Source organism: Vibrio sp. A37 (assembly GCF_059777565.1).
Genome location: NZ_JBLNLI010000001.1, coordinates 115,344 through 346,029 on the forward strand (window position 1 = coordinate 115,344; position 230,686 = coordinate 346,029).

The following is a 230,686-nucleotide window of genomic DNA, read 5'->3' on the forward strand; positions in this document are numbered from 1 at the left end:
CGGAGCAAATTTAGCTGAATCGCTACTCCACGACATTGGATTTGCAAACATATTAAGTGTTCCAGAGCAGCGTAATCCAGATGCCTCTTTTCCCACCGTGGCATTCCCAAACCCGGAAGAAAAAGGCGCGATGGATAAAGTCATTGAGATGGCGGATTCATTGAAAGCCCAATTAGCCTGTGCGAATGATCCTGATGCAGATAGATTTGCTGTGGCAGTAAGGCAACTTAATGGCCAATATAAAATGCTCACTGGAGATCAACTAGGTGTGCTCCTTGGCCACTATTTGCTAACAAAAACCGACCCTACAAATCAATTAGTTGGCAACACCATTGTCTCCTCTCGTCTTCTAGAAAAAATCGCTTCAGATCTAGGTGCAAAGCACTATAAAACCCTAACTGGCTTTAAATGGTTAAGTAATATGGCTATGCAGTTGGAAACGGAGGAACATCAGTTTCTGTTCGCTTACGAAGAAGCCATTGGTTATACCATTGGCAAACAAGTCTGGGACAAAGATGGCATCTTCGCGTTTGCTGTATTCGCTCAACTGGCGGCAGAAACTTACACGCAAAACAAAACTATTTGGGACTACTTAGAATTTATTTACCGAAAATACGGAATTTATTTAAATGCACAAAGGAGCATTCAGTTAGAACCTGACAGCCCTTCCATTGGAGATTCTTTACGGGCACAGCCTCCAGAATCAATAGCGGGCATAAAAATAGTGCAAATAGAAGACTTTAAAACTTCATTGAGATTTAATATAGGAGCCCTAACTGAGCCTTTACCTTATCCAGCAAGCGACGTCGTTACTTACTATTTGGAAGATCAATCTCGTATTATTATCCGCCCTTCCGGCACTGAACCAAAAGTAAAATGCTATTACGAAGTCGTGGGAGAAATGAATAAACAGGAAAGCTACTTGGATGCCATGAAACGAATGGAAGAACAATTAGACAAATTAATCAAAGAACACCAAAATAGCCTAACTTAAAAAATCTCCAGTTTATCTGCAGGGTAGTAGCTCATTCTGTATTGATTGTCTTGGTTTCTACTAAATAGTGCTTTGTTTCGAGAGAAACAATTGCCTGACATTGCCGAGAAGTCACCTTTATTTCTAGAGTGAACCAGATACTGAACCACCCGACTATCCGTCGAAAAAACAATAACATTATGACGGTCTGAATCTAATACATTTGTATACTCTGAAACTTGCCAATTGAAACCCAACATGTCTTGCGATTCTTGGTTGTATGGACCAAGAAAACAAACCCGTGTCCACCGTTCGCTGCCTAAGGTTGAAAAATCTATGGTATCAAAGTTGTTTCTTTTGAGCTCCAACCACACTGTTTGGCTCGTAACACGGTTTGTTTCTGAGCAACCCGCCACAAAAATCAGTACTAGAACAAACGGTTTGAACACAAAACGCAAGGGGTTACTAGAAAATCTCGCGATATAAAATAAATATCCCACTAGACACCTCTTAACTAAAATAAAACAAATTTTGGCTTTATTTTAATTTTAGGGCGTTTTCAGCCTTGTGCGCCGAAGTTTTAATCACTGTGCATGCCATTCCACTTCTAAGATTGTTTCCTCAGCACTTTTCAAACGGCACAAGAATACATCTCCCTTGTGTACTTCACCCACTCCTTTTGGAGTGCCAGTCATGATGACATCACCGTCAAGCAATGAAGTGTAAGATTTCAGCTCTTCTAATATTGTCAATGGCGAATACATCATTTGCGCTACATGACCACACTGAACGCGTACACAATTTATATAGAGCTCAATTTGTAGCTTGGTGATATCAACTTTATCCATAGGAACAAAACGGCTAAATATGGCTGAGTTATCAAACCCTTTCGCTCTTTCCCAAGGAAGGCCCTTAGACTTCAAAGAAGATTGTAGTTTTCTCTTGGTCAGATCTAAACCAACTCCAACAGCATCATACTGATTGTCTTTAATCAGGAAGCAAATTTCAGCTTCGTAATGCAAAGATTCTCCCTGAAACGCATATAACTGGCTAGCAATGCTAGTCGAAGGTTTATTAAAAACCACCATTTCATCAGGGATGGTGTTGTTAAGCTCCTGAATATGCTCCAAATAATTTCGACCAATACACACTACTTTACTAGGTGTGATGGATTGCTCACCAACTTTCACTTTATACATGTACCTAAACCTTTTCATTAACCAAATTGATGTTATTGTAGCCGAACCTTACCGAGTGAATCGAACTAAAATTGTCAGCAACTGCCATATCGCACCAAGTTGGCGAACTTTCACCAAAACAGGGCAATAAATTCAATCTCTAGAGTTTTTAGTTGTTATAATTCAGCATTTTAACCATGGCATGGCTATTGCTAACTTTATAAGTGCAAATGCTCCACACGTATTTGTACTTACATCTTGTTGTTCTATACCAAAGCAACGTCAAGGTGCTTACATAGCGTCGTTAAATCGAAAATGTTGTAGCTTCGGTATTATAACTATTGTTATTTTCATATTTTTACCTCCAACTTGTTGGAGGTTTTTTATTTTTTAGAAAAATTAAAAAACAATGAAAGAAACTTATTCCTGCTCGGTTCTACTAAAATAGAACGAATGTGAAGGAGTTTAAAATGGCTGAACCAATTAAAATTACTCTATACCAATGGGCTGGAAGCTGGGGACCGTTTAAAGTTAGCATTCCTTGTGGGGAATGCACCTTAACAAAAGACATTCTCAACGATACATTTGAAAATGAGCTATCTGGCATCCCAATTGACCTAGAAGTAAAAGATTGGCTTTCTCATTGGTGGGAACCTTTAAAAGTAGGCGCTTGGCACGCACCTATTATCATGGTGGAAGGCAAAGTAATTAGCCAAGGAGAAGCACTCAATCGAGGAGTGTTAGTTCAGTCTGTTATACAAAAATGGACGAAGCGAGATACTTTGAAAGGTAACATCGTTTACGGCAAAGCGACATGTCCGTTTTGCGTCAAAGCGAAAAAACTGCTCGATGACGCTGGCATCGAGTATCAATATCACGATGTGGTGAAAGATAGTGCCGCCTTGTATCGAATGATACCTGAAGTGAAAGATATAATTGGCTTAAAAACCCCCGTAACGGTTCCACAAATTTGGCTTGAAGGACAATATGTGGGTGGAGCAGACAATCTAGAAGCCTGGTTAAAAGACAAGGGTATCAATGTCATTCCAGACAATGTCGTTGATATAGATTCTAGTCAAACCTCCGCCGGATAATACTTCAATTATCTGTCCCAAAGAATGCCTTAGTTCATTAGAACTTAGGCATTCAATATAAGGAGCTTCATACCATATAAACTCATTGCCTCCATCTAAAGTCTGGAGATAATAGGACCACTGATCTCAAAACGAATCCTCAAACTATGTCTAATACCTCATCTTGGCTTGAATGGGCCACTAGAATTCAAGCGATTGCTCATACTGGGCAAATTTATAGCAAAGACAAATACGATCTAAAACGCTACGACCAACTATCCCAAATTTCCAATGAAATATTCGCATCATTGAGCAATACACCCGTCGAACAGATCGAAAAAGTATTGATACCAGAGAAAAGTCACCCAACACCAAAAGTGGATATTCGCGCCGGCATAGTAAGAGACAATAAGATCTTGTTGATACAGGAAAATGAAGGGGGTGGATGGAGTATTCCAGGAGGTTGGGGTGAAGTCTGCCAAACTCCTTCTCAAGCTGCAACGCAAAGAGTGCTTGAACAAACAGGATTGGTTGTAAAATCGCCACGTCTTATCTACGTAAAAGATCGCTCCGTTCATCCATACGAGCCCAAATTTCCATTCCATGTATATAAACTGTTCTTTGTGTTTGAGTCAGTGGCTGAGCAGCCAACAATGCAGGTGAACACTCCGGGAGTAGGTTTTTACGCGTTCGACGATCTGCCTGAGTTAGCGCCAAACCGAGTTCTTATGAGTGATATTGAGCTTATATTTAATCACTTTAACACCAATGCCCCAAGCATAGCGGTCGACTAGAATGGGAACACTTTATACCTAAGTAAGCTGAGCTCTGGATAGTAGTTTCATATTACTGGGTATAAAGCGTGGGCAGCTAGGCTTATGTTTGACTGCCATGTTCTTCTGCATATTGCTCTTTGATATCAAGAATTTCTGGCATCACCTCGTGAAATACTGATACAAGTTCAGGATCAAAGTGCTTTCCAGATTCTTCATCAATCAAGGCTACCGCATCTTTCACCGACCAAGCTTTTTTATATGGCCTTTCAGTAGTGAGCGCATCAAACACGTCTGCGATCGCGATAATTCTCGCCGACAAGGGAATATCTTCTCCTTTTAAGCCATGCGGATAACCGCTGCCATCCCATTTTTCATGGTGAGCCAAGGCGATTTCCCTAGCCATTCTTAGCAACTCTGAATCGTGTTCACCAATTATATGCGCACCAAACTCAGGATGTTTTTGCATTAATTCCCATTCTTGCGCATCTAGCTTACCCGGCTTGAGTAATATGGAATCGGGGATGCCAATTTTTCCGATATCATGCATAGGCGCCGCATTAAATACCAAATTCGCCCATTTTTCCGATACATCCAAAGACTCTGCCATAAGCCTTGAGTAATGACTCATTCGAATAACATGCAAGCCCGTTTCATTATCTTTAAATTCAGCGGCTCTTCCCAAGCGACGAATAATTTCCAGTTGAGTATTAATTAGATCTTCTGTTCGCGCTTGCACCGTTTTTTCTAAGTGACGGTTTTGATCATATAAAGCCAAGTGCGTTTTTAGCCGAGCTTTAACAATTGAGGGGCGTACAGGCTTGGTAATATAATCAACGGCTCCGAGATCCAACCCACGAGTTTCATCTTCTTCTGCGCTCATCGCTGTGACAAAAATTACTGGTATATGTTGAGTACTAGAGTCAGCTTTTAACCTTTTGCACACCTCGTAGCCATCCATTTCAGGCATCATCACATCAAGTAAAATAATATCTGGCTTGGGTGTGCCGGACGCAATTTTAAGCGCCTTCGCCCCAGATAATGCGGCTTTCACCTTATATTCTGGGCGCAAAATACCACTCATAACGTCGATATTGTCCGGGGTATCATCGACCACGAGCACTATTTGTTTATCCATAACTGACTCCTAAGCCTAAAAAATTATAGTTGTTAAAGCTAAAGCCTATATTGCTTACTAGTATCCAATCTAGGGCGTGTTAACGTCCAAAACATCGAGTTGTGCTAAAGCCTGTTCAAAATCATATTCGCTTATTGCTCGGCTGATCTCTTTTATCACTTTACTTAGCTCTGGTTCATTGACCATTTCCAACAGCTCCTCTGCGATTTCCATCGCCTCAGTATCGTCCTCTTCCAACAAACCTCTAAGTTTAGCTACCATAGAGCTAAACACGTCCTGATCGAATTTAATACTACTATTTTTTTCGTCCGCAGCTTGCTCGAATATCGATAAGCCAACCAAAGTGTTATCGATCTCTCTAACAACGATATTCACTGTCTCAGATGGGTAATCAGCTGATTGTTTACAGATACTTTCGAGATCAGCGGCTGCCTTTTGCACTGCGATTGCACCAATATTTCCAGCGACAGCTTTCAACGAGTGAGCTAGCCTTTGAGCAGCTTGGCCATCATCTGAAGAAAATGCTGTTTTGAAAGACGCTTCAAAGTGCTCATACGCATCTCGATATTTGAAAATGAGCTTTCGATACAGCTTAGAATTGCCATTTGCGGTTGATAGCCCTTTCTCGACATCTATTCCGGGTAACTCGGGTATCGACAAGTGACTATCATCTTCCACAAGCTCCTGATTATTAAAGTCAACTCTGCTTTCTTTAGAAGGGTGAATCCACTTTGCCATAGTCGTATAGAGCTCTCTGACGTTAATTGGTTTGCCAATGTGGTCGTTCATACCTGCATCAATCACTTTCTCTATATCACCTGACATCACATTTGCTGTAAGAGCGATTATTGGTAAGTCTGAGAAGCGACTATCTTGGCGAAGCTTACGTGTCGCTGTATAACCATCCATAACTGGCATTTGGCAGTCCATCAAGACTCCGTCGAATGACTCTTGATCGAGCATGTCCAGTGCGATTTGTCCATTTTCTGCCACTTTAGCGTTAACGCCTGCAGATGCGAGTAGCTCCATAGCAAGCTCTTGGTTGATGTCGTTATCTTCAACTAACAGCACCTTAGCGCCACGAATTTTGCTTGCCGCATCGAGATCATCGGCAACTGGCCGCATTTGTTGCCGTTTTTCAGGATCATGACCAAATGCTTCCATCACCGCATCCAAAATGGTTGATGCGGAAATAGGCTTGCTTAACACACGAGCGAACCTCGCTCGTTTAGACGCTTCCAGTGCTTCGTCTCGACCAAACGCTGTGACCAAAATTACGGGCAAATCTGGTTGTTTATCATGTATCCGCATTGTAGCCTCTACACCATCAATATTCGGGATCTGCCAATCCATCACAATCAGATCTACTTCTCGTCGCTGCTGTTCAATATGCTCGATAGCTTGAGTACCTGAACTGTATGCTGTGACTTGAAAATCGAATGAAGAAAGAATGTCAGAAAATATTTTCCGTGCTGTCGAATTATCATCGACGACTAAAACGTGAAGTCCTTTTAACTCAGGAAGCTCAGGTTTAACTCTTCCAATAGGTGCATTTTTTTGATAGTTAAACTTCGCAGTAAAATGGAAAGTACTGCCTTTTTCTGCTTGGCTTGCCACCCATATTTCTCCGCCCATCATATGAGTGAGCTTCTTCGAGATGGTTAATCCTAGCCCAGTTCCACCGTATTTTCGCGTTATTGATGAGTCGGCTTGGCTAAACGACTCAAACAGTTTCTCTTGTTGATCTGAAGTCATTCCTATTCCAGTATCACTCACCGAGAAGTGTAAAATGACCGACTCACTATCTAGTTCTTTTACATCAACCTTTACCACTATCTCACCTTCATCAGTGAACTTAACAGCGTTGTTACCAAGGTTGGTGAGGATCTGACCTAACCGAAGTGGATCACCAATTAACATGGTCGGAGCCTCAGCAGAAACATCAAATAGTAGCTCAATCCCCTTTTCTTCCGCTCGGATTCCAACAAGATTCGCCAAACTGTCCATAACATCTTCTAAATGAAACTCTGTGGACTCAATGTCTAACTTTCCGGCTTCAATTTTGGAAAAGTCTAAAATGTCATTAATTATTCCCAGCAAGCTTTCTGCCGAACGGTTGACTTTTTCTATGTAATTTCTTTGTTTGTTGTCTAGCTCCGTGTTTAACGCGAGCCCAGACATACCTATAATGGCATTCATGGGTGTGCGAATTTCATGCGACATATTCGCAAGAAAATCAGATTTCGCTTTGGTGGCTTCCTCGGCGGCTTTCTTCGCTTCCTTCAGCGCATTTTCGGTTTCCTTACGATCAGTAATATCTGTCATAGTGATTCGAATCTCCTCTAATTCAGAACCACCATTAAAACTTGGTAACGCAGATACTTCGGCGATGATCTTTTCTCCATCCTGTCGAATAATCGGTATCTCATGACAAAAGAAGCTTTCACCAACACAAACTCCATCAAATAGTGCTTTGTGTTCGACAAATTCAGGACAAATAATGTCATGCCAGTTAATCGCTTGAATATCCTCACGCTCAATTGAAAGTAACTCTGAGAATGCCTTGTTGTGCTTAACAAAATTACCCTGGCGATCGATAGAGGCATAGGCGACTGGAGCATTCTCATACAGATCCCACAGCCTTCCTTCCCGCTCTTTGAGCGCCTTTTCGGCCGCTTTTCGCTCGGTAATATCCCGAATAATACCTACAAATATCGGCTCACCAGCCCAAAAAGCCTCATTCACCGCCAGATCCATTGGAAAAATTTCGCCGGTAGATCGCCTTCCTTCCAACTCCACGTTTCGAACCAAAATATGCTCTTCTTTAGTCTCTGCATATTTTTTTAAGTAGCCATCATGATTCGCTCGGTATGGCTCACCCATCAGCATTTTGATGTTTTGGCCAACGACTTCTTCTCGTTTATACAAAAAAATCTGTTCAGCGGCAGGGTTAAATTCTTGAACCGTACCGACAGAATTAATTGCAATAACGCCATCTTTGGTATTTTCGAAAATGGTGCGAGACCGACCTTCCGCCTCTTTAAGAGCTAGTGTCCGCTCTTCTACCCGGCTTTCTAGCTCTTCATTGGATCGACGCATAAAGCTGGTCGCCCGCTGTCCTATAGTCACCGTAAGCATGCTAGACGCGACGGCTAATAGCAAAGCAACAAATGCGGTGGAAAATAGATAAATGCGCATTTGATAAAAAGATTCCAATGCTTCCGACTTATCTATCTCAGTAGCAATACCTACCCCTAAGTTTTGGTTCCACATCCAAACACCAAGAACAGGTACACCACGATAGTCTCTATACCCTTCCACATTGGAATTGATGTGCGAATTTGTCTTGCCGCGAGCTGCCTTGCCCATCGCAATGACACTTTGCGCCATTGTGGTAAAAGGCTGCTCTTGAATAGGGGTTTTAGGACGAAAACCTTCTATCATATTTCCGCCGGGATCTTTGAGAGCCAAGAGCGTATCTTGCGTTTTCCCAGGCTGTAAAAGCCCAATTTCCTCCAAGGAGTCCACAAAGCGGCTTTCTGTGATCATTCCACCATCATGGTTTATCAAGTAGCTTTCGCCAGATCGACCAATACTGCCATGCTGCATAATTTTGGATAGCCTACCGCCAGGTAACAACCTTTGCGTCAATACGGCAATAACTTGCTCAGACTCATCTTCTATCGGCACTGCGAAAAACATGTTAAATGCATCTAGTTTGGTACTCACTCCATTTGAAGATTTTATTTCAACATCAGACAAGATGGGGGGGATAAATACCGCTTCTCCGTTAAAAGCTCGGTCAAGTAAATGGGGCGCTTGTATTGCGATCAAGTTTTTAGAGCCTAAGTTTGTATTTCGCCTTGAACCCACACTAATTCTGTCTTTATCAATTATGAAAAAGCCGATATCACCTAACTCATCAACATACTCACCAAAAAAGGCTCGAATCTCTTTTAGAGGCTCAGAGGTTTGCAGATTTTCCTTCTCAGGGGGAATCGCTAACAGTTTTTTGGTTAGCGATACTAGTTCTGGATGCTTGCCTAAGCTGGTTAGATAACTTTCGCTATCTCTAACCCATGTTTCCAAGCTTTCATTGGTTCGCTCTAGAACAAACACTAAATCCTTTTCTACGCTGCGTAATGTCGACTTCTTATTCTGCTCAATGGTGTGCCAAACCAGAAATAGAATGACAAACGAAATGACACATGTGATGGAGATAATTGAATACGTAAATGCTCTTGAAGCCACATACTTAGCGATAGATTCATTGGATAGAAACCGTGGCAATAGGAACGCCATCAAGAACATCAAAAAGCCGAGCATTAAAGCAATACTAATGAAAATTCTTATCGCACTGTCGTGTTCAGCTTCTTCGTAACCTGATGGCTTTGCATCGTGGTCATTAATTGTGTCGACAGAAGAAGGGTTCCATTTTTGAAAGTTGGCAATTCTCTCTTCTTGCGATATGAGATCAAACCCACGATTTATCTCATCAAGAAGCCTGATATTTCCTTCGGTTACAGCCGCTCGCCATGTGTCCGAAAAAAGGATATGGGCAGGTTCTAAGTTAAACTGTTCAAAGATATGATTTTTTTGCAGATAATAGGTCGCAGTTAAAGTGTCAGCTGAAAATACATCTAACTCACCACTATTTAGTGCGCTGATAAGGTCATGGTAATTTGGGTAAGAGATAATATTTGTGGGCGTAAGTCTATCTTTCAAATAGCCTTCGAGGAAATCGCCTTTCAATACCCCAATTTTCACGCCTTCTAAAGCTTTTAAAGTGTCAAACGAAGGTTGGTTGTTTCTTAAGATTATGTGAGAGCTAGTGCGAGTGAGAAGACTACCGTAATCTAAAAATTGATCTCTCTGCTCATTGTAATAAAGGCCCGCATGCACATCTGCGACTCCGCTTCCCACAGCTTGCAAGGTTTCGTCCCAAATATAGGGGACAAACTCTAATTTACGCCCGGTTTTTTCTGCCCATAAACGCCACATGTCAACAATCAGACCTGAAGCTGCTCCATGCTCATCTATAAATTGAAAAGGAACACAATCCTGACAGTATGCTATTTTGAGGGGCTTCTCAGTTGCAGAGTTAATTTGTAACTCTTGTTTCTGTGCAAAAGCTTGAAAAGAGGCAACCCAAAAACATATCAGTAGCCAAATTACTCGAGTCATCCTAACCATCCCTGTTCATCAACTCACGGTATTCATCTTTACTCTGAATTGCGTAGAGTATATCGCCCCTTTGATTTACAAACCTGAAATAAAGTGAAATGAAAAAGCAAAGGCTAATGGCATTCTATTTAAGATATACACATTTTAAATCCCTTGCGCCCACGTAATAACTAATATCTGATCAAGGTTTAGTAACTTTTGAGTGCGTTGACCTTTTGAGGTGAGTTTACATTGTAAATGCGAAGGAAATGAGTAGCTATTCAAGAAAATAGCCACATACAAAAGGAAAGATTTTAGGTTAAGATCTTTTTGGTTGTTTGTAGGTTTTTCCAGCAGCTTGGTAGGTTAGTTTTTGTTTAACCTCAAACATGCTATCAAAGAACCATGCTACGAACTTAATAACGTCATCACCTACATTCATGACATGTTCAACAAACTCTTGCTCTTTTCCTTCTTCATCGGATTGAGTGGTTACGTGATACACACGCTGTTCGCCTTCTACTTCAGCAATAGCAAACTGGCCAGTTAGCGATTTTGCAGCATGTGCAACCTCTTCATTTTCACTCGACTTAAGGATTTCTAACGCTTGTGGCAAATTTTCTGCTTCACACAAATTAATCACAAGCGCTTCAAATTCATCTTGTTGCATGTTTTATTACTCTTAACGATTTGCTGCGTATTATACCTAAGCACAGCAAATATTCACCTGAATGTCACTTGGGTAGAGTCTCCGCCATTGACTCATTTGCCTCAAACCGCTTAACACCTCCAAGTGTAGTGATCAACACTGCGGCCATAATGATACTTACCGCCAAATAAAAGGCACCGACAGTGACTTGGCTAGACACCCACCACTTGACAATATAGCCTCCAGCAATTCCAGCGACTCCCATTTGAACTGCTCCAGTTAAAGCGGAGACTGCTCCAGCCTGACGTTTATGTGGGGACAAAAGCATACTAATCGAGAGTGGGAAAGATAACCCTTGAGCGACTGTCATGAGAGTAAATGCTCCAATCAAGTTGAACAGCGACAACGGGGTGACAATCAGCCACATTCCAGACAAAGCAATTAACATGATAGATAACACTAATAGCTGGCTGGTCGATAGTACTTTATTTATCACGTTCAGCACCATACTGCCTACCATTAGCCCAGCAGAAGGAATAATCATATACATTCCGTAAGATTCTACAGTCACACCTAATTGCTTCTGCAATAAAAATGGGAATATAGAAACCGAGACCACCGAAATCAAATACGTTAACCAGTTATAACTCGCACTCGAAATAACCTGAGGGTTTCGGCATAAGTGCCAATAATTATTTGTGACCGCTACTATTTCAAAGCGTTTTTTATCATAGGGTAACGTCTCAGGTAACAGCATCGAACCTAAGACAAACATAACCAATAGATAAATAAGTACAAAGCCAAATACGGACTGCCAGCCGAGATGAAACGCAATCCATCCCCCCAATGCGGGTGATACGACAGGTACAATAGAAGCTGTCATAGCAAGGTAAGTCATTGAGCGTGTTAAATCTGGGCCCTCATAACTGTCACTCAGTACACTGCGACCCAACACTGAGGCACTGCCTGCTCCCAACCCCTGTAAAACTCGGCCAATCACTAACCAAGTAAAATTGTCAACAAACAAGACGCACAACACAGTACCGATTAAGTATACCCCTTGCCCAATCAAAAAGACTGGCCTCCTACCTATCGCATCAGACAATGGGCCGTAAAACAGTTGAGAACCACCGAAACAGACTAAAAAAACAGTCACGAGTAGTTGAGCATCTGCGCGAGTTATCGATAACGCCTCGCTAATCAGTGGCAAGGAAGGTAAGTAAATACTGACACCAACTTGTCCAGTCGCAATAATCATAATTGCGAGAAACAAGGGCGCCTTATTAAATTTATTTTGCTGTTCTCTTTTCATAAAAACAGTTTATATTGTTAACCTATAAATGATAATAATTCATTCGGGAAACAGATTATTTCCAAATAAGAATCAATAAGGGGATTTATGGATTGGATTCAGAGCGTACAAACCTATTTAAAGGTGGTTGAAGAGAAAAGCTTCAATGGAGCAGCGAGAAAACTCAACACAACGAGTTCGGCAGTGAGTAAAAGGATTCACTGGTTAGAAGAGAGGATTGGCGCACAACTGTTAAAGCGTACTACTCGCTCAGTGACACAAACTGAAGCTGGAGCACTATTTTACCAAAGAGCCAAAGACCAACTGGACGGTTGGCAATCTGTTGTGGACGAAACACGCTCTGTCAATCAAACCCCTGTTGGGTTACTCAAAATTGGAGCCACCTTGGCAGTTGGCTCTAAGTTTTTAGTACAATACCTCAACGACTTTCTCTTAAAATATCCCGATATCCGAATTCAACTCACCACAACGACTCCCGGACAACTACCTGAGCTCAGTTTAGATGTCATTATCAGCCGTGAATTAGAGCAGATTAATTCGTTGAGCTTTATCGCAACACCTTTATACGACCACAAAGCTGGCTTCTACGCCTCTCCAAAATATATTGAAAGATTTGGTCGCCCCACAACAGTAGAAGAACTAAAAGTTCACAACACCTTAATTTGGGGGGAGAGAGCCCAACGAGAAATTCGCTTATCTCAGGGGCAAAGAATCATGCTTTCAGGCAACTTTTTTACCACTAACCCAGAAGCCATTTTTTACGCTGCTAAGCATGGGCTTGGTATCCTACTATCCGCAGATAGGATGATTAGGGACGAGCTCAACCAGGGAGTTCTTGAGCGTATTTTACCCGATGTTACAGCAGATGAAGCAACGGTATATGCTTACTACCCGAAATTAGATTACAGACATACTAGGACACATTTGTTCCTAAGTTACTTAAAAGAAAGGTTAAAAGAAAACCCCAAAGTCCATTGAACAAAATATGACAAAAAAGTACCAACAAAAAAGTACCATCAAAACATAATTACTAACTGTATGAATTTGGACAAAAATTGAGTTATAACGAGCTCGAGCGAGCGTTGAAGACTGGAATTATATGCAATACATGCCATAGTGTAAATGTGCATACTGATTATAAATAATGTGAACTAAGTTCACAACAACGTGAGTTAACCACTATGGCTAGAGATATAAAGGTTAGCAGCGACATTATCAATTTTGGAACAATAAATAACATTTTACTTCTTGAAGGAAAAGCATTACTGGACGAAGTTACTCAAGTACTACATAAGCATTTTAAGACTTTTAGCACCAGTATTGTGGAAATTGATAAGCTGCATTACAACGCTCGGACTTTATCATTTTGCTGCAAAAATGAGACATTTTATGAAGAGTCGTATCAACTTCAAGGAACGCCGTGCGAGCATGTCGTAAAGTCTGAGCAGCTTTTCTTCCTTTATCCTTCAAACTTAAAAAGCAACTTTCCCTACGATCCTAGTATCACTCAAAACAATATTGTGGCGTATTTGGGAATACCATTGAGAGCCAGTTCCGGTGAAGTGTTAGGGATTTTATCTTCCAAGTTTCAGCACCAACTCATTGATGCTGAAGAAGTGATCCGTTATCACCAAATTTTAGCTAATGTAGTCGTTCATGGGTTACGCATGAAATGGCTCACCGAGCGGTCTGACTTTTTGGTTAATCAGCTGAGCTACGAAGTTTCTCACGACAACTTAACAGGCTTGATGAATCGAAGTTGCCTCTCAGATAAACTCGAGGCACTGACAAGCTCTCCTCATGACTTTTTTACTTTAGCCTACCTCGATATCGATAATTTCAAGCAACTGAATGACATTCACGGTAACTACATTGGCGATCAGGTTATTAAATATGTTGCCAAAGTCGTTACTCAAACCGTCCCTGAATCTCATTTAGTATTTCGCATAGCTGGAGATGAATACGCCTTCATTACTTTTTCTAACGATCCATTAGATATTTGCTTGAGTATCAACAAGCAGCTCCAGTCAGGATTTACAGCTTCTTCACGCAATATTAAACTCAGTGTTAGCTTTGGCTTAGCTCGCAAAACTGAGCAAAACATTCATCCGGATCAGTTGATTCTTAATGCGAGCCTCGCACTTAAGTCTGCCAAACAATCTTCGACCAGCCACACATGTTGCTACGACACGCAGCTAAGTGCTCAATATTACCGAAGAACTATGGTCATTGATGCCTTGCGATATGCTCTGGAGAATTCACTCAATCCTGCCAACCAAATCTATGTCGCTATCCAGCCTATTGTTAAAAAGCGAGCCCAACAGTGGGCTCATTTCGAAGTATTAGCTCGCTGGAGAACGGAGTCCTTAGGTGAAATATCCCCGGTGGAATTTATCTCTGCTGCGGAAGAGTCAGGCCTTATCATTGAGCTTGGCGAGAGAATTGTAGAGCTTGCCTGCCAATCGAAATTGCAAATTGAGGCTGAGCTTGGCCGCAAAGTCACTTATAGCTTGAACTGTTCTGCCCATCAGTTAAGCGATTCAAGTCGGTACCTTGAGCACTTGACCACAACGGTTAATCGTTATGGATTCTTGCCAAAAGAATTTACAATTGAGCTGACCGAAACGGTTTTATTAACTAAAACCGACCAAGTGGAGTCGATATTGGCGAAGCTTCGCTCTCTTGGATTTAGAGTCGCTTTAGATGACTTTGGTACAGGATATTCCAGCTTGAATTATATCCATAGCTATCCTATTGATTGCATAAAAATAGACGCCACTTTTGTTCGAAATATGCATCTGAACGAAACATCTGAACGAGTCGTTTGGCTCATCATTCAACTCGCTCAGCAACTGAAAGTCGATTTAGTGGCGGAAGGGGTGGAAGATCGTAAAACGCTTGAGAAGCTATATTCCATGGGTTGCAACCAAATACAAGGCTATTACTATTCTCCACCAGAAGAGACCCGAGTAATGATTGACAAAATAAGTCAAAATCAAAGAAAGAAGCTAAAAGTCATTAACGGTTGAACCTAAAGCAATCATCGCGTTAGATAACGCAGTCAGCGAAAGTATCAACTACCGGTATTCGAGGAGCTGTTGGCCGCTAACTGGATCTGCTTTCTATTCAGTAGCGCGTCAAGACGATTACGCTGAGCGATAAAGTCTCTCATTTCTGAACTAGGTACAGAGTGAGCCATCGGTATTTTAGCGGTTACCGCATTCACAGGGTGACCTTTTACAATCAATTCATAGTGAATGTGAGGGCCAGTCACTCGACCAGTACTACCTGAAAGCGCGATTTTCTGCCCTCTTTTCACTCTTTGGCCACGTTTAACTAAAATTTTGCTTAGATGTAGGTAGCGAGTCTTGTAGTTATTACCATGTTGGACAACCACATATTTTCCAGCATAAGGGTGATTTCGAATTAACGTGACCACGCCATCGCCTGTAGACACAACTGGTGTACCTGTCGGAAGCGCCCAGTCTGTACCGTTGTGTGGAGCAATTCTCCCTGTCACAGGATGGCGACGTTTAGGATCGAATGAAGAACTCATACGATATCGACCAACAAATGGTTTCCGTTGAAAGGCTCGCTCGAGGCTATTTCCATTCTGATCGTAGTATTGTCCATCTTTGTATAGATAGGCAGAGATCACTTGGCCACGATTAAAAATCTTTACTGCTTGAATTTCCTTGTTTCCGGTCGCTTTGCCATCGACAAATTGACGGGCCTCAACGACTTCAAACTTATCACCAGCTCTCAAGTCTCGAGCAAAATTAATTTTATCGCCTAAAACTGAAACTATCTGCTCAATCTCATTATTACCGATACCCAACGCATTAATTGACTTTGAGAAACTTCCTTGGATAGTGCCTGCGATGGCATAATCTTTCCAGTTACCCGGAACGGTAACGCTATCGTAACTATAAGACCCATCATCTAAGCGGGAATAAACCGCCCGTTCAGCCAAACTAAACTGCAGCTCCATCTTTTGCAAAAATTTATGATCGTCAGAGCGCCAAAACTTTAATGTATCACCAGGCTTGAGCGTATCCAATTTTAGATAGTTTAAGTCCGTCTCCATTATCTTCATCATCTCTTTATAAGAAAAGCCGAGTTTGTCGAAGATAACGCTTAGACTGTCACCAGATTTAATTACGTACTCGTAATCAGGAATATCAATAATGGTTTCTGGAGGTGTTGGTGCTGCATCAGGAGCGATAACCGTTGGTACCGAAACAGAAACGGAAACATGAGAGAAGTTCTGGTTTAAAGAAGTAAAAACCACTCCAGCCACTACTGGTAAAAATGCAATTAGAACTTTTTTTTGTTTTGAAAATGCAGAAAAGCGCTCAGTAATGGAACTTGGTACCACAGTTTTCCCCGAAATAACGACCTCATAAGCTGCAAAGAGTAAGTGTTTATGAATAAAAAGTCACTCTTTATCTATTCAAACTGCCTGCTACAGAGAATGGAACACATACAGAGAAGTGATGAACAATGAGAAGAAAAAAGGCGCCAAGCGCCTTTTTGTGTTTGAAATGCCCAAAAATAGACATGTTACTAAATATGTATTCTATTGGTGGGTAGACACTAAACCATTGTCCTCGCCAAGGCCATTTGGCTTGTACAAGTCCGCCTGAGGGTCATTTAACCATTTTTCATCATCAACTAAATAGCGAAACTCAAATTGTCCGTCTTTAGGTAAGCGAGTTTTGTATTTAAATGTCTTTGTTTTCGCTACTTTCTTCATCTCTACAGGCTGCCAGTCCAGAAAATCTGCAACTAACGCGATTGAGCGACTTGCCTCTGCTGCTGGCACTTCAAAAGTAACCTCTACTTCATTTTTAGTTTTAAAGTAACGCTTACTGATCATCCTAATACTCCCTACACGTCATTATATGTGAACTATGTCATATGCTAATTAAGAGTAGATAATAGGCAATTTGATTGCAATCTACAATACGCACCTTACAACTCAACAGTTTAACAGCTGTGGGATGGCTTAAAAGTAGACAATAGTAGATAGATAAAATCTACAAAAGCTCTAATTGGGCAAGCACGAATGTTTATTCATGTGGTCGAATTTTAAGCGTATTAAAGTGGTACTGTTCCGAGACCATTAAAATAAATGAGTGAGCATAAGCCTTTGAATTTGAAGGAACCTCTCCTCCAGTGACTTCTAAACGAATCAAATCTCCATCCGTTTCTATTGTTTCAACACTGATTTCACGCCCGAGCCATTCACTATCGACTAACTTCATGAACCCACTTTCACTGTCATATCTGAAGCTACAAAGGAAGTAAGAATCCTCACTCGCTCCGTTGGACACAATAACAATTGCTGAGTAAACATGTTCTTTATCCAATCCAAGAGGGAATACTGTATTGATGTCTAACTTAACAATCCCTATAGAATCGTCATGTTTGTCTTTATACCGGCCGGATGCAATATTAGTTGTGTGATCAACACTACCAATATGTGCCGTGACATCTTTACTTGGTATTTTGAGAATAAAAGGTTTGGTTGAATCAACGCCAAATGTTTGGTTCAAAACAGAATTGCTGGAGCCGTCGTTTATCAGCGTCGTTGACTCTCTTTGAGCCACGATGTTTTCGTGACGAATGGCCGCGATAGTCGCAGCAACGATTAAAAAAATTGCAGCCACTCTAACAACAATTGATTTTGGACGTTTGTTTGTTTTCACTTGTTTCAACTGACAATGACACACTATTACTAAGTGTATTCATTAGATGAATAATTTGCGTATAGAGTAACTCTTTAAACTTGACGAAAGTAGACGATTCAATGCAACAAGATGAATAATTACAAAAAAACACTCCACTAGACTTGCATCTAGATGAAGTGCTTTTTCGCTTCAAAGCTCAAACTATTTATTGGGCTATCGATTGCTAGTACTTATTCTAGTTTCCCAGCTCCTATTAGCTTGATCAAACTGTTTGCCTGTTGCTCCAAACAAGAAATCACAACCTTTAGCGAGGCTATTTGCTGGAACAACAACTTCGATATAAACGCCAGTTTCCGCTGTATTTGCTTGCTCTAGCGCATGATTTAGTTCGCCTAAGTTAGTTACCCGTCGAGTCAACCAGTTGCAACCTAAACTCTTTGGTAAATCAGCAAAATGCCATTGCGCAACATCGTTATAGTCTTCATCTGGATAGCGGTTGGTGCACCTTTCAGCTAAGTATCCACCATTATTCACCACAATATAGATAGGTTTTGCATCATATCTTTCAAGTGTCCCCAATTCGGTCGCTGTCATTTGGTGCCCGCCTTCTCCACAAATAATCAAGCAACGACGCTCTGGAGCCGCGATACAGTTGCCTAAGATTGCAGGCGTCCCCCATCCAATCGCTCCCCATGAAAGCTGAGATTCTAAATCTACACCTTCTGGTAAATTCACTCTTGCAGAAAAGCACATAGAGGCCATGGCAGTATCAGAAACCACTATATCGCCGGGCTTGATAAATTGCTGAAGTCGTTCATACAAAGGCTCATACTCGATGATATCGCTAGCGTCACCTGTTGGGGCTCCTATTACGACCTCAGAAGATTTAAGTACAGGAATAGTTTGAGCGACCTTCTTAGTAAGTACTTTATTTAGTTGAGATAACACATCTTTTAGCTCAACACCTTCAAAAAAGTTGTCTCCAATCTGAGTACAATGAGGTCCAATTTTAATCAGTCCATTTCTATCAAAAGCCAACGTGTGCAAAGCGTTGTTAAAATCATGATTTTCCGTCGCTAACGCGATGATACAATCACAGTCTTCTACCCTATCTGTCACCACTGACTCAGACCACCCTTTCCAATGGCCATTGTAGCTGCCAATGTAATTTGGATGTTGCATCGATAAAACACCTCGATCTTGATTCAACTCTGCGAAAGGCAAGCCAGACTTTTCGATGAACGTACTAGCCAATTCAACCCCATCGTACCGGCGCAAAGAATAACCAGGCAGCACGCAGCTTTGTTTAGCGTTACTCACGCGGGAAAAAATTTCACTTACCACTTTATCCAAAGTCTCTGAGTCACTTTTCACATTCGTAAAGGGAATTGCTTGCTCTTGCTCAGGGAAAATGACGGGCGAATGTGGCACATCACGAGGAAAAGCCATATATACTGGTTTCGAGTAGTATTTCATCGCTGCCAGAACTCGCTGAGTCTCATAGACACAGTTTTCTGGCGTGATAACCACTGCGCTGTCTTCCCCTGCGGTCAATGGACGGATCATGTCCACAAACACATCGTAGCGAGGAACAGGATCACCGACCATGTGGTGGTAACGAGTTTTGCCATCTTGCTCTTGTATACCAGGCATACCCGCTAGAGCAATCACTTTTGAGTTTTCAGCATGCGCACCCGCTAAACCACCAAAAGTACACAACTCCCCTGCACCGTATGTAGTGACAAGTACACTGGCGCCTCTTGTACGTGCATACCCATCCGCCGCGTAGCTCGCATTTAATTCGTTCGAGCAACCAATCCAACGAAGCTGTTCATCGTCCATAATAGCGTCACACACTGGGTAGACAAAATCACCAGGAACGCCAAACACATCCGTCACACCGAGTTCTTTAATTTGGCCCAAAACATATTCAATAACGGTCATTTCTTTTTTCATAACTTGTACCTTATGGCAAGCGCTGACAGCACTTGCGCATTAAAAATGGGAGGATGAAAACTTTGCTTAGTAACCCGCTTTGTCGTATGGGCCTTTGCCTTTTCGGTAAACCAGCAACGTGCGAGTAAATGACAGCACTTCTTGTTTATCCTTATCAAAGGCACGCGTTACAACGGTAACGATGCCCTGTTCTGGACGAGAGTTGGACTCCCTTTTCTCAATAATCTCAGAAGTTACACTTAACTTTTCACCCGGGAAGAGCTCTCGATTTAACTTCATATCTTTCCATGCTAAATTGGCAACCACGCGGCCCAAAGCGCGAGTGGTACAAGCTGTCATTGCTCCCATCCAGTAAGCTTCTGTCACCGGACAATTACCCTCTTTTCCTTGCTCAGGGAAATACTCGTTGTAATAAGTTGGGTCAACGTATTTAGGGTTCCACTCCATAGAACGTTGCGCGTGTTCTACCGCTTCCTCTGGACGAATAATTTTGTAAGCAGCGTGCTGGTAAGTCTCACCGGGTAGTAAGTCTTCAAAGTAGATACCCACTGTTTCTTTTAGAGCACCATCTTCTTCTAACTTATATGCTGAGAATTTTTCGTCGGTTAGGTTAAAGTCAAACTCAGTTTTGCCAAAGTATGGATGACGACCAAACTTATAAATTCGAATTTTATAATCTACCTTGGTTACAACTTCATCATTTTGATTGATACCGCGAGTCTGCACAGTGACTAACCCACAATCGAAACCTTCTAAGTTCTCTACCGATAAGATTTCACTTTCTGCGTAAAGAGTATCGCCACCAAACACGGGACGTGTCATTGCAATATTAGTGAATTCTACAATGCGATCTTTACGAGCAAAGGTTTTCCAGCTGCTACCAATGACCTTTTGTAAAGTCATGGTGCTCACCCCTAAGCACTGTCCCCATTCTGTCTGCGAGGCGTAGTGGTTGTCGTAGTGAAGCTGAGCGGAATTCATGGTATCTGTCGCTTCATCAACATTATCTTGCTGACTAATGGTGATACCTGGACGATGGCGAAACACCTGACCTTTTTCAAACTGCTCGAAATCCAAGCCGAAGGTTTCACGATAAGTATTTTCTTTAACTTTTGCGTATGCACTAAACATGGCGTTACCCCTTATTTGATTAGACCCATTGCGGTTGCTTGCGTGGTTAATTCTTCTCTAAAACTTGGATGTGCTAAATTAATCAGTGTTCTAGCACGCTGGCTATTGGACATTCCGGCCAAGTTCGCGCAACCAAATTCTGTTACCACATGTTGCACGTCAGTTCTTGCGGTTGTTACGATGTTGTTCAAGCGAGGAACGATTTTTGACAACTGCCCGCCTTTTGCTGTCGAGGCTGCAGCTAAGAAGCTCTTACCACCACGTGAGTTCGCAGCACCTCGAACAAAATCTACTTGTCCACCTGTACCAGTAAGCTGTTTCCAAGCAACGGATTCAGAAGCCACTTGGCCAAACAAATCGATTTCAACAAATGAGTTGATAGAAATCATGTTGTCGATTTTCTCGATAACACTGGAATCATTTACATAAGATGCTGGGTAACAAAGCATCGATGGGTTGTTATCCATGACATCGTAATATTCTTGGCTAGGTAACATGGCGACATTAAATACCGTGTGATGACGATGTAGATTTTTATATTTGTTTGTCACATTACCGTTTTTGATTAAGTCAATTTGCGAGCTACACAGTAACTCTGTGTGGATACCTAAATCATTTTTTTCAAGAAGGAACTTACCCACAGCATCCGGCACACCACCAATACCAAGCTGAATACACGCACCGTCTGGTATGTAGTTAATAATGTGCTCAGCAATCGCGTGATCGGTCTCTTTGGCTGGTTTGTTTGGCAGTATCAAAAGATCACTGGTGTGCTCAATAATGGCGTCAACTTCACTCACATGCATGATGCCATCACCAAATGTACGTGGCATGTTTTCATTCACTTCAACAATAATTCGTTTTGCACGTCTTGCCGCGGGGATTGAAAAACTACCATCCAAACCAAAACTGAAGTAGCCATGCTCATCCATCGAAGACACTTGCAACATATGCACGTCAGGGTCACCTTCCTGAGTTAGGAAGCCTGACTCCATATGGCTAAAGTGCCCAGGAATAAACTCGGGATATTGTACTTTTCCTAGATGGTTTTTAGCTGTTTGCAATAGAGTACCGATCTCACCACCCATAAAAGGAAGTTGTAAATGAACGGTTTTTAGAACTTCTGGGTCGTTGAAATAACTCACTACCTTAGCTGAGCTTCGAAACAAATAGGCATCAATGGGATGGGTGAATAGCCCATTTTTTGCTGCATTCGCAAATGCTTCGCTTATCGCGATCGGCGTTGCAGCATAGCATCCAAAAGTGACAAACCGAGCTTCAGGGAGAAATTTATATATCGCTTCGTCAGCCGACATCAACTTTCCTTGATAAAGCTCTTGGGCCACAGTAAATTGTTTGATTTCAGTATTCATCGTGAGCTCCTAATATTCGCAACCGACTTTTTCTAAAATGTCTTGGCTTCGTTTCACGACTGGCACGTCTAGCATTTTGCCTTTGTACTGACACGCTGAGCCATTCGCTTGCTTAAAGGTAATTAGGATCTCTTTCGCTTCATCAATTTCGTCTTCGGAAGGGAAGAAAACTTCATTGATAGTGGCCAACTGAGCTGGATGAATAGCGATTTTGGCATTAAATCCCATCGCTTTAATTTGCTCAGTCTCTTTGAACAAGCCAGCTTCATCTTTGAAATCGAGATATGGGACATCCCAAGCTGCTTTACCCGCGTACTTCGCCGCTTGAACAACACGCGCCCGGTATACAGCTGTAGTACTAAAGTCGAGCTCAACACCTAGATCAGCTGCGAGGTCTGCGCCTCCGAAGCCTAAGGCAATAACGTCAGGATAAGCCGCGATTTGATGTGCATTTTCTAGACCGACAGCGGTTTCGATTGCCGCAATAAACTGAACATGTTTCTCTCTACCTAAATTAAGCAGCTGGGAGTACAGTTCGAGTTCTTGAACGTTTTGAACCTTGGGTAAGAAAATGACATCGGGAACCACTTTTTCTCGCACAAGGCAAACAATGTCTTTTAGACCTGCATGAGTGCTAATCGCGTTGACACGAATAGCCGTTATCATTGGATGATCTGCAGGGATGCTGATATTTTTCTGCAGATAATCAATCAGAATTTCTCTAGCCTGATCTTTATATCGCAAAGCAACCGCATCTTCTAAATCCAGCACAACCATCTGTGCTTCTTTATTGTTCGCTGATTTTTCAAATCGCTCTGGACGATTAGCAGGAGTAAATAACACGGAATTGCAAAGTTCTGGTTTAATGTTATTCATAACATTCCCCTATTTAAAGGAAGTAAATTAAGATTTATTGGACAAGAACCAATTTATTTCTCATGAAGAACTTTAAACACAGCAGAATTAAAAAGATCAGTTGCGTGATTCGCAATAATTTGAATTAATCATATATATCATTAAGTTAAAAGATCGGTTAATTTAGGTTCCCAATATTTAATTAATAAATAAGTAAAAGCCTCAGCGATTAAATCTGAGGCTTTATATAAGGATTAGCAGCACAACCTAATTATTAGAACCTTCCTTGAAGGCCTACCATAACACCCTTAAATACTGTGTATTGAGTGATTAACGCCGTGCCAATTAAGCCTATACCAATATGATTTTGCCAAGGATAAATAAACGCCTGCACTTCTAAAGGTATTCCAACTGCATTGCGGTTTCTGACCGTATAGCTACTTGGACTATTGGCGTCACCATAAGTAACCGTTTCATCATCACCAGCAAAATAACTGAATCCAGTAGAAGCTGATACATACCCATTAGTACTTCCCGAAATAGTACCTCGATCAATCCACCCATACTCAGCAGCAATTTCTGTACCTGACAAACTCATTTTATCCCAATTTGAATCAGGGTAATAATTAGGCAAGATGATCCCAGTATCTGCTGGATTATCATCCCAGCTCTGAGCTTTAAGCGTGATTAACCTGTGAAGCGAAAGTTGGTAGTTAAGCTCTAAGCTCACTAGAGGGTTAGTTCCTTCTGAATCATTTTGATATTGATGATTATAGTTATCATCTAGTCCTCGATACTGATTCGCTCCACCGTATCCAATCCCAAGTGTTATCCAAGTTTTTTGTCCTGGGGTTAACTTATTAAATTGCTCTTGGGTCATCTGTGTCGCATTCGCTTGAGAGGAAAAGAACATGAGTAGCGCGATGATGGCCCAAAAATTTAGACCCTGTTTGATTAAGTTATTCATAATTAAAAATCTTATTGGGGTTGTGTCAATCACATTTACGTGGAGTTATTTGAAAGAGCTAAAGTACTAGTAGAGTTACTTAAATGAATAACGTAAGCTCACTAGAAAGTTAGTAATATTCGGCGCGGCATCATCTGTAGAAGTGTCTTGGTTTGTCGAATTAGAGTTCACACCAAAGTAATAAGTAACCGACGTATTGATAGTCAAGGCATCGTTGACTTTATAGCCAATTCCCGCACCAACCAATGGTGAAAACGCGTGAGTACCGTGACCATAATCATCCGAAGTCATCATATAAGCTTCGCCTGCTTTACCGAACAACGACCAATCACTGTTAAGGTTATAAGTAGCTACACCAGACATATCAACAGCAGTTGTTGTAAGGTTAAAAGGAACAAAAAAATCATATTGAGCATCACCAAAGTAGTTGTAACCTAGCTCAGCACCAAGGTCCCACTTAGGAGATAGATTCATCTGATATCCAGCCGCAGCTCTAACTGAGCTTGCTCCCGTCCAGCCTAAAGACTCTTGAATATTGGCCCCTAAACCACCTTCGACATAAAAATTATTTGCATATGCCGATGAGATTCCCACTGTAGATAAAGTGGCGACTAATAGAATATTTTTTGTTAGCTTCTTCATTAAAACTTTACCACTCATAGTTTGTATAACTTTAAAATTTAGACATCAACAAAGGTGACGAGAGTCACACATCTTTCTGAAGGGAATACTATCAGTTTTTATTAGTGGTCAGAGGAGGTACCAGGTAAAGAAAGCAACAAAAAAGTCATGTCTGTGTAAATATTTGCCATAACAAACAAGTCAATTATTGGACTTGTAAATCAAATAACTTAGGGCAATATACAGAATAAATCTCCATATCCTCTACATATTTAATCGGGCGCACTGTAATAAATAACATTGCACTTGAGTGACTGAGAATCCTTTATTGTGGTGTCTGCGCATTTGCAAAAAATACAGAAAAAGCCCTTGCAAATACTGAAAGGGCTTTTACGGACGGAGGCTTCTTAATTGTTAAAAACGTCCTTGGAGACCAAGCATAATAGATTCGAATGTGGAGTACTGAGTGACCAAAGCTGTGCCAATAATACCTATGCCAAAATGAGATTGTCCAGGATATATAAATGCTTGAAGCTCTAGAGGTATACCTACCGCATTTCTTGACTTGGAGCTGCCAGAGTTTGTCACCTGACCATTGCTAATTGTCTGCCACGACATGCTTTCACCATTAAAATAGCTTATACCTGTCGAAGCAGACCAATATCCAGTCGTGTTACCTGTTATCGCCCCTCTATCAATCCAGCCATACTCCAACGCGGTTTCATTACCAGACAAGCTTTGAGAATCTAACACTGAATCTGGAGTTAAAGCATTTGTAATTCCGCTGGTAATACCCTCATTCCAACTTTGTGTACGGAGCGTAACTAATCCATGCAAAAATGGTTGATAGTTTACATCGAAACTCGCCGTCGTATCTGATGCGGTATTATCTAAACCGTAGTTCACCCCATTTACATTCGTTTTTAAACCTCGGTATTGTTGTCCAGACCCGGCACCGAAGGCCAAAGTGACCCAAGTTTTTTGTCCGGTAGAGAGTTGACTAAACTGTTTTTGGGTCATGCCAGTCGCAGCGTTAGCCTGAAAAGATATAAATGCGCTTATAGATGTTGTAAATAATAGAGTCCCTGTCCTCTTGATTATTTTATTCATAGTTAATGTCTCGATGAATATAAATTTTAAAGTGACGAGAGTTACGCGTCTTCAGCAAAGATACTAGCACCAACATACGACGTATTGATTAAAAATTGTGTTAGAAAGTCATTGATATGTCATAAAAATGCAATTTTGCGCATTGCAAAGTGAAAGCCTTATCTTTCTAATCGTGTTCTATTTTGAGGAGTATTACTTATTTTTATCAAGTAGACAGGTTAGTGGGCTTAAGAAAACAACAAATCTTCATGTTATATTACAAAGCATAATACAAGCATAGGGGCTAAAATGTTATCCATCGAATCACTACCCTACCTAATTTCTGTCGTGGAATGCGGTGGGTTTTCTGCAGCGGCAGAACAACTCAATTGCGCCACATCAACGGTGTCAAGACACATCCAACAATTGGAAAAAGAGTTGGACTCCTCTTTATTCAGACGGCATACGAGAAAGTTAGCGCTCACTGAGGAAGGTCGCATTGTCTATGAAAAAGGCCTAGAAATATGTTCTCAAATCGATTTGATGGAAAATGCAGTATTTAACCGCCATCAAGAAATTAGCGGCTTGGTAAAAATTAGTGCCCCACACTGGCTCTGCGAAAACTATATTGCCCCTCATATGCCAAAACTGCATCGAATGTGGCCGAAACTAACCATTTCTACGACGATAGAAGCTGGATATATCGATCCCTATCTTGCAGAGCACGATATTTATATTTGCGTGACCAAACCTAAAGACTCATCTCTCATTATGAGACCACTACATTACCCTGAGTTTTGGCTGGTTGCTCACCCTGATTACCTAAAAGACAAACCCGCAATTAATTGTCCAAAGGACTTGCAGCAACATGATATCATCGGACTAAAGCGCTCGAATAAACATGCCACTTGGACCTTCAAGCATAGAGACAGCAATGCGGTCGAAACCTTTAATACTTCAAATGCTTGGTTTTCTTATATAAGTACCAGTGTTGGTCACAGAGTATGTGTGAACGGAGGTGGGGTATGTGTCATGCCGAAAGAGCAAGCTGAACATGACGTTAGGCAAGGCCGTTTACGCAGGTTACTTGTTCAATATTCATGCAGCACGATTGAAGAAAACCACGACACATACATTGTTTACACTAAAGAAAGCTCCCAAAGCCCCCGAACTAAAGCGGTAATAGATCACATTATGAATAATATAAACAACTAATTTGCTATTTTTAACTAGATAATTCAACTCAATCATTCAGCCCTACTCTAGGGTTGGATGATGCAATAGGAAAGGAGGTAAAAAGTAAGTCACTGATATTTTATGCATTTTAATATTGTCACACTAAAAAAATATATTAATTCATTAAAAGTGAATAATATTGCGAATGTAACTCTAAGAAGTTAATATCACCTCCACACTTTTTGTATAGCTCGCCATCTTTTTTATCTGTTAAGTAGCATCAGGAAACTTCATGCAAGAAAGCACTCAAACTCTCGAAAGGAATCCCGCTAAGAATAGCTTTTGGGTATTTTTAATCCCTTCTATTCTAGGCATTTTTCTATTTATGCTCCCTATTCATTACGCTGGTGAACTTACCATTCCAGTCGCCGTTTTAGCTAAGTCGGTAAAAACTCTGCTTGGAGAGAGTATAGTTGCGATTGCCACAGCGGTGATTGCGTTTACATCAATAGCGTCAATACTGACAAAAGTCTTCAAGCCTTCGTTTGTTGTTCATCGTCCATTTTTAAATAACTTGCTAAACCCTTCTCTGGTTTGGCTGATTGTCAGACTTATCGGTGGCGCAGCCGTTTTAATGACATTTTACCAAGTTGGTCCTGAAGCAATAAGGAACGAAAATACTGGTGGTCTGGTGCTGCACGACTTACTACCAACGCTATTTTCCGTATTTTTATTCGCAGGCTTGCTGCTACCACTACTATTAAATTTTGGTTTGCTTGAGCTGTTTGGATCTTTACTAAGTAAAGTGATGCGGCCACTATTCAACCTTCCTGGACGCAGTGCTATCGACTGTATGACATCTTGGTTAGGCGATGGTAGCGTCGGCATCTTACTGACGAGCAAACAATACGAAAACAAAGTGTACACACAACGTGAAGCTGCCGTGGTGGGGACAACGTTTTCAGCGGTATCCATCACATTTAGTTTAGTTGTTATCGCGCAAGTCAATCTAGAGCATCTCTTTGTACCGTTTTATGGTGCTGTCTGTCTGGCTGGTATTGTCGCTGCCGTTATTATCCCTCGTTTACCACCATTGAGTAATAAGGAAGATACATTTATCGACGGCACTACAAGAGACAAAGATGCGGACGCTTTACCAACAGGACGTAGCAGCTTTTCTTGGGGTATGGAGCTTGCTTTGCAAAAAGCATCAAAAGTCACTTCTTTCAAACAGGTAGCGAAAGAAGGTTGTGGGAATGCAATAGATATGATATTCGGTGTATTACCTGTAGTAATGGCACTCGGTACTGTCGCTCTTGTTGTGGCTGAAAATACATCGATATTCAGCATTCTTGGCCAACCATTCGTTCCATTACTAAAACTACTAGGCGTCCCGGAAGCTGTTGCCGCATCAAAAACCATTGTGGTGGGTTTTGCGGATATGTTTATTCCATCAATATTAATCACCCCAATCACCAGCGATATGACTCGCTTCATCATCGCCGCAATGTCAGTGACTCAGCTTATCTATATGTCAGAAGTAGGAGCCCTGCTACTAGGCAGCAAGATCCCAATCAACGCTTTTGAACTATTTATCATATTTGTTTTGAGAACACTGATTACACTACCGGTTGTGACTGGTGTCGCTTACTTGGTATTTTAGAAAAGTTATCTGCGGAGAGCAGACTGCTCTCCGCGACTGGGCCTAACCTATAAAAGAAATGTATCCCTGTATAACAATTAAGTTCATGATATCGATAAAAAACGCACCCACTATTGGAACAACTAAAAATGCTTGGGGAGAGGGGCCGAATCGATTCACTAACGATCCCATATTCATCACTGCTGTTGGGGTTGCCCCTAGACCAAAACCACAATGTCCTCCAGAAATAACAGCAGCATCATAGTTTGACCCCATCACTCGATACGTCACATAGTAAGCAAAAAAGCCCATAATGATTGATTGAACTGCCAAGATAATCAGTAACGGCAACGCCAAACTAAAAATATTCCACAATTTTAAGCTCATTAACGCCATTGCAAGGAACAGTGAAAGAGACACGGTCCCTAAAATATCAACAGCCTCTGCATCCACTTTGCGAATTTTAGTTAGTTCAGAAACATTGGTAATAAACACACCGATAAACAACGCATACACAAAGTCAGGAATCATCAACCACTGTATGTGGAATGAGTTGACAAAGTGCTGTAAGTACTGCGCTCCTGTCACGCAAATAAGTAACACGAAAACACCTTCTATCACTTTTTTCGCCGTGACTCGATCCTCTTCATTTTCATTGTAAGTAACAACTTCAGGGAATTTATCGTGGGTATGATCAGTGGCACCATATTCAGAACTGAGTTGATGTTTGTTTATGAGTTTCTGCGCAATCGGGCTGCCGATAATCCCACCAATGACAAGCCCAAATGTGGCTGACGCCATCGCGATTCCAAGCGTATTCGGCAATCCATATTGTTGAGAAAACGTCTGCGCCCATGCCGCACCAGTTCCATGCCCACCAGAAAGTGTTATTGAGCCTGCAATCAACCCTAGCAGAGGGTTCAGTCCCAGCGCATTAGCCAATGTAACCCCTACACCATCTTGAATAATGATATAGACAGTCGCGACCGCCAAAAATACGAAAACTTTTGCTCCCCCTTTTATGAGTTGCTTGTAGTTAGCAGCAAGCCCCACCGAAGCGAAAAACATCAGCATGAATGTATTTGAGAGAGGTAAGGCAAAATTAATGTCTACTCCATAAAAATGAAGTCCCATCACGACAGACGCGATAACAACACCGCCAACAATAGGTTCTGGAATATTATATTTTCTCAAGATGGTGATTTTTTCATTCACAAGATGGCCTAAAAACAAGACGCACAATGCGATTAGAAAAGATTCAAAGGGGCCTACCGACATGACCTGATTCATACTACCTCTATTTATTATTATGGAGTCAATCTTCCAAGCCTTACTCTACCACTAATTCCCAGGGCCTTATTAATTAGGCTCAACAAAGCTCCATCCTTTCACTGTGAACAAAAAAGAGTTTTAGTGGAGCCTTTATTACCCACCGAATCTAGACGAGAATCCTTGCTTTAAAGCTGCTTGGAAAATTCAAAATGACCAAAGTAAAAAACAAAGCGCATATTAATAAAGGCTTTTGCGCAAATTGTCGAATAAGAAGCGACAATATGTGCTCGCAATCAAGTAACAAACAGGGCCTGCATACTGAAAAGGGGCGAATTAAACGTAGGAAAGGAATAAAGCAACAAGCTGATTTACAGACAAAAAAATAGCCAATCGCAATATTCGATTGGCCTCTATAATGTGTGAACAATATTACATTCACTAACAACGTCAGTTGGCTAGGTGACCCTCGGCTTTAAGAAGGGTCGATTTAATATATGCAGCATGCGTGCCAACTTTTAATCAACATAAAACATGACGTTCATAGGCAAAATCACCCCTAACTCGAGCATTTATTCTCAAATTGCAATTGCAAAATGCAAAATGCATGCAACTTGATACTCACCAAGTTTCTTATAAAGGGAATTATCAATCGAATCTTTACTTCGCTTACTACTCCTAGCTCGACCTTATACACGCCCTAGGAGTTTTGATACTTTTTCTACACATTAATTTGTATACTGCGGGTATGAAACTATTAAACTACGAAAATCAATGAACTATCTAATTACATTTCTGAAAGGTCTAGCGATGGGTGCCGCAGATGTTGTCCCAGGTGTTTCTGGTGGAACGATCGCCTTCATTACCGGAATCTATGACCACCTTCTAGAAAGTATCCGACGAGTCAATTTTAATCTTTTTAAAATAATTAAAAAACAAGGAATTAAAGCCGCTTTTGATCATATTAACGGTGGGTTTCTTATTGCACTTTTTGCGGGTATCCTAACCAGCATTGCCACCTTAGCCAAACTTATCTCATGGCTTCTCATCGCCTATCCAATACCTGTTTGGTCCTTCTTTTTTGGCTTAATTTTGGTCTCTGTTTACCATATGTTTAGGCAAGTAGAACATAAGTCCATATCGAGGTTTATGACCTTGGTGGTCGGAGTTATTGCCGCCTATACCATTACCGTTATCTCACCTTCCCAAGTGGAGCCAACGAGTCTCAACCTAGTATTATCAGGTGCGATAGCGATATGTGCGATGATTTTACCGGGAATTTCAGGCAGCTTTATTCTTCTGCTTATTGGTATCTATACGCCAGTTCTTGATGCAGTTAAATCACTACAAATTGATGTATTGGTGTTATTCGCTTGTGGTTGCGTTGTTGGGCTACTCACTTTTTCCCATTTCCTATCTTGGCTTTTGAGAAAATATAGGGATCTCACCATCACCTTTTTAATTGGTCTAATGATGGGAACTTTACCTAAAATTTGGCCTTGGAAAGAAACATTGAGCTGGAGACTCAACTCTCATGGAGAGCAAGTTCCTCAACTTCAGCACAACCTGATGCCATTTGATTACCAAGCGGTTACTTCCCAACCCGATCGCTTCTGGTTGGCATTAATCATGATGATTGCTGCTGTAGTTATAGTGTTAGGCTTAGAAAAATTCGCGGAGCGAACAAGTAGCTAAGCAAAATAACTGTAGTCGACAAATAATGAACAAATAGTGGAGCCTTATGGCTCCATTTTTGCGTAATTCCACACTTTTTCCCTTCCAAACCAATACTCTCTATCAGTCATGATAAGATCCTGCACTTGATATAGAGTCTAATGTCTAGGGAAGTTTGGCATGCAAGCTGCTGTTAAATTAAGTGCCATCGCGCTTGCATTCATTGTTGGGTTTGTAATTCAAAATTTTTTTGCTCACGAAGACCAACCTGTGAAAAAGCAATCTACAGAGCAATATTGCGTTCTTTCGTCCTCTTCTTGTGAGCAAAATGGCGTAACTATGAGGCTAAATGAAGACAACCCACACCCGTTGGCTCCTTTCACTCTGACTATCAGCTGGCCAACCGCGCAGGCAACGTCACTTGAACTTACATTAACTGGACTGGAAATGGACATGGGTAAACCTGTTTTCAAACTCACTCAGTTACGAGAAGGGATATATCAAGGGGAAGTTATCGTTCCTGCTTGTACTACGAACTCAATGACTTGGTTAGGCGAACTTTCTGACGGCAAACAGACCGTTTACCCCGCTATTAGGACAACGCGATGAACAAAAAATGGCTTTTCTTTTTAATTATTGCCTTTGCTGCTGGTTTGGGCGCAAATGCGCTATGGAATGCGCCACAGGTAGAAAAACATACCTCTGAACCTGTTAACGTTGCTCAAGCAACATTTTTTAGCACAGGTGATCAACCTGTTCAAATATTCAACCCCAAGGACAAGCGATTAAGAATTGTGTACTTTGGCTTTACTCATTGCCCAGATGTATGCCCGACTTCTTTAGCGATGCTAGCCGGTGCGCTTAACCAACTAGACGATAAAACCAAGTCTGAATTGTGGCCAATTTTTATCACATTAGACCCAGAAAGAGATACTTCAAAAATAGTAGGCCAGTACGCACACTACTTTAACCCTATGATTGAAGGGCTAACCGCACCCTACAGCGTCACCGAAGCAGTTGCTCATAAATATGGCGTTATATTCCACAAAACTCAGCTTCCAGACTCTGAGCTAAAATACACCATCGATCACAGCTCGTATTTCTATATTTTAAAACCTGATGGGACACTCATTACAAAAGTCCCACATATCCAATCGCCTGCTCCTTTAGTGCAAGCGATTAAAACTGTCGTCAGTCAATATCAACAAGGAAATGTAACATGAAGTTGAAAGCGCTTTTAATTGCCAGCTTAGCAATAACTCCGCTAGTCACTTTTGCTCAAACTTCAGAAGTAAAAGAGGTTAACCCGTATGCACGTGCAACTCCTCCTCACGCAACAAACAGCGCTGTGTTTGTAGAAATCAAAAACGCTGGAAACACAGACAGATACTTGGTTTCAGCATCGACACCTGTAGCAGAGAAAATTGAGCTACACAATGTGTTTAGAGATGGTGATACTATGCAAATGCGTGAGATAGAAAAAATCAAAATTCCTGCCAATGGAGAAGTAACGCTAAAACCGGGAAGCTTCCACTTAATGTTGATGAACCTCAAGCAACCATTAGTTCCAGGTGAACAAATCAAAGTGCAGCTAAAATTTGCTAATGGCGAAACACAAACATTAGATGTTCCGGTAGAAAAAGTTGAAGCTGGAATGAAAATGACGCATAACCATCATTGATAGTTATTAAAAAAGCAGCAACTCACGGAAGTTGCTGCTTTTTATACATAGATGGATATCATACTCAGCTAGTAAGTAAGGTTATAGAATATTTTCCCGTCTAGCTATTTGAGCTTTTATCTATTGGGGAGGATGAGAAATCGAGTTTACTCGCGTCAGAGGGTGGCAGGTATTCTTCTGAGACTTGTGTTGGTTGAGCTTCTTCACTAAGGCTAATTTCAGTAAAAGGAACACTTTCCTCGCCTTCACTAGTAATCTTTTCTTCAGTAGCTTGTATCGCATTCCCGATATTATCAACCAAGGGCACTTTACGCTTATATAACTTGTTGAGTACTTTGATGATGGAGTGCTTACTAACGGTTTTCTCTTCAATTTTTTTAAGCATGGGTTTGGCAAAAGTTTGCAAGCCCACGATAGTATCCACGCCAATGTCTGAGCCAACCTGATCACGTAACGCCTTAGCTTGTGCATAACCGAAGTTTGCAGAAAGAAACAGCCAAATATAAGCAATGGCGTTACCACTCGGGCCTCTATCCATCCATGCTTCACCAGCTAAGTACATTGCTTTGCTGTCCCCTTTTTCGGCTGCACGCTCCAGCCAATACACCCCTCGATTATGATCTTGTTGAGTACCTAGCCCTTTCAAATAGCAATTACCCAGCTTCATACGTCCCTGATTACTTCTCAGCTGAGCAGCAGTTTTGTACCAAACGACCGCTTCTCGAGCGCTCTTTTTTGGGTTTTGAGAAGATAAGTTCCAATCACCCAAATACAGTATTGACTGAATATGATTTTCATTGGCGGCTTGAGTGATAAACTCTATACCTTTAGTTATGTTTTTTGTGGTACCACGACCATGAATGTATGCCGTGCCAACATCAAACTTCGCGGGTATATTGCCTTCAGCGGCTTTGATACGAAGTTGCCAAAACCTCGCTCGCTCTTTAACAACAGCATCTTGATGCACCCGGGCGCTAACTCGAACCACACCATACATGCCGTTCACGTTGTCGAGCTCTGCCGCTTTGTTATACCAGTACATCGCTTCTTTCAGGTTTTTACGCTCTGCTTCTTTTGCCAAAAATAAAATAGTAGAAATATCACCACCTTCGGCCTTACTGATTTTTTCTTGGTGCTCTTGTTTTCTGTCCTTTTCTAACGCTTTCCTATAAGCGACTTCTCTTTCCTTTTTCTCTCTTTCAAGCCGCTTGCGTCGCATCGATAACGACAGCATCCATAAAAACACCAATATTAGTGCTAGTCCGGTTACTCCTATTGCAATTCCAAAAATATTCATGTGCATCAGCCAGTTCACTTCAATATCTTGCTATCGACGCAATCTATTTAAAATTTATTTACTTATTTAAGTTTAGGTCACAAAAATTAATACGTTAACCCAAACTCATTAAGGAAAACAGCTCACCATAACAACATGAACTGCGCTTTGGAGAGGGCGAAGAAACGATATCCTCCAACACCTCAAAGGAAGGGAATCAAAGACAGAAGGAACATGGAGGTAAACCTGTCAGAGGCGTCACACTTCCACTTTTGTTTTTACCCCTTGAAGGTCAACTACCTGCTTATCTGGAGAAGCATGCGTTTCACCAAGGAACTTGCCACCTTGCTCGATACTCAAGTCATCAGTATAAAGCGTTCCAGACACTTTTCCCTTACTCAATATTTCTATACTGGCAGCGTGACAAGTGCCTTCAAAACGCCCATTCACTAGAACTCTCTCAGCAAAAATCTCCCCTGAAATTAAACCAGTTTCGCTAATTACTAGCGTTTTTTCAGCGTTAACTTGCCCTTCCACAGAGCCATCGACCTGTAAGTCACTTTCTAACTTGAGTTGTCCTGTAATAGAACAGCCTTTTGCGATGAGAGTTGTAGCTGACTGCTGACTCTCAGCTCGACGCGGTTTACTAAAGATTCCCATCTGATACCTCGTACCTTACTAAATATGATTTCAAAATTGTTCACGCTCCAATCTACAAAGGGCCGAGGATCCAACGAGCGTCCGACAAATCGAATCTCATAGTGAAGATGAGGTCCTGATGACAATCCACTGTTCCCTGAGTGCGCAATTAAGTCGCCTTTCTTAACAAAGTCACCCGTTCTGACCTTGAATTTGTGCAAATGCGAATAAGAGCTTGAAAATCCATAACTATGTTGCAAACGAAGAAAGTTTCCTGAACCTTTGTCACTTGAGCGCGCCACTTCGACCACACCATCAGCGGGAGCATACACGGGGGTTCCTGTGTTAACGGCAAAGTCCTGTCCTCGATGCATTTTTAACGTGCCTGTTACTGGGTGCTTCCTTTTTCCATAACCTGAAGATATACGTGCATTTATCACTGGAGCACCGCTTGGGATCTGAGTAAGCATCACCATTCGCACGGAAGAGTTAATTGCTGCTGTATCTAGCCGCGTCTCCAAAACCCCGCTGCTTTCTTCCATTCCAAGGGCTTTTTCCAAATCCCCTAATCGGTCAGAAACAGTATTTATGCGCTCTTCTCTATCGAGTAGATCGCTTTCTAAATTCGACTTCAGTAGCTTTAAAGACTCAACTTCTTCGGTTAGAGTCATCGACTTAGTTTCTAGTTCTTGTTGTTTTAATTTGGCGAAATCCACTTCCCCCATTAAGTAATAAATAACGCAAGCAATGGTCACTATTCCAGCCGCCACAAAATAGCCAAACCCTTTTAGGAATTGGCGATACCATTTGTCGAGATGGAAATGCTTGGTTCCATGAATTGAAGAAACCGATACCACAACTCTTTCTTTCATTAACTTATTTAAATAGAGAATGTAAATTACTCCAAAGTCTAGCAAAATCTATTAATTTCTTTGTCCCGCCCGCCTTATAAAGTGGCTATTTTGCTCGGGCAAATGATCACAATGTGATACTGAGCGAAAATAATGAACAAATGCTCCTTTAAATAACTCACTATATCTTTGCAATATCAACAAATTTATGTGACACACATATCAAAAGTATAGACTCTACACAGAGTTCAACCAGAGATATTCCACCAGTTTGACTCCATCGTGAACGAAGCGTAAATTTATGTAAATTTATCAGTACCTTATAAATCAAACCTGTCGACTTTATTCATCATTGATTCATCTAAAAAGGCGTAACTTAAACCTTGTGTTCTACTTATCCTTTAAATCCAAAGATGGGTGACTCCCTACTCACTGGCTTTTAAACGATATCCAGCAAAATGCACATTTAAATAAAACCACAAATTTGAACATTGATTAACGATAATGAATACGAGGGATATCAATATGAAAAAAGCGCTACTGACCATTTTTGCGTTCGCTCTAATGACTTCAACCGCTGGGTTTGCTTTCGCAAAAGGAATTAACAATGTTAACTTTCAAGTGATACCAATGGGGCAATTTACTGGTGTTACTGTGTCCGAGAATGGCCAAGTATTAGCGAATACGCCAGTCACGGTGAAAGGTAAGACGACCTCAGAGGTTTATAACACCAACAAAGATGGTATGTTCTATCTGTCCAATATTACCCATTCTAATAAAGAGTACACTTTGCAGGTCACTGATAATGCAGGTCACACCGTCAGTCAAACCACTTTTATTAGGGGCACATTTTCTAGTTAATCCATGATTCTATCTTCCCATATTGTTCAAATATAGGGAAGATAGACAAACATATACATTAATAATTACTAATACTCACAGTAATTCACAAAACATATAATTTATATATCAAAAAAAGAGTGCAATTTTAAACACTATTATTTTGTATAAATTATTTATTGATATAAATCTTTGAACTTTATTACCATTAGGTGATAATAGATAAATAATCATAAAACCGATGTCAATATTATAGATATATATTACTGAATAGTAAGAAGTTAGCACTCACTATACACATTAAATTCATCATGATTGTTGGATTTTAAAAAAGTTCCAAAAAATTGGATAACATTTGTGGAAAGTATGTATTCCAAATTAAATAAAGACATTTAATTATTGAAATGGAATGCTGTAATCCAGCTCAATCCAATATCCAATTGAGAATAGTCAGTTATAAAGAGGCGTTCCTATGAAAAAATATGTACCTTTGATAATTGCGCTAAGTGCAGTATCCGGCGCGACCTATGCGGCTACAACTACATCTAGCGAAAAAACTGTCGACTACCTACAAGTAAGACAAGGAGTCGCTTATCAGGTAAATCAAACTACGCCTTATACTGGTAAGTATGTTGAAAAATATGACAACGGCCAGTTTGCAACCAAAGCTCAATTCAAGAATGGCTTGGAATATGGACAAGAAACCAACTGGTTTGTTAACGGACAGGTTGCATCTAAGATCCACTATGTAAAAGGGAAAATAGATGGCAAAGTTGAAGCTTGGTATCCGAACGGAGCGAAAAAAGCTGAACTCGTATACAAAAACGGCAAGCTAAATGGCCACGTCGAGCGTTGGTTCCCTAACGGTGAAAAACGACTCACTGCGAATTACGTGAATGGTAAAGAGAATGGTACCTTCATTCACTACTACCCTAACGGCCATAAAGCGACTGAAGCAAAGTATAAAGATGGCGCTCTAAAAGATGGAACTGTGACTTGCTGGAACCCTGAAGGTCAAAAAGTAGAACAGCTAACATTTAGACACCAGCGTTTGATTTCAGAGCAATCTTGGTTACCAAGTGACGCTCACAGCTAATCACTCTGCGAAATAAAAACTTTAAAGCCTAGCAATCGCTAGGCTTTTTTCTAAAACGTAAACGAATCAACGTACACAGAATAGGCACCAGCAAAGATATTGCAAGCCCAAACTCTGCTAGCAAAGAGTAATTCTGGCTACTGTGCCCCGAAGACAAGATAACACTTCCTACACCGCCAGCGGCAGCCATCGCTAAATACTGCACTCCCCCTTGAGTTCCAATCATCAACGTTCTCAGCTCAGAGTTTGAGTGTTGGAGTATGTCAGTTTTGACCACTAACGTGCGGCTTGCGCTGAGCAAAATAAACAGAACAAATGCAACAACAGCCACTGGCAGCTGTTGGGAAGAAAATACCACAATAGCCAATATAGCTACTCCAAAAGATGCCCCTACGATGATCCATGAAGGAAGGAAAGCGTCTTGCTTAGAGGAATACCTATTGATTGTGATGTAGCAGCCCAATCCGCCCACTACATAGCTCGCGCTGAGCAAAAATGAAGGAAGGTGAAGCTTTGTGAGTAAGAAAGTTGGCAGCTGAATGGAAAATAGAAACGTACTAAATACACATATAAACAACGTAGAGCTGCACAAGAAGAAGTCTCGCCAACTCACTGATTGAAAATGGTCATTCAATAACTGTGTGTCATCGGCTTTAACTGGAGCATTATTCACTCGAGGTAACACACAAAAAAAAGCCACCAAATGGAGCGCTGCTAGTAGCTCAAGCGATGTTCTCCAACCATATTCACCAGCAATAGAAATGAGTGGCGATACTCCAATTGCGAGAGCAAGAGGGTAACAGCTTAACAACGAACCCATTCGTTTCTTTTGCATGCTTACTTTTCCACATGCCACGGTATCATTGAAATTCATGACCGAGAGTGCTCCACCAAAACAGCCTATAAGGCTCTGATAAACCAACATCAACGGAAATGAGCTCACTTGTGCAAATAAATAAGTCACCACAGATAGAGCCAGCAATAGCATTTTCATAACCTGCAGATCACTTGGTTGCCTTTTTCTCACCAAGTAGCTGGTAATTAACGCCGAAACCGCCTTGCCACTCACTAGGTAGCCAATCAAGGAAGGAGACAATCCAATATCTTGTGATATATAAGCAGCCAACGGAATAACGAGAAGTGAACTGATCGCGATAACAAAATGGGTATAGATTGAAACGCCCATTGACTGAAAGTAATAAATAGAACCATTTTTCAAATACATAATTAGTGTTTCCTTATAGAAAACACTAAGGTTATTTATTGCAGACAATAAGATAAACTAGCTAGAATAGCTTTCACTATTTCATATTATGGGATAATTAAGTGAACAGTAAGATAGATCAAATCTGGCTTGAAAGTTTTTATTGTGTCCATCACTGCAACAGCTTTTCTCGAGCAAGCGAGCAACTCGGGATACCAAGTACAAATGTCAGTAGACATATTAGTTTGTTGGAAAAACATCTAGGCGTCAGGTTGTTTGAACGGAGCACAAGAAAAGTTTCCACTACAGAAGCGGGTATCCGATTATATGAAAGAACTCACCACCTAACGGCTGCGCTTGAAGAAGCATTCGACGACATTAAATCCAACAACAATACACTATCGGGGCAACTAAAACTGTTAGTACCCGACATACCCGTGCTTGGAGAAGCAATTACATCATTTGTCGTTGAACACCCATCAATATCAGTGTCATGTGACACTAGCCTTGACTCAAGAATCACGTTGCAAGATGGCTATGACGTCATTTTAAGCTTTAACCGAGGCAAGCTCGCCGATAAAAATTGGATTGCAACTAAAATCGCTAGTTGGAAAAGTGCTGTTGTTGGCAGCCCTAAGCTGATAGAAAAAGTGGGGCGACCTAAGACGGTTAAAGAGTTAGGAAAGCTTCCCTTTATAACGACGACCACTGCTCTCAATGGCACCCCTTGGAAGTTTCAAACGTCAAAGAACATGCAGCCATTAACCTTAAGTGTCGTTTCAAATTTTAAAGTGAATAGCGGAAGTATGGCCAAACAAGCGGCTATTGCTGGCCTTGGCTTCGCCATACTAGCAGAGCAAGTATGTGAAAGTGAAATAAGAGACTCAAAACTAGAAAGGATTAAGTTAGATCTTGAACCGCTGAAATTAGACTTGTATGCATACTACTCCACAAGAACGTTCTTGCCCCCCAAAGTAAAAGCCTTTTTAGATCACTTAAAGGAGACGAGAATTTAGAATTAAGTCATCAGTTAATACTCAACCCAGCATCGACGATAAAGTCTTGCCCTGTGCAGCCAGAAGATTCATCGGAGGCTAAAAACAACGCCATACGAGCACAGTGGGTACCATCAAGTCTGACTTTAAGCGCTTGTTGATCGATAAAGCGTAGCTCCGCTTCTGGGTCTAAATTCGCCCACATAGCTTCCTGCTTAGGCGTTTTGATCGCTCCGGGCACTAATGAATTGACACGAATCCCTTTTGCACCAAGCTCATGAGCAAGTGCTCGTGTCATGCCATGAATTGCAGCTTTAGAAATCGAATAACATACACGCCCAGGTTTTCCACGACGCCAAATGATTGATCCCATGTTAATAATCGAACCACTGCCGTTTTCTTCCATACTCGGCACAACAGACTGAATCGCAAATAATTGATGTCTTAAGTTAATATTCATCCGCTCGTTATATTCCAGCTCTGTCAGATCTTCCAATGAGTGATGTGCATCGCTAGCAGCATTATTTACCAAAACATCAATTGCTCCTAGTTGAGCCTGAACTTCAGATAAGACAAACTGTAACTGCTCAATATCCGTCACATCACACTGATAAAACTCACCGTGAATTTCCGTGGCTAGAGCCCGCCCAGTATCTTGTTGGATATCTAAAATAGCCACTTTTGAACCTTGGCTGGCAAAAGCCCTAGCCAATTCAGCACCAATCCCAGACGCAGCACCAGTAATCACCACACATTTTTTGTCTAAAGAGCGATAGACTACGCTGTCATTGTAATTCATTAAAAACTCGATTTTACGTTAGCGGAAAATTGGTGAGATCTTAGAGAAAAAAGCACCTTCTTCCAAGAAGGTTTTCGCTGACTAAAATGGGATCTTTGTTTTCCACATGAACGAGGAATAATAGGTATCCTGTCAGCTGCACTCCTTTGACGGTAACTATTTGACTCAATTCGTAAAAAACGTTAGGTACGAAATATTAGTAACGCTATGAGATGGAAAAAATTTCTATACCGACAGTTTTGCCTCGACTCAGGGTTACCAATCTGCCCCTCCGCATCATGCAGAGAATGTCCAAGCTACAACGAGTGTTACACTGGGGGACTATTCCTGAATGGATAACTGCTGTAAGGCTACCATCGCCTGCTCGGCATGATCTGATGGCACAAATACGTGGTCATGATAGTAGGCAGCAACAACATTGGCACTAATTCCAACAGACGCCAACTTATTTGATACTGCAGCCGTTAACCCAACAGCCTCTAGGCTTGAATGCACTTGCAAGGTAATTTGCTTGAACGTTCCTTCAAATGAAAGTTGAGCTTTCATCGCTTTCTCTACCGTTGTAATTAACGTAAACCCTTCACTTTCTTGAAAAGTACAAATAGGTTCTAGATAGGCGTACTGAGCGAATAACTGTTGAGGGATAGAGCAAAACACATATTCTCCATCTTGCAGCTGTGGAGACATAGATTGAATTAACTTGTCTAGATCGACAATGCCCGCCATAAGTATCTACCCTTAATAAAACAGTGAAATTACCCAACAAATTGGTGTGCGTGATTTTCAGAATACTTAACTTGTAGACCCATGTCACATTAAATAAAAAGGAGATCTCAAACACAATGAGATAAAAGTCACATTAAAAATCCAGAATAGTTACTAAAAAGATATAAATAAGACATTGATCACAATTTATATCTACCAAAAATAAAATTAAATGTGATATTGATCATCCATTTTAATTTGACTTGTAAGAATAAGAAATTTTGAAAATTAATTACACAACCAATAAGAGACAAAAGTCACATTAAAATCTCTTTCACCACAAAAATATGTGAAGAAAATAACAAAAACCCGTTATCAGCCGTTATTTAGCATTGTGTGGTAAATTGACTGTGAACTAAACAACCAGCGGTTTTGGCGAACCGTACTACACAAGAATTAATAAAAACATCAAACGGGGAATCCCTATGATATCACCAGACGCTAAGATTAAGATACAGAATTTTGGCCGCTTCTTATCAAATATGGTTATGCCCAACATAGGCGCATTTATCGCTTGGGGCTTTATAACCGCACTATTTATTCCTACAGGCTGGCTACCTAACCCAACATTAGCCTCAATGGTTGATCCAATGATCACCTACCTTCTACCTCTGCTCATCGGTTATACCGGAGGTAAATTGATTGGAGGTGAACGTGGTGCGATTGTTGGTGCGATCACAACCATGGGTGTGATTGTTGGGACGGATATACCTATGTTCATGGGAGCAATGATTGTTGGACCACTTGGCGGACTAGCAATAAAGACTTTCGATCAATACATAGAAGGCAAAGTGAAAAGTGGCTTTGAAATGTTGGTCAACAACTTTTCTGCGGGCATTATTGGCATGCTTTGCGCAATTGTTGCTTTTCTATTTATTGGCCCGTTTGTCACTATTGTTTCTGGCATATTGGCACAGGGCGTTCACTTCCTAGTTCAGGCTAATCTGCTGCCGTTAACTTCTATATTTGTTGAACCCGCGAAAATTCTATTTCTAAATAACGCAATTAATCACGGTATTTTCTCTCCACTTGGTATTCAACAAGCCAGTGAAACTGGGCGATCAATCTTCTTCTTAATTGAAGCTAACCCAGGCCCGGGATTAGGTATTCTTCTAGCGTACATGTTCTTTGGTAAAGGAACAGCTCGTCAAACAGCGGGTGGAGCTTCAATTATCCACTTCTTTGGCGGAATCCATGAGATTTATTTTCCATATGTACTGATGAACCCTCGTCTTATTTTAGCGGCAATTGCGGGTGGAATGACTGGTGTGTTTGTGCTGACTGTATTTCATGCGGGAATAGTATCTCCAGCTTCGCCGGGTTCGATATTTGCCATCTTGCTGCTGACCCCTAAAACGTCAATATTAGGTGTCATCGCTTCTATTTCTGCCGCAACCGCAGTTTCATTTGCTGTTGCAGCTCTATTACTAAAAACCCAAACATCCAAAGAAGAAGACGGGGAAGGAACATCTCTATCTCAAGCTAAAGAAAAAATGGCGAACATGAAAGCCGCAACAAAGCAGCCGGATAGCTCCAATACTGATAAGAGCACTAAAACGCTCACTGAAGTAAGAAATATCGTGGTTGCCTGCGATGCAGGTATGGGCTCCAGCGCAATGGGGGCTAGCTTACTACGCAAAAAAGTGACCACCGCAGGACTCAATATCCATGTTTCAAACCTCGCCATCAATAGCCTAACAGAGAGTGCCGATATCGTGATTACTCATAAAGAACTGACCGCCCGTGCCCGTCAATACGCTAAAAATGCCATTCATATTCCTTTGACAAACTTCTTAGACAGCGAACTCTATGAGCAATTGGTGCAAAACATCAATACCGCGCAAGGTGCGCCTGTTGTGGATGAAAATACGAACAGCTCAACTAACGTATCTCTAGTGTCTGCAAATGATACAGATTACCAACCGCAAGAAAAAAGCGTCTTCCAACTGACTCCAAACAATATCCACCTTGGGCTATCAGCAAATTCCAAGCAACAAGCTATCCAGTTCGCTGGCGACCAACTTGTAAAGCTTGGTTATGTTGAGCCTGAGTATATATCTGCAATGTTTGAGCGAGAGGGTTTAGTTCCAACCTACTTGGGTGAATCCATTGCAGTTCCACACGGGACAGTTGAGGCGAAAGATAAAGTAAAACAAACCGGCATTGTCATTTGCCAATATCGCGAAGGTATTCAATTCACTGACGATGAAGACGACATCGCCAAGTTAGTGATTGGTGTTGCCGCCAAAAACGATGAGCACATTCAAGTTATCACTACCATTACTAATGCGCTTGATGATCCTGAAGCAATTGAAAAACTAACCAGTACCAACAACGTTGATGACGTTTTGCAAATTTTATCTGGTACCGAATCGAAATAACTCAATACACACTCGCTGTGGTAGTGACCATGAGTAACTGGTCACTGCTGAGTCTCAATAGCTTAAAAGAGAACAGAATTATTATGAAAAACGCATTGCATTTTGGAGCAGGTAACATCGGCCGTGGCTTCATCGGAAAAGTATTAGCTGAAGCAAACATGGCTGTCACATTTGCAGACGTCGACAAACCACTTATCGACCAGCTCAGCCACAAACAAGAATACAAAGTGAAAGTCGTTGGCAAAGACTGTAAAGTCGATACCATTCGCCATATCACGGCTGTCAATTCAGCCAGCGATGATTTAATCAGTAACATCGTGAAAACTGATTTAATTACAACGGCTGTTGGACCGAATGTACTCAAACGGATAGCCAAATCCATCGCTCAAGGGCTTGAGGCTCGGTTCGCATTGGGAAACAACCAACCGCTAAATGTTATTGCCTGCGAAAACATGGTAAGAGGAACCACTCACCTAAAAGAAGAAGTGTACAAATATCTAGCCCCTTCACTTCATAGCAAAGCAGATGATTTAGTAGGATTTGTGGATTCTGCTGTCGATCGAATTGTCCCACCACTTGGCGCAGCGAACGATGACCCACTAGAGGTCACAGTAGAAAGCTTCAGCGAGTGGATTGTAGACCAAACTCAATTTAAAGGAACTGTCCCCGCTATTAACGGAATGGAAACCACCCAAAACTTGATGGCATTCGTAGAGAGGAAACTGTTTACCCTCAATACTGGTCACTGCATTACCGCTTACTTAGGCAACTTAAAAGGGTATACAACCATCAAAGACGCGATTGAAGATCCGCAGATTCGAGCAGAGGTCAAACAAGCCATGCTCGAAAGTGGAGAAGTGCTCATTCAGCGTTATTCCTTCGACAGAGAAAAGCATTTAGGATACATCGAAAAAATACTCAATCGCTTTGCCAACCCGTATCTTTGTGACGAAATTGAGCGTGTCGCTCGGCAGCCAATACGCAAATTAAGTTTAAACGATAGATTAGTAAAGCCATTACTAGGTACAATTGAATACGATACTGAAAACAAATCACTTTTGAAAGGTATCGCTGCTGCACTTAAGTACAAGAATGAGGCCGATGGCCAAGCAGTGGAATTGCAAAAGTCGATAGAGACTCGGGGCCTAAAAGATACCATTGTTAGCTACACTGGCCTTGACGCAGACAGTCAAGTAATTAAAAAGATTGAGCAAACCTTTCAACAAATGTAAGTGAGTCGGGGAGCATCGCTCCCCCAATAATATAAAAATATATGCCAACTGAATTTAACGAAGCTAACATTCTAGAACGCTTAAACAATACTCCCACCGTGCGTGGGTTCTTTATTGCGACTGAAGAAATCCTCAACGAGGCCATCGATAATTTAATAAATAGAATTTTTCGCAAAGACAACTTCGCAGTCCAATCCGTTGTCGGGCCTTTACTGCAAGATTCTGGCCCTTTAGGCGATCTCTCCGTTCGACTTAAGCTTCTGTTTGGTTTGGGGGTACTGCACGACAACGTCTACCATGACGTCACAAGCTTACTTAAATTAAAGGCACAACTTGCAAGTGATGGTAATGACTACCAGTTTTCACACCCCAATATTTTAGAGCCAATTAAGCAGCTTAACTTAGTGAAAAAATTAAGCATGTTGCAACTAGAAACGCTGGAACCCGACGATGATATCGACATTGAGTTTTATCAGTTGCAACTGCAAAGGCAGCAGCAGGTTATCAAGTCCGGGCTATCACTAGCAATCGTTGAGATATGCAATGAATTAAATCGAGATAGCCCATTTTAAATCCCTTCAGAAAAATGTTTCTGAAACTTTTCAAGAATTAACTTTGAATTCTGGTTTAAAGGTTTCGTACTGAGATAAAAAACCGACAGTTCAAACTTTTCGATATCTATAGGCAGCTGGATAAGCTTGCCTTGAGCAATTTTATCTTCCACTAAAAATTTAGGAACAATCGTTGCTGCTTTGCCTTCTTCCGCTAGAGAAATTCTTGTGGTATTAAAGTCAATTTCATAAGCAATGTTGCCTTTTGACTGTATTTCTTTATACGAATCGCTAAAGCGACTATATCCAGATAAACCTTCTGCAACCTGCTGTGGGAAAGACCAACGATAAGTAGTGATGTCATCATATTGCTGTGCATCAGGTGAAATAACGCCGACAATATCAAAACTAATTAGGCTCTTAATCACAAGCTGATCAACATGTGAAAAAAATTGTGCAGCTTTGCTATATACCATGAAAAAATCTATTTCATCCTGGAGTAACTTTTTGTAGAGCCCCTCCGGTGTGTCATCTTTTATTGAAAGCTTCAAATTAGGAAAATGATTTGAAAACATCACCGATAATAAACGTGTCGCAATCGGCGCAACAATCTTCCCTACTCCAATATTGATTTCTCCGTGGTCTCCTTTATGAATAATGTCAACTACATTACCCATACTGGAATAAGCAGAGCAAATATCCAGAACTTTTGGATATAAAGTTTTCGCCGCTTCAGTAGGATAGAAATTACGTGTATCGCGATGAAATAGAGGCAAATCTAACTGAATTTCAAAATTTTTAATGCTCTTTGTTATCGCGGACTGGGTCACACCATGAGCCTTCGCAGCTTGAGAAATACCACCCAACTCGTAAACACTGATAAAGTAACGCAAGTGATTGATTGTTATATTCTTGAGCTGGTCCATTCTAAATCCACCCAATACCTCTGTAAGCTAAAGCTGAATACTATACTAGATTGATATAGGAAAATATACTTATTTATATCAACAGTACAATTTAGTATACAATTGCAACCATATCAGTATTGCTGTAGGTTTAATGTATTAAAATCAAATTTAAAGCAAACACAAAGTAATAAACATATTCCAGATCAATTAAGTCATAAATTTCCCATTTCATAATTCCCACATAACTATCTAGCTAATTCAAATCAAACAACCAACAGGAATCTTTTTATTCCAGACAGGAATTAACTTGTTAGTGATAATAGTATCAAAGGCCATACCAAGGTCACGTTTGATTTAAAATCATGGAATATTTTAAACATAGGACTCTAATTAGGTGTTTGCTTACTATCAGTATTCACTGACTGATAGAATGAAGGAATACATAGCTACTACTCCTAATAGGAAAATATAATATCGAGGGTAGCATGCCTACTAAAACAAGTGTAAATAGACCAAGGCGTAATGCGATTGGTAAAAAATTAACGATACAAGATAAAGAAGCCTTGGATGTTAGACTTGGCACTATTAGATTTCTTTCGAGTTTAAATATTGAGACTGAGCAATTTACTTTTTCTAATTTTTTAACAAATACAGCGAAAGGTGGCTTTGAAAATTTTATCTGCGGTACAAGCCCTATTGAAGATGCATGGGACTCAAAATATGTACAAAAAGTTAGAAGCACCAAGCCTATCGAAGAATTAGAAAATGTAGCTACAAACCTCCTAAACAGTGCAAATAATAAACTACAAGAAATATACAATACAGCCTCAACTAAGCTAACAACGATACTTGACGAAAAAACGGCAGATTCAAAAATTCTCCGGGAACTTAGAAATTTCTGGAATGAAATAATGAATAAAATAAAAGTCAAATATGGGCATTACAGTCGATATATTTCCGATCAAATAGCGGATATCGGCCAATGGGTTGCCACATTATTTTCAGACATGCTTGCTAAATTCATTCCTTTTTGGGGATATGTGCAGAATGCTATCGATATTTATGACGGCACAAAAACAGCGCTAACACAGTGTAAGAATTTATTTGAACAACTATACAAAGGTAGAGGTGTGCATTTGGCAAGTGGCGTACCTATCCATATAGCTCAAACTTTAGCTACAAAATCTTTGACAGGAACACTTGGTGGGTTAAAAGATATGACTATTGGTATATTATCTATATGCGCTGATGCCAGTATAGATGCAGTATCTGGTGTGGGTAGTATGCTTTTCGAATTAATTAAAGGCATCACCGAGCGAGTCATTGCATATATAGACTTTATTATTCAAAAAATCTATTTAGCAAAAACGATCAAACAAGCAAAAAAATTATGGGCAACGAGACAATCGCCTGATAATATTATTTACGATCCTAAGGTATTCTCTGCTTGGTATCGTCGCAAAGTATTGCTAACCCCTATAGTAGCTGCGCTTACAATATGTAGTGGTGTCGTAGCTAACCCATTAAAGTTTTTACAACTTTTAAGTAAAACTAATAAACCTATCTCGCAGTCAGAATACAATAGTGGCGTGGAATACATCAAAACACTGAAATCTATTTCAGGTGATTACATAAGAGACTATGATGAAAACTATGATCTTACGTTTTCTAGCTCGGTTTCATTTATGGATAAAATCTTACAGCAAGTTCAATCTGATGATGAGCCAGAAGTGAAGACTGAAGTATTTAGAAATAGACCAAATGGACTTTTCGAAGTTTCCAAACTAGTTAAAACGACTAAAGCTCCTACAGAAAACGTAGTATCGCCAACGCTGCTAACTACGCCGACTAGATAACTTAATACCGATATTACCTTGCGGTAACACTGAATGAGAAGGTTAAAATATAACCTTCTCTTTTATATATGTCGTCTTATTCAGATTTCCTAAGTAACATTTAAGCCTTACATAAGATAAAACACTTCTAAGATCACATTTAGTCAAGGTTAGTCAATTATTCGTATTTAGAAAAATAAGTAAGTACTGAAAACACTACTTGCATAGAAGAAAAACATTGGAAAAAAAACGACAACAACTACTAAAATTCGATTATACCTGAGATGTAATAGCCACACGTCGATTGCGCTTTTTCCGAAACTCGTATCCATCATGCGTAAAATCTGGGCATTGGGTCGGATACTGAAATGCGTGATATTTAACACCATAGTTATGCGCCATATCCATTACGAAATGAAATCGATGCACTCTAGTTTGTTCCTTTCGATATTCTAAATTCCAAAAAGCGAACAAAGCCCAAGCAGCAGCCGTCAATTCTTCAACATTAGCTCCCAATTTTTTACACATGCTAAACATTCTGCCTGCCGTATACGAAGGCCCCATCTCTGTAGGTACTTCTGCTAACCTTGCAGACTCAATAAAGGGAGAGGTTTCTTTTATGGTTGTGAATTGGCCTGTTTTACCATTGTGAAAAGTATTATCTCTAAAAGTTTCAGTATTAACTAAAGCGACCTTTCTTCTTGTATACACCCCTGGTGCATTTTCTTCTAAAATAGTACATTTATTGTGGTTGTCATCGACATCACTAGTTCCGGGTTCTGCTGTATCAAACACTTCAATTAAATCATGAATCGCAGCAACTTTTTTAAAAATTGATGTTGTCGAGTTTGGATTGGTCACAATAGCTTTTATACCATTGAGCCTATAATAGTGATAATACAAACCTTTGTACGTACTAAAATTAGAAAAAATTTTACCATAAACCTTTTGAACCCTTTTATCATTTTGATGATAATCTGTGTGATACTTTATTAAATAGACGCTTAATTTTTTTAGCAAAGTATTAAGATTAGCTCTTATATAACTAGAGCTTTTGACTTGTCTAGCCAGTATGGTCTCTTTTTTCAAATTTTCATGGGAGTTAACCTCACCGAGAAGCGCCTTTGCTAATTGAACCTCATTTTCATAAAACCTAGAGTTTTCATCTTGGCCAGAAACATATCGATAATACAAATTATCAGATGAATTCAGCCATTTATCTAGTACCTTCTCAATCTCTTTTGCATTTTTTGCTACTGCTTTTGAAAGATCCCGCTCATAATTTAGAACTAAATTGGTAACTAGCTTCTTAACATATTTACTTGCTGAATCTTTAATAGGGATAAGGTTACCATTAAGGTTTTTTATGTAAATCATATCTTTCCACAGGATCATTTAAGTAACCAATAGCATATAGTTAATTCAAGTTACCGATAGGAATATATATATTACTAAAAATTAAACATTTCCCATTCAGCTTATGTAATAGACAAATTAAAAATAAATTCATATAAAATAATTGAAATTACATTTTGAAATTACTTATAACCAAATATTTTTAAGATAAAATTGATGGCATACAGCTAAGTAATTATTCTAACGATTCAGTGTAAATATTCACAATAAGTTTATACAATGTAAATAAATCAACCAACTTATAACATGACTAGCAAACCAATTGATAATTTATATAAATATAAAATCTACAGGATAATTAATAAATGGATAGTGTGCTAGAAAGCCCTCCTCAACTTCAAGAAATCAAACTCGACTCCACCGACTACGGCTGGATTGTCATGAGCATTGGTATGGCTATTGGTGCGGGTATTGTATTTCTGCCAGTTCAGGTAGGCGTTAGTGGTATCTGGGTATTTTTGCTTTCTTCAGCTATCGGCTATCCGGCCATGTACCTTTTTCAAAAGTTGTTTATTAACACCTTAGCTGAGTCAGGACAATGCACTGATTACACAGGTGTTATTTCTGGCTATTTAGGTAAAAACTGGGGAGCTTTGTTAGGCGCACTCTACTTCATTATGCTCATTATTTGGGTATTTGTTTACGCGTTGGCAGTGACCAATGACAGCGCCTCCTACCTACAGACTTATCACGTCACCGAAACCAATCTAAGTAACAACAGTATTTATGGTTTAATTCTAATTAGTGCTTTGGCTTTCATTGCAACAAAGGGCGAGAAAATACTATTTAAGCTCTCAGGTACTTTAGCCGTTACCGTATTAGCGTTAGTGGCGTTAATGGGAGTTCTTCTAATCCCTCAATGGCATCTAAGCCACTTACCACCTGTCGGCGATATTGGCTCACTAGTCAAAAATGCCATCGTTACTCTGCCTTTTACTATCACCTCTATCTTGTTTCTTCAGTCTTTGAGCCCTATGGTGATTTTTTACCGCTCCAAAGAAAAGTCTGTGGAAGTGGCTCGAGTAAAAGCACAGCGAGCAATGAAAATTTCATTCGCTATCTTATTTGCAATAGTCTTCTTCTATGCCATTTCGTTTACTCTCGCGATTTCTCAGCAGCAAGCGATTCATGCGAAACAAGACAATATTTCAGCTTTGGCTATCATCGCCTATTATTTCCCAGGCAGCTGGGCCACAGTCGCAGGTATCATCATTAACCTATTTGCAGTGGTTACCTCCTTTTTTGGTGTTTTCCTTGGTATCCAAGAAGCAAGCAAAGGTATCGTGATGAACCTGTTGCGTCGCAAGTACAAAGCTTCATCAATTAGCGAAAAGCTAGTGAATAATGCGGTAGTAGTTTTCGTCATCTTGTTGGCATGGGCTGCTATTTCCAGCAACTTCCCAATTCTCTCGTTTACTTCTTTATCAAGCCCTATTTTTGGTTTGGTTGGCTGCCTGATCCCAGCTTATTTAGTCTATAAAGTGCCTTCGCTTGCTAAGTACAGAGGCTTGCCAACCCAGTTGATCATTTTAACTGGGGGACTTCTTCTGATTTCACCATTCCTTGCCTTCTTTCAATAGCAACGGATAACGAAAAGGTGCCTATGAGAGCAAAATCTAAGGCTCCTTTCTCTTGTTCTAAAGTACCCTTGTTATCGACCGATTACTCATTACCCTGCATTTAATGCTAGAATATGCAGCCTTAGATTTTGCCTGTAAACATATAAAAAATGTTAAGTATATAAAATTAAAACATTAATTTGAGACATTAAACATGTTAAACATTGGTTGCAAATGCTAGTGTTTTCGCCCAAATTATGTCGACTTTTGCACATAATTTGCTATCTCTCGAGCAGCCTTTTTCAATTTAATGATTATCGATGATTTGCAAAAACATTGTTATGCACTGTTTTCTGCCTATCCGTAATCGTAGATCGGCCCCTCAACACTATCAGCAGTAGATAGCAAAGTATCCACATACTAAGCATATAAAATAATTATAATTTTTTACTTTTATTAGGTGAAACAAACAAATAACCAAGCTCTATAAGCTCACGATCAGTAAGATCAGTTTATAAGCGGACGGTCAATAGGAGACTTGATGTTAACTTTTTATATCGTTTTGGCGATTTACTTTTTAATCGTGTTCGCAATAGGTATTTTTGCGGCTCGCGCAACAAAAGATAATTCGGATTACGTGCTAGGTGGTCGTAGCCTAAGCCCAGCCATCACCGCTTTGGGGGCTGGAGCTTCAGATATGAGCGGCTGGCTGCTTCTCGGACTACCAGGCGCTGTTTTCGTTTCTGGCTTAGATCAACTTTGGCTTCCCGTTGGCCTAACTATTGGCGCTTACCTCAACTGGCGTTTTGTGGCTAAAAAACTCAGAATTTACACCGAAAATGTTGGCGACGCTCTGACTATACCTTCTTACTTTGACGCTCGATTTGGGCATGGAAACCGCGTATTAAGGTTGATGACAGCAGTTGTTATTCTCATTTTCTTTACTCTTTACGCTGCAGCAGGTTTCGTTAGTGGCGCCTTCCTTTTCCAAGCTCTTTTCCATTTGCCTTATCACCAAGCCGTTTGGTTCGGTGCGATTTTCCTCGTTGCCTACACAGCGATAGGCGGATTCTTAGCGGTAAACTGGGTCGATTTTTTCCAAGGTTCACTGATGTTTTTCGCCCTATTGATTACCCCAATTACCGTTTGGTATCACCTAGATCATTCAATGGCAACCAGTTCGCTTCCCATTCACTTCTTCTCTACTGTAAGCTCGCACACGAGTACTATCGGAATTATCTCACTACTTGCATGGGGACTTGGATACTTTGGCCAACCCCATATCTTAGTTCGTTTCATGGCAATTCGGGACGTAAAAGGAATGCCTGTGGCAAGAAGAATCTGCATGAGCTGGATGATTGTTTCGCTGCTAGGCGCATTTGCCGTCGGTATTACGGGTGCAATGTATTATGCGACACGTGGCCACAGTTTCGATAACGAAATGGTCTTTCTAGAGCTTGCAAAAGGGCTGTTCCCGACATGGGTTGCCGCTATCTTGTTCTCAGCCGTGTTGTCCGCTGTAATGAGCACTATCGCTGCGCAGCTATTGGCTTCTTCGAGTGCTCTGACTGAAGATATCGCCCACTTCTTCCACATTGATTTATCCGATAAATCCAAAGTGTGGCTCGGAAGGGCTGCTGTAGTTGCCGTCTCTCTAGTAGCGATGATTTTCGCTAGTGATCCGAAAAGTACCATTCTATCTATTGTAGGTAACGCTTGGGCAGGGATGGGAGCCGCGTTTGGTCCGGTTATTTTGTTCTCACTATTTTGGCGACGTTGTACCGCAAACGGAGCCATTGCAGCAATGATTGTTGGCGCTGCCGTAGTGATTGGCTGGATTTGGGCACACTCCGTGTGGCCAAACTCTGCACTGTTTAGCCTATATGAGATTGTACCTGGGTTTTTGCTAGCATCTCTTGCGCTAGTGATTGTCAGTTTAAAAGGCGAGCAGCCTTGCGAACAAACGCTTCATCACTTCGACGAAGTCACGAAGCATAGCTCCGAGGAATTGAGCTTACAAAAATAGTTTACTTTGGTAGGGCCACTCGGCCCTACCTTTACAATACCTTGCCCATCCCCGGCATTTTGGGTGCCACCAATTGATATCCAAACTGCTTATAAAACTCCGGTGTATTCGCCACCAAAGACACGAAAGATCCCTGATGTGAATTCGCAGCGATAAACGCCTCTACTTTATGCATTATCTTTTTCCCCAACCCCTGACCTTGATATTGTGGGTCAACGGCAATATCAACAATTTCAAAGAAACAGCCACCATCACCAATCACTCTCCCCATTCCAATTAACTTGGCACCATCTCGAACAGTCACACAATAAAGTGAGTTAGGTAGCCCTAACGTTGCTGCCTTTAACTGCTTTGATGCAAGCCCTGCTCTCTCCCTTAAAGAGATATATTCCTCGGGCTCAGGTGTAACTTCCTCTATTTGCATTTTCATTAGCTGACCTTATGTTTATTGTAAATAAAAAGTGATGCACTACGGCCTATACTTTATTTTTACTTAGTCACTGTTAAAATGACCAACAATAAAAATGGAACTTTCAAATAAGCTGAGCTTATGGACAGCAGATTACGTTTGCTAAGCGGTATTCGATATTTCGAAGTTGCCGCAAGATTAAAAAGCTATAGCCGTGCGGCTGAAGAGTTGTTCATTAGCCAAGCAGCAGTGAGCCAGAAATTACGTTCTCTGGAAGTGGCACTAAACTGTCAGCTGTTTTTCAGAAGCGGACGAGAGATGCTGCTAACACCAGAAGGAAAGATGTTGTATGAGCATGTCTCTCACGGATTTCAACATATTGTCGAGGGGCTCAATGCCATCAATAACGAGCCTCTACATGGGGTTTTAAACGTCAGTACAAGCCATTCATTTGCGTCCCGATGGCTTATGCCACGACTATGGAAGTTTAGTGTCCAGTATCCAGATATCCCCATTCGAGTACATTCGACCTCCCGCTCGTTAGCAGAGTTAAGTGCAAATATTGATATCGCCTTAGGTGAAGTCGATCTCGACAATACGACTACTACCCATTTGATGCACGAGCTTTTATTCGAAGAGCCGCTTTACCCCATATGCTCGCCTACCTTGATGGATTCTATGGATATAAAAGAGCCCAAAGACCTATTAAGTTGCTGGCTAGTTAAAGGGATACACAATCACCATTTCTGTTGGGATGATTGGTTTAAGAAAGCGAAAGTGACTAGAAACCAGAAAACTTTGCAGTGGTTAGAAGTGTCGACACTGGATATGGGATTAAGTGCGGTAATGGCTGGGCACGGTGTTTGTCCGGGAACTGAAAGTTTAACAAGGGATTTTATCGACCGAGGTCTATTGGTGAAGCCGTTTGATATTGAGCTCACCCCCGGGATTAGAAACTCAGCTATTTACCACAAACAATCTAAGCGCTTAGATAGAATTACCGTATTTATTGACTGGCTAAAACAAGAAAGTCAAAACACCTAAATACTAAATAAACATACTTCATTATGCTTTGTAGGAAATTATCCTCATTCATTAGCGTATGACTGTCTAATTTATATGCCTTTAGGGAATATATTCTTTATAAAACAACAAACTGAAAACATGCACTCTCTACATACTTCAATTCGATCGCGCATCACAAGACTCTCAAGTCAATAACTAAATTACCCGTTAAGTTCTTTATAATAAGGCTCTTAATTGATGGATGAAGTTTACTTACAGGGACAGTTATGAAGAAACAGTGGTATCTACTGCCGATATTCCTATCGAATGTATTTTCTTTCTCAGCACTTGCGAACGTTAACAACCAAGTAGATGAGCAGCAGCAAGCATTCGTAAATGAGCTTGCTGACAACATCGATGCGAAATTTGAACAAGTCGCAAGCTCTACCACATCATTGGGAAGGGCTTATATTCGACTTTACCAAAGTACGGGAAGTAACGAGAATACGCAAAACCGGCTCGTGCTAGGCCATTACGTAAACAGTTATAGCAACCACCCAAATATTCGAAAAGATGAGCGCATTAGCTCACCACTCGATCAAGGCATCAGGGAAGTCGATTTTTTTCGAAGCCAAAAAAGTAAACCAGACTACCGCGCTCCGGTGCTTTCAAGTTATATATACAACGCCAGTACCGTCACCCCAGCCTTACAAAAACAAGTGCAAACAATATCTAAACTTTCCCCTGTTTTCTCTTCTTTTTACAACGTGCTTAACGACGGTTGGGTATATATCACTACCTCTAGTGAGCTGATGGCTATTTATCCATATGTTCCTTTAAATGAAGCGATCGCCAACAAAAATCCGACACAAACTCCTTTTTACCAAGCAGCAAATTTTAAGCAGAAAGAATTGGGGTGGTCTGCACCATATATGGATTTAGTCGGAAATGGTTTAATGGTCACTGCCTCTTACCCTATGTATGACAGTAGCCAACTTTTGGGGGTTGCTTCTATCGACATCACCATAGATCACTTTTTAGCGAGTTTTGAATCGATACATACTTTCCAAATGGGGAGATTCGTATTGGTGAGTGATAAGGGTATGAAAATTGCGGACTTAGGCTCTCATATCTCGGAACAGCAAACTAAACCAATTTACTATCGCAGTGCAAAAGGGTTGTATAACGACGACATTGATGGACAACTATCACAAGATCAAGAGATGAACAGTACTATCGAGTCGCTTCTTAGACACATGCGCAGCTCTCCAAATAAACAACACTGGTCATTCACCTATACCAATAACGGCCATCAACAAAACTTAAACGCGGTAAAGCTATCTTCAACTGGCTGGATTTTGGTCAATGTCATTTAGACACCTTAACCCAATGTAGCGAAGAGTAAGAAGAAAATAGTGCTGCTAGCCAGCACTATTTTCACAGAGCGAATGTGTAAATGGTTATAACTCGGCTTATATATTCAATTCAAAATGTCTTCGGAAATTACATTTCTCACAAAAATTCGTTTTTAGCATACATAAAAGGCTCACACAAAATAGCCATAAATATCTTGTATATTGATACTCTAATTTCATTATTTAATTAATCAAAAACTGCCCATCGATTATTTTTTAGTAATTGTACTATTAACGTTGAGTACTATTGTTTCTCTATATAACGAAATAGTATGTGGTCAGTTATGAAGCTTCTAATAATATTGTCTGCTTTGCTTTTTAGTTTTTCAGCTAGTGCAAGCCTCGCAAAAACCACCAATAAAGACTGCATGTTAAGAATGGGGTGGGAACCTTGGGCACCTTACCAATACAAAAATGACGAGGGTACGATTACTGGCTCAGATATTGATTTGGTTAAAACGGTGATTTCAAAGTTAGACTGCACATTAGAATTATCTCATAGGCCATGGAAGCGAAAGTTACAAGACATTGAATATGGTAGAGCCGATCTTATGCCGGGAGTATCCAAGTCAGAGGAGAGATTAAACTACGCATTGTTTAGTCTACCTTATCGCGGAGAGACGATGAGGCTATTCGTTTTGGACAATAGCGCCCGTTACTACCCTTTTGAAGATATTCATGGCTACTTAAAGTCTGGCCATACCGTTGGATTAAATCGTGGAGCGTTTTATGGAGATGACGCCGAAAAATCTCTGAGAAGTGAACGTTTTTCCAAGCAGGTGTTTCTCTTTAATACAGAAGACCAAAAACTCAAAGCTTTAATGTATGGTCGGGTGGATGGCATCATAGGAGTAGAAGAATCGATGCTAAAACTAGCAAAAGACACAAAACAGCTAGAAAATATAGAATTACACCCGATGAAGATACACGAAGATAATCAATATATTATGTTTAGTAAGCAAACTATATCTCCTCAATTTGTCGAAAGGTTTAATAAATTACTTGAAGGCGTATTAAACAAGTAGGACTATTCCTTAATTTGAAGCACTTACAAGGAATTCTTTCAAAGGACATCGATTAATCCATGAAATATATAAAACGCACCCTAAAGTCAGTTATTGTTTCCTCTCTACTGATATTGTCTCACTCAGCTTTTGCTAACACTCTACCGGACTCAGTATTGAAGAGCATTGAAAATACTTCAAAGTCGCTAGGTGGAGCTAGAGTTGGCGTCGCTTTTTACGATATGAATACAGGTAATAGCTATCAGTATAACGGGAAACAACGCTTTCCAATGGCAAGTACCTTTAAAGTGCTAGCTTGTGCCGCAGCACTTAATAACGGGACGATATTTCACACAGTAGAGATCCGGAAAAGTGATTTAGTAGAATATTCTCCAATAACCAAAAAACATATCAATGAAACAATGACTATCGCTCAGCTTTGTGATGCCACAATGTCTTGGAGCGACAACACCGCAGCGAACTTGATCTTGAGAGCAATTGACGGACCGAAAGGCTTAACAGAATTCTTGCGCAATGCGGGAGACAAAACCACCAATCTGTCTAGGTGGGAGCCAGAACTGAATCACGGAACACCAGGAGATGTCCGTGATACGACAACACCTGTGACCATCAATCATACATTGAGAGAGTTATTGTACGGAAACGTCCTCAGTTCTGAGCAGCAACGTCAACTATTCGCTTGGATGAAAGGTGATAAAGTAGCAGACGATCTATTGTGCTCCGTGTTACCTAAAAGTTGGCAAATAGGCGACAAAACAGGGTATGGCGGTCATGGTTCGAGAGGTATCGTCGCGAGTTTGTTGCCACCTAATTCAAAACCACTCGTCGTTTCAATTTACCTTACTGAAAATACCGCTTCACTATCAGAGTTAAACAAAGCCATTGCGCAGATAGGAAAAGCCATGATTCAGCATTTCGAACATCATCAAAATATGACGAGCCAGAAGCCATCTTAAACAAAGAGTTATCTGATGAAGTAGGAAATAAAAAGCATCTTTATTGCTGAGTGAAATACTGCTTGATAAAGTATTAAGTTGTGGTTGTAAAAAATTAAAGATAGGAATAAACCTTGTTTAAGCTTTACTATTATCCGAACAACGCCAGCTTAGCTCCCCATTTTTTGCTTCATCACGTCAATGCTGACTACGAATTGTTGTTAGTGGATAGAAAATCAAACTTTCACAAATCAGAGGATTACCTCAGGTTGAATCCAGCGGGTAGAATTCCAACTTTAGTTATTGATGAACAGCCTATTTTTGAAAGCTCAGCAATTTGTACACACATATGTGAGTTACATCCTGAATCGGGTTTGATGCCCGCTTTAGGTGACCCAAAGCGACCTTTATTCTTCCAGTGGTTAGCGTTCCTTAACAACACTCTTCAAGCTGAATTAATGGTTCGTTATTACCCACATCGACATACTGATGATGAATCAGCAATCCTTAATATTATCGCCGCTCAAGATAAGCGAATTGCTGAAGCACTCGCGATTATCGATGCCCAACTTGAGCACAATAAATACTTACTTGGCGACACCTTAACTGCCTGTGATTATTTTCTATTTATGCTTGCGGAGTGGTCGCTTCCAATAGAAAAGTCTCCATTGATGTACAAAAACTTAGCCCTATATTTGCAACGCTTTTGTCTAAACCCAACGATTAAGGCGGTTTGCAATATTGAAAATATAGATATTTCAGTCTTTGAAGCATACTCAGATTGAGCATTAATATTGCTCAATACTCACTTATTGTTATCTGAATCAAAATCAAAGAACGAGGCTACGGACATGTCTGTTCATACATGAGCTCATGTAATTCTGCTAAGCGTCCTTTATCCAATATTGGGTGAGGTTCAATACCAGTAATCAACACTATATCAACTGCTGGTAATGGCGGCATTTCGCTTAAGATCTTTAAGTCATTGGTCACACTTGCAGCTCCCATTGCACCAATAGCCATACCTGAACGAACAATGGCACGTTGCGCAGAAGCTGTATTGCAGCAAGCTAGCAATTGATATGGTAAACCGCGTTTCGTTAAACTATCGATTGCAGCTGCGTGATATTTGCAGTCGGTTTGAAATAAAGCTAGGGGCAAAGGCTGCGATCCATCTAGTATGAAATCTGGGTGGCTAATCCAAACACCTCTATCAGTAGCCAGCCAGTGTCCCTCTTCACTATTTGGCGCACGAGTAACAATGGCGGCATCTAGCTTTCCTTCATCAAGTTTTTTTCTCAAGCTGATACTGGGTTCACTATACACATGGATAGAACAGGTCGGCTCGGTTTGCTGCAATACACGAATAACGATAGGTAATATGTTGTCGTTGTAATCTTCTGGGCATCCCAAACACAACGGACGTTTGTTCTCGTATCTCTTGACTTGATTAAGTGCATGATTATGTAAGCTCACAAGCTGCTCAGCATGAGAACGTAATGCTAGTCCAGCCTCACTCAAGATAAGATTACGACCGTCTTTTTCAAACAAGCTTACACTGAGTTCATCTTCTAACTTTCGCATTTGAGCGCTAAACGCGGACTGGGTACGGCTAATTTGCTTAGCAGCACGAGTAAAACTGCCCGTTTCTACGAAAGCGAGAAAGCTACGGAGAGCGTCGATATCCATATGAAACGTCCATTCATCGTTTTTATTAAAGTATTCCATTAAAACTATCCGTTAGTCCGACAGAACACAATCAGATATTGTGGTTTCCAACTTTAGTTAAGAAAAAACGCAAAAGATATGGAGGCTCAAATGCAACTGTTTATTGGGAACCAGAATTACTCAAGCTGGTCACTTCGCGCATGGTTGATCTTTTCTCAATACGATTTGGAAGTGGAGTTAACCAAGTTAAAATTATTCTCAGAAAATTTCTACAAAACTTTAGAAGGGATTACCCCGACAGCTAAGGTGCCAACATTGGTGGACAATGGAATTAAAGTATGGGACTCACTCGCCATTTTGGAATATGTAAACGAACGTTACCTAAAAGGAAAAGCATGGCCAAGTGATGTTGAAATAAGAGGGAAAGCCCGAGCGGTCACGGCAGAAATGCACTCTGGTTTTTTAGATTTAAGGAATGAGTTACCAATGAATATTCGTGCCAGAAGAAAGGTTGTGTTGAGTAAAGGCGCAATCAGTGATGTAGAACGCATTGACGCTATCTGGTCAGAACAAGCAGAGCAATACCCAGGTGGGTGGTTGTTCGGCGAATGGTCAATTGCTGACGCCATGTACGCCCCTGTTGCGCTTCGCTTCCAAACCTACGGTATTCAACTATCAGAGTACGCTAAAGCTTATCAACAAAAGGTTTTGGAGAGTGCGTCGTTGCAACAATGGTTGGAGGGAGCGAGCTTAGAGAAAGACATCGTAATAGAGGATGAAGCAGGTGAAGTGGTTTAGTGCATTAGAATGGAACACTGCGCTGAAATACTGATACTTAACCTATTAGCATTTCAATTGTTATAATCGCGCTTTGAGCATTTACGTCAGCAACTGTGATTTATAGTAAAATATAACCCAACTTTGTCACATAAACTCAAAATAACACCAAATCCTCAATGAAAATGGCTACTGTGTATATGTGACCCTTTCAAGCCAGGGCCACTTCTTTAAGTCGACTGATGTTGTTGGTGTTTTATTGAGTAGCACACCCAGAGCATAAATTGCTCTGGGATTTTTTTGCCCTAAAAGCGTTTTCGCAGATTAGGCTACTCTGTTAAGGACGAGCACCTTTTACCCTACGAAATGAGTTATTGTAATTATCCACCCTGTGGATATCATTTATCGGTGGACAACAACACTTTTTTTGCCATCACAGCTCCTCCCCAACAAGTAACGACATTTACACAGAGCTTAACTATATCGTCATCGATGTAGTTCTAATCTACGTGGATAGAGTCAGTTTTTACTAGCGAAGTACTAAGCTGATGAAGAAGGTCCCAATAATGTGACTAGTGACGTTTTCATCTATTCACAAATCTTTCCTTTTAAGAATGAGCTGTACCTTTATTGTACATGTCATCTTGCTCAAGATTTATATGCAATGACATTCTTACAAAGAGGCAAACGAGTCTGTCTACTATACGCATTTAGTGCTCATAATTTATAAAACTAATGATTGCCGTATTTTCCCTTAGAAAGGACATCTTTATTCAACTTTTATTACCAATTTATCAATGTTAGTAGTAGGAAAAAACTTTAAGAATGATCAAATATTAAATCTAGTACCTTGGTGGAGAGCTTTATAAAGGATTCTTTCCTATCTAGCCATATTGCCCTCAGCCACCTAAAAATTTCCTACATATTAGATAGTTAAAACCATAAAATGTACGTCTCCTTGATGTACTCCATTTCGACATATATGGCTTGTAATAGCTCATCAAGAATTTAACAATCAAGATACGGAATTAAATTCAATCAACAGAATAATTATTTTAGCAATTAAAACAACCAATAATAACAATCAAAGAAAAATTAATTATTCCAACTTAATATAAAAATATTCCTTATAGTAAAATAGATATCATGAAAAACTCACATAAATAAGTCGCCTTTGGTTACTTATAAAGTAATTATTTATGACAGTTCTTATCATTAAGTAATTTTTAAAAATATAAAAGGAATTAACTGATGCCAAAAATATCCAACATAATAGACGAAATTTATCTCAAAGGATTGTCAAAAGAAATACAACAAGACAAAGATATAGATATCATTATAGCAGCCCCACACAGTGATATTAACTGTACGGGGTATTTAGTATCATACCTATTAATGAAGAAAATTAGCTCTATTGGTTACAATTTAAACGAAAAAAATAAAGAAGTAATTAATAAGATTATATACTTCGATGAAAATCCCAATAATAACCCCAGCCAATCGTTAAGCAATGATGAACTAAAAAATCTCCTCACCCGTGAATATGAAATGCGCGAAGTAGATAAAATATTTCACAATGTAATTAAAAATTGGATGAGGAAATGTAACGTTCAAAAAGGTAATTTTCTACACCAACTAATGAAAAGCTTTTATGCAAATTCACCTATTGATGATGAAATAGAGAAAATCTTTTATCAAGATTTATTGGAAAGTGCTGGTTATAATTATAGTTTGGGTGAGGAACATGTTAGAATAAACAATCCAAATACTTACAGAGAAAATAGAAAAAAATCACTAGAGTTTATTTTGCCCAAAGCAATGAGTAATTTTTGTAAGAATCTAGGTGTTCCACATGTAAATATTGAGCATATAGGGCCATATTCCTATGGTGATATGAGAGACGTCGATAAAAGAGATCATAATAACTATAATAATTATGTTAAATCTATTAAGAGTTATTTAAGTACGTATAAAAAAGATTTTAAAGCATTGGCCAAACAAGCATATTTGAATATTGATTCAATCATTAGCATGTCTAAGTATGGTGGAAAAGATCACTCATCAGACCTTCTAAGAGGCCTAATATCAAATCACGTTATTGCCAGAAATATTATTATGAGTAAAATGAGAAATCATAAATCACGAATTACAATACTCAATATTGGTGCTGCCCATACTAAAGGTGAATATTATGAAAAAGTGCGAAATACCTATAAGCTAATGGAAAAGGTTGTAAACGACTATAGCCTTTCAAATCTTTGGAACGGTAAAACGACAAATACAGTCACGTATTCTAAAACAGTTTCTGACAAACTTTCCATTTATGTACCCTCTATTTTAGAATGGTATTACTATTTAACGGAGAAAGTTAAAAAGAAATCAGCTCTATTCTATATTGAAAGTGAGACATTGTATGGAAGTGAAAATAATAGAGTTTCAATGTACTATAAACAAATTAAGAGACTGGAAAATAAAGCAAGCAAGAATACAAAATCCCATACCGGTAATAGTGGGCATTTTTTCTTCAGAGAGTTCGATGAACCATTACCATTTACGACTGAATATCCAAAGTCAAATACTAAGACACCTTACTCTGGCATATCTAAATTATATACAAAACCTACTATAAGATGGATGAAAAAAACGAGCCAATATATCTCATTTTATGGTTATAGAGTTAGATTAAATCGAGAAATATTATTGCCACAAAGTGTTGTAATATCCGATGAGAAATATAAAAAAATATCTAGATCTCGAAGTTTATATACAAATTATACTAACAAGCATAATATTGATTTTGTTTACTACTTTTGCTATCCATTTGTATATTCAGTAAACAATGAAATTAAAAAAAACAATTTCAATGGAAGTAATTACAATAGCCTAAGCCACAGTACTCATACGAACATAAACAATAAGTTGCTATTAGTAAGGGATTATGTGAATGAGAATTTCAATAATGAAAATAAGTTATTCTCAATGTACATTCAGTTTCTTAAAACCAATCATGAAATACCTAATTCATTAAGAAAAATCTTCAATATTAATTCTATATCAATATCTAAGATATCATCATTAGATGATATGCAAAACAATTATAAAAGTTTATATAAATCTGTTAAGGAGTTATTTGACGTTTATTTCTTTTTGATTTTTAGAGTCTAGTTGGAGGTCGTTAATGATATGGATACATTCTTTGACAGCCCGCTACTTATGTAGAAAAACAGATTGACATATACCTCCCTCTTATAGCGATGGGTTCTTAGTTCGTTACGCTTTCACTAGGCTGGATTGCTGCAATCGTCGAGCAATTCTTTCTCAGTTTATGATGCGAAAAAGCTCTAATGTAATTCTTAAATAAAGTGGGCCCAAGTGGTTTTATTCTTGGGCCACTACAGGTATCGAGCGAACTACTATTTAATGCAAGCAACATTCAAGGAATAGGGCATGACTCCAACTTGATTATGCTTATAAAGCGTGGAAGTAGAATTAGTTAACAATAAAAATCAGCATAAAAATATAAAGTTATAATAACAAAAATATCATTTCAATGACGAGTTGATCATGGGCTTGACACTCTTTCTCAAACTCTTGAGCCTACGTAAGCGGTTCACCATCAAACTTACCCTCAATGTCGGATGGCCAATTAAAGCTAATTATTGAACATACCATTGCCAACTGATAAGTTTATTCTTGTCATGAACTTACAGAGAAAAATAACTTGTCAGAATATAGAATCAGCACAGATAAAAGTGAGTTTGATCTCGATGTCATACACGCTTATTTAGAGCAAAGTTACTGGTCATCTGGAATACCGAAACAAACCGTCGAAAAGTCGATTGAAAACTCGCTTTGCTTTTCTGTAATCAAGGGCTCGCAAGAGCTTGTTGGCTTTGCCAGAGTCATCACCGATAAGGCTACTTTCGCCTACCTTGCAGATGTATTTATTATCGAAAAAGAGCAAGGTCGTGGTCTTGGTAAAAAATTGATGACTTCCATCATGCAGCATTCCGAGCTGCAAGGTCTAAAACGCATGATGTTAGCGACTAAAGACGCTCATGGTTTATACCGTCAATTTGGTTTTAACAACATAGAAAACGCAGAAAGGTTAATGCTAATCTCTAAGCCCAATTTGTACTTGGAGCCAAACGCTTAACCAAGCATCTATCTCAATCATTCCCCCTTTCAATAGGCGAATGATCGCCCTAATGACTAACAACATTGCGCATCTGACATTAGGCTATCTTTTAGCGTGCGCATAGAAGGCAGAAATGTGGTGTCTTTGTGTCTCAGCATTTGAATTTGCGTATGCGCATATTCGGCAGGGAGTTGACTCACAGTAAGCTGCTTGTAACTCTTTGATGCTTTCACCACTTTTTCAGGCATTAACGTACAACCGATACCGACAGCGGTACAGCCCAGTATCCCATCAAGTGAGCCTAGCTCCATCACTTTAAGCTCCGTGTCGCCATAAGATCGTCGCCATGCTAGCGCTTGAGCCCGGTAAGAACACCCATCGCGAAATAAGATAAGGGGAAGGTTTTTAATATCAGTGCCTTTTTTGTGCACCAAAACTAGAGAGTCTTTTACAACCGCTTCGGTAATTAACTCATTGTGTTCGACAGGCCCACTGGCGAAGATGACATCGAGTTCATGAGCAAGCAGTTGGCGAACAAGATCGGAAGTTGTCGTACTTTGCACCTGCAATGAAATATTTGGATGAGTATCAGCGCAAGTTTTTAATAGGTTGGGAAGTTCGGTAGCAGCAAATGTTTCTATCGAACCAATCCGTAGTTCGCCACTCGCACTTCCAATCTGCCTCAACGCCGCAGTCGTTTGTTGCTCCAACTGCAACATTTTCTGGGCGTAGTCTTGTAGAGTGCGTCCAGCGACCGTCAACACAAGACTTCGACCTTTGCGATGAAAAAGATCGACGCCAAGTTCAGCTTCCAAGCGTTGTATTCTCATGGTGACATTGGATTGTACCGTATGGAGCTTTTTCGACGCAGACGAGATTCCGCCTTGTTTTACCACCATATCAAAAGTACGTAACGACTGAAGATCCATATTTCACATCTCTAAAAATGAACATATTATTCAAAATAAATCATTTTTATTGAACTAACAAATTATTTATATTTTTCTCAATCGCGAAAATAAAGGCCCTCTGATATGCAGAAAGACCTTCTTAAAACAAAAGTACTATTCTCTGGAGTTTCTAGCTTAATATTAAGTGTCGGTATAGCCAGATTCGCGTACACACCTATGTTACCTATATTGCAAAGCCAAGCAGGGCTTGATCAAAGCTCGGGGGCTTGGTTAGCCAGCGTTAACTATATCGGTTACTTTATTGCGGTTATGGTGATCTCAATGATTCACGATATACAGCTAAAAGATAAGTGCTACAGGCTAAGTATGGTGCTCGCCGTTGTATCGACCTTTTTGATGTCGACAAGCCAAAATATCTGGGTATGGGCAATACTTATGTTACTGTCGGGGGTAAGTAGCGCAGGCGGTATTCTTATGAGCTCCGGCTTGGTCTTAAACTGGCTACTCACCAATAAGAAAGGATCTAAGCTCGGATTTCATTTTAGTGGCATTGGAATTGGTATCGTTGTCGCCGCATTGTTACCTGCGATAGCACACCACTATTTAAGTTGGAGACAGCTTTATATTGCTTACGGCATTTTAAGTTTTGCTTTACTGTACCCCGCTCTAGCTTGGCTACCTAAACCCAGCCCCAGTCATGTTCATACTAATACCTCGCACCACAAAGGAAACATACCCAGTGCCAAATTTTTGAGGACATTAAAGCTTGGGTATTTTTGTGCTGGTGTTGGATACGTGGTCAGCGCGACTTTTATCGTGGCTATCGTGAATCGCGCCTTAGGAACAGATTCCCAAGGCTATCTCGTCTTTATTTTGTTAGGTGCCGCCGCCGCACCCTCTCCAGTACTATGGGACAAAATATCTCAACGAACCGGCAACTTAAATGCACTAGTGCTGGCTTGCCTACTGCAAACATTGGGGATTTTACTTCCAATGGTTAGCTCCAGTATTTTAGCCTTACTAGTGAGCGCGATCTTGTTCGGGAATACCTTTATTGCAGTAGTGAATATCGTAATGACCATGTCGGGGCATTATTACCCAAGTAATCCAGCTAAAATGATGGCGAAGATGACAATAAGCTATTCTTTTGCGCAAATTGTCGCTCCGCTCATCGTCGCAATCATGGCGGCGCATAATCTAAGTTACCTTGATGGATTATTTTTAGCAGGTATCGTGATGATTGGTGGCACACTTTGCATGCTAAGGCTCAAGTTTATTCGCCAATCTGAAGACGTAAATTCTCAGCCTATTCGAGTTAAGTAGAGTTAAGCCCAACAACGTCTGTTGGGCTAAAATGTTATAGAGAATCTATAATTTTGATTGCTTCAACTCGATATTCTTCGGCGGTCGGCAATCTACCGTTCTGCGTTTCAAAGTCCGAGACCCATGCTTTCGCTTGGGTTAAAAAGTTTTGGTGTAAATAATAGCTAGGCTGTTTTACCCCATTGTGGTCGATGAGCCAAAAGCCACGATAATCCTGCAAATACCCGTCCCACTCGTTGTCGTACATTTGCCAATATAGAACAAACGGAGTGCCCCAATTGAGAGCAACTTTCATCATTCCTTTGGTTAAAAATGCTTGCGTTTCCCCAGCTTTATCTCCGTGACTTAAAAACCAATTTGCCGCGTACCCGTACTCACCAATAAAGACGCGCTTATCGAACGGTATACTGGTTTTATTTGGTAGGTGAGAGTCGATAAAATCAAGTGCGCTCGTCATTGCGGTATTGAGCTTATTGATGTCTGCGTTCTCTTCTTTGTTTGGGATATCATAAGCAGAATACGACACGAGATCGGCATTAGTGTGAGGCAAAACCATATTGGTGACTCGCTCCTTTCCAGCCATCGCTGACTCCACTTTATTTACCTCAACGTATTGCAGGATATTGACGTTGTTATGGGGAGTATTTGCCAACGCATCTTCAATTGCCTTTTGGCGTATATTGATAAAATCAATCAGCCCTTGGATTCGCAAGTCAGGCAAATCAACCACCGAATCGTCATAACGCTCGGTGGAGTTCCCTGTAATTGGATCAATTTCTACTGTTTTTACCAGCTGCCAATCCAACTCCCAGTTACCAAACATAAATGTTTTACCACTACCGTTGTAAGTGGTAAGAAGGTACTCAGCCAAGCTATAGATTTTAGAATACTGTAAATCAAGCTCTTGCTGACTCATGCCGTTGTTGTCCATCCAATGTCCCGAGTCCTCCAACCAAATCATGTAGTAGGTAAAGTCCATATCGAGCACCGTTTTGAAATCTGGCACGTCCCGTGCCAAACGAACGAATTGATAAGCATACGATTGATAGCTAGTGAGCAAGTCTGGGTAGCTATATGGAGACAAACTGAACTTCAAAAGATTAGAACCTAGTCTGCGAATTTCCTTCGCCGTCTCCACTAACCTTCCATCGTTAGTAAAGCCGTACAAAGGGTAAATTGTCTGAGTCCCCAAAACGTAATTAAATTCGTCGCTTAGCCCATTTTCACCAGGAATCATTGGCTCTTGTGGTAAGGGTTGCTCAGGTGCCGGCACCTCTGTAGTCACTGCGTCGGAAGTGACTACAATCCTGCTTGGTACTAACGATTTCTGAGTGGCGGAGAACACAAATCCAAATGCTTTTGCTTCTCCAGGAGGGATATCACAAAATCCTGACTCACAAGCAGCAATCACTTTGCTACCAGATTGCGTAACTGTTGCGTTCCAAGCGAAATCAACGTTCTCATCAGCTAACCAGTCAAATTCAACCTGCCAGCTGCTTACAGGGGTGGTTGTATTATTGCGAACAATTAAGGTCGCCATCCCTCCCCCATCCCACTCACTTTGTAATAGATATTCATGCTGCAACGCTTGTGCACGTTCGCTAAACATAGAAAGCATTGCGAATGCTAGTAGCTGCAACGCTGTGTAAGACTTTAAATAAATTGTGTATTTCATCCTTGTATCCTAATCCGATGCTGATTTTTCAGCTCAACTTCATCGACTGCCATCGCACTATAACGAAAGGCATAACCTACGCTTAGCGGCGAAGCTTATTAGGAACAGAATGTCTATTCTCAATGTGGATTACCTATAGATGTCCCAGAGTCCAAGCAACGCCTACAAAACGCATACGTAGTATCTATAGAGCAATTGTTTAATTTTTATCCAATTGGTATTTTCACAGAAAATCACACTTAGAGATTTCATGACTGACGGCTGTCATTGGATATTTCAACTTGTGATTCTAGCCACTTATATACAGTCACCCATTCCGATGGATACAACGATGCAGAACTCAAATCTTCCTCTATATTAAATATGTCTAGAACAATAAAAATTCGAAGATACCCAAAACAAAACACCGATAGAGAACTCGGTTAAACCGAAAACAAATTAAAGCATTCAATACACGTAGGATCTTAACTCATGCTAAGTTTCAAGAAATCAATGTATTTAGGTTTTGGCAGTGTGGTGGCACTTCTCCTAGTCGTTGGGATCACCTCGTTTTATGTTATTGAACAGGCTTCAAATGGCTTTCAAACCTACCGCTCTCTAGCCAGAACAACCAATATTACGGGTCGGGTTCAAGCAAATGTTCTGATGATGCGCATGGCGGTTAAAAACTACATCATTAGCTCTTCAGAAAAGGATAAACAATCCTTCGAACAATACGCTCAAAAAACCTCTACTTTCCTAGATGATGCTCTGGATAACGTGACCGACCCAAGCCGTAAAGAAATCATGAGCTCTATCAAAACGATGTTAGTTGAATATGAAGAGAAATTTCGCGCGGTTGTCGAGTTAAAAAAGCAAAGGAATCAACTATTCAACGATGGGCTAAACATCACAGGACCAAGTATTGAGAAGAAACTGACACAAATTATTGTTTCAGCTAATGAAGATTACGATATGGCTGCGGCATTCAGCGCTTCACTGGCTATGCGGAACCTGCTACTCGCTCGCTTATATGTACTCAAGTTCGTGGAATCTAATGAACAAAGTGCTATTGATAGAGTTAACTCTGAATTCCAAGAAATGGACAAACACTTTGCAACGCTCGACTACGAGCTTGCAAATCCGGCTCGACGAGAGCTTCTTGCTGGCGTGGTTGCCGAATCAAAAACATATCGAGATACCTTCACAAAAATTGTCTCCGCCATTCAGAAACGAAACGATATCATCAATAACACTTTAGATAGAATAGGGCCTATCGTCGCCTCAGATATAGAGAAGATAAAGTTATCTGTAAAAGAAGAACAGGATATTCTTGGTCCACAACTACAACGAAACAATGAAGTCGCCGTTTGGGTAATTACGTTACTTGTTTTAGTTGCGTTTGCCGTCGGAGTTATTGTTGCACTCAACATTACTCGCCGAATCAACAGACAACTTGGTGGTGATCCTAGAGACGTCACTAACATCGTAAAATCGGTCTCTGAAGGCAATCTTGAACTGGAACTTCCCTCACACAATGTATCACCAAACAGCCTATACGGTTCGATATTAAACATGGTCGAAACACTAAAAGAGAAAGCTCGACTGGCACAAACCATCGCTGAAGGAGACCTCTCATCCCAAGTTAACTTAGCTTCTGACAAGGATAGCTTAGGCAAAGCCTTGCAACATATGGTCACTAACCTAACTGACGTATTGCAAAACGTACAAAAGACAGGCGACCAAATTTCATCCGGCAGTTCCAACGTATCTCAGTCTAGTCAATCTCTCGCGGAAGGCGCTGCTCAGCAGAAAGAAAGCCTAGAGCGCATCTCAGTTTCGTTAGAAGAACTTTCGACACAAACAAGCTCAAATGCAACCAATGCTCTTGAAGCCAATTCCTTAGCAGAGAAAGCCAAAAACGAAGTGAGTCTTGGACAAGCTCATATGAAAGAAATGGTCGAGGCAATGCATGAGATTAAGGCTTCGGGCCAAAGTATTTCCGAGTTTATTAAAACCATCGATGAGATAGCGGAGCAAACCAACCTATTAGCACTCAACGCAGCAATAGAGGCTGCTCGTGCCGGAGAACAAGGACGAGGCTTTGCTGTTGTCGCGGATGAAGTTCGCAACTTGGCATCAAGGAGCACTGCAGCTGCAGAAGAAACGGCTAAGCTGATTAAGACTTCAGAAGAAAAGACGATTAACGGCGCAAGCATTGCTGAAAACACAGAAGCAGCGCTAGGCTCGATATTTGAGAGCATTACCAACACTTCAAACCTCGTCGCCCAAATTGCAGACTCAAGTAAAGAGCAAGCTCAAGGCGTTTCCGAAGCCCATGAAGCCGTTGCTTCGGTAGACCAAGTCGTACAACTCAATGCAGCTGCATCCAATGAAAGTGCAATCGCCGCAGAAGAACTAGAGAAACAGGCTCAGGGTATGCGAAGCATGATGGAGCAGTTTATATTCAAGTCATAAATATTGATTGAATCTCCTTATCTTACTTCTTCAACACTAAATAAAAGTAAGGAGGTTCGAGATATTCATCTTGATAAGGTTGATTGTCTGATTCTTTACCGAGGGGCTGATGAAGTGCCATTTGCTTAAAGCCAAGCTTTTCGCATTCATATGCAATAGTTTTTGACGTCCAATATATATCTTCAACAACAAGGTCGATACCTTTTAGAAGCACATTAAATCGATCACCTTCATTTTCAGGTGGAGATCCAATACCTTTTACACTTGCAAACTCACTCGTAGAAATAGCTCTGTTCGGGTTAATGATTAAAAGAAATCCTCCATCATTTAGTGAGTTGTAGCAGCGTGAAAGCTCTTGGCGCATAGAATCTAGCGAATCGACATGACAAAAGGTAAAGAATGAAAATATGGAGTCAAACTTATCGGCTGGGTATTTGTCACTAGATAAATCATTTAGAAATAGTTCAACGTCGGGGTAGACTTTATGGGTGTTTTGCAATGCCAAATCGCTGATGTCACATCCTGTGACGCTATCACATAAGTCTTTAATCACACCGATAGAACGACCACTTCCACATCCAAGATCTAAAGCGCATTTTGGCTTTAGCTTTAGATCGGTTAGAAGCTTTTCTACATCTCGATATGCTAAGAACCCTGTCCCAGACACAGTACTTTTGGAATATTTTTCAATATCTTGCTCTGTAAATTCAATCATATTATTCTCTGCTTAGCTGATAAAACTGACGATTCAGTGAACACCTCGATGCATATAAATCGGTATTATATCCAAATAGCCTATATATACACGGCTTGTCTGTGCTTCTTTATTTAATCTGCACCAAACAGAGAGCTATGATTTAATCACATAGAAATTTGCTAATGAAAATATATTGCTGATTTTTATACACTTATGCTATTTCCTCTTGCTGCAAGACAGCTTGGTGAAACGCTAGTGGATCTTTTAAAATGGCTCTTCCTACAGCAGCTAAATCTAAGTAACCGTTTATCAGTGCATGCTCAATGTACTCAGGTGTTTCTATACCACCCACACCAATCACAGGAACATTGAGGGTCGCTTGCTTTAAAAAAGTAGACTCATTGACTAAATACCCTTCACCACGACGATCTTTAGGTCGATTCCAGCCACCAATACCCGAAGAAACATCAATAATATCTACGCCTGCGTCAACAAACATGCGGCATATCTGTACCATATCATTTTGCGTCAGCCCCTCAGGATATAGGTCCTGTCCGGGTACTCGGACCATGATACCAAGTTGAGTTCGTTGCTTGATTTGTTGGATGATCTCCACAATTAAGCGAGCTCTGTTTTCAAGTGAGCCACCATATTGATCGTTTCTCTGATTAGTAATCGGTGACAGTACTTGATTTAAGCCATACCCATGAGCGCAATGCAATTCAACAAAATCATAACCTGCTTGTTCTACTCGTTTTGCAGCTGAAACAAATGCATTTTTCATGTATAGCATATCTGAAAGGTTCATCGCTTTCGGCTTCGGTAACGTCCGGTCGTAAGCAGGAACGGTAATTCCTGAAGGTCCCATTAAATCAGGGCAAATGTCGAGCTGCGCTTTGCCACCGCAATGCGTGATCTGGAAGCCTGCTTTAGCTCCAGTGGATTGGATAGTGCGAGCGATAGCTGTCATTCCCTCGATACATTCATCCGTATGAGCGCCGAGCTGGTTAGGCTCGCTGCGACCGGTTATATCGACAAAGCTGTACTCAACCATCACTAATCCAGCCCCAGACTGAGCAAGCCTTTTGTAGTGTTCGATAGTTTTTCCAGTTGCGATACCTTCAGTCGTCGCGGTTTGAGAAGCCATAGGGGGAACGACTAAACGATTGTTTAAACAACTGACACCTGCATTTATGGATAAAAAGCGTTTCATACTAGCTCTCGCTATTCCAATCAAAGAGCCGCTATTCTATGCTAGCTTTATAAGATAGAAAAGAAACAAGATATCTACACTTGTTTCCATATAGGCAACACATGAAAATTGATGATTTAGCCACCTTTATCGAAGTTGCTAAGGCTCCTAGCCTTAGAAGTGCTGCAAGTAAGTTAAATGTGCAGCCAGGGACACTATCCAAAATTATCAAAAGAGTAGAAAGTTATTACCAGCAAGAACTGTTCAATCGATCTAACCATCACTGGAAACTCACTTCAGCGGGTGAGGCATTGTTTCTACGAGCAATAGAGCTCATTTCAATCAATGACAAAATAGAGCGAGAGCTGGGAAAACCTTGCCGTCCCCATCTAAGAGTGAGCGGCTCAGAAGCCTTATTAAGCTATTTTGTTCCCCATCTCATACAGCATTTGGTCGAAAACCAGCATCAAGCAACTTTAGAAACAAGAACAACACAAGACTTAGAGGCCCTTAGAAAACATGATGTGGATTTGGCAGTAGTGGCTCGATTAAATAAACAAACCCCCATTGAGCGACAAATCATAGCGCATCCCCTAAAACACGTTAACTTCGTGACAGCTGCAGCTTCTCACCATCCTTTAGTAGAAGCAGCCAAGCACCCAATCCATATCGAGGAAGTTCTCAAACACCCATTTATCGTTCCTTCAGCTTCTATCTACGGTGGTATGGATACTCACCGCAGCCTTGATGGCTGGCACGATGAACACTACAGTCGATTAATCACCGCTAGAGTAGACACTGTCTCAATGCTTACCACCTTGGTGAAATCTCAGCCTCTACTCGCCTATTTACCTGACTATATTGCAAAAGAACATCAGTTTCAGATCATTCATGTTGTCGGATGTCCATATACCTGCGAGCAAACAATATGGCTCTGTCAACACAAGCAGCTTCATTTCCATTGGATGAACGTCTTTAAAGAGTTTTCCATATCACGCAACAAGCCTCACAACTAACATTTTTAACAGTACTCTCACAATAACCCTACAAACATAGTGAATACTCTAATTTATGCTAAACTAATTTCATATTATTAAAATATAGAGAAACGTCATGCTAGATAAGTTATTGATTATTGATGATTCAGAGTTGTGCTTAAGCGTTATGGAAGCACTAATTAAGGAAAGCCATTTATCAGATAGGGTTTCCCTTACTCTTTGCCAAAACGCGATTGAAGCTAAAGAAAGACTATCCAAACAAAGTTTTGATTTAGTCATTACCGATATCGTTATGCCTGATGTCGAAGGCTATGAACTCATTACCTATATTAAAGAACACTGCCAAACACCTGTATTAGCAATCTCATCAGGTTACGGAAAAAGTGACCCAGCTTTAGTATTAGAGCACGCCAAAAGTTTTGGTGCAGATGATATCTTGTATAAATTTCATTTAAAGCAAGAGCTCATTAATACCATAAGCCCTTATATCAAACACGCAGCTTAAGAAACTAACCAAGGAGTTCATTATGGCTCTAGAAGAAAAGCACATAGAAGACCGAAGCTCACGATCATTATTTTTCTGGTATTTGGTATGCGTATTTGCCGTGCTAATGTTAGTGATAATAGAAAGGTTTTAACTATCTAAAACCAATAAATATTTTCTGCATGAGGGTAAATTATTACCCTCCTACCCTTTAACTTCTTTATCAACTACTTTTAAATTATGGTTAAAGGGTCTCAGGGCAACATGAAGTACTGTATTAAGCTCTCTATTTTTATATTTTTTATAATTACCTTATCAGAATCTCACGCTCAAACTATCGTGGCAGCGATTGGAGATTATCCTCCATACACCTCCAAAACCGATGCTAAAGCAAGGCTTGCCGAAGAAGTCGTCATTTCCGCATTTAATGCTGTGAGCTATGATGTCACATTACGCAGAGTGCCCTGGAAAAGAGCATTAGAAGAAACCAAGTCTGGAAAGGTAGACGTCACTTTTGGATGGTTTAAAACGCCAAACAGAGTAGTAGATTTCTACTATTCTTCGCCTCTTTACCCAGTACAGGAAGTGTTTTTTTATCTGAAAGAGGGTAACTTTGACTGGTCTACCCTGAACGACTTAAAGGCTTACAGGCTAGGTTCAACACTAGGTTATTCTCATGTAGAAGCATTGCAACGAGAAGGTTTTAAGGTTGATTTAGCAAAAACTGATAAGCTAGCACTACAAAAACTATTTAAAAACAGAGTGGATGCAACGCCAATAGATGTACATGTTGGGTACTATATTTTGGCCCAACTTCCAGCGCAATATCGAGAGGCTATCACCCACAACGGTAGGCCTTTGCTAGAAAATCATCAGTACGTGTTAGCGAGCAAACGCTTTGGGGAAAAATCTTCACTCTTGATTAAACAGTTTAATCAAGGTTTAGAAATAATAAGAAGCAATGGCGTATTCGATAATATTATCTCCAAGTACAAACAATATATCGGACCACACGAATAGCACCATCTCTTTGTTTTTTTAATATTAGAGCCAAACGAAAATTCGGCTTTAATATATCAACATCCCTCAGTTTTTCTGCAACTTATACAGTCGATGAACAAGGTGTGGTTCACCATAAATCATCGGAGACTCTTCTTCCTTAAACCCTGCCTGATAAGCCATATCTAAAAAATCTCTCTCCTCAATCGGGTGATCACACTGATCGATATGTTCAAATACCTTTTGCTTCTCACTATCAGTGAGTTCACTCCATTGCTCTAAAAACTTCTCTGAGTAGGATGATAAATATTGATCTTTCGTTTCATTGTTCTGCAAAAACAAATCGTAGAAAAAAAGAACACCATTTGGCGATAATTTTTGGAAGCATTGATCGAGTATTATTTTTTTCTGCTGATTATCTAAGTGATGCACGGCATATCCCGTTAAAATTACATCGAATGACTCATTTTGTTCCTCTTTCATTCTCTCGGTCATACAGCCTTGAACCAGATTTACTGGAAAGCAACAAGTGCTTAAGTTCGTTGCCGCTACGTTCAAAGCTTGTGATGAAAGGTCAATTCCAACATAGCTCTCAATGTCAAACTGGCTTAAGCTTTTGCTGGATAAAGCAGCATCTCCACAACCTAACTCTAATACCCTTAGAGGCCGGCTCAGTTTCATTTGATCCAGCGTCAGGCATATTTTTTCATGGATGAAGACATGCTTCATGTAATCATGACGAATTATTTTCTTATACAGATTCCATTGCTCAAAAAACTCTTTCACTTCCTGATCGACTTCTACTTGACTAACTTGGGTCATGGATACTTCCTCTAGTACTGACATTTTGTAAGTTGTGTTCCACTCACATTATTTATTGATTGCATGCTTTTTCTTTTCTTGGCTAGAGCACTCTTTAACCGCAGTTAGCGAATTTATGAGTAAATACCACTCCCTGTAGCTCATTGACATTTGAATTCCCCTCACTATAAACGCAGTTACTTGGCCAGCCTTTTTGGCCTTGATGCAACTCAGTTTTAGATTTGATACCACAAGATGAATATCCCGAAAATGGCACTACATATTCAACGATATTAGAAAAAGTTAACTTAACTTTTATTTGCTGGATGGCTTTCGTGCTATCGCACGCTCCTGCGCCGTGAACCTTAAACCAAACCATATTATTAAGGGACTGAATACCATCTTTGACTGGCTGCAAATCATAAAAGCCTACCTCAGAAGAAAAAGACTTTACGAATTTGTCTTCCCCCTCTTCTCGATGAGTTGTGCTATTGGTCATTACTGGAGCAAGTTGGACAATCGAATGAGCGATTTTACACTCATTAGGTGAAATATTGATGACCCCATAATAGTCATTTGTCTGGGACATACCCGGAACGCCAATCGCCAAATGCCTAACTTGAATCTGTTCCGGCTGGCAGTCAGGAATAACATCAGCCTTTGCAACAAAGCTGATAAAAAAAACTAACAACGCAAAATGTCTCATTATTCTTCCAGTTTAAAAATTATAAAATTGACAACAATCAAGTGATTTAATCACCAAAAAGATCTATACAGATCACATTTTTAGCCCCTATAATACGCTCGCACCTACCTTTGGGACGCAATCTGTTTCTAGCGTCCGGTATTTCTTAATTTGTTATTGTTGTCATTATGTTATGAGAGGTCCGCACTATGGGCAGAGCTAATCATTCTCTGAATATCCCAAGTATTCTCGGCATTTGCTTAGGAATCGTGGCGATCAGTATTTTTTACCCGTTAATGAACGTATCGTTACCCACAATTACCAAAGACATGCACGCCCGTCTAGTTGAAGCGCAGTGGATAGTGAATATTTTTGGTATTGTCGGCTGTGCATTCTTAGTCACGTTTGGCCGATTATCAGATATCTATGGGCGAAAAAAAATCTTTTTATTAGGCTTAGCATTTACATCCATAGCCATGGTAGGGGATGCGCTTAGCCATAGTATTGGAATGATCATTGGTTTGCAGTTTTTCACCGGCCTTGGCAATGCAATTATGCTTGCTGCTTCGCAAGCCATGATGTCTTTAGAATTCCCTGAGCACCAGCGAGGTAAAGCCGTGGGCCTATGGGCCATGGTGATTGGTGTTTCTCAAGCAATCGGGCCAATTGTTGGTGGTTTATTAGTCGGGTATTTAGGCTGGCGATCAATCTATTGGTTTGTTTTAATTCTTAGCTTAGTGTCAAGCATCTTAGTAATAAAATACGCCAGTGAATCAAAGAATGAGCATGATGAAGCGCATCTAGATATTGCAGGTACAATTTTAGTGACCTTGAGCTTAGGTAGCCTTGTTTTAGCCATTGTGGAGTACGGAACACTAGCCAATAAATGGATTATCACCTCCTTTGTGATAAGCGCAATAAGTGTCTTCGTGCTTACTAAGGTAGAGAAGCGCGCTCAAATGCCAATTTTACGTGCTGATCTCCTGAAAAATCCGTTGTTCTTGAAGGCGTCAATCAACAGTGGATTGCTGATATTTTTTACTTGGAGTGCATTTTTGTTAGTGCCGTTGTTTCTCGAAACTGTTGCCAACTACTCTGTGATTCAGGTCGGGTTAGTCATGATTTTCCTACCACTGCCACAAATCTTTTTATCGTTGATTGTCGGAAAACTTTATAACGTTCATTACGCAAAATACTGGATAGCGGCTGGCTTTTTATTTGCGGTAATTTCTGCCGGACTGTTGCTCGCTTTAACAAGCAATGCAAACCCCGTGTTGGTGATCGCCGCAATGGCTAGCTTTGGTATTGCTTCGTCATTAGTGTGGGGGCCAACAACAACGGTTGCAGTCTCTACTCTATCGGTTCAACAAGCGGGCATTGCAACGGGGACTTATTCTTCAATTCAAGAACTCGGCGGCAACCTTGGAGCTGCGTTTTGCTTGTTGCTCGCGCGATCAGCACATGGTGGATTTCTACCTGGTTTTCACCACGCAGCGTGGCTGCTTATCGCTTTAATGACGCTTGGAATTATTGTCTCACTTAGTATGAAAACCAGTCATATCCCAACCACAAAGCGTGTGGTGGCAACACATTAGCTATTCCAGCTTTGGCCTCAATAAAAGCAGGTGTGGCTTGCCACCCCTGCTCACCAATTCATCGCAACCATCACCCCGGCTTCACTGCGACTTGCCCAAGGGATAACTTGTAGCTGGTGTTGTGAAGGTGTCGTAAATGTCCACCCAACAAGCGAGCCGACAGCCGCTCCTAACAAAGCGTCTTCCCAATAGTGCCTATCTGCTTTGACTCGGCCAACACCAGTTAACAGTGCAACGCTATAGGCTGGGATGGCTACTTGCCAACCGTAACGGATGCTCATGGTTGTCGCTGCTGAAAACGCTGTTGAGGTATGATTGGAAATAAAGCTTTTCTGATCTGAGCCATCTGGTCGGGTTTTGTTCACTGCTGCTTTTCCAAGTAAAGCTACCCCAGAAGCCGTGACAATACTAACGCTAGCTTGCTGAAGGCCAAGCCAATCAGCATTAAATGTGGGTAATGCCAGCGCAGCAACAACTAAACCAGTAGAGCCAATATCACTCACTGTACCCCAATCATCTGTGCTTGTTGCTTTAGCTGGCATTGATACCAGCAGCACAAAAGCTAAAATAATCCCACAGAAACTCTTCTGCCAATACGCCAGAAAGTACATCCTTTTATACATCTTTATCTCTCTACTACAGACTTAGAAAAGCGAGCGTTACCTTTTCTCGAGCCAATTCATGCTCGAACATTTCCATGTAACTTATATTTATTTTTAATAAGTTGCTGAGATAAAATCAATTTTCTGAAATAAAAAGTGAGAGTTTCCTAGTTAAAAACTAAGACGATTTAGAGTTAGATCGTATAGTGACAGTATTAAAATCTATCCAACCATTTGCCAACATTTGACTGGAGTTAATAGATTCAGAAAAGCTTAAATTTTGTTTGATGTGAAATATCGGCAGATAAACGTAGCTATCGATCATCGATTGCTCTAACTCGTCAAATGCAGCGAGCTTTTCCGTCAGATTTTCTAGCGGTAAGATTTCTTTTGCTTCTTGCCATATTCGAATTTTCTCATTTTCCATCAAACAGTTTTCCAGAGCATTGCTGCTAAATAGCCACCCCATCCAGCTCATCTCTAAATCTTCATTAAAGACTTCGCCAGAAACCACTATGTCAGCCTTAGAAATTGTTTCCGGACAATTAAACACGGGAAATTCAACCACCTCGAATTCACACTCTATACCCTGTTGCAATAGCCCTCTTTGGATATGCTTCGCCAAACATATGTTGTCCGACAGTTGATACGTAAGTATCTTTAAAGGCTCCACCAATGGAGGTGATTCCACTTTAGCATCATACTGTTTGCTCTCTTCGTTAGAGCTACTTTCCTTCAGCATTCCAATTGCCTTGCATATTCCAGAGTCCAGTAGCTCTGGGGGTAACCCGAACGACTCAATTGCAGACATGATCAATTTGCTATTTTCTTTCGCTCTCAGCCAGTGGTTGTTTTTTTGATTGAGCAATACATAAACCGATCCTTTTTCCCATTGTTGCTGCAGATTGAATACTTTATTGATATTTGCACTCACCTCCCTTCCGTGAACAACATCGCTATTGAGTGAAAAGTCTTTTGCCTTGTCACCTATATTCCAAATTTCCACACCATCAACCCAAGGTCGCAGACCATGGTACGACTCGTGCACACTTAAATAAGTTCTCCATTTGGTTTGCTCTTTTATACGAAAAGGACCAGAACCGATCACGTTTCCTTCACAGAGTTTTGCGACCCCCATAGGGTCAAATGACAATAGCTTCAGAATAAAATCCAGTGGAAAGTGACTATGAAATGCAATGTGGTATTTGTCCATCACTTCTACTTTTGAAATACAGCTATACAGACGAGAGTTGTGATTTCCTGAACTCACTAGCCTGCTATAATGAGCGGCGATATCTTTACTCGAAATCTCTGTGCCATCGTGGAAAGTCAGCCCTTTGCGGAGAGTGAATACAAGAACATCGCCATTTTCTTTCCAGTCCAGTGCCATATCTCCCTTATAAGTGCTGGTCTCGCGATCAAATTGAAGCAACTTTGCGTATAAGTGATTGGCGATATGCTGCTCTGTTCGGCGAGAGATGGATATTGGATCGAGTTCATGAGTACCTCTGTAAAATGGGATACGCAAAATATCTGTCAATTCAACGCACTTTGTTGGCACAGTAAGGTAGTCAGCTAAAAACTGTGCTTGCCTGTTTTCTTCAACCAGCTTCATGGCAAGCTCTATTCTACCTTTTTGCAGTAAGCGATTGGCTTCTAGATCGATCTTCTCTGCCACACTTTTAAGCAACATAATCGTCGGCTTATTGCCTCTGCCTGCATTTGGTCGCCAATCAATAATGCCTTCCGAAGACAGCTTTTTTATAACCAACTGGGCATTACGCTTAGAACAAGCAAGAGCATTCGTCATCGAATCCAAAGACATACTCTGAGGAGAATTTATAGCCAGTGTGTCTCGAAAATAAACTAACGCCATCCAGTAACGCATAAAAACTCCATTTACAATAACTAGCTGATACCTTGTTTGCTTAAAGATATTGCATTCTCGGTAATAAATTCAATAAGTAACGGAGGGAAAAAAGGTGAAAACTTGAATGTATTACTTCTATTTTTTCTTCGGGAAAAAAGGTGAATAGTTTTCAAAGAAGATGAAAAGGAGTACACAATGAACCATTATTTTGACTATTTACCCATCTTACATAAAAGAACCTATCAAGAAGATGTAACACCTCTACCGCATAGCAACTGTGGCAATCCTACTCAAGCTAGAGATAAAGTACCTCGGCTATCTTTCCTAACCAAAATCTGGAGGAAAAATAATACCCATGACTCCGTCGCTCAAAATGCGAATAATGCCTAATTTTTCATAGGCACATTAGATCTAATGATCAAATTGAATATCGTTTGATAAACGAGCGCTTGGCCTATAATTACCTAAGGGAAACTGTAGGCTACGGTAGTGGAGCCAAGCAATGAGATATTCATGGATGTTATTTTTGGCAATTTGGGTAAATTCTTCCTTTGCTGCATCGCATAAAAACCCTCCTATCGTTATTGCTACGTTAGAAATCGCTCCTTATGTCTATCAGAATGACCAAGGAGCTTACGAGGGTATTTTCATTTCATTGCTCAACAAAGCGGCAGAGAAAGCCAACGTACCGATAGACATATTAGTTCTGCCATGGAAAAGGGCCAACCGACTAGTCAAAGTAGGAGAAGTTGATGCAATCCTTCCTGTTGTTATCACTCAAGATAGACTCACTTATCTCGACTTCCCAGAAACCCCCATCACGAGTTTTGACTTTTCTCTCTTCGCCAGAAAAGACTCTGCGATAAGTTTTGACGGAAATTTTGAAAGCTTCCAAGGGAAAATGATAGGAAAATTACGCGGAGCTAAAATGCATCCAAACTATTCAAACGCGCTCCAACTTGGTGTGTTTGAGGAGTTTGAAGGCAACAATGCTTTACAACTCATTAAAAGCGTTGATTTACGCAGAATCGAGGCATTTGCCATGCCAAAGCTTATGGGACTTTGGGCGATAAAGCTAAATGGCAATGAAACGGTTGGAGTGTTGCCTGTGCCGTTTGGCATCAACCCTATTTACCTTGCCACTAGCAAACGATCCACAAAACTCAGTGAACTCGTCAAATACCAGAAGACATTAAGCGAGTTAATCAATCAGGATGAGTTTGCCAAAATTGAACACAATTACTTTAATAGCCCGCTTCCCACACAAGAAGTTGCAGTTGACAGTCTGTCAAATTAACTGCTTCATCCAACAATTTTCAGTCTAGGAATGATAAGGAAAAAGCCTTAATCGTATTAATATTAAGGCTTTTTAGAGTAATACCGTACAAAGGAATTATTTATAGTTGGCCATTATCTTGTCGTATTCTCCAGATGCTTTAACAGCGTCCAAGGCTTTTTGCATAGAAGAAACCATTGAGTCGTTGACATCCTTACTTAACGCATAGTAAAGCTGACCTTCCTTCAAAACATAGTACGTTTGAAATTGACTCGTATCGGCGCCATTCTTCTTCAGCAACATAAATGCCGTAAGTTCATCATACGCCCATAATTGTATGCGTCCCGATATCAGCTTTTTGGCCACTTGATCAGGCTTGATTAATTCATCGATTTGTTTATCAGGAACCCCTGCATCACGAAGTAATTGCTCGCCAAAATCCTCATTAACGACGCCAATTTTATAGTCTTTAACCTGATCTATATTGTCAATTTTGAAACCTGCGTCCTTTTTGCCGACAAGCGCTAGCCTTAAAGGTGCAATAGGGCCAACCCATTTAAATAAGTTTTCGCGCTTTTCGGAGCGAGTGGTGGCAAACAAAACTTTATCAGGCCCTTTCAATGCCAGATCATAAGCGCGAGCCCAAGAGTACACTCTAATATCGCTTTGTTTTAAAGGAACGTTGGCTTCTTTGGCCATCGCCATCAACAAATCCACTGAAATACCCTCGGTCTGATTGCCCTTTTTATAATTAAAAGGAGGGAAATCTTCGGTTAGGTAACCCAATTTAGAAAAATCACTAGCCTGCGCACTGCCCAGCACGCATAGGCTAAAGCTAACAAATAACGATACTTTTGATATCCATTTCATATCTCATTCCTGATATTTATTGAGTAATCATTCAATTAAAAAGTAGATGCTAGTCAAATAATGTTCAAGGTAACTTTTTATTCACGTAAAAGAGTTTGTTGGAAACGTAAGGTGGAAGTTGGGGCGACAAACCATCGCCCCTTAACACTACGCTTGTGGTGCTGTCGAAGGCTGATGAGTAAGGTTCAGATAATATTGCGGCGCTTGATATCCTCTATAGCGTACCGTGGTCATCATTCCGGCCTCTGCGTGCCATAGGATGTGGCAGTGGAATGCCCATACACCGGGATTAGTTGCATCAAAAGCAATCGTTATCTTTGAATGGGGTAATACATTGACCGTATCGCGCATTGGCCCATCAATCGCTTTTCCGTTGACAGAGACAATTTGAAAATCTGTACCATGTAAATGCATTGGGTGTGGCATCATGGATTTATTATTCAAAGTCACTTCGACTCTTTCTCCTTTACTGACCCAAAGAGGTTGAGTGTTAGGCCAAGTTTTTCCGTTAATATCCCAAGCATACTTAGTCATATCACCGGTTAGATTTAAGGTATAGTGTTCATACACCTTACGTTTTTTTAACGGCTTTTGTGCATGTAAGTTCATTAACTGTTTGTAGTTGTACTCGGGGTATTCGCTTTTTACCTTTTCTGTGATCTGTGGAATTTTCGCCCCTTCCGTTGCTAGGATAATACCTGCTCGTAAATCAGTACCCTCACCTTCGGCTAAAATTGGAAATGCCCCTTTATGAGGAATAGTAAATTCCACATCACTACGCTGTGCAATTGCAACTTGATAATTATTGCCTTTTACTGGTCGCACGTTCTGACCATCCACCGCAACAAGCTGATTTTTCAGTGCCCCCATATTGAGATAAACGTTGGTATCCGTCGCACCGTTGATGAATCTCAAACGGACCTTTTCACCGACCTTCACTCGAACGACTTCTGGCTTTTTAAGTGTATTTCGATTCGCCAACAAAACATCTGGTGGGACATCATTGATTTCGTTACCGTTGATTTTTATTTTCGATTCATTTGGCTTTGTAAGCGCATCCCAGATTTGATCAGGCGAGTGGTAATTGAAGTCTTGGACCATCATGGTGATATTTTTTACACCCTGCTGTGGACCAGATTTAGGATAAATAATAAATGGTGCTGCCATGAGCCTTGCTTCTTCAAAACCTACATGAGAATGCATCCAATAAGTGCCCGTTTGATTCAATTTGAACTCATAATGCTGCTGACCATGTGGCGGGATAGGCAATTGCGTTACATAAGGGACACCATCTTCTTTATTCGGATCGACAAGCCCATGCCAATGAAGCGTAATAGGCTTATTCGTCTCATTCTTTACGATAGCATTAAAGTTTTCACCTTCACGGCCAACGAAGCCGTTGCTACCATCGCTATTGGTGATTTGATAAACCGTTTCGTTGTGTCCATCTATATTTAGCTTGGTATTGTGCACCGTCAGCGTAACGGGTTGCTGAGCAGCATAGCTGGACACAGAGTAAAGTGGCAATATAGCCAAACTAGATAACGCGAGTGTTTTGAAGGTTTTGACTTTCATTATTTCTTTCTCTTTTATGTAGTGAGGTTCATACCGTATTCCTTACCCTTACTGTAAGGTCAACATAAAGAGTGAAAAATTTTTATGAAAACGAACATTACAAAAATGAAAAAATTAAGACGATTCACTTATTGATTTAGAGTTTCAAACGCAAAATCATATTGTTTAAGATCTGGATTTAATGATTTTGAATAGCGTGTAAAATCGATCATCTGCCAATCTTGACTGGTTATAAAATCGTAGTAGTGGTCAATATTTTCTCGCGACAGCAATTGCATATCTGTATAAATGGTCGATGGATATTCTGAGATGAAATCTATTCCATGAAAGTGGTCAAACAGAAGCACCAAAGTGAAGCCGAGCTCAGTAAAGTGCCCCCCTACCGACGCTTCCAACACATTATTTTTTACAGCGTTGATGCCATCTTTAGTCCAATCGATTCCACCGGTAATAATTTTACCGTCACTTCCTACCCTATCAATCGTTGCTTTGATATTTATGGACATATGGTCGCTCGCAGCCCAGATTGCCGATAAATTAGGATATCGCTTAATCAGTTCTGCCGCTTGTGCACCTGCTTTTTCACCATTCCAATCAGCAAATACGACTTGGTGCAGTACCACGTTATTTTCTTGTGCTGCTTTTTTCAGCCCTTCGTTTCTACTCAAAGTCTCAGGGCTATCTCGTCGGCCCGATATACCAACAACTTCTATAAGGTCAGTTTTAGCCTTATTTCTCATAGCTTTGATTAATTGTTTTCCAAGTTGATAACCTGCATGTTCTTCGTTTGGAGCCATATGACCAATGAAATATTTGTACTTATCACGTATATTGCCAATGCTTTCTTTATCTTCTTCTGGTATGCCAGCGTTCACCATAAAAATAGGAATCTGGCAATCCTCTGCAATGTATAAGATATCTTCAGCAATCGCTCTCGAAAATACCGCAACTAAGTAATCAGGCTTTTGAACTGAGGCACAGGCTTGTCGCACGTTTTTCAAATATGAATATCGATTAGTGGCCGAATAAATAATGTCCAAATCAATATTTAAGTCCTCAGCACTCGCTCGGGCAAAATTATGGGTGATCCCCCAAAAGTCTTGATCATCAGGATTGGGAGAAATAAAGGTAATATGAATAGTTCCTTGATGGGCGAAACACGTACTTGTAAGAAATATAAGTAGCGTGAAACCCCTTAATAACGCGCTCATGCTGCTCTAAATTTTCGTGACTGTTATACCAAGTATATTCAAAGATTCCACATACACCTTTTTTCTAACGTTTTTTATTAATTTGGTGAGTTAAACGTTAGAGTATTTTGATCCGTCTCCTCCAGTAAGGTCTGTACTCCGTTCCTCAATCAGATCCTTGATAAAATCTTTAAAAACACTAAAACGCTTCACATTACGATGACTCGGGTTCGAAATCAGCCATAGCTCATGATTTTGCATCACATCGGCTTCTTCCAACCGAGTCAGCTCTGCTTCATGATCAGCTAAAAAGCACGGCAACATTGCATAACCCAAGCCATTTTTTGCAGCAAGTAGCTGCATCTCAGCACCATCGATTTTATGTCTTCTTGGCAACTCAGGCTTTGGCGATTTTTTGATCCACCATAGATCTTTGTCCGGTGAAGACCATCCTAACCACTGTTGCATGGTTTTCTTCTTATCAACCGAGCGATAAAAACATGACGCGACATTGACGAGTTTCCTACCAATTAAGGACTCGGGTGGAGATTGATTACGCATTAAAAACCTTAGGGCAATGTCTGCCTCTTTACGCTCAAGACTCAGCGTTTGGCTGCTTATTAGTAGATTGACGTGAATGTCAGGATAACGATCATTAAACTCTCTTAAGCGAGGTAAAACTAACTGCGAAGCAATAACATCAGGGAGGGTAAACTGAATCACACCCGATAACGATTGAGATCCACCTTGAAGGACACTTTGCGCTTCAAGCATCGCAGCTTCAGCTTGCTCGGCATACTCCAACAAAATAACGCCATCTTCAGTTAAATCGTATCCTTTACTCGTGCGCTCAAAAAAATGGTTTTCTAGTTTTTTCTCCAAAATGTTGATTCGCCTAGACACAGTAGAATGACTGATATCCAAAGCCATCGCCACTTGCCGAGCACTTTTTAGACGCGCCACTGCCAGAAAAAAGCGAATATCATCCCAGTCTATGTTCGATTTATGCACCACCATGTTTACTTTATCTCTATTCCGTTCCAAATATTGTCCATATAAGATTACATCATCTCGTTGAAAATCACAGAGGACACGACCATGGAAGTTTATTCTAGTGCACAAATCAACTCACCAATCGATAAAGTATGGCATGAGCTAGCAAACAACTTTGCGGAAATAAGCAGTTGGCATGACCCTGTTTACCAATCTTACGAATTAACATCTAACAAGCTCGTAGAAGGAGCACCAATTGCTGGCCGCGTTTGCGAACTCGGCAAAAACGGAAAAGGCCCAACAGCCGTTGAAACCATCACCAAATTCGATCAATTGCATCACGTCCTTGAAGTAGATGTACAAATCGAAAATGTACCGTCGATATTTCCGATACAAGAAAACCAAGTTCGATTTGAACTCGTTAGCTTGTCTCTAAATAGTACAGAGGTGAAGTTCTACGCGAGTCCAACACTAAAAGCTCATGGCTACCTGCTTTATCCACTGCTTAAGCGTGGATTAGGTAAAGGGTTTAATGACTTATTACAAAGTTTAAAGCGCCATGCAGAAGCAGCATAACCATGTAATCACTTCCCCTTGCAGAGCACGATAAATCTGCCCTGCAAGAGTGGAGCGATATTGGCTAGCCTTTAAGGATAACTATTCGGCGTCACAAATGCTGGTGACGTTACGACCAACTCGTGCTGATGACTTTCATAGTCAAACTCTAGGAATCGAGAGTAATAACCTTGGGTACTCTCTACAGCAGGAAAATGATACGTACATTGGTTGTGAGTGCATGTTCCTGAAATGGTTGAGCTAGTATAGGCTATTTTCGCTGGATAAATTCTAAAGTCTCTATCTACCGGATTATAAGCTTGCCAGAGTCTGACTTCTCCTTTTGGAACAAAATCCGTCGTGACTTCTATCTGACTGTTATCTTCGCTATTTGACCATCGAATTTTTGGCGACCATTGACGATGAGAGTGCTTTAAGTTCGTAAGAAACAGCTGGTAGTATTCATTCATCGCTTGGCTAACGATTGCAAAATCTACATAGTGACGTTGATTGGGTAATATTCTCACTGCATTTTGCCCCGGAAGTTTATCGATGTATTCCAACAACGAATCAGGTACAAAAAAATCATCTGACGAAGCGTTAATGATGTACTTAGGCATGTCTAATCGCTTTTCATACTTGGGCTCATTCACATACGCCAGTGGGTCTTCCACTTTCATGAGCTTATTAAATTCAATTGAGTCCACTCGCTTCGTGACACCTTGTTCAACATAGTCATGAAATGCAATTGGCCAATCCCCCAAACTATCGTGAATATGGTGAATATTGTCTTGGGTGTTGAGAATATCGATAACAATAGGTATCAAGCCATTGACACGTTTATCGGCAATTGCCGTTAACCAAGCCGCCCACCCTCTTTTACTTGCACCAGAAAGCACAAAGTGTTCAGGCTTTGGGTAATTGCGAACATTAGCTTGATTTTGAACCGCATCCATGGCTTTCACTGTTGCTTTGACCATAGCAAGGTGTACTAGCCAAAAAGCGTTTTTTCCCGGCGCATCAAGATATTTGTTCCAAGTGTACGCGACGATACCATCTTCTCTACGTGGTACTCCATCATCAAAGGTGAGATATTGATTCGGGACATCTTGTAGATCGGCTGTAATCGAACCATTGTCGATTGCTATCGACTCTAAATCTACCGCCTCTGGGTCTGATATATATTGCCCATCTTCGGCGTTATTTGTGCCACCATTAATAAACAGCAACGCCTCTCTAGTTGATACATTTTTGGGGACATAGATGACGAGCTTATGCGTCCATACCTGACCACTATCGCTAAGCTGCTTACTTGGCCAATATTGGCTCTCCAACTCAAATGTGTAAATGGTAACTTGAGATTTAACTTCCTTGCTTTGAAGTTTGGCTGGGCCATTGACTTGTGAAGGCTGGCGGAGAAAGCAATCTAACACATTCTGTGGATTTGCCTCTAAAGATTGCGGCTGGCATTGAGGACTATTATTTGCCAGAGCAAATGGAGATATAATGCAGCCAATTAAAAGTAAATTCGACTTTATTCGCGAAAATAACATAATCCAACACACTCCTTATGCTAGTACAATTAAGACTGCCAGATGATACATGAGCGAGCTGAAATTTAAACGTTAATTATTTGATTTTCGTAACAATTCATTAACTTTATATTAAAACTAAGATTTTGTTTTTTATCGATTTAGCCTTAAAGGTAATCTCTGATAGCGGTTACCCACATCGGAATATTCTCATTATACCAATTAAAATACACTTCTCTCTTAGGGTGACGCCTCTCCCAAGCCAAATTCACCACTTCGATGACAATCCAAGCTTTAGCTAAGATAAGCTGTTGAACAAGAGCGCTACTATCCAAACTGGGATTTTGCTGCCGATATGCATGAGCGATTCTGTTGTAGCTATCAACATTCCCCATACCCGGAATTAGCGGTGCTAGATCGATTGCCGGACTCGCTCTACCAAACCTTTCCCAATCGAATAAAACTAAGTCACCGTTTTCTCTAAAACCCCAATTCCCTGAATTTGTATCCCCTGAGACAAAAGAATCCGATTCAAATAAAGGCTTAGCTATTGTACGCATATGATAGATCAACGTTTCCGTTTCCTTCGGCAACCCAAGAATAGATAAGGCTGAACGCGTTGCTGAGTTGGTCCACTTATGTAACCGTGTAGTAGGGAAAAATGAAGCATTTAAAGTGTGTATCCTTGATAGCGTTTGCAGCACTTCTGTATGTTCAACCAATACATCCAGATCGACCATATTGGGAATGTATTCAAGATACAGATTGCGGTTCTCAACATGCAACAGCTCTGGGATTCCAATCCCCACTGAGCGAAACATTGGTGCGACTTCCCGGTAGAAGCCGACTTCGACCCCAGATGCGCACGTTTTAAGAACACACTGTTGGCCTTTATAGGTATCTTGGTATACCCCTGAAGTGCCCATCTGAGATAAGTCGTTCCTTGACACTAACCATACTCCAGTAAGTATTCCCTCTAAGAGTTTTCGGCTTTACGGCTGCCTTTCAAATACCTGAACACCTTCAGGGACCTGATACCAGTCTTGTTTTTCGCTTACCCATACATGGGCGGTGGGATTAAGAATGCTAGTATCTGTGAGATTCGCTGGCTTAAGTTTAATGGTATCTGGCTGATTAGGATCAAAGTGATACATGCGATTACCACAGATCGGACAAAATTTTGCTGCGCTAGTATTCCCGCTCTCGGCGACTCGGCTCCAATCTGACATTTCACCGTCAAATTTAACGCTATCAGCGTCAACAATTGCAGTAATGCTAAAAGCACTCGTGGATAGCTTCTGGCACTCTTTGCAGTGACAAGCAACAACCATTTTAGGTGGCTGCAGTAGCTGATATGTCACATTTCCACATTGGCAAGAACCTTCAATTGGGTAGGTCATGGTATTCTCCTTATGAGACCTTCATATTTGGTTGTATAAAATCGGTTCAGCGCTTTCGTAAAAGCGCAATAACTTCTCGAGTAATATCTCCCCCTGTTTGGCTGGACCAAGTAAAACTTTTAGCTGTTCTATATGAGCATCGAGGGCCTCTTGACTCTCCCATTGTTCATAAATCACGAACTCATTTGGCTGGTCACTGCGTTGGTTGAACGTATAAGTTATACAACCCTTCCTACGATTTCGAGTTTCAGCCACAAGCATTTTTGCCAAGTCGATAAAATCACTAAGCATTTCCTGCTTTATCTTGGCGTGTATCATAACAGTTAGCATCAAATATCTCCTTGCAATAAAACAATATCAAGCTCATGGCCTATTTATCGCACTTCATCTCTGTTTGGAATTACCCAACAAATACTCGTAGCCATGCTCAACCAAAGACTGCTCCATAATCTCAATAACTGTCTGGCTCGTATTGTGATTTAGGATATCGGAATGAAAGTATTTGTTTCGAATCAACGAAGACAGATGTTCGATTTCATATTCAAAACCTCCACTACTTTGTGTAGTAGTAATTTGAGTATGTTCACCTCGAAAATTGATATCTATCGTTTTCGGATTCCACCATTTGTCATGAATAGTAATCTCCAACTCTGGACCAGTAATGATCGCTTCTCTTTTTAGGTTCTGAGTTATAGAAGCTCCGATTTTCCCTTTTATCGGGCCTTCGAAAACAAACTCAACGTTCTCATCCACTTTGCTCTCTTCACTATCCATGATGATATTTACCTTGGGACGCTCGATAGGAGTTTCCATAAGCTGGCACAAATCAGTATAGAGCCACAAACCATATACGCCGACATCTAAAGTGGCGCCTCCAGAGAGTTCTGGGTCAAATAAATGCCAGTTAGGATCGAATTCGTGCTCGGTGCCAAAAGCGGCCTCTACAGAATGAATTGTAATGTTGTTATCTACAATGAACTGCTTCATTGATCGATAAGCAGGAAAAGCAACTGTCTTCATCGCTTCCGCAAGCAGCAAGCCTTTATTTGAAGCCAAACTCGACATTTGTTGCCAATCTTGTACGTTGGTAAAAGCCGGCTTCTCAACACATACATGCTTGCCATGATTAAGAAAAAGCTCAACTAAGCTTTTGTGAAAAGGGTGAATAGTTGCCACGTAAACGATATCCACGTTGGGATCGGTGGCCAACTCGAAGTAGCAGCCATAGTAAGTTTGACTGTGATATTGATTAGCAAACGCTTCTGCTCGGTGAACATCGCGAGCAGCTACCGCATATAGCTGAGCATCGGAGACATGGGAAACTAAATCTTGAACAAAGCGGTGAGCAATATTACCTAGGCCAGCAATTCCCCACCGCACTTTTTGACTATACAAATGACATTCCTTTGAGCCGTAGTAACTTGAGAAGTCATAATTACATACCTCGCAGGACGATCAAAGCCAGTGAAAGAAATTTACATCACCCGACTGTCACTGAAAAATAGCGCCTTTCTTAATGTTGTCAGGCAAAGTCAAATTGAACTTATCTAAGCCTTCTTGGTTAAAGTAAAACCTTCCATGCTTTAACGTCATATGCTTCTTGGTGGCTTTTTGCTCTAACCTGTCTAATGCCATTTGACCAGCCGCTTCACCATATAACTGACCAGTTAATACCAGTGCACCTAACGCTTTGTTACTGCCTACAGATCTTGGATAGATTGAAAAGACTGGGATTGGAGATTGGGTTCCAGTCCATTGCAATACTTGCTTTTCATCGACAAATTCACCACTTTTCCTATCTCTCAAGCGGTAATAGGTTTCTAGGATTATAGCGTCATATTCTCCTTTGGCGTTCAATACCACTTTTTCCCATTCATCGATGTATTCAATCATTTCCCACTCTGCCGTTATCCCTTTCCAGTTGATCGATTTTTTATCGTGTAGTGAAACCTTAATTGTTGCCACCGATGTATGATTTTTGTCAAACAAAATCAGTATCTTATTCTTCTGCATCGGCACGATTTTTTGAATACTTCTAGCAAGCGGCACCAGCGGATGTCTTTCTAGTACGCCAGTCGTTCGGCGATATTTGAACATTCTCTAAAGGCTATATATAGCGAGAATACACTATAAAAATATTCCTTTATGAATTAAAACGATGGAACAATGAGAATCGATGTTCAGAAGTGGTATACGACCTGTCTCAAAGGTAATACAAGGTCGTATTTATTCATATTAAAGGCTTAAACCACATTGACGGCTTTACTTAAGTGCTTGAGCAGCAGGAAAGCACTTTCTCCGGAGATTTTATACGGATCGAACTCAGAGCTAACAGAGTACATTTTGTTTGTCGCTTCATTAATACTGGTATCACCGACGTATCCCATCGACCAATCTACAAAATCCCGCTGACTGATTTCTCGATACTCCAGCAATATAATATTGTTGTGGCGCTTATCATTGAGAATTTTGTGGTAAATCTCGTTTACTTTGGCTCTCGACCCTTCAAGGCACTGAAGAAAATATTTGCGGTTAAAACACAACAGTCCAGTAATATCACGAGACAAGTTATTGCGTTTCGCCGATTCTATAATTTGCGCAATATCGTCTTCTGCAAAGCCATTGGTTATAGAGCTCACGTATATCAGCTGAACAAGCAACATAGTTAAAGTCCTTTTGGTTAACGTTGTGTTTAAAGCTTATGCATAATTTTAAAAAGTGAGTGCGATAATTTATGTAACAAACCATTTTCTTCACAAATTGAGATATTGAGCCGGTGCTTCCAACGCAGACACTACTCTACTCATAAAGAAAGACTAGTCACTACAGTGTTAAATTATTGTCATTAAAAATTAAGAAACTTGTGGCACATTGGTAACTGTGTTAAAAAAATTTTGTCAGGTTGGCTGACAGCTATAGAAAAAACACTTCAATCAATCCGATAAGGAAAAAGTGATGGAACTATACTGCCCGAATTGTAAAACCGAACTAATAGAAAGAAGTAAGCACTACGTTTGTCCAAGACATCAAATTGGCGAGTGCACTTATGAACCATGCCATCTGGATGAAGGCCACCAAAGTAGACAATACAAGTCGAAAAAAGTAGAGCTTGAGACAGTAGCTGCATAGCTCATTGTATAACGCTCGAGACGTTAATAACTCGAGCGTTATACAAGATTGAAATATATTTAGTGTCGCTTAAATGGCACCAAAGGACCTGCTCCAGAAACCGCAAATTGTCTATTTTTCATTACGTCATAGTGATGCCTATTCACACAACCAAACTGCTCAAAATTGATATTTAGACCTGGATATTTAAATGTTACCGTAGGCACCCCATACCAGTTTTTTCGTTTTTGATTAACCCTCTTCGCATCAGACGATTTCGTCCCTAAGCCATAATGCTTATTCCTCATCGCTTGAAAAGCATCATCATTGATTTCCATTTTTACATACAATAAAGAAATGTCATCGCCACTTAAATTAAGTATTGAGTTCTGTTTCAATGTCGTCCCCCAGCCAATAAGGACTTTTTCTGCAAAGTCCCGAGTGACTTTTCCTGGACCATCATATATATTCACCCCTGATTTTCCGCCATCTTCATGAGCATTTCCCACTAAAGTAGCATGTCGACCAGGCATGTAAGACGTATAAAACTTGGTATCTTTGTGCAAAATGGGCATCCGAGCAGAAAAGCATCGTGAACGTTCATCACGGGCGAATAGACATACTAAATTCTTAACGTTTTTTCCTAGAGACTTGTAGTCTTTAAAATTGTTCTGCCCACCCGGAACGGGATCACAAGCAAAAATATTCACCTTTATTCTGCATAAATCTTTGTCGTTGAGCATTCTATTTGCTAGCTCAAAACAGCTCACACCACCACGACTCCAGCCAATCATATTTACAGTCGTAATCGGATCGGTAGTGCGACGGTGTCTCAATTGAGTATTTTGAAACTTTATATTGCCTTTCAAATCCTCCGCTAAACTGTCGACTTTGGATTCCCACTGTCTATATGCTTGGGTACGCGTCCGTCCCGGCCTATTAAATTTTCTGGCTTGATACTGATATTGCTCTTCTGGTTTAGTTTCATTTAATAAGCTTTTCGCTCTATTTTTGTAATCTTCATCTGATACTTTTACCGCGTTACCTTTCATGATGTTGAGCGCATGCTCCATGTTGTTTGCTACTCCTTTTCCCCTAATTTTTCCGCTGAGTCCTCCATATGAATCATTTTTTGCCGATTTCTTCCACTCACTACAGTTACCACTTCCAACACCATCAACCAGTATATAATCTAATAGTTCTTCACCCACCATATTCTTGGCCAACGTGGATATTAACTCACCTGCAATATAATTTTTATTATTCACATCTTGAGCGTTAGAGCCTGTTCCACAAAAAAATACTGTAAACAATGACATAGTACTTCTCCAATATGAAAAAGAACTTTAAAAGTAACAAACCAGATGTTTTAAAAAATACGTAGTGAATACGAGTTGACTGCTTTTTTAGTATAAAATCAAAAAAAGTAATGTAATTGATAATATTGAATATTTAATTAGGGTTATAGCCGGATAATAAACGATATTTCGCATTCAATTCTTTTATTTTCTCAGAACTAGAGTGGTTTTCTATTAACTTACTTACAGCGGGAATGAGCCCTTTACAGGGTGATTTCCGAGAAAATGCCATATACATTTTATCCTTTGTTATCCAGGGATTTAAAGGCTTAACCGATGAAGAAATTCCGAGTTTCAGAATTTCAATTTCTCCGGCATATACCCCTGCTGGAACATAATCTGTTAAACCATTGCTAAGATGCAAAAACGCAGTAGCCATACTATCCACTTCAGTAATATTTGAGTTCGACTTAGCAAATGAATCAAATTGTTCTCCATAGCTACTTCCTCGCTGTATCGTACCATGGTGATCTTTTAAATCTGATAGAGAATTAAATGGGATTGGATTATTCACATTAATAAATATTGCAGCCGGATCAAATGAAACCTCAGGCTCAACATAATCAAGCCACTTATTTCTATCTTCAGTAAAATAAGGCGCAATTAGTATATCTATCTCGCCAACTTTGACTTTTTCTTGCGCTTGCTCCCAGCTTTGTGAGGGAATACTCTGAGTGTGATAACCAGCTTTCTCCAAAATATCGTGTGCGAATTCAATATAGGATCCAACAAGCTCACCACTTTTAGTAACAAAAGTAATGGGAGGATACTCTGGGTTACCAGTCATCGTAATTTCTTTGTTGCAAACAGCGGAAAACGCCAATCTCGAAAATAATATAACTGTGAAAAATAGTACCACTATTTTCATCGGAAGGTTCTAATAATTAATACATTTATTAATAATAGAAAAGAGGCATACTATTGACAAAGAAACACACATCAAATGGGGGCTGACGCATAGAATGGATAACATACTGCCACCTTTATTTAGATAGGCAGCATGTTAGATAAATCAAGCTAACGGCAAAAATACTTCGCCAAGCATACACCTTACGCTCCCACCACCAATTTGCTCAATAGTTGAAACATCAAATGCTAATAATTTTCCGTGGCTAGACAACTGATTGCGTTGAGCAGGCGTAAAGGCATCGTAAGCGGATTGAGACATAGCGATAACCTTCTGGCCAGTGTTGGTTTCAAGTTGAAGTAAATTGCCGCAGAATTGGTTCATCTGCTCCACTGTAATAGAAATGATCTGCTTATCTTTAGAGAGCGATTTGAGAACGAATCGTTTTTCTTCTTCCAGAATGACCTCATCACATATCACACAAAAGCCTTCTCCCACTGCCATCATTACGTTGGTGTGGTAAATCGGCGCATTGCTGCCAGGAAGTGCGGTAGAAAATGAGACAACGCGATCATAACCAATTCGCTGAGCGTAGTAATGCAATACCTGCTTATTGCACCTGTGTGATAGTGCCGCGTAGACAGTACGATTAAGGTGATCAAAAACCATCACACCAGTACTTTCCAAATACGTATGGTTTTCTGCTAAATGTTGCAAAGATACTTGCTTATTGGTTACTCGACCAGATTGTTGCAACGTTTGAATTAAAGCTTCCGGTCTTACTTCAATTTGACGGTTTCGGCACGCCATGGGGAATGTATATAGCGAGCCATCAGGCGTTGTACTGAACCAGTTGTTTGGGAAAACTGCGTCCGGTGTTTCTATGTCAGAAAGAGGATAATCGAACTCTATGACTTGTACGCCTTCCGATCGCAAACTTTCTACCATAGATGTAAACTCAGACATAGCCTGTTGTTTAACCTGATCATTGCTCAAATTAAGTTGATGCTGGAATTCGTTGTCACCAGCGGTCTCTGCGTTAAACTTGAATTCCTTCGGCGGTACCATCACAACACAGTTAGCATTTTGAGCCCCTGACACGTGGCTATGTGAAATCTTCGAACCTTTGAGCATTAATACAACTCGCTATGTAAATGACAAACTTTGATTGTAAAAGCTTTGTTAACGGATTTCTTGCTGAATTTGTTCCTAGTTCACTGGAAAAACCCACTTTATTATTGCTCGAAAGATATTACTCCCTAAATATTGCTGTTTTTACCCAGTTAGCTAATAAAAAACGCTTTGAGTACATCACAACTATAAATACAGCAGTGACATATGTTAATGTTTGGGTATACCATAAGCGGTAGCTATTTTTCTTCGAGTCAACACTCTCGCCAACTACATAATTGTAGGTTTGTTATGTTCAAGAAGTTTGAAGGTTTTACTAAACCTTTCCCTGAAGAAGAGCCTGCTCAGCCACCTAAAGGGATATTCGCGTTTTGCCGTTACTACACAAGAGGATTTGAGCGGCCTCTTATCATCATGTCCATAATGTCCACAATTGTTGCAATTGTGGAAGTCTCTTTATTCGGTGCCATGGGCAAGCTGGTTGATTGGCTATCAAAAAGTAATCCTGAGACTTTCTTCCATGACAACAGTGGAATGCTCATTGGCTACAGCCTCCTATTGTTAGTCGTCATGCCAATACTTGTGATTGGCTACTCCTTACTTATCCATCAAACTTTACTCGGCAACTACCCGATGTCAGTTCGTTGGCTTGCACATCGCTACTTACTTAAGCAAAGTGTAAATTTCTATCAGAATGATTTTGCTGGCCGAGTCGCCACCAAGGTGATGCAAACTTCGCTGGCGGTACGCGAAACTGTAATGAAAACTATGGATGTTTTTGTCTACGTTTCCGTCTACTTTACTTCGATTGTGGTATTGCTCGCTCAAGCGGATTGGCGTTTAATGATCCCAATGCTGGTCTGGCTATGCTGCTATGTTGGTATCCAGATTTACTTTGTACCAAAACTAAAACGAGTCGCTTCCGAACAAGCAGATGCTCGCTCGACTATGACTGGGCGCATAGTCGACAGTTACACCAACATAACAACTGTAAAGCTATTCTCACACAGCAAAAGAGAAACCGTTTACGCCGAAAAAGGGATGAAAGGATTCTTAAAAACGGTGTACCGCCAAATGCGCTTGGTCTCTGGCTTTGACATAGCAGTAGAAATCACTAACTACATTCTTGTTTTCTCTATCGCAGCATTGTCTATCTACTTGTGGGCAAGTAGCGCTATTTCCATCGGTGCAATTGCCATTGCGATCAGTTTAGCGCTGCGTATTAATGGTATGTCAATGTGGATCATGTGGGAAGTCAGTGCACTATTTGAAAATATGGGTACAGTCGTTGATGGAATGAAAACACTATCTAAACCGATTGATATTCAAGATAAGCCAAATGCCGAGCCTTTGAGTGTATCTAAAGGTGCTATCACCTTCGACAATGTGAGTTTTCACTACGGCGAAAACAAGGGCGTAATTAGCCATTTAAACCTAAACATTAAGCCCGGCGAGAAAGTGGGCTTAGTTGGACGGTCTGGGGCTGGTAAATCTACTTTGGTTAATTTGCTTCTAAGATTCCATGATGTTGAAGGTGGCGAAATACGGATCGATGATCAAGTGATCTCGGATGTCACGCAAGATTCACTGCGCAGCCAAATTGGTATGGTCACACAAGATACGTCCCTACTGCATCGCTCAATCAGGGATAATATTCTGTATGGAAACCCTGACGCTACCGAGCAGGATTTAATTAACGCCACTAAACAAGCCCATGCACACGAGTTTATCGAGACACTTACCGATCCATATGGTAACACTGGTTACGATGCACAAGTAGGTGAAAGAGGCGTAAAATTATCAGGCGGGCAACGCCAGCGCATCGCAATATCTCGTGTACTACTTAAAGACGCACCACTGCTTGTGCTGGATGAGGCAACTTCTGCTTTAGACTCTGAAGTTGAAGCGGCGATTCAGGAGAGCCTAATCGAGCTGATGCAAGGTAAAACAGTGATTGCCATCGCGCATCGCCTTTCCACTATCGCTGCAATGGATAGGCTCATCGTGCTAGACAAAGGACAAATCGTCGAGCAAGGTACTCACCAAGAGTTGGTGGCAAACAATGGTATTTACGCTCAATTATGGGCACATCAAACAGGTGGGTTTATTGGTGAAGATGTTAACGATGTAGCAGTGAATGTATAACGAACAAAATACGGCTGCCCATAGATAAGAGGACAGCCGTTTTACACATCAACCCGCTAGAAAAACAAAATCTACGTTAAACGAGAAAATTTTAAAGATTACTCCCTTTATACTATAATCTGATAGTAATTAATATATGGACTCTACATTGATATAGGTAAATCCAGCCCTGTTAGCAACAGTTTTTCCTTTTATATGAACCAAACTATTTTCATTTATATTTAGATTACTATCGTTCCATATTTTTTTGCTTATTTTTATTTTTTTGTGAATATTAGACCCTTCTAGAATAAAGTCATAATAATCCGAGTCCGATACTCTAAAAGCTATTTTCCCAATAAGTGGTTTTGAATGTGGGTGCTTGTAAACATCAGAGTCAAAAACTTTTTTACTTGGGCCACTATAACCACCTTCAGCTCTTACTAACCCAACAAAAAATAAAGAAAAAATAGTAATCACCATAAAAATAATCTTCTTCATAACAATAACATTTCCTTGTCTTTCTAGTAGTGGTACTTAAGAGGAAAACAGTACCAACTACTGTATATCATCTAATAAACTATATTTACCACCTAACTGATAAAATAGGTAATAAGACCGATTAACACCATAAATACTACCACCGTAAGTAGCATTTATAATATAAAGTCAAAAAATCGAAGAAATTACAATAAGACTTAAGTATGAAGGTATTTAATCTTACATAGCCATTAAATAACATTATATATAAGCAGAAAACATAAGGTAAAGGAATAAATTTCTATTGATGATTTTTATTCCTATAAACTAGGACCTATTAGAAAACTCAATGGTGGCTGAGAGTTCGAGGTGGAAAGAGTAAAAGCTTTCGATAGTTATTTACTCTTCCTATTCTCCAAGTTAAAAAATAACACTTACCGGGATTTATTAACTGGAGCGATTACGAAGCGCCGGATCATCACTAAGATACTCAACAAACTCTACTTCAAAGCCAGCAGGGTCAAAGAAGTAAACATTTTTTCGGTAGGGTTCTTTAGCACCAGGTTTGGCTATTGGAAAGCCCGCCTCTTCTAATCGTTTTATTACAGATTCAATATTATTAGTCACATATGCAAAGTGAGCTAAACCAACTTGGTGGCCCGATAAGTCTCGGTTTTCACCTTCACCGTGATCGCTCAACGCAATATATTGATACTCATCGCCGAAATGTAACCAGTTACGTGGCTTTCCGTACCAATCACCTTGCCCTTCATCACGCACATACCAATGAGGGAAAGCTGCTTGATAAAACTTCAACATTTCGGGAATATCTTTCACGACTAAATTCACATGCTCTAATTGGATCATTGTCCTTTCCTTAATACCTATTTGTGAACCACAACAGGCATGCTAATACCTCAAGTTAAGCTGAGGTAAAGAACTTTTTTAGACAAAATTGATAAAATTTAAAAAGGAATAAAAGATCGAGAGATTGGCTGATAAACTTGGTAAGCAATAAACCCAGTCTTGACTATCAAGACTGGGCTGTTAGATAAAAGCAATACTAGCTAAAGTAGTTAAGGGTTAACTTACATCAACCTTATTTAATAGCGTCACTTCAGGCTCCACGCTGACGGCCTTAGCAATTTTCTCTCTCGCCGCTAGTATCACGTCTGATTCAACGTGTTTATTAACGACCTCTTCACTTTCCCAAGCTTCGATAAGAACAAATGTCTCAGGGGATTTAGCGTCTTGATAGAAGTCGTATTGAATGCATCCATCGACTTTGCGGCTATAGCGCGTTATCGAGATAAACTCCTGATAAAGCTCATCAACAAACTCAGGCTTGAAATTAAATTTCGCTATTACTGTAATCATAATATTTTAACCGATAGACTTTGAGTGGCTAAGTTATACTTGTTCACGAACAACGTCTGCTTTAATGTCATCGATTGAGTTATTTTCCAATATAATAATATCGGTATTAGCCACGATGTTGTGTACAACATTTGGCAATACTTCAATAACAGCTGGCGAAGAAACAACCTGAGACTGAACATCACGAGTATCAACCTTACGATAGTTGATCGTCATTTCTCCTTGCAGCAAAACAAATGTCTTTAGGTTAGTCCCTGTGTTTAAGCCTTTGTGATAAGTGTTTCCACTTAAGCAACCTGATTTCCGAGTAATATAAACAAATTGACCATAATCTTTTACCGAAAAGCTCTTAGTGTCCCCTCTTTCATCACTACCTATATGTGTGAACTCTTTAATATTGATCATGAATTATTCCAAATCGAAGGTTTTGCTATTTCTTGAAAAATGTAACATATTACGGCTAAAAATAATATTTTCAACATGACATCATGTAGTAAACCATACATAATAAAAATCACACTGACTTAATCTATAATCTAGCGTAATTCTTCAATATTAACCAAAGTTTACTAATTTGGGGGCTTTGCCTAAATATACCATTACATTAGAAAAAGCATTCATCTGAATAGCTAAGGCGACCTTCTCTATCTGATGCTTATTTTCACCCACAACTATAATTCTTGTATTGTGGTTTTCCATCGGGAGTAAATTTGACTCTTTCGCATCCTTGATAAGTTGACCACCTTTCTTATCTGTAATGAGGTTAGCGGGCAGATTAATTGCTATTGGGTTATGCCCTTTCGCATACGCTTTTCTCGGTCTAGCATCAATCAGCACTGCAGTTTTGTCATTTTCCAATACATACTTTAGAGCTGGTTTTTCAATTTCAGTTAAACCACCTAATACTCTCCATACTGGCATACCTAATTGATAACGCATAACATCTTTAAACCCAGCTTCAACTAGTTCAGCCGCTACGCGCTTACTTTTCCCACAATATGGACCATTGCAGTATAAAACGATAGAGGCTGACTTGTTGCCATTCACCTTCTTAGATATGGTGTGATAGTCCGAAGTATAAGCTTCTCGATTCGAATCAGGTTTTGGTCCTATTTGTATCGCTCCTGGTATATGTCCCATATCGAACTCAAACAAAGGCCTAACATCAAATATCTTATACTTACCTTCAGCCACAAATCGCTGCATTTGTTTAGTTGATATATTCGGAGTCTTAGCCGATGGTTCAACCATTATTCCATTAAATATATCTTGAGTATTAACATTAGTTTTAGAAAATACACTAAAACTCAAAAAAAATACTGATATAATTAGTGACAAAAAATATATATTCTTCATTACATTCCCTTTTACATTATTAAATAAAATGATGATAATTAAGTTAATCAAATAAGAAATATAATATTTAACGATTTTTAAATTCAACATGAAATAAAGAAATTTTTATTAATTATTTTTTATACTTTCAAATATTTAAAATATCATGCTAAAAATGAGGTGGACTTTTCAACTGCCCTCTTTTCTACTAGCCAAACCACCTTCCAATACCAGTAAGAATTTCATAAAATTAGACCACTTCAAACTAACTCCAAACTGGTATGAACAAAAGTTTCCTGACAAATATCATTTCCTTGGCTCTGCTGGCCGCTGGCTACATTGCCAACAACCATATCCTATTATATGCTGGTCTATTCGCCTTTTCTGGAGCCATCACCAATTGGCTGGCCATACATATGCTTTTCGAGAAAGTGCCCGGGCTGTATGGTTCAGGTGTAATCCCTGCCCGATTTGAGGAGTTTAAAGCGGCAATTAAAACGCTGATGATGGAGCAATTTTTTACGTCAGAAAACATCGACCGATTTCTAAGCAATGAAATGGCTGGCGACAAAACTATCAACCTAGAGCCAATTTTGGAAAAAGTGGATTTCAATCCAACCTTTGACTCTCTCGTTGATGTGATTGCCAACTCTCAGTTTGGTGGAATGTTGTCAATGTTTGGTGGCACCGAAGCTTTGCAACCACTCAAGCAACCTTTCGTCGAAAAAATGCAAGAATCTGTGGTCGAAATCAGTCAAAGTGAATCAGTAAAAGACGCAATTAAGCAACAGTTTGAAAGCCCAGCAATGATGGGCGAAATTACGACAAACATCGAAAATATTATCGATCAGCGCCTCAACGAGTTAACCCCAAAAATGGTGAAAGAAATGGTACAGAAAATGATAAAAAACCATTTAGGTTGGCTAGTCGTTTGGGGAGGTGTTTTTGGTGGGTTAATCGGAATTATTTCAGCATTAATTACCGCTTAACCAACGTGCCTTAAGGATAAAAAGGAAAGCGACTGACTGGCTTTCCTTTTTTACAAGCTCGATAGCTGATCTGGGTTAATCCCAAAGCTTGTTTTATGCTCTTCAATAACGACTTCACTACGAGTTTGGATCACGCCAGGTAAAGTTCCTAATTTGCTTGACATAAAATCTCGGTAAGCCTTCATGTCTTTAACTCTTATTTTTATCATGGTGTCGAAGTCCCCAGACAAAGAGTAGCATTCTTCAATTTCTGGCATTAGTTCTACAGCAGAAGCAAATTTTTCAAAGACAGAAAAGCTAGATTGATCGAGCCGGATATGAATAAATACTTGAACATCCAAGCCCAATTTTTCGGGGTCAAGCTCAGCATGATAACCTTTGATTATGCCCTCTTTTTCTAACCGTTTCACTCGGTCTGAACAAGGTGAGTTGGTTAAGTTAACCTGCTTGGCTAGTTCTACAACAGACAAACGCCCCTTTAACAATAAGGCACGCAAAATTTCACGATCAATTCTATCTAACGCCATAAGAAAAAATTTTATATGGTTGTGTGACAGAAATAATAGCCAAAGGTAGGCTTCTGAATCAAATCAGGAGGGAGAGATTTAACAACTCATTATGCGTTGTTAAATGACTTTAGCATTTGAAAAACCCGCATCAGTTAACTCGGTACGGCTATTACACACTCGGCAGTAACTCTGTTTTTCCATCTTAACGTAGTGCCCACCTTGAAAAACCACAGTCACTAAATTGTGGACTGTTTGCAAGACCGATCCTTGTTCTGGCTGACTGCGCTTCATTACTACTTTATGGGGAGTTTCCCGGCGACAGCAATGGCAGTAAGCTTTTGGCATTTTTTTGTCCTCTAAAAAAGCGGTCATTTAACTGATACATAGCTCAATATGAGCAGAATGACACGTATACTGAAAGATTAGGTATTTTTTTGTGACACAAGTCAAACTTTATACCAAAGTCGCTCATAAAGAATACGAGTCGATTAATAAAAAAGCTCTGTATTATACAGAGCTTATCTGGCATAAAACAAGCCAATCGAAATTATGAATGAAAAATTAAATTTTCCATTTTTGTGAAGTCAATAGGCATGGTTGATTTCTGTATCATTTAGTGACTCTCACTACCTAACTCGAGTAATGTAGCATTTCCTCCCACTGCCGTAATGTTGATGGTGCGAGTCTTTTCTGTCATAAATCTCAACACCAAGTGAGTATCCAATACTAACGTCATATTCTTTGGCTCAGTTTCAGAAATTAGGGGAGCTATTGCACCGTTACGCTTTGCAAGCTGACGGTTAATTGAACGTTCCACCGAAGCATTTCCGACATACCCGACACATCTAACATCTGAATCGAGAATTTGATGATACGCATCGTACGATACGAACTGCACTAAATTCGCTGGCATTGACGAAAAGGCACGAATCAATAAACTGCTAAGCTCATTATCATCAGTACATACAATCACGCTATTTCCAGCAAGAAGTGCAGCCGATACTTGAGCCACAATTACATCTCTCGCTTCCAGTGAGCTATCATCTTGCACAATCAATACAACCCCTCTTCCACTAACGTAGAGTTCATTCGTTTCACCTGTGGGCCCAACTAGGTTATGAGGCTCAGAGAGTAGAGGTTTTGCGGCTTGCATGTGATAACCCAATATTGAGGACAGCCTCTGATTGTCTTTTAGTTCATCTTTAGCTGATAGTAAGTGCTTACACTTAAACTCAAATGAAGTCAGATTCCAACTTTCTCCTGCGACAAAAGCATCAGAAAAACATGTTACTTGATGAGTCATTATCATTTCTCCTTAGGCGGCAGTTTAAGAAAACTCGACTTGTGTAAAACGATACAAATAATGCGGGCCACCAGCCTTTGGACCTGTGCCTGATAAACCTTGCCCTCCAAACGGTTGAACACCTACCACCGCTCCCACTTGATCGCGATTGATATAGCAATTCCCAACCTTGGCGTTTTTTTCTATCCATCGATACGTTGTTTCATTACGACTGTGGATACCTAATGTCAAACCATATCCCGTCTGATTAATCTTCTCGACAATCTCTGCTAATTGCTTCGCTTTATAACGAACGATATGCAGAATCGGTCCAAACTGCTCTTCTTTCAAACAGCTAATGTCATTAATTTCAAACGCAGTTGGTGCAATATAATCACCGTGTTCACATTCAGCATCTAAGTTTTGTTGCGCAACTTTGGATTGGGTTAACGTCATTTCTTCAATGTGCTTAAGAAGCTTTGATTTTGCAGCTCCATCAATAACTGGCCCGACATCGGTACTATGCAAAAATGGCTTACCAACACTCAGCTCATTCATCGCGCCTTTTATCAAAGTAATGATTCTGTCGGCAATGTCTTCTTGCACAAATAGCACTCTCAGCGCAGAACACCTTTGCCCAGCAGAAGCAAACGCCGATCTCAATACATCACGTACAACTTGCTCCGGTAACGCAGTGCTATCGACAATCATAGCGTTTTGACCACCAGTTTCAGCAATTAACGGAGCAGGTTGAGCCTCTCTTTGAGCAAGTGCTTGGTTAATTCGCTGAGCCGTTAAAGTGGACCCCGTAAAAGCCACGCCAGATACTTTGATATGGCCAGTTAATGCTTCTCCGATATCTTTTCCTCTTCCAGGAAGCAACTGTATCACCCCTTTAGGGAAACCCGCTTCGTTCATCAGTTCAACGGCTTTCATCGCAATCAAACTGGTTTGCTCTGCTGGCTTAGCGACAACGGTGTTGCCTGACACCAATGCGGCAGTAACTTGGCCAAGGAAAATAGCGAGTGGGAAGTTCCAAGGGCTAATACACACAAAAACGCCTCGGCCCACTCGAGTTATTTGCCTGTCAGCACCTTCAAAGTCTTTTATTTTTACTGGACTAAGTAACTGAGCTGAGTTGGCATAGAAACGACAAAAATCTACCGCCTCTCTGACTTCATCAATACTGTCGTGAATTGTTTTGCCTGCTTCTTGATGGCATATCGCTACCAGCTCCTCCATATTTGACTCGAGTAGATCGGCAAGTTTATTAAGTAGCGACGATTTTTCAGTGATGCTTGTCTCTGTCCAATTTTTGTATGCGTTAGCTGCACCTTCGATGGCGTCGGAAACATGATCAAGGTTGGAAAACATAACCTCTCCAACTTCAATTCGGCGGTCATACGGCGCAGTTATTCGCTCGCCTGACATTTCTTCCTTGATCATGCTTTCATAATGAGACACTCCATTGATAAATGGCGCTGCTTGCCACTGCCTGCTCAGAAACATCTCAACTTTCTTCTCAAAAGAAGCCGATTCACTTTCGATATCGATATTGATTCCGTAGGAATTTTTACGATCGGGGAAAATGTGTGGTGGTAGAGGGATGCTTGCATTGTGCAGAGTATCAAACTCCTGCAGCATATCCACTGGGTGCCGAGTTAGAAGACTTATTGGGCAGTTGGCATCCACCAAGCGATGGACAAAAGAACTATTCGCACCATTTTCGAGTAAGCGTCGAACAAGGTAAGGAAGCAAATCCTTGTGGCTACCAACAGGGGCATAGATGCGGACAGGCTGATGATAAGTAGACATGGCGTGGTTGTACAGCGCTTCTCCCATACCGTGTAGGCGCTGAAATTCATAGTCACCATGCTGGGCCATCACGGCTATCGAAGTGACAGTTTGCGCGTTGTGACTGGCAAATTGTGGGAAGATATTACCTCTCACATTTTCGCTTAATAAGAACCGAGCACATGCCAAGTACGCGACGTCAGTTGCCTCTTTGCGTGTGTAAACGGGGTAATTCTCGTAGCCTGCTTGTTGCGACCATTTAATTTCGCTATCCCAATAAGCACCTTTGACCAAACGAAGTGGAATCAAATCCCCTTGCTGTTTTGCTAGGCCATTTAACCAAAGTAATACTGCTAACGCTCTTTTTGAGTAGGCTTGAACAACGAGACCAAATTTGCCCCAGCCTTTGACCATTTCACTACGATAAATTTTCTCAAATAGCTTTAGTGAAAGCTCTAACCTGTCCGCTTCTTCTGCATCAATCGTAATGGCAACGTCCAGTTCTTTTGCTCGACACAGTAATTGCAACACGGTTTCATATAGTTCTGACAGTACTCGCTCTTGATTAGCCACTTCATATCTTGGATGCAGTGCCGATAACTTAATCGAAACAGAGGGTGCAGGGCTGGTACTTTGCGCATACTTATCTCGCCCAACCTCCTCTATCGCAATAAGGTAGTCTTTGAAATATTTATTCGCATCTGCTGTCGTAAGTGCCGCTTCACCTAGCATATCGTAAGAGTACGTGAAGCCTTTGTCTCGCATTGTCCGGCCATTTTTTTGAGCCTCTTCAATGGTTCGTCCAAGCACGAATTGGTGACCCATCACTTTCATCGCTTGGAGCATCACTTTTCGCACAACTGGCTCTGAGAGCTTGTTCACTAAACGGTTTACTGCTTGAGTTGGGCTTTTGGTCTCACCAGAAACGCCAATGACTTTACCGGTCAACATCAGCCCCCAAGTTGAAGCATTAACGAAAACTGAGTCAGAACTTTTAAGGTGAGATTTCCAATCGGCGACACTCAACTTGTCTTTAATCAGTGCATCTGCCGTGGCTGCATCTGGAATACGCATTAAGGCTTCAGCGAGACACATCAGCAATATTCCTTCTTGGGTATCTAGGCTGTACTCCAAAAGCAATGCGTCTATCATTTGGATTGCTTTACTATCCGCTCTCACAGCCTGAATAAGCTGCGTCGTTTTTTCTGCAATCTGCGATTTTTCTACTTCACTTGGCGCAGCTAACGGGAGAAGCTGCTTTAACCACTGGGTTTCATCCACCATATAAAGTGGAGAAATATTCGACCATAGTTGCTCTAATGGTTGATTAACGAACTCTGTCTTTAACACATCGGTTGCAATAAACATTGTTAGTCCTCGATATCAGATCCAATCATGCTTGGGAATTCTTCAATGGCAGGAGTTTATTTCGTGCTACTGGTAAATACTTGCGAAATACTCCGCACCTTTTGCCAAAAACTCCGTTTGTTAACAAGATGACTACATCATCACAGCAAAACAAGTATAGGATTTTATTGATACAAGAAAATTAGGGGAGCAAGACTAACACTGAGGGCAATTGACGTCTGTTTCAGAGAAGTATCCAGAGATGAATTAGGCCCTAGATTTTCTATATTTCGAAGGAGAGATACCGGTTAGCTTTACAAAACTATGAGAAAAAGCACTCTGGCCTGAAAAGCCTGAGAGTTCAGCAACTTGACCTAAAGATAAATGACTATTTTCCATTAGAAGTTTTGCACGTTCTACTCGCTTAGATAAAACATATTGGTGTGGCGTGATACCAAGCTTTTCTTTGAATAAATAGTGAAATTGGCTTTCGCCAAGGTAAACACTTCCAGCAAGCTGAGCGACAGTAATTTTTTGTGATAAGTGCTGATCGACATAACTCTCTATGGAGTCTAAGTCTAACCTCGAGTCTCTCGTTGCAACCGGAGCTGTAACGGAGTGACGCAGCAACAAAGCGATGACAGTATCGCAACAAGCTCGACTTAAATAGAGATCGTCAGGGGTAACCTTCAGCTCTTCAACCAACCCACAAATTAAGCGGCTTACTCGCGCATTGAGGCTAAAGTAGATATCAGACCTTGATAACTCGTTAAATTTACTAAGATTAACTGGGTCGTTGTCACTTGGTTGAGCCAAGTTAACCACCAGAATATCAGAGCATCGAGATAAGCTCCCGAAAGCATGATCAAGGCCGTGCGACACAACACACCCCTGCCCAGGGCCAATTTCGCTTGTCCTCCCTTGCACTTCAAACTCTGCTTGGCCATTAAGACCAATCACCACTTGGGTGTAATCATGATCATGGCACTCCATATGAGAAGGAAGAGTAACAAGCTGCGCTGGACGTATGTCAATTGCAGCGGGGGCAACGAATTCGTGCTTATCCAATAACAATTTACTACCGTCCATTTTCGAAAACTAGAAAGTGACTCATCATACCGCAAAGGCCAAAATCCCCAAAATACAACCCGAGAAATCACGGCACTTTGACCACATTGCTCACATATAAAAGTGCGTGAGTATCAAACGCAGCGTTACGACAAAGTTGTGGGTTCGGAACAATGATCAAGTGCACATTAATTACGGTCAATGTCTATTCGAATGTTGATATTGCAACCAGGTTAAAATTATAGACTTGCATAATTTAACAATGTGCTCAAAATAGATAATGCACGACTCTAAAATATTCAAAGTCATTTACTTAGTGAATTACTGGCTGTAAGTTTTAGAACGTAAAGGAATTGAAAATACTGATTAGATAACTTTTCGCTTGGTTGATCTAGTTTGTGATTTTCTCTATGTGGGTTAACACGTTAATTTGTATGCAGGGACCTATGATAACACGTCGCATCCCAGCGCTGTTGCTTGCGCTCAGCCCGATATGGCTTTCAACTTCGATATTGGCCGAAGAAGTAAATCAGGTCGATCCTGTTACTGAAATCGACAAAAAACTCAGCACTAAACAAGCTGAGATAGACAATATCGCTTCGGAGTTTGATACCGAATCTGGACAGCTCCAACAGCTAAAAAATGAACAAGCAAAGCTAAAACGAGAAGGTGATGAGCTGAGCGCCAAACGCAATAGAGCTAAGTCTGCACTCGATAAGCAATATAGCCGACTACTTGAGGACCCTGATACCGATCTTGTTTCGTTCCAAAAGAAATATCAGCAAGCTTGGGCGTCAGTAAAAGCGAACCAAAACTCCAAATTAGAAAATGAGCAAGCCATTACTGAAAATGAAATGAAGCTTTCTCAGATCAAGCAAAAACAAGCCCGCCTAAATACCGAGTTTTCCAACCTAGAAGAGCAACGTGTCGAAGCTAGAGTTAAACGCCTCGCAGCGGAATTAAGGGAAAGTTCGGTACTCGAAACCAGTTATAAAACAACCTGCTCAACGACAATGACCTTGGCCGAATGTTCTAGCCAAGGGAAGCACCTAGCCAAACAAAAAGCGGTTAAATCTTTTCGCTCTGAGCTTATGGACAACTTAACCGAATCTGTCATCGCTAAACAGAATGTGAAAGGTGTTCAGCTCAATATTCATGTGCAAGAAAGTCAGATTATTCGTGCTGGCTTTGAGGGAAATAACGAATATTTCACCCAGATGCAAGCACAGTTGCAAGCCAAGCCTGAAGCTATTGCCGCCTGTAAGTTACTCAATGTATCCAGCCGCTACTGTTTAAAAGGTGACGCAGCGAAAAAAGCCAACGACAAAAATAAAAGCTGGGCCAACGTGACCGTTCGCTCCGATCAATATAACGATTCAGTCACCATCAACGGAATAGATTACGGTAGCACCCCTGTTGAGTTAGTGTTACCAACTGGACGTCATCAAGTGACAGTATCGAAAGACGGCTACGAAACCTATAACCAAACGATTAATGTAAAAGGTCGAGATACAGTTTGGGTGAAGCTTAGACCAAGCAAACAAAGTTAGTGGAGAAAAGTGAGTTGATTGTTCAATTATCAATCAACTAAAGCACAACAAATTCCATTTCTTTGTTGAGACTCACAAAGATGCAGTTTAAGGGCCATTTTGTCTAACCGTATCGTAAGATATAAAGAGATAAAGTGGTGTTTTCGCTTAGGATTTTTTATTAATATTACTGAAGTAGAAAGACAATGCGACAAGGTTTAACAGCTTTATTCTTAGCACTTATTCCTTGCTGGATAGCATCGTCAGCAATGGCAGAAGGAACGCCCTCCTCAGTTATCGCGATCGATGATGCATTATTTAGTAAGAATACTGAGTTAGAAAAAGCTCAAGATGCTAGAGATAAACAAAAACAACAATTGGACCTGCAGCAAGAGCGGTTGGATAAGCTTTCGCAAGAGGCACAAGAGTATGATTCTGATCTCGCGAAGGCTAAACAAAGCTTAGCGCAAGACTATCAGAGGATGATCGACGATCCTGATATAGATATATCCCAGTCTCAAAATGCCTATCAACAGGCTTGGTCTAGTGTTAAACAAAATCAGAAAGCACGTCTTGAAGCGGAACAAAAAGCTCAAGAGAAAAAATTTACTTTCGATCAAGCTCAAGCGGGTGTTAAAAGTATCGAAGAAAGTATTGCCGCCCTACTCGAAGATAAAAAAAGAGCACGTGTGGAGCGCTTGAAAAGCGAGCTTGGCCAAACCAAACAAGAAAAAGTTAGCTTTACCAACCTCTGCCAATCCAACATGACGATTGCTCAATGTACTAAACAAACTCAAGAGCTTGCTCTACAAAAAGCCGTCAAACAATTTCAAAAAAACCTTGTATCTCAAGCGACAGAATCACAGCTAATTGCAAGAAACATCAATAACGTCTCGTTAAATATCCATGTTTTACGTCACAAGACACTTAATTCTGGATTTTATGACGGCATGCGCTTTAAAGCGATACTACAAGTGGAGCTCGATGCAAGACCTGCTGAGAGTACCTCGTGTAAATTACTTGGCTTGGAATCAAAATACTGCTTTGCGCCTGGCACCTATGCGGACAAGCCCGGCAATCAACAGGAAATCGCTTGGGTTAGCCTCTCAATTCGCTCCAATCAATATAACGACCAAGTGTTTGTGGATGGCGTCTCTTATGGCAGTACGCCAGTAGAAATCATGGTGCCTGTTGGCGAGCACATGATAACGGTACAAAAAGATGGCTTTCGCTCTTTCCATCGTGAGCTAAAAATACACACAGATCATAACCTCAGAGCCATTCTACGCGAAAAAGAGAACAAACTCGTCGCTGGCAAAGAGTTTGCTGATGCGATAGCTGGGAGAACAAAAGCCCCTGATGTGGTGACTATTTTATCTGGGGAATACCTGATTGGAGAGAATGCATCCAAACAAGTTAACCTTGATCATGCTTACGCAATTGGGGCAACGCCAGTTACTGTCACCCAATTTGAAAATTTCATAAACAGGACCAACTATCAAACCGATGCAGAGCTTAAAAACACCTGTACAACTGTCGAAGGCTCTGAAGTAACCCCTATCGCCAAGAGCTATTGGAGAGACCCTGGCTTTAAGCAATACCCTAATTCTCCGGTGGTCTGCGTGAGCCGAAACGATGCAGATGCCTACGTTCGTTGGTTAAGCAATGAGACTGGCTACAAATATAGGCTTCCTTCAGAAGATGAATGGGAAATCGCGGCACTAGCTGGTAGCCACGACAATTATTGGTGGGGCAACAAATTTGAGCCCGGAAAAGCCAATACTGGCTGGGGTGGCACTCCTTGGTCAAACAAGAGCACCTCCCCTGTTAGCGCATTTGCTTCAAACCCTCTAGGTTTGTATGACATGGTTGGCAACGTATGGCAATGGACAGAAGACCGAAGGGGCCTAGCAAAAGGCGGGGCGTGGAACTTTTCTCCGGCTATGGCTGAAGCATATCAGCGCCTATTTATCGCCCCATCAGCAGCAGCAAACTATGTGGGCTTTAGAGTGGTTCGGGAAATTAATTAGAGCAGCACTCGGAATAGAAAAAACGCCGCTAGAGCAATGTAGCGGCGTTTTTGTGCAAATTTCTATGGTGGGTGTAAAAATTAAGGCGCTAAACGCTCAACATCCCAAAGGTTTCCATCTTTAGAATACAAGAATCGGTCGTGAAGGCGATTTTCACCACCTTGCCAAAATTCAATACTTTCAGGTTTAATTCGATAGCCGCCCCAAAAACTTGGCACAGGAATTTCACCTTTTGCAAATTTTTTCTTCAGCTCCAAAAACTTTCCTTCCAAGATCCCTCTTGCTGATATACGACTGCTTTGCTTACTTGCAATCGCAGCGATTTGACTTTCCTTAGGTCTTGAAGTGAAGTATTTCATGTTCTCAATAGCAGACAGTTTTTCTGCAGTTCCTGTTATATGAACCTGTCTTTCTATTGAATGCCAAGGAAAGTGAATACTTACTTTACTATTGTGCTCTATGTGTTTTGCTTTACGGCTTCCAAGGTTAGTATAAAAAACAAACCCTGCCTGGCTAACGTCTTTTAACAATACGATTCGCTGAAATGGTTGCCCTGTTGAGTCAACTGTTGCCACCGTCATCGCAGTCGGATCTATCAATTGCGCTGCAATGGCCTGTTCCATCCACAAGTTAAACTGTTCGATAGGATCTGCGTTTAAATCTTTTCTACGTAGACCGCCTTTTGTATACTCGCGGCGAATATCGGAAAGCTCCATTGTCACTCCTGAAAATTTTTTTCTCATTCTGCTACCAACCGAGTGAGAACTCAAGTGATCTCCCCCACTCCCCCATTTCCAAATTTTGCGTTGCGACAATTGTTGAGCAGATTTAATGAGAATTCGTTGTACTGAGGTTTACTTTTTGTTACAAAGAGCCCCTTTAAAAAACCGACTAACATACCGAATTTACGGAGTTCATTTTGAATATGAGACTTTTTGGCAGTTCCTTGATTCTTGCAGGAACTGCTTTAGGCGCAGGCATGTTGGCAATACCAATGGTACTTGCACAATTTGGCTTCTACGCCAGTACATTATTAATGTTGTTCATTTTTACCGGCACAACGTACTCAGCCCTATTACTAGCAGAAGCTTGCACTAAAACTAAAGGCCACTGCGGAATGAGTACAATCGCTTATTTGACGCTTGGTTCTAAGTTTAAACACTTTATTAATGCTCTTTTTTACTTATTGCTAATTTGTCTCATGATTGCTTACCTATTAGGAGTTGGCGATCTTTTCCACAAGATTCTGGGCGGACTAGGTATTAATTTGTCGCCGACTATAAGCTACACCATATTTTGTCTGCTAATGGGGGCAGTTGTCGCTTCTGGCACGAAGCACATAGACAAGCTCAATCGAGCATTATTTATTGTTATGATCGCGATGCTCTTTATCGTTATTGGGTATTTATCTTCAAATATCCACTTGAACTATATAGACCAAGCGAGCAGCTATAGTTTCCATGATGTACTCAAATACAGCGCAGTGATATTCACCAGCTTTGGCTCAATGGTCGTCATTCCTTCTCTAGTCACGTACAACGAAGGAGCAACTCCTAAGCAAATTCGCAATATGGTTCTACTAGGTGGATTAATTCCTCTTGCTTGTTATCTCGCTTGGCTATTTACCATCATTGGTAACTTAGGCGTGCATACCGTCAGCCAGTTTCACAGTATTACTGAGCTCATCTCTTCTTTTAGCTACGACAAACCATTTATCAAAGAAGTGAGTTCTATCTTCTCAGCTCTTGCATTAATCACTTCATTTTTAGGTGTGTCGATGGCGCTGTATGATCAGAATAAAGATGCGGTTTCAAGCAATACGCTATTTTCATTTGGTCTAACATTTATCTTACCTCTTGTTCTAACCAAACTGTTTGCTAATCAGTTCGTTGGAATGTTGAGTTATGCTGGTATGGTGCTTGTGTTCCTAGCCGTTTGGGGGCCGCTAGCAATGGTTGTTAAACTTCGTCAACCTGCTTCTGATGTCGTGAACGAGCGTATTGATTTAAAAGGAAGTTATACTGCTGGTGGTGGAAAAATTGCACTACTCATCACCTTTCTCTTCGGTGTCGTCGTCTTCATTTCTTGGTTTATGAAGTAGGTTGCCCCCTAACTCTCCAATACAATTGAAAAAAGCTGGCAATTTTTGCCAGCTTTTTTTATTTTCTGCTTCTTTCCTAATCAATCGTTTTGCTTAACCGTAAGCTAATGACAAAACCAATTATCCCCAAGATAAAATAGATAAGTAAAAACAGTAAATTTGACTGCATAAAACCACTGAGTGGATTAGCGTCAAAAAGTGCATGACTGGGTAAATCAATCACTGCACTAACAAACTGACTCACACCGTGATAGCCAAACAAAAGTATCGGCATTTCCTTTATCAAGTAGATGGAGATAAATAAGGTTGCGATTGGCGAACGAGTTCGCTGAGAGACTGCAAGTGCAATGGCTGCAAGAGGCAGCAGTGAGAAGCCAACAACCAACATTCTTCCAACAAAAAATAACCAGCTGGAAAAAGCGTGAACAAAGGAAAGAGGTGCTAATAAAAAGTTAGCCTGACTATGAGAAAGCAGTTTAACCAATAAAAAAATCAGTTCAGACGCTAACACAAAAAATGAACAGAATAATGGTACGGCTATCAAACCAAACAGTAGCTTGACCAGATGCCGGTGTAAGTCACTGACAGGCATACTCCGCCAGAACATCCAACTGCCTTCTTGTTTTTCTTTCAATAAGGTTTTTGGAAAGTAAGTACTAGTTAGAACAATTGAAACCACTCCCGCTATACCCATCAGAATATTTGTTAGGCTAAAGTGAAACCCAGACATTGAAGTAAAAGTTTGACTGCCAGTAAAGCTAAATTGATATGAAAAATTGGCGAAGTGTCCGGAGTTTGACAACGCTGCGACTGCAATCAAAATACTGCATAAAACTAGAATAATTGGTGCAGTTGTCGCCGATTTGTTCTCAATCCATTCTTTTTCCAACATATGCAAAGTTGAGTTCACAAGCTCTCTCCTTGTTGGCATGCAAGAAAGACATCGGAAAGAGAGGCTCTTTTTTGGCTTATCATCTCTTCTGCTAAATCCATATTCTCTGTTTCAAACAACCATTCAGTGCTACTTGGCCCCGGCTTGGAATATATTGGGTTATGCCTTCGCACTAGCTCTGAATGCTCATTCGCGGCTTCAACCATGGTATATTTTTTCTGAAGTGACGGTATCGACTCGTTAAGTACCAAGCGGCCACTTTTTAATATCAACACGTCTGTCAGTAACTTTTCGATTTCATTAACTTCATGACTAGCAATGAGTAATGCTTTCCCTTCCTCACGAAACCAATTCATCAGGTGCCGATAAAAAACATCTCGATAAATTAAATCCAGCCCCAAGGTCGGCTCATCCAAGATCAGGACATTAACCTCAGTTGAAATAATGATGGCTAAGTGTAGTTGAACTTTCATCCCTTTTGACAAGGCTCCAATACGAGTGCGCAGACGGATATCCGTTTCCGAAATAAGTCGTTTCGCCACTTCTGACTTAAAGCTCGGGTTCACGCCAGCGATATACTTGAATATCTGCTTTACTGTCATCCAGTTTGGTAACGTACTGGTGTCAGAAATATAAGACAAACCTTTCATTATCTCGGTTCGACTTGAAATAGGTTCTAAGCCATTTATTTTTATCTCTCCCTGATAACGATGAGCACCCAGCAAACTTTTAATTAAGGTCGACTTTCCCGCTCCGTTATGACCAAGCAAACCGACGACTTGACCTGCATGTATTTGAAAGCTAATGTTTTCTATCGCTTTATTTCTATCAGAATGGACGTTTTTATATTGCTTAGAGACGTTATTTGCTTCAACTAAGACATTCATTCAACTTTCCTTCACTATAGTTATTAACCAAATAATAATTGAAAACTCCTTTCTAAGTCATTGATTTAGAGTTTCTATGTAAGCCAATAGAATCAATAAATACAATCGGATAATTTGAATTAAGTCCAACCTATAACTATTTTATTTATATCCCTATTCTTAACGACAAGGAGTCTGTTTTGAAGAGTTTGAAGGTTATATTCCTCGTCCAAGTAATAGCTGCGGTGACGATTGTATTGCTTATTTCAGCATTTATTAAGTATCAAAGCTTCAAAGAAAACCTACAACAAGAACTCAATCAAACAGTTGGCAACAGTACACAGCGATTAACCATGAGCTTACCGAGGCTTATGTGGGACTTTGATTTGGACACAGCTCGCTCCACAATCGCTGCTGAGTTGAATACTCCTGAAATTTCAGCAGTGCAGGTCCTAGATAATCAGGGCGGACAAGTGCTGTTTTTATCTCGCCAAGAAGGAGAAGATGGCGCAGAACCACAAATCATCGATGTAAAAGAAAAAACCATGTTTGACGAAAACAATTCGGTAAAAGACCAATTAATTTTCGTTGAATATGACGAGAAGAATGACGTCGGTAGCGTCATTGTATTTTACAATACGAAGGTTCTTGATGCTAAGCTAGCTCGCTCTCTTAGAATGAATATCATTGAGTTGATTATTCTCGATCTTATTATTAGTGTCACAATTGTCGTAGTGCTTACGTTAACAGTTCTGAAACCGCTTCAGCAACTGACCGAAAGAATTCGCGCTCTATCATCCGGTGAAGGTGACCTTTCCAATAAAATCCAAAAAGCAAAATACAAGGAATTTGATGCAATTACCGAAAGTATCAACGCGTTTACCGAGTCATTGCGTACCATTGTTATCGACGTAACGAGTGCTTCCAATTCTCTTGAAGACAAGGCGACTCAAAATGGCACTACAGCAAGAGATAATGCTGATAAGCTCGACATGCAAAAGCAACAACTCACCACCGTTGCTGCTGCTGCAACCGAATTAAATCAATCTGTTGCTGTTGTAGCCGATACGGCTTCTGATACCGCCTCTCAAGCGAGTAACGCGGCTCAGCTTACGAATGGAGTGAACACTACAATAGAGTCCTCCTCGCAAGAAATATTTAACATGCGTGAAGAGATGGATCACGTTAATGCCGAAATGCACAAACTCATCGAAGAAGGTGAAAAAATTACAACTGTGCTTAACGTGATAAATGATATCTCTGAACAAACCAACTTACTCGCTTTGAATGCTGCGATTGAAGCTGCTCGCGCAGGTGACCAAGGAAGAGGCTTTGCCGTTGTCGCTGATGAAGTGCGAAACTTAGCAGTTAAAACCAGTGAATCAACTGAACAGATCCAGAAAAATATTCAAGCTCTCGATCAAGCAACAAAATCTGTTGAAGATGAGCTCACTCGTATTGCAACGATGCTAGAAAATACTGCAGAAAAAGTTGGAGACTCACAACATTCTGTCAAAGAAGTACAAGAGCTGATCAATCATATTTCAGAACGAAGCGGACAAATCTCTCATGCAACCGAAGAACAAAGAATGGCCGTAGAAGAAATCAGCCAAGCCATTGTTGAAGCATCGGATGCTTCATCTGAGGTATCGGTAGGCGCGGCTGAGAACTCGAATAACTCACAAGAAGTGCTTTCGCTAAGTAAAAGTATTGCAGGGCATATGTCGAAGTTCCGCACCTAACTCAGGTTTAAGAACTTTACTAACTGGATTTATTGAAGAGAAAAAACAAGACGCTTCAAGCGTCTTGGTGTGAGAAGAGTTTACCACTAAAACCTATATCCCTTAGGTTATCTATTCACACATATCGTACCACGATAGTAACGTTATAACATAACATTTTATTTCTGAGGAAAACTTGCTTTAAGCTTTCAGTGACACATTACGTCATAAAGCCCAGCATCGTTTGCAGGGCTTGGTCCGTTTGTCAGAGCTGTTTAAACTTCGCGGTAAAGTGCCTTAAAACGGGGGGTTCATAGGTAAAATCTAGCCCGGACAACTTCTCTACGTTTTTGTTCAGTTCAATGATTGCATCTGCGATATAGTCCATATGGTCGTTAGTGTACACGCGACGTGGAATAGTGAGCCTCATCAACTCCATTTCACAAGGTTTCTGTTGGCCTGTTTCCGGATCACGTCCTAGTAGCAAAGAACCAATTTCAACTGCACGTATCCCAGCCTCCAAATACAAAGCGTTGCACAGTACTTGTGCAGGAAACTGCTCTACTGGGATATGAGGCAACATTTGTCCCGCATCGACAAAAACGGCATGACCTCCAGTTGGATACTGAATTGGGATACCTGCCTCTCTCAACCTTTCACCTAGATACTCAACCTGAGCTATGCGATATTGCAGAAAGTCCTCATCGGCCGCTTCATACAAGCCTCTTGCAAGCGCTTCCATGTCTCTGCCAGCCATTCCACCGTAAGTAACAAAACCTTCCATGGGAACACATCGAGTCTGCACAGCGGCAAAAAGCTCCTGATGATCGCGAATGCAACACAACCCACCAATATTCACCATGGGATCTTTTTTGGCCGACATAGTCAGCATATCGCCGTACTGGTACATCTCACGAATAATGTCGAGTATTGGTTTGTCTTGATAACCGGGCTCTCTTTGCTTAATGAAATAAGCATTCTCGCAATATCTTGCAGAGTCGATAATTACGGGAATATCATTTTTTTCAGCGATCTCATAAACAGCGCGCAGGTTCGCCATTGATACTGGCTGCCCGCCAGAGCTGTTGCACGTAATAGTAGAGATGATTGCGCAAATGTTTTTTGCACCATAATGCTCAATGGTTGCATTTAATTTATCGAGATCGAAATTCCCCTTCCAATCAAAAGGAGTGGTGGTATCAAATGCTTCTTCTACCAGAACATTGACCGCCTTACCTCCGTTTAACTCGACATGCCCAGCCGTCGTATCAAAATGATAATTGGAGATAAATACAGGAGAATGACCACCTCGTACCTGACGCATGCGTTCAATTAACGCCGGGAAAAGAATTTGCTCGGCTCCGCGGCCTTGATGAACGGGCACCGTTAATTGGTAGCCAAAAAAGTGCTCTACAGCACTACACAGATTAAAGTAGTTTTTGCTACCAGCGTAAGACTCATCACCCAGCATCAAGCCAGCCCACTGATTGTCACTCATTGCTCCAGTACCAGAGTCCGTCAGTAGGTCAATGTATACATCTTCACTACGCAGAAGAAATGGATTCAGCCCTGCTTCTTTTAGAGCCAATTCACGATCAGCAAGCGTGGTCATTTTGATAGGTTCAACCATCTTAATTCGAAATGGTTCAGGAATGCGTTTCATATTTAAAATCCTTCTAGTTTAACCCCAGCTTCGGATAAGCTAAGCCACTCAAAGCAGCTTCGTATTTAGTTGAAATATCGGCTGTGATAGACTTTTTTATCTAAACTAGTGATTAATTTACTCACCACCTAAAAGGCAGCATCAATACTTCCAAATAGGAAGTCAGATAAAGTGTTAATTCAGAATGATTAGAAGAGATTAAATAGACTTATTAAGAAGAGAAAGGCAGTAGTCCAAGTTATACCAAGAAGATAAAACCAGCTTAATATCTCGCGTATCAATACGATTCACTGTTCAATCCTCCTGCTATTAAAAGTAGACACACTATATCTCAGTCAATACAAGTATAGCTGTGATTTTCGCCACAGCATTAAAATGGGGCCGCTCCATATTTAGCGATAAAACCTCACCCTCAACATGAACATTCAGGGTGAGTAGGCACATTTCACTATGTGCTCATGGTGCTAGCTAGCTTTTTTGCTTTGTTTAAAATCTGTAGCTAACCATACGCCTGAGTGAGACGCGGAGTCTGCTTCATAGACCATAGATAACTGACCATCATTACCAACCGTAAAGTTCATAAATGTCATATCATTTTCAGTAGGCACATTATAGTCTACTTGCTGATCCAAGACTTGCCCACTCTCTCTCAGCCTCGCAACATGAGGTGAATAGCTGCTCTCAACATTGAGCCTATAGCCTATATAGAAATTATGATTAAACTGACTATATTGAGCCGATTGATTAAACACACCTGATTGGGAGTTCCACCCTTCGGTGACCGAAGGCCCTCCTTCATCTTCAATACGATATACTGAAGCCACACCTTCTGTTAATGCAGACAAATAGACCTCTCCTTTGTCATCGACCATCACTTTGTTATCAAATGAACCATAGATTAGCTCAGGGTCTCGAAAATAGAGCTTTCCAGACCAATTAGTAGCATTTGAACTTGGCGTGAAATATGAGATAACTGGCATCATTTGTTGCCCCCCACCAGGAATAGAGTTGTTGTCCTGATACGCCATCCAAAGTTTTCCGGTGTTATCGAAACGGAGGTTTATGTTTGTAGCCCTTTCATAGCCACTCCAATCATTTTCATATAGCGCACCCGCGGTAGGGATATCGGACCAAGTTTTATTTTTAATATTATACTCTTTCAGCTGTATATAGCCGTATCTAGGATGAGCTTCCTCAACAGCAGCGTAAGCGAGAAACAGGTTACCATGAGGACCAATAGCAAAACCGTCTTTCGAGTTCAGCGGACTCGTGTTTACAGCTAAATCAGCGCCCATAATAACCGACCACTTTCCATTTAAATACTGATAGACGTGGCCCTTTTTGAGTAAAGAGTTATCAGTGTCCGTTCCGAAAGAAAACGTATTTTTGCTTGATGTAAAAATATATAAGCCATGATTTATACGATCATACTTCATCACTACTTCGTTCCCTTCAACGAACGAAGGAAGAGAAATAGTTTTCAACTGTTTGCTATCACGATCGTAGCTATCGACTACCACTGATTTTAATCCATTCTCATCAAGATCCGCCTTTTGAAAAGCGATATACACCTTATCTTTATCACCATTGGCAATAGAAACATAATTAGAGTAGCTGTCTGATAACTTTATGATCTTGCTCGGCGTAAAATCTTTGACTTGTCCAGCAGTTGCAAAAAAGGGGACGGAAAATAAAAGTGAAGCTGCAATTGTCTTTTTAATCATATTGATTTGGTTCCAGTAATTATTAGAACCATCCTTGGTCAACCTTCCTAATTAACCAACTGCAGAATTTAGGCCAATAAAGTCAAAAAAACCTCAATTAAGACAACAAGTTAAAACTTGACCAATAAGTAATCAAATGCATGGATTGAAAAAATAGGAAATAAACAACTATCATTAGCGATTAAAATACAATAACAAAGACAAATAACATCCACCCTGAATATATAGAAATAATTTTCCCTTAAAAGGATCATTTTGGTGAATATTTTCACAACAAATACCAAAATAGTGCAAATATGACGTTCTGAATAACAAGTATGTTAGAAAAGTTAACCACCAGCCAAGTATTCGTACCTTTGCCCCTGTCAGCAATAAACAATGTCCTCCCACTATGTAGCAAACACAGAAGTCATCCAATCCGTCTGTAAAGATTCTATTAAAGATACTTCTTGGCTGGCGAAATAGTTTGCAATATTTTCATTTGCTAGGCAGTCTCTGCATGACAGAATCTAATAGGACATAAAGAATGAAACTCATTAAACCCGCCTCATTTTTATTGGCAATGGTATTTAGTACTTTTGCTGTAGCAAAGGTAACCATTACGATTCCTGATACGGTTGAATTTTTAGCGGCAAATAGTGAAGCACCTCAACTAGAGGGCAGCATGTTTTCTTCCAACAAAACCATTACTCTGCCAAATGGTGACAACCAAATCGTATTTAAATATGCCCCCTACTTCGACAAAGGTAAAGATCGTGTAACGGTCGAGAGCCAAGCGATTATTGCCAAATTTAACGCCAAAGATGCCAAGCTTCATTTCGTATTTACAAAATACAACACGCTTAGCCAAGCGCAAAAAAATATTAACAACCTTCAATGGAACCTAGTCGATCAAAACGACAACAAGCTAGTTGTTGAACAAGACCGCCTCATCAAGCAAGGCGTGCAAATCGGTCGCAACTACCCACGTGAAGCCCAGGATTACAACACCAAAGGTGGACCTGCCGCCATCGTTACAGCACTAACTTTAACTCAACGAGCTGTACAGCAAGGAGAGCTAAAAGAAGTAAAAGGGAAAAATACAGCTGAAGAAATGCTCCATTTCTGGTACGCAAAAGCGGATGCTGCAACCAAAGCAAAATTCAAAAAATACGTTGAACAACATTAATTTATATTTGCTGGCAGTATAGGCTGCCAGCATTCTCCCTATCTTGCCCTACTAACTTCTACTTTCCTCCATAAATTTATTGGTATCTCTTCGTCTATACTTACCCATACAACCACAGCACAGCGAAAATAGATAACTATTGTGGTTGAAAAAGTTCAGCAAAATAAATGAGGCGGAGAAATGGATCTCTCTATTAAGTCTCGATGGGGCCAAACTCTATTCGGGGGCTTTATTCTAGTCATTGTACTAGTTTTTATTGTGTCGATTAGTACATTGCCGATGGTAAACAATAAATCCGTTGCTGGAGATTTTCTTGATAATAATGATGCTACAACAGCAATTGTGTTCTTTGGTTTTCCTGGCTGTAGCGATGTCTGCCCTCTAACACTGGCCAACATCAGCCAATCGATACGAAAACTCGACAATCAACCACAAGTTATATTTGTCGATATTGATCCAAACAGCACACCATCTCTTTCTCAACAATATGCCCAGCAGTTTCATCCTAAATTTGTCGGTCGCCATATTTCAACGACCGACTCAGCCAAGATGAAATCTCAATTTGGGCTTAATATTAGTCAGCATGGCGAACTTATAAAACACCAAGGGAGAACGTACATTTTGGAGCGACGCAATGGCCGTTGGTGGGTTGTTAAGACCTATAACCCAAATTCGTTTTCCATTGAAGCCTTAACCAAGGAATTTTATTTATGAGGTTAGCCTATGTTGAAAAGTCTATTCTACTGTTACGACTCTAATTTATCTCCAGAGCTAAAAGATAAGTTCACTGAAGATTTTAAACGAGCCGACAAACTTCTGCTCTACGTCATCATTGCCTACGCCGTCTTTCTGAGTGCTCTCACACCTTGGCAAAATGGCTACTTCTTATTGGGCATCTTTGGTGGGGGCGGGTTAGCTGTGCTCGCAGCTATCGCCTATGCCACTTGTGCGGGAAGCGCAATATCTCGAGTGATCATGGCAACGATTCTTACAGGTATGATGGCAATAGCGATTCAGCAATCTAATGGACTTGGCGAAGGACACTTTTTATTTTTTATAAACTTTGCAATCCTCAACCGCTATCGAGACTATACACCAGTCATTGTACTGGTGTTAACGACTGTCGTTCACCACCTTACTCTCTCTTACTGTCAATATGCAGGGATAGAACTTTGGGGTAGCCCAATAAAAGTATTTTCTTGGGGAGCAGAAAGCAACATTGGTTTGTTTGCGCCCCTCATTTATCACGTGGTATGCGCTCTGTTAGCTTTATCTGTCTCTACATACTACATCTATGAAGGGAATCGTCAGTTCGTAGAATCGAGTATCGTTATAGGCTCCGTTGAACAAGCGGCAAAAGGGAACTTAGTTGTGCCGAGCGACACAGACATGGATTCAGTATTACTCACAAGTGTCAGGGGCTTTTTCCAGCGACTGATAGATATAATGGATAGTCTTCACGGGGTAACAAGAGTCATCGGAGAGCAAGCTCAAGATACAGCTTCCTCGTCTATTCAACATTCTGAACGTTCTGATAAGCAGCAGCAAGAAATGAAAGTGATTACTCACTCTGTCGACAATATGGCATCCTCTGCGGCCAGTATTGCTGAGAATGCGGAGGAGACAGCCGCTATTTCACGCTCCACTGAGCAGATTAGTGAAGAAGGTGGAAGAATGGCCACTATGAGCAAAGAGTCTATCCACAAGCTTGCTGAGCAAGTCAATGTGGCGTCGGATATCATAGCTGAATTAGAAAAAAGTGGTGAGCAAATTGACACCATTGTCGCAACGATTCGGGGAATTGCTGAGCAAACAAACTTGTTGGCGCTCAATGCTGCTATCGAAGCGGCAAGGGCTGGAGAGCAAGGCCGAGGCTTTGCTGTTGTGGCAGATGAAGTGCGCGTGTTATCACAAAGAACTCATGACTCAACAGAAGAAATCTCAAGTATGGTTTCTAATTTCCAATCAGCGACGAATTCCGCTGTGTCTACAATGGAAAGCTGCCATTCCTTAGCACAAACTAGTGTTGAAGATGTCTCGAATGCTACCTCCAGTTTTGAGCAAATCGCATCATCCATTCAAACTATATCTGAAAAAGCCGCACAGATTGTTTCCGCTGCAAGTGAGCAAACAGAAGTTACTCACAACGTAAATCAGAACGTGGTCACTGTTAACTCCCTCTCTGAAGAGTTCTTGCAAGAATCGGAACACAGTAAAGAAATGGCGGTCGAGTTTCAGTCTCAGGCCAATAAGCTAGAAACCTTACTCTCAGCTTTTCAAACTGTTAAACCTTAAGTTTGTAGATAAGAGCGAGGCAATAATGCCTCGCTCATTTGATGCGCTATGTCCAGAGCGCCATAGCGATTAGCGTTAGAGCGATAACACAGGCAATATTTAAAATAATCCCGACTCTCATCATCTCTGTCTGCTTTATGTGTCCGGTACCAAATACGATTGCATTTGGTGGAGTGGCAACCGGCAGCATAAACGCACACGAAGCGGCTACTGCGATCAGTACGGAAAGAATTACAGGAGACATGCCAAAAGCTTCTGCAACTGATGCGAATATCGGAACAAGCAAAGCAGCGCTTGCTGTATTGCTGGCGAACTCAGTCAAGAAAACGACAAACGTTGCAATAACTAGAATCACCACAAAGATGCCAAAATCTGATATCAAATTGCTCAGCTCATGGGCAAGAAATACGCTCGCTCCGGTTGCTTTCAATACGTTACTTAAGCAAATTCCTCCACCAAATAGCAGTAGAACTCCCCAGTCGGCCGTTTTTTCGATATCTTTCCAGTGCACAACCCGTGCAAAACTCACGAGAATAATGGCACCTAATGCGATGATAGTGTCAAATTTAGCGTACCCTCCTATCATGCTATTAATCGGCTTGCTAAATATCCACATTACAACCGTCAATGCGAAAATCGCCAGTGTTACGACTTTACCTTTATCCCAGTTAACTGCTTCGTGGTTCAGTTCAAACTCGCCTTTTAAATCGGGTTTTAATGTGAAGAACAATACTGCAATAGCGATTGGAAGTAAGATTATTGATGTGGGCAGTCCAAATTTCATCCAGTCGGTAAAACTCAGACCAACTTCCGCTGCTGCAATCGCATTCGGTGGACTACCAACCACAGTTGCAATCCCTCCAATACTTGCGCTGTAGGCAATTCCCAACAAGACAAACACATATGTTTTGTGACCACTTTCCGAGTTGACTTTACTGAGAACCCCTAACACCAAAGGTAACATCATTGCGGTAGTGGCTGTGTTGCTGATCCACATTGATAAAGCAGCAGTCACGCCAAACAGCATAAACACAGCTACGCTCATCTTCCCACGAGCCATCACAAGAACTTTGTCTGCTATAACTTTATCCAGTCCTTGTCGATGCATTGCCGCTGCCAATGCAAAGCCCCCTAAAAATAGGAAAATAATCGAATTCGCAAAGTTATTTAGTGCAGTTTGAGTATTAAAGATCCCGAGCAACACTGCCATGACTGGAACCAAAATAGCAGTGACCGTCACATGCAACGCTTCAGTTAACCAAAGTACAGCGATAAAGCAGAGCATACTTAACCCAAGCACAACTTGGGGATCGAAAGGTAAAGTATAATAGAGTAATAAAAACAATAATATATCAGCAATTATGATTATACTGTTCCGATTAAAAAACCACTCGCTCGTGTTTGTAGGGAGAGGAGTATCATCATTTCTGTTCATTAGAATTATTCCTTAGTTCGCACAGATAGTTCGGCGTAAATTCCCGTTGAGCATAATTTGTAGATTTTTTGGGCAGGCTGACTCAACAAGGGCTAACCCTTAAAGTGGGAATTCAATTACATATGATCACATATAATCTTAAGTGAGAATAATTCAGGGTATAAAAACGTTACCCCAATCAAAATGTGGTTATTTGCTCTATTCTGTTTGACTTATTTGTCAGTGAATCCGATTGAATATTCGCGTAATATTCAGAAAACTAATCTTATTTTTGTACCCAAACAAACCAAATAATTGTTGTATCTTGCATGGGTATAACCTTCTCTGGGAGACAGGCTTAATCAATGGATGTTCTGCATCAGTTATCTTTCTCAGTTTCAATCACTGGCCCCATCTGCCTTATGCTTTTTTTGGGTATATATCTAAAACATATCGGGCTGATCAACGAAAATTTTATTGATGTAGGCTCGAAATTAGTTTTCAAGATCACTCTACCAATCATGCTTTTTTTAAGTATCGTTACCTCCAATTTAGACTTCTCTGGCAGCACATCACTCATTTTGTACGGCTTCGTAGCGAATATAGGCTTTTTTATTTTAACTTCTATTATTTCGAAAAAATTCTATCCCAATCCCAAAGATCGCGGCGTCATTGTTCAAGGTGGATTTCGAGCTAACACTGGCATCATTGGCTTAGCATACGTTATCAATACTTTTGGCCATTCAAGTATTGCTGTCGCCGCAATCTATGTAGCCAGTACAACGCTACTCTATAATGTGCTCGCGGTAATAGCCCTGTCTTCCAGTGCTAGCTCTTCTGGAAATCAGGCGATTTCCGTAATCTTAAAAACCCTGACTAAAAACCCGTTAATTCAAGCCATTCTACTTGGGTTAGTCGTTTATACGATATCTATTCCAGTGCCACAAATGGTGGTGAAAGCGGGTCAGTACTTTGCCAATATGACACTACCTTTAGCACTACTTTGCACTGGAGGCTCCCTAGACTTTCGAGCTATGAAGCATGAGATAAAACCCGCTTGGTTTGCAACCATTTTCCGACTGATTCTCTGCCCATTTCTTTTAACGTTAGGAGGAGTGTTACTCAACTTTAGGGGACAAGAATTGGGCATCATTTATTTAATGAGCGCTGGCCCGGCAGCAGCAGCTAGCTATGTCATGGCACGCTCAATGGGGGGGAATGCGAAGTTGGCGGCCAATATCATTGCACTAACAACATTTCTTTCACTAATTACGACAACTTTGGGGGTTTTTATCCTTTTCAGCTTAAAGCTAATCTAATCTAATCTAATCTAATCTAATCTCAAGCAAACGCACCCATGAAGCCTGTAGTGTGTCTTTTAACTTAGCAAACAAAAGTTAGATATACGCTCGCCATAAAACACTTTATTAACAAGTGGACGATTTTTGCACCACGGTGTAACGATTTTGCTTATTCCATTTGCTAAAAAATCAATATAACCTAAACTATAAGTTTATCAATTATATTAAAAATTAATTTAACTAAATTTAAATTTTAATATATAGCAAAATAAGAATCAATATAACAACTCAGTTCGCATAAAAATGGCTTTTAACACCAAATTATATCAATCGTTAGGAAGTAATATCTTTAATACCTAACGAGATGCTAGAAAGTATACTTCTTAGCATTGGTAATAATACCCTAAATTATAATAATGGTGAAGCTGCCAAATTTAATAAAGTATCGTTATCAATTCATTTTGATATTGCTGCGTTACCACGCATTTAAATTACCGGTTAAATATATTGAGGTGCTTATGGCTTCTATTCAAGATCGAATTGCCTTTTTTCAAGATAAAATTTATGAATCATTGAATGTTCCATCTTTTGAATCTTTTAAAAAAATGTCTAATAAAAGATTTAAAGAACAGAGACATAAAAAGCTAATGTCTGAAGCAATGAAGGAGTATGGCCTGAAAGAAACTCAGAAAAATGCTAAAAAGAATATGCAACAAGTTTTTAAGCAAATTAATGATTTAGGTCGCAATGGTTTTGGTCAAGGCTTTAACCTTATTAGCCAAGAAAAAATTAATAACGCAAAAAAGTTTTACAATGATTATCGTGCGAACGCCCCACTTAATAAAGGCGAAGATGAAACCTTAGAGATCATGTTTAATTGCCTTAAACCCGGAGCAGATCTCACTCAATATTTAGATGAAAAATATCAAAATGAAGCTCTGGCCAATAATGGTAAATTGAGCCTAAGTGGAAGACAGCAGCTAGCGAATGTACGTTTTAAATCTAAACAGCTATTTATTTTATACAAAGATTTTATTGATGCGCAGATTGAACTTCTTTCCTTTGCTAAATCAATTTCAGATTGCAGCAAAGGGGAAGTAATAAAACCACCTTGCCCTTTTCAAGGAGCGAAGTCTTTTACTGGTGCTCTACAGAAAGTCACTATTCGCGAACGTAGCTCTGAAGTAGGAAACTTAAAAGACTGTGCCCGTGCAACCATTATATTTAACAGTGTTGCAGATTTAGTCAGAGCAAAAAATTTAGTAGTAAACAGCAAAGCGTTTCAATCAATCAAACATAATCAAAAAGCTTTAAAAGACAGATATAACTCCGGTACGACAAAAGAAATGGAAAAATTTAATGTCGGTGCGCAAAAAAGTGGATACAAGGATATCAAGTTCTTTATTAAACTTCCCGAATCCAATGTTGTTGCCGAGTTGCAGTTAAATACATGCTTTATGGCTACCGCTAAAGAACAAGAGCATGTTATTTACGAAATTTTGAGAACGGTGGACGACACATCAAGCCCTTTCAATATAAAGAATGGGGATATCCTCAAAGGCGTCAAGAAACATATGAATGATAAATGGTTTGTGGACACCAAAAAAGCAACGTTGGGTGTGAATATGGAACTCGACGTGCTTAAAGGCATGATTGAGCAGTTTAAGAAAACGGGCTACACGCAACTTCAAGTGAGTAAAGAACAATCCGCAGCTTTAATGAAAGTGGCAAATAGCTTGTATGCTTACGCTGAAGATAAACATAAAATCTGATCTTTTCAAAAGCTATGTCACCTTGGGAAACCTGAAACCTAAAGTTTCAGGTTTTTCATTGGATTAACTAGTTAAACCAACTTTTTATTACCAGTCTTTAATTTTTCACTAAATATTGCCCTACAGACTTTACACTCCTTTACGCTTTCTTTACGTTGCTTGAAGTATGCCTTGCTAGATTTACTACACCATTTAAACGATAGGAATTAAATATGTTTAAATCTGCCAAGCTACGAAACGGAACTTTAGCTGTCGTCCTTTCGGGACTGCTCAGCCCAACTCTCGCAATAGCTAAGCCAAATCAACCATATAAATATCACAAAGCTGGCCGAAAAGTGGTGGTAGTAAAACCTATTTATCGTCCTATTTATAAAGCACCAGCACATCGTCGCTACTACTATACGAAGATGCCCAAAAGCGCTAGCTACATTGTACTAGCGGGCATTACCTACGCAATAATCGACAACGTCTACTACAAACGCAGCGGCAATGAGTATATTTACGTTGAGCAGCCTCCTGTGACCGTAACCAAAGAGGTGACAACGGTAACGACAACTCAAAAACCGAGGCCTAGAGTGGGAACCGTTGTAGACTTTCTCCCAGACGATACTGTTCCTGTTTCTGTTAGCGGCTCAACTTTCTACGTGAAACAAAGTGACTGGTATGCACCCATTGCAGGTACCAACAGATTTGTTGTCGTTGAGCCACAGCTATAATCTAGACGCTCCTCTGCTGGTTCAATACATGAGTCGGCAGAGCCATGCTTCGTACACTGCACCTAGCTCTTTCTAGCTAAATCTCTGGCCAGAATCAAAGCCAGCCCAAACACTTGTAGAAAAAGGCCAATGTTTTTATACCAAGCAATTTTTTCATCCAAGCGCAAAGCGCTTTCTGTAATGGTTAAATTTTCAAGATAGTAGTTGTCAATTTTATCCCTCAGGATTTGCTGAGTCTGATTAATAAGCATCATAAGCTGAGCAAGGTTTTCCTCACTGATTTGTGGGACGGGTTGCCCAACCCAGTGTTGCAGTTGTAGCTGAATGGCTTCTTGTAACATCGAGCTGATTTGCTTGGGAGAGGTAGATTGAATATGAAGTAACACCGCCTCGCGCTTTCTTTCTAACGTTTCCACACTGTTCCAAGCAAGTTGAATTGAGTATTTGTTTTGCTCTTTTTCCTCATTGAGCATGCTAATTTCATCAATAAGCTTATCTAACACAATGCTCGACATAAGAATGGCAAGTACATTCAATATCAGACCAATAAAAACTAAAACCCAAGATGGAGGAAAACGAATCATGGTATTGCCCACTTTCATCAGAGCAAAGGCACGTAAATGAGGTTAAGTAGGATTAAGCCTACAATACAAACAAAAGTCACTTTCATACCTCGTATTCGCCCTGAGATGCTTTCATTTAATATCGCGTTGGCATGGATCCAACGACCAAAGAAAAATACCGTACCAAATATGTGAATCAAAAGTGCCCCTGCCCCGTTATATTCGGCCAAGAATAATAAAATAAGCGTAATTGGTATATATTGTGCGGCATTGCTATGAGCGCTTCTTGCTATCATCAATTCATCTACTCCTCCATCTGAATAAGGCACTTTTGACGACTTACGTTGATTGATGACTTTAAATGACAGCCAAACCATCAGACCCGCTAACACTGAAGCATATAGAGCTGTAACCATGTGATTGCACCCGTTATTCAAGCTGTTTAATTAGTGTAGAAGAAATTGCTTCGAACGATAAAAGGTGTCAGGCAATTGATATCACTTTGACTTGTCCAGCAAGAAGTAATTTTCACCTTCAACCTTCGTGCACGATATTCAACCTATAATTACTAAGCTAAAGGAATATCACAAAGGGAAAAGCCATGTATAAAATTCAGATTACTATCTGTGTTCTAGTATTAGCCTTGTCGAGCTCCATAAAAGCCGACACACTTACATTGACCTCACTAGAATGGCCACCGTATTCAGGAAAATCATTGCCAGAACAAGGCGCATCGGTTGCGGTAGTCAGGGCTGCCGTTGAGTCTATGGGTCATACATTGGTAGTAAAGTTTTATCCATGGTCACGAACTGTGCACCTTGCCAAAACTGACAAAAATATCGCGGGTTATTTTCCTGAGTATAAATTTGACTCTACGGATATTCTCTTTTCAAACAAGATTGGTACCGGACCGCTGGGGTTTGTAGAAAATAAAACTGCACCTGTAACTTGGTCAAAGTTATCTGATCTTAAATCTTACAAAATCGGAGTGGTACGTGGTTATGTTAATACTGCAGATTTCGACGCCATGGTCGCTTCAGGAGAAATACAAGCAGATGCCGCTAAATCAGATGAGCTTAACTTGAAAAAGGTCGCAACTAAACGAGTGCCGTTGGCAGTGATTGATAGCAATGTGCTCAAATATCTCACCGCGAATACGCCAGAGTTAAAGAAATACAAGAATGATCTGGTTATGAATCCAAAGCTTCTCGCCGAGAAAGGGCTATATATCGCTTTTACTGACGACTCTGAAGGGAAGCGATGGAAAGGTATCGTCGATCAAGGGTTATCCAAAATAGACGTGAATAAGATCATGGACGACTACATGAATAAGCAGTGATAGTCTGCCTTAAGGACAAATGAACAAGAAACAAAAAGCCCGATTCACACTGTAAATCGGGCGATAAAATCAACAATAGAGTACAAGCTAACTTAGCTTGTAGAAAAGTGTCGACAACGGAGGAAGTTTTAAGGAAAGAGAATCCGATAAACCTTCGCTTTCAATCGCTTCCGTTTGCGCAACAGACACTACTTCATACTGACTGCCGTGATACTTTTTATCGTCAGTAGAGAGTAGCAATTTGTAGTTCCCTTTGTTCGGAACGCCCAAACGGAACCTTTCATGAGGTACCGGCGTAAAGTTGGTGATCACTATGATACGCTCACCAGCGGCACTGATACGTTCATGAGCGAGTACACTTGCATCTGCTGCGTCCTGTAGTCTCCACTCAAAACCGCCTGGTTCACTATCCATATCGAACAAAGCAGGTTCAGTACGATAGAGTTGGTTTAGATCTCGAGTTAAAGATTGCACTCCTTTATGGCGTTCGAAGTCGAGCAAGAACCATTGCAATTGGTTATCATGATCCCACTCTCCAGTCTGACCAAATTCCGCACCCATAAAGTTTAATTTCTTACCCGGTTGACCATACATGTAGCCCATGTAAGCTCTTAAGTTGGCTGTTTGTTGCCACTCGTCACCTGGCATCTTGTTGTGAATCGAGCCCTTACCATATACCACCTCATCATGGGACAAAGACAAGATATAGTTCTCACTGTGTGCATAAATCAGCGGAAAAGTAATGGTATTGTGATGATACTTTCTATGCACAGGATCTTCTTTAATGTAAGAAAGGCTGTCATGCATCCATCCCATGTTCCACTTAAAACCAAAGCCTAGACCACCCAAGAATGTCGGTTGAGAGACACCAGGGAATGCCGTTGACTCTTCTGCGATTGTCATTGCATTAGGGAAGTACTTGTACACTTCCTCATTCATCCATTTTAACGTAGCAATCGCATCGTAGTTTTCATTCCCACCATCAACGTTGGGTACCCACTGATCATGGCTACGAGAATAGTCTAGATACAACATAGATGCGACAGCATCGACCCGAATACCATCGATATGGAACTGTTCAAACCAATACAGAGCATTTGAGACTAAGAATCTTCTTACATGTTCTCGACCAAGATCGTAAATAAAAGAGTTCCAATCTTGATGCCATCCACGACGAGGATCAGGATCGTGATAAAGTGGAGTGCCGTCAAAATTCGCCAAGCCATGATCATCGGATGGGAAATGGGCTGGAACCCAATCTAGCACTACGCCGATCCCTGCTTGGTGGCAGGTATCAACAAAGTATTTAAAATCATCGGGTGAACCAAAACGACTTGTTGGAGCGAAAAGTCCTACAGGTTGGTAGCCCCAAGATCCGTAGAATGGATATTCAGAGACTGGCATCAATTCAACATGAGTGTACCCGAGATCTAAAAGATAAGGCACCAGCTGATCGGCGAGATCACGATAGTTTAAAAATTGACCTTGCTGATCTCTACGCCAAGATCCTGCATGCAATTCATAAAACGATAAAGCTTCTTTGCGTTTTTCCGTTACAGGACGACTTTGCCATTTTTGATCTTCCCACTGGTATCGATCGTGATCATACGTAACAGAGGCAAAAGACGGATGCTGCTCCGCAAGGAATCCCCACGGATCAGCTTTATGTGGTAGCCCCTCTCCATTTGGCCCTTTCATTTCAAACTTGTATTTAGAGCCTTCAGGTAGATTCGGCACAAACAATCCCCAGATACCGTAGTCTAGGCGCTGCATTGGGTGCCTACGTCCATCCCATTGGTTGAACTCGCCAACGAGGCTACATGCTTCAGCATGTGGCGCGTACACTAAGAAACGCGTGCCGGAAATGTTTTGTCCGTCTCGCTCAAGTGTCACGAATTGAGCTCCCATATGATGATACATATGGATTGGTGTGTGCAGATCGTCGTACTCAGCATAAATAGAGTGATATTGATATGGATCGTCAATAATTTGTTCAGAATCAGGCCAGCCAACGAGCAGCTTATAATGAGTAAAATGCAGATCTCTTTCGTTTCTCAACACAAATCCAGATTCACCTTCTCTATGAAGAGATATTGCAGACTCACCTTCAACCAATAATCTCACATAGTCAGCTCCAGGCATCCAAACTCGAAGCGCTACACCAGATTCTTTGACATATGGCCCTATGAATGCGAACGGATCAGAGTACGTCGCTTGTGAAAGTTGGTTATACACCTCTGTCTTTTTATCTTTCACTATCGTTTTCAAAGTTATTTCTCCCTAACCAAACTTTCATTAAATGTCCTACTCTATTACCTCTAATTTGATAATTATGCAACAGAAGGAGTAAGAAAAAGACCTGCGAGCTCGCAGGCCTAATTGATGAATTTCTAATTTAACGTCGTCACAGTGTCCTGTAGTCGCTCTCGGCTACAGATGAAAAGCATGCTATTTGCTCGCTAGTCTTCTTACTTCAGATAACCTTGAAGTCAACTGATTAACGTTGTCTCGCGAAAATAGTTCATCTAGATTTACGGAGAGCTTGCGACGCCAGTTCGGGTATTCATCAACTGTACCTGGTATATTGACGGGTTGATCCATTTCGAGCCAGTCTTCAAGTTGAACACTTAATAACGCTGAAGCACCAGAAGCAACATGAATTTGTAGAGCTTCGCTCAAATGGCTATCCATCGGAACTAGGCTTGCATCGCGTCCAATCCCCTCAGGGAGATTGCCATGCCAAGCAACCGACTCCAATATAGCTTGTTTACAAGCGAGTCGATCATCAAACAACTTATTCAATTGCTCTTTATCAGGGTACAAACCTAATTCACAGCCCATTTTTAGATCTTCACAATGCCAAAAACCTCTCAGTGTTGGCATATCATGAGTACATAGTGTCGCCATAGACTGAGGCGAGTAGTGCTGAGGCGATATATATCCACCATCACTGTTCGATCGCTCAAAGAAAAATACCTTGTAAGAATGAACACCTGCTTCTCGAAGTTCAGAAACGATTTCTTCAGGCACTGTTCCTAAATCTTCACCAATCACACTGCATTTTTGTCGATGAGACTCTAAAGCTAAAATGGCCAACATATCCTTTACAGGGTAATTCACATATGCCCCTTCAGACGCATCTTCTCCTTTTGGCACCCACCATAGACGCATTAAACCTAATACATGATCGATACGAAGAGCTCCACAATGTCTCATGTTTGCTCTTAGCAGTTGAATAAACGCATCGTAAGCATTAGCTCTTAGTGTCTGTGGATTTAAAGGTGGCAGCCCCCAATTTTGTCCAAGAGGGCCCAAAATGTCTGGTGGAGCTCCAGTGCTCGCCTCCATGACAAGATTCCCTTCATCAGCCCAAGCTTCGGAGCCTGAATCCGCAACGCCAACAGCAAGATCTCGGTATAACCCTATCGACATCTCTTTTTGCTTCGCCAGCACTTGTACTTCATTGACTTGGCAATCGGCTATCCACTGCAAATACATGTATAGATGCACATCATCACTGTTTTGATCGATGAACTTACGTACCGCCCTACTTTCAAAACGTCTGTACTGCTCTGGAAACGCAGGCCATCCCCAAATATTTTCTTGTTTGTCACTTAAGTTGGCGTGCAATGCATCAAAAGCAGCCTGGAAGAGCAAGCTATCTCCCCCTTCCTCAACAAACTGTAAAAATGCATTTGCCCTATCAGTATTTTCAGCAAGGTGACGCTGCTTAAACTCTTGATACAAAAGTGGCAATACGCCCATTTTTAATGAGGCAACTTCACTGTAGTTGACCCAGTGACTTTCTCGCACTTTCTGCAGCCTTTGCTGGAATGCTGCACTACCAACCATTTGTTGAGCTTGTATACTCAAGGAAAACTCGGGGACTGAACACACATCAATGTATAAGGTATTTAGCCATCGCCGAGAAGATGGGCTATAAGGGCTAGCCGCTTCAGGGTTGGAAGGAAATAGAGCATGAATAGGATTGAGGCCAACAAAATCCCCTCCTCTAGATGCGATTTCTGAAACCAACTGTTTCAGATCGCCGAAATCACCCATTCCCCAGTTATGTTGGGTGCGAAGCGTGTAAAGTTGAACGCTAGGCCCCCACAACTTTTTCCCAGCTTTTAAAGACTCTTGCTTAAAACACGTTTCAGGTGCACATATTATGGTCATTTTGTACGGGGATTTGCGCCGTTTCCGACGTACAAGTAGCTCATGGTAACCCATAGCGAGATCGGTAGAAATTGAAAACACTAGTGCTCCGCCGCTTGCCCGCTCATCTCTTACTATTTGAGACTGTAAGTATCCTTCTAGAATATCTCCCTGCTCAGTGTTGAGCTGCCAACTAAAATCGCTTTCTCTGGCACTAACGCCCAAATTTAATGAAATTTCGATCGCTTGCCCATTTTGCACTACCAATACAGGTTCAAGCACATCACTCTTATGTTTTTTATCTGCTGACTTAATGAGTGCTTCTTCGCTATTAGAGTCATAACCGAGTGCAGATAACAGCTTTATAATTGTGGTGTCTTTTACCTCGGTATCAACACCCCATGCACTGATATAGTGGTTGGCAATACCTGCTCTATCAGCGACTTGCTTTATGTGATTTTCGCTATTCATTCATCTCTCCGGATAGCATGACATAGTCTTTGTTTCGCTAACTTCCAATTCAGTGAGATTCGCACTTATCTCTGTACTGACTCTAACTTCCAGATGTTATTGACATAATCGAGAATACTTCGGTCTGAACTGAACTTACCAACCAAGGCAGTGTTAAGTATCGCTTTTTCTGCCCAACCAGCTTTATCTTTGTACTGAGCGTCAATAGCCTCGTGAGCTTTTACGTACGACTCAAAATCAACCAAGCAGAAATAAGGATCTCCACCGTCTAAAACACTGTCGTAAATGGCTCTAAGTTTTCCTGGTTCACCGGGAGTGAACTCTTCACCAAGCAGTAAATCCAGTGATGCTTTCAACAAAGGATCTGAGTTGTAGTAATCAAATGGGTTGTACCCTGAGTGTTTGAGCTCTTCGACTTCATTCACTTCCAAGCCGAATATAAAGATATTCTCGTCTCCGACTTCTTCACGAATTTCTACATTTGCTCCATCCATGGTGCCTATGGTTAAGGCTCCATTGAGTGCCAATTTCATATTGCCAGTACCTGAAGCCTCTTTTCCTGCGGTGGAAATCTGCTCAGAAACATCCGCTGCTGGAATGATGATTTCTGCCATACTGACACGGTAGTCTGGGATAAATACCACTTTTAACTTGTTGCCAATTCGAGGGTCGTGATTAATTTTCTCCGCTATTTTATTGATTGCATAAATAATTTCTTTCGCAAGGTAATAGCCCGGTGCCGCTTTTGCAGCAAAAAATACCACTCTTGGCTCCATTTCAAAATCAGGATCATGCACTAAGCGGTGGTACATAGATAGAATATGTAACACATTGAGGTGTTGACGTTTGTACTCGTGCAGCCGTTTAATTTGAACGTCAAAAATAGCCCGAGTATCGAGCTTGATGCCCATATTTTCTTCAACCCAATCGGCTAAGCGCTGCTTGTTTTGGTGCTTAACTTCCATAAACGCTTTTTGAAAGCTCGCGTCATCGGCGTAAGCGGCAATTTGTTTAAGTTGATTTAACTGAGTCGGCCACTCGCTGCCAATTTTGTCCGTAATAAGCTGGGACAACCCTGGGTTACAGAATTTCAGCCAGCGCCTAGGAGTAATTCCATTGGTGACATTTTGTAATTTACCCGGATACAGCTCATTAAACTCAGGGAAGAGATCTTGCTTAACCAGCTCTGAGTGCATTGCTGCTACACCATTTACTGCATAGGAACCCACAACACACAGATTGGCCATACGAACCATACGGTGGAAGCCTTCCTGAATAATGGATAATTTCCTCTGCTTTTCTACATCACCTGGCCATTTCGCTCGCACTTCTTTCAAGAATAGGTAGTTAATTTGGTAAATAATTTCCATATGACGAGGCAATAAACGTTGAATCAAAGATTCATCCCATGTCTCTAAGGCCTCTGGTAGCAATGTATGGTTGGTATAAGCGAACGTTTTTGAACATATGGACCATGCCTCATCCCACTCCATCTCTTTTTCATCAATTAGAATGCGCATCAACTCAGGAATTGAGATGGTTGGATGAGTATCATTGAGTTGAACTGTTTCATATTTTGGTAAAGAGGCTAATGTGTGTCCTGCTTCCTCATGACGGCGCAAAATATCGCGAATCGATGCAGCACTGTGGAAATACTGTTGCATCAAGCGAAGTGTTTTGCCTTTTTCATGGTTGTCATTGGGGTACAAAACTTTAGTGATGTTACCTGCATCAATGAGAGAGTGCTGGGCCTCAAAATAGTTACCATTGTTGAAACTTTCTAGAGAAAACGGTGCGATAGCTTGACACTCCCAAAGTCTCAATGGATACACCGTATTACTTTCATAACCAACAATAGGCATATCCCAAGGCATCGCTTTAACGGTCATACCTGGTACCCAGCGACGTTTCTCTTGACCGTTTTCTTGGTATGTTTCTACATAACCGTAAAATCCAATTTCTTGTGCAAGATCGGGCCTAGCGATTTCCCAAGGATACCCTTCTACACCGCGCCAAGCATCTGGCGTTTCAACTTGGTGACCGTGGTCGAATGATTGTTTAAACAACCCATACTCGTAATGTAAACCATAGCCAACGGTTGGAAATTCTTGCGCTGCTAAGGAGTCCATAAAGCAAGCGGCTAAGCGGCCCAAACCTCCATTTCCGAGTGAAGGATCACGCTCCTCCTCTAACAAATCTGAGAGGTTCTGCCCCAGCTCTTCCATTGCCTCTGCGACATGTTGATAGACGCCCATACTAATTAAGTTGTTACCCGTTAATCGACCTATCAAGTATTCGAGAGAGAGATAGTTGACACTTTTCGCATTTCGAATTTTTTCGTCTTGCTCTGTACAAAGTAATTCGCAAGTTGTTAACTCAGCAAGTGCTCTACCTACCGCTAAAAACCAAGCGTGTTTATCCGCTTTTTCTACTGTTGTTGCATAGGTCGCATATAAATGCTTTTTAACACTTGCTTGAAATTGTTCCTTATTAAAGGAGGTTGCTTGCTTTGATTTCATACCCTCTTCCCTCACTGATTTGGCGCGCAACATGACACAAGTATCAATTGTGGAATAGGTAAACAATATTTACCTCATCCTAACTAGGACGAGATGAGGTGGAGAGATAGGGCGTAGAGCATGGTACTATTCCCTATCTCTCTTTTGAGTCATCAGATAATTTCTGAAATGGAGATGTAATATTTGCTCAGCAATTAAAATTATTAACTTTCATATGCTTGGAAGTATATTGAAACGACAAAAATCAATGAGGCTTAAAAACACCCAACAAAACGAGATAAAGATCACATTCAAAAGGCGTAGAGGAATTACAATATGTCTTCTAATAATCTATGTTGTCGGTACGTAAGTTAAACCAAAGCTTTTTGGTTAGCTTTGTAGTACTTCTATTTACAGGGATAGTTATACAATATGTGGATTCCATCTAAACTTACCCGACCCAACTTTTCTCACAATACGATTGTTCGATCCAAAATTGTTGAAAGTCTTCGCAAAGCCAAGTTTTCCAAACTGGTACTGTTTATCTCTCCTGCTGGTTATGGCAAAACGACGGCGGCATCTTCGTGGTTGTCTGACAAACCTAATGTCGGTTGGTATAGCGTTGACGATAGTGATAACGGCACGTATAGCTTTATCACTTATTTTCTTCGAGCACTAAACAACGCGACCAAAAATACCTGCATTAAAGCGTTGTCCGTTGCTGAAAAGCGACAATTCTCATCACTCACAGCGCTTTTTAGTGACGTGCTGTCAAGTTTGATCGAATTCAAAGAAGAGTGTTATGTCGCTATTGATGATTTTCATCTCATCAATCATGATGAAATTGGCGAATCGATGCGCTTTTTCCTGAAACACTTGCCTGAAAATATTACGTTGGTGATAACAAGCAGAACTCTACCTCCTCTAGGCATTGCTAATTTAAGAGTTAGAGGACAAGTCATTGAAATTGGTACTGAGCAATTAGCGTTTGATACCAATGAAACCATGCGCTTTCTAAATCAGAAGGAAGCTGGTGAAGTTGACCGCACGATAGCTGAGCATTTAACCGGTTATGTAGAAGGCTGGCCTTCGGCGCTTCAGCTCATCGCTCTTCAAACTCAAAACCAAGAAAAAACGCTCAAGCAAACTGCTGAATCTATTCACTCATTCAATCACGAACATTTGTGGGACTATTTGGCAGAAGAAGCTTTTAATCTTCTTGATGAAGAGACCAAAATATTTCTAATGCAATGCGCGATCCTAGATCACTTTAATGATGAACTCGCGCAAGAAGTGACGAATAGAAAAGACGCTCTCAATATTATTGAGTCATTGCACCGCTCAGGAATGTTCGTCCATCGTCTTGAAGGAGAAAATAATTGGTATAAGTTTCACAATTTGTTTGCTGAATTTCTTTCTCATCAAAGAAGAGCGTTAATGCCACTCAGAGAACAAGAACTACATACTAGCGCTTCCCAAGCGTGGTTAAATCAAGGTTCTCCCGTTCAAGCTTTGAAGCATGCTAGGCAGTCAAATGACCATAAGCTAGTGGCGGAAATTCTAAGCAAGCAAGGCTGGGAACTGTTTAACAATGGGGAGCTTCATACTGTTGAGTTAGCAATAAGCAGCTTAGATCCTATTTCTCTCTATACCCACCCTACTCTATGTTTATTACAAGCTTGGCTAGCGCAAAGTCAGCATCAGTTCGAAAAGGTTGGAGCACTACTACAAAAAGCAGATGCTCAAATGGCCACTCTGGGTGTTAAGCTTTCAACAGAGTTGCAGGCAGAATTCAATGCATTAAGGGCACAAGTTGCGATCAACGAGAATGAACCTGAAGCTGCCCTACAACTAGCAGAGCTAGCTCTCAGTCAACTAGATCAAACAAGCTTTCACAGTCGTATTGTCGCAACCTCCGTGATAGCTGAAGTTAACCATGTCATCGGCCATCTAGATCGTGCCCTACCAATGATGCAACAAGCTGAGAAATTAGCACGTCAATATCAAATTTATCACCAAGCACTATGGGCCATTCTCCAACAAAGCGAAATCCTGTTTGCCCAAGGGTACGCGCAAGCTTCCTTTGAAATTCATGATAGCGCATTCAAACTCATCGAAGACCATCAATTGCATCAAATTCCTTTGCATGAGTTCTTACTTCGAATAAGGGCACAAACGTTGTGGAGTTGGAATCGATTGGAGGAAGCCGAACAATGTGCGTTTGGTGGGATAGACACTCTTGGCCCCAAAATGGAGAGCAAACACTTACATTCTTACTCTATGCTCACAAGAATAGCGCTACGACGAGGAGAGATTGATACCGCAAAGGCGTTTGTTAGCAAAATCGAAGAGTTGCTCAGTCAATCCACGTATCACGTAGACTGGACTGCAAATGCATATCTGTCATTATTGCTCTATTGGCGAGCAATCGACGATAAACTCTCAATAGAGCAGTGGCTCAAGCATACAACGCGACCAGACAAAGCCATCAATCACTTTTCACAGTTGCAATGGAGAAATGTGGTTCGAGCACACTTCTACTTAGGAGAGTACCAGAAAGCAGAAACGAACCTCACTTGGATTCAGCAACAAGCTAAAGAGAAAAACCTTGTCACAGACACAAATAAGAACCTACTTATTGCAGCCATGATTTCTTTTGCGCAAAACCATTCAGAATTGGCGCAGGATCAATTACTAGAGGCGTTACAAATAACCCACCAAACTGGCATTTTAGGCTACTTTCTAGTTGATGGTGCACACCTTGAACCCATACTCAAGCTTTTGGATGACAACGGCCAGCTTGGAGAGCTAGAACAACATAAAGTGAAGCACTTGTTGAAAGAGATCACTCATTCAGCCCGCTCTAACAACATGCACTTCAATCAAGAGTTTATTGATAAGCTAATAAAGCACTCTGAGACACCAGAGCTTGTACGAACCAGTCCTCTAACGCAGAGAGAGTGGCAAGTTTTAGGTTTGATCTATTCAGGGTTCAGTAATGACCAAATAGCTCACGAGCTTGGTGTGGCAGGAACAACCATAAAAACCCATATACGCAATGTCTATCAAAAGCTAAATATAGCCAACAGAAAGGAAGCCGTAAAAACAGCAGAAAGTTTTATAGAACTCATAGGATATTAAGCAAAACTAAGCAGTTATGAACGCTTGCAAGAAAGGTCATTTACAATGTAAATTCTGAGGTTTTTACGCTTTTAGATTGGCTGTCGCCAACGAATAGGCCGAGCGAATTCGCTCGGCCTATTGGCATGAAGTAGGTATGCAGCCAAAACTATCTGCTACTGAATTTAGCTGGATAATTCTGCATTATGATAAACTTGTTGAACATCATCACAGTCATCAAGCATATCTAGGAACTTTTGAAATTTCTCTGCATCTTCACCCTCAATTTGGGTATGCGTCTGAGGAACAAAAGTAATTTCTTCTACATCAAGAGTCAGCTCTGGAAACTCCTCATGCAGCGCTGTCTTTGCTTTAAAGAACTCTGTGTGCGGCGCAAATACTGTGATGACACCATTGTCTAGTTCGATATCAGTGACATCGACATCCGCCATCATCAGCGCTTCTAATACCACTTCTTCATCTTCACCTTTAAATTGGAAGACCGCATTATGGTCAAACATATGCGCTGTAGTGCCAGGGCTACCGATTTTGGCACCTGTTTTTACAAAGCACTGGCGAACATCTTGGAAAGTGCGATTACCGTTGTCTGTAAGGCAATCAACAATTACGCTTGCACCACCGGGAGAAAATCCTTCATAACGCGCTGGTTGATAGTCCTCACCACCGCCCCCACTGGCTTTATCTAACGCTTTATCTATAACGTGACCTGGAACTTGATCTTTCTTCGCCTTAGCGATGAGGTGCTTAAGTGATAGGTTAGTATCTGGATCAGAACCACCGTTTTTAGCACACATGTAGATCTCTTTACCATACTTGGAATACACTTTAATTTTTGCGCCTTGGGTCTTAGCCATAGAGGCTTTGCGCACTTCAAAACTTCTTCCCATTGGGGTTTTCTCTCTCGTTAAATTTAACGTCAAGCAGTGAGTTTAGGACAAGCGCATCATACTTTTGTACTTGTCAATACTACTCTGAAACCAAGCTTTTTCATGCTCGTCGGTTATCGCTTCAAGAGCGACTGATATTGCATCTTGTGTTGATTCACCATTTTTTATTTGCCAAACCAAATAAGATGCTTGTTTATCAAGTTCAATCTTATTTTTCTCATGTTTTGGCAAAGATGAAAGATTAACCGACATGGCTCGTGCTCAACGCTGAAAATACTTGGCCCAGAAATATATCACACAAGGTAGGAAACAAAAGTACTTTGTATTGGTTTAGATCAACAAACATCCAAATTAAAAAGGGTGACCTAAGCCACCCAATCCGTAAAATATTGCTACTAACTTAGTGAAACAATCCCAACTCTCTAGCCTCTTCGATTGTTAAGCCACTTTCTCGAATCTCCTTCAACGCTTCAATACGACGACGAGCTTCTGCTGACTTTACTTTATCGACTGATTTTTTGGGTGCCTCTTGTTCCTCATCCGTGAGATCCCACTTATTTGCAATATTCGTCATTTCATCATGGTCGATAGAATTAATGGACATTGTTACCTCCGATAACCATGTAAGGAACAATTAATCTGTAGCAAAGCCCCTACTCTTTGTTAAGTAGTATAACTGCATTATGTGAGCTACTTTTAGCTTCCGAAATCAAACTTATATTTTAAGGATAGCTACTTTACATAAAACTTAATGTGAGATTATATTTAAAAGATTGGCCCAAATAATTAATCGTTGTTTTTTTAAACGCCATTCAATGTATTCGGCTCTCTCTTACATGATCAAGCTTTCGGAAGTATGATCATGGTGATTGCTTTAAATCCCCTTTCCCGTAATGAAATACCCGATTATTTTGGTAAAAAATAAGAGCTTGAAGGCAAGTGAAGGGAAAATGCTATTGTCGGTTTCGACATAAAAAAAGCGAGCTTCAGAGAAGCTCGCATTAGAATTCGAATCAATAAAACTTACCACTTTTCCAAATAACTAGAAAGGGCAAAAGGTTGTCTATTCGGCGTAAAAGACTAAAGCAAACGTTTGCTCCACATGTCATTGCAATGTCAGTTTTGTGTCGACAAAGACTTGATTGTGTAAATAACTGCGCTAAATAGCCATATCTTCTAGCACTTTATACACTGTCTCATCAATACGACCTTCATAAACTTGTTTGCATACCTTCCTGCGCACAGCCAAGCCAGAAATCAAACGTTCAATTGACAGATGTTTGTTGTCAGTTTGTTCATTATACAACTCGACCAACTTGCTTAGAGTCTCGTATAAAATGATATCATTTCCCACACGTAGATAATCAAGCTTCTCTATGAGCTCGTCGCACTCAGTTTTGATAGATGAGTATGGATGCCCTGTCATAGCAGCCAAGGCTGTTATACTGCGTTCTAGAGCCTCTGGAGAGGTATATTTCGACAGAGTAATGGTAATTTCATCCGCATTAATTTCAACCAAGTGCTTTCTCAGCTTAACTCGACGACCTAATTTACCTTTTGGTGATGGCGCTTTCCGTTGAATTGGTTCAAATTCGCCGTCAATAATCGTGGATAACTCATCGAGTTTTTGTTTCGATACCATTTCATTTCGTAGTGGGTTTGGAAGCGTTGGGGCCATATTACGCTTGCCAGCATTAGTGGTTTTAGCTCGAGAATAGCGAAGTACTTCTTCGACATCGCATTTAATATCGACTTGATAATCTGCCGTTTTGTTCTGTTTTTTGATCTTTGAAATGGTTAAGTGGTATCCCCAAAGGTTAACGATAAAAAGATCTTCTGTCGATTTGTCTTCGGATAACTTTCGTAGTTCGCGAATAAGATCCATTGAAAAGCGACGCCACTCTATGTTTCTAGCAAGCTTTTGATTTAATTCGCTTAAAAGCATAGAGTCGGAATGTCGTCTCGACATCCTACTTCTAAAGTACGAATAAAGCTGAAATACTAACGTATGTTGTCGCAGTATTTCCGGTGGAAATAGGAAGAAGTAATCACGGGTGAGAAGCTCGTCGTAAAATGAGGGCTCCCAAACTAAGATATATAGGTTGGGTTTGATCCGGATCTCACCATCAGCCCCTTCAACGGGAGCTTCTTCCGAAGCCGTAATAGTTCGAGCTAAAAAACGAAACCGATCACTTTTAAATCCTTCTGGCATATTTTCACTTAGCCACCGACCAGTTAACTCATGTAACTGAAAGTCTGTAAACTCAATACGATCAATACTGTCTCGAATAGAGTCTCTCGCTGGACCGCTGTCCTTTTTTCCTCGAAGAGATAGAATATCAGTAATGTACAATGGCGTTTTATTTGGCGCTTGAACAGAATCAAGATGATAGTGATCTTGGTGATGATCATGATATTGAACTGTTAGCGTAAACAGGGCAAATAGTGTCATTAAATCATCAACCGTCATAATATTTTTAGATGATCTTGTTTCTATGACTGCTTTAGTGCCCGAAATTGATACCATTGATTTTTGGTAGCTTTTTCTTGTCCTAGGTGGCGCTAACGCTTGATCAATGATCCCTGCCCAATTAGTCGGAGAAACTACGAATTGATCGGCGTCATCTTTCATTGCTGGTGGAATATTTAAACCATGCTCATTCAACAAACGCTTATTGACTTTGGTTTGTGCTAACGCTTTCGATCTTTTTTTCTTCTGGGAAGCTTTTACCGATTCTGTAACTAAGCTTGTTGCCCCTAGCACCGAAATTAATTGGTTCGGGTTGACAAACTTATGTAGCATTGTTTTGCCCGCTAGACCTTGTTCAAATTTCACAGCTACTTGGGTAAATAAACCAATATTCACGGCGGCTCGTAGTCTCTGCTGTATAGCAGCTCTAGTGACTTGCCCTTCAGTCGCGTCTATTAACTCTGTGGTCGATACTAGGCCGTCTTGACTCCTGAGGCTATGTAGAGAGATCAAATTCAGGAGTTCAACAATACTCTTCGTTACGCCCTTAAAATGTTGATATTGTTCAATCCAATCTACAGCGTTTTCAGAAACTTCAAATAAGTGCCCGTCCTTGTGACTTCGAGGTGCTTTGATCAGAACTTTGTTTTCTTGTCCCATTAATTGAATCCGTATGAACGTTCCCGTAATTTTGCCATCTTTCCGAAAAGAAGATTAATAGAAAAATAAAAAGAAATAAAGAAATTTTTATTGGTTTTAATAACCTGATCTACTTGATTACTTTGATCTATATTGATTATATGATCTATGATCAAGCGAGCTAAAAACATCTAAGTTCATGTAATTAAGGTTGTTTTTTTAGGTGACGTTAGGAAGCATGATCAATGCTTTTATGAAAGTATGATCATTAGTTTCTGAAATGATGATCAACGAAACGTTTAAGCATGATCATCATATATCTGGACTTATGATCATCAGTAATTTGAAACATGATCAAGGTTACTACACATGTTATCCACAATTGATTTGATTAGAATTTATCCTCAAGTGTAAAGAATGATGGAAATATACGTTTAGTACCGACTGGAACAATGATCAAGAGTATGTAGTTTGTATTGTTTTTGGTAATTTAAGCGTTTCAAACCATGAAATTCAAATTACGAATATCCATCATTGTTCAGCAAATTATCACTTTATTTAGTGGAAGCATGATCAAGCTATCGGATAAATTTGGTCAAAAAAGGTGGAATTCCAATTTACAACGGCTATTGCCCGACTAAATATCAAAATATCTATATTACATCTGACATTAGCCGTACTTTATTGTGAAAAACATATGCTTCCGAAAGCGTGTCTACTTGATCATTGATCCGCTAGCCACGTAGTTAATCGGGATCGTTACTATATACTTAGTCAACTAAATTGCTCTCTTGATCATTCTTCCACATAGTCGTTGTGAACTCGAAAGCATGATCAAGTAATAACCATGATCATGCTTTCATAGGCAGACGATATTCAATTTTCAAGAGTATCTAAATTTAACAAACTTGATTGTTAATTGATTAAGTTTGCATCACCTGTTGTTGGTAATACAAAGGCCGTAAAATATGCCTATATTCCAATCGTTCCGGAAGCTAATTAAGTTTACATTGTAAATAAGTGATGTTGTAACATTTTAAATGTATGGCAAATTTAGCAATATCTTTACAGCTTATTTAGTTTGCACTGCATCACAATATTAATAATTAGTTCACTTTGTATAATTAAGTTTATCTTTTAACCATTAAATATTCGTGCAGCATTTAGTTGTTAAATTAGTGAAATGCTGTACAATTGTGTGCTCGTCATTATTAACGGACTTTGGCTATGAAGAGAGAGCAAACGATTCAAAACCTGTACCAAATCGCTGAGCAGACTCAGCAAGTTCAGGCTGATAGGATTGAAATTGTTTTAGAAGAACGAAGCGATGATCACTTTCCTGCAATGTCTAAAGCGTTGATGGAAACTCGCTCAGGTCTGACACGTAGAAAGCTTGATGAAGCGATAGGGAAGCTCGAAGAGAAAGGGCATCAGTTTACCAAAAACAATGCTAACCATTATTCCATTTCTTTAAATGAAGCACATATGATTATGGAAGCCGCTGGCGTTCCTAAATTTTATGAGCGCAAGAAAAATGGTGGTAACAAACCATGGATTATTAACGTACAAAACCAAAAAGGCGGTACTGGTAAGTCGATGACGGCGGTTCATTTAGCCGCTTGTATGGCTCTTAATCTAGATAAGCGCTATAGAATATGTTTGATTGATTTAGATCCTCAAGGTTCATTACGTCTATTTCTAAACCCACAAATCAGTGTTACCGAGCATGAAAACATATATTCAGCAGTCGATGTAATGTTAGATAATTTGCCGGAAGACGTTGTTGTTGATAAGCCATTCTTACATAAAAATGTACTACTTCCGACGCAATACCCGAACTTGAAAACCGTATCTGCTTTTCCAGAAGATGCTATGTTTAACGCTGAAGCTTGGCAACATTTATCTCAGGACCAATCTTTAGATATTGTTAAACTTCTAAAAGAAAAGCTTATCGATAAGATATCTGACGATTTCGATATTATTATGATAGATACGGGGCCACACGTTGACCCTTTAGTCTGGAATGCTATGTATGCATCCAATGCTCTTCTTATTCCTTGTGCAGCAAAGCGCTTAGATTGGGCTTCAACTGTTAACTTTTTTCAACATCTACCGACAGTTTATGAGATGTTTCCAGATGATTGGAAAGGATTAGAATTTGTACGCTTGATGCCGACAATGTTTGAAGATGATAATAAAAAACAAGTGTCTGTATTAACCGAAATGAACTATTTGTTGGGCGATCAAGTAATGATGGCGACGATACCTCGTAGTCGTGCATTCGAAACTTGTGCTGATACTTACAGCACGGTTTTTGACCTTACTACGAGTGATTTTGAAGGCGGAAAGAAAACTTTAGCGACAGCTCAAGACGCAGTCCAAAAAAGTGCATTAGAGTTAGAGCGTGTACTGCATAGTAATTGGCTGTCATTAAACAAAGGGTAATAGGATAAATGACAATAAAAACGTCTGAATTGAACGCAAAACTGTTTGGTAAAGCGAATAAGCGCCGAGCAACTACCCCTCAAGAAGCACGTAGTGCGGTTAAAGAGCAGGCTCAAGTCATCGAATTGGAAGTGGCAGGTGAGCAAAAAGTTTCGTTTGAATTATTTCGAATACCTGCAAGTGAAATCGAATCGCAAACAGTGGTGTTTGCACAAAATGCCCGTGAGCAATCCTTCCTCAATGAGCATGCGTTGTCTGATGTCCTAGTCACTCTTCGTGAGCGCGGTCAACAATATCCAGCAGTTGGCCGTAAAACTGCTGATGGCAGGGTGGAAGTGCTAGATGGTAGTCGACGCAGAATGTCTTGTATTATTGCTAAGCAAGATTTTTTAGTTTATGTCGCCGACAATATCAACACGCATCACGCTAAGTTTTTGTCTGACGTGGCGAATGCTCATAAGCCTTTATCTCTATATGAAAAAGGAAAAGAGATGCAGGCTAAGTTAGATAGTGGAGAAGCTGAAGATCAAAAAGCTCTCGCTAAAATTTTCCAATGTAGTGAGGCTCTTGTCAGCGGTGCGTTGAAAGCAGCGTCATTACCCCTGCAGTTGCTCCAAGCCTATCCAAATGTTGGTGATTTAGGCAGGCCGACAATCGTTAAATTGCACAAGCAGTTTAACGAGCTCACTAAAGGTAACCAATCGAAGCTGTTAGATAGGTGCCAATCAGAAAAAGGTGCGGTTTGGCAAAGAAGTTCAACTCAGGGCGTAGCAAGGCTAACCAAGGAAGTATCAGAATCAATCGAAACATGGATACAAGAGCTTGCACCCAAGAAGAGCAGCTCAAACAGTAAAATTGATTTTATTAAGGGTAGGGCAAGTTACAGTCGCAGCGGCGCAAATTTGTCTTTGAACTTAAAGAAGATAGACGATGAAATGATGCAAGAGATTTTATCTTACCTTGAAGAAAAACTGCAGTGAATAAACTCAGGTCCAAATATAAAAAAGTCGCTAAAAGCGGCTTTTTTTAATGTTGTGATAAAATAGGTTTTATAACTTACGTTCACTATTATTTTATGACTGAAGTCGAGACATTTTTAGCTGAGCTCCACACATTATTACAAACCACGAATCAAAGACACGGAGTCGTCCTATCGGGTCATGATGAATGGAAGCTTAGTACAATCTTACACCTAATTCATTTATACAAATCTGATGACACCAAACAAGTTTTTCAACTTGGTGGCTCGCAGTCGGATATGGTCGACTTGTATGTTTCATTCAAAAAAGGGACTCAACTCCTGGGTCGAGAGTGTTCCCTTTTATTGTGCAGTTTCGAAGACGGCTTTGATGCAAATAGCTTTAATAGTGCTCTAGGAGCGCTTGTTGGAGGGGGGATATTAGTTATTTACTCTTCATCAACTGAAGAAAACAATTTAAGTCACCTTTGGCTTCAGGATCACTTAAGTCGGTTAGTAAATGTTGTCCAAAGTAGTGAATTACCCACTTTACCAAACCTGAAGTTGCAGACACAGGTTAAAGACTATCAACAGCAAGAGCTAGCTGTTGAAAATATAGTTCGCGTTGTTGAGGGGCATCGTAAGAGGCCATTGCTTCTTACCGCCAATAGAGGTCGAGGGAAAAGCAGCGCTCTAGGTATTGCGTCCGCAATTCTCATGAAGAAAAGAAAAATAAAAATAGTCGTTACTGCTCCAAACACTGGAGCGGTAGAGCCCGTTTTTAGACATTGTTCTCGTTTACTCGATGTTGAAGCGAAAAGTAAGGCAGAGCTAGAGTTTGGTCACTCAGTGTTGACTTTTGCCTCTCCTGACGAGGTATGTTCTACAAAGGTATCATGCGATCTTTTATTGGTAGATGAAGCTTCAGCAATTCCGATCGTGATGCTACAAAAAATGGTTCGTCAATACAGTCGAGTTGTATTTTCTACCACAATCCATGGATATGAAGGTTGTGGTAGAGGTTTTACTTTAAAGTTCGTTAGCTGGCTAAAAGAGTTCAGAAGTGGAACTCGCAGCTGCCATTTAACCCAACCGATACGATGGGGAGAAAAAGATTGGCTTGAACTCTGGCAATATCGTACTTTTTTACTTGATGCTGAGGTCAATGAAAATGATGTTGATGGCTTATCTGTTTCAAACGTCATTCTTGTATCGGTGAGAAAAGAACAATTGTTACAAGACGTAGAACTTATGAAGTCGATTTTTTCTTTGCTTGTTACAGCCCATTATCAAACCTCGCCCAATGATTTGTTTTCTTTATTAGCCGACTCTTCAGTTCAGCTATTTATAGCTAAGCAAGGTTCGGTTGTAATTGGTTGCATCTTAGGAGTTGAAGAGGGAAATCTAAGTGAGGAATCTATTACGCAAATTGAAAGTGGATTGCGTCGGCCGAAAGGGCAGCTTGTTGCAACTTCTATCTTAACTTCTTTTGCTATTAGGGAGGCTGCACTGCAAAAGAGTTTACGTGTGATGAGAATAGCTGTTCATCCCCTAACGCAGAGACAAGGTATCGCATCGCGAATGTTGGATTATGTCTCAAATCTAAAACGTTATGACTTTCTTTCTACTAGCTATGGTGTGACAAAAGAGCTACTGCGCTTTTGGCAGCGTAACGAATTTAGTCTTATTAAAGTCGGTAGTAAACGCGATGCAGCAAGTGGTTGTCACTCTGCGATAATGATTCGGGGTACAAGTCTATCTTGGCTAACACAAGCACAAGATTTAATGGGCAGTTCAATTCCGTATTGTTTAACTGACTCCTTACGAGGTCTAGATGTGTCTATCGCTCGTGAATTAGTAAAGCGTTCTAGGTCAAATGAATTGACACAACGCCAAGTAGATATTGTTTATACTTATGTCAATGGAGGAAGTGCTTTTGAAGTTGCCGTACCATTTATTAGCGAAATGATATATAGCTTATCTGACAACGATATTGACTTTGTTACTGATTTGCTAATGTCGAAAGTAGTCCAGCAAAGAAGTTTTAATTTTTGCGCGAATACTTATAACCTGACCGGTAGAAAACAAGTAGAGAAAAAAATCAAAAGCGACTTACTTATTTTACTCTCCAGTTTACAGTGTAAATTTCAGCGCAACTGACTTTATTTTGATGGACTGTAATACTTTAGTGTTACTTATGTTTACGAGCAATTTTCCTGTCTTAAAATTTACACTGTAAATACTACTGAAAGTCGACTAACTAATTATTTTTAAAGTAGTTAACCGGTAGGACAAGATTCAATATTTCTGAGGTGATGCCGCTCGCCAATTTTTCAAAGAAGATCAAAATCACAATACCATTAAGGGATATTTGCAATAATGGTTCGATGTTTGCTTATTTATCATTTCTTCCTACACTCACTATAAACGTCAGAAAGAATTTTATTAGAACAACTATATAAGGGATGGCGACATGGATTGCCTACTTGAAGAGTGCTTGGATATATCGACAGTAATGGATTCCACTTCCACTTACAAAAAATGGCTTAACCAACCAACTCCAATTTTAATTGATGCATCGAAAGTTGCACGCGTAGATACTGCTGGCATACAGGCACTTGCGTCCCTATTTGCGACGGCTAAATCGACCGAAATTAAAATTGAGCTAGTAAACGCCACAGATACTTTATTAGAAGGTATTTCTATCTTAGGTCTTAGCGATTTGTTCGAATAACATTTAGAGAGAAGTTTGAGAGGCTGAATATGACTAAAATCCTTGCAGTAGATGATTCTGTGTCCATTCGTCAGATGGTAAGTCATACATTAAAAGATGCTGGTTATGATGTAGAGACTGCCAATGATGGCCGCGATGCATTGAATAAGGCGCAGAGAACCAAATTCGATGTAGTGATTTCGGATGTAAATATGCCAAATATGGGAGGATTCGATTTCGTACGCGAAATGAGAAATAACCCACAGTATAAATTTATACCGATTTTAATGCTGACAACTGAAACCAGTATGGAAAAAAAGCAAGAAGGTAAATCGGTTGGCGCAACAGGGTGGTTAGTAAAACCTTTTAACCCTGAAACTTTATTAAAGACGTTAAAGCGAGTTATCTAGTATTTACATCGTCTTCTAGCGTCAATAAGCAATGAAATAGGAATTTCTTATGGCTTTAGACATGGAACAATTGCGCAAGATGTTTTACGAAGAGTGTCGTGAAAATCTTGAAGTATTGGAAGGAGTCCTTTTAAAACTCGACCCAACAAACGATGATTTAGAGCCAATAAATACTATCTTTCGAGCAGCGCACTCTATAAAAGGCGGCGCGGCTACTTTTAACTTATTCGATATTAGCGAATTTACCCACTCTGTTGAAGCTTATTTAGACTTGGTTAGAAATGAAGAGCTAAGGCTGACTGTTGCGAGTGTTGATGTACTGCTGCAAAGTGTCGACTGTATCATGAATATGTTGGAAGGACACGAAAGTGGCAAAGAGGTAGACTCCAACTTACAAGAGTCGGTGAGTCAAAAACTGCACCAACTACTAGAAAATAATGTAGAAGCCTCGAGCTCGTCTGAAACATCTTCGACACTAGATAATCCCAATGCTCCTTCCAGTCCTAATCAAGGTAAGCCTTTTGAATGGCACATCATTTTTATTCCTCATCCAGAAATGTTTTTTAGTGGCAATGACCCATTAAGAATTCTTCGAGAGGTTAAAGACTTAGATGATAGTTGCGTGATTTCTGCAAGCCTAGATAAATTGCCAACCATAAATGAAATGGAAGGCGAGTTGTGTTACTTAAGCTGGAAGGCGACTTTACCAGAAGCTATCAGTGAAGAACAGATTCGAGAGATATTCGAATGGGTAGAAGATGAATGTGATTTGAATCTGGAGCGTAAGGAGATAGCTGTTGAATCGAATGAATCACAAGGAAGCCCCACCAGCGAAGCCGAAGACGTCAGTTCCAAACCAACCAACATTGCTGAACCAGCAAATAATGTAGAGCTTCCGGTACAAGCCGTTGAAGATAAGCCGCGCAAAAAAGAAACCCCGGAGCCAAGCACAAAAGTCGCTAAATCTGAGCCTAGCGTAAGCTCTATCCGTGTTGATATCGACAAAGTTGATGGCCTAATTAATCTGGTCGGTGAGCTAGTGATTACTCAGTCTATGTTAGCCGAGATAGGTAACGATTTTACCATAGACAAACTCGAGAAATTAAAAGCAGGTTTAGATCAACTCCTTCAAAATAGTAAAGATCTTCAGGAAAACGTACTTAATATTCGTATGTTGCCGATGAGTTTTGCATTCAGTCGCTTTCCAAGGCTTGTTAGAGACTTGTGCGGTCGTCTTGAAAAGCAAGTAGATCTACAGATCAAGGGTGAAAATACTGAGCTAGATAAAACAGTACTTGAAAGAATTGTAGATCCTCTTGTTCACTTAGTGAGAAATGGCATTGATCATGGTATTGAAATTCCACAGATACGTTTGGAAAACGGTAAACCAGAACTCGGTACGATAGAGTTAAATGCGTATCACCAAGGTGGCTCAATTATCATAGAGATCATTGATGACGGGGCTGGTATCAATTGTGACAAACTATGGAATAAAGCAATAGAAAAAGGTGTGTTAGCTGCTGACGCTCGTCGAGATGAAATGTCAGATAAACAGGTGCTGAATTTAATATTTGCACCAGGATTTTCCACCGCTGAAGAAGTGTCTGATATATCAGGACGTGGGGTGGGAATGGATGTGGTGAAGCGAAATATTGAGGAGTTGGGTGGCCATATTGAGGTGGAATCCGAGCTTGGAATAGGAAGCCGCTTTACGATTAGCTTGCCATTGACTCTTGCGATATTGGATGGGCAATTAGTAAAAGTTGGTGGTGAAGTTTATGTGATACCACTTTTGACAATTATTGAGTCGATTCAAATTGATATGAATTGTGTTAAGCATGCATCAGGTGGTGTAGAGCTCTACCGTTTACGAGAAGAGAATATCCCAATTCTACGACTGCAAGATGAACTTAAAATGGGCGATAGTGGGCCGCTGGATGAAAGAATTTTGTGTTTCGTAGAGGCGGCTGGAAATCGTGTTGGGTTATTACTTGACGAGTTGCTCGATCAACAGCAGGTAGTAATAAAGAGCTTAGAGTCGAATTACAGCAAGGTTCCAGGCATTTCTGGTGCCACTATTCTAGGCGATGGTTCAGTTTCGTTAATTCTTGATATTCAAGGCCTCATTACAGGCTTTTTGAGTCGTAATGCAGAGACAGGTCGCAAAGGTAGAGCGGCTTAGGAGGGGGTATGGATACTGAACAAGAGCAAGCACATAAAGAGCAAATTGCACAAACAATTATTGGCAACGTGGAATCAGAGGTAAGCGAGAGTGCAGACTTTTTGAGTTTCCAATTGGCTAATGAGCTCTATGGCGTTCAAATCAAAGACGTCGAAGAGATTAGAGTTTGGGAGCAACCCACTCCAATTCCTCATTCACCAGCGTACGTTAAGGGGGTCATCAACTTAAGAGGTATGATCGTTCCAGTCGTTGATCTTCGTAGCCGTTTTGAAATTGGTGAATGTCAATATTTGCCGACCACGGTAGTGTTAGTGCTAAGGCAAAAGTCTGGTGACACTGAACGTTTAATGGGGCTTGTAGTTGACGCCGTGAGTGATGTGATAAGCCAAGGAGCAAATGAACTCGCTCCTGCCGTAGGGGAATCACACATCACGCCATACTTGCAAGGTGTTTTGAATGTCGGTGAACAGGTTATGTCTCTTCTTGATACAGAAGAGTTACTCAATATAGAACGGATTCTAAAGGCGGGTTAGTGACCATGGCAACACAAGAGTTCTTAAGTTTTCTTTTAGATGAAGAAGAGTATGGTGTACCAATTCTAGATGTTAGAGAGGTGCGAGGATGGAGTGAGGTTAGAGAAGTTCCAAACTCGCCAAAATATCTATTAGGTGTTCTAGAAATACGAGGTGAATATATTCCTATTGTTGATTTGCGAATGCGATTCAATTTAACGCCTGCAACAATAGGTGCAACAACAGTTGTGATAGTGCTTAATGACGCAGAGAAGCACCCATTGGGCATTATCGTTGATGGAGTATCTGAGGTGTACAATTTGTCCGTTGAAGAGATAAAACCAGCACCTCACATGTCGGTAACGGTCGATGAGAGCTATATAAAAGGTATTGCTTCCGTTGAAAGTGGCCACTTAATTTTGATTAATCTGGAGGCTCTGTTTGACGTAGAAGAGCTCAATAAAACGTCAGTGGAAGAAGTGACAGCTTGAGGGAAAATTCATGGCATTTTGGAATAAACGCAAAGAACCTATGAGTCAGTTTGTAGCTGCAGCTCAAGACTCATTAATGGAAGGTTATAAAGAAAAAGTAGAGGAAGAAAAGGGAGTATCTAAGCAGCAGCTTTTGTCTGCATTGAACGCGGCTCAAACTGCACTAATGATGATAGATCGTGATTTCAAAATCACTTATCTCAATCAAAAATCTCTTGACCTACTTCAAACACACCAAGCTTTATTTCAATCGATTTGGCCGGAATTTCGCGCAGAAGAAGAGCACCTTATTGGATACTGTATTGACGGATTTCATTCCAACCCTGCCCATCAGCGAGAATTATTAGCCAACCCGAATAATATGCCTTATACCACCACAATTGACGTGAAAGGTGTAAAAATAGAACTCAATGTTGGAGCCATTATTAATTCAAATGGTGAATATATTGGCAACACATTAGAGTGGTCTGATGTAACAAGTTACCGGAAGCAACAAGATGACGTTACCCGCCTACAAGCTGCGGTAGATCAAGCGCAAACTGCTATGGTCATGATTGATCGTGACTTTAAAGTCACGTATGTCAATGATCAAACAATTAGTTTGTTTTCCAAACATGAAGCTAAGCTCAGGACAGTTTGGCCTGGTTTCATTGCTTCTGAAGAATGGTTACTTGACCGATGTATTGATGAGTTCCATCAAAACCCTGCTCACCAGCGTCAGCTTTTAGCTGATCCTGCGAATTTGCCATACAGCACAGATATTCAAATAGCGGATCTTAAGATTGAACTGAATGTTGCCGCGATTCGCGATCTCAGCGGGAATTACATTGGCAACACGTTGGAGTGGTCTGACGTTACAGAAATTCGTGAAAGAGCAAATGATGTCGCACGGCTACAAGCTGCTGTCGATCAAGCTCAAACAGCGATGGTGATGATTGATCGAGATTTTCAAATAACTTATATCAACCAGCAGACAGTAAATTTATTTTCTTTGCATGAAAGTAAGTTTAAGCAAGTCTGGCCTGGCTTCATGGCAACAGAAGAGTGGTTGATGGGGCGGTGTATTGATGAATTTCATAAAAACCCTGCACACCAACGCCAACTTTTATCCGATCCATCTAATCTACCATACAGCACTGATATTCAAATTGCCGATCTCAAAATCGAACTCAATGTTGCTGCTATTACAGATCTAGATGGTAACTACATTGGTAACACTTTGGAGTGGGCTGATGTAACAGAAGAAAGGCAGCAGCAAAATAATATAGCCCGTTTGCAAGGCGCTATTGATCAAGCTCAAACGGCAATGGTGATGATTGACCGTGACTTTTTGATTACCTATGTAAACAGAGAAACGATCGAGCTATTTAAAACACACGAATCTACTTTGCGCTCTGTATGGTCAGGATTTACTGCCTCAGAAGAGTGGTTAATGGGACGATGTATCGATGAGTTCCATCGCAACCCTGCCCACCAAAGAAAGCTACTTGCCGACCAATCTAATTTGCCTTACAGCACAGATATCAAAATTGCAGATATTATTATTGAGTTGAATGTGGCTGCGATTGTGGATGCGCAAGGGCAGTATATCGGAAACACGCTTGAGTGGAGTGATGTTACTGAAATACGCGCTAGAGAAACGCAAGTGGGTCGCTTGGCATCTGCTGTAGAGGGTATGACTACGAACTTGATGATGGCAGATAAAGATGGCGTTATCCAGTACCTGAATCCTTCTTTGTCAAACTTACTGAAATCCCGGGAGAGAGATTTACAAAAAGTGTTGCCCGGTTTTGATGCTAACAATTTAGTCGGAACTAGTATGGATATTTTCCATAAAAATCCTAGTCATCAACAAAGCATCATTAACAACCCAGATAAATTACCATTTTCGGCCGATATTAAAGTTGGAGGCTTGGAATTCAACTTAACTTGTATTGCGATGCATGACCCCAATGGCGAATATATTGGTCCTGCTCTGCAATGGGAAGATATTACTGAGCAGCGCGATGGTCAACGCCAAGTTGAATCCCTCATTCAAAAAGCGATTGCCGGCGAGTTGGACGAACGAATTGATACCGTCGCATACAGTGGCTTTATGAAAGAACTTGGCGATGGAATCAACAGTTTACTTGATACCTTAGTTGATCCGCTTGGCCAATGTATTGATGTGATGAGCCAGGTTGCTGATGGTGATTTGAACAATACAATGTCCGACAGTAACAAAGGCGAGTTTGGCCGGCTGTCAAATGCAGTCAATACCTCTATCACCAATATTCGTGAAATGGTGGAAAAAATTACCACGTCATCTGCACGAGTTGCTACAGCTTCAACCGAAATTGCTGATGGTAACAATGACTTAAGCCAACGCGTAGAGGCTCAAGCATCTAACCTTGAAGAAACTGCCGCTAGTATGGAAGAGATGACAGCGACTGTTCGACAAAACGCAGAAAACGCTAAAGGGGCGAATGAACTCGCTGATGATGCTGCGCAGAAAGCTGGTAAGGGAGGAGATGTCGTTGGCCAAGCCGTGTCTGCGATGTCTGAAATTAATACTGCAAGTAAAAAAATCTCCGATATCATCGGTGTGATTGACGAAATTGCATTCCAAACCAATTTACTAGCGCTGAACGCAGCAGTTGAAGCTGCTCGCGCAGGTGAACAGGGTAGAGGTTTTGCTGTGGTTGCTGGGGAGGTTCGTAACCTTGCGCAGCGAAGTGCTGCGGCAGCAAAAGAAATCAAAGGATTGATTAAAGATAGTGTAGAGAAGGTGGATGAAGGGTCGCGCTTAGTTGACGAGTCTGGCGAAACGCTGAATGAAATAGTGGAAGCAGTAGGGAAAGTTACAGAGTTAGTTTCGCAAATTGCTTCTTCAAGTGCTGAGCAATCAACTGGCATAGATGAAATAAACCGAGCTATTTCAACTATGGATGAGATGACTCAGCAAAACGCTTCTTTGGTTGAAGAAACATCCGCGGCGAGCCAATCCCTTAAAGATGAAGGTAAAGAGCTGCTGAAATTGATGAACTTCTTCAGCAATGACAGCAATGTAGCCACATTTGAGCCAACACGGGCACCAATTCCAAGTAGTAATCCTACGCCAACGCAAAAGCCTCCACGAGAAAGTAGGAAAGTGAGCCCGATTCATAGTGTAAAAGTTGCCAATTCGAACTTAAATGCCAGTGAGGATAGTGACGAATGGGAAGAGTTCTAACTCGAGAAACTAAGCCAATGGATGCTTCAGAACAGAAGGAGTTCGAGTTAACCCCCAAAGATTTTAAGTTTATCCAATGGTTTATGCATAAATCGGTGGGGATTTATCTAGGTGATCGTAAACGCGCCATGGTATACGGGCGCGTTAGTCGCCAGATGCGTAAGTTAGGCTTGAGGCGTTTTATTGATTATCGCGAGTTAATAGAGAATGACGACAATGAACGTGTTCACTTTATTAACAGCTTAACAACGAATAAAACGGACTTCTTCCGTGAATACCACCACTTTGAGTTTATTGAAAAGGTGCTAAAACAAGAATGGAAAGAGCGTGGTGAGAAAACTTTGCGTATATGGTCTGCAGGGTGCTCTACAGGACAAGAACCGTATAGTCTGGTTTCTTCGCTGTTTACTTCTGGAATTATAGAGTGGTGCGATTCTCTTTCAATACTCGCTAGCGATTTGGATACCATGGTTTTAGAGCAAGCCAAGGCGGGTATTTATAGTGATGAAGCAATCAGTACCATTCCCGAGCAATATTTAAAACGTTGTTTTGTGAGAGGTAAAAAGCAGCAACAGGGCATGATTAAGATTAAAAAAGGTCTTCAGCAGTTTATTGATTTCAAACAGATTAATTTGCTCGATGATTGGCCTATGGACACTCAGTTTAATCTAATTTCCTGTAGAAACGTGATGATCTATTTCGATAGACCAACACAAGAACAACTTATTAGACGGTTCCACCAATACTTAAAGCCGAATGGGATATTGTTTTTAGGTCACTCAGAGAGTGTCGGAGCATGTTCAGATATATTCCATCATTTGGGGCATACCATCTACGTAAAACAGTGAGGGAAAAATGGCAGCGATGGGGACCACAAAATTTAAGCACGATAGTACATATATTAATCGCTTTTATCACCCGCAAAAGCAAAAACATCTGGTGAAAGTAATGCCGGGAGGTGTTTATTGGTCTACCGATGCTGAGGAAATAATATGTACTGGCTTAGGGTCTTGCATAGCTGCATGTATTTGGGACCCAGAGAAACGAATTGGTGGTTTGAATCACTTTTTATTGCCGTTTGATAATAATAATCAACTTCGCCATTGGCACCCTGATGAGGTGGTTTCTACCGCTTCCCGTTATGGTAGTCACGCTATGGAAATGCTTATCAACAGTTTGGTGTCTCACGGCGCATCTAGGCTCAATTTAAAGGTTAAGTTATTTGGCGGTGCCAAAATGATGGGCCATATTTCTATGGTGGGACAGAAAAATATCGAATTCGTAAGGAGTTATGTGCATCAAGAGGAGCTTAACGTTATCGCGGAAGACCTTGGGGGCGATACCCCAAGAAAAGTGATGTTTGAGCCTACAACTGGTCGAGCATGGATCAAGAAACTTCCATTTAATGAAGTGAATAAAATTCATAAAGAAGAAGAAAAATACGCAAGTCAGTTGGATAAAGAAAGTCATAGGAATCATGATGATGATGTGGAGCTTTTTTAATGACAAATAAATCCAGAGTGTTGGTAGTTGATGATTCCCCAGTGTTTAGGGCCTTGCTGTGCCAATTAATAAATAGCGATCCGTTGCTTGAAGTTGTCGCCGAAGCTGCAGATCCTTATGAAGCTAGAGATCTGATAAAGCTTCACAATCCCGACGTATTAACCCTAGATATTGAAATGCCTAAAATGAACGGGGTCCAGTTTCTAAAGAATCTAATGCGCCTACGCCCAATGCCTGTTGTTATGATTTCAACCTTAACTCAGCACGGTGCTGAAGCGACTCTAAAAGCTTTAGAAATAGGTGCTGTTGATTATTTTCCTAAGCCGGATGTTGAAAATACAGGGGATATGGTCAACTACAAAGAGCAGGTTAATGAGAAAATAAAAATGGCCGCTGGTGCTAATGTAAGCGCTTCATATTCCCCATCCGCACCTTCTAAAGCTTGGAACGAGCACGAAGTGACAAAAACTTCTTGTGAAGTGATTGCGATTGGCGCTTCAACGGGAGGGACGGAAGCGATCAAAGATGTGTTATCCGCACTACCTGCAGGGATGCCTCCTATCATTATTACTCAGCATATTAGTGCGATGTTCAGCAAATCTTTTGCAAATAGACTTAATGAAAGTAGCGATATAGACGTTAAAGAGTTGAGTACCAGCCGCGCGCCTTTAGTTTGCGGTAGTGCATATGTTGCACCTGGCGATAAGCACATAACCTTAGTGAGGAAGGGTGGCAATTTATACTGTCAACTTGACGATCGTCCGCCTGTAAATAGACACAAGCCATCAGTAGAAGTCATGTTTGATGCGGTTACAGAGACGGTAGGTAAAAAGTCTATTGGCATTATTTTAACTGGGATGGGGAATGATGGTGCAGAAGCACTTCTTAGGATGAAGGATAAAGGAGCTATGACGATAGCTCAAGATGAGAAATCGAGCATCGTTTGGGGTATGCCAAGAGTGGCTGTTGAAGTCGGTGCTGCGGAAAAAGTATCTGATTTAAAGAAAATCCCCGGTTTAGTTTGTGAATATTTATTTAAGTAATTGATTAAGATTACTAAATCTAATGTAGAGACCATGCTATGGAAAGTATTTTTAAAACAAGGAAGTTTCAATATTTCGTGGCAGTCGTATTACAACTCATTTTGCTTGTTGTTAGCTTATTTTATTCTTCTAGCATGTGGCAACTGATATTGGTTGTATGTATTGCTGCCATTCCTTGGATATTGCTCTCAAACCAGAAAAAAGATAGTGACCCTATAAAAGAAGAATCCGCACAGAAACAAGAAAGCCTCGCGACGTCTTTGCGAGAAGTAAAGACGGTTTTGTCAGAAGTTCACCCTCGAATTTCAGATCCATTGAATCGCCAACATACTGTTATAAACGAGTCCGTAGAGACTCTAAACAATTCGTTCTTCACCTTACAAAAAGTGGCGGAAGAGCAGAACCAAATTTCTAACCTTTTGGTCGATAATTTACTTGGTAATCAGGATAGTGCATATAGCTTGACCAAGGTGTTACCTCGAACTGAAGAAATTATAGATGAGTACGTACAGAGACTTATTGATGTCTCTGAAAAGAGTATTTCGGCAGTACATAGTATTCACGACATGTCAGATAAACTTGAGGTAATTTTTAAGCTATTGAACCAAGTTCGTGGCCTATCTGAGCAAACTAATCTTCTAGCGTTAAACGCAGCGATTGAGGCTGCGAGAGCAGGGGAAGCTGGACGAGGCTTTGCAGTCGTTGCACAAGAGGTTCGGAACCTCTCCATTAAAGCGGATGAGCTTAATAATCAGATTCAAGAAGAGATAAATGTTGCTCAGGCAACGGTAGAGCAAGCCAATGAGACTGTTGGAATAATGGCAACTATCGATATGACTGAAGCCATTGAATCAAAAGAAAAGGTTGATGAGATGCTACGTGGTGTTCATCAAGTCAATATTGGTATTGAGCAAGAAATACAAAAAATACGTCAACTAGGTTCTGAGTTGCACCAACATGTAGACAATGGAATACGAGCGCTTCAATTCGCTGATATCGTCGTTCAGCAAGGAGATTATGCAAAGACCTCGATTGTATTCATCGAAGATCTCGTAGAAATTGTGTCTAAATATAGTAGCAACGAAATTGATGAAGAAATGTTATTAAGTCAGTTATCAAAGCTCATTGATAAGGCGAACGATCAACGTGATCCTGCAGCCAATCAAGTGAGTATTGATGAAGGTGAAGTTGAGCTGTTTTAAGGAGTATAAATGACAGTTGAAACCAATATAGATAAAGGCTCCAAACGCGTAACAATTTCTATTGAAGGTGCGTTTGGTTTTAACCTAGTTCAGGAGTTTCGTCGTGCCTACCTAGATAAGAAAGATCATCAGTTTATTATCGATCTGAGGAAAGTGGATTATATTGATAGTGCTGGGTTAGGTATGTTGTTAAATATGCAAAATTATTTGGGGCAAGGAGATAAAGCGATCTCCATTACTAACACTTTGCCGCAAGTGAAAAAGATCTTGTTAATTTCGAGGTTTGACAAGAAATTCAGTATTGATTGATCAAGGGGCTGTCTATGCGAGTAATGATCGTTGATGATCATGAAACGAATAGAGAATTATGTCGTTACATGTTGGCAAACGTTGCTGAAACAGTAGACACTTTCGAAGATGGTGAGCATGTTGTGGCTGCTATGCAAGAAATGACCGCACTGCCTGACGTGATTCTGCTCGATGTAATGATGCCTATTAAAGATGGGTTTGAAACTGCAGCTGAAATCAGAAGTGCTTTCCCTGAATATCATATCCCTATTATCTTTTTGACAGTATTAGATGATCATGATTCGTTTGAGCGTAGCCTTGCATTAGGCGATGATTTTATCTTAAAACCCGTTGAAAGAAGTGTCTTAGTCGCAAAAGTTCAGGCGCACCATCGAATCGTTAAAATGCATAAAGAGGTGATAAACCAACGAGATGAATTACAGCACTTCCATGAACATGTAAAGTATGATTACGCTATCGCTGAGTCAATTTTTACAAATCTGATGGATGAAATGAGTTCACAAGTGAACCATATCTACGGACTGAATTATATTTCAACACCGTCCACCATCTTTAACGGTGATTTAATTGTGGTGGCAAATCGCCCACATGGTGGCGTGTATGTAATGATAGCTGATGCGACAGGGCATGGACTACCAGCTGCGATATCAGCAATACCTGCGACCAGAGCATTTTTCTCTATGGCAGCAAAAGGAATGTCGCTTGGTGAGATTGTTACTGAGATAAATAACTCGCTGGTGAAATTTCTACCTTTAGGAATGATGCTTGCGGCTAGTGTTTTCGAAGTTCGAGCTAATGGTTTTGAAGTTTCTTGGTGGGGCGGTGGGTTGCCAGATGCTTACGTTTTAAATGCTGAAGGTAAAATAATTCGTCGGTTAGAATCAAACCATATGCCTTTAGGTGTGCTCAAAGAGCATGAATTTGAAACGAATCTGGTTCACTTAAAGTTAGAACCTAACCAGCAAATTATTAGTTATACTGATGGAATTACTGAAGCGGCAAATTTGGAAGGAGAACAATTTGGCTCTGAGCGACTAGAGAAAGTATTGCAAGAGAGTAAAAATATCATCTCCAATCTTTACGACAAGGTTCAAAAATTTACCGCGAAGGGTAAAGAAGATGATTTATCTATATTGGCGATGAATTTTCCTATTTCCAATGGTGCCGATACTATAGAGCCAGTCGAAGCGATTAGTATGAGATCCTTGCCCATTACGTCTTCTCTCAAATTCCCAGCGGAAGTACTCAGAGACTCAGTTGTTATGAATGAAGTGCGTCAATACCTAATGGGAATTGTTCCAGGTGGTGGACACTTGGACTTGATCTGCTCTGTGTTATCCGAGTTGTTTGCTAATGCGATTGAACACGGCTTGTTGAGCTTAGATTCTAAAATAAAAGACGATCCAGATGGATTCTTTAATTTCTATTTAATTCGAGAACAAAAGCTAAGTGAACTTGGCGATGATGCATTTCTTGAATTACGAGTCGAGTTTACACCTAGTAAAAGCCTGCTAAAGATGGAATTAGAGCATAATGGTGAAGGTTTTGACTATGAGAAGTTTCAAAATGTAAATAGTGAGCAGACTTACGGTCGTGGTATTGTTCTTGCTAGAGAATTATGTGAGTCGTTGCAATATTCGAAGCAAGGAAAGTGTGTAACTGCTGTTTATAACTTTGATGCCACACACCATTTTCCAAGCTCGTTATAGGAAACTGCTAAAATAACAACTACTTTCCGTGCAACTCTTGCATACATGATTATAATTTACAGTGTAAAAATATAGATGCAAGCTAGGTAACCTAGCGGAGCAATACAGCTGACATATCTTGGTCAAAGCGTAGCGAATGATTTGTCAGTAAGAGCGTGGAAGATGGAAGTTTTATGTGGAATAAGTTCGTTTCAATGTCTGAGGATAGTACATATGTGACGGCGAAGCTGTCTCCAGATATTACGGTTGATAATAACTTCAGCACTAGAGGGCTTGATGAAGCTCTGGGTGAAATATCTGCTAGTAATTTCTTTGTTCTTGAAGAAGAAGTAAATCGATTCATTAATTGTGCGAAAGAGATGAAAGGTGAAGCTTTCTCTGGCGTTCGTATTGCAGAATTACGCGATGCTTCGGTAGAAGTCGTTCTCGATGATCAAGAAATGCTCGCGAGTATGGTCGTAACAGGTGCTTATGACGGAAAGCCGTTGAGTGGCCCTGATATTATCCAAGCCTTGTCTGATGCTCAGGTGACCAAAGGCATTAATAAACTTGCATTAAAAAAAGTTATGCTGATGAGTGTTCAGTTGAAACCTGGCGAAACTTTTACCCAGCCCGTTGCTCAAGGAAAACGTCCAATTCAAGGTAAAGATGCTCGCTTTGTGCCATTGGTAGAAGATGTGAGTAAACGTGTTTTGGCTCCTAAAGAAACAGATGATAGTGGTAAAGTCGATATGCTGAACCTAGGAGAAACAATCACAGTGGAGGTTAATCAACCTCTAATGAAAAGAATTCCTGCGACCAAAGGAACGCCTGGGTTAACTGTGCAGGGTAAGGTGATGTACCCTAAACCAGGCAATGACCAAGCTATGATGGAAGGCAAAGGCTCAGCAGTCTCGCCTAAAGATCCAAATATTTTAGTTGCTACTGAATCAGGCATGCCTATCATCAAAAGCAAAACGGTAGATGTCGAAAATGCACTTTGCTTACCAACGGTAGGGGTTGCAACTGGGCATGTAAAATTTAAAGGCAATGTCGTCATCAACGGAGATATCGAGTCTGATATGGTCGTTCGTGCTACAGGTTCGATTACTGTAGGTGGTTTTATAGAATCAGCGGATGTTCAAGCCAAAGGCGATATTATTGTTGCGAAAGGAATCATTGGTCATACCGTTCCTGAAGGTGGAGAAAAAAGCTGTGTCGTCAAGTCGGGAGCAAGTATTAAAGCTAATTATGCACAATACGTAAAGCTTCAAGCGGCTGACGATGTAGAGCTGTCCGTTCACTGTATGGGTAATGAGCTTAGTTGTGGAAGAGATCTAAAAGTCTCTGATGCTGGAGGCAAGCAGGGGACACTTAGCGGTGGCGTCGCTAAAGTTGGAGGTAAAGTCATTTGCGTTAATTTGGGGGTAGAGGGTGATACACCGACGTTAGTCGAAGCGTTTGCCCGTTACGCTAAATACAAAGAGCAGCTCTCCAAACTGAAAGATAGGTACAAAGAAGCTCAAGAGGGCACTATGGAAGTGGTCCGTAAAGAGCTAGATTTCAAAAAATTGCCGAAAGAGGAACGCTCCGCGGAAGCGGAGCAAGAAATTGAAGACTTTAAGGAAAGCGCGAACGAAAAGCTCGAGCAAGCTAAAAGCGCGCTCGAGGTGCTGGAAGCAGAGTTTGATGAGCAGCTGGAAAAAGCCACAATTGAAGCCAAAAATAAAGTTTATACGCACGTGACGATCCAATATGCGGAAGAAAAGCTGATCACAAAGCGTGTTCATGGACCAAGCATATTTTCTTTTAATAAATATCAAATAGAATGTACGTCTAAACTTGGTAGCGATGCAGTCGAAGGTGATGTTAGTTAACCTTTTCAGCTCTATCGCTTACTGTCATTCTGACGCTGTCTAACGGACATAGCGGTCTACAAAAAAGTCCAGTCCTTTAATATCGCTGCTTGGCCGTAATATTGTTGTTTCGCGTCTGTAAGATTAAAAACGAGTGCGTTGTTGAGTTTAAATCTCTTTCCTGAGGAAGTAATCCTTACTCCACAATAATCGTTTATGTAGCCAAATTGTGTCACACGTGATAACAGTTCATTTCGTTCTTCTTGAATCATTGGTTCAGCTGATAACCTAGAAGGTAGTTTTACCAACTCTTCAAAGTCCATTTCAAACAAGTCTAGTGCTGCCTTATTGGCAAAATTAAAAATCGGGTCTGTTTCCACACCGTGGGAAAGGATAGCAAAGGGAGCTACCCATAAATCGCTGATACTGTTTGTCTGGGTGAGTTCGCACAAGTTATGACCAAAAAAGGACTTATAACTTTCGGTGAGTATGCGCCCGTGCTCAATAAAAAAAGAACTACTTAAATCTATATTTTTCACATTTCATCCTCTTTATGTTCAATCTTGATATCCCACTTGGGGGACACTATACCAATGTCAGTAGTGAAGTGATGAGCGACTTTACCCAGCAAGAAGGATTAAATAGTTGCTGGAATTGGTATTGTGTTTGCTAAATCATATTTTAAACCAATGTCACTATATAAATGATTTTATAGGGTTATCATCAAAGCCCGCAGATATTATTGGTTCATTGACAGCTTCGTTGGAAGGTCATTGAGGTTAGAGCGAATCTCATTTAATTACAATCATTGAGGTAAAGCAAACTCCTGAGTCATTGAACACGGCATTGCATAGACACCTAAGCAAAATTTACTCATTGGTGGACCTGTGCGATTAAGGAAGATTAGCCATTTACTATAAAATCAAAGGTTTTCTATGTTTAAGTCATTTTCACTAAAAAATAAATTAGCTATCTCGGCCAGCTTGGCGATTGTTGTTGGTGGATTGTTAGTTGAATTTATATCTTTTCGCGCTTCACTAAATAGACTTAATACTCAGGTTGAGCAGCGAATGAGTAGCGCCACAGCCTCTTATAATCAGTATGTGACAGATTGGTTGAAATCCAAGGAGCGAGCATTGACGTCGATACCGAAAGGAGTTCAGTCATCTGCTATTGTCGGTCACTTACAGCAAGTTCGCGACTCGGCTGGATTTGACAACGTGTTCTTGGCTTATCCAGATGGCACCCAAACCAATGCCAACAAAGTCTCTTTACCGTCAGGGAATAATGATCCTAGGCAGTGGGGGTGGTATATCAATGCGAAAGCTGAACCCTCCCGTGTATTTATGGATAATCCAACCGTTGCTGCCGCTACTGGTCAAAACGTTGTTTCCTTAGGTAAGGCACTGAATATGGAAGGAAAGTCGGTTGTTCTAGGAGCTGATGTAGGAATTTCAGATATTCTCAATAGCATGAACAAAGTGATATTACCTGGGGAAGGCTATATGCTTATCGTTAATTCTCAAGGGAACATATTTACCTATCAAGATACCAACTTTCTGAACAAACCGGTAAATACCTTAGGTTTGAACATGCAGGAGCTGCGTAATGCAGAGAGATCCCAGCATAATGTTCAAGTCAACGTCAAAGGTAAGCCTTATTTAGTTTACGCTCGCCATATCGAAGGGACTCAGTTAATGACCGTCAGTGTTGTTAGCTATGATTCCTTGGTAAAACCACTATACAGCGCAATGTGGGGACAGATTTTAGTCACGGTTATTGTTGTGATAGCTTGTGTTTTATTGTTCAATTTTCTTTGTAATGTGTTGTTTAGACCACTAAACAATGTATCTCATGCCTTATCTGAAATTGCTAATGGTAGTGGAGATCTGACCCAACGAATTAAGATTGAAAATAAAGATGAAGTAGGGGAGCTCGCAGAAAACTTTAATCGATTCGTGGAAAGTTTGCAGGGCTTAATTGGTCACATTCGTCGCCAATCTCAAGATTTAAACCAACAGTCAGATATCAGTACCTCGCGAGCGAATCAATCGGTCAATGAGCTTAACCACCAGCAGCAAGAGATCACTATGGTGGCTACAGCTGTAACGGAAATGGCATCGGCCACTCAAGAGATTGCTTCCCATGCTGAACAGACGGCGCAATCTGCACAAGAGTCTTCGGTTAGCACTCAAAACGGCCATGAGCTTGTGGTAGATACAAAAGAGTCAATAAATAACTTGGCAAACGAAGTGAGTGAAGCAAGTTCTGTTATCAGTGAACTTAATCAGCATGCGCAAGAAATATCCACTGTTTTGTCGACGATTCAAGAGATAGCTGAACAGACCAACTTACTGGCATTAAATGCAGCTATAGAAGCTGCAAGAGCGGGTGAACAAGGACGAGGTTTCGCGGTTGTTGCCGATGAGGTTAGGGTGTTGTCTCAACGTACACATACTTCGACAGAAGAAATTCGATCCACGATAGACGTACTGCAACGCACAACATCAAATGCTGTCACTTTGATGGAGAGAAGCTCTAAGCTGGCTCTCAGCTCTGTGGAGGATGCGGATAAAGCAACCCAGGCGTTGGATGAGATAAACTCAGCCGTCGCGAGGATCAGCGATATGGCTACCCAAATTGCGACAGCTGCAGAAGAGCAGACTCACGTGACCAGTGAAATTACACAAAATGTGACTTCCATCAAGGATGTGACCGATCAACTGGTTGTAGGGGCGAGCGAATCATTGCAGCAATCGAATCAACTCAAATCTCAGGCTGAGGAGCTTAATTCTAAAGTAGCGACTTTTAAGCTTCTGTAAATTGTCGATGGGTAAAGGGATAAAACTAAAAAGCTGGCTTTGAGCCAGCTATTTTTTCAGAGTTATCGATCTTACGATTTATTGCTAGGTTGTTTTACTGAATCTTTCCAATATTGTATACGGATACGATGCAATTGGGCTTTTCTCATTTTTTTCATACTAATCCCTCTTATTATTAGCTTCTTCAATGAGCTATAAACAATCTATTCCTTTATAAACTTAACCAATCTAGCGTTGAAATAGATCATAAACTGCGACATTGATCACAACGACGTTACTAAGTTCTATCCTAGCTAACTTAAAACTCCGATTAAAGTAGTGCCTTGTATCCCATGGCAAATTTTGGCTCCCACTCTAACTTTTGCATATTGAAACAATAAAGACGTATTTGTTTAACAAAATGATCATTTTGAATCTGTAGGCTGCGGCGAAACTCAACAAACACTCAGTGTCCAAGTGTCATACTTGTCGACATTCAACCTAAAGTGCATTGGTATTAATGATGTTTGCCCTTACGGCCACCGTTACTAGTTGATTTTAAGAAGTATATAAAAACAATATTTTTGCAAAGGAACGCAGTTATGACCAATAAAGATGATAATCAGCCAACGTTTAACCAAATGATAGAAGCTCGCTTAAATCGTCGTAGTTTTTTGCTTGGAGCGAGTGCAGTTAGCGCTGGGGCATTTTTGTCTTTAAACCCCATTACTAAGGCGTTTGCCGATGACTCTAGCACGCAACTAGTGAATTTTGATGCCATAGCTAGCTCAACGGCAGATACTGTTGTTGTTCCAAAGGGGTACAAAGCTGCACCTTTACTATCATGGGGTGATCCAATTTTCATGAATGCGCCAAGCTTCGACTCATCAGGCGATAGTCCGGCATCTGCTCAGATGAAGCAATTTGGTGATAACACAGATGGGATGAGTTTGTTCCCCATTAGCGAAAATCGAGCGGTGTTAGCGATCAACAACGAATACGCGAACTACGAGTATCTCTTTTCTCATAAGGGAAAGGAAATGACAAAAGATAATGTGCTTAAAGCGCAGTCGGCAGTAGGAATAACGGTTGTTGAAATAGTCAAACGTGCAGGAAGTTGGTCTGTAGACAAAAGTGGTGTTCGCAATCGCCGAATTACAGCCAATACCCCCATGATGTTTTCTGGACCAGCTGCCGGCCATGAAGCGTTAAGGACGAAAGCTGATCCAGAGGGCATGCACCCATTGGGTACTTTTGCTAATTGTGCAAATGGACAAACGCCGTGGGGCACTTACTTAACATGTGAAGAGAATTTTGATGGGTATTTCGGCTCAGAAGATAAGATCGCTACGACAAAAGATGATCGTCGCTATGGGATAGAAGCTAAGCCCAGTGGTAACCAGTGGGAGACATATGATTCAAGATTTGATATCGCTGAAAATCATAATGAAGTGAATCGCTTTGGTTGGGTTGTAGAAATTGATCCACATGATCCAAATTCGACACCTATAAAAAGAACCGCATTGGGACGCTTTAAGCATGAAAACGCGGCATTGGTCATTAACAAAGATGGCCACGTAGTCGTGTACATGGGTGATGATGAGCGTGGTGAACACTTGTACAAATTTATATCGAAAGAGCGATACCAGCCTGGAAAAGACTCAGCCAACAGAGGTTTGCTTGATGAAGGAACTTTATATGTTGCAAAATTTGATTTCGACGACAAAGAGCTAAATGGACAGGGAGAGTGGGTTGAATTAACTCATGGAAAAAATGGCCTGACTAAACAAAATGGATTTGAAAATCAGGGGGAAGTTTTAATTTTCGCTCGTCGGGCTGCAACTCATGTTGGAGCCACAACGATGGATAGGCCAGAATGGGTGGCGGTGCACCCTGACAAGCAACATGTATTTTGTACCTTAACCAACAATAAAAACCGTGGCGTTAAGGAAGGGCAACCCGTGGGCGGACCAAATCCTAGGGCTAAAAATCAGTACGGACAGATCTTACGTTGGCAGCCTAAAAATGGTGATCACACACTTGAAGAGTTTACCTGGGATCTTTATTTGATGGCTGGAAATCCAGCTGTGCATAGAGGTGATCTTTATGCTGGTAGCTCAAATATCAATGTTGAAAACATGTTTAACAGCCCTGATGGAATTGGCTTTGATAAAGCGGGACGTTTGTGGATACAAACTGATGGCAACTATTCAAATAAGGGCGATTTTGCAGGTCAAGGTAACAACCAAATGCTTTGTGGAGACCCTTCCACTGGTGAGGTAAGAAGATTTTTAACAGGGCCTATAGCCTGTGAGATAACAGGTATTGCATTTTCTGAAGACCAAAAAACGATGTTTATCGGTGTGCAACATCCAGGAGAAAAAGGGGCTCCGTCTCATTTTCCTAATGGTGGGGATAGTAAACCAAGATCTACCGTGATGATGATTACGCGAGAAGATGGAGGCATAGTTGGAGCCTAGGGATGCGTTAGATCGCTAGGTCTAAGGTTTGTCGTATAAGAAAAGAAGGGGAGCTACCTCCCCTTCTTTCATACTCTGCTACTTAATACATTTCTAGGCTTTTTGTCAGCTAGCAAGAAGTTGGCTAGCAAGCTCTTTTCCGTCTCCTCGGCTACTCTCTATCGTATGTTTAAATTCCGTAGAAATACTAAGCAAACGCGCGTCTGGGTGATCTTGTATATAGCCGTCTTTTTCTGATTCGGTCACAAAACTCTCCCAGCTTTCGTGTATTGATCGAGCAAAGTGAAGAATAACAGCGAGTTTAGGAGAGATCTCTGCATCTCTTGGCTGGTGAAAATGCCCGATAGCATCGACCATCTCATCTGGAAAGTTCCAGCTTTTCGCTAGTCTTGCTCCTAAGGAAGGTGCGGAGATATCTAGCGTTTCTTCCTGTGCGTCGAAGATATTTGCCCCTTGTTCCACTTTCTTAATGATCAGTAATGCTTCCTCAGGCGCTAAAGTATGAATCATTAATTCACCAATATTGTGAAGTACAGCTATGGTAAATAGGTCATTGCCGTCTAACCCTGTATTATCAGCAAGTTTACTTGCCAAAACCGACACTTCGAATGTGTTACTCCAATATTCGTTCATATCTAGTGTAGGTATATTGTCAAATACACCTGAAAGTACAGATGCAACCACCAGAGTTCTAACTGGTCCCGTGCCTACTCGAATAAGTGCTTCATTTATAGACCCAATTTTCTTGCTAGACCCAAAATGAGCAGAGTTAGCCAGTCTAAGTAGTCGAGCACTCAATACTTGATCCATAGAGATTTTGTCTGCTAAAACGGCGAAGTCGACATCTTCTTGGTTCACCATATCTAACAGCTCTTGAAGAATTTTTTGAATTCGAGGAAGCTCGTTGATTCTAGTAATCAGTGGGGCTTGGCTCATGGACTCCTCCGTTGAAATAGATCGCTTGCACAGGCTTTTGTTACTATAGGCTAGTAATTCTTATTCATACAAAGCTTTGTTAATATCAGTCTCTGTTCGTTTTATTATGAAATTTTGTATATCAGCCTCTTGGAGCAACTATGCCTCGAACTCACTGCAAGTCTTCTACTCCTGTCGTCCTGACTATAGCTGGCTCGGATAGTGGTGGTGGCGCTGGAATACAAGCCGATATCAAAACAATTTCTGCAACAGGGAGTTATGCTTGCTCAGCGATTACCGCGATCACTGCGCAAAATACTTTAGGTGTTAACGCGGTATTTCCAACTCCAAGTGAACAAGTAAAAGCTCAGCTTGACGCTGTATTTGGCGACTTGTTCGTGGAAGCGGTAAAAATCGGTATGCTGTCTGATGCTTCTATTATTCGTGTTGTGAGCAAGGCATTACGTCAGTACAAGCCCCCTTTTGTCGTCTTAGATCCAGTGTTAGTTTCAAGTAGCGGCGTTCATTTGCTTGAGCCAGACGCGATTTCCTACTTGAAAAAAGAGTTGATCCCAGTTGTTGATCTGTTGACTCCGAATCTACCTGAAAGCTTGTTATTGACGGGCTCAAAACAGATAAACAGTGAGGAAGATATTATGCAGCTTGGAGAAGCGTTAAAAGAGTTAGGGGCACAAGCTACCTTGCTCAAGGGAGGACATATGAGTGACAGAGACAATAGTTGTGATTGGCTTTTTCATCAAGGAGAAATTGATCAATTTAATACGGTGAGAGTTTTAACAAAAAACAGCCATGGAACAGGGTGTACGCTTTCATCCGCAATTGCTTCTTATTATGCACAAGGTTACCAACTTAACGAAGCTGTAAGTCTTGCTAAAAACTATATATTTCAATCATTAAAAACGGCAAATGAGCTAGAGGTTGGCAGGGGTACTGGCCCGCTAAATCACTTCCATATGTTAAAGAAATAATCCGAATTTTTATGCGTTAATGAAGTTAACAGAGCTAAGGATCTTTCTACAAATTGACAGCAATTTGAAACATATGTTGAACTGATTGGTTAATATTATCCTCTGATTCTTCGTAGGCTTTGAAAAATATCGTGAACAGATTACTCCATCAAAAACACTGTGGCTTCCTTATGCTATTGGCAATGTTTGTGTCGATTGTATTGATCGCAATGTTGACTTCAGGTATTGACCTGACGGGATCAGTGAGTAATGTCAGCGGTTTTCTTTTTACAGTTCTTACGGACTCAGCAGGAAAAGGGTTTATCGTTTCACTGGCTATCCTATGTTTTCTAGCCACGCGTTTAGGGATATCTCGGGAAAAGCTTTTGGCGTGCGGCGTACAATTGTTTTTCATTCTAGCAATAGGTTTTGCTGGAAAAGTGGGGCTAAAAAATATCACCGAAAGTCCAAGACCTTATACAACTTTTCTGGCAAATCAGTTAGTTATCCCACAACCAGCACATTTCTATAACCTAGATAAGACACAAAAAATTCAAGTGATCAATTCCGTTTCAAATAAAGTCAGCTCATGGAGAATCGATAGCTGGTTGAAAGGAATGAATTACTCTTTTCCTTCTGGTCACACCATTTTTGCCGCCATCTGCGTAGTGTTATTTGGTGGATTATTTTTGGAGTATAAACACTACTGGATGGCTGGTGGTGTCTTGCTGTGGGCTATGGGTGTTGAATACAGCCGCATCTGGATGGGAATGCATAGACCTGCGGATCTTTTTGGTTCAGTTTTGTTTATCGCACTCGTTTATTTGTTAATCCCTACATTCAGTAATCTTGCATTAAAATTATCCTCAATGCTCCCTGAGCGCTGTCAGCTTGCGTTTAAAAAGTGTAACTTTAAATAATCTACGTTTGCCTAAGTTCTCGGTAAATAATTTCATTTCAAAATTCGGCACCAAAAGCTCTGGGGTTTTGGCGCCTCAATATTATTGTTACACTACCTTATGTGGTCCGAAGCATTCGTAGTGGAATTGATCCTCTGAAACACCCAATTCTAACAGTTGCTTCGCGATATGCTGCATAAACCCAATAGGGCCGCAAAAGTAAATTTTTGCATTGGGTTGTTTAATGGCGACTTCGATCTCTTGCAAGTTTACCCAGCCTTTAAACTGGTAGTCCTCACCTAAGGTATCTTGCTCGCAAGGTTCGTTATACCATACGTAAGAGCTAGCATATTCACTGTTCTCGATAAGTGATGACACATGTTGTTTAAATGGGTGCTGTTGGCCATTTTCTGCAGCATGTACCCAAGTTACTGGTGCGGTGTGGCTTTCTAAGGTTTCTAGCATTGAAAGTGTTGGTGTTAAGCCAACTCCAGCAGAAATTAATACGACTGGTGTATCCTGTTCCACTTGCATAAAGAAATCGCCTGCAGGCGCTGCAAGCTTAATCTTATCACCGATCTGTAGGTGATTGTGCAGATAATTTGACACCTTGCCTTCTTGTTCTCGTTTAACCGCGATACGGTAGCTGTTTTCTCTTACGGCAGACGATAGGCTGTACTGACGGATTTCTTGATTTTCAAACTGCTCAGAATTGATATAGATACCGATATATTGACCTGGTTTGTAAGCGCAAACAGGCTGACCATCTACAGGCTTGAAAGTAAAGCTGCATACTGAATTGGACTCGTTATTCTTTTCAACTAATTCAAACTCACGTAGACCTCTCCAGCCACCTGTTTGGTGTTGATTGTCTTGATAGATTTGCTCTTCACGCTGAATAAAGACATTAGCCAGAACTTGATAGGCCTCAGCCCATGCATCGAGCACTTCTTGCCCTGGAGAAAATAACTCATCAATAGTGGCTAGTAGGTGCTGACCAACAATATTGTATTGCTCAGCAGTAATTAAGAAGCTGGAATGCTTGTGGGCAATTTTCTCAACGGCCGTTAGAAGCGCTGGCAGGTTGTCAATATTGGTTGCATAGGCACAGATAGCGTTAAACAGGGCTTCTCTTTGATCTCCGTTTCTTTGGTTGCTCATGTTGAAAATATCTTTGAGCTCTGGGTTGTGGTGAAACATTCGATCATAAAAATGGGCCGTTAGGCTTGGTCCTGTTTCGGCAAGTAGGGGAGCAGTGGACTTGACTATATCTATAGTTTTATTGCTTAGCATATGAATTTCCTAAAATTTAAAACATGCATCGTACATACATGTTTATGGTTGTATCTCAAATGTATCTTTTAGGCAAGAAAAGAATTACACTTTTTACCTGAGGGAGATGACATGCAACTAACAAACTTTACAGATTATGCGCTTAGAACCTTAATATATTTGGCTTCTTTGCCTAAAGGAGATCTCACCAATATTTCAGAGGTAACGGAACTGTTTGATGTATCAAGAAATCATATGGTGAAAGTGATTAACCGGCTTGGCCAGTTAGGGTATGTGCATACAGTACGTGGTAAAAACGGTGGTATTCGTTTATCGAAATCTGCCTCGTCAATCTCTGTAGGGCAAGTTGTTCGTGATTTAGAGCCTCTCGAATTAGTCAATTGTTCTGTCGAACATTGTCACATCACTCCTGCTTGTCGTTTAAAAGAAAAGCTGGCAAAGGCCAAGTCTGCGTTTTTGTCGGAGTTGGATAACTGCTTTATAGACTCTTTGTTAACAGATAATTCCGAGCTACTCATTCTGCTCACACGCCCGAGTTAAATCGTACACAATTCCTCTTGACCTTACCCCAGAGGCAATCATTACATTGTTTGTCGCTTATTTAGTATTGATGAGCACAAACAATGTAATGGATAGAGATATGAAAAAAATTACTCATGGGATAACGTCGTTTATCACGATGGCTGCGTTAGCTGTCTTAAGCTTTAGTAGCCTTGCTGTAACACCTAAAATAGGGGGAGGCGATAGCAGCTCCCCATCATATTTACCGCCGCTTCCAGCGGTCTCTACACAAATTCGGCAGACAATCGCAGAAAACAGTCAGTTGTTAGCGTTTGATGCAAGTTCACCCACCGTTGGCCGCGCAGATGCTCCTGTGACGGTCGTGGAGTTTTTCGATTATCAGTGTATGTATTGTCATAAAGCGTTTCCGGCATTTGAAGCTTATGTGAAGAGCCATCCGAATGTACGCTTCGTGTTTAAAGAGTTTCCTATTGGTGGCCCTGTTTCACGATATGCAGCGCTTACGTCTTTAGAAGCTTTTCATCAAGGTGGCGCAAAGTTATTTATGAGGTATCACAATGCTCAATTTACTGCGACTAACTCTGACGGCAAAGAGTACATAGGCATGCTGAAATATGACAGGCTCACTACAGACAAAGTTGATAAGATTGCGGCGGAAGTAGGCGTCAAAGTCGCACCTCTCTCCAAGATGGAGCAATATCAGTCTGAAATAGATGGAAATTTTCAACTAGCAAGTCAAATTGGTGTGCGAGGAACGCCAACATTTGTTGTGCTTCCAACGCCAAAAGTTGGCAAGAAAATCGCGGCTAATCAAGTGAGCTTAATACCTGGCGCTGTGCCCATTGCTTACATTAACCAAGCGGTAAATATTGCTAAAAATTAGCTTATGCCAATGCCAGCAATTTTTTATCGCTAAATTATTCGTATTGGAATTACAGGACGTATCAGTTGGCACTGATACGTCCACGAGTCACCTTACTACTCTTGGTTCGATAGAAAAGCATTGAGGGAAGTATACAGAGAGTCGCATTCTTCTTTTACCATATTCTCTAAATTTAAGAAGCCGTGAATCATGTCTGGGTAGTTAAACTTTGAGGCTTCCACACCCGCTTGTTTGAGTTTCTCTACATACTTCAACCCTTCATCTTTGAGAGGGCAAAACTCGGCAGTAATAACAAAAGATCGAGGTAAAGAGCTCGAAAAATCCATGTACAGTGGTGAGGCTTTTTCTCTGTCATCTCCATGTTGGAAATAATTGTCGAAGTACCAAACCATCGCTTTTTCTTCAAGCAAATAGCCAACGCCGTTCTCGTGTACCGACTTCTGTTGCATTGTGTAATCAAGACTTGGGTAGATGAGTATTTGGTTGTCTATCGAGACATCATTATCAAATTGGGCGCGATGGCAAATAGAAGCGGTTAGGGCTCCACCTCCTGAATCTCCAGCAACCGTTAAGGTTTTTTCTGTCGCAATTCCATTTTTGTCTATTAATGGCCAGATATTCTTAACAACGTTATACGCGTCTTCTAGCCCTGCAGGGTATGGATTTTCAGGTGATAAGCGATAATCTACAGAAACGACGATATGGTTGATCGCATTGGCTATTTTACGGCAAATTGCATCATAGACTTCGATGCTCCCAGCCATATGTCCACCACCATGCAGGTAAACCATGACGGGAAGAGTTTCTGCTGGTGATGGGTGATAGAGTCTTACTGGAATACTGTCGACAACATCATCGGTGACGTAAGCAACCTCAGGGTAGTCAGTAACAAAAGTTTGGGTTGTAACCGCCAAACCTTCACGAGCAGCAATAGGTGTTTTGGGGATGTTTTGTTGTTCAAAGGAGCGAAGCATCTCATTGAAGCTAGCTAGCCAAAGTTGTAATTTGGGGCTGACGTTACGCATAATATTTCCTGATTTAGATTTCTTGTTTTAATGTATCTAAGCTTTGCAGTGTTAAGTTCATTTTTTTGCAAGAAAAAAGTCGTTTGTCCATTGTTTTTAGATGAGTCGAGATCTTTGGAGAGAACGCCATCTGACGCAGTATATCTCTCTCCAAGTCAACTCCTGGTGCAATTTCAATTAACTCGAGACCACTATTCGTTAATTTAAACACTGCTCTTTCAGTGATGTATAACACAGGCTTATTATTTAGTGTTGCTGTGTGGGCTGAAAAAGTAATTTGCTGAACTTGTTTAATAAACTTACTAATGTGACCGTCTTTGACAATTTGTAGACCAGAATCTGAGATGTTGATTTCTGAAGGACCAGCGGTAAAAGTGCCGCAAAAATACACACTTTTAGCATTTTGTGTAATGTCGATAAAGCCACCACACCCCACTAGTTTTTGGCCAAACTTGGAAACATTAATATGACCTTGCTGGTCGACTTCGGCTAGACCTAAAAAAGCTTGATCAAGCCCTCCTCCACCATAAAAATCGAACATTTGATCTTGAGTAATAATGGCGTCGGGGTAAGCCGATGCGCCAAAAGATAACCCGCCAGCGGGTGTACCCCCAATCGCACCAGGCTCAACCGTTGCGATCAATTCGTCACTGAGGTGCTCTTCTCGCGCGACTTGCGCAATGAGTTCGGGTAGGCCAATTCCATAGTTAATTTTCGCATCCTGTCTTAGCTCGAACGCAGCTCTTCGAGCAATCACTTTTTTTAAATCTAGTGGACTACTTTCCATGCTGGAAGGAAGAGGTTTTTCTCCCAGTCCAATATAGGCTGGATTCAATGGCTCTGAAAATGTTTGTGGGTGCTCACTTTTATCAGACTGCACTAAAACGTCGACAAAAATCCCAGGAATGCGCACAGAGTGTGGAGCAATTTCACCAGCTTTGACAATGTTTTTTACTTGGACAATGACCTGACCGCCACAGTTATGTACCAGTTGAGCAATGGCCAAATTCTCTAATACAAGGCACTCTTCTTCCATTGAAATGTTGCCATTCTCATCAGCTGTTGTGCCTCTAAGCAGGGCTATATCAGCGTCAATACGAGGATAAAATAGGTACTCTTTACCTGCTATTTCAGTTATCTGAACTCTATCTTCTACCGTTCTATCGTTGACTTTGCCTCCCTCGAAACGAGGATCAACATAAGTACCCAATCCAACATGAGTTAACGTTCCTGGTTTGCCAGCAGCAGAATCTCGATATAGCTGACAAATAACACCTTGTGGCAAGTTATGTCCGGATACTTTTCCTTCATTGACTAAAGACTGAAGTTTTGGAACGAGCCCCCAATGCCCTCCAATAACATGATCAACTAATCCTTCGTGAGCTAGGCGATTGACCGCTTTGTGCTTGCCATCTCCCTGGCCGGCAGCAAACACTAGGTTCAGATTCCTAGGTTGTCCTTCTGAGAGGTATCGTTCTTCCAGTGCTCTTTCTAACGCCTCTGGAACGACAGAGCCGACAAAGCCACCAAGAATGATTGTATTGCCATCTTTTATTCGTTTTATTGCTTCTTCAGGTGGTAGTTGTTGTTTTTTTTTCATAGCAGATACTTCCTAGCTCAACGCTGACTTTATTGTTTTAAGGTTTACTTATGGTTTGTTTTTAAGGTAAACCTTTTAATTTTTGTAATAGTGATGATTTGCTTTTGCTACGGTCGCTTTTTAAACTGCGAGCTCATTGCGAATGAGTGTGACCGATCTATTACGATTTAAGTCACTTAACTAAGTTTTATCGACGTATATAAATTAAAACTTATATTGAAATGTTAGCTCTAGACGCTGAGCCCTAGGCTTATTGATAAGGCTTCGGGCTCATTGCTTAGATTAGTTTGAAGGGGTCATTCAGACGTTGTAAGACGCTGAATCTTAGATGACAAGTCCTCCGTCAATTTTCAGAGTTTGACCAGTAATGAAGCTCGCTTGATCACTTGCTAAGAAAGTTACGCCATTTGAAATGTCATCACTTGTAGCCATTCTATTTAGCGGAGTTTTGCTTACCATATATTGAATAACTTTCTCTGGCAGATCTTTTGTCATTGGAGTTTCAACGAAACCTGGTGCGACGCAGTTTGCTCTTACTTGAGCACCTTTTCGAGCGAATTCCTTAGCCCAGCCTTTTGTCATGGCGATGACGCCACCTTTTGTTGCAGCATAGTTACTTTGGCCAATGTTACCGTCAGTACCGACAACAGAAGACATAGTCACTATGGAGCCTGCATTGTTTTCAATCATCATAGGTGCGATGGCTTGAGTCATATTGAAAACACCTTTTAGGTTTACGTCTAAAACGATGTCCCAATCTTGCTCAGTCATACGGTCAAGCAGGTTGTCTCTTGTTATGCCAGCATTGTTCACTAGCACATCGATACGCCCGTGGCGCTGTTTAATATCTTCCACTAAAGCTTGGATGCCTTCGCGATCACAAACATTGAGTAGAACAGGTGAGATGTTAGTCGTATTTCCGTAGGCTTCTTTTATTGCGTCAATGTTCATGTCACAAGCATATACGTGCTCTGCATTTTCTGACGCGAATCGTTCTACTATTGTGCGACCTATACCTTGACCACCGCCAGTTACAACACAGATTTTGCCTTTAAGCATGATGTTTTCCTCCGTTATATAAATTTCCCTATGAATCCGTAAGATAGGCTTCATAGATATAGCAACTAGAATTAGATGACTCAAATTTTGCCAATGGCATCCAACGCAGAAAGTACAAATGAGCGCCAACCCGCCACTTGACGTATTAATTAGTTATAAATCAATAGTATAATGTATCGATTATTAAACGTGATTCACATTGGCATCTTGATCAATATCATAGAATAGCTATCTAATCGCTCTTTATTGTCCTATATTAGGGATTCTAATTTTTGAAATTGGGAATGCTGACAAGGTATCTAAATGTTAGATAAGGCAGCTTTTTTTATCGAAGTCGTTCGCACCGGATCCATCTCAGAGGGTGCACGCATTTACGGAATCTCTACCTCGGCAGGAAGCCGGTGGATCAAAGAGCTAGAAGATGAGCTCGGGGTGAGCCTTTTGATGCGCTCAACGCGTACCATTTCTCCAACCGACGTTGGGAAAATGTTGTACGAGCAATTTAGCCCAATCTACCAAGAAGCTAACGATGTTTTCACGGGTATTCAAAATCTTGGCCATGAGATCGGTGGTTTAATAAAAATCGCAGCGACTCCGTTGTTTGCTCAGAAGTTTTTGAGCCAAATTGTCGGTGAATATTTAGCGATGCACCCCAAAGTGTCATTCAAAATCATTGAGACGGCATTGCCAGTCGATCACTTACATGAAGTAGACTTTTCCATAAAGGCTCACGCGACCTATAAAGGCCACCTTGATAAAGATAGTTTGCTGATAAAAAGGGTTTTACTTCGCTATCCTTTGGTTGCGTGTTGTTCTCCTGAATATATTAAGAAATACGAAGAGCCAATGACGCCAGAAGAGCTGAAGTATCATAACTGCCTCTATACAGCGACACTTGTGGGCGGTAATCGTTGGCAATTTGAAAAGGGTGGGGAATTTACCACCGTAGAAATTGCACAGACTATCGAGATAGAAAACAGCATGTTTGTAAAAAATGTTGCCTTGCAAGGCGGTGGGGTCGCTTATTTACCAAAACAGCTGGTGAAAGATGAACTTCAAGATGGGACATTAGTGCCAATCTTAAACGATTATGTAAAAAGTGAGTTTGAGCTCAGCCTTTACTACCAAAAACGCACGCAGATGCCAGCTCGTTGTACAGACTTTAAAGATTACCTAATAAAAAGAACCAAGCAGCTTAAGGATGAGATGTAACCGTTGATACTTAAGCTGCGGGGAAACTCTGGTTGCGTTAGCTGCTGCTGTCAGAGTTGCTTGAATTAGCGTCTTGTTCTACTTCATATTGTTGAATCAAGGCAGATAAAAAGTTCTGGTCATACTGAGCTTTACAGCTTGAATAATCCAATTTCCTTCTATCAAACTCTGCACCGATTGCGACTCTGGTTTGTGTCGTAGGCCTAGAAAAGAATAAGGTTTGGCAAAGCTGCATATTGGTCATATTCTGCGGGTAACTTGAGACAGTGCCATTATCGATACCCATTTCATTCTCCTGATGCTCTGAGCAACCTGAAAGTAAAATGACAGTAATAGCAATAAGGCAATAACGCAGCATGGTATCTCCAGTAATTCAATCTAGCCACAAGGTAGATCACAAATAGTTGTGTGCATTCTAACTGGGTTTTGTTCAAATCGGGAGGGCATTGAACCCCCAATAACTGAAATTTAACCTTTTAATGTGCTTAAACGGCACTAAGTGACCGTCATATAATACTTAGGTGAATCGTAGAACTTTGATTTTTATGGCGTTGTGTTTAGGTTTCTAAGTGGTGATAATACTCATGTTACAGTAACAATCGGATAAGTAAGTGAAGAACAAAAGAACTTCTCTGCAAGATATTGCGGATATCGTTGGCGTGACGAAAATGACGGTTAGCCGTTATTTACGCGACCCAGAAAAAGTCGCATTGAAAACAAGAATTAAAATCGAGCAAGCGATCGAAAAAACAGGCTACATTCCAAACAAAGTACCGACACTGCTTTCTAACTCTAAAAGTCTCGCGATAGGTGTTCTTGTTCCTTCTCTTACCAATCAAGTGTTTGCTGATGTGATAAAAGGTATAGAAGAGATAACGGAGCCTGCTGGTTATCAAGTGATGTTGGCTCACTATGGTTACTCGGCGAACACTGAAGAGCAGCGGATCACTTCTTTACTTTCTTATCACGTGGATGGATTAATACTGTCTGACTTTGAGCATACTGAACGCACTCGTGCAATGATCGAAATGTCTGGTATTCCAACCGTCGAGATAATGGACACAACCCAGCAAAGTATCCACCAAGCTATAGGTTTTAATAATATTCAAGCAGGATACTTGATGACCAAGCGTTTAATTGAAAAAAAATACAAAAACTGTATTTATCTAGGCGCTCGCTTGGACACTCGAACCAAACTGAAGATGCAGGGGTATACCCAAGCAATGGAAGAAGCAAAGCTTTCTCCAAAATATATCCTGACAGACGAAGCGTCTTCTTTTTCCTTAGGTCGACAGATGTTATTAGATGCACTCAGTCAACCTTATAGCGTCGATAGCTTTTTTTGTACCAACGATGATCTTGCTTCTGGCGTGATATTTGAGTGTTATAAGCAAGGAATAAACATCCCTAAGCAAATTGGCATTGCAGGCTTTCACGGCTTGGACGTCGGACAATCATTAGTACCTAAGCTGGCGAGTGTCATTACACCTCGTCAGGAAATAGGTCGAGTGGCTGCAAAGCAAATACTAGATAGAATCAACGGACAAAAAATAGAGAACAAATCTATCGAGCTTGACGTTGCTATTGATGATGGTGAAAGTATTTAATCAGTGATGCCGTGTCGTCACCAACACAAGTCCGCGCTGACACGAAAAAAGGAACATGCCCCAAGGGTTCGATTCCGACCCTTTTACTCTTTATTGCAGTCTAATCGCTTAGAATCACTATGCTGCTTATCCCGCTCCACGGTTAAAGGCTTGGAATTCGGCCAAAATTCAACCTCAAAAGGCTAATGCGCTCTGATATTGTTGAATTAAACCTTTAAACATGTATTCTATATGAATGTTTAAAGGTTTGCGTAATGATGCTTCTGGTCTTCCGGGTATCAGATCACTTAATGTTAAAGAGGAGAAAACATGTTGAAACATCTTATGAACTTAGACCGTTCTTATTACTACTTCTTTGGCTGGGCCGCTCTGCTAGGACTTATCGCACCCTTCACTGTCCTGATAGTGGCCATAAGCGGCCATTAATTGTGGCGAGAGAATTGTAAGCCCCCAAGTGTAATGTACAAAAGGGGGCTTAAGAACCAGCAACACTTTAGGGTTTTGTTCTGAAAACTAATCTCTGTAGGTCTACGTCCAGTTAACTTTTAACAGCAATATGTCGCTTAATAAGGTATTCAGCTTCGCTAGAATAGATAAACCGGAGAGTGGGCACAGCGCCCGAAATGTAGTTACCTCAAAGCTTCATAGCTTTTGTTCCTTTAGGGTTGGTGGTTCCTGTGACTTACAAAATTTAACTTATCCGAGTTTTTATAATCAATTTTTACTTTTATCGATAGTTAAAATAACTACTTTTACTTTCTGGTTAAATTTACTTAAAACCTAAAAAATATAGAGTTTTATAGCTATAAATTAATTTTATAAGGATGAGTGTTAGTGGTTATTAATCTAATAAACTTTAGATGATTAATTAATAAACTTTTTTATATCTTCTAATAGAAGTTTCTTCTTGTCTTGCATTTAAAATAATATAATAAAACCATGTGTTTTTAAGGCTAATAAATATCTTGTTAGTGTTTGCTTTCTTATCCAATTTATTATTTAAATAATATTTTTAATATGTAAGTGATTGAGTTTTGTTGCTTATTTAAGAAAAAGTTGTTCTTGAAATTATAACAATGATTTTAAGATAATATAATTTTAAAGTTAATATTATTGTAATAAATAAAAAATAGGATACTGGACGAGTTTTATATTAGGACCATTTTGATGGCTAATATCGAATCTGTTTTAATGACGGTAAAATTCTAACACTCTCGATTTTTTATAATTATTTATAGATCGACGCACCATCATGTATTGCAACATAAATAATATATTTAAATAGGAACAAATATGAGCAGTAAAAGTGCTGATAGCTTGAAGACAATTCGAAATCAACTTTCTAATTCACTAAAGAAAATACTTAAGCAAGAAACCGTTCGAGAAAAAGAGCTCAAAGCCTTTGATAAATTGATCTCTCGTCGTGCGTTTCTAAAAAACTCAGGTAAGGTTGCTGGATTGGCAGTACTTGCTAGTTCTGCCGTTGTGCCCACGGCTTGGGCTGACTATACCAATGACAGTGACTATGATGTTGGAAGCCCAGAAGACAATGGGATCACGGCTCAAGAGATGGCCGCCGAAAGTACAGCTTACACGATACATACTACAACAGAGTCCTTTCCATTGCCCAATACGGGCAGATCAATCGTTCCTCAAAGCATCGAACCAGGTATGCAAACAGGGTTTGAATCTTATAACCCTTTAACCCGCTCTCAAATGCTAAGTTTTGCTGACGAACAAACTTACTCTGACCAATTTTCGGATGGTAGTGCTAACTATGGCGAAGCAGGTTATGCACACTTTACTAGCTCTCAGAACAATGGCACGCTCGATCAATTAACCATTATGGAGCGCTCTCTTCTGCCCGAAAATGGTGAATTGAAACACTGTGGGTATAGAGAAACTACCATTCCAACAGATGGACTTGATGGTCGGTCATTAAATGGCATTACCAAGTTTCATTCCATAGTCAATCTTGGAAGTCAAGAACACAATACTGTCAGCGATGATGGTTTAACGAAGAAAAAACGCAATGGTTTTCTGGTTCATGGTACAGGAGCGCTAGTCAATGATACTTATTTATCGATAGTCTACAGTATTGGCGAGTATACTACTGGTCCAGCGATGACACCTGAGATCCAAACGGCTCAGCAGGAACAAATATGGTATGTGACGCCTGTTACATTGCCTTCTGAATACTCTTTTGCTCAACCAGTAAGTCAAATCGAAATCAATACATTTACTTCGGTTGATGGACAAGTCTATGCGGTAATATATTGCTACGGTGATACTGCTGTTAATGGAAAACCCGGTGCTTTTGCGACCACCGTACAATTGAACTCGGACGGCTCAATTGACTGCCGGACGTTTTGTTACCCTCGCCTTGACAACGATACGACCGTACCGAAACTCATATATGTCGATGAATCTCGCGGGCAAGATCAGCCTTATTATTATTGGGCAGCATCGGAAAACAATCAGGTCGGGTATCAATTATTTACCATACCAGGCGTTGAGGGAAATACCCAGCAAACCACAACGAGCAGTGGAACGACCGTTTGGGTTGGGAACTCACTAATTAATGATGCAAAATATTTACAACTTGACGGGGGAACGTCAGCATTACCTTCTGCATCTGTGATGAAGGGCATGACACACCCATCAACACTTGCTTATTCACCGGATTATTCAGACTCAAAAGATGCACAACCTTATTGCGCCATTACGTATTTAGATACCAGTAACGGATCGATTGGTTCATGTACCTTGTTTGTCTGTACTGATATTAATACAATGGGTCCCCCTGCGATAGGTGTAGTCTCATGGACGACAGCGAAGCTTAGCCCTAATGTACCTGCTGCAGGCAGTATTATTAATATTCAGCATTGTAAGAATCGTTTTAAGAGTTCTTCGGTATTAGCAGTAGATGATAATGGGTGTTGCTATATTTTTCGACCGTCTTATGAAACATATAGTGCGGACACAGTCTATTCAGATGCCACTGAGTTTGTAAACTTGGTTAGCACACCTTTAGCAGACGGTCAATTTCTGGGACGTTTCAATCATATCACCACACCGTTAAGGACAAACGAAGCCTGCGCATATATTGGGCTTAGAAAACTAGATACCTCTGACAGCAGCTCTTCAGAAGATTCGGCCATGACTGTGGATCTCTGGCTACAAGATTTCACTTTAAAACAATGGCACAGTAAAAAAATCACCAGGCAGGCAACTGAAGCAGAACAACAGAGTCAAGATTTTCTCCACCAAGGAACAGTACCGGGTGTTCAACTTACCATGGAAGTTCGGAATTGCTATGGTTACCCAGTTACACTCGATGAAGATAGTTTTATCCAAGTCAGTACCAACAAAGCGTACTTACTGTATGACTATGCAACGGGAGTAAGCGCTCCAGTCGGTCGTTATCACTGTCATCTAGTTCAAGGTACGGGGCATGCGTCAACAAAATATAAAATTGGTTTGGAAACATCATCGCTTATCGTGCCCGTCTTTACACGGGTGATACAACTATCTGGTGACCCGTGTTCAAGTTCGCTGCCAGCTGTTTCGGGGACAGCTGGTACACCAACCAACTGGTCATCCATAATGGCCACTGACAATGCGATCAAACGTTGTAGCAATATAAGCCAAGACAAAGTGACAGAGTCTCGGAATTACGTCAGTAGTAGTGCGTTAGCGTGCGCTAGTGACTCGACCATACACGCGGTAACAACGCAAATGGCGGCCACAGCCAACGCATCTACAATTCAAAACCCTTCTCCTTCAGCGGATAAAATGTTGGAGGCCGTCAATCCAAATCCTTGGTTCTCCATCGCAATGCTAGAGCCGAGCAGTGATCAAGCCACGGCTAACACAGCGGCTACTTCACAAGGCATAAAGATAAATTTCTCTCAATCTGACTTTAGCCTAGTGACAAACGATGGTTCTATTGCGTCTGGTACTACTGACCTGCCCTGCAATAGTGAATCTGGTTGGTTGAAAATCTCTCATCAAGCCATGGATATTCTCAGTGCAGCCGCCAACAGTGGCGTTAAGCTTGCGCCCAAAAATGGTAAATCTTATCCAGTCTTTACCACTTCACCGTCATTTTTATTGACCAATCAAACGATGTCAGGCAGTCAACAGTTGGAAGGCTTTTTAAGCGATCTTTGGAATGGCATTTGTGTTGGAGTCGATGATGTCGCAAGTTTTATAGGTATTGATATGAATCTGGCTGCCATCGTGGACCATGTAATCGACGCGATTGAGAAAGCTGGAGAAGATATTGCTAACGTTGCGAAAAAATTTGTGAACTTGGTTAAAGTTATAGTCAAATTTATTATCAATGCTGTCACTGCGGTAATCGATGCGCTGAAAACTGGGAAGGACTTAATTTCGTTTATCACAGGCCCAACTGTCTCAGATGTGCATAAAAACGCTCAAACTGCTTATCAAAATAATGATACCCAGAACATAATAGAGGGGGTTTCTAAAAATGCCTATCAAGCTCCGGGGAAAGCTAAGGTTCATATAGACTCGACAGACACTTCTTCTGCGACCAGCCCGGCGAAGATGAATGCTTCGCACTCCAGTTCTTTAGCTACTCACTCGAGTGATATGATGCATAATTCAATTATCAAACATCATAAATCGACACAGGATAGCTCTCTAGATTCGTCATCTATCACGTTTCCGTTTGAGGTGACTTTTAATCCAAGTAGCTCAATAGAAAGTACTTTAGATACATTCAAGAAATCCGTAGCAACGTCGTTTGATCCAACGTCGGATGCCAACGCGGATAGAAAACAATACCTGAGTCAACAAAATGTCAACATTTCCTCATCAGGTGTTGGGACACAGAATAACCCAAGTTCCACATTGGCGACTGCCAATGGATACACTGCCAATGTTGCCCCAACTAGTAGCACTAGTTACAACGCAATGAAAGATTCCAACTCCATACATAAAAACTCGTCCAATTACTTGGATACTGGTAATACTGTCTACGATGTCAATAGTTCGATTACGTTTACGATTAATTGCCCTATGGTGTCTTGGTTTATTTCGTTCTTACAAAGTGTAGAAAGCTTTATACACAACTTAGACAGCCAACCAATGAATATAGAGAGCGACAGATCTCCAATGGCTGCCATGGTGAGTGCCGCATATTCAAGTTCATCATCGCTATCGATATCGGGATTAGAGATCCAGAAATATGTAGTAAACTTTTGTGTCGCTTTAACCTACGTTTTTTCAACGGGAGGGGATTCATTGCCCTCTACTTTTTATTCAGATTTGAAGGGCTCAATGTCAAACATGTTTAATTCTTCGACACCTGGCGTTGAGGGAGCCTCTAGCTTGCAGCAATTATCTGAAAAAGGAAAAACGGCATTTGAGCTTGCAGGTTATTTTACGACCACTGTACTTTGTCGTGGACTTGAAGCGCTTCTTTGGTTTGTGGTTAACCCACCAGCCCCAGAAGAGTTTGAATATTTGGATTTGTGCATAAAGGTTGTTAGCAAAGCTATAAAAGTATTTCGAGCAACCATAAACCTCACTTTTGGCTTAGTAACTACTGCTTGGACTATGGAGGAAATGCCTGCATTTGATGAGATGTCAGCCTACCAAAAAAACCAAACTGCTTGGTTAGGATTTAAGTTGGTAAACAACTCGCTGGATTTCAGCATAAAGACTATGGCGTTGAAGTGCGCTATTGACAGAATTAATGCATTTGACAATGAACAGGCTACCACGATAGCAAAGGCGGATGCTAAGGCTGCTAGCTTTGCGAATTTTTTCAGAGGGAGTACTAATCTTTTAGTTAGTCTAGGCTTTTACGTAGCATCAATGGAGTTATACCAAACTGAAAATCAAGATACTGTTGGGCTTGGCGTTGACGAAAAAGTCAACATGACATTTAACTTCTTAGCAGAAGAAATACAAGGCTTAAGTACACCCACTACTTATATTTTCAAACAGTTAAATTTAGCCGAAACAAAACCCAAATTGATCCCGGTGGTAGAATTGGTATTACTCGGGTACATCCTTCTGTCAGTCGGCTGTAAATTGGCGACATTGCTTGACTGACACATAGGGTAAGAAGTGCTAGTTGTGGGTTCTTAGATACACATTGCTATTTAGAAAATCGAGTGATGCTAGGTGTCACTGCGTACTAAATCGTTAAACATTGGCAGAGAAGGGAACTTTAAAGTTAAGAGTTCCTTTCTCTTATATGATCCCGCTCTTTTACTTGGGTATAGACACTTGCCCAAAAATGGCACTACAAAAATAACGAAATAAGTAAAGCGACAATCCCGCCAGTGGTGCCGATGATGGTTTCCATGATTGTCCATGTTTTTAGCGTTTGAACTTCGCTTAGCCCCAAGAATTTGTTTGCTAGCCAAAAGCCTGAATCATTCACATGTGAAAATACAATCGCACCGCCGCCTATTGCGATAGTCACTGCTGCAAGTTGAGCGCCATCTAAACCTAACGGCTGGAGTAATGGAATAATCAAACCGCATGCGGTTAACATAGCCACTGTCGCTGAGCCTTGAATGATGCGAACCGCAGCAGCCAACACAAATGCTAACGCTACAACGGGTAATCCTGAGCCAGCCAGCATATTACCCAAGGCTGTACCAACACCAGAGTCAATCAATACTTGTTTAAAAACACCACCCGCTCCGGTTACTAGGATAATGACGCCCGCAGGTTGCAGAGCAGCGCCACAAATCTCCATAATACGATCATTTGAAACGCCGCGACGGTAGCCCAATTGGTAGAAAGCAGCTAGGCACGCCACAATAATCGCCGTGAAAGGGTGTCCGATAAATTGTAGCCAGTGATGTAAATCGGAGCCTTGCTCGACAAATCGGCTCCCTATGGTATTTGAACCAATCAGCAACAATGGCAAAAGGATGAGCGATATAGCTAGCTTAAAGGTTGGTTTACCTTGACCAACGCGTTCATTATCAGCGACATTATGCTCCTCTGGTAATTCAACATGAACATGCTTTGCAATATAGCTTCCCCAAAGTGGTCCACCTAATATCATCGCTGGCACTGAGGCAATTAATCCAAACAAAATCATGTAGCCGAAATCCGCATGGAGCTGAGAGGCAACGAGAATAGGCCCTGGCGCTGGAATTAAAAATGCTTGGCACGTTGCGATACCGGCAAGTAAAGCAATACCGACTTTAACAACGCTTCCGCCTCCACGGCGCACAACGGCAAAGGCAATACCGATCAACAGTACCACCGCGACATCAAAAAACAGCGGAAGGGCACAGATAAAGCCTGTAAAGGTTAATGCCCAGTTTGCTTTGTCTTGGCCGAATTTATTTAGCAGAGTATGCGCAATCTGATCAAGTGCGCCTGTCTCTTCCATCACTTTGCCGAACATTGCGCCGAGAGCGACAACAACGGCGACAAAGCCTAACGTTCCGCCCATACCTTTTTGAATGGTTGCTGCTATCGTTTCTGGGCTCATTCCAGAAAATATCCCTGCAATCATTGAAACCAGTATGAGTGCGACAACTGCGTGAAGTCGTACTTTCATGACTAAAAATAGCAGCAATATTATTGATCCGGCTGCGGTTAAAATTAGGGAGAGATCAGACATAGTTTGTCCTTTTTATCGTTATTGGTATCCAAGGTTTTCTTGAATGGATGACTTTTGTTTGCTTGCGATATGTTACCCGTAACTTTTATTAAGTAAATTGTTAGCGGCTCACTATGTAGCACGAATTGTTATCTATTTGAGCTATTTCACAGTTGATTAAGTTACCCGTAACATTTTGGGGCGGATTTTTGTTATTTTAACGAAAATTATTTTTATATGACTTGAGGGCAAGATGAGTCGAAGCGGTTTAGTGTTCATTATTATGGGTGTGGCGAGCACAGGAAAATCCACAGTAGGGAGCGAGTTTGCTAACAAAATTGGAGCAAAGTTTATTGATGGCGATGATTTGCACCCAAAAGCCAATGTATTGAAAATGTCTGACGGGCAGCCCCTGACCGATGAAGATAGGGGGCCTTGGCTTGAGCGAATTCGTGACGCTGCGTTTAGTATTGAAAAGAAAAATGAAACGGGTGTAATCGTGTGCTCTGCTCTTAAGAGAATTTACAGGGACACGATCAGAGATGGAAACAACAAAGTTGTATTTTTGCATCTGCACGCTGAGAAAGAAGTCGTCATCCAAAGAATGCAGAATCGTGCAGGGCACTTTATGCCAGTATCACTATTAGATAGCCAGTACGATACGCTGGAAATGCCATCAAAAAATGAACCTTTGACCCACTATATTGATATTGACCGCCCCTTTGAGCAGGTCGTCAATGCGTGCGTTGAGCTCAGCGCGACTTATTCATGAAATAGGAACAGTGTTTAGTGTGAGTACTTACCATCAAGGGTTATATTGATTGATTGTGATTGTTGTATAAAAGTAAGAAAGTCATCAAATAAACCTCGACGAGCAATATACTGATTGATTTATACTCTATAAAACTCGCGAACTGGAAACCGTGAAATTAAGTTAGCGAGAGATTAAAACTATAAGTCAACTTCAATAAGGCTCACACATGTCGTATAGAAAAATATTTATCTTTATGTCTACCGTGCTCAGTATTATGGCCATAGCAAACCAAATATTGCTGCAAGGCGACACCTTAGTGCTGATTTTGATACTCGCCTTTAGTGCGCTTGGTTGGTATGACCTGCTTCAACAAAAAAATGCAGTGCTACGTGAGTACCCAATTTTTGGTCACTTAAGATATATTTTGCTCGATATCGCTCCCATCCTTCACGATTATTTTGTCGAAAACAATACAGAAGGTCGTCCATTCAGTAAGAACGCGATTAAAAATGTTTATGCCAGAGCGGAAAATACACCGGGCTATCATCCACTTGGTACAGAGCGCGACTTTTATAAAGATGGGGTAGAGTGGGTCGGTCATAGCATGTTTAGCAAAGGTGAATTTCAGGATCCCCCTAGAGTGATTGTTGGTGGTCCTGATTGCACACATCCATATTCTGCTTCTATCTTAAACATTTCTGCAATGAGCTTTGGCGCATTGAGTAAAACCGCCATACAGTCTCTAAACAAAGGTGCTGCTCTTGGTGGATTTTCACACAACACCGGAGAAGGGGGGTTAACACCATTTCATATGGAAGGTGGCGACGTTGTATTGCAGGTGGGGACGGCAAACTTTGGCTTTCGTTATCCAGATGGGCACTTGGATGAAGAAGCATTCCGTAAGAAAAGCAATCTCGATTCAGTAAAAATGGTGGAAATCAAACTTTCTCAAGGCGCTAAGCCAGGTCACGGAGGGGTTTTACCTGCCGCTAAAAATACACCAGAGATAGCGAAAATACGCATGGTAGAGCCACATACGGACGTGCTTTCTCCTCCATTTAATCCTTCTTTCCCAACGGAGGAAAAGCTTGTCGAATTTATTGGTAAGCTCCGAGACCTTAGTGGTGGGAAGCCAGTAGGTATTAAACTTTGTATCGGTCAGCCTAAAGAGTTTGAATCGTTATTAGACAGGTTTCTTTCCCAAAACATCTATCCAGATTTTATTACCATAGATGCAGCTGAAGGAGGAACTGGCGCCGCTCCATTAGACTACTCGAATCACATCGGGATGCGTGGAGATGATGCTCTGAAATACGTTCATCAGTCCCTTATTCAAAAAGGAATTCGAGAGAAGATTAAGATAATATACGCGGGCAAAATCGTGTCAGGGTTTAGTATGTTTAAAGCGTTTTGCTATGGTGCAGATCTTTGTAACTCTGCTCGTGGCTTTATGTTATCGCTTGGCTGTATTCAATCGTTAAAGTGCCATACAGACCACTGTCCAACGGGAGTGGCTACTCAAAACCCAGAATTGGCGAAAGGCATTGTGCCGAGCTTTAAGGCGCACCGAGTGAGAAATTATCACGATAATACCATCGCGGATTTTATTGATATTGCGGAGACCGCTGGTGTGACCGCATTCGATCAATTTTCTCCAGAGCTTATCAATGTTTACAAGGCTGTGAGTTAAAGCGTAAATTTGGTTTAGCATAATAAAAGGCACTACTCGGTGAGTAGTGCCTTTTGTAATTCAGTGTTCTATCTATCTTTCGTTCCGTTGCCGTTTCACTACAGAAGATCACGCATTAAAATTTCGTATTCTTCGTTTGCGTCCTCAATCAACAGATTAAGCTCTTCGGCATCTCTTTTGGTTAATGTTAGTTGCCACTGACTTCTTTTTTTACCTTTTTCATCACATCCAGAAACTATCGTTTTAGTCCCTACTTTCTTAAACGCGAGTGAATCAAAGCTTGAGCTATGATGTTCACGCTTTTCCACAATATCGACGTCCAGTACACCAATTGGGTTTACTTGGATATGTGCGTGGAAATTCTTAGTATCCTGCAACAAGTAGTCTCTGTGCTTAGCGATCATAACTTCTCCTTTTGTCGATAATATAAATACCGCTAAGATAGTGTAGACCAAGACCATCTGAAGATCCGCTAAAAAAAGAGGATGTTTGATCTTACGCAATTAGTTGATCATGAAGAGCATACTTTTGCAAAATAAAATAGATATTCATTCACTTTTTAATAAGATCAATAAGCTAGCTGAAAGTGTAATAATGCTAATCATAAATTAGCAAGTTATTTGTATGACAAATTAAACAAAAAAGTTATAAAAATAAGGTTATTAGATCAAAATGTAAGTCATACTTTTGTTACAAGTTTCGCCATGTTTTATCGGGAGAAATACGCTAATGTTTTGTGTTTATTGCTGTTTTTTCTTTTTGAAATTTTAAGCACTTTGAAAAAGAAAATTTCAGGTCAAATTTTTGTGATTTTCTTTCCTAAAATCGGAAATTAACTGACCATCTTTAATGGTAATTATTCGATCAGTTCTGCTTGCTAACTCCGTATCATGAGTCACTAATATAATGGTTCGCCCTTCTTGGTGTAATTGATTAAATACCTGCTCAATTTCAGAGCCAGATACAGAATCTAAAGCGCCCGTTGGTTCATCAGCAAGGATAATTTGTGGGTCGTTGACAAGTGCTCTTGCGATGGCAACGCGTTGCTTTTGTCCTCCCGATAACTGATTAGGTTTATGACTCAATCTATCACTTAATCCTACAAGCTCTAGAAGCTTGCTTGCCCTTTGTTTTCGTACCTTACTTTTAATGCCACTATATAAAAGTGGAAGTGCGACATTTTCTAAAGCTGTCGCGTATTCAAGCAAGTTGAAACTTTGGAAGACAAAACCAATCTTTTTATTTCTGATACCCGCCAGTTGATTGGCTGATAGTTGAGAAACATCCTCGCCTTGCAACATGTACTGGCCGTGAGTTGGATTATCTAGACATCCTAATATGTTCATTAGCGTCGACTTTCCGGAGCCAGACGGTCCGAGAATAGACATATATTCGCCAGAATGAATCGATACATTAATATTGTGTAGTGCTTTCACTTCAAGATCGCCGTTCGAATAATATTTGCAGATATTATTTAAACTTACTAACGTGTTATTTTTCTTCATAATTAGGTAATTTGTTTTCTCTGATTATTCACTTTGAAGTGCTTGTTGTGGCGTGATCTTTGAAGCTCGATGTGCCGGTAGCCAAGCAGCAGCTACGCCAACAGTGATAAGGGATAAAATAACGATTGCCAAGACGGATAAGGATAATATGGGCATAGGTTTTCCTAAGGACTCATATATCTGGTTTCCCGTGAGGTTAATTTCATTGAGACATTGGATGGCCAAATAAGTGATCCCTAATCCGAAGCTGCCACCAATTGCCATGGTGAAAAGTGATTGAATGACGTAGTGCATGCGAATAGATTGAGGTGTGGCACCAATTGCTAAACGTACGCCGATGTCTTTGGTTGAGCGCTTAACCATAGCGTACATAACATTTGCAATACCCACCCCTGCGACGGCCAAAGTAATAAATCCGATAATGCCAAGAAAACTTTGTAAGCCAAGTAGAAAGTGCTGCATCTTTTTTTGTGTCTTTAGCATATCTTGGCTCTGAAAAGCCTGTGTGTCTTCTGGGCTGGTGCCGTGATTTAAAGCCAATATATCAGTTGCAGTTTTAACGAGTTGAGATCGATTAATATGTGGGGTTGGCAGTAGGTTTATCGCAGTAATTGCTTTGTTTTTATTGTAGATCTGCCAAGTTGAAAGTGGTATGAAGCTGGCATAGTTAATAGGATCCCCACTTTCTACTCTAGAGTTATTCTTGTCCAAAACACCGACAACGGTAAAGTCCACGTTGCCAAGCTTAACCTTTTTTCCAACGGGATTCGATTGCAGCTCTATTGGCTTAAACCAGCTGTGGCTATTTGAAGGGGGATTAAACAATCGGGCGGCCACGTCATATCCAAGTACAATAACACGACGCTGATTTTTGGCATCGAGTGGGTCTAGCCATCTGCCCTTGGCAAGAACGTGTAAATGTGTTGCTTGCTTGTAGTCTACTGTGACAGCGATAGGTGCATGCCATGACTTCTGGTTATTATAGTTAACAGGGTCGTTCCATCGCGCAGTGGGCAATGCGAGCTTAACTTGTGGCAGAGCCTGCAGAGATTTGGCGTCTGAGGTTGTCAGTTTTAATTTTTGGCCAAGGGTGACTGACCCAGTGTTAATGCTGGCTCTCCCTGAAGTGATGTAGATAAGGTTACCATTTCCGCTTTCGCTGATATTTAGCAAGCTCACTCGAATACCTTCACCTACCGACAACATCGCAGAAATACATAGCGTTGCCCAAGCGACGGCAAATATCGTCAAAGCTAACCGTAGCTTCTCAGCTGACATCTCTTGGTATATGTGTCTCAATGAAATGGTCATAGGTCAGGCTCTAGATTGTAGTGCTATCACAGGCTTCAACAAAGAAGCCTTTTTGGCTGGCACCCAAGATGCTAAAAGCGCAAGCGCAAAAGAAATGCCTAAGCTAATTAGGATTGAGGTATACGTGATGACAGGTGTGCCTAACCAGTTGGGCAACGTAATATTTTGTAAAATAGAGACAGTTACCCAAGCCAAAAATAGCCCGAATAATGCGCCGACGATGACTAAAACTATGCCTTCAGCTAAAAATTGTCTTCGTATTGAATATCTCGTTGCTCCAACGGCTAAACGAACGCCAATTTCTCGAGTACGTTCAGTGACAGATAAGAACATGATGTTGGCGACGCCCAACGAACCGACAGCGAGAGTCATGGCACCGCTCGCGGCTAAGAAAATCTGAATACTCTTTAATACCGATTTTAATAGCTCGGCTCCACCACTAAGGTCGGGTAAGTAGATCGCATTGCGGTCATTTGGAGAGTAATGCAACGTGTTTGCAAAGTACTGAGAAATTTCTTTTCTAAGCTGATCTGGGCTTACGTTGTTAGCGGGCTTTACAATGAGAAAGCTCGGTTCTTTTTCCCAGATGTCTTTAAATGTACTGGTTGGTATATCCACGGCTTGCTGTGCGCCACCAAAGCTTACTTGTGTATTGCCTCCGTCGATAATTCCGACCACAGTAAATGGGATTTCGTTGATATAAGCTTGTTGCCCAATCTTTATTCCGCTTGATTTGGCCAACCGCCAACCTAAGATAGCGACATGGGAGTGGTTATGGATATCGAGCGTTGAAATATTGCGTGATCCTTGAATCAATTGAAGAGAATTGAATGATAGGTAGTTCTGATCAACACCGGCTACAAATGAGGATAATAGTTGACCTTTTTTATTGGTAACAGATGCTTTATCAAAATGGTAAATAGGGGATACGGCTTTTACTAAAGCTGAATGCTCGAGCTGTTGAATTCTTTCGTTGGTATAGTGAATCGCTCGTTTAGGTGGTAGACCTTGCCATGCAACACTCGTGCTTCCTGGTACAACAAACTGAGACTGATTAAGCATTATCGCAAATGAGGCGCTTTGTTTGTTGTAAAATCCGTTGCCAAGGGCAAGAAGGACGACAAATGCAATGACTCCCCACGCGATAGCAACAATCGCTAAGGTACTTTTTAGGCGATATGCCCACAACGTCGTAATAGTTTGCTGAAAAAGCTCTTTCATGACAGCAGAGACACAAGTTTAAACTTGTTCCTTGAGGTTGATAAAAGACTTAGACAATCAACTCTCATTGTCCCCGACCATACTTGCATCGACGAGTTTCTCTCCAAGTTTCACGCCTTTAATCACTTGTACCTTGATACCGTTGCTAATACCTAACTCAACTTTTTGCGCATGATAGCCTCGTTTTGAACTATCTGGGACCAAAACTTGAGGAATATTGCCGTCGAATTGTAGTGCTCGCTCAGGAATAATTAACACGTTATTGGCCTGTTGTAGAGTAATGTTGGCGCTAGCAGAAAAGCCTGAACGAAGCTGAATATTTTTCGGAAACTTCAAGTTATTCGCTTCAACCTCAAACCCGTTGTCGAATGCAGCGGTCAATTCGCTATCTGGCGCATTTAATTTTTCAGACTGAATCGCGACTTTAGCGATGTTCCCGGTGACGTTGGCTTGGGGGTAGGGAGCGATGGTTATGGTTGTTGGCATGCCAGATTTCAATTGCGCTGCATCATGTTCACTGACACTGCCTTTAAATATGAGGTGATTCATATCTGCAATAGACATCATTACTGTCGCTAACTGGCTTGATTCTGTAGAAATAATAGGTTCACCGACTTCTACTTCCAAATCGAGAATCGTGCCGTTTATTGGTGCATAGATAGTCGAGGTTAACTTTTTACTGCCAATACTAGCTTCACCGCTTTGAATAAGCTCTAGGTTCTGTTTTTTCTGTGCGACTTCAGCCTTTTTTGCTTTCAGGTCGGATAGCGCTTGAATATATTTTTCGTAATTCTTAGGAATAACTTCTTGCCTAATTAGGCGCTTAAAATCGTTGACCGATTTCTGTGCGGGTATAAGCGCCGCTTCTGCTTGGACCAACTCAGATGTTGCTGCGGTCAGAGCTTGTGGTGTTGGGTTAGGCAGAATTTTTATTAATGGCTGACCTTTTTTGACCTTTTCGCCAACCTTCGCATAAATTTGACCAACAATACCGTCAATCTGAGATTTTATCGATATGGAGTGAGCAGGCACAATTTTTCCAACGGCGGTCGCCTGAGTGCTGATCGTTCCTTTCTCTACAGTAACGGTCCGCAGTGATTGGTGAGGCTGCTTATGCAGAATGAAATACGCATACATACCTGCAAATACACTGAGTGCAATGAAGGCAACATAGGCTTTGCGTTTATTCATGAAATTGCTTTCCTAAACTCTAATTGCGTTAATTCGGGTTGGGGCAGAAGTATATACTTTAAACACATTTTGGTGAACGGAGTCACAACTTTTAGCTATCAATCGGCTGATTAAATATAGACAGCAGCTTTGCAATTCAGTTGCATTAATTAATCTCACAACTTACATAATGGATTGTTTACATTTGGCATTGTGTTGTGTTTGAGTACGTTAGGTTGGTTTTCAACATAAAATAAACTCGTCGAACTAGGATTGGTAATATGTCGAATTTAAAAGTTGCAGTATTAACCTATAACCTTGCAAACCAAGCTTACTCAAAAACGAAATCAGGTATGAGTAATATTCGTTTATTAGCGCAAGCATTGTTGAGCACAAAAGCAGAGGTTATTGCCGTTGGGACGCAGGAGGGAAATAGCTTCCACAATGCCATGGGGAAAAGCTTAAACGGTTATACGGATATCGGTCGTGAAATTATGCGTACCGCAACTAAGTGGGGTGACATGTTTAACCCAAATGAGCATGGTCAAGGGAGTGTGCAGCTTAGAGTATATGTAAAGTCAAAATATGCGGTCGACACGATAATTTCGAGATCGACTATTGAGGTTATCCATAAAGGGAGTGTGCATCACTCAGAAAAATGCTTTCCGGGCACGCCTTCATGGAATAAGGGAGGAAACTACGCCATTCTAAAGCTGGTTTTAGCTGTACCTCATGGACAAAACCAGTATAAAAAGAAAACGGGATACATTGCCATCTGCAACATTCATTTTGATTCAGCTGAGCAAAATTCTAGAAAGCATGAATACGATAGACTCATTGAAAAAGTATCGTCTTACAACGTTCCACTCTCTGCATTGATCATGGTTGGAGACTTTAACGAGCGTATGAATATAGGTAAATTCCAAGGCGGAAATCAAATTCAAATTGATCTAGCCAAGAGCCGAAAATATTCTGTCATGGACGAATTTGAAGATGTTTCGACGTTTTCAAAAACAATGAATAGCCTCAATAATAACTACAACCAAATCAAAGGAAAGCATGATACTAAAACCTTAAATAAACTTAATTTCCACAACGATCTACAGAATACGACTATTGATGAGTCAAATAACAACAATCCCTATTACCTTTTCCAGAACAAATACAATTCGCAAAAGAGTTCGGTTCAAATACGCCAACGATTGCAACAAAGCTTCCAACAAGTGTTGCCACAATACAGTAATCTGCAATTTGTGCCTCCAAGAAACTTTAACTCCACCTATTTCCCCAAGCTGTCCAAAGTACTGAATCCAAAGTTAGAAAAGAAAAGTGGTAACACAAAAGCAAACTATGGAGTATTGGATCGGGTCGGTTTTATCAGCCATGGTAATTTCTTAGTACCAAGTCGAACTAGATGCGACATCATTACGCAGGGGTTAAATTTTAAATATCGCAAAAATCACGACACGGTTTCGTTTAAAGAGTTTAATCAGTTTGAAAGTGATCATATCCCAGTGATTGGGGTGTTCTGTTTCAATTGGCAAGAGAGGCTAAAAACCGTCCGTCCTCAAGTGTCTACAGGCTACTTTGGCAAAAAAGACTATGGCAAAAAGGTACAGTCTATTCTCTAGCTGATTTGTTTACTGATAATAGCTGTCTAAGGTTGTTTTTATCCACGGTTCTAAATACAGCATAGATATAAAGATGCTAAGGCGATCCAATTCTAAAGGGTCGCCGTTTATCAAATGTGTGTCACTTTTACTGGCGATCGCCGTAATGATACCGACAAGTTCATTCTGGCTGTTGTAAACGCCACCTCCACTCATACCCGCTTTAATTGGAGCATCCATAATGCTGGCAGGGCATATCGTATAGTCGTCGTCATTGATAAAGTTTAGGTCCAAATGGTAGACCCCTTGGCTTGTTAGCACATCACCAAAAAGATCCATCCCAAAGGTGGTGACTTTCTCACCTGTATACACTTGTCCGACGAAGGGAATATCTGTGGAGGAGTTATCTGTTTTTATAATTGCGATATCACAATTGGGATGATAGGAGATGACTTCATCGTATCCGAGTCTTGCAACATGTGCCGCGGTGATACTTAAGTTATTTGACAGTGGGACGCTTGTTCCATTGCCGAAAAACAATATAGGGATGCCAATAAACTCGTAGTCAATATCTGGGTGTTGGTCGGCTTCAAAGGTTGTACCATTGCTTGAAGCGCAGCCACCTAATAGCAACAAACAAGGGAACAATACACAATACCAGTAGTATTTACGCATAGTTAACTCTCTATGGTTGGAACAAACCAAATGGAACTTCGCGACTGTTCCCTACTGCTTGGAAAATTCATTGTTATTTTATTGTTAAATATTAGTGTGTATTTTGTGTTCTTTTACTCATAGAGAAGGATGTGTGGCTAGACTCACATGGGAGATTGCATTGGCTGTGAGCTATATAGCTGAATTACTTGAAAGGGTGAGAGGGCAACAGTATGTACTGTGCCCTTAGTGCCAAAGTGAGTTTGAGATAATTTGCGACTATCAAGACTGCTTTTTTGTATCTCGCGTTGGCTTTAATTTGTTGCTGAAAATTTGCTAGTCTAGGTGTCCGTTTTTATTTGGTCGGGAGTACCAAGGCGATCTCATGTCGGTTATCGAGAAAAGATCGTATTTACGATTTAACATTTGTCCACCGTCTCGCTGCAATGGTAACCAAGAAATATTGGCGCGTTCTCGGCTTGGTCGTACGGTTATGAGATCAAGAGGGATAGAAATGTAGAACCCTTTGGTGAAACTGCCTTCTCCATATTCGTCTGCGGATAAATTTGTTTTGGTGACAAACGCTCCGGCGATCACTCCACTATCAAACTGTTTAGAAAAGTCTAACGTGGCCCCAACGTCTCCAGAAAGATAGCGACCCGCGCTGAGCTTGATTAAAGTATTATCAATCGCTCTCCAGAATTTTGGCTTCCAATAAATCGTGGCGTGGCCTGTGGTAGCGCCAGTTTGGACATTATAATATTGTCCGGTTTGGCTATCATAATGTCTTTCTTGTGAGAAAAGCCCCAGTATTGTCCCGGGATCACGTTGAACCACATAGTTTAAATCTGTTCCTATTGCCCAGTTAGTATTGAGTGGGCGATATAACCATTCTGTCCCAGCACCTGCAAACATGGTTTCCAAATAGCCACCATAGACTTGGCTATATAGTGAATGCCCATAATAGTCAAAATACGTGAGTTGTAAGTTATCGACCCTTAGCGCTTCATCATAATATTGTCTTGCTAGTGTTCGAACGCGTTTTAAATCTGTACCATCCGGTGGAACGGTATAATTAAATTTGTCGTAGTTGTCGAATAAGTTCCCGTAAATCGTACTCGATATTTTCCAATTATTCCCTACGTTGTAGCTAGAGTTAGCATTTACACCAATAGCGTAGAGATAGAAATCCTCAGACCCGCCAAATGATTGTTGTAAAACAGGCGCAACACCAAAATTCCATCTATCATCAGATTCTGCTTTAAGCACTCCTTGAGCTGGTGAAGGGTTTTTGGTTGCACTCGCATCTTGGAATTTTGCGTTAAGATAATCGTTCTCTGCGACTCGGTTCAACATTGCACTGTTGATGGTGGTTTCCGTCATTGGCATATTTTCAGAAGTGTCAATCACGTCTATTGTATTTGTTTCTACACCCGTATTGGCAATCAGGTAGGCAGCTCTTTGGTGAGCTTCATCGATATCACGATACTTAGTCGGGTTACCTTTAAGGGTTACGCTGCTATCTGATTGGTAAAGAGAAGTATTGTTGTATCCCGCTATTTGTTGAATGTCTTTATTTAGTTTGGCCCACTCAGCTGTTGTGAGTTCTTTTTTAGAGGTTTTCGGGGCGTAATCTGGTGCCGGAGTATCAATCCAGTTGTTCGTCAGAGTGGCAAGATTGGTTTGAAGTGAAATCCCAGCGGTAATGGTGTTGCCTCTTTCATAACTTACGCGGAAGTTTGCCCAATCCGTCAGTGAATAGACCAAACCAATATTCCAAGGTGTTGAAGAGGGCATAGATGCATCCCCATTTGTGACTGGGAAATCACTCTGATAGTCATTGCCATCGTATTCAATTTTTAGTTTTAGTGGTTTGATTGGTGTTTGATACTCAACCCCTCCAAAAATAGCACTGCAACCGGTAAACATTCTATTGAGATCGACGCTGCCACCATTCCCTGAATAGCTAGTATTGCGACCACAATCAGTAGAATTGGACTTGGAGCCCGAAAGGTTGGCGCTATTTCCTATGTAACCCCAACCAACTCCTAGGGCAAAATCAAAATTGTCATAATACTTATTTGCTACGATGTACTCTCCGTCAAAGAGTCCAGTGCCACCAATGTCTCTTGCTCCTATCGAAATCTTGGGAAACCAATAACTTTCATCAACCACGCTTATTTTTATGTCTAAAGACTTATCGGTATAGTCGCTGTCGCCACTAAAGCCTGAGTCGTTGCTATATAAAACGTCATGTACCTGGGTGTAGCGAACAGTCGTTTCAAGCCAAGTGAACAATTGTAGAGAAGCTGTGTAATGAGTGTACTCACTATTCGTTGTTGCGTTGATAGTGAATTCTCCATCTGGTTGCATTCTCGCGGTAGGCATTTGCATTAAACCAACGCCACCAAAGTCTGATTGAGAATATTCTTTCATCGAGTGATTGGTATCGTCAGCCAGTACCGCTGTTGCAAGAGAAAGAGTGACAAGGCAAAACAGCAATCGTGAGGTTTTTGTTATTAGGTTCAATTTGTTATTCATTTGAAAATACTATTGCTTAAGAATTGCACGATGATTCTGTTGAGATCTTGGTCAGCTTGATTATGTTTCAGGTTGACGTCATGAACGTTGAAAGGGATGTATAGAATAGCGCCAGGCGCAACATTAAAAGGTTCTTTATTCCAATATCCAATCGCAGGATGATACACTTTTCCATCAGGTTGAATCACCCAGACATGCCCCAGTGTTTTATCTAATGGGTTCACTTGGTTTAAGTAATACTCTAGGGGATGACCTGCCTTCCACGTAAGCTTTTTTGAATTAGACACATTTCCTAATACGCTAACAGTAGAAAGTTTTTTGTTAAGAACTAACAAAAAAGCGCCTTCAAGCCGAGGGTTATTCGCAGTATCTAGACGGGTAAAGTCGGGATCAATAGAGCCGGAAAATCGCTCATAAGCTACGATGCCCTTTATTTGCTTTTCCAGCGTTGACCATGGTTTGCTGTGCTGGTTACTTGATAACGATATTTGTGTCTCTATTTCTTTTATTAAGGTTTCTTTCTGTGAAGGTGACGGTTTTTCTTTATATAAGCCCGATAACAGCCAGTCAAAGTCTTGTGTACTATATTGAGCGTTCACTAACGCTGCTAAAACGACTTCGTCTAGCCTTGGTTTATTCTCGAATTTGAGTGTAAAAGCTTCGCTGTCATTGATGATGACGTCTACCGTTGTAATTGTTCTGCCGATTGCGGTAGAAGAAAAAGCAACAAAGAAAAAAAATGGCAGGAAAAACCAGTGATTCAATCTCATAACAGCAACTTTGTTTATTTTTTAGAAAATGGTTTGGCGAGAGTTAGAGAAAGAGCAGGCATACTAGGAGCTGGTGTTTGTATGCTTTTAATCACTTCTCCAGAATTAGGGTCCAACCAGTAATTATTCACCATAGCCTGCTTGGCTAAAGGTATAGAGACATATTCAACCACATGTAGCAGGTCTCTGACTTGGTCAAAAATCTTTTGTGGTTCTATTCCGACTATTTCAAAGCGAGAGGAAGCGGGATAATTGATATGGTAGTCCGGACTCCAACTTATCTGATAAGTCCATGTCTTCGGAGTAGTATTTTTATTTAGACCTAGCTCTAAGGGATCGACTTCATTTGAATCGATTGCTTGAAGGTTATATCCAGGTAAATTTATCGTTTTGGTTATTCGGCCAGATTGAGTAACGATAAGTTCTTTATCAGCAGATATCCACTTAAGTGAGCTTGTTTCACCATTACTTTTTTCTGCCCAAGCCAAAATAAGAAGCGCTTCTGGGCCTCCTTCTTTACTAACAATCAAGCTTGCATAAGGTATTTCCTTTACTTGCTGTGGTGTAATTTCAGGGTTGGTAGGGCCATTAAAAGCCAAAGAAATAGAGTCTGATAGATCTTGTGTATTTTGTGTACACCCAAGGCTTATCAGAAGAAAGCCGAAACAACAGCTACGGGATAAAAGATTCATATGGCTACAACTATGAATAATACTAAAGAAGCAGCTAAACAATATTAGCTGCTTTTATTTTGGTAGTGAGATTATTGTGCGGCAGTAACGGTTGTACTTGAACCCGAACCTGTATTACTGGCGGCAACAACGGCTCCGGCGACAGCAACACCTGTTACTGTGACAGCGGTGGGTGATATTGTGCCTACTGCTGCAGTCGCAGCAGTATTGCTGCCGGCGGCAGAACCAGATGCAGTTGTTGCAGATTGAGCGGTAGTAGAAGGTGGTGGGGTAGCTGTTGTGGATGTATCAGCGAATGCAGAAGAGCAAAGACCTATAGATACTAAAAGCGCTGCAATTAATTTGTTCATACATTTACTCCATTAAACCGAATGGTATTCCATATTTCTTTTGAGCTGATTAATTTCAGGACAAGAATACACTAAGCGTATATGTAAAATTTACCGTTGTAAATACGTAATTTCTGTTATGCGTATTTTGTTATTGTCTAAAACTGATTAATCAAAATATCCCATGAAATTTTTTGATTAAATTGTCAATAATTACTGGCTAAGTAGTATAATAATTAATCATTCGTTGGTACTAAATCGAACAATTAACTTGCGTTAAGAACGTGTTTGTTAAAATTATGTTTAATGTCAATAAGGATTAAATATAATGCTTTATTTTATTAATATTTGTAGTTGACAGATTAAATTTAGATTTATATAGTTCACCCAAATTAAAGTATATTGCTCGGTAACTTGATTTTTTATTTTCTGGTTACTGGAAATTAAGTTTTATAGTAAATGGATTACAGCTTAAAAGGTTTAAGGAAAAGACGCCTTCTTTATCTTGTTTTATTATCTTTTCCTTTTTTAACAACGGGATGCTCATACAGCCCTCGTCAAGTAAATGCATCTATTCCATTAATTAGTAATCAATCATATAGTAGCTTTAAATCCAAGGTTGATGAGAAATACTGGAAGATACTCGATAGTGGAAGACCTTCAATAATATATGCTAATGGTATTAAGTATCATGCTGGGTCTACATATACATCTGCTCAAGGGTTATTGTGCCGATTTCTTACGCCGATAATAAGTGATTCTGTTACTCGTAAAACAGAAGCTGTTACATGTCAGGTTCCGAGCAAAAAAGTTAATTCTCCTGAGGTAAGCCAAAAGCCTTGGCTTTTGGCTAATCGGTTGATGGATTAGTAATAAGTGTTCGCATGGATTCGAAAGTTGTAATTAGATTACTCTGTATTCTCTGTTTTATTTCCAAAAGTGCCTACTCTTTGGATATTAGTGGTTCCGATTATTTAGCGGTTAATACACCAAATGTGTATAGCAAGCATAGTGACAGCCCTAATACAGAAAATAACGCCACCCCCAATCAACTGCTCGAAAGCAACACATATACAAAACTAAATCGTAATAACTTGTTGTTGCCGGGAGAATCAAACGTAAAAACACTTTTGCCTTCCTCAGGTGAAGATCTTCCTCCACCGTATGGTGCCAATTTGTTTGCTGGTGGCTACGAATCAGAGCGCGTCAGTGGACTGAATGAAGATTACCTCATTGCATCTGGCGATAAGATTAATATCTGGATATGGGGTGCAGCCAATTTTTCGAGTGTGGTCACCGTTGATAACCAAGGGAACATTTTCATCCCAGAAATTGGTCCAATTTCGGTTTTAAATGTTCCAGCAAGCCAAGTTAATCGAGTGGTTACTGCGAAAATCAGAAACGTTTACACGAAAAATATCCACGTCTATGTGAATTTGCTGACAGCTACACCGATTAGCATTTACTTATCTGGGCCAGTAATTCGTCCGGGACAATACGCGGGAATGACCTCAGATAGCGTATTGTATTTTCTGAAACGAGCTGGTGGTATCGATCCTGTTAGAGGCAGTTACCGCAAAATAGATGTGATACGAAAAGGAAAAACAATTGAGTCGATAGACCTGTACAACTTCATTCAAACCGGCTCAATTCCTCGATTTGCTTTTAAAGATGGGGATACAATTCTAGTCCGTCCGCAAGCAGCTGCAATTAGCGTTGCTGGAGATGTTCGAAATCCATTTAGGTTTGAGTTAGTCGGCCAAAGTATGTCTGGCCAAGAACTAGTCAAACTCGCTAGACCCCTTACCAAGGTGAGCCATGTCGCGGTAAAAGGCACTCGTAAAGAAGGGCCGATTTCCCTGTACATGACCTTCAATGAGTTTCTATCATTTAAGCTCAATGATGGCGACAAAGTTATATTTAATGACGATCTTCATCCTCAAGTCATCGACGTTCAAGTGTCTGGCAGTTATCTAGGGCCTTCATATTTTGCTGTTAAAAACACAACCAAATTACATGATGTACTCAATTACATTCCGATTGATCCCAAGCTCGCGAATTATAGCGCCATTTACATATTGCGAAAAAGTGTCGCGAAGCAGCAAAAAGAAATGATCGACGCTTCACTAAATCGTTTGGAGCGAAGCATGTTTACAGCGCCAGTCTCAACGGATGGTGAAGCAACGATCAGAGCAAAAGAAGCTGAACTTGTCTTGGCTTTCACTGAACGAGCGAGAAAAGTAAAGCCATTAGGCAAAGTTATCGTCTCTGATAAAGGTAAAGTTGCGAATATATTGCTCGAAGAGGGAGACACGATTGTCATACCGCGCTTGACCGATTTGGTGCAAGTTGGTGGAGAAGTGCTGATGCCACAAGCAGTAGTATTCAATCCAAACGCAACAGTAGACGACTATATAGCGTGGGCTGGTGGATTTAGTGAAAGGGCCGATGACAAACACATCGCAATCGTTAAAGCGAACGGTTTAGTCGAATTCAATGACTATAAGCATATTCAAGCAGGCGATGAGATTCTTGTCTTGCCGAAAGTTGACGTGAAAATTATGCAGGCAGTTAAGGATATCACTCAAATCATCTATCAAATTGCTGTTGCAGCGAATGTGGCAACAAATTAAGTGGTTGGCTGATGGAGAAACAGCATGGCTAACGTACTTAGGCGTTCGGTGTTCACGATATGGAAAGATGTCGTATTTGCCATTTTCCTGCGGGAAATTAAAAGTAAATCCAACGATAAGTTGGGGGTGATGTGGTCGGTAATATCTCCTCTAAGCTTCATTTTCCTTTTGTCTTATATCAGGGGGAAAATGGATGGCGGAGAAACACACGGCGTACCCACATTCTTTTTTATGGTGTATGGCATGTTGTTGGTGCAGCTATTTCTTTCTGTCACTGAGGCGGTATCTAGGTCGATCAGTAAAAACAAGCCACTTTATGCATTTCGCCAAGTGCAGCCAATTAGCTCCATTATTGCAGTGGCTGGCTTTGAATTATTGGTGAAGATTTTTGTTTTGGTTTTGATAGCGGTTTTATGCTTCTTTTTGAACATTACGATTCATATTGATGATCCCATTGAGGTTATTTTCAATATTGTCAGGCTTTGGTTGCTGGCGACGAGCCTAGGAACTCTTCTTGCTTTATCAAACTGTTATGTGCCTGAAACAGATAAAGTACGCTCCTTGTTAATGAGACCAATGTTTTTTATTTCGGGGATATTTTTTAGCTTGCAGGATATATCTAGAGAATATTGGCATTACTTAACTTGGAATCCAGTACTTCATGCCGTTGAGCTTACACGCTATGCGGCGTATCAACAGTATGGTGACGCAGGAGTCAGTAACGAATATTTGAATTTATGCGTGTTGTTTTTTGTTTTTTTTGCTGCCGCAACTTACCACATCGGTTGGCGACAAGCGATAAGTCGATGAGTTTCTAATCGATGTTAGATACAGTAAGAGTTGTAGTATGACGTTAAAATTAGAGCAAAGGTTTCAAGCGTTTAAAGATTCAGTGACCACTAAACAGATGGATGATATTGAATTTCTGCAAGAAAAGGCCACAGAAATTCAAGAGTCCGATCGTGCGTTGAGTGAGCGAATTTTAAAACGAGTGGCGGCGATAAAAGAGTCCAAAAAAACAGAAAAGCGTTTTCTACAGCTAAAAAGTGACTTATCGAAGCAGCAGTTCGATAGCATAGAGTTCCTAACCGCAAAGTCACAGCAGCTTGAAGCGGCCGATCCTAAATTATCGAAACGCGTTTTAGCTCGTGTAACCAACTTAAAAAAAGCGCAATCGGTCGAGTTAAAGCAAGCTCCAGAGCAGGTAAGCACCTCCAGTAAAGAAAATGTAAAAGTCGCCAATTTTACTGCGCCATGGGTGGAAAAACTGCTGAGCTCTCAGTATACACGCTTCTTGATTCGTTACCCTTTTGTTGCTTTAGTGGTGATTCCTTCGTTGAGCTTTGCCATATACCAATGTTTCTTTGCCAGTGCGAGGTATGAAAGCCAAGCGCAAGTATTAGTGAAGCAGCCTGACGGTATGGCCACTATGGATACATCAATGGCCATATTAAGTGGCTTAGGTGTGAATACCAGTAGCTCCGCTGATCCACAAATTGTCCGAGCATACATCAACTCGAACGATATGCTGGTTTATCTGAATAACACCTTAGACTTGCGCAAGCACTACACCAGTAACGATATTGATATTTTCAGTCGCCTCTCTAAAGATGCGAGTGAAGAAGATTTTCTAGATTACTATCAAAAGCATATTGAAGTTTACATTGATGGCAAGTCGAGTGTCATCCACATCCGAGCCCAAGGCTTTGACGCTAATTTCGCTCATCGACTTACTGAAACTATTGTCAAAAGAGCGGAATGGTTTATTAACTCCATCGGTCACCAGTTGGCTGAAGCTCAGTTAAAGTTCATTAAAAAAGAGCACCTCGTTGTGCAAAACAAATTGGAAGCAGCGCAAAAAAGCTTACTCCAGTTTCAGCAGAAATATAACTTACTTGACCCGACAGCAGAAGGCACAGCGGTACAGCAAATTGCCTACTCGTTGGAAGGGCAAATCTCAGCTAAGGAAGCAGAATTAAAAGGGTTGAAAAGTATCATGAGCGGCATGGCTCCATCTGTCGTGAGAGCCTCAACCGAATTAGATGCTCTAAAAGCTCAGCTAATAAAAGAACGCAAAAAGCTATCTGATGAGAATGGAAAAGCGATTCCTGTCAGTGAAATCCTCGCGAATTTCACTGATCTCAAAGTGAAAATGGAGCTGGCGCTTCAAGCTTATACGGCATCGCAAGTCTCATTAGAAAAATCCAGAATTGAAGCCTATAGGCAGCTCAAATATTTAGTTGTCGTCGAGTCAGCCACCAAACCAGACGATAACAAATATCCCGAAGTTATTTATAACATCGCTCTCTTTATATTGATCATCGCGATTGTCTATTCATTGGGCAAAATAGTGTTTGTGACAATAAAAGAGCTGAAATAAGAACGACTAAAAACATACAACGTCAATAACAATAAGGCTTGATAAACATGAGTATTTATCAAAGAAGAAAAGGAATTATCTTAGCTGGCGGCTCGGGTACTCGCTTATATCCACTGACTAAAGTAGTCAGTAAGCAGTTGATGCCTGTTTACGACAAGCCAATGATTTACTACCCGATTTCAAACTTGATGATGGCTGGGATTAGAGAAATTCTCATTATTTCAACACCATCTGAATTGCCTAGGTTCAAGGAACTACTAGGTGATGGAAGTCGTTGGGGAGTTAACTTTGAATATGTAGTACAGCCAGCACCAGAGGGGTTAGCTCAAGCCTTCACACTGGCTGAAGAGTTTTTAGCGGGATCGTCTGCTGCGTTAGTGCTTGGAGATAACCTCTTCTATGGACACGATTTAGCAAACTCACTGCGTGCTGCCAATGAGCGAGTCAATGGGGCAACCATATTTGGCTACCATGTGCGCAACCCCGAATCTTATGGTGTCGTTGAGTTTGATTATCTTGGCAATGCTATTTCTATTGAAGAAAAACCTAAGTTACCTAAATCCAATTACGCGATTCCTGGCTTGTACTTCTTTGATTCCAAAGTGGTGGAATTTGCAAAAAATGTCGTGCCATCTGCACGCGGTGAGCTAGAGATCACTGATGTTATCAACCAGTACTTAGCTCAAGGCGAACTGAAAGTCGAAATCATGGGGCGAGGAACGGCTTGGCTGGATACCGGTACGCTCGACGATTTATTGGATGCCGCTCTTTATATTCGCGCGATTGAAAAACGTCAGGCTTTGAAAGTGAACTGCCCAGCAGAAGTGGCCTATCGCATGGGATACATCGATGAGCAAGGACTAAAAAACATAGCCGGTCCACTGGAAAAATCAGGCTATGGAAAATACTTGTACGACATACTTGAGCACGAAGTTTATTAGCCTTTTCTTTATAAATGGATGAATAATGAAAATTGTAGATACCCATATCCCCGACGTTAAAGTTTTTGAGCCTCAAGTATTTGGTGACGATCGCGGCTTTTTTATGGAAACGTTTCGCACATCAACTTTTGAACAAGCGGTTGGAGCGAGAAATTTTGTTCAAGAGAATCACAGCAAATCTAATAAAGGTATTTTGCGCGGTTTGCATTATCAGACAGAAAGCACACAAGGTAAGTTAGTCCGTGTGGTGTCGGGTGAGGTTTTTGATGTAGCGGTTGATTTAAGAAAAGATTCGCAAACATTTGGCCAGTGGGTTGGGGTGACTTTATCTGGCGAGAATAAAAAGCAGCTGTGGGTGCCAGAGGGTTTTGCGCATGGATTTTATGTGCTTTCTGAGCAAGCTGAGTTTGTTTATAAGTGCACTGATTACTATCACCCTAACAGTGAGATATCCATTAAATGGGATGATCCGACTTTAGATATAGATTGGCCAATCAGTGATGAAACGAATCTTAGCCTCTCTGTAAAAGATTTAAATGGCATCGCGTTTAATCACGCTCCCATGTTTTAACGTGATGAAAATATACGTATCAGTGGTTTCTCACCGACACCATCACCTGCTAATAAACCTAGGTTCATTAGAGGTGCTTGCTCGTCATCCGAATGTTGAAGTGGTATGTCGGGATAACATTCCGGCTGTGCCTTTAAAAAAGTACTGTGAAAGTAACGGGATACATTACATCGCCAATGATCAGAAAATGGGGTTTGCGGCAAACAATAACGCTAACTTTATGTACTTAGCTCGCAATACAGAGATGTCGGAGAAAGATTATTTTTTATTGTTTAATCCAGACATTTCGATTGATGAACAACACGTAGATAGGCTGGTAGAACATATCGCCCAAGGTGATGCCGAATTTTATGTGCCCAATTTGCTGTTGGATAAAAAAGGCTACATGCAGGATGACAACATTCGAACTTATCCAAAGTTGAGCGATTTCTTCAAAACCTATTTCCTAAATAAGCGTGCCACCATGGTCGATAGGCGTTTGCCGCTTTCTACGGACAACGACTACTGGGCTAGCTGCGCGCTAATGGCGTTAAATGTTGGGCTATACATTGAGAACCTTGGTTTGGATGAGCGGTATTTCTTGTATTGTGAAGACATCGATTTATGTCGCCGACTAAAAAGGAAGAATAAGCATTTTGCTTATTTAAGCGATGTAAAAGCCATTCACTATCGAAGAAGGGATAGTAAGCGCTTTTTAAGTGCTTATTTCTGGTGGCATGTCTCCAGTGTATTCAAATATTGCTTTTTCAGGAAAAAAGATCGGCCATACAAATCTCGCCTAGAGAGCTTATATCAAACAAAAGAAGAGTATGCCTCTTATAAGCTTATGGCGAAGTAGGTTAATTATATGAATGACTTAGGCATTGACATTGTTCTCGCAACTTATAATGGCGAAAAGTATCTTCGAGAGCAGATACAGTCCATTCAAAGTAATCATCTATACGATAAATTAATTAACCGGGTGATTATCGTCGATGATAAGTCTTCAGATTCGACTATTGAAATAGTTAAAGATATCGCAGTGCACGACAAGAAAATCGCCTTATACACTAATGAAAAGAACGTTGGTGTTATTGCTAACTTCCAGAAAGGACTAGAGCTCACGGTTTCGCAATATATTATGCTATGCGATCAGGACGATATATGGGAAAAGACCAAAATAGACAGCAGCTATCAAAGCCTGCTGAATTTGGAAGCAGGGGCGACAAACACTCCTTGTCTCGTTTTTAGCGATAAAAAAATTGTCGATCAAAGTTTGAATACTTTGAGTGATAGCTATTTTTGTCTAAAAGAGATACCGATTAATTGGGCTGATACGTTTAGCGATTTGTTGCAACAAAATGTCGTTTCTGGGTGCACGATGTTGTTTAATCGAGCACTGCTGAAAAAGTCTTTGCCTATTTCAAGTCAAGCCTACATGCATGATTGGTGGATAGCGTTAGTAGCAAGAAAAACAGGCAAGATAGAGCTTATTCAACAGCCGCTAGTACAATACCGCCAGCATGGCGCCAATACGATTGGAGCAAGCAAGAAAACTACGTTATCACAAGTTTTAAAACTTCATAAAAGCCTTTCATCATTTGAACAAAGCTTTAAAAAAATCATCAACCAGACGGCTGCAATTACAACGCATTTAAATATCGATACCAGTTTGGAACCTTGTATCTGTGCATTGCTGGAGTTCAGGTACAACAGCCGAAGGAAAAGACTCCAACTTATCTTAAATAAAGTCATTACTAGAAGCAGTATCAAGGGGCAGTTGGCGTTGGTATTAACGTCACTGAAAATGCCCGTTGAACAAAAGCTGCATTAAATTGTTTTATCTGTCAGTAAAGAATTAGCTAGGAATAAAAATGAAAGTATTAATAACAGGGAAACAGGGACAATTGTCTTGGGAATTGATGAAGACCAAGCCCAAGCATCTTGAGGTCATCAATTTACATCAAGAAGAGCTAGATATTTCTGATGCTGACAGTGTCAATCAAGTGATTTTCTCGATTAAACCTGATTTTGTTGTCAATGCTGCGGCATACACAGCAGTAGACAAAGCCGAAAGTGAAAAAGAGCTTGCTTACGCTGTCAACGACAGGGGGTGCCAACACCTTGCGGTAGCGTGTAAGGAAATTGGCGCAAAGCTGATTCATGTCTCGACAGATTTTGTTTTTAGTGGTGAAAGTTCAACACCTTATGTCGAAACAGATATCGCCTCGCCGTTAAGTGTTTATGGCAAGTCGAAACTCGCTGGCGAAGAAAAAATAACGAATATTTTAGCAGGTGACGCCATCATTGTACGCACCTCTTGGCTCTATTCATGTCACGGAGCCAACTTTGTGAAATCCATGTTGAGCCTATTACAAAACAAGGAACAATTGGGCGTGGTCAGTGACCAAATCGGCTCTCCAACATGGGCAAAAGGTTTAGCTGAAACTATTTGGCACTTAACGGCTTGCTTCGGTGATAGGACAAATAACAAGCAAGCCGACATTATCCACTGGAGCGATTTAGGCGTGGCTTCTTGGTATGACTTTACTAAATCCATTCAAGAGTTGGCCATCCAGAAGTCGCTGATTAACAAGACCATTCCTGTTCGCGCTATCGCAACCAGCGAGTATCCCACTGCAGCACAAAGGCCAAAGTTCAGTGTGCTTAGCACGGCGAAAGCTCAGCAAGAATACGGGCTTGAACCCGCACATTGGCGTGAGCAGCTGTCCGCGATGCTAGATGAAATGGTTGGGTCTAAAGATTTAGTTCGATAGCTAGGAATTACCTGCTTAATAACAATACTAATAATGAAGAATATTATGGAAAAACGTTCGATTTTAGTGACAGGCGGCGCAGGGTTTATTGGTGCCAACTTTGTACAATATTGGTTAGATAACTATCCAAATGACTGCGTAATTGTGCTTGATGCACTGACTTATGCAGGGAACTATGAAAACTTACGCCCACTTGAGCAAAATGATAACTTTCGCTTTATTCATGGCGACATCGTTGACAGCGAACTTGTCGAAAACATTCTAGCAGAACATAACGTGAACACCATCGTTCACTTCGCGGCAGAGTCACACGTAGACCGCTCTATCACTGGACCAGATGCCTTTATCGAGACCAACATTTTAGGCACCTATAGTTTGCTTAAAGTCGCGAGAGAAGTTTGGATTGAGCGCCCTAAAAAAAGTGGTCTTAAGACGATAGAACACCGTTTTCACCACGTCTCCACCGACGAAGTATACGGCTCGCTAGAGCGCAATGAGCCAGCGTTCACAGAGAATACCGCGTATGCGCCTAACTCTCCTTATTCAGCGTCTAAAGCCGCATCGGATCATTTGGTTCGCGCGTATCATCATACTTATGCGCTGAACGTCACGACGTCTAATTGTTCAAATAATTATGGACCTTTCCATTTTCCTGAAAAGCTCATTCCTCTGATCATTACCAATATTTTGTTGGACAAACCTTTACCAATTTATGGTGACGGGAAACAAATTCGTGATTGGCTGTATGTCGAGGATCATGCCCGTGGTATCGAGCTGGTGCTGGAGAAAGGAAAAGTTGGGGAAACCTACAACATCGGTGGCAACAACGAGTGGGAAAATATCGATGTCGTTAAGCTAATTTGTACTCTTGTTAACGAAGCTTTCCAACAACAGCCTTCATTAATTGATCGCTTTCCGCTTGCTCTAAATGCGCACAAGGGTGCTTCTCACGAGCTGATCTCATACGTTGAAGATAGAGCCGGCCACGATCGCCGCTACGCAATTGATGCAGAAAAAACACGCTCAGAGCTCGGCTTCGAACCGAAAGAATCATTCGAGACAGGTATACGGAAAACGATACGCTGGTACTTGGATAATCAGGGTTGGTGGAAGGAGTTATTGTAGTGCTTGATAAAATAGCTGAACGGATTTTGCCCACTAAAAGAAACCCTCTTGTCAAAGGGCACATAGATGTTTGGGATGGTGAGAAATGTGTTGGTTGGTTTAAGTCTACAGAAAATCATTCCCTTGTTGCGAAACTAGACAATTCTTCTGAGTTGGGCGTTGAAACTAACATTTATCGCCCAGATCTAGTTCAACACAACATTAGTGAGACAGGACTCAATGGCTTTGCTCTAGACCTCAATGCCCATGAAATGTACGCAAAGAATGTAAAAGTGGTTCGTTTTTTGGCGAGCGGTACTCACCATGAATTAATAGGAAGCCCAATTTACATTCAAAGTCCGAGCATAGTTGGTCACATTGATAGAGTTGAAGAAAATATAATATCTGGATGGGTTATTGATGAAAAATACCCCAATTTAAGCGTAAAAATAGATATATATATCGATGGAACGAAACGTTGTCAGCTTAGCGCAGATCTTTCTAGAAGTGACATAGTTGATGCGGGATATAAATCTGAAAAGTGTGGCTTTTCAATAGACCTAAGCAGCTACCTAGATGGTACAAAATTAAGCAGGGTAGAATTTTTCTTAAGTGATACAAAACTAAGCATTTTCGACCCTATTACGATAGCAAGTAAAAGTGTTCGAGTATCAGCGTTACTTGAATTGCAAAATCTAGCTAAATATCATGCGATAGACAAGAACTCTAACGAGCTTCTTTGGCTTACTAATAGCGTGATACCACAGTATATTGATGCAGTTAGAGATGAAGTAATTAGCGATTCGAGAGTCGCTAATCTCGACCCTTCACCTAAACGCCGTGACTCTACGATTGATATAATCGTTCCAGTCTATAAAGGATATGAAGAGACCTTAAACTGCATTAAAAGCATTTTCGCTCTGCACTACGAATCTAATTTTAATGTAATAGTTATAAATGATTGTAGCCCTGAACCAGAGTTGACTAAGGCCCTTAAAAAACTATCCAAAAAACTGCCATTTACTTTATTGGAAAATGTCGAAAACTTAGGCTTTGTCGGGACAGTCAATAGGGGGATGAGATATAGCCCTCAAAGAGATGTTTTGTTACTCAACTCAGATACTATCGTTACTGAGGGGTGGCTTGATAGGATTTTAGAATCAGCGTATTCGGACTCTACAATTGGTACTGTGACACCATTTTCGAACAATGCGACTATCTGTAGCTACCCTAGATTTTGTATCGACAACGAGCTGCCTAAAACGGTTTCTTTGACTGAGCTATCTGCAATCGTTTCTAGTGTGAACGAAAAGGCTACGATTGATCTTCCAACAGGTCATGGGTTTGCAATGTTCATAAAACGGCAGGTGCTTAACGAAGTCGGGCTATTTGACGAACAGAAGTGGGGCAAAGGTTACGCGGAGGAAAACGATTTTTCTTTACGTGCATCTAGACTTGGTTGGCGAAACGTCATGGCCGCGGATGCATTTGTTCATCACCTTGGTTCGGTTTCTTTCTCCGATAGTGCGGAAAGCTTTATAGAGGCCAATTTAAAAAAGCTGAACTTTATTTATCCCGATTATTCAAATCGAGTTGAATCATTTATTAAAACTGATCCAGTTAGAATTTATAGGAACAACATAGCTTTTGCTTTGCTTAAAAAAGAGGTAGCCAACTTTTCGTCCACTGCGAAAGATGGGTATAAAGGAAGCATAGTTTTTGTATCTCTAACGATTGGAGGTGGAACGGAAGTCGCTACAAACGACCTCACTGAGGTTCACAATGATAATGGCCAATCTGTTTTTATGCTCGTATCTCCGAAGGAAAATGTTTGGGAGCTTAAGAGCCAACTGGACAATACAATTGTTGAATACCATCTACCTCAAGACAGAGAAACCTTAGTAAGTCACCTGACAGAGCTGAAAGTTAGTAAGTTTCACATACATCATACTTTGCAGTTTGATCAATCTATTTGGGAGTTACCCAAGGAGTTAAACGTTCCATATGATGTGACCTTGCATGATTACTACGCCATATGTCCTAGGGTAAATCTAATTGATAATACTGAGTTTTATTGTGGTGAGCCTAGTGAAGATGCATGCAATAGGTGTATAAAACGATGCGGAGTACATTCCTCCTCTCTCTTGGATATGGATGCTTATGGCGGTGATATATCGGGCTGGAGAAGTTTTTTCAGTAAGCAATTAAAGAATGCTGAAAAAGTGATTACGCCTAGTTTTGATACAAAAAACAGAATACTAAAATACTTTGACTTAGATAATATTGAAGCAATTTATCACCCTGAGCCTAAGGTAGATTACCAACCAAAGTCTATATCAAATATAAGTAAAATTAATATTGCCTTTATAGGAGCTATTGGTGTTCATAAAGGGTTAAATATCCTCAAAGAATGTGCAGATTATGCATATAAATTCAACCTTCCAATAAACTTTATTGTGATTGGCTATACATCAGATGACAAATACTTTGATAGCAATCCTAAAGTTACTATAACAGGGAAATATGAGAGAAACGATTTACCTAGGATTATAAAAGAGTACGACTGCCACTATGCAGGACTGTTTAGTGTATGGCCAGAAACATATAGCTATACGCTGAGTGAAGCAATGCAGAATAATCTGCAAGTATACAGTTTTGATATGGGGGCTATTCCTGAACGATTGCCAAGTACCACTCTAATAGAAAGTACTGACACCACTAATATTATTAAGAAATTTTTGCAAGAGGAATAATAGATGAAAATTTATTTACATATTGGAGCTGGTAAATGTGGAAGTAGTTCAATTCAAGAATATTTCTCCTATTCCGATCTTGGACAACAAATACTTTATGGTTCTATCAATAGTAATGGAGAAGTTATAATCGGAGATGAGTTAAAAACAATTTCTAAAGAAAGCCCTTTTAACTATATGTCTTCGGTTAGTAGCTATGCTTTTTCTGATGAAGCCAATAAACTCAAAACGATAAAAAAACACCTTAAAAAATTATCGAAAGACTATGATGTTCTTGTCTTGTCTAATGAAGGCTGGATAGAGGAAATTGAGCAGTTTAGCTATTTTGAGAGTATATTTTCTGGTTTTGAGGTTGAAGTTATCATGATTATTAGACCTCAAGTCGAATGGTTAAATAGCGCTTGGTGGCAATGGGGTGCGTGGACGAAGAGTGAACTTAGACCTTGGATTTTAAATAACATAAAAAAATGTGATTGGTATTCTTATGCTGAGAAATGGAATGAAATTACTTATATTTCCAACGTTACTTTGTTACCTCTAACTAAAAATATATTAGTAGATTTATCTAAAAAAATTGGTTTTGAATATGTTGATGAAAACCTAAAGTCAAATGTAAGCTCGGATCCTCGTCTTCTAAGGTTTTTTACTAAAAAAAGAAAGCTTCGGCCAGACCCTCACAGTTCTGCAATTGAATTTGCATTAAATAGACATCTGATTGGTAACGGTAAACCTGATTGGGTTATTTCTCAAGAGCTTATCGCGATAGTTTTGAGCGAGTTAAGAGGAGGAAACTTGCTCATGCTAGAGAGACTAGATGACCAATATAAAAAATTAGTCTTAGAGGATGACCGGTGGTGGGGTAACGGATTTTATAAAGAGCATGATAAGAAATTAGATTTAAATACGACATTAGATGAAGATACGTTGTTAGATATGCTTGAAGAAGCATATGTGGCCATTCAGCGTTTGGACTCTGAACTTAGGGTGAAGAACTAATAACTTAAGTATTATGGTGAATTTAGTTAATTCAGGCTTCTTGCGTGTAAACAGTTCTTCAGTTACAACTAGAACAATAGTAGTTGTAGGCCCCGCTCGCAGCGGTACCTCAATTGTCTCTGGGGCACTAGCTAATCTAGGAGTTTACTCTGGATCGGCAAACTCTCCAGTGTATGAAGACTTGCGCTTGAGTCATGCGTTTGAGAGGAAGTCGCAGGAAAGCTTTGCTGACGTTGTTGAACTCTACAATGAACAACATGATATCTGGGCTTGGAAGCGGCCGTCATTGATTGCAAGTCTATCGAAAGTGGCCAGAAAGTTGCGAAATCCTCACTTTATCTTTGTTTTTAAGGATGTGTTTTCTATAGCAAACAGAAACAATATGTCTATGGGCAAAGATTTACAGTTGGGAATGGGAGACGCGATAAATGACTATAAAAGGATAATAAAGTTTTTAGATAAAACCTCACACCCTTGCATGCTCGTTTCCTCAGAAAAAGCGATTTCTAGTAAAGAAGACTTTATTGATGAGTTGATAAGTTTCTGTGGTATATCCCCAACAAAAAGTCAAAAGCTACGATCTTTAGATTTCATCAACCCTAACCCTAATGAATACCTCGTTTGCTCCCAACGCGAGCGAGTTAAGGGAGACATAGACCTTCATCTGCTAAATACAGGCGTTCTACAAGGCTGGGCATATCGAGATTTGGATGAGTCTGTTGTTGAGGTCGTCATAACTGTAAACGGTCAGGAAGTTGCAATTGAAAGCGCAAATAGACGTCGAGTGATACCAGACAAACCGAAGAACCACCCTTGTCACGAACGTGCTTTCAGCATAGACCTAAAAAAGTTCTCAGTTAAGCCAAGTGATATTGTGGAAGTTCGAGGTACTAAAGATGTAGCTAACTTTCATTCGGAGCCTTTATCGATGCCTTATCTGTCGAGTTGGATGACAGAGAAAGAACTGTCTGATACGTGTGAACCTAAAGGCGGGCTAAATACAAAATTTTTGCAGACTGGTATTGTTAGAGGCTGGGCTAGAGGCCGAGACTATAAAAAACCAGCGCAGGTAGAAATATGGGTTAACGCTCGTCTGCTTGCATTGATACCAGCATGTATTCATCGAGAACACTTAAAAAAGGATAGTATTCATCCAACAGGGTTTTGCGGCTTTGAATTAAATTTAAAGCAACTGGGTGTTCAGCCCTCAGACTCTATCCAAATAAAGGTGTCCAATACTCACCTTAAATTACCACCTAAGCCAGTCAGCTTTCCGAATTTGTCTCGATGGCTAACAGTTCCTGAGTTTCAAGAAAAAACTAAGGCAGCTCAAAATGCGGTTTAGTGTGTGGATGTCATCACTGAAGAATACAATAAAACGAATTCCACTTACAGTTTCGCTTTATAGCAGTTTGCTAAGAGCGTACCGAACATTTGTTAAGTCTGAGTACTCGTCATGGATAAAGGCTCATGAACCTAAGTTATGGCTTCCGCCCGTTGACTCTCAAGTTTTGATCTCGGTAGTTGTACCTATTTATAACCCGCCAATTAAGTTCTTAAAGCAATGTATTGAGTCCGTTCAAGCGCAAACATATCCTCACTGGCAACTTATTTTGGTGAATGATGCGTCGACGGATACAGAGGTGAACGACTATTTAAAACTGTTGTCTGGGGACGATTGTCGAATAGAGCTTGTTGAGCTTTCATCTAATCACCATATCAGTGCGGCGACAAATTTTGGTATCCAGCAAGCTGAGGGAGAATTGATTGGGTTTCTCGATCATGATGATTTATTAGCACCCAAAGCATTCAATGAGGTTTTACAGTTTGCGAAAACAAACCAAGATGCAAAGTGGTTTTATAGCGATGAAGACTTTATCTCTTGTTCGGGAAAACGGATAGCACCACATTTTAAGCCTCAATTTAACTTACACCTATTACGTTCACACAATTACATTACCCACTTTTCGGTATATAAAAAGTCGCTGGTTAAAGCTTTAGGGGGGTATCGAGTAGGGTATGAGGGGGCCCAAGATTATGATCTGGCATTACGAGCTTCCGAGATTCTAGACGATTATGAGATTGTGCATATTCCAAAAGTTCTTTATCACTGGCGTATGCATGAAAGTTCTACCGCGGCGAACAGTGCGTGCAAACCCTATTCGGTAAGTTGTGGTCGTAAAGCTTTGATGAGTCATTTACAAAGGCTAAGGATTTCAGCAACCGTTCGAGAAGGAAATATAGATAATTATTTTCATGTCAGTTACAGACCTAAAATCTGGCCTAAAGCTTCTATCATAATTCCGACTAAAGATAACGTTGAGTACTTGCAGAAGTGCGTAACGAGCGTTATTGAAAAAACGTTATATCCAAACTTTGAAATCTTGATTGTTGATAATGGCACAACTGAATGCAAGGCGTTGTGGTACCTTTCTGTGGTGGAAAAGTACGATAAGGTTCGGGTTCTCGCTCACGACAAACCATTCAATTACTCAGAAATAAATAATGTTGCAGTTCAGGTGAGTAATGGGGAAGTCATAGTACTTTTAAACAATGATACTCAGGTCATTGAAAGCTTGTGGCTTCAAGAGTTGGTTGGGCTGGCAATGCTGCCCGATAGTGGCTGTGTGGGAGCCAAGCTATTGTATGAAGATGGATCCATTCAGCACGCTGGCGTTATTCTTGGTCTAGGAGGATATGCCGCTCACTCACATCGTTGTATGGATGACAACTCACATGGCTATTACAACCGACCACATATCAATCAATCTGTATCAGCAGTGACGGGTGCTTGTCTTGCGATCAGAAAGGCTGTGTATCTAGAAGCGGGAGGGTTAGATGAAGCATTCCAAGTTGCATATAACGATGTTGATTTTTGCTTGAGAGTTCAATCGCTTGGCTATCAGAATATCTACTGCGCAGGTAGTGTGCTGTATCACTTCGAGTCTAAATCTCGTGGCGATGACTCAAAAGATAAAGAAAAAAATAGAAGATTTGATAGGGAGAAGTCGATGCTTGCTCAGCGTTGGGCAAATCAGCTTCAAGGCGACCCTTACTATAGTCCTCACTTAACTAGAGATTCAGAAAACTTCAGTATAAGAAGTGTTTACGATTAATTGATTTCATTAAATTGCGAGTTGTAAGTTTCGCAAATAGGGATGTAGTGGATGTTATCTCTCCAAAACCTAACCAAATATTACCCGTCCGAATTGGGCCGGCAATATATTTTCCAGAATATGGACTTCATCTTTCCTGAAGGTCATAACGTCGCTTTGTTGGGCTCTAATGGGGCGGGTAAATCGACCTTGTTTCGAATCATCGCTGGCAGTGAATACCCCAATACAGGCAGGGTCCAGACTGACAAATCCGTATCTTGGCCAGTGGCCTTAGCGACGGGTATTCACCCGCAGATGACAGGGCGAGAAAATACCCGATTTATAGGTCGAGTTAATGGTGTTGCCGATCTCGATGATTATGAAGAGAAGGTGAAAGCGTTTGCTGAGCTAGGCGTGAAATACGATTTACCTGTAAAGAATTATTCAAGTGGTATGCGGGCTCGCTTAGCGTTTGGGTGCTGTATCTCGATTGATTTTGATATTTACCTGATTGACGAAGCCACGTCAGTTGGCGATCAGAAATTCCGCGTGAAGGCCAAACAGGCGCTGCTCAACAGAAGCCAGAGCGCAAATATTATTATGGTTAGCCATGATACGAAAGAAATCAGCCAATTTTGTGATAGCGCTGCAATCCTGCATAAAGGTGAGCTGCATTTCTATGCTGATTTAGATGAAGGGCTAGAAGTATATCGCTCTCTCTAAAAGAGTGCTGACACTATCGTAGCTGACGTTGTATGAAGTACGTGTAAAGGAAGACAGTATTTATGTTGCTTGGTATAGAGCCTTCTATCATTGTTGTAGGACTCTTTGTCTTAACTGTTCTGGGGTTGATTCGGTTTCAAAATCACCCCGAGAAAGTCTTCGGCCTCGTGTTACTCATCTTATATACGCTGAATATTGTGTCTACTGAACAAGTGATATCTAGCTTTTCCAATGTTGGCTTACTGACTCTTGTTTTGCTCATGACGTGCTCATTAGCGCTAGAAAAGACTCGCCTACTTAGAATCATTGCGACATTTATTATCAAGCAAAGCTACCTGAAAACATGGTTTAGATTATTTGGCCTAACGGTTATTTCATCTGCTTTTTTAAACAACACTGCTGTGGTATCGACCATGCTTTCGCCTATTCGCAGCAATGGCTACCACAACGCCAGTCGTTTGCTCATCCCCCTATCTTATGCCGCTATCTTTGGTGGGACATTGACGTTAGTGGGCACTTCCACGAATTTGATTGTCAACAGCATGGTCTTGGAACATGGGTTGCCGTCTTTAGGCTTTTTTGATTTTACCCTTGTTGGTTTGTCCGTTGTGCTTGTGTGTGGGGCCTTACTGTATTTTCTTTCTAATCTGTTGCCAAATACCAATAACGACTCGGTAAAATCGACCGAGTATTTTATCGACGCCAAAGTATCATCAGGCTCAAATCTTGTGGGTCGGAGCGTAGAGCAAAATGGTTTAAGAAACCTAGAAACCTTATTCCTTGTGGAAGTGATGCGTCGAGGTCGGCTGATTTCACCTGTCTCTCCCCAAGATGAAATTGAAGCGGGTGACCGCCTAATCTTCAGTGGTGATATTAAAAAGGTGATGCTGCTGCATCAGTTTGATGGGTTGACAATCTTTGCTCATGAAAATGGTTTACCGCTAAAAAACCTTCACGAAGTCGTGTTGAAGCCAGAGAGTGTGTTGGTTGGCAAGACACTGAAACAATCAGGTTTTCGGGCCCTGTTTAATGCCGCTGTCGTCGCTTTGCGCAGAGATGGTGAATCGATATCAGGTAAGCTAGGTGAAGTCACATTGAGGGCTGGTGACTTTTTAGTTTTAGCGGTCGGTGAAGACTTTAAAAAACGGCACAATATTAAGAAAAACTTTTATCTAATAAATGGATTAGAAGCCGAAAAAACGCTGACTGCCAACCAAGAAAAAGTGGCGGTTCTAGGCTTCGTCGTGACGATTGCGCTAGCGGCTTTTAGCATCATCTCGTTATTTAAAGGCATGCTTATTTTACTTGGTGTTCTCATCTTATCGGGGTGTTTAAGTTCCAATGAAATAGTGCGCCGACTGCCGAGCCAGATTTGGCTCATTATCTCTTCTGCGCTTTTGATGTCGCAAGCGCTGTCCAGTAGCGGCGCATTGCAATTCTTAAGTCACATTGTTGATCAAAATACCGAGTTATTTACGCCGTTTTTCGGGCTCATCATCGTTTATGCCGTGACATGGTTAATGACAGAGCTGGTAACGAACAACGCGGCAGCAGCGCTTGTGTTTCCCATCGCGTATAGCTTAGCGATGACCGCCCATGCCAATCTCCACGCTTATGTTTTAGCTGTGGCTTTCGGCGCAAGCGCAAGTTTTATTAGCCCATATGGTTATCAAACCAACCTTATGGTGTTTAACGCTGGCAAGTATCACCTACGCGATTTTGCAAAAGTTGGACTGCCTATTAGTTTGGCTTATGGCGTGACGGTCATTAGTGCCATTTACTTTTTTGTCGGTGTCTAGAAAGAATAAGGAAAATCCATGAATATAGCTCCCGAACGAATGACGCATTTAAAACAGCTGGAAGCGGAGTCCATCCACATAATGCGTGAGGTCGCAGCTGAATTTGATAACCCTGTAATGTTGTATTCTGTTGGAAAAGACTCCTCAGTGATGCTGCATTTAGCCAAGAAAGCCTTTGCTCCCGGTACGCCTCCTTTTCCATTGATGCATGTCGATACCACATGGAAATTTAAAGAGATGATCGCTTTTCGAGACTACATGGCGAAGAAACTCGGAATGAAATTGATCGTCCATCAAAATCCAGAAGGGCTCGCTATGGGCATCAACCCATTTGTGCATGGAAGCTCTAGACATACAGACATAATGAAGACGCAAGGGCTTAAACAGGCACTAGATAAATATGGCTTCGATGCTGCGTTTGGTGGTGCTCGAAGAGATGAAGAAAAGTCTAGGGCGAAAGAGCGAGTCTATTCGTTTCGAGATGAGCATCATCGATGGGATCCTAAGAACCAACGTCCAGAACTTTGGAATGTTTATAACGGAAAAGTGAATCAAGGAGAGAGTATTCGAGTATTCCCTCTTTCAAACTGGACTGAGCTGGATATCTGGCAATACATCTATTTGGAGCAGATAGAAATACCGAGTTTGTATCTATCTGAATTACGCCCAGTGGTTGAGCGAGATGGCATGCTAATCATGGTGGATGACGAACGTATGGAACTTAAACCAGGTGAAAAAATCGAGCAAAAAATGGTTCGTTTTAGAACGCTAGGTTGTTACCCGTTAACTGGCGCTGTCGAATCGCAAGCGACCACGCTACCAGAAGTGATTCAGGAGATGCTGCTTACCACGACATCTGAGCGCCAAGGTCGCGCTATTGATCATGACAGTGCTGGCTCTATGGAAAAGAAAAAACGCGAAGGGTACTTTTAAAGCATGTCAGTCTACGAGAAAAAACAGCACGACTCAGCAAGCAAAGATATCGTCTGGCATAACGCCTCCATAAGTTGTAATGAGCGTGCTCAGCTTAAAAAACAAAAGCCAGTGGTATTGTGGTTTACTGGCTTGAGCGGCTCAGGTAAATCCACCATTGCCAATGCTGTTGAGTTGATGTTGTGCGAGCGAGGAAAACACAGCTACCTACTCGATGGTGACAACGTCCGCCATGGCCTCAATAAGGATTTGGGTTTTAGCGATGCGGACAGAGTCGAGAATATTCGTCGAATTGGTGAAGTTGCAAAACTCTTTGTTGACGCCGGCAACATCGTGCTGACCGCGTTTATCTCGCCATTTATCGCTGATCGAGAGCAGGTAAGAAACTTGTTGGGGGAAGGGCAGTTTCTGGAAGTTTTTATTGATACTCCATTAGAAATATGTGAGCAGCGCGATCCTAAAGGTTTATATAAAAAGGCGCGAGCAGGTGAGATTGTTCACTTTACCGGAATCGATTCTGAATACCAGCCTCCCGTGTCGCCTGATTTACACATAAAAACCAACAGCATATCTGTTAGAGAATGTGCTAACCAAATATTGGATAAGCTATCGGCTCTAGGGTATTTGGAATACGAAGAAGAATAAGCTCTCCGCTGAAAACTGAGTGAGCGTTATATAAAAATTATTAGACATAAGGAATTTACATGTCGCATTCGTCAGAGTTAATTGCGCAGGACATCGAAGCCTACTTAAAGGTACATGAGAATAAAGATCTATTACGTTTTCTTACGTGTGGGAATGTGGATGATGGTAAGTCGACATTGATCGGGCGTTTGCTATACGACAGCAAGCTGATCTACGAAGATCAAATGGCGGCCATTGAGAAAGACTCACAAAAGTTTAATACGACTGATGAAGCATTTGACTTAGCGCTGTTAGTTGATGGGCTCCAATCGGAAAGAGAGCAAGGCATCACGATTGATGTGGCTTACCGATATTTTTCTACCGACAAGCGCAAATTCATTATCGCAGATACTCCGGGACACGAGCAATATACACGCAATATGGTCACTGGCGCGTCTACTTGCGATTTAGCAATCGTGATGGTTGATGCGCGCTACGGGATACAAACTCAAACTCGCAGGCATAGCTACCTATGCAGTTTACTGGGGATTAAGCACATTATTGTTGCTATCAACAAAATGGATTTGATGGATTATGACCAGCAAGTGTATCGAAAGATTAAAGCTGATTACCGCGCCATGGCGAATGGGTTCAATATTAAGGATATCCGCTTTGTCCCTATATCCGCACTAAAAGGCGATAATGTCGTTACACCAAGCGATCATATGGACTGGTATCCGGGAGCAACTTTGATGAAGTTGCTTGAAACCGTCAAAGTGAACCAAGATAAAGACTTAGAACATATGCGTTTTCCTGTTCAGTATGTTAATCGTCCAAATCTTAATTTTCGGGGCTTTTGCGGCACATTGGCTTCAGGCGTTGTAAAAGTTGGCGATAATATTACCGCGCTCCCTTCCGAAAAGCGTTCAAAAGTAAAACGTATTTACACTTATGATGGAGACTTGGAAAGCGCTTATCCCGGTCAAGCAATTAGCATTACTTTGGAAGATGAAATTGATGTTTCCCGTGGCGATATGCTTGTCCACACGGGACACGAGCCCAAAATAACCAACAAATTCACTTCCCACATAGTTTGGATGGGAGAAGCGCCACTGCGTACCCACCAAGACTATATATTTAAGTTTAAAACAAAAAGCTGCAGCGGAACGTTCACCAATATTCTGCATAAAATTGATGTAAACACTCTGGAGCATAGTGAACAAGAGTGCCAAGCATTGGCATTAAACGAAATTGCACTTGCTTCCATTCAATTGACCGATCAGGTGCCTCTTGACGAATACCACAGCTTGGCGGAAACGGGTTCGTTTGTTGTCATTGATAGACACAGCAATGTGACCGTTGGCGCAGGAATGGTTGCGTCGATTGCAGATGAAAAGGAAAGCGCGCAGCGGGTGTACTCTCAAATGGAGAAAGATCTAAATTCATACGTTCGAAAACACTTCCCAGAATGGGGATGTAAGGAAGTTTAGTCGTGGCAACGGAAAGCTGATGTCGTTAATAGCTGTGAACTTTAATATGAATGGGTGATTCTATATGCAAGCAAGCGTCTACTTAATATTGGTAGGTTTAAGTACCTCACTTCTAACCATTCTTTTTTGTCAGCTGGCCTGTGGTTGGCGCTTGCTTGATACACCTGATTGTCGAAAGCAGCATGTCGGCAATATTCCACCTGTGGGCGGTTTATCCATTTACGTCCCAGTTGCCTTCTCGGTGCTAGTGTATCCCGAAGCGGTCGCTTTACCAATGGAATACATAGGACTGAGTTTTTTGCTGCTTGTGCTCGGTGTTTTTGATGACAAGCTCGATATCAGTAAATTGCTTAGGATCAGTTTGGTCGTGTTAACCAGCGTTTGGTTGGTTATCGGGCACGATATCACGACTTTTTCTTTGGGGCGTTTGTTTGCAAATGGGGAATACTTTATTGCTGGAAAGGTCAATGTCTTAATTTTTATGGCGTTAGCAATGGTAGGCTCGATTACTGCTTTCAATATGGTAGATGGTCTTGATGGGCTACTCAGTTTTTTAGCTGCTATTGCGTTAATCAGTTTAGCGATTTTGTTTGATATATCAGGAGCAGAAACATTTGCTTCATTTTGTTGGGCGCTTTTAACCTCAATTTTGTTTTTCTTGCCGTTTAACTTTGGCATAAAGCGTATTGATAAATTTAAGGCATTTTTAGGAAATTCGGGCAGCACCTATATCGGATTTACGTTTATATGGCTGTTTATTTTTGGTACTCAGGGTTATGAATTACCGTTTGAGAGAGCTTTTTCACCGGTGACAGTTTTGTGGATTATTGCGGTGCCATTAATGGATATGACACTGGTTATATTAAAACGCCTTCTCAGTAGGAAATCGCCCTTCGCTGCAGACAGGAGACATATTCACCATCTATTGCTGCAGCACGGATATTCAAGTTTGCATACGTTGTGCATTATTTCTAGTATTTCTGCAATTTTAGCGACGATTGGCGTACTTTCTGAGCTAAATCATGTGAGTGAAAGCATCATGTTTTATTCGTTTCTAGCGTTGTCAGTGGTGTATGCGTCCGTTGTCTGCCTCTTTGAGGCGAAGTGCTTACCGCGTTCGCAAGAAACGAATATTGCATGTCGAGCAAAGTAGCGCCGTTTTTATCTAACTATCGGCTGGAACGCACTTTTCACTATTTAACCTGAGCTCAGGTTATTTAGCTCAGTTTGCAAAGTCCGGTAGGACTTATGTTCTATCTCTTTGTTGGATAGCCCAAATTGACTGGCGAGCTTGATGAGTTCGGCTCTATATTGCTCTAGGCGTTGTTCTTCA

At 40.8% G+C, this 230,686-nt stretch carries 192 protein-coding genes (2 of these 192 only partly in view); 99 read left to right on the plus strand and 93 right to left on the minus strand.

Going from position 1 to position 230,686, the window contains the following annotated elements:
- Nucleotides 1–994, plus strand: partial view of a phospho-sugar mutase gene (locus ACM2FC_RS00505; protein ID WP_498478855.1) — the 3' portion only. It extends 713 nt beyond the left edge of the window; 994 of the gene's 1,707 nt are visible here — the last part of the coding sequence; its start codon lies beyond the left edge, outside the window; its stop codon occupies nt 992–994.
- On the opposite strand, the gene ACM2FC_RS00510 is transcribed toward ACM2FC_RS00505, so the two are convergent.
- Both ACM2FC_RS00510 and ACM2FC_RS00515 read right to left on the minus strand, forming a co-directional pair.
- Nucleotides 991–1,473: a hypothetical protein gene (locus tag ACM2FC_RS00510; RefSeq protein WP_498478856.1), complete on the minus strand. Its 483-nt coding sequence runs from the start codon at nt 1,471–1,473 to the stop codon at nt 991–993. The genes ACM2FC_RS00505 and ACM2FC_RS00510 overlap by 4 nt on opposite strands.
- Before the next feature lie 84 nt (nt 1,474–1,557).
- The gene (locus tag ACM2FC_RS00515) at nt 1,558–2,172 is read right to left on the minus strand and encodes a fumarylacetoacetate hydrolase family protein (RefSeq protein WP_498478857.1); all 615 of its coding nucleotides are present in this window, start codon (nt 2,170–2,172) and stop codon (nt 1,558–1,560) included.
- Between the two features lie 449 nt (nt 2,173–2,621).
- Here ACM2FC_RS00515 and ACM2FC_RS00520 point away from each other — a divergent pair, with 449 nt between their 5' ends.
- Together ACM2FC_RS00520 and ACM2FC_RS00525 are read left to right on the plus strand one after the other, a co-directional pair.
- Entirely contained in the window at nt 2,622–3,245 is a 624-nt protein-coding gene (locus tag ACM2FC_RS00520; RefSeq protein ID WP_498478858.1) for a glutaredoxin domain-containing protein, read from the plus strand.
- Nucleotides 3,246–3,391: 146 nt separating this feature from the next.
- Nucleotides 3,392–4,018 (plus strand): NUDIX hydrolase, encoded by a 627-nt coding sequence (locus ACM2FC_RS00525; protein ID WP_498478859.1) that lies wholly within the window; start codon nt 3,392–3,394, stop codon nt 4,016–4,018.
- A gap of 82 nt (nt 4,019–4,100) precedes the next feature.
- Here the strand turns inward: ACM2FC_RS00525 and ACM2FC_RS00530 are convergent, their stop codons facing one another.
- The 4 genes from ACM2FC_RS00530 to ACM2FC_RS00545 all read right to left on the minus strand — a co-directional run bounded on the left by ACM2FC_RS00530 (nt 4,101) and on the right by ACM2FC_RS00545 (nt 12,259).
- Nucleotides 4,101–5,135 carry an HD domain-containing phosphohydrolase gene (locus tag ACM2FC_RS00530; RefSeq protein ID WP_498478860.1) on the minus strand — a complete coding sequence of 345 codons (1,035 nt, stop codon included), beginning with the start codon at nt 5,133–5,135 and terminating at the stop codon, nt 4,101–4,103.
- A gap of 69 nt (nt 5,136–5,204) precedes the next feature.
- Entirely contained in the window at nt 5,205–10,319 is a 5,115-nt protein-coding gene (locus ACM2FC_RS00535; RefSeq protein ID WP_498478861.1) for a response regulator, read from the minus strand.
- 298 nt (nt 10,320–10,617) lie between these two features.
- Nucleotides 10,618–10,968 (minus strand): hypothetical protein, encoded by a 351-nt coding sequence (locus ACM2FC_RS00540; protein ID WP_498478862.1) that lies wholly within the window; start codon nt 10,966–10,968, stop codon nt 10,618–10,620.
- 64 nt (nt 10,969–11,032) lie between these two features.
- Complete coding sequence (locus ACM2FC_RS00545) at nt 11,033–12,259, minus strand: multidrug effflux MFS transporter (protein ID WP_498478863.1); 1,227 nt, start codon at nt 12,257–12,259, stop codon at nt 11,033–11,035.
- Between the two features lie 87 nt (nt 12,260–12,346).
- Between ACM2FC_RS00545 and ACM2FC_RS00550 the strand changes: the two genes are divergently transcribed.
- Together ACM2FC_RS00550 and ACM2FC_RS00555 are read left to right on the plus strand one after the other, a co-directional pair.
- On the plus strand, nt 12,347–13,237 hold the full coding sequence (locus tag ACM2FC_RS00550) for a LysR family transcriptional regulator (RefSeq protein WP_498478864.1): 891 nt from the start codon (nt 12,347–12,349) through the stop codon (nt 13,235–13,237).
- 203 nt (nt 13,238–13,440) lie between these two features.
- Complete coding sequence (locus tag ACM2FC_RS00555) at nt 13,441–15,288, plus strand: putative bifunctional diguanylate cyclase/phosphodiesterase (RefSeq protein ID WP_498478865.1); 1,848 nt, start codon at nt 13,441–13,443, stop codon at nt 15,286–15,288.
- 44 nt (nt 15,289–15,332) lie between these two features.
- Here ACM2FC_RS00555 and shyA read toward each other — a convergent pair whose 3' ends face one another.
- The 10 genes from shyA to ACM2FC_RS00605 all read right to left on the minus strand — a co-directional run bounded on the left by shyA (nt 15,333) and on the right by ACM2FC_RS00605 (nt 25,965).
- The gene (gene shyA / locus ACM2FC_RS00560; protein WP_498478866.1) at nt 15,333–16,637 is read right to left on the minus strand and encodes a peptidoglycan DD-endopeptidase ShyA; all 1,305 of its coding nucleotides are present in this window, start codon (nt 16,635–16,637) and stop codon (nt 15,333–15,335) included.
- Nucleotides 16,638–16,838: 201 nt separating this feature from the next.
- Nucleotides 16,839–17,138, minus strand: coding sequence for an isoamylase early set domain-containing protein (locus ACM2FC_RS00565; protein ID WP_498478867.1), 300 nt, complete (start codon nt 17,136–17,138; stop codon nt 16,839–16,841).
- Between the two features lie 193 nt (nt 17,139–17,331).
- Nucleotides 17,332–17,970, minus strand: a complete 639-nt coding sequence (locus tag ACM2FC_RS00570) for a hypothetical protein (protein ID WP_498478868.1) — start codon at nt 17,968–17,970, stop codon at nt 17,332–17,334.
- A 195-nt stretch (nt 17,971–18,165) separates the two neighbouring features.
- Nucleotides 18,166–19,908, minus strand: a complete 1,743-nt coding sequence (locus tag ACM2FC_RS00575) for an alpha-keto acid decarboxylase family protein (RefSeq protein ID WP_498478869.1) — start codon at nt 19,906–19,908, stop codon at nt 18,166–18,168.
- Nucleotides 19,909–19,974: 66 nt separating this feature from the next.
- Nucleotides 19,975–21,039, minus strand: coding sequence for a hypothetical protein (locus ACM2FC_RS00580; protein WP_498478870.1), 1,065 nt, complete (start codon nt 21,037–21,039; stop codon nt 19,975–19,977).
- An 11-nt stretch (nt 21,040–21,050) separates the two neighbouring features.
- Nucleotides 21,051–22,412: an acetyl-CoA hydrolase/transferase family protein gene (locus tag ACM2FC_RS00585; protein WP_498478871.1), complete on the minus strand. Its 1,362-nt coding sequence runs from the start codon at nt 22,410–22,412 to the stop codon at nt 21,051–21,053.
- Nucleotides 22,413–22,421: 9 nt separating this feature from the next.
- A complete protein-coding gene (locus ACM2FC_RS00590) occupies nt 22,422–23,288 on the minus strand; it encodes an HpcH/HpaI aldolase/citrate lyase family protein (protein ID WP_498478872.1) in 867 nt (288 codons plus the stop codon).
- Nucleotides 23,289–23,541: 253 nt separating this feature from the next.
- Nucleotides 23,542–24,234 (minus strand): hypothetical protein, encoded by a 693-nt coding sequence (locus tag ACM2FC_RS00595; protein WP_498478873.1) that lies wholly within the window; start codon nt 24,232–24,234, stop codon nt 23,542–23,544.
- Between the two features lie 75 nt (nt 24,235–24,309).
- Nucleotides 24,310–24,876, minus strand: coding sequence for an outer membrane beta-barrel protein (locus tag ACM2FC_RS00600; protein WP_498478874.1), 567 nt, complete (start codon nt 24,874–24,876; stop codon nt 24,310–24,312).
- Between the two features lie 393 nt (nt 24,877–25,269).
- Nucleotides 25,270–25,965, minus strand: coding sequence for a hypothetical protein (locus ACM2FC_RS00605; protein ID WP_498478875.1), 696 nt, complete (start codon nt 25,963–25,965; stop codon nt 25,270–25,272).
- Nucleotides 25,966–26,253: 288 nt separating this feature from the next.
- Between ACM2FC_RS00605 and ACM2FC_RS00610 the strand changes: the two genes are divergently transcribed.
- Nucleotides 26,254–27,159, plus strand: a complete 906-nt coding sequence (locus ACM2FC_RS00610; protein WP_498478876.1) for a LysR family transcriptional regulator — start codon at nt 26,254–26,256, stop codon at nt 27,157–27,159.
- 253 nt (nt 27,160–27,412) lie between these two features.
- Nucleotides 27,413–28,783, plus strand: a complete 1,371-nt coding sequence (locus tag ACM2FC_RS00615) for a YjiH family protein (RefSeq protein ID WP_498478877.1) — start codon at nt 27,413–27,415, stop codon at nt 28,781–28,783.
- Between the two features lie 42 nt (nt 28,784–28,825).
- On the opposite strand, the gene gltS is transcribed toward ACM2FC_RS00615, so the two are convergent.
- Nucleotides 28,826–30,052: a sodium/glutamate symporter gene (gene gltS / locus ACM2FC_RS00620; RefSeq protein ID WP_498478878.1), complete on the minus strand. Its 1,227-nt coding sequence runs from the start codon at nt 30,050–30,052 to the stop codon at nt 28,826–28,828.
- A gap of 753 nt (nt 30,053–30,805) precedes the next feature.
- On the opposite strand from gltS, the gene ACM2FC_RS00625 reads away from it, so the two are divergent.
- The 4 genes from ACM2FC_RS00625 to ACM2FC_RS00640 all read left to right on the plus strand — a co-directional run bounded on the left by ACM2FC_RS00625 (nt 30,806) and on the right by ACM2FC_RS00640 (nt 33,386).
- Nucleotides 30,806–31,726 carry a polyprenyl-phosphate transporter gene (locus ACM2FC_RS00625; protein ID WP_498478879.1) on the plus strand — a complete coding sequence of 307 codons (921 nt, stop codon included), beginning with the start codon at nt 30,806–30,808 and terminating at the stop codon, nt 31,724–31,726.
- A gap of 159 nt (nt 31,727–31,885) precedes the next feature.
- Complete coding sequence (locus tag ACM2FC_RS00630) at nt 31,886–32,314, plus strand: hypothetical protein (RefSeq protein WP_498478880.1); 429 nt, start codon at nt 31,886–31,888, stop codon at nt 32,312–32,314.
- Nucleotides 32,311–32,928: an SCO family protein gene (locus ACM2FC_RS00635; protein ID WP_498478881.1), complete on the plus strand. Its 618-nt coding sequence runs from the start codon at nt 32,311–32,313 to the stop codon at nt 32,926–32,928. Before ACM2FC_RS00630 ends, ACM2FC_RS00635 begins: the two co-directional genes overlap by 4 nt.
- On the plus strand, nt 32,925–33,386 hold the full coding sequence (locus ACM2FC_RS00640; RefSeq protein WP_498478882.1) for a copper chaperone PCu(A)C: 462 nt from the start codon (nt 32,925–32,927) through the stop codon (nt 33,384–33,386). The genes ACM2FC_RS00635 and ACM2FC_RS00640 overlap by 4 nt, the downstream gene beginning before the upstream one ends.
- A 100-nt stretch (nt 33,387–33,486) precedes the next feature.
- Here the strand turns inward: ACM2FC_RS00640 and ACM2FC_RS00645 are convergent, their stop codons facing one another.
- The 3 genes from ACM2FC_RS00645 to ACM2FC_RS00655 form a co-directional block, all read right to left on the minus strand.
- Nucleotides 33,487–34,683 (minus strand): tetratricopeptide repeat protein, encoded by a 1,197-nt coding sequence (locus ACM2FC_RS00645; protein ID WP_498478883.1) that lies wholly within the window; start codon nt 34,681–34,683, stop codon nt 33,487–33,489.
- Between the two features lie 237 nt (nt 34,684–34,920).
- Nucleotides 34,921–35,322: a bactofilin family protein gene (locus ACM2FC_RS00650; RefSeq protein ID WP_498478884.1), complete on the minus strand. Its 402-nt coding sequence runs from the start codon at nt 35,320–35,322 to the stop codon at nt 34,921–34,923.
- Nucleotides 35,226–36,173, minus strand: coding sequence for a M23 family metallopeptidase (locus ACM2FC_RS00655; RefSeq protein ID WP_498478885.1), 948 nt, complete (start codon nt 36,171–36,173; stop codon nt 35,226–35,228). Before ACM2FC_RS00655 ends, ACM2FC_RS00650 begins: the two co-directional genes overlap by 97 nt.
- A gap of 504 nt (nt 36,174–36,677) precedes the next feature.
- On the opposite strand from ACM2FC_RS00655, the gene ACM2FC_RS00660 reads away from it, so the two are divergent.
- Both ACM2FC_RS00660 and ACM2FC_RS00665 read left to right on the plus strand, forming a co-directional pair.
- The gene (locus ACM2FC_RS00660; RefSeq protein ID WP_498478886.1) at nt 36,678–37,013 is read left to right on the plus strand and encodes an ATP-binding protein; all 336 of its coding nucleotides are present in this window, start codon (nt 36,678–36,680) and stop codon (nt 37,011–37,013) included.
- A 451-nt stretch (nt 37,014–37,464) separates the two neighbouring features.
- A complete protein-coding gene (locus ACM2FC_RS00665) occupies nt 37,465–38,088 on the plus strand; it encodes a toxin-antitoxin system YwqK family antitoxin (protein ID WP_498478887.1) in 624 nt (207 codons plus the stop codon).
- Between the two features lie 28 nt (nt 38,089–38,116).
- Here ACM2FC_RS00665 and ACM2FC_RS00670 read toward each other — a convergent pair whose 3' ends face one another.
- The gene (locus ACM2FC_RS00670) at nt 38,117–39,313 is read right to left on the minus strand and encodes an MFS transporter (RefSeq protein WP_498478888.1); all 1,197 of its coding nucleotides are present in this window, start codon (nt 39,311–39,313) and stop codon (nt 38,117–38,119) included.
- 101 nt (nt 39,314–39,414) lie between these two features.
- On the opposite strand from ACM2FC_RS00670, the gene ACM2FC_RS00675 reads away from it, so the two are divergent.
- Complete coding sequence (locus ACM2FC_RS00675) at nt 39,415–40,308, plus strand: LysR family transcriptional regulator (RefSeq protein ID WP_498478889.1); 894 nt, start codon at nt 39,415–39,417, stop codon at nt 40,306–40,308.
- A 10-nt stretch (nt 40,309–40,318) separates the two neighbouring features.
- Here the strand turns inward: ACM2FC_RS00675 and ACM2FC_RS00680 are convergent, their stop codons facing one another.
- Entirely contained in the window at nt 40,319–41,086 is a 768-nt protein-coding gene (locus tag ACM2FC_RS00680; RefSeq protein WP_498478890.1) for an SDR family NAD(P)-dependent oxidoreductase, read from the minus strand.
- A 207-nt stretch (nt 41,087–41,293) separates the two neighbouring features.
- Here ACM2FC_RS00680 and ACM2FC_RS00685 point away from each other — a divergent pair, with 207 nt between their 5' ends.
- Nucleotides 41,294–41,425, plus strand: a complete 132-nt coding sequence (locus ACM2FC_RS00685) for a nitrogen fixation protein NifQ (protein WP_498478891.1) — start codon at nt 41,294–41,296, stop codon at nt 41,423–41,425.
- Here ACM2FC_RS00685 and ACM2FC_RS00690 read toward each other — a convergent pair.
- A complete protein-coding gene (locus ACM2FC_RS00690; protein ID WP_498478892.1) occupies nt 41,408–41,812 on the minus strand; it encodes an ACT domain-containing protein in 405 nt (134 codons plus the stop codon). The genes ACM2FC_RS00685 and ACM2FC_RS00690 overlap by 18 nt on opposite strands.
- 521 nt (nt 41,813–42,333) lie before the next feature.
- Here ACM2FC_RS00690 and ACM2FC_RS00695 point away from each other — a divergent pair.
- From ACM2FC_RS00695 to ACM2FC_RS00705, 3 genes are all read left to right on the plus strand, one after another.
- The gene (locus ACM2FC_RS00695) at nt 42,334–44,232 is read left to right on the plus strand and encodes a PTS mannitol transporter subunit IICBA (protein ID WP_498479495.1); all 1,899 of its coding nucleotides are present in this window, start codon (nt 42,334–42,336) and stop codon (nt 44,230–44,232) included.
- 83 nt (nt 44,233–44,315) lie between these two features.
- Nucleotides 44,316–45,464: a mannitol-1-phosphate 5-dehydrogenase gene (locus tag ACM2FC_RS00700; protein ID WP_498479497.1), complete on the plus strand. Its 1,149-nt coding sequence runs from the start codon at nt 44,316–44,318 to the stop codon at nt 45,462–45,464.
- Nucleotides 45,465–45,505: 41 nt separating this feature from the next.
- Complete coding sequence (locus ACM2FC_RS00705; RefSeq protein ID WP_498478893.1) at nt 45,506–46,036, plus strand: MltR family transcriptional regulator; 531 nt, start codon at nt 45,506–45,508, stop codon at nt 46,034–46,036.
- Here the strand turns inward: ACM2FC_RS00705 and ACM2FC_RS00710 are convergent.
- Entirely contained in the window at nt 46,033–46,941 is a 909-nt protein-coding gene (locus ACM2FC_RS00710; RefSeq protein WP_498478894.1) for a LysR family transcriptional regulator, read from the minus strand. The genes ACM2FC_RS00705 and ACM2FC_RS00710 overlap by 4 nt on opposite strands.
- A 467-nt stretch (nt 46,942–47,408) precedes the next feature.
- Here ACM2FC_RS00710 and ACM2FC_RS00715 point away from each other — a divergent pair, with 467 nt between their 5' ends.
- Nucleotides 47,409–48,779 carry a hypothetical protein gene (locus tag ACM2FC_RS00715; RefSeq protein ID WP_498478895.1) on the plus strand — a complete coding sequence of 457 codons (1,371 nt, stop codon included), beginning with the start codon at nt 47,409–47,411 and terminating at the stop codon, nt 48,777–48,779.
- Nucleotides 48,780–49,031: 252 nt separating this feature from the next.
- On the opposite strand, the gene ACM2FC_RS00720 is transcribed toward ACM2FC_RS00715, so the two are convergent.
- The gene (locus ACM2FC_RS00720; protein ID WP_498478896.1) at nt 49,032–50,153 is read right to left on the minus strand and encodes a hypothetical protein; all 1,122 of its coding nucleotides are present in this window, start codon (nt 50,151–50,153) and stop codon (nt 49,032–49,034) included.
- 326 nt (nt 50,154–50,479) lie between these two features.
- On the opposite strand from ACM2FC_RS00720, the gene ACM2FC_RS00725 reads away from it, so the two are divergent.
- Together ACM2FC_RS00725 and putP are read left to right on the plus strand one after the other, a co-directional pair.
- Complete coding sequence (locus tag ACM2FC_RS00725) at nt 50,480–51,754, plus strand: aromatic amino acid transport family protein (protein ID WP_498478897.1); 1,275 nt, start codon at nt 50,480–50,482, stop codon at nt 51,752–51,754.
- Nucleotides 51,755–52,274: 520 nt separating this feature from the next.
- Entirely contained in the window at nt 52,275–53,759 is a 1,485-nt protein-coding gene (gene putP, locus ACM2FC_RS00730) for a sodium/proline symporter PutP (RefSeq protein ID WP_498478898.1), read from the plus strand.
- A gap of 31 nt (nt 53,760–53,790) precedes the next feature.
- Here putP and ACM2FC_RS00735 read toward each other — a convergent pair whose 3' ends face one another.
- On the minus strand, nt 53,791–54,189 hold the full coding sequence (locus ACM2FC_RS00735) for a GNAT family N-acetyltransferase (RefSeq protein WP_498478899.1): 399 nt from the start codon (nt 54,187–54,189) through the stop codon (nt 53,791–53,793).
- Nucleotides 54,190–54,309: 120 nt separating this feature from the next.
- Between ACM2FC_RS00735 and ACM2FC_RS00740 the strand changes: the two genes are divergently transcribed.
- The 5 genes from ACM2FC_RS00740 to ACM2FC_RS00760 all read left to right on the plus strand — a co-directional run bounded on the left by ACM2FC_RS00740 (nt 54,310) and on the right by ACM2FC_RS00760 (nt 59,333).
- Nucleotides 54,310–55,212 (plus strand): LysR substrate-binding domain-containing protein, encoded by a 903-nt coding sequence (locus ACM2FC_RS00740; protein ID WP_498478900.1) that lies wholly within the window; start codon nt 54,310–54,312, stop codon nt 55,210–55,212.
- 248 nt (nt 55,213–55,460) lie between these two features.
- Complete coding sequence (locus tag ACM2FC_RS00745) at nt 55,461–56,549, plus strand: cache domain-containing protein (protein ID WP_498478901.1); 1,089 nt, start codon at nt 55,461–55,463, stop codon at nt 56,547–56,549.
- Nucleotides 56,550–56,872: 323 nt separating this feature from the next.
- Complete coding sequence (locus tag ACM2FC_RS00750) at nt 56,873–57,613, plus strand: substrate-binding periplasmic protein (protein WP_498478902.1); 741 nt, start codon at nt 56,873–56,875, stop codon at nt 57,611–57,613.
- Between the two features lie 59 nt (nt 57,614–57,672).
- Complete coding sequence (bla, locus tag ACM2FC_RS00755) at nt 57,673–58,569, plus strand: class A beta-lactamase (RefSeq protein WP_498478903.1); 897 nt, start codon at nt 57,673–57,675, stop codon at nt 58,567–58,569.
- Nucleotides 58,570–58,682: 113 nt separating this feature from the next.
- On the plus strand, nt 58,683–59,333 hold the full coding sequence (locus tag ACM2FC_RS00760; protein WP_498478904.1) for a glutathione S-transferase family protein: 651 nt from the start codon (nt 58,683–58,685) through the stop codon (nt 59,331–59,333).
- A gap of 58 nt (nt 59,334–59,391) precedes the next feature.
- Here ACM2FC_RS00760 and ACM2FC_RS00765 read toward each other — a convergent pair whose 3' ends face one another.
- Nucleotides 59,392–60,237 (minus strand): LysR family transcriptional regulator, encoded by an 846-nt coding sequence (locus ACM2FC_RS00765; protein ID WP_498479498.1) that lies wholly within the window; start codon nt 60,235–60,237, stop codon nt 59,392–59,394.
- A 129-nt stretch (nt 60,238–60,366) separates the two neighbouring features.
- On the opposite strand from ACM2FC_RS00765, the gene ACM2FC_RS00770 reads away from it, so the two are divergent.
- The 3 genes from ACM2FC_RS00770 (at nt 60,367) to ACM2FC_RS00780 (ending at nt 65,149) form a co-directional block, all read left to right on the plus strand.
- A complete protein-coding gene (locus tag ACM2FC_RS00770) occupies nt 60,367–61,014 on the plus strand; it encodes a glutathione S-transferase (RefSeq protein ID WP_498478905.1) in 648 nt (215 codons plus the stop codon).
- 1,230 nt (nt 61,015–62,244) lie between these two features.
- On the plus strand, nt 62,245–64,158 hold the full coding sequence (locus tag ACM2FC_RS00775; RefSeq protein WP_498478906.1) for a hypothetical protein: 1,914 nt from the start codon (nt 62,245–62,247) through the stop codon (nt 64,156–64,158).
- Between the two features lie 556 nt (nt 64,159–64,714).
- Nucleotides 64,715–65,149 (plus strand): GNAT family N-acetyltransferase, encoded by a 435-nt coding sequence (locus ACM2FC_RS00780; RefSeq protein ID WP_498478907.1) that lies wholly within the window; start codon nt 64,715–64,717, stop codon nt 65,147–65,149.
- Between the two features lie 56 nt (nt 65,150–65,205).
- Here the strand turns inward: ACM2FC_RS00780 and ACM2FC_RS00785 are convergent, their stop codons facing one another.
- Nucleotides 65,206–66,060 carry a LysR family transcriptional regulator gene (locus ACM2FC_RS00785; RefSeq protein ID WP_498478908.1) on the minus strand — a complete coding sequence of 285 codons (855 nt, stop codon included), beginning with the start codon at nt 66,058–66,060 and terminating at the stop codon, nt 65,206–65,208.
- Between the two features lie 105 nt (nt 66,061–66,165).
- Here ACM2FC_RS00785 and ACM2FC_RS00790 point away from each other — a divergent pair, with 105 nt between their 5' ends.
- Nucleotides 66,166–67,365, plus strand: coding sequence for a YbfB/YjiJ family MFS transporter (locus tag ACM2FC_RS00790; protein ID WP_498478909.1), 1,200 nt, complete (start codon nt 66,166–66,168; stop codon nt 67,363–67,365).
- Between the two features lie 34 nt (nt 67,366–67,399).
- On the opposite strand, the gene ACM2FC_RS00795 is transcribed toward ACM2FC_RS00790, so the two are convergent.
- Nucleotides 67,400–69,040 carry a cellulose binding domain-containing protein gene (locus ACM2FC_RS00795; protein ID WP_498478910.1) on the minus strand — a complete coding sequence of 547 codons (1,641 nt, stop codon included), beginning with the start codon at nt 69,038–69,040 and terminating at the stop codon, nt 67,400–67,402.
- Between the two features lie 471 nt (nt 69,041–69,511).
- Here ACM2FC_RS00795 and ACM2FC_RS00800 point away from each other — a divergent pair, with 471 nt between their 5' ends.
- On the plus strand, nt 69,512–71,497 hold the full coding sequence (locus ACM2FC_RS00800; protein WP_498478911.1) for a HAMP domain-containing methyl-accepting chemotaxis protein: 1,986 nt from the start codon (nt 69,512–69,514) through the stop codon (nt 71,495–71,497).
- Nucleotides 71,498–71,519: 22 nt separating this feature from the next.
- On the opposite strand, the gene ACM2FC_RS00805 is transcribed toward ACM2FC_RS00800, so the two are convergent.
- On the minus strand, nt 71,520–72,212 hold the full coding sequence (locus ACM2FC_RS00805) for a class I SAM-dependent methyltransferase (protein ID WP_498478912.1): 693 nt from the start codon (nt 72,210–72,212) through the stop codon (nt 71,520–71,522).
- Between the two features lie 193 nt (nt 72,213–72,405).
- Nucleotides 72,406–73,407 (minus strand): NADH:flavin oxidoreductase, encoded by a 1,002-nt coding sequence (locus ACM2FC_RS00810; protein ID WP_498478913.1) that lies wholly within the window; start codon nt 73,405–73,407, stop codon nt 72,406–72,408.
- A 101-nt stretch (nt 73,408–73,508) separates the two neighbouring features.
- On the opposite strand from ACM2FC_RS00810, the gene ACM2FC_RS00815 reads away from it, so the two are divergent.
- From ACM2FC_RS00815 to ACM2FC_RS00825, 3 genes are all read left to right on the plus strand, one after another.
- A complete protein-coding gene (locus tag ACM2FC_RS00815; protein ID WP_498478914.1) occupies nt 73,509–74,402 on the plus strand; it encodes a LysR family transcriptional regulator in 894 nt (297 codons plus the stop codon).
- 97 nt (nt 74,403–74,499) lie between these two features.
- Nucleotides 74,500–74,889 carry a response regulator gene (locus tag ACM2FC_RS00820; protein ID WP_498478916.1) on the plus strand — a complete coding sequence of 130 codons (390 nt, stop codon included), beginning with the start codon at nt 74,500–74,502 and terminating at the stop codon, nt 74,887–74,889.
- A gap of 243 nt (nt 74,890–75,132) precedes the next feature.
- A complete protein-coding gene (locus ACM2FC_RS00825; protein ID WP_498478917.1) occupies nt 75,133–75,888 on the plus strand; it encodes a substrate-binding periplasmic protein in 756 nt (251 codons plus the stop codon).
- 66 nt (nt 75,889–75,954) lie between these two features.
- On the opposite strand, the gene ACM2FC_RS00830 is transcribed toward ACM2FC_RS00825, so the two are convergent.
- Together ACM2FC_RS00830 and ACM2FC_RS00835 are read right to left on the minus strand one after the other, a co-directional pair.
- Complete coding sequence (locus tag ACM2FC_RS00830) at nt 75,955–76,689, minus strand: class I SAM-dependent methyltransferase (RefSeq protein WP_498478918.1); 735 nt, start codon at nt 76,687–76,689, stop codon at nt 75,955–75,957.
- 94 nt (nt 76,690–76,783) lie between these two features.
- Nucleotides 76,784–77,374, minus strand: coding sequence for a hypothetical protein (locus tag ACM2FC_RS00835; protein ID WP_498478919.1), 591 nt, complete (start codon nt 77,372–77,374; stop codon nt 76,784–76,786).
- A gap of 188 nt (nt 77,375–77,562) precedes the next feature.
- Between ACM2FC_RS00835 and ACM2FC_RS00840 the strand changes: the two genes are divergently transcribed.
- Nucleotides 77,563–78,948 carry an MFS transporter gene (locus tag ACM2FC_RS00840; protein WP_498478920.1) on the plus strand — a complete coding sequence of 462 codons (1,386 nt, stop codon included), beginning with the start codon at nt 77,563–77,565 and terminating at the stop codon, nt 78,946–78,948.
- A gap of 50 nt (nt 78,949–78,998) precedes the next feature.
- Here ACM2FC_RS00840 and ACM2FC_RS00845 read toward each other — a convergent pair whose 3' ends face one another.
- Entirely contained in the window at nt 78,999–79,571 is a 573-nt protein-coding gene (locus tag ACM2FC_RS00845) for a phosphatase PAP2 family protein (protein ID WP_498478921.1), read from the minus strand.
- Nucleotides 79,572–79,728: 157 nt separating this feature from the next.
- A complete protein-coding gene (locus ACM2FC_RS00850; protein WP_498478922.1) occupies nt 79,729–81,438 on the minus strand; it encodes an ABC transporter substrate-binding protein in 1,710 nt (569 codons plus the stop codon).
- A 177-nt stretch (nt 81,439–81,615) separates the two neighbouring features.
- Between ACM2FC_RS00850 and ACM2FC_RS00855 the strand changes: the two genes are divergently transcribed.
- Both ACM2FC_RS00855 and ACM2FC_RS00860 read left to right on the plus strand, forming a co-directional pair.
- On the plus strand, nt 81,616–81,810 hold the full coding sequence (locus ACM2FC_RS00855; RefSeq protein WP_498478923.1) for a hypothetical protein: 195 nt from the start codon (nt 81,616–81,618) through the stop codon (nt 81,808–81,810).
- A 112-nt stretch (nt 81,811–81,922) separates the two neighbouring features.
- Entirely contained in the window at nt 81,923–82,717 is a 795-nt protein-coding gene (locus ACM2FC_RS00860) for a substrate-binding periplasmic protein (protein WP_498478924.1), read from the plus strand.
- 96 nt (nt 82,718–82,813) lie between these two features.
- On the opposite strand, the gene ACM2FC_RS00865 is transcribed toward ACM2FC_RS00860, so the two are convergent.
- The 4 genes from ACM2FC_RS00865 to ACM2FC_RS00880 all read right to left on the minus strand — a co-directional run bounded on the left by ACM2FC_RS00865 (nt 82,814) and on the right by ACM2FC_RS00880 (nt 87,375).
- Nucleotides 82,814–83,566: a substrate-binding periplasmic protein gene (locus tag ACM2FC_RS00865; RefSeq protein WP_498478925.1), complete on the minus strand. Its 753-nt coding sequence runs from the start codon at nt 83,564–83,566 to the stop codon at nt 82,814–82,816.
- A gap of 147 nt (nt 83,567–83,713) precedes the next feature.
- Nucleotides 83,714–85,141: a multicopper oxidase family protein gene (locus ACM2FC_RS00870; protein WP_498478926.1), complete on the minus strand. Its 1,428-nt coding sequence runs from the start codon at nt 85,139–85,141 to the stop codon at nt 83,714–83,716.
- Between the two features lie 128 nt (nt 85,142–85,269).
- Nucleotides 85,270–86,352, minus strand: coding sequence for an ABC transporter substrate-binding protein (locus tag ACM2FC_RS00875; RefSeq protein WP_498478927.1), 1,083 nt, complete (start codon nt 86,350–86,352; stop codon nt 85,270–85,272).
- A gap of 90 nt (nt 86,353–86,442) precedes the next feature.
- Nucleotides 86,443–87,375 (minus strand): LysR family transcriptional regulator, encoded by a 933-nt coding sequence (locus tag ACM2FC_RS00880; RefSeq protein ID WP_498478929.1) that lies wholly within the window; start codon nt 87,373–87,375, stop codon nt 86,443–86,445.
- A gap of 54 nt (nt 87,376–87,429) precedes the next feature.
- Between ACM2FC_RS00880 and ACM2FC_RS00885 the strand changes: the two genes are divergently transcribed.
- Nucleotides 87,430–87,900 carry an SRPBCC family protein gene (locus ACM2FC_RS00885; RefSeq protein ID WP_498478930.1) on the plus strand — a complete coding sequence of 157 codons (471 nt, stop codon included), beginning with the start codon at nt 87,430–87,432 and terminating at the stop codon, nt 87,898–87,900.
- A 71-nt stretch (nt 87,901–87,971) separates the two neighbouring features.
- Here the strand turns inward: ACM2FC_RS00885 and ACM2FC_RS00890 are convergent, their stop codons facing one another.
- The 10 genes from ACM2FC_RS00890 to ctlX form a co-directional block, all read right to left on the minus strand.
- Entirely contained in the window at nt 87,972–89,432 is a 1,461-nt protein-coding gene (locus tag ACM2FC_RS00890) for a PhoPQ-activated protein PqaA family protein (protein ID WP_498478931.1), read from the minus strand.
- A gap of 146 nt (nt 89,433–89,578) precedes the next feature.
- The gene (locus ACM2FC_RS00895) at nt 89,579–90,361 is read right to left on the minus strand and encodes a phosphotransferase family protein (RefSeq protein WP_498478932.1); all 783 of its coding nucleotides are present in this window, start codon (nt 90,359–90,361) and stop codon (nt 89,579–89,581) included.
- A gap of 42 nt (nt 90,362–90,403) precedes the next feature.
- A complete protein-coding gene (locus ACM2FC_RS00900) occupies nt 90,404–90,811 on the minus strand; it encodes a GFA family protein (protein WP_498478933.1) in 408 nt (135 codons plus the stop codon).
- A 21-nt stretch (nt 90,812–90,832) separates the two neighbouring features.
- Nucleotides 90,833–91,141, minus strand: a complete 309-nt coding sequence (locus ACM2FC_RS00905; protein ID WP_498478934.1) for a putative quinol monooxygenase — start codon at nt 91,139–91,141, stop codon at nt 90,833–90,835.
- 54 nt (nt 91,142–91,195) lie between these two features.
- Entirely contained in the window at nt 91,196–92,206 is a 1,011-nt protein-coding gene (locus ACM2FC_RS00910; protein WP_498478935.1) for a Gfo/Idh/MocA family protein, read from the minus strand.
- A gap of 96 nt (nt 92,207–92,302) precedes the next feature.
- The gene (locus ACM2FC_RS00915; RefSeq protein WP_498478936.1) at nt 92,303–92,908 is read right to left on the minus strand and encodes a hypothetical protein; all 606 of its coding nucleotides are present in this window, start codon (nt 92,906–92,908) and stop codon (nt 92,303–92,305) included.
- A 146-nt stretch (nt 92,909–93,054) separates the two neighbouring features.
- Nucleotides 93,055–93,474, minus strand: a complete 420-nt coding sequence (locus ACM2FC_RS00920; protein ID WP_498478937.1) for a BLUF domain-containing protein — start codon at nt 93,472–93,474, stop codon at nt 93,055–93,057.
- Between the two features lie 525 nt (nt 93,475–93,999).
- Entirely contained in the window at nt 94,000–95,238 is a 1,239-nt protein-coding gene (locus ACM2FC_RS00925) for a hypothetical protein (RefSeq protein ID WP_498478938.1), read from the minus strand.
- A 133-nt stretch (nt 95,239–95,371) separates the two neighbouring features.
- Nucleotides 95,372–96,064 (minus strand): substrate-binding periplasmic protein, encoded by a 693-nt coding sequence (locus ACM2FC_RS00930; protein WP_498478939.1) that lies wholly within the window; start codon nt 96,062–96,064, stop codon nt 95,372–95,374.
- Between the two features lie 225 nt (nt 96,065–96,289).
- Nucleotides 96,290–97,258, minus strand: a complete 969-nt coding sequence (gene ctlX, locus ACM2FC_RS00935) for a citrulline utilization hydrolase CtlX (protein ID WP_498478940.1) — start codon at nt 97,256–97,258, stop codon at nt 96,290–96,292.
- 288 nt (nt 97,259–97,546) lie between these two features.
- Between ctlX and ACM2FC_RS00940 the strand changes: the two genes are divergently transcribed.
- Nucleotides 97,547–99,400, plus strand: coding sequence for an ABC transporter ATP-binding protein (locus tag ACM2FC_RS00940; protein ID WP_498478941.1), 1,854 nt, complete (start codon nt 97,547–97,549; stop codon nt 99,398–99,400).
- 129 nt (nt 99,401–99,529) lie between these two features.
- Here the strand turns inward: ACM2FC_RS00940 and ACM2FC_RS00945 are convergent, their stop codons facing one another.
- The 5 genes from ACM2FC_RS00945 to ACM2FC_RS00965 form a co-directional block, all read right to left on the minus strand.
- Nucleotides 99,530–99,880 (minus strand): hypothetical protein, encoded by a 351-nt coding sequence (locus ACM2FC_RS00945; protein ID WP_498478942.1) that lies wholly within the window; start codon nt 99,878–99,880, stop codon nt 99,530–99,532.
- A 426-nt stretch (nt 99,881–100,306) separates the two neighbouring features.
- Nucleotides 100,307–100,726 (minus strand): VOC family protein, encoded by a 420-nt coding sequence (locus ACM2FC_RS00950; RefSeq protein ID WP_498478943.1) that lies wholly within the window; start codon nt 100,724–100,726, stop codon nt 100,307–100,309.
- Nucleotides 100,727–100,942: 216 nt separating this feature from the next.
- Entirely contained in the window at nt 100,943–101,236 is a 294-nt protein-coding gene (locus ACM2FC_RS00955) for a putative quinol monooxygenase (RefSeq protein ID WP_498478944.1), read from the minus strand.
- A 33-nt stretch (nt 101,237–101,269) separates the two neighbouring features.
- Complete coding sequence (locus ACM2FC_RS00960; RefSeq protein ID WP_498478945.1) at nt 101,270–101,641, minus strand: polysaccharide biosynthesis C-terminal domain-containing protein; 372 nt, start codon at nt 101,639–101,641, stop codon at nt 101,270–101,272.
- Between the two features lie 150 nt (nt 101,642–101,791).
- Nucleotides 101,792–102,682, minus strand: coding sequence for a rhodanese-like domain-containing protein (locus ACM2FC_RS00965; protein ID WP_498478946.1), 891 nt, complete (start codon nt 102,680–102,682; stop codon nt 101,792–101,794).
- A 170-nt stretch (nt 102,683–102,852) separates the two neighbouring features.
- Here ACM2FC_RS00965 and ACM2FC_RS00970 point away from each other — a divergent pair, with 170 nt between their 5' ends.
- Entirely contained in the window at nt 102,853–103,560 is a 708-nt protein-coding gene (locus ACM2FC_RS00970) for a DUF445 domain-containing protein (protein WP_498478947.1), read from the plus strand.
- Nucleotides 103,561–103,610: 50 nt separating this feature from the next.
- Here ACM2FC_RS00970 and ACM2FC_RS00975 read toward each other — a convergent pair whose 3' ends face one another.
- The 5 genes from ACM2FC_RS00975 to ACM2FC_RS00995 all read right to left on the minus strand — a co-directional run bounded on the left by ACM2FC_RS00975 (nt 103,611) and on the right by ACM2FC_RS00995 (nt 109,581).
- Nucleotides 103,611–104,087: an Lrp/AsnC family transcriptional regulator gene (locus ACM2FC_RS00975; protein ID WP_498478948.1), complete on the minus strand. Its 477-nt coding sequence runs from the start codon at nt 104,085–104,087 to the stop codon at nt 103,611–103,613.
- Between the two features lie 99 nt (nt 104,088–104,186).
- Entirely contained in the window at nt 104,187–104,414 is a 228-nt protein-coding gene (locus tag ACM2FC_RS00980) for a hypothetical protein (RefSeq protein WP_498478949.1), read from the minus strand.
- A gap of 268 nt (nt 104,415–104,682) precedes the next feature.
- On the minus strand, nt 104,683–105,372 hold the full coding sequence (locus ACM2FC_RS00985) for a 1-pyrroline-5-carboxylate dehydrogenase (protein ID WP_498478950.1): 690 nt from the start codon (nt 105,370–105,372) through the stop codon (nt 104,683–104,685).
- A 24-nt stretch (nt 105,373–105,396) separates the two neighbouring features.
- Complete coding sequence (gene putA, locus ACM2FC_RS00990; protein WP_498478951.1) at nt 105,397–108,513, minus strand: bifunctional proline dehydrogenase/L-glutamate gamma-semialdehyde dehydrogenase PutA; 3,117 nt, start codon at nt 108,511–108,513, stop codon at nt 105,397–105,399.
- A gap of 246 nt (nt 108,514–108,759) precedes the next feature.
- Complete coding sequence (locus tag ACM2FC_RS00995; RefSeq protein WP_498478952.1) at nt 108,760–109,581, minus strand: AraC family transcriptional regulator; 822 nt, start codon at nt 109,579–109,581, stop codon at nt 108,760–108,762.
- Between the two features lie 425 nt (nt 109,582–110,006).
- Here ACM2FC_RS00995 and ACM2FC_RS01000 point away from each other — a divergent pair, with 425 nt between their 5' ends.
- Nucleotides 110,007–111,110 carry a PEGA domain-containing protein gene (locus tag ACM2FC_RS01000; protein WP_498478953.1) on the plus strand — a complete coding sequence of 368 codons (1,104 nt, stop codon included), beginning with the start codon at nt 110,007–110,009 and terminating at the stop codon, nt 111,108–111,110.
- Between the two features lie 185 nt (nt 111,111–111,295).
- On the plus strand, nt 111,296–113,119 hold the full coding sequence (locus ACM2FC_RS01005; RefSeq protein WP_498478954.1) for an SUMF1/EgtB/PvdO family nonheme iron enzyme: 1,824 nt from the start codon (nt 111,296–111,298) through the stop codon (nt 113,117–113,119).
- 80 nt (nt 113,120–113,199) lie between these two features.
- On the opposite strand, the gene pdxH is transcribed toward ACM2FC_RS01005, so the two are convergent.
- Nucleotides 113,200–113,835 carry a pyridoxamine 5'-phosphate oxidase gene (pdxH, locus tag ACM2FC_RS01010; protein WP_498479499.1) on the minus strand — a complete coding sequence of 212 codons (636 nt, stop codon included), beginning with the start codon at nt 113,833–113,835 and terminating at the stop codon, nt 113,200–113,202.
- Between the two features lie 209 nt (nt 113,836–114,044).
- On the opposite strand from pdxH, the gene ACM2FC_RS01015 reads away from it, so the two are divergent.
- Complete coding sequence (locus tag ACM2FC_RS01015) at nt 114,045–115,220, plus strand: amino acid permease (protein WP_498479500.1); 1,176 nt, start codon at nt 114,045–114,047, stop codon at nt 115,218–115,220.
- Between the two features lie 76 nt (nt 115,221–115,296).
- Here ACM2FC_RS01015 and ACM2FC_RS01020 read toward each other — a convergent pair whose 3' ends face one another.
- Both ACM2FC_RS01020 and ACM2FC_RS01025 read right to left on the minus strand, forming a co-directional pair.
- Nucleotides 115,297–116,130, minus strand: a complete 834-nt coding sequence (locus ACM2FC_RS01020) for a hypothetical protein (protein WP_498478955.1) — start codon at nt 116,128–116,130, stop codon at nt 115,297–115,299.
- On the minus strand, nt 116,127–116,999 hold the full coding sequence (locus tag ACM2FC_RS01025; RefSeq protein ID WP_498478956.1) for an ABC transporter ATP-binding protein: 873 nt from the start codon (nt 116,997–116,999) through the stop codon (nt 116,127–116,129). Before ACM2FC_RS01025 ends, ACM2FC_RS01020 begins: the two co-directional genes overlap by 4 nt.
- Nucleotides 117,000–117,178: 179 nt before the next feature.
- Between ACM2FC_RS01025 and ACM2FC_RS01030 the strand changes: the two genes are divergently transcribed.
- Nucleotides 117,179–118,720: a methyl-accepting chemotaxis protein gene (locus ACM2FC_RS01030; RefSeq protein ID WP_498478957.1), complete on the plus strand. Its 1,542-nt coding sequence runs from the start codon at nt 117,179–117,181 to the stop codon at nt 118,718–118,720.
- Nucleotides 118,721–118,964: 244 nt separating this feature from the next.
- Here ACM2FC_RS01030 and ACM2FC_RS01035 read toward each other — a convergent pair whose 3' ends face one another.
- Both ACM2FC_RS01035 and ACM2FC_RS01040 read right to left on the minus strand, forming a co-directional pair.
- Complete coding sequence (locus ACM2FC_RS01035) at nt 118,965–120,362, minus strand: tryptophanase (RefSeq protein ID WP_498478958.1); 1,398 nt, start codon at nt 120,360–120,362, stop codon at nt 118,965–118,967.
- A 464-nt stretch (nt 120,363–120,826) separates the two neighbouring features.
- Nucleotides 120,827–122,086 carry a hypothetical protein gene (locus ACM2FC_RS01040; protein ID WP_498478959.1) on the minus strand — a complete coding sequence of 420 codons (1,260 nt, stop codon included), beginning with the start codon at nt 122,084–122,086 and terminating at the stop codon, nt 120,827–120,829.
- Nucleotides 122,087–122,612: 526 nt separating this feature from the next.
- On the opposite strand from ACM2FC_RS01040, the gene ACM2FC_RS01045 reads away from it, so the two are divergent.
- The 3 genes from ACM2FC_RS01045 to ACM2FC_RS01055 all read left to right on the plus strand — a co-directional run bounded on the left by ACM2FC_RS01045 (nt 122,613) and on the right by ACM2FC_RS01055 (nt 125,549).
- Entirely contained in the window at nt 122,613–123,254 is a 642-nt protein-coding gene (locus ACM2FC_RS01045) for a DUF2057 family protein (RefSeq protein WP_498478960.1), read from the plus strand.
- A gap of 180 nt (nt 123,255–123,434) precedes the next feature.
- Nucleotides 123,435–123,968, plus strand: coding sequence for an SCO family protein (locus tag ACM2FC_RS01050; RefSeq protein ID WP_498478961.1), 534 nt, complete (start codon nt 123,435–123,437; stop codon nt 123,966–123,968).
- Nucleotides 123,969–123,977: 9 nt separating this feature from the next.
- On the plus strand, nt 123,978–125,549 hold the full coding sequence (locus ACM2FC_RS01055) for a methyl-accepting chemotaxis protein (protein WP_498478962.1): 1,572 nt from the start codon (nt 123,978–123,980) through the stop codon (nt 125,547–125,549).
- A gap of 46 nt (nt 125,550–125,595) precedes the next feature.
- Here the strand turns inward: ACM2FC_RS01055 and ACM2FC_RS01060 are convergent, their stop codons facing one another.
- Nucleotides 125,596–126,984, minus strand: coding sequence for an SLC13 family permease (locus tag ACM2FC_RS01060; RefSeq protein ID WP_498478963.1), 1,389 nt, complete (start codon nt 126,982–126,984; stop codon nt 125,596–125,598).
- 344 nt (nt 126,985–127,328) lie between these two features.
- On the opposite strand from ACM2FC_RS01060, the gene ACM2FC_RS01065 reads away from it, so the two are divergent.
- From ACM2FC_RS01065 to ACM2FC_RS01075, 3 genes are all read left to right on the plus strand, one after another.
- On the plus strand, nt 127,329–128,282 hold the full coding sequence (locus ACM2FC_RS01065; protein ID WP_498478964.1) for an AEC family transporter: 954 nt from the start codon (nt 127,329–127,331) through the stop codon (nt 128,280–128,282).
- Between the two features lie 500 nt (nt 128,283–128,782).
- Entirely contained in the window at nt 128,783–130,036 is a 1,254-nt protein-coding gene (locus tag ACM2FC_RS01070) for a hypothetical protein (protein WP_498478965.1), read from the plus strand.
- Between the two features lie 212 nt (nt 130,037–130,248).
- Nucleotides 130,249–130,752: a VPA0510 family protein gene (locus tag ACM2FC_RS01075; RefSeq protein WP_498478966.1), complete on the plus strand. Its 504-nt coding sequence runs from the start codon at nt 130,249–130,251 to the stop codon at nt 130,750–130,752.
- A gap of 62 nt (nt 130,753–130,814) precedes the next feature.
- Here ACM2FC_RS01075 and ACM2FC_RS01080 read toward each other — a convergent pair whose 3' ends face one another.
- Both ACM2FC_RS01080 and ACM2FC_RS01085 read right to left on the minus strand, forming a co-directional pair.
- Nucleotides 130,815–131,336 (minus strand): DNA mismatch repair protein, encoded by a 522-nt coding sequence (locus ACM2FC_RS01080; protein ID WP_498478967.1) that lies wholly within the window; start codon nt 131,334–131,336, stop codon nt 130,815–130,817.
- A 17-nt stretch (nt 131,337–131,353) separates the two neighbouring features.
- Nucleotides 131,354–131,731 (minus strand): MAPEG family protein, encoded by a 378-nt coding sequence (locus ACM2FC_RS01085; protein ID WP_498478968.1) that lies wholly within the window; start codon nt 131,729–131,731, stop codon nt 131,354–131,356.
- A 185-nt stretch (nt 131,732–131,916) separates the two neighbouring features.
- Between ACM2FC_RS01085 and ACM2FC_RS01090 the strand changes: the two genes are divergently transcribed.
- Nucleotides 131,917–132,654, plus strand: a complete 738-nt coding sequence (locus ACM2FC_RS01090) for a substrate-binding periplasmic protein (RefSeq protein ID WP_498478969.1) — start codon at nt 131,917–131,919, stop codon at nt 132,652–132,654.
- 87 nt (nt 132,655–132,741) lie between these two features.
- Here the strand turns inward: ACM2FC_RS01090 and glgB are convergent, their stop codons facing one another.
- The 3 genes from glgB to ACM2FC_RS01105 all read right to left on the minus strand — a co-directional run bounded on the left by glgB (nt 132,742) and on the right by ACM2FC_RS01105 (nt 139,802).
- Nucleotides 132,742–134,922: a 1,4-alpha-glucan branching protein GlgB gene (gene glgB / locus ACM2FC_RS01095; protein ID WP_498478970.1), complete on the minus strand. Its 2,181-nt coding sequence runs from the start codon at nt 134,920–134,922 to the stop codon at nt 132,742–132,744.
- A 180-nt stretch (nt 134,923–135,102) separates the two neighbouring features.
- The gene (gene malQ / locus ACM2FC_RS01100) at nt 135,103–137,283 is read right to left on the minus strand and encodes a 4-alpha-glucanotransferase (RefSeq protein WP_498478971.1); all 2,181 of its coding nucleotides are present in this window, start codon (nt 137,281–137,283) and stop codon (nt 135,103–135,105) included.
- 65 nt (nt 137,284–137,348) lie between these two features.
- On the minus strand, nt 137,349–139,802 hold the full coding sequence (locus tag ACM2FC_RS01105) for a glycogen/starch/alpha-glucan phosphorylase (RefSeq protein ID WP_498478972.1): 2,454 nt from the start codon (nt 139,800–139,802) through the stop codon (nt 137,349–137,351).
- 411 nt (nt 139,803–140,213) lie between these two features.
- On the opposite strand from ACM2FC_RS01105, the gene malT reads away from it, so the two are divergent.
- On the plus strand, nt 140,214–142,922 hold the full coding sequence (gene malT / locus ACM2FC_RS01110; protein WP_498478973.1) for an HTH-type transcriptional regulator MalT: 2,709 nt from the start codon (nt 140,214–140,216) through the stop codon (nt 142,920–142,922).
- Nucleotides 142,923–143,086: 164 nt separating this feature from the next.
- Here the strand turns inward: malT and ACM2FC_RS01115 are convergent, their stop codons facing one another.
- The 4 genes from ACM2FC_RS01115 to ACM2FC_RS01130 all read right to left on the minus strand — a co-directional run bounded on the left by ACM2FC_RS01115 (nt 143,087) and on the right by ACM2FC_RS01130 (nt 146,939).
- Nucleotides 143,087–143,809 carry a YebC/PmpR family DNA-binding transcriptional regulator gene (locus ACM2FC_RS01115; RefSeq protein ID WP_498478974.1) on the minus strand — a complete coding sequence of 241 codons (723 nt, stop codon included), beginning with the start codon at nt 143,807–143,809 and terminating at the stop codon, nt 143,087–143,089.
- Nucleotides 143,810–143,851: 42 nt separating this feature from the next.
- Nucleotides 143,852–144,061 carry a DUF3283 family protein gene (locus ACM2FC_RS01120; protein ID WP_498478975.1) on the minus strand — a complete coding sequence of 70 codons (210 nt, stop codon included), beginning with the start codon at nt 144,059–144,061 and terminating at the stop codon, nt 143,852–143,854.
- Between the two features lie 148 nt (nt 144,062–144,209).
- Nucleotides 144,210–144,413, minus strand: a complete 204-nt coding sequence (locus ACM2FC_RS01125; protein ID WP_498478976.1) for a PA3496 family putative envelope integrity protein — start codon at nt 144,411–144,413, stop codon at nt 144,210–144,212.
- A gap of 555 nt (nt 144,414–144,968) precedes the next feature.
- Nucleotides 144,969–146,939 (minus strand): replication initiator protein RctB domain-containing protein, encoded by a 1,971-nt coding sequence (locus tag ACM2FC_RS01130; RefSeq protein ID WP_498478977.1) that lies wholly within the window; start codon nt 146,937–146,939, stop codon nt 144,969–144,971.
- Nucleotides 146,940–148,145: 1,206 nt separating this feature from the next.
- Here ACM2FC_RS01130 and ACM2FC_RS01135 point away from each other — a divergent pair.
- The 16 genes from ACM2FC_RS01135 to ACM2FC_RS01210 all read left to right on the plus strand — a co-directional run bounded on the left by ACM2FC_RS01135 (nt 148,146) and on the right by ACM2FC_RS01210 (nt 167,462).
- Nucleotides 148,146–149,363, plus strand: a complete 1,218-nt coding sequence (locus ACM2FC_RS01135) for a ParA family protein (RefSeq protein ID WP_498478978.1) — start codon at nt 148,146–148,148, stop codon at nt 149,361–149,363.
- Nucleotides 149,364–149,371: 8 nt separating this feature from the next.
- Nucleotides 149,372–150,343: a ParB/RepB/Spo0J family partition protein gene (locus tag ACM2FC_RS01140; RefSeq protein WP_498478979.1), complete on the plus strand. Its 972-nt coding sequence runs from the start codon at nt 149,372–149,374 to the stop codon at nt 150,341–150,343.
- 95 nt (nt 150,344–150,438) lie between these two features.
- A complete protein-coding gene (locus ACM2FC_RS01145; protein ID WP_498478980.1) occupies nt 150,439–152,481 on the plus strand; it encodes a tRNA(Met) cytidine acetyltransferase TmcA domain-containing protein in 2,043 nt (680 codons plus the stop codon).
- 313 nt (nt 152,482–152,794) lie between these two features.
- Nucleotides 152,795–153,055 (plus strand): STAS domain-containing protein, encoded by a 261-nt coding sequence (locus tag ACM2FC_RS01150; protein ID WP_498478981.1) that lies wholly within the window; start codon nt 152,795–152,797, stop codon nt 153,053–153,055.
- A gap of 29 nt (nt 153,056–153,084) precedes the next feature.
- Entirely contained in the window at nt 153,085–153,444 is a 360-nt protein-coding gene (locus tag ACM2FC_RS01155; RefSeq protein WP_498478982.1) for a response regulator, read from the plus strand.
- A 49-nt stretch (nt 153,445–153,493) separates the two neighbouring features.
- Nucleotides 153,494–155,626: a chemotaxis protein CheA gene (locus tag ACM2FC_RS01160; RefSeq protein WP_498478983.1), complete on the plus strand. Its 2,133-nt coding sequence runs from the start codon at nt 153,494–153,496 to the stop codon at nt 155,624–155,626.
- 8 nt (nt 155,627–155,634) lie between these two features.
- Complete coding sequence (locus tag ACM2FC_RS01165) at nt 155,635–156,159, plus strand: chemotaxis protein CheW (protein ID WP_498478984.1); 525 nt, start codon at nt 155,635–155,637, stop codon at nt 156,157–156,159.
- 5 nt (nt 156,160–156,164) lie between these two features.
- The gene (locus ACM2FC_RS01170) at nt 156,165–156,629 is read left to right on the plus strand and encodes a chemotaxis protein CheW (protein ID WP_498479501.1); all 465 of its coding nucleotides are present in this window, start codon (nt 156,165–156,167) and stop codon (nt 156,627–156,629) included.
- 10 nt (nt 156,630–156,639) lie between these two features.
- The gene (gene aer2 / locus ACM2FC_RS01175) at nt 156,640–159,840 is read left to right on the plus strand and encodes an aerotaxis transducer Aer2 (protein ID WP_498478985.1); all 3,201 of its coding nucleotides are present in this window, start codon (nt 156,640–156,642) and stop codon (nt 159,838–159,840) included.
- Nucleotides 159,825–160,688, plus strand: coding sequence for a CheR family methyltransferase (locus ACM2FC_RS01180; protein WP_498478986.1), 864 nt, complete (start codon nt 159,825–159,827; stop codon nt 160,686–160,688). The genes aer2 and ACM2FC_RS01180 overlap by 16 nt, the downstream gene beginning before the upstream one ends.
- A 7-nt stretch (nt 160,689–160,695) precedes the next feature.
- Nucleotides 160,696–161,343, plus strand: coding sequence for a chemotaxis protein CheD (locus ACM2FC_RS01185; RefSeq protein WP_498478987.1), 648 nt, complete (start codon nt 160,696–160,698; stop codon nt 161,341–161,343).
- A complete protein-coding gene (locus ACM2FC_RS01190; RefSeq protein ID WP_498478988.1) occupies nt 161,343–162,386 on the plus strand; it encodes a protein-glutamate methylesterase/protein-glutamine glutaminase in 1,044 nt (347 codons plus the stop codon). Before ACM2FC_RS01185 ends, ACM2FC_RS01190 begins: the two co-directional genes overlap by 1 nt.
- 38 nt (nt 162,387–162,424) lie before the next feature.
- Nucleotides 162,425–163,588 (plus strand): methyl-accepting chemotaxis protein, encoded by a 1,164-nt coding sequence (locus ACM2FC_RS01195; protein ID WP_498478989.1) that lies wholly within the window; start codon nt 162,425–162,427, stop codon nt 163,586–163,588.
- 9 nt (nt 163,589–163,597) lie between these two features.
- Nucleotides 163,598–163,897, plus strand: a complete 300-nt coding sequence (locus ACM2FC_RS01200) for an STAS domain-containing protein (protein ID WP_498478990.1) — start codon at nt 163,598–163,600, stop codon at nt 163,895–163,897.
- Between the two features lie 14 nt (nt 163,898–163,911).
- A complete protein-coding gene (locus ACM2FC_RS01205; protein ID WP_498478991.1) occupies nt 163,912–165,606 on the plus strand; it encodes an ATP-binding SpoIIE family protein phosphatase in 1,695 nt (564 codons plus the stop codon).
- Between the two features lie 173 nt (nt 165,607–165,779).
- Nucleotides 165,780–167,462 (plus strand): FapA family protein, encoded by a 1,683-nt coding sequence (locus ACM2FC_RS01210; RefSeq protein ID WP_498478992.1) that lies wholly within the window; start codon nt 165,780–165,782, stop codon nt 167,460–167,462.
- Nucleotides 167,463–167,518: 56 nt separating this feature from the next.
- Here the strand turns inward: ACM2FC_RS01210 and ACM2FC_RS01215 are convergent, their stop codons facing one another.
- Complete coding sequence (locus ACM2FC_RS01215; RefSeq protein WP_498478993.1) at nt 167,519–167,980, minus strand: MEKHLA domain-containing protein; 462 nt, start codon at nt 167,978–167,980, stop codon at nt 167,519–167,521.
- Nucleotides 167,981–168,376: 396 nt separating this feature from the next.
- On the opposite strand from ACM2FC_RS01215, the gene ACM2FC_RS01220 reads away from it, so the two are divergent.
- Together ACM2FC_RS01220 and ACM2FC_RS01225 are read left to right on the plus strand one after the other, a co-directional pair.
- Entirely contained in the window at nt 168,377–170,263 is a 1,887-nt protein-coding gene (locus ACM2FC_RS01220; RefSeq protein ID WP_498478994.1) for a methyl-accepting chemotaxis protein, read from the plus strand.
- A gap of 581 nt (nt 170,264–170,844) precedes the next feature.
- Nucleotides 170,845–172,722, plus strand: a complete 1,878-nt coding sequence (locus ACM2FC_RS01225) for a PhoX family protein (RefSeq protein ID WP_498478995.1) — start codon at nt 170,845–170,847, stop codon at nt 172,720–172,722.
- A 105-nt stretch (nt 172,723–172,827) separates the two neighbouring features.
- Here ACM2FC_RS01225 and ACM2FC_RS01230 read toward each other — a convergent pair whose 3' ends face one another.
- A complete protein-coding gene (locus ACM2FC_RS01230; protein WP_498478996.1) occupies nt 172,828–173,658 on the minus strand; it encodes an HDOD domain-containing protein in 831 nt (276 codons plus the stop codon).
- Nucleotides 173,659–173,798: 140 nt separating this feature from the next.
- Here ACM2FC_RS01230 and thiD point away from each other — a divergent pair, with 140 nt between their 5' ends.
- Together thiD and ACM2FC_RS01240 are read left to right on the plus strand one after the other, a co-directional pair.
- The gene (thiD, locus tag ACM2FC_RS01235) at nt 173,799–174,626 is read left to right on the plus strand and encodes a bifunctional hydroxymethylpyrimidine kinase/phosphomethylpyrimidine kinase (RefSeq protein WP_498478997.1); all 828 of its coding nucleotides are present in this window, start codon (nt 173,799–173,801) and stop codon (nt 174,624–174,626) included.
- A 131-nt stretch (nt 174,627–174,757) separates the two neighbouring features.
- The gene (locus ACM2FC_RS01240; protein ID WP_498478998.1) at nt 174,758–175,525 is read left to right on the plus strand and encodes a phosphatase PAP2 family protein; all 768 of its coding nucleotides are present in this window, start codon (nt 174,758–174,760) and stop codon (nt 175,523–175,525) included.
- A gap of 87 nt (nt 175,526–175,612) precedes the next feature.
- On the opposite strand, the gene hmpA is transcribed toward ACM2FC_RS01240, so the two are convergent.
- Nucleotides 175,613–176,797, minus strand: a complete 1,185-nt coding sequence (gene hmpA, locus ACM2FC_RS01245; protein WP_498478999.1) for an NO-inducible flavohemoprotein — start codon at nt 176,795–176,797, stop codon at nt 175,613–175,615.
- Nucleotides 176,798–176,908: 111 nt separating this feature from the next.
- Between hmpA and nsrR the strand changes: the two genes are divergently transcribed.
- Both nsrR and ACM2FC_RS01255 read left to right on the plus strand, forming a co-directional pair.
- On the plus strand, nt 176,909–177,337 hold the full coding sequence (gene nsrR / locus ACM2FC_RS01250) for a nitric oxide-sensing transcriptional repressor NsrR (RefSeq protein ID WP_498479000.1): 429 nt from the start codon (nt 176,909–176,911) through the stop codon (nt 177,335–177,337).
- A gap of 100 nt (nt 177,338–177,437) precedes the next feature.
- Nucleotides 177,438–178,202 carry a DsbA family protein gene (locus tag ACM2FC_RS01255; protein ID WP_498479001.1) on the plus strand — a complete coding sequence of 255 codons (765 nt, stop codon included), beginning with the start codon at nt 177,438–177,440 and terminating at the stop codon, nt 178,200–178,202.
- A gap of 95 nt (nt 178,203–178,297) precedes the next feature.
- Here ACM2FC_RS01255 and ACM2FC_RS01260 read toward each other — a convergent pair whose 3' ends face one another.
- From ACM2FC_RS01260 to fabG, 3 genes are all read right to left on the minus strand, one after another.
- A complete protein-coding gene (locus ACM2FC_RS01260; protein ID WP_498479002.1) occupies nt 178,298–179,227 on the minus strand; it encodes an alpha/beta hydrolase in 930 nt (309 codons plus the stop codon).
- Nucleotides 179,228–179,240: 13 nt separating this feature from the next.
- Nucleotides 179,241–180,827, minus strand: coding sequence for an acyl CoA:acetate/3-ketoacid CoA transferase (locus tag ACM2FC_RS01265; RefSeq protein WP_498479003.1), 1,587 nt, complete (start codon nt 180,825–180,827; stop codon nt 179,241–179,243).
- 324 nt (nt 180,828–181,151) lie between these two features.
- A complete protein-coding gene (gene fabG / locus ACM2FC_RS01270; RefSeq protein WP_498479004.1) occupies nt 181,152–181,886 on the minus strand; it encodes a 3-oxoacyl-ACP reductase FabG in 735 nt (244 codons plus the stop codon).
- Between the two features lie 303 nt (nt 181,887–182,189).
- Between fabG and ACM2FC_RS01275 the strand changes: the two genes are divergently transcribed.
- Complete coding sequence (locus ACM2FC_RS01275) at nt 182,190–183,098, plus strand: LysR family transcriptional regulator (protein WP_498479005.1); 909 nt, start codon at nt 182,190–182,192, stop codon at nt 183,096–183,098.
- Nucleotides 183,099–183,135: 37 nt separating this feature from the next.
- Here ACM2FC_RS01275 and ACM2FC_RS01280 read toward each other — a convergent pair whose 3' ends face one another.
- The gene (locus ACM2FC_RS01280; RefSeq protein WP_498479006.1) at nt 183,136–183,456 is read right to left on the minus strand and encodes a hypothetical protein; all 321 of its coding nucleotides are present in this window, start codon (nt 183,454–183,456) and stop codon (nt 183,136–183,138) included.
- A 253-nt stretch (nt 183,457–183,709) separates the two neighbouring features.
- Between ACM2FC_RS01280 and ACM2FC_RS01285 the strand changes: the two genes are divergently transcribed.
- Both ACM2FC_RS01285 and ACM2FC_RS01290 read left to right on the plus strand, forming a co-directional pair.
- Entirely contained in the window at nt 183,710–184,705 is a 996-nt protein-coding gene (locus ACM2FC_RS01285) for a substrate-binding domain-containing protein (RefSeq protein WP_498479007.1), read from the plus strand.
- 1,293 nt (nt 184,706–185,998) lie between these two features.
- A complete protein-coding gene (locus ACM2FC_RS01290) occupies nt 185,999–190,792 on the plus strand; it encodes a twin-arginine translocation signal domain-containing protein (RefSeq protein ID WP_498479008.1) in 4,794 nt (1,597 codons plus the stop codon).
- 193 nt (nt 190,793–190,985) lie between these two features.
- Here ACM2FC_RS01290 and gntU read toward each other — a convergent pair whose 3' ends face one another.
- The gene (gntU, locus tag ACM2FC_RS01295; protein WP_498479009.1) at nt 190,986–192,329 is read right to left on the minus strand and encodes a gluconate transporter; all 1,344 of its coding nucleotides are present in this window, start codon (nt 192,327–192,329) and stop codon (nt 190,986–190,988) included.
- Between the two features lie 232 nt (nt 192,330–192,561).
- Between gntU and ACM2FC_RS01300 the strand changes: the two genes are divergently transcribed.
- Together ACM2FC_RS01300 and ACM2FC_RS01305 are read left to right on the plus strand one after the other, a co-directional pair.
- The gene (locus ACM2FC_RS01300) at nt 192,562–193,080 is read left to right on the plus strand and encodes a gluconokinase (protein ID WP_498479010.1); all 519 of its coding nucleotides are present in this window, start codon (nt 192,562–192,564) and stop codon (nt 193,078–193,080) included.
- Nucleotides 193,081–193,288: 208 nt separating this feature from the next.
- The gene (locus ACM2FC_RS01305; protein WP_498479011.1) at nt 193,289–194,752 is read left to right on the plus strand and encodes an FMN-binding glutamate synthase family protein; all 1,464 of its coding nucleotides are present in this window, start codon (nt 193,289–193,291) and stop codon (nt 194,750–194,752) included.
- A gap of 98 nt (nt 194,753–194,850) precedes the next feature.
- On the opposite strand, the gene ACM2FC_RS01310 is transcribed toward ACM2FC_RS01305, so the two are convergent.
- The 5 genes from ACM2FC_RS01310 to ACM2FC_RS01330 form a co-directional block, all read right to left on the minus strand.
- Nucleotides 194,851–195,156, minus strand: coding sequence for a hypothetical protein (locus tag ACM2FC_RS01310; RefSeq protein ID WP_498479012.1), 306 nt, complete (start codon nt 195,154–195,156; stop codon nt 194,851–194,853).
- A gap of 387 nt (nt 195,157–195,543) precedes the next feature.
- Nucleotides 195,544–196,257, minus strand: coding sequence for an ABC transporter ATP-binding protein (locus tag ACM2FC_RS01315; protein ID WP_498479013.1), 714 nt, complete (start codon nt 196,255–196,257; stop codon nt 195,544–195,546).
- 24 nt (nt 196,258–196,281) lie between these two features.
- Entirely contained in the window at nt 196,282–197,568 is a 1,287-nt protein-coding gene (locus tag ACM2FC_RS01320) for an ABC transporter permease (protein ID WP_498479014.1), read from the minus strand.
- A gap of 3 nt (nt 197,569–197,571) precedes the next feature.
- Entirely contained in the window at nt 197,572–198,789 is a 1,218-nt protein-coding gene (locus tag ACM2FC_RS01325) for an ABC transporter permease (protein WP_498479015.1), read from the minus strand.
- A 57-nt stretch (nt 198,790–198,846) separates the two neighbouring features.
- Nucleotides 198,847–199,980 carry an efflux RND transporter periplasmic adaptor subunit gene (locus ACM2FC_RS01330; protein ID WP_498479016.1) on the minus strand — a complete coding sequence of 378 codons (1,134 nt, stop codon included), beginning with the start codon at nt 199,978–199,980 and terminating at the stop codon, nt 198,847–198,849.
- A gap of 260 nt (nt 199,981–200,240) precedes the next feature.
- On the opposite strand from ACM2FC_RS01330, the gene ACM2FC_RS01335 reads away from it, so the two are divergent.
- On the plus strand, nt 200,241–201,590 hold the full coding sequence (locus ACM2FC_RS01335) for a hypothetical protein (RefSeq protein ID WP_498479017.1): 1,350 nt from the start codon (nt 200,241–200,243) through the stop codon (nt 201,588–201,590).
- A 9-nt stretch (nt 201,591–201,599) separates the two neighbouring features.
- Here ACM2FC_RS01335 and ACM2FC_RS01340 read toward each other — a convergent pair whose 3' ends face one another.
- The 5 genes from ACM2FC_RS01340 to ACM2FC_RS01360 form a co-directional block, all read right to left on the minus strand.
- Entirely contained in the window at nt 201,600–202,244 is a 645-nt protein-coding gene (locus ACM2FC_RS01340; protein WP_498479018.1) for a S1 family peptidase, read from the minus strand.
- A gap of 315 nt (nt 202,245–202,559) precedes the next feature.
- Entirely contained in the window at nt 202,560–204,764 is a 2,205-nt protein-coding gene (locus tag ACM2FC_RS01345; protein ID WP_498479019.1) for a YjbH domain-containing protein, read from the minus strand.
- On the minus strand, nt 204,761–205,534 hold the full coding sequence (locus ACM2FC_RS01350; protein WP_498479020.1) for a capsule biosynthesis GfcC family protein: 774 nt from the start codon (nt 205,532–205,534) through the stop codon (nt 204,761–204,763). The genes ACM2FC_RS01345 and ACM2FC_RS01350 overlap by 4 nt, the downstream gene beginning before the upstream one ends.
- A gap of 14 nt (nt 205,535–205,548) precedes the next feature.
- Complete coding sequence (locus tag ACM2FC_RS01355) at nt 205,549–206,226, minus strand: YjbF family lipoprotein (RefSeq protein WP_498479021.1); 678 nt, start codon at nt 206,224–206,226, stop codon at nt 205,549–205,551.
- Between the two features lie 71 nt (nt 206,227–206,297).
- On the minus strand, nt 206,298–206,576 hold the full coding sequence (locus ACM2FC_RS01360; protein WP_498479022.1) for a hypothetical protein: 279 nt from the start codon (nt 206,574–206,576) through the stop codon (nt 206,298–206,300).
- An 863-nt stretch (nt 206,577–207,439) separates the two neighbouring features.
- Between ACM2FC_RS01360 and ACM2FC_RS01365 the strand changes: the two genes are divergently transcribed.
- From ACM2FC_RS01365 to ACM2FC_RS01455, 19 genes are all read left to right on the plus strand, one after another.
- A complete protein-coding gene (locus tag ACM2FC_RS01365; protein WP_498479023.1) occupies nt 207,440–209,188 on the plus strand; it encodes a polysaccharide biosynthesis/export family protein in 1,749 nt (582 codons plus the stop codon).
- A gap of 24 nt (nt 209,189–209,212) precedes the next feature.
- Nucleotides 209,213–209,998 carry an ABC transporter permease gene (locus tag ACM2FC_RS01370; RefSeq protein WP_498479024.1) on the plus strand — a complete coding sequence of 262 codons (786 nt, stop codon included), beginning with the start codon at nt 209,213–209,215 and terminating at the stop codon, nt 209,996–209,998.
- A gap of 37 nt (nt 209,999–210,035) precedes the next feature.
- Nucleotides 210,036–211,568, plus strand: a complete 1,533-nt coding sequence (locus ACM2FC_RS01375; protein WP_498479025.1) for a KpsE/RkpR family capsule polysaccharide export protein — start codon at nt 210,036–210,038, stop codon at nt 211,566–211,568.
- A gap of 47 nt (nt 211,569–211,615) precedes the next feature.
- Nucleotides 211,616–212,509, plus strand: coding sequence for a glucose-1-phosphate thymidylyltransferase RfbA (gene rfbA / locus ACM2FC_RS01380; protein ID WP_498479026.1), 894 nt, complete (start codon nt 211,616–211,618; stop codon nt 212,507–212,509).
- 25 nt (nt 212,510–212,534) lie between these two features.
- On the plus strand, nt 212,535–213,080 hold the full coding sequence (rfbC, locus tag ACM2FC_RS01385) for a dTDP-4-dehydrorhamnose 3,5-epimerase (RefSeq protein WP_498479027.1): 546 nt from the start codon (nt 212,535–212,537) through the stop codon (nt 213,078–213,080).
- 4 nt (nt 213,081–213,084) lie between these two features.
- On the plus strand, nt 213,085–213,918 hold the full coding sequence (locus ACM2FC_RS01390) for a glycosyltransferase family 2 protein (protein ID WP_498479028.1): 834 nt from the start codon (nt 213,085–213,087) through the stop codon (nt 213,916–213,918).
- Between the two features lie 9 nt (nt 213,919–213,927).
- Nucleotides 213,928–214,893 (plus strand): glycosyltransferase family 2 protein, encoded by a 966-nt coding sequence (locus ACM2FC_RS01395; protein WP_498479029.1) that lies wholly within the window; start codon nt 213,928–213,930, stop codon nt 214,891–214,893.
- 40 nt (nt 214,894–214,933) lie between these two features.
- Nucleotides 214,934–215,836, plus strand: coding sequence for a dTDP-4-dehydrorhamnose reductase (rfbD, locus tag ACM2FC_RS01400; protein ID WP_498479030.1), 903 nt, complete (start codon nt 214,934–214,936; stop codon nt 215,834–215,836).
- Nucleotides 215,837–215,881: 45 nt separating this feature from the next.
- Nucleotides 215,882–216,961 carry a dTDP-glucose 4,6-dehydratase gene (rfbB, locus tag ACM2FC_RS01405; protein WP_498479031.1) on the plus strand — a complete coding sequence of 360 codons (1,080 nt, stop codon included), beginning with the start codon at nt 215,882–215,884 and terminating at the stop codon, nt 216,959–216,961.
- Complete coding sequence (locus ACM2FC_RS01410) at nt 216,961–219,693, plus strand: glycosyltransferase (RefSeq protein WP_498479032.1); 2,733 nt, start codon at nt 216,961–216,963, stop codon at nt 219,691–219,693. Before rfbB ends, ACM2FC_RS01410 begins: the two co-directional genes overlap by 1 nt.
- A 3-nt stretch (nt 219,694–219,696) precedes the next feature.
- Complete coding sequence (locus tag ACM2FC_RS01415) at nt 219,697–220,689, plus strand: hypothetical protein (protein WP_498479033.1); 993 nt, start codon at nt 219,697–219,699, stop codon at nt 220,687–220,689.
- Between the two features lie 16 nt (nt 220,690–220,705).
- Nucleotides 220,706–222,034 carry a sulfotransferase family protein gene (locus ACM2FC_RS01420; protein ID WP_498479034.1) on the plus strand — a complete coding sequence of 443 codons (1,329 nt, stop codon included), beginning with the start codon at nt 220,706–220,708 and terminating at the stop codon, nt 222,032–222,034.
- Nucleotides 222,024–223,805, plus strand: coding sequence for a glycosyltransferase family 2 protein (locus ACM2FC_RS01425; protein WP_498479035.1), 1,782 nt, complete (start codon nt 222,024–222,026; stop codon nt 223,803–223,805). The genes ACM2FC_RS01420 and ACM2FC_RS01425 overlap by 11 nt, the downstream gene beginning before the upstream one ends.
- Before the next feature lie 51 nt (nt 223,806–223,856).
- Nucleotides 223,857–224,507, plus strand: a complete 651-nt coding sequence (locus ACM2FC_RS01430; protein ID WP_498479036.1) for an ABC transporter ATP-binding protein — start codon at nt 223,857–223,859, stop codon at nt 224,505–224,507.
- Between the two features lie 62 nt (nt 224,508–224,569).
- The gene (locus ACM2FC_RS01435; protein WP_498479037.1) at nt 224,570–226,306 is read left to right on the plus strand and encodes an SLC13 family permease; all 1,737 of its coding nucleotides are present in this window, start codon (nt 224,570–224,572) and stop codon (nt 226,304–226,306) included.
- Nucleotides 226,307–226,324: 18 nt separating this feature from the next.
- The gene (cysD, locus tag ACM2FC_RS01440) at nt 226,325–227,239 is read left to right on the plus strand and encodes a sulfate adenylyltransferase subunit CysD (RefSeq protein WP_498479038.1); all 915 of its coding nucleotides are present in this window, start codon (nt 226,325–226,327) and stop codon (nt 227,237–227,239) included.
- A 3-nt stretch (nt 227,240–227,242) separates the two neighbouring features.
- A complete protein-coding gene (cysC, locus tag ACM2FC_RS01445; RefSeq protein ID WP_498479039.1) occupies nt 227,243–227,884 on the plus strand; it encodes an adenylyl-sulfate kinase in 642 nt (213 codons plus the stop codon).
- 59 nt (nt 227,885–227,943) lie between these two features.
- Nucleotides 227,944–229,353: a sulfate adenylyltransferase subunit CysN gene (gene cysN / locus ACM2FC_RS01450; RefSeq protein WP_498479040.1), complete on the plus strand. Its 1,410-nt coding sequence runs from the start codon at nt 227,944–227,946 to the stop codon at nt 229,351–229,353.
- Nucleotides 229,354–229,417: 64 nt separating this feature from the next.
- Nucleotides 229,418–230,506, plus strand: a complete 1,089-nt coding sequence (locus tag ACM2FC_RS01455) for a UDP-N-acetylglucosamine--undecaprenyl-phosphate N-acetylglucosaminephosphotransferase (protein WP_498479041.1) — start codon at nt 229,418–229,420, stop codon at nt 230,504–230,506.
- A gap of 44 nt (nt 230,507–230,550) precedes the next feature.
- Here ACM2FC_RS01455 and cyaB read toward each other — a convergent pair whose 3' ends face one another.
- On the minus strand, nt 230,551–230,686 hold the 3' end of the coding sequence (cyaB, locus tag ACM2FC_RS01460) for a class IV adenylate cyclase (RefSeq protein ID WP_498479042.1). 428 nt of this gene lie beyond the right edge of the window; the window shows 136 of its 564 coding nt (coding positions 429–564); the start codon falls outside the window, past its right edge; its stop codon occupies nt 230,551–230,553.

What these genes read in the sequence shown, in the direction of transcription:
- ACM2FC_RS01195 (WP_498478989.1), top strand. Translation starts at nt 162,425, where the DNA reads ATGGAAAGTATTTTTAAAACAAGGAAGTTTCAATATTTCGTGGCAGTC.
- ACM2FC_RS01045 (WP_498478960.1), top strand. Translation starts at nt 122,613, where the DNA reads ATGAAACTCATTAAACCCGCCTCATTTTTATTGGCAATGGTATTTAGT.
- cysD (WP_498479038.1), top strand. Translation starts at nt 226,325, where the DNA reads ATGAATATAGCTCCCGAACGAATGACGCATTTAAAACAGCTGGAAGCG.
- ACM2FC_RS01360 (WP_498479022.1), bottom strand. Translation starts at nt 206,576, where the DNA reads ATGAACAAATTAATTGCAGCGCTTTTAGTATCTATAGGTCTTTGCTCT.
- ACM2FC_RS01150 (WP_498478981.1), top strand. Translation starts at nt 152,795, where the DNA reads ATGGATTGCCTACTTGAAGAGTGCTTGGATATATCGACAGTAATGGAT.
- ACM2FC_RS01300 (WP_498479010.1), top strand. Translation starts at nt 192,562, where the DNA reads ATGAGTCGAAGCGGTTTAGTGTTCATTATTATGGGTGTGGCGAGCACA.
- ACM2FC_RS01340 (WP_498479018.1), bottom strand. Translation starts at nt 202,244, where the DNA reads ATGCGTAAATACTACTGGTATTGTGTATTGTTCCCTTGTTTGTTGCTA.
- ACM2FC_RS01080 (WP_498478967.1), bottom strand. Translation starts at nt 131,336, where the DNA reads ATGATTCGTTTTCCTCCATCTTGGGTTTTAGTTTTTATTGGTCTGATA.
- ACM2FC_RS01355 (WP_498479021.1), bottom strand. Translation starts at nt 206,226, where the DNA reads ATGAATCTTTTATCCCGTAGCTGTTGTTTCGGCTTTCTTCTGATAAGC.
- ACM2FC_RS00825 (WP_498478917.1), top strand. Translation starts at nt 75,133, where the DNA reads ATGAAGTACTGTATTAAGCTCTCTATTTTTATATTTTTTATAATTACC.
- ACM2FC_RS01265 (WP_498479003.1), bottom strand. Translation starts at nt 180,827, where the DNA reads ATGAAAAAAAAACAACAACTACCACCTGAAGAAGCAATAAAACGAATA.
- ACM2FC_RS01225 (WP_498478995.1), top strand. Translation starts at nt 170,845, where the DNA reads ATGACCAATAAAGATGATAATCAGCCAACGTTTAACCAAATGATAGAA.
- ACM2FC_RS01210 (WP_498478992.1), top strand. Translation starts at nt 165,780, where the DNA reads ATGTGGAATAAGTTCGTTTCAATGTCTGAGGATAGTACATATGTGACG.
- ACM2FC_RS01005 (WP_498478954.1), top strand. Translation starts at nt 111,296, where the DNA reads ATGCGACAAGGTTTAACAGCTTTATTCTTAGCACTTATTCCTTGCTGG.
- ctlX (WP_498478940.1), bottom strand. Translation starts at nt 97,258, where the DNA reads ATGCTCAAAGGTTCGAAGATTTCACATAGCCACGTGTCAGGGGCTCAA.
- ACM2FC_RS01375 (WP_498479025.1), top strand. Translation starts at nt 210,036, where the DNA reads ATGACGTTAAAATTAGAGCAAAGGTTTCAAGCGTTTAAAGATTCAGTG.
- ACM2FC_RS00750 (WP_498478902.1), top strand. Translation starts at nt 56,873, where the DNA reads ATGAAGCTTCTAATAATATTGTCTGCTTTGCTTTTTAGTTTTTCAGCT.
- ACM2FC_RS01435 (WP_498479037.1), top strand. Translation starts at nt 224,570, where the DNA reads ATGTTGCTTGGTATAGAGCCTTCTATCATTGTTGTAGGACTCTTTGTC.
- ACM2FC_RS01065 (WP_498478964.1), top strand. Translation starts at nt 127,329, where the DNA reads ATGGATGTTCTGCATCAGTTATCTTTCTCAGTTTCAATCACTGGCCCC.
- ACM2FC_RS00805 (WP_498478912.1), bottom strand. Translation starts at nt 72,212, where the DNA reads ATGATTGAATTTACAGAGCAAGATATTGAAAAATATTCCAAAAGTACT.
- ACM2FC_RS00875 (WP_498478927.1), bottom strand. Translation starts at nt 86,352, where the DNA reads ATGAGCGCGTTATTAAGGGGTTTCACGCTACTTATATTTCTTACAAGT.
- ACM2FC_RS00625 (WP_498478879.1), top strand. Translation starts at nt 30,806, where the DNA reads ATGAACTATCTAATTACATTTCTGAAAGGTCTAGCGATGGGTGCCGCA.
- ACM2FC_RS01280 (WP_498479006.1), bottom strand. Translation starts at nt 183,456, where the DNA reads ATGCTGCGTTATTGCCTTATTGCTATTACTGTCATTTTACTTTCAGGT.
- ACM2FC_RS01040 (WP_498478959.1), bottom strand. Translation starts at nt 122,086, where the DNA reads ATGATTAAAAAGACAATTGCAGCTTCACTTTTATTTTCCGTCCCCTTT.
- ACM2FC_RS00540 (WP_498478862.1), bottom strand. Translation starts at nt 10,968, where the DNA reads ATGCAACAAGATGAATTTGAAGCGCTTGTGATTAATTTGTGTGAAGCA.
- ACM2FC_RS00615 (WP_498478877.1), top strand. Translation starts at nt 27,413, where the DNA reads ATGCAAGAAAGCACTCAAACTCTCGAAAGGAATCCCGCTAAGAATAGC.
- ACM2FC_RS01140 (WP_498478979.1), top strand. Translation starts at nt 149,372, where the DNA reads ATGACAATAAAAACGTCTGAATTGAACGCAAAACTGTTTGGTAAAGCG.
- ACM2FC_RS00580 (WP_498478870.1), bottom strand. Translation starts at nt 21,039, where the DNA reads ATGTTTAGTGCATACGCAAAAGTTAAAGAAAATACTTATCGTGAAACC.
- ACM2FC_RS00920 (WP_498478937.1), bottom strand. Translation starts at nt 93,474, where the DNA reads ATGTTGCTTGTTCAGCTGATATACGTGAGCTCTATAACCAATGGCTTT.
- ACM2FC_RS01145 (WP_498478980.1), top strand. Translation starts at nt 150,439, where the DNA reads ATGACTGAAGTCGAGACATTTTTAGCTGAGCTCCACACATTATTACAA.
- ACM2FC_RS01310 (WP_498479012.1), bottom strand. Translation starts at nt 195,156, where the DNA reads ATGATCGCTAAGCACAGAGACTACTTGTTGCAGGATACTAAGAATTTC.
- ACM2FC_RS01160 (WP_498478983.1), top strand. Translation starts at nt 153,494, where the DNA reads ATGGCTTTAGACATGGAACAATTGCGCAAGATGTTTTACGAAGAGTGT.
- ACM2FC_RS00870 (WP_498478926.1), bottom strand. Translation starts at nt 85,141, where the DNA reads ATGAAAGTCAAAACCTTCAAAACACTCGCGTTATCTAGTTTGGCTATA.
- ACM2FC_RS01075 (WP_498478966.1), top strand. Translation starts at nt 130,249, where the DNA reads ATGTTTAAATCTGCCAAGCTACGAAACGGAACTTTAGCTGTCGTCCTT.
- ACM2FC_RS01425 (WP_498479035.1), top strand. Translation starts at nt 222,024, where the DNA reads ATGCGGTTTAGTGTGTGGATGTCATCACTGAAGAATACAATAAAACGA.
- ACM2FC_RS00785 (WP_498478908.1), bottom strand. Translation starts at nt 66,060, where the DNA reads ATGGATCTTCAGTCGTTACGTACTTTTGATATGGTGGTAAAACAAGGC.
- ACM2FC_RS01230 (WP_498478996.1), bottom strand. Translation starts at nt 173,658, where the DNA reads ATGAGCCAAGCCCCACTGATTACTAGAATCAACGAGCTTCCTCGAATT.
- malQ (WP_498478971.1), bottom strand. Translation starts at nt 137,283, where the DNA reads ATGAATAGCGAAAATCACATAAAGCAAGTCGCTGATAGAGCAGGTATT.
- ACM2FC_RS00650 (WP_498478884.1), bottom strand. Translation starts at nt 35,322, where the DNA reads ATGGGAATCTTTAGTAAACCGCGTCGAGCTGAGAGTCAGCAGTCAGCT.
- rfbB (WP_498479031.1), top strand. Translation starts at nt 215,882, where the DNA reads ATGGAAAAACGTTCGATTTTAGTGACAGGCGGCGCAGGGTTTATTGGT.
- ACM2FC_RS00700 (WP_498479497.1), top strand. Translation starts at nt 44,316, where the DNA reads ATGAAAAACGCATTGCATTTTGGAGCAGGTAACATCGGCCGTGGCTTC.
- ACM2FC_RS01165 (WP_498478984.1), top strand. Translation starts at nt 155,635, where the DNA reads ATGGATACTGAACAAGAGCAAGCACATAAAGAGCAAATTGCACAAACA.
- ACM2FC_RS00690 (WP_498478892.1), bottom strand. Translation starts at nt 41,812, where the DNA reads ATGGCGGGCATTGTCGATCTAGACAAGTTAATTCAATCTATGTCTCCA.
- ACM2FC_RS00885 (WP_498478930.1), top strand. Translation starts at nt 87,430, where the DNA reads ATGGAAGTTTATTCTAGTGCACAAATCAACTCACCAATCGATAAAGTA.
- ACM2FC_RS01085 (WP_498478968.1), bottom strand. Translation starts at nt 131,731, where the DNA reads ATGGTTACAGCTCTATATGCTTCAGTGTTAGCGGGTCTGATGGTTTGG.
- ACM2FC_RS00765 (WP_498479498.1), bottom strand. Translation starts at nt 60,237, where the DNA reads ATGGATATCGACGCTCTCCGTAGCTTTCTCGCTTTCGTAGAAACGGGC.
- ACM2FC_RS00720 (WP_498478896.1), bottom strand. Translation starts at nt 50,153, where the DNA reads ATGATCCTGTGGAAAGATATGATTTACATAAAAAACCTTAATGGTAAC.
- ACM2FC_RS01190 (WP_498478988.1), top strand. Translation starts at nt 161,343, where the DNA reads ATGACAAATAAATCCAGAGTGTTGGTAGTTGATGATTCCCCAGTGTTT.
- ACM2FC_RS00795 (WP_498478910.1), bottom strand. Translation starts at nt 69,040, where the DNA reads ATGAAATACACAATTTATTTAAAGTCTTACACAGCGTTGCAGCTACTA.
- ACM2FC_RS01135 (WP_498478978.1), top strand. Translation starts at nt 148,146, where the DNA reads ATGAAGAGAGAGCAAACGATTCAAAACCTGTACCAAATCGCTGAGCAG.
- ACM2FC_RS01260 (WP_498479002.1), bottom strand. Translation starts at nt 179,227, where the DNA reads ATGCGTAACGTCAGCCCCAAATTACAACTTTGGCTAGCTAGCTTCAAT.
- fabG (WP_498479004.1), bottom strand. Translation starts at nt 181,886, where the DNA reads ATGCTTAAAGGCAAAATCTGTGTTGTAACTGGCGGTGGTCAAGGTATA.
- ACM2FC_RS00865 (WP_498478925.1), bottom strand. Translation starts at nt 83,566, where the DNA reads ATGAAATGGATATCAAAAGTATCGTTATTTGTTAGCTTTAGCCTATGC.
- ACM2FC_RS00680 (WP_498478890.1), bottom strand. Translation starts at nt 41,086, where the DNA reads ATGAATTACAATGACAGCGTAGTCTATCGCTCTTTAGACAAAAAATGT.
- ACM2FC_RS00855 (WP_498478923.1), top strand. Translation starts at nt 81,616, where the DNA reads ATGAACCATTATTTTGACTATTTACCCATCTTACATAAAAGAACCTAT.
- ACM2FC_RS00985 (WP_498478950.1), bottom strand. Translation starts at nt 105,372, where the DNA reads ATGACTCATCAAGTAACATGTTTTTCTGATGCTTTTGTCGCAGGAGAA.
- ACM2FC_RS01395 (WP_498479029.1), top strand. Translation starts at nt 213,928, where the DNA reads ATGAATGACTTAGGCATTGACATTGTTCTCGCAACTTATAATGGCGAA.
- ACM2FC_RS00810 (WP_498478913.1), bottom strand. Translation starts at nt 73,407, where the DNA reads ATGAAACGCTTTTTATCCATAAATGCAGGTGTCAGTTGTTTAAACAAT.
- ACM2FC_RS00800 (WP_498478911.1), top strand. Translation starts at nt 69,512, where the DNA reads ATGCTAAGTTTCAAGAAATCAATGTATTTAGGTTTTGGCAGTGTGGTG.
- ACM2FC_RS00905 (WP_498478934.1), bottom strand. Translation starts at nt 91,141, where the DNA reads ATGCTAACTGTTATGATACACGCCAAGATAAAGCAGGAAATGCTTAGT.
- ACM2FC_RS01155 (WP_498478982.1), top strand. Translation starts at nt 153,085, where the DNA reads ATGACTAAAATCCTTGCAGTAGATGATTCTGTGTCCATTCGTCAGATG.
- ACM2FC_RS01130 (WP_498478977.1), bottom strand. Translation starts at nt 146,939, where the DNA reads ATGGGACAAGAAAACAAAGTTCTGATCAAAGCACCTCGAAGTCACAAG.
- thiD (WP_498478997.1), top strand. Translation starts at nt 173,799, where the DNA reads ATGCCTCGAACTCACTGCAAGTCTTCTACTCCTGTCGTCCTGACTATA.
- ACM2FC_RS00790 (WP_498478909.1), top strand. Translation starts at nt 66,166, where the DNA reads ATGCAGAAAGACCTTCTTAAAACAAAAGTACTATTCTCTGGAGTTTCT.
- ACM2FC_RS01255 (WP_498479001.1), top strand. Translation starts at nt 177,438, where the DNA reads ATGAAAAAAATTACTCATGGGATAACGTCGTTTATCACGATGGCTGCG.
- ACM2FC_RS00710 (WP_498478894.1), bottom strand. Translation starts at nt 46,941, where the DNA reads ATGGACCAGCTCAAGAATATAACAATCAATCACTTGCGTTACTTTATC.
- cysN (WP_498479040.1), top strand. Translation starts at nt 227,944, where the DNA reads ATGTCGCATTCGTCAGAGTTAATTGCGCAGGACATCGAAGCCTACTTA.
- ACM2FC_RS01390 (WP_498479028.1), top strand. Translation starts at nt 213,085, where the DNA reads ATGAAAATATACGTATCAGTGGTTTCTCACCGACACCATCACCTGCTA.
- ACM2FC_RS00835 (WP_498478919.1), bottom strand. Translation starts at nt 77,374, where the DNA reads ATGAGACATTTTGCGTTGTTAGTTTTTTTTATCAGCTTTGTTGCAAAG.
- rfbA (WP_498479026.1), top strand. Translation starts at nt 211,616, where the DNA reads ATGAGTATTTATCAAAGAAGAAAAGGAATTATCTTAGCTGGCGGCTCG.
- ACM2FC_RS00585 (WP_498478871.1), bottom strand. Translation starts at nt 22,412, where the DNA reads ATGAATACTGAAATCAAACAATTTACTGTGGCCCAAGAGCTTTATCAA.
- ACM2FC_RS01205 (WP_498478991.1), top strand. Translation starts at nt 163,912, where the DNA reads ATGCGAGTAATGATCGTTGATGATCATGAAACGAATAGAGAATTATGT.
- ACM2FC_RS00775 (WP_498478906.1), top strand. Translation starts at nt 62,245, where the DNA reads ATGCCAAAAATATCCAACATAATAGACGAAATTTATCTCAAAGGATTG.
- ACM2FC_RS00860 (WP_498478924.1), top strand. Translation starts at nt 81,923, where the DNA reads ATGAGATATTCATGGATGTTATTTTTGGCAATTTGGGTAAATTCTTCC.
- ACM2FC_RS01105 (WP_498478972.1), bottom strand. Translation starts at nt 139,802, where the DNA reads ATGAAATCAAAGCAAGCAACCTCCTTTAATAAGGAACAATTTCAAGCA.
- ACM2FC_RS00890 (WP_498478931.1), bottom strand. Translation starts at nt 89,432, where the DNA reads ATGTTATTTTCGCGAATAAAGTCGAATTTACTTTTAATTGGCTGCATT.
- ACM2FC_RS00960 (WP_498478945.1), bottom strand. Translation starts at nt 101,641, where the DNA reads ATGATCAATATTAAAGAGTTCACACATATAGGTAGTGATGAAAGAGGG.
- hmpA (WP_498478999.1), bottom strand. Translation starts at nt 176,797, where the DNA reads ATGCTAAGCAATAAAACTATAGATATAGTCAAGTCCACTGCTCCCCTA.
- ACM2FC_RS00555 (WP_498478865.1), top strand. Translation starts at nt 13,441, where the DNA reads ATGGCTAGAGATATAAAGGTTAGCAGCGACATTATCAATTTTGGAACA.
- ACM2FC_RS01365 (WP_498479023.1), top strand. Translation starts at nt 207,440, where the DNA reads ATGGATTCGAAAGTTGTAATTAGATTACTCTGTATTCTCTGTTTTATT.
- ACM2FC_RS00600 (WP_498478874.1), bottom strand. Translation starts at nt 24,876, where the DNA reads ATGAAGAAGCTAACAAAAAATATTCTATTAGTCGCCACTTTATCTACA.
- ACM2FC_RS00725 (WP_498478897.1), top strand. Translation starts at nt 50,480, where the DNA reads ATGGATAGTGTGCTAGAAAGCCCTCCTCAACTTCAAGAAATCAAACTC.
- bla (WP_498478903.1), top strand. Translation starts at nt 57,673, where the DNA reads ATGAAATATATAAAACGCACCCTAAAGTCAGTTATTGTTTCCTCTCTA.
- ACM2FC_RS00550 (WP_498478864.1), top strand. Translation starts at nt 12,347, where the DNA reads ATGGATTGGATTCAGAGCGTACAAACCTATTTAAAGGTGGTTGAAGAG.
- ACM2FC_RS01455 (WP_498479041.1), top strand. Translation starts at nt 229,418, where the DNA reads ATGCAAGCAAGCGTCTACTTAATATTGGTAGGTTTAAGTACCTCACTT.
- ACM2FC_RS01335 (WP_498479017.1), top strand. Translation starts at nt 200,241, where the DNA reads ATGTCGAATTTAAAAGTTGCAGTATTAACCTATAACCTTGCAAACCAA.
- ACM2FC_RS01320 (WP_498479014.1), bottom strand. Translation starts at nt 197,568, where the DNA reads ATGACCATTTCATTGAGACACATATACCAAGAGATGTCAGCTGAGAAG.
- ACM2FC_RS01330 (WP_498479016.1), bottom strand. Translation starts at nt 199,980, where the DNA reads ATGAATAAACGCAAAGCCTATGTTGCCTTCATTGCACTCAGTGTATTT.
- ACM2FC_RS01035 (WP_498478958.1), bottom strand. Translation starts at nt 120,362, where the DNA reads ATGAAACGCATTCCTGAACCATTTCGAATTAAGATGGTTGAACCTATC.
- ACM2FC_RS01125 (WP_498478976.1), bottom strand. Translation starts at nt 144,413, where the DNA reads ATGTCCATTAATTCTATCGACCATGATGAAATGACGAATATTGCAAAT.
- ACM2FC_RS01430 (WP_498479036.1), top strand. Translation starts at nt 223,857, where the DNA reads ATGTTATCTCTCCAAAACCTAACCAAATATTACCCGTCCGAATTGGGC.
- ACM2FC_RS00995 (WP_498478952.1), bottom strand. Translation starts at nt 109,581, where the DNA reads ATGGACGGTAGTAAATTGTTATTGGATAAGCACGAATTCGTTGCCCCC.
- ACM2FC_RS01050 (WP_498478961.1), top strand. Translation starts at nt 123,435, where the DNA reads ATGGATCTCTCTATTAAGTCTCGATGGGGCCAAACTCTATTCGGGGGC.
- ACM2FC_RS00740 (WP_498478900.1), top strand. Translation starts at nt 54,310, where the DNA reads ATGGACAGCAGATTACGTTTGCTAAGCGGTATTCGATATTTCGAAGTT.
- ACM2FC_RS00595 (WP_498478873.1), bottom strand. Translation starts at nt 24,234, where the DNA reads ATGAATAACTTAATCAAACAGGGTCTAAATTTTTGGGCCATCATCGCG.
- ACM2FC_RS00515 (WP_498478857.1), bottom strand. Translation starts at nt 2,172, where the DNA reads ATGTATAAAGTGAAAGTTGGTGAGCAATCCATCACACCTAGTAAAGTA.
- ACM2FC_RS01315 (WP_498479013.1), bottom strand. Translation starts at nt 196,257, where the DNA reads ATGAAGAAAAATAACACGTTAGTAAGTTTAAATAATATCTGCAAATAT.
- ACM2FC_RS01325 (WP_498479015.1), bottom strand. Translation starts at nt 198,789, where the DNA reads ATGAAAGAGCTTTTTCAGCAAACTATTACGACGTTGTGGGCATATCGC.
- ACM2FC_RS01120 (WP_498478975.1), bottom strand. Translation starts at nt 144,061, where the DNA reads ATGTCGGTTAATCTTTCATCTTTGCCAAAACATGAGAAAAATAAGATT.
- ACM2FC_RS01415 (WP_498479033.1), top strand. Translation starts at nt 219,697, where the DNA reads ATGAAAATTTATTTACATATTGGAGCTGGTAAATGTGGAAGTAGTTCA.
- ACM2FC_RS00735 (WP_498478899.1), bottom strand. Translation starts at nt 54,189, where the DNA reads ATGAAAATGCAAATAGAGGAAGTTACACCTGAGCCCGAGGAATATATC.
- ACM2FC_RS00950 (WP_498478943.1), bottom strand. Translation starts at nt 100,726, where the DNA reads ATGATCCAATTAGAGCATGTGAATTTAGTCGTGAAAGATATTCCCGAA.
- ACM2FC_RS01180 (WP_498478986.1), top strand. Translation starts at nt 159,825, where the DNA reads ATGGGAAGAGTTCTAACTCGAGAAACTAAGCCAATGGATGCTTCAGAA.
- ACM2FC_RS01000 (WP_498478953.1), top strand. Translation starts at nt 110,007, where the DNA reads ATGATAACACGTCGCATCCCAGCGCTGTTGCTTGCGCTCAGCCCGATA.
- ACM2FC_RS00955 (WP_498478944.1), bottom strand. Translation starts at nt 101,236, where the DNA reads ATGATTACAGTAATAGCGAAATTTAATTTCAAGCCTGAGTTTGTTGAT.
- ACM2FC_RS00545 (WP_498478863.1), bottom strand. Translation starts at nt 12,259, where the DNA reads ATGAAAAGAGAACAGCAAAATAAATTTAATAAGGCGCCCTTGTTTCTC.
- ACM2FC_RS00830 (WP_498478918.1), bottom strand. Translation starts at nt 76,689, where the DNA reads ATGACCCAAGTTAGTCAAGTAGAAGTCGATCAGGAAGTGAAAGAGTTT.
- ACM2FC_RS01115 (WP_498478974.1), bottom strand. Translation starts at nt 143,809, where the DNA reads ATGGGAAGAAGTTTTGAAGTGCGCAAAGCCTCTATGGCTAAGACCCAA.
- ACM2FC_RS00660 (WP_498478886.1), top strand. Translation starts at nt 36,678, where the DNA reads ATGAAAAAAGCGCTACTGACCATTTTTGCGTTCGCTCTAATGACTTCA.
- ACM2FC_RS01200 (WP_498478990.1), top strand. Translation starts at nt 163,598, where the DNA reads ATGACAGTTGAAACCAATATAGATAAAGGCTCCAAACGCGTAACAATT.
- ACM2FC_RS00925 (WP_498478938.1), bottom strand. Translation starts at nt 95,238, where the DNA reads ATGTCATTGTTTACAGTATTTTTTTGTGGAACAGGCTCTAACGCTCAA.
- ACM2FC_RS00745 (WP_498478901.1), top strand. Translation starts at nt 55,461, where the DNA reads ATGAAGAAACAGTGGTATCTACTGCCGATATTCCTATCGAATGTATTT.
- ACM2FC_RS00815 (WP_498478914.1), top strand. Translation starts at nt 73,509, where the DNA reads ATGAAAATTGATGATTTAGCCACCTTTATCGAAGTTGCTAAGGCTCCT.
- ACM2FC_RS00945 (WP_498478942.1), bottom strand. Translation starts at nt 99,880, where the DNA reads ATGAAGAAGATTATTTTTATGGTGATTACTATTTTTTCTTTATTTTTT.
- ACM2FC_RS01015 (WP_498479500.1), top strand. Translation starts at nt 114,045, where the DNA reads ATGAGACTTTTTGGCAGTTCCTTGATTCTTGCAGGAACTGCTTTAGGC.
- rfbC (WP_498479027.1), top strand. Translation starts at nt 212,535, where the DNA reads ATGAAAATTGTAGATACCCATATCCCCGACGTTAAAGTTTTTGAGCCT.
- rfbD (WP_498479030.1), top strand. Translation starts at nt 214,934, where the DNA reads ATGAAAGTATTAATAACAGGGAAACAGGGACAATTGTCTTGGGAATTG.
- ACM2FC_RS00685 (WP_498478891.1), top strand. Translation starts at nt 41,294, where the DNA reads ATGAGATGGAAAAAATTTCTATACCGACAGTTTTGCCTCGACTCAGGG.
- ACM2FC_RS00695 (WP_498479495.1), top strand. Translation starts at nt 42,334, where the DNA reads ATGGTTATGCCCAACATAGGCGCATTTATCGCTTGGGGCTTTATAACC.
- ACM2FC_RS00715 (WP_498478895.1), top strand. Translation starts at nt 47,409, where the DNA reads ATGCCTACTAAAACAAGTGTAAATAGACCAAGGCGTAATGCGATTGGT.
- ACM2FC_RS01060 (WP_498478963.1), bottom strand. Translation starts at nt 126,984, where the DNA reads ATGAACAGAAATGATGATACTCCTCTCCCTACAAACACGAGCGAGTGG.
- ACM2FC_RS00820 (WP_498478916.1), top strand. Translation starts at nt 74,500, where the DNA reads ATGCTAGATAAGTTATTGATTATTGATGATTCAGAGTTGTGCTTAAGC.
- ACM2FC_RS00980 (WP_498478949.1), bottom strand. Translation starts at nt 104,414, where the DNA reads ATGCCAAAAGCTTACTGCCATTGCTGTCGCCGGGAAACTCCCCATAAA.
- ACM2FC_RS00655 (WP_498478885.1), bottom strand. Translation starts at nt 36,173, where the DNA reads ATGAAAGAAAGAGTTGTGGTATCGGTTTCTTCAATTCATGGAACCAAG.
- ACM2FC_RS00930 (WP_498478939.1), bottom strand. Translation starts at nt 96,064, where the DNA reads ATGACTGGTAACCCAGAGTATCCTCCCATTACTTTTGTTACTAAAAGT.
- putP (WP_498478898.1), top strand. Translation starts at nt 52,275, where the DNA reads ATGTTAACTTTTTATATCGTTTTGGCGATTTACTTTTTAATCGTGTTC.
- aer2 (WP_498478985.1), top strand. Translation starts at nt 156,640, where the DNA reads ATGGCATTTTGGAATAAACGCAAAGAACCTATGAGTCAGTTTGTAGCT.
- ACM2FC_RS01220 (WP_498478994.1), top strand. Translation starts at nt 168,377, where the DNA reads ATGTTTAAGTCATTTTCACTAAAAAATAAATTAGCTATCTCGGCCAGC.
- ACM2FC_RS00970 (WP_498478947.1), top strand. Translation starts at nt 102,853, where the DNA reads ATGAACAAAAGTTTCCTGACAAATATCATTTCCTTGGCTCTGCTGGCC.
- ACM2FC_RS01090 (WP_498478969.1), top strand. Translation starts at nt 131,917, where the DNA reads ATGTATAAAATTCAGATTACTATCTGTGTTCTAGTATTAGCCTTGTCG.
- ACM2FC_RS00605 (WP_498478875.1), bottom strand. Translation starts at nt 25,965, where the DNA reads ATGAATAAAATAATCAAGAGGACAGGGACTCTATTATTTACAACATCT.
- ACM2FC_RS00965 (WP_498478946.1), bottom strand. Translation starts at nt 102,682, where the DNA reads ATGTTGAATTTAAAAATCGTTAAATATTATATTTCTTATTTGATTAAC.
- gltS (WP_498478878.1), bottom strand. Translation starts at nt 30,052, where the DNA reads ATGAATCAGGTCATGTCGGTAGGCCCCTTTGAATCTTTTCTAATCGCA.
- ACM2FC_RS00575 (WP_498478869.1), bottom strand. Translation starts at nt 19,908, where the DNA reads ATGAAAAAAGAAATGACCGTTATTGAATATGTTTTGGGCCAAATTAAA.
- ACM2FC_RS00850 (WP_498478922.1), bottom strand. Translation starts at nt 81,438, where the DNA reads ATGCGTTACTGGATGGCGTTAGTTTATTTTCGAGACACACTGGCTATA.
- ACM2FC_RS01170 (WP_498479501.1), top strand. Translation starts at nt 156,165, where the DNA reads ATGGCAACACAAGAGTTCTTAAGTTTTCTTTTAGATGAAGAAGAGTAT.
- ACM2FC_RS01025 (WP_498478956.1), bottom strand. Translation starts at nt 116,999, where the DNA reads ATGAATGTCTTAGTTGAAGCAAATAACGTCTCTAAGCAATATAAAAAC.
- pdxH (WP_498479499.1), bottom strand. Translation starts at nt 113,835, where the DNA reads ATGGAGCTTTCCGATATTCGCCGCGAGTATACAAAAGGCGGTCTACGT.
- ACM2FC_RS01185 (WP_498478987.1), top strand. Translation starts at nt 160,696, where the DNA reads ATGGCAGCGATGGGGACCACAAAATTTAAGCACGATAGTACATATATT.
- ACM2FC_RS00635 (WP_498478881.1), top strand. Translation starts at nt 32,311, where the DNA reads ATGAACAAAAAATGGCTTTTCTTTTTAATTATTGCCTTTGCTGCTGGT.
- ACM2FC_RS00590 (WP_498478872.1), bottom strand. Translation starts at nt 23,288, where the DNA reads ATGAATAACATTAAACCAGAACTTTGCAATTCCGTGTTATTTACTCCT.
- ACM2FC_RS00535 (WP_498478861.1), bottom strand. Translation starts at nt 10,319, where the DNA reads ATGACTCGAGTAATTTGGCTACTGATATGTTTTTGGGTTGCCTCTTTT.
- ACM2FC_RS01345 (WP_498479019.1), bottom strand. Translation starts at nt 204,764, where the DNA reads ATGAATAACAAATTGAACCTAATAACAAAAACCTCACGATTGCTGTTT.
- ACM2FC_RS01070 (WP_498478965.1), top strand. Translation starts at nt 128,783, where the DNA reads ATGGCTTCTATTCAAGATCGAATTGCCTTTTTTCAAGATAAAATTTAT.
- ACM2FC_RS00665 (WP_498478887.1), top strand. Translation starts at nt 37,465, where the DNA reads ATGAAAAAATATGTACCTTTGATAATTGCGCTAAGTGCAGTATCCGGC.
- ACM2FC_RS00640 (WP_498478882.1), top strand. Translation starts at nt 32,925, where the DNA reads ATGAAGTTGAAAGCGCTTTTAATTGCCAGCTTAGCAATAACTCCGCTA.
- ACM2FC_RS00770 (WP_498478905.1), top strand. Translation starts at nt 60,367, where the DNA reads ATGCAACTGTTTATTGGGAACCAGAATTACTCAAGCTGGTCACTTCGC.
- ACM2FC_RS00530 (WP_498478860.1), bottom strand. Translation starts at nt 5,135, where the DNA reads ATGGATAAACAAATAGTGCTCGTGGTCGATGATACCCCGGACAATATC.
- ACM2FC_RS01305 (WP_498479011.1), top strand. Translation starts at nt 193,289, where the DNA reads ATGTCGTATAGAAAAATATTTATCTTTATGTCTACCGTGCTCAGTATT.
- nsrR (WP_498479000.1), top strand. Translation starts at nt 176,909, where the DNA reads ATGCAACTAACAAACTTTACAGATTATGCGCTTAGAACCTTAATATAT.
- cysC (WP_498479039.1), top strand. Translation starts at nt 227,243, where the DNA reads ATGTCAGTCTACGAGAAAAAACAGCACGACTCAGCAAGCAAAGATATC.
- ACM2FC_RS01370 (WP_498479024.1), top strand. Translation starts at nt 209,213, where the DNA reads ATGGCTAACGTACTTAGGCGTTCGGTGTTCACGATATGGAAAGATGTC.
- gntU (WP_498479009.1), bottom strand. Translation starts at nt 192,329, where the DNA reads ATGTCTGATCTCTCCCTAATTTTAACCGCAGCCGGATCAATAATATTG.
- ACM2FC_RS00645 (WP_498478883.1), bottom strand. Translation starts at nt 34,683, where the DNA reads ATGAATATTTTTGGAATTGCAATAGGAGTAACCGGACTAGCACTAATA.
- ACM2FC_RS01275 (WP_498479005.1), top strand. Translation starts at nt 182,190, where the DNA reads ATGTTAGATAAGGCAGCTTTTTTTATCGAAGTCGTTCGCACCGGATCC.
- ACM2FC_RS01350 (WP_498479020.1), bottom strand. Translation starts at nt 205,534, where the DNA reads ATGAGATTGAATCACTGGTTTTTCCTGCCATTTTTTTTCTTTGTTGCT.
- ACM2FC_RS00900 (WP_498478933.1), bottom strand. Translation starts at nt 90,811, where the DNA reads ATGACCTACCCAATTGAAGGTTCTTGCCAATGTGGAAATGTGACATAT.
- ACM2FC_RS00705 (WP_498478893.1), top strand. Translation starts at nt 45,506, where the DNA reads ATGCCAACTGAATTTAACGAAGCTAACATTCTAGAACGCTTAAACAAT.
- malT (WP_498478973.1), top strand. Translation starts at nt 140,214, where the DNA reads ATGTGGATTCCATCTAAACTTACCCGACCCAACTTTTCTCACAATACG.
- ACM2FC_RS00670 (WP_498478888.1), bottom strand. Translation starts at nt 39,313, where the DNA reads ATGTATTTGAAAAATGGTTCTATTTATTACTTTCAGTCAATGGGCGTT.
- ACM2FC_RS00630 (WP_498478880.1), top strand. Translation starts at nt 31,886, where the DNA reads ATGCAAGCTGCTGTTAAATTAAGTGCCATCGCGCTTGCATTCATTGTT.
- putA (WP_498478951.1), bottom strand. Translation starts at nt 108,513, where the DNA reads ATGTTTATTGCAACCGATGTGTTAAAGACAGAGTTCGTTAATCAACCA.
- ACM2FC_RS01290 (WP_498479008.1), top strand. Translation starts at nt 185,999, where the DNA reads ATGAGCAGTAAAAGTGCTGATAGCTTGAAGACAATTCGAAATCAACTT.
- ACM2FC_RS00610 (WP_498478876.1), top strand. Translation starts at nt 26,254, where the DNA reads ATGTTATCCATCGAATCACTACCCTACCTAATTTCTGTCGTGGAATGC.
- ACM2FC_RS01055 (WP_498478962.1), top strand. Translation starts at nt 123,978, where the DNA reads ATGTTGAAAAGTCTATTCTACTGTTACGACTCTAATTTATCTCCAGAG.
- ACM2FC_RS00525 (WP_498478859.1), top strand. Translation starts at nt 3,392, where the DNA reads ATGTCTAATACCTCATCTTGGCTTGAATGGGCCACTAGAATTCAAGCG.
- ACM2FC_RS00565 (WP_498478867.1), bottom strand. Translation starts at nt 17,138, where the DNA reads ATGATCAGTAAGCGTTACTTTAAAACTAAAAATGAAGTAGAGGTTACT.
- ACM2FC_RS00975 (WP_498478948.1), bottom strand. Translation starts at nt 104,087, where the DNA reads ATGGCGTTAGATAGAATTGATCGTGAAATTTTGCGTGCCTTATTGTTA.
- ACM2FC_RS00520 (WP_498478858.1), top strand. Translation starts at nt 2,622, where the DNA reads ATGGCTGAACCAATTAAAATTACTCTATACCAATGGGCTGGAAGCTGG.
- ACM2FC_RS00840 (WP_498478920.1), top strand. Translation starts at nt 77,563, where the DNA reads ATGGGCAGAGCTAATCATTCTCTGAATATCCCAAGTATTCTCGGCATT.
- ACM2FC_RS00845 (WP_498478921.1), bottom strand. Translation starts at nt 79,571, where the DNA reads ATGTATAAAAGGATGTACTTTCTGGCGTATTGGCAGAAGAGTTTCTGT.
- ACM2FC_RS00915 (WP_498478936.1), bottom strand. Translation starts at nt 92,908, where the DNA reads ATGTTCAAATATCGCCGAACGACTGGCGTACTAGAAAGACATCCGCTG.
- ACM2FC_RS00940 (WP_498478941.1), top strand. Translation starts at nt 97,547, where the DNA reads ATGTTCAAGAAGTTTGAAGGTTTTACTAAACCTTTCCCTGAAGAAGAG.